Source organism: Streptomyces sp. NPDC058650 (assembly GCF_042717315.1).
In the GTDB taxonomy this organism is placed as follows: Bacteria; Actinomycetota; Actinomycetes; order Streptomycetales; family Streptomycetaceae; genus Streptomyces.
The window spans coordinates 1-204,441 of sequence record NZ_JBHXRL010000014.1; the positions used below are offsets into that span (position 1 = coordinate 1).

201 protein-coding genes, 1 tRNA gene and 1 pseudogene are annotated in these 204,441 nt (G+C 71.3%); 71 read left to right on the forward strand and 132 right to left on the reverse strand.

What is annotated here, in order from left to right:
• The first annotated feature begins 290 nt into the window (after positions 1–290).
• Positions 291–1,211, forward strand: a complete 921-nt coding sequence (locus tag ACFWWU_RS23690) for a peptidoglycan-binding protein (RefSeq protein ID WP_384147823.1) — start codon at positions 291–293, stop codon at positions 1,209–1,211.
• Between the two features lie 124 nt (positions 1,212–1,335).
• On the opposite strand, the gene ACFWWU_RS23695 is transcribed toward ACFWWU_RS23690, so the two are convergent.
• Both ACFWWU_RS23695 and ACFWWU_RS23700 read right to left on the reverse strand, forming a co-directional pair.
• Positions 1,336–2,445: a hypothetical protein gene (locus ACFWWU_RS23695; protein WP_384147824.1), complete on the reverse strand. Its 1,110-nt coding sequence runs from the start codon at positions 2,443–2,445 to the stop codon at positions 1,336–1,338.
• Positions 2,445–3,113 (reverse strand): RNA polymerase sigma factor, encoded by a 669-nt coding sequence (locus ACFWWU_RS23700; RefSeq protein ID WP_384147825.1) that lies wholly within the window; start codon positions 3,111–3,113, stop codon positions 2,445–2,447. Before ACFWWU_RS23700 ends, ACFWWU_RS23695 begins: the two co-directional genes overlap by 1 nt.
• A 406-nt stretch (positions 3,114–3,519) precedes the next feature.
• On the opposite strand from ACFWWU_RS23700, the gene ACFWWU_RS23705 reads away from it, so the two are divergent.
• A complete protein-coding gene (locus ACFWWU_RS23705; protein ID WP_384147826.1) occupies positions 3,520–4,263 on the forward strand; it encodes a Clp protease N-terminal domain-containing protein in 744 nt (247 codons plus the stop codon).
• A 4-nt stretch (positions 4,264–4,267) separates the two neighbouring features.
• On the opposite strand, the gene ACFWWU_RS23710 is transcribed toward ACFWWU_RS23705, so the two are convergent.
• The 4 genes from ACFWWU_RS23710 to ACFWWU_RS23725 form a co-directional block, all read right to left on the reverse strand.
• Positions 4,268–4,828, reverse strand: a complete 561-nt coding sequence (locus ACFWWU_RS23710) for a hypothetical protein (RefSeq protein WP_384147827.1) — start codon at positions 4,826–4,828, stop codon at positions 4,268–4,270.
• A 127-nt stretch (positions 4,829–4,955) separates the two neighbouring features.
• The gene (locus ACFWWU_RS23715; protein ID WP_384147828.1) at positions 4,956–5,378 is read right to left on the reverse strand and encodes a type II toxin-antitoxin system VapC family toxin; all 423 of its coding nucleotides are present in this window, start codon (positions 5,376–5,378) and stop codon (positions 4,956–4,958) included.
• On the reverse strand, positions 5,375–5,602 hold the full coding sequence (locus ACFWWU_RS23720) for an antitoxin (protein WP_384147829.1): 228 nt from the start codon (positions 5,600–5,602) through the stop codon (positions 5,375–5,377). The genes ACFWWU_RS23715 and ACFWWU_RS23720 overlap by 4 nt, the downstream gene beginning before the upstream one ends.
• Positions 5,603–5,647: 45 nt before the next feature.
• Positions 5,648–7,276 (reverse strand): glycoside hydrolase family 20 protein, encoded by a 1,629-nt coding sequence (locus tag ACFWWU_RS23725; RefSeq protein WP_384147830.1) that lies wholly within the window; start codon positions 7,274–7,276, stop codon positions 5,648–5,650.
• A 137-nt stretch (positions 7,277–7,413) separates the two neighbouring features.
• Between ACFWWU_RS23725 and ACFWWU_RS23730 the strand changes: the two genes are divergently transcribed.
• The 6 genes from ACFWWU_RS23730 to ACFWWU_RS23755 all read left to right on the forward strand — a co-directional run bounded on the left by ACFWWU_RS23730 (position 7,414) and on the right by ACFWWU_RS23755 (position 12,277).
• Positions 7,414–8,052: a 2-oxo-4-hydroxy-4-carboxy-5-ureidoimidazoline decarboxylase gene (locus ACFWWU_RS23730; RefSeq protein WP_384147831.1), complete on the forward strand. Its 639-nt coding sequence runs from the start codon at positions 7,414–7,416 to the stop codon at positions 8,050–8,052.
• Between the two features lie 192 nt (positions 8,053–8,244).
• A complete protein-coding gene (gene sdhC, locus ACFWWU_RS23735; RefSeq protein ID WP_015035721.1) occupies positions 8,245–8,625 on the forward strand; it encodes a succinate dehydrogenase, cytochrome b556 subunit in 381 nt (126 codons plus the stop codon).
• Positions 8,626–8,633: 8 nt separating this feature from the next.
• A complete protein-coding gene (locus ACFWWU_RS23740; protein ID WP_384147832.1) occupies positions 8,634–9,113 on the forward strand; it encodes a succinate dehydrogenase hydrophobic membrane anchor subunit in 480 nt (159 codons plus the stop codon).
• Between the two features lie 25 nt (positions 9,114–9,138).
• Positions 9,139–10,893 (forward strand): succinate dehydrogenase flavoprotein subunit, encoded by a 1,755-nt coding sequence (gene sdhA, locus ACFWWU_RS23745; protein WP_384147833.1) that lies wholly within the window; start codon positions 9,139–9,141, stop codon positions 10,891–10,893.
• A complete protein-coding gene (locus ACFWWU_RS23750) occupies positions 10,893–11,651 on the forward strand; it encodes a succinate dehydrogenase iron-sulfur subunit (protein ID WP_384147834.1) in 759 nt (252 codons plus the stop codon). Before sdhA ends, ACFWWU_RS23750 begins: the two co-directional genes overlap by 1 nt.
• A gap of 95 nt (positions 11,652–11,746) precedes the next feature.
• Complete coding sequence (locus ACFWWU_RS23755; RefSeq protein WP_384147835.1) at positions 11,747–12,277, forward strand: hypothetical protein; 531 nt, start codon at positions 11,747–11,749, stop codon at positions 12,275–12,277.
• Between the two features lie 71 nt (positions 12,278–12,348).
• Here ACFWWU_RS23755 and ACFWWU_RS23760 read toward each other — a convergent pair whose 3' ends face one another.
• Positions 12,349–12,900, reverse strand: a complete 552-nt coding sequence (locus ACFWWU_RS23760) for a MarR family winged helix-turn-helix transcriptional regulator (RefSeq protein ID WP_384147836.1) — start codon at positions 12,898–12,900, stop codon at positions 12,349–12,351.
• Positions 12,901–12,987: 87 nt separating this feature from the next.
• On the opposite strand from ACFWWU_RS23760, the gene ACFWWU_RS23765 reads away from it, so the two are divergent.
• Complete coding sequence (locus tag ACFWWU_RS23765; RefSeq protein ID WP_384147837.1) at positions 12,988–14,211, forward strand: MFS transporter; 1,224 nt, start codon at positions 12,988–12,990, stop codon at positions 14,209–14,211.
• 3 nt (positions 14,212–14,214) lie between these two features.
• Here the strand turns inward: ACFWWU_RS23765 and ACFWWU_RS23770 are convergent, their stop codons facing one another.
• A complete protein-coding gene (locus ACFWWU_RS23770) occupies positions 14,215–14,976 on the reverse strand; it encodes an alpha/beta fold hydrolase (RefSeq protein ID WP_384147838.1) in 762 nt (253 codons plus the stop codon).
• Between the two features lie 124 nt (positions 14,977–15,100).
• Here ACFWWU_RS23770 and ACFWWU_RS23775 point away from each other — a divergent pair, with 124 nt between their 5' ends.
• From ACFWWU_RS23775 to ACFWWU_RS23785, 3 genes are all read left to right on the forward strand, one after another.
• Positions 15,101–15,535 carry a hypothetical protein gene (locus ACFWWU_RS23775; protein ID WP_384147839.1) on the forward strand — a complete coding sequence of 145 codons (435 nt, stop codon included), beginning with the start codon at positions 15,101–15,103 and terminating at the stop codon, positions 15,533–15,535.
• A gap of 3 nt (positions 15,536–15,538) precedes the next feature.
• Complete coding sequence (locus ACFWWU_RS23780; protein ID WP_384147840.1) at positions 15,539–15,949, forward strand: thiol-disulfide oxidoreductase DCC family protein; 411 nt, start codon at positions 15,539–15,541, stop codon at positions 15,947–15,949.
• A gap of 142 nt (positions 15,950–16,091) precedes the next feature.
• Entirely contained in the window at positions 16,092–16,787 is a 696-nt protein-coding gene (locus ACFWWU_RS23785) for a TetR family transcriptional regulator (RefSeq protein ID WP_384147974.1), read from the forward strand.
• On the opposite strand, the gene ACFWWU_RS23790 is transcribed toward ACFWWU_RS23785, so the two are convergent.
• From ACFWWU_RS23790 to ACFWWU_RS23800, 3 genes are all read right to left on the reverse strand, one after another.
• Positions 16,784–18,337, reverse strand: coding sequence for an ABC transporter substrate-binding protein (locus ACFWWU_RS23790; RefSeq protein WP_384147841.1), 1,554 nt, complete (start codon positions 18,335–18,337; stop codon positions 16,784–16,786). The two genes, ACFWWU_RS23785 and ACFWWU_RS23790, sit on opposite strands and share 4 nt — an antisense overlap.
• Before the next feature lie 203 nt (positions 18,338–18,540).
• On the reverse strand, positions 18,541–19,908 hold the full coding sequence (locus ACFWWU_RS23795) for a metallophosphoesterase (protein WP_384147842.1): 1,368 nt from the start codon (positions 19,906–19,908) through the stop codon (positions 18,541–18,543).
• 30 nt (positions 19,909–19,938) lie between these two features.
• Positions 19,939–20,193: an SCO4848 family membrane protein gene (locus ACFWWU_RS23800; protein WP_384147843.1), complete on the reverse strand. Its 255-nt coding sequence runs from the start codon at positions 20,191–20,193 to the stop codon at positions 19,939–19,941.
• A gap of 109 nt (positions 20,194–20,302) precedes the next feature.
• Here ACFWWU_RS23800 and ACFWWU_RS23805 point away from each other — a divergent pair, with 109 nt between their 5' ends.
• Positions 20,303–21,640: a D-alanyl-D-alanine carboxypeptidase family protein gene (locus ACFWWU_RS23805; RefSeq protein ID WP_384147844.1), complete on the forward strand. Its 1,338-nt coding sequence runs from the start codon at positions 20,303–20,305 to the stop codon at positions 21,638–21,640.
• Here ACFWWU_RS23805 and ACFWWU_RS23810 read toward each other — a convergent pair.
• Positions 21,558–22,475: a YihY/virulence factor BrkB family protein gene (locus ACFWWU_RS23810; RefSeq protein WP_384147845.1), complete on the reverse strand. Its 918-nt coding sequence runs from the start codon at positions 22,473–22,475 to the stop codon at positions 21,558–21,560. The two genes, ACFWWU_RS23805 and ACFWWU_RS23810, sit on opposite strands and share 83 nt — an antisense overlap.
• Positions 22,476–22,656: 181 nt before the next feature.
• Here ACFWWU_RS23810 and ACFWWU_RS23815 point away from each other — a divergent pair.
• A pseudogene (locus tag ACFWWU_RS23815) lies at positions 22,657–23,411 on the forward strand (SDR family NAD(P)-dependent oxidoreductase).
• Between the two features lie 64 nt (positions 23,412–23,475).
• Here ACFWWU_RS23815 and ACFWWU_RS23820 read toward each other — a convergent pair.
• Positions 23,476–24,072: a 2'-5' RNA ligase family protein gene (locus ACFWWU_RS23820; protein WP_384147846.1), complete on the reverse strand. Its 597-nt coding sequence runs from the start codon at positions 24,070–24,072 to the stop codon at positions 23,476–23,478.
• 116 nt (positions 24,073–24,188) lie between these two features.
• Complete coding sequence (gene trpS / locus ACFWWU_RS23825) at positions 24,189–25,202, reverse strand: tryptophan--tRNA ligase (protein WP_384147847.1); 1,014 nt, start codon at positions 25,200–25,202, stop codon at positions 24,189–24,191.
• A 56-nt stretch (positions 25,203–25,258) separates the two neighbouring features.
• Here trpS and ACFWWU_RS23830 point away from each other — a divergent pair, with 56 nt between their 5' ends.
• From ACFWWU_RS23830 to ACFWWU_RS23845, 4 genes are all read left to right on the forward strand, one after another.
• Positions 25,259–25,858, forward strand: a complete 600-nt coding sequence (locus ACFWWU_RS23830) for an RNA polymerase sigma factor (RefSeq protein WP_384147848.1) — start codon at positions 25,259–25,261, stop codon at positions 25,856–25,858.
• Positions 25,851–26,693, forward strand: a complete 843-nt coding sequence (locus ACFWWU_RS23835; protein WP_384147849.1) for a hypothetical protein — start codon at positions 25,851–25,853, stop codon at positions 26,691–26,693. Before ACFWWU_RS23830 ends, ACFWWU_RS23835 begins: the two co-directional genes overlap by 8 nt.
• A gap of 128 nt (positions 26,694–26,821) precedes the next feature.
• Complete coding sequence (gene rocD / locus ACFWWU_RS23840) at positions 26,822–28,027, forward strand: ornithine--oxo-acid transaminase (RefSeq protein ID WP_384147850.1); 1,206 nt, start codon at positions 26,822–26,824, stop codon at positions 28,025–28,027.
• Positions 28,028–28,129: 102 nt separating this feature from the next.
• Positions 28,130–28,825, forward strand: coding sequence for a polysaccharide deacetylase family protein (locus tag ACFWWU_RS23845; protein ID WP_384147851.1), 696 nt, complete (start codon positions 28,130–28,132; stop codon positions 28,823–28,825).
• Between the two features lie 39 nt (positions 28,826–28,864).
• On the opposite strand, the gene ACFWWU_RS23850 is transcribed toward ACFWWU_RS23845, so the two are convergent.
• Positions 28,865–30,049, reverse strand: coding sequence for a glutathionylspermidine synthase family protein (locus ACFWWU_RS23850; RefSeq protein ID WP_384147852.1), 1,185 nt, complete (start codon positions 30,047–30,049; stop codon positions 28,865–28,867).
• 14 nt (positions 30,050–30,063) lie between these two features.
• Positions 30,064–30,366, reverse strand: a complete 303-nt coding sequence (locus ACFWWU_RS23855; RefSeq protein WP_384147853.1) for a hypothetical protein — start codon at positions 30,364–30,366, stop codon at positions 30,064–30,066.
• 114 nt (positions 30,367–30,480) lie between these two features.
• Here ACFWWU_RS23855 and ACFWWU_RS23860 point away from each other — a divergent pair, with 114 nt between their 5' ends.
• Positions 30,481–31,392, forward strand: coding sequence for a hypothetical protein (locus ACFWWU_RS23860; protein WP_384147854.1), 912 nt, complete (start codon positions 30,481–30,483; stop codon positions 31,390–31,392).
• A gap of 75 nt (positions 31,393–31,467) precedes the next feature.
• Here ACFWWU_RS23860 and ACFWWU_RS23865 read toward each other — a convergent pair whose 3' ends face one another.
• Positions 31,468–32,874 carry a PLP-dependent aminotransferase family protein gene (locus ACFWWU_RS23865; RefSeq protein ID WP_384147855.1) on the reverse strand — a complete coding sequence of 469 codons (1,407 nt, stop codon included), beginning with the start codon at positions 32,872–32,874 and terminating at the stop codon, positions 31,468–31,470.
• 47 nt (positions 32,875–32,921) lie between these two features.
• Here ACFWWU_RS23865 and ACFWWU_RS23870 point away from each other — a divergent pair, with 47 nt between their 5' ends.
• Both ACFWWU_RS23870 and ACFWWU_RS23875 read left to right on the forward strand, forming a co-directional pair.
• The gene (locus ACFWWU_RS23870) at positions 32,922–33,428 is read left to right on the forward strand and encodes a carboxymuconolactone decarboxylase family protein (protein ID WP_384147856.1); all 507 of its coding nucleotides are present in this window, start codon (positions 32,922–32,924) and stop codon (positions 33,426–33,428) included.
• Positions 33,425–34,186, forward strand: coding sequence for an isocitrate lyase/phosphoenolpyruvate mutase family protein (locus ACFWWU_RS23875; protein ID WP_384147857.1), 762 nt, complete (start codon positions 33,425–33,427; stop codon positions 34,184–34,186). The genes ACFWWU_RS23870 and ACFWWU_RS23875 overlap by 4 nt, the downstream gene beginning before the upstream one ends.
• Before the next feature lie 96 nt (positions 34,187–34,282).
• Here ACFWWU_RS23875 and ACFWWU_RS23880 read toward each other — a convergent pair whose 3' ends face one another.
• The 7 genes from ACFWWU_RS23880 to ACFWWU_RS23910 all read right to left on the reverse strand — a co-directional run bounded on the left by ACFWWU_RS23880 (position 34,283) and on the right by ACFWWU_RS23910 (position 41,577).
• A complete protein-coding gene (locus tag ACFWWU_RS23880; RefSeq protein WP_384147858.1) occupies positions 34,283–35,263 on the reverse strand; it encodes a serine/arginine repetitive matrix protein 2 in 981 nt (326 codons plus the stop codon).
• Position 35,264: 1 nt separating this feature from the next.
• Positions 35,265–35,657 carry a hypothetical protein gene (locus ACFWWU_RS23885; RefSeq protein WP_384147859.1) on the reverse strand — a complete coding sequence of 131 codons (393 nt, stop codon included), beginning with the start codon at positions 35,655–35,657 and terminating at the stop codon, positions 35,265–35,267.
• Positions 35,650–37,440, reverse strand: a complete 1,791-nt coding sequence (locus tag ACFWWU_RS23890; protein ID WP_384147860.1) for a hypothetical protein — start codon at positions 37,438–37,440, stop codon at positions 35,650–35,652. The genes ACFWWU_RS23885 and ACFWWU_RS23890 overlap by 8 nt, the downstream gene beginning before the upstream one ends.
• Before the next feature lie 353 nt (positions 37,441–37,793).
• Entirely contained in the window at positions 37,794–38,783 is a 990-nt protein-coding gene (locus tag ACFWWU_RS23895; RefSeq protein WP_384147861.1) for a malate dehydrogenase, read from the reverse strand.
• Between the two features lie 288 nt (positions 38,784–39,071).
• Positions 39,072–40,037, reverse strand: coding sequence for a DUF2690 domain-containing protein (locus ACFWWU_RS23900; protein WP_384147862.1), 966 nt, complete (start codon positions 40,035–40,037; stop codon positions 39,072–39,074).
• Between the two features lie 222 nt (positions 40,038–40,259).
• Positions 40,260–40,715, reverse strand: coding sequence for a DUF3017 domain-containing protein (locus ACFWWU_RS23905; protein ID WP_384147863.1), 456 nt, complete (start codon positions 40,713–40,715; stop codon positions 40,260–40,262).
• Between the two features lies 1 nt (position 40,716).
• Complete coding sequence (locus ACFWWU_RS23910) at positions 40,717–41,577, reverse strand: bifunctional methylenetetrahydrofolate dehydrogenase/methenyltetrahydrofolate cyclohydrolase (RefSeq protein ID WP_384147864.1); 861 nt, start codon at positions 41,575–41,577, stop codon at positions 40,717–40,719.
• Between the two features lie 249 nt (positions 41,578–41,826).
• Between ACFWWU_RS23910 and ACFWWU_RS23915 the strand changes: the two genes are divergently transcribed.
• Positions 41,827–42,555: an RDD family protein gene (locus ACFWWU_RS23915; protein ID WP_384147865.1), complete on the forward strand. Its 729-nt coding sequence runs from the start codon at positions 41,827–41,829 to the stop codon at positions 42,553–42,555.
• A 104-nt stretch (positions 42,556–42,659) separates the two neighbouring features.
• Here the strand turns inward: ACFWWU_RS23915 and ACFWWU_RS23920 are convergent, their stop codons facing one another.
• The 3 genes from ACFWWU_RS23920 to purN all read right to left on the reverse strand — a co-directional run bounded on the left by ACFWWU_RS23920 (position 42,660) and on the right by purN (position 46,580).
• A complete protein-coding gene (locus tag ACFWWU_RS23920) occupies positions 42,660–44,102 on the reverse strand; it encodes a DUF2079 domain-containing protein (RefSeq protein WP_384147866.1) in 1,443 nt (480 codons plus the stop codon).
• Between the two features lie 280 nt (positions 44,103–44,382).
• A complete protein-coding gene (gene purH, locus ACFWWU_RS23925; protein ID WP_384147867.1) occupies positions 44,383–45,969 on the reverse strand; it encodes a bifunctional phosphoribosylaminoimidazolecarboxamide formyltransferase/IMP cyclohydrolase in 1,587 nt (528 codons plus the stop codon).
• Positions 45,966–46,580, reverse strand: coding sequence for a phosphoribosylglycinamide formyltransferase (purN, locus tag ACFWWU_RS23930; RefSeq protein WP_384147868.1), 615 nt, complete (start codon positions 46,578–46,580; stop codon positions 45,966–45,968). Before purN ends, purH begins: the two co-directional genes overlap by 4 nt.
• 314 nt (positions 46,581–46,894) lie before the next feature.
• Between purN and ACFWWU_RS23935 the strand changes: the two genes are divergently transcribed.
• Complete coding sequence (locus ACFWWU_RS23935) at positions 46,895–47,707, forward strand: hypothetical protein (RefSeq protein ID WP_384147869.1); 813 nt, start codon at positions 46,895–46,897, stop codon at positions 47,705–47,707.
• A 7-nt stretch (positions 47,708–47,714) separates the two neighbouring features.
• On the opposite strand, the gene ACFWWU_RS23940 is transcribed toward ACFWWU_RS23935, so the two are convergent.
• Positions 47,715–49,334, reverse strand: a complete 1,620-nt coding sequence (locus ACFWWU_RS23940; protein ID WP_384147870.1) for a DUF6350 family protein — start codon at positions 49,332–49,334, stop codon at positions 47,715–47,717.
• A 119-nt stretch (positions 49,335–49,453) separates the two neighbouring features.
• Between ACFWWU_RS23940 and ACFWWU_RS23945 the strand changes: the two genes are divergently transcribed.
• Complete coding sequence (locus ACFWWU_RS23945) at positions 49,454–50,782, forward strand: sigma factor-like helix-turn-helix DNA-binding protein (protein WP_384147871.1); 1,329 nt, start codon at positions 49,454–49,456, stop codon at positions 50,780–50,782.
• A gap of 107 nt (positions 50,783–50,889) precedes the next feature.
• Here ACFWWU_RS23945 and sucD read toward each other — a convergent pair whose 3' ends face one another.
• The 6 genes from sucD to ACFWWU_RS23975 form a co-directional block, all read right to left on the reverse strand.
• On the reverse strand, positions 50,890–51,774 hold the full coding sequence (sucD, locus tag ACFWWU_RS23950) for a succinate--CoA ligase subunit alpha (RefSeq protein ID WP_384147872.1): 885 nt from the start codon (positions 51,772–51,774) through the stop codon (positions 50,890–50,892).
• 19 nt (positions 51,775–51,793) lie between these two features.
• Positions 51,794–52,972: an ADP-forming succinate--CoA ligase subunit beta gene (gene sucC / locus ACFWWU_RS23955; protein ID WP_187623427.1), complete on the reverse strand. Its 1,179-nt coding sequence runs from the start codon at positions 52,970–52,972 to the stop codon at positions 51,794–51,796.
• A 441-nt stretch (positions 52,973–53,413) separates the two neighbouring features.
• On the reverse strand, positions 53,414–54,595 hold the full coding sequence (locus ACFWWU_RS23960) for a VWA domain-containing protein (protein ID WP_384147873.1): 1,182 nt from the start codon (positions 54,593–54,595) through the stop codon (positions 53,414–53,416).
• The gene (locus tag ACFWWU_RS23965) at positions 54,592–56,961 is read right to left on the reverse strand and encodes a DUF5682 family protein (RefSeq protein ID WP_384147874.1); all 2,370 of its coding nucleotides are present in this window, start codon (positions 56,959–56,961) and stop codon (positions 54,592–54,594) included. Before ACFWWU_RS23965 ends, ACFWWU_RS23960 begins: the two co-directional genes overlap by 4 nt.
• The gene (locus tag ACFWWU_RS23970) at positions 56,958–58,115 is read right to left on the reverse strand and encodes an AAA family ATPase (RefSeq protein ID WP_384147875.1); all 1,158 of its coding nucleotides are present in this window, start codon (positions 58,113–58,115) and stop codon (positions 56,958–56,960) included. Before ACFWWU_RS23970 ends, ACFWWU_RS23965 begins: the two co-directional genes overlap by 4 nt.
• A gap of 114 nt (positions 58,116–58,229) precedes the next feature.
• Positions 58,230–58,643, reverse strand: a complete 414-nt coding sequence (locus tag ACFWWU_RS23975; protein ID WP_384147876.1) for a hypothetical protein — start codon at positions 58,641–58,643, stop codon at positions 58,230–58,232.
• A gap of 128 nt (positions 58,644–58,771) precedes the next feature.
• Here ACFWWU_RS23975 and ACFWWU_RS23980 point away from each other — a divergent pair, with 128 nt between their 5' ends.
• A complete protein-coding gene (locus tag ACFWWU_RS23980; RefSeq protein ID WP_384147877.1) occupies positions 58,772–60,118 on the forward strand; it encodes an SWIM zinc finger family protein in 1,347 nt (448 codons plus the stop codon).
• A 37-nt stretch (positions 60,119–60,155) separates the two neighbouring features.
• Entirely contained in the window at positions 60,156–62,078 is a 1,923-nt protein-coding gene (locus ACFWWU_RS23985; protein WP_384147878.1) for a DUF5691 domain-containing protein, read from the forward strand.
• An 87-nt stretch (positions 62,079–62,165) separates the two neighbouring features.
• Here the strand turns inward: ACFWWU_RS23985 and ACFWWU_RS23990 are convergent, their stop codons facing one another.
• Entirely contained in the window at positions 62,166–62,573 is a 408-nt protein-coding gene (locus ACFWWU_RS23990) for a cobalamin B12-binding domain-containing protein (RefSeq protein ID WP_024758053.1), read from the reverse strand.
• Positions 62,574–62,874: 301 nt separating this feature from the next.
• Between ACFWWU_RS23990 and ACFWWU_RS23995 the strand changes: the two genes are divergently transcribed.
• On the forward strand, positions 62,875–63,702 hold the full coding sequence (locus ACFWWU_RS23995) for an esterase/lipase family protein (RefSeq protein ID WP_384147879.1): 828 nt from the start codon (positions 62,875–62,877) through the stop codon (positions 63,700–63,702).
• 229 nt (positions 63,703–63,931) lie between these two features.
• On the forward strand, positions 63,932–65,500 hold the full coding sequence (locus ACFWWU_RS24000) for a M23 family metallopeptidase (RefSeq protein ID WP_384147880.1): 1,569 nt from the start codon (positions 63,932–63,934) through the stop codon (positions 65,498–65,500).
• Positions 65,501–65,562: 62 nt separating this feature from the next.
• Here ACFWWU_RS24000 and pcrA read toward each other — a convergent pair whose 3' ends face one another.
• Together pcrA and ACFWWU_RS24010 are read right to left on the reverse strand one after the other, a co-directional pair.
• Positions 65,563–68,007, reverse strand: coding sequence for a DNA helicase PcrA (gene pcrA, locus ACFWWU_RS24005; RefSeq protein WP_384147881.1), 2,445 nt, complete (start codon positions 68,005–68,007; stop codon positions 65,563–65,565).
• Between the two features lie 79 nt (positions 68,008–68,086).
• The gene (locus ACFWWU_RS24010; protein WP_384147882.1) at positions 68,087–68,440 is read right to left on the reverse strand and encodes a hypothetical protein; all 354 of its coding nucleotides are present in this window, start codon (positions 68,438–68,440) and stop codon (positions 68,087–68,089) included.
• 345 nt (positions 68,441–68,785) lie between these two features.
• Between ACFWWU_RS24010 and ACFWWU_RS24015 the strand changes: the two genes are divergently transcribed.
• Positions 68,786–69,925, forward strand: a complete 1,140-nt coding sequence (locus ACFWWU_RS24015) for an NlpC/P60 family protein (protein ID WP_384147883.1) — start codon at positions 68,786–68,788, stop codon at positions 69,923–69,925.
• Between the two features lie 58 nt (positions 69,926–69,983).
• Here the strand turns inward: ACFWWU_RS24015 and ACFWWU_RS24020 are convergent, their stop codons facing one another.
• Positions 69,984–70,706 carry a LuxR C-terminal-related transcriptional regulator gene (locus tag ACFWWU_RS24020; protein ID WP_384147884.1) on the reverse strand — a complete coding sequence of 241 codons (723 nt, stop codon included), beginning with the start codon at positions 70,704–70,706 and terminating at the stop codon, positions 69,984–69,986.
• On the reverse strand, positions 70,703–71,968 hold the full coding sequence (locus ACFWWU_RS24025) for a PspC domain-containing protein (RefSeq protein ID WP_384147885.1): 1,266 nt from the start codon (positions 71,966–71,968) through the stop codon (positions 70,703–70,705). The genes ACFWWU_RS24020 and ACFWWU_RS24025 overlap by 4 nt, the downstream gene beginning before the upstream one ends.
• A gap of 156 nt (positions 71,969–72,124) precedes the next feature.
• Between ACFWWU_RS24025 and ACFWWU_RS24030 the strand changes: the two genes are divergently transcribed.
• Positions 72,125–73,465 carry a PspC domain-containing protein gene (locus ACFWWU_RS24030; RefSeq protein WP_384147886.1) on the forward strand — a complete coding sequence of 447 codons (1,341 nt, stop codon included), beginning with the start codon at positions 72,125–72,127 and terminating at the stop codon, positions 73,463–73,465.
• A 156-nt stretch (positions 73,466–73,621) separates the two neighbouring features.
• On the opposite strand, the gene ACFWWU_RS24035 is transcribed toward ACFWWU_RS24030, so the two are convergent.
• From ACFWWU_RS24035 to guaA, 4 genes are all read right to left on the reverse strand, one after another.
• Entirely contained in the window at positions 73,622–74,248 is a 627-nt protein-coding gene (locus ACFWWU_RS24035) for a DoxX family protein (protein ID WP_384147887.1), read from the reverse strand.
• 91 nt (positions 74,249–74,339) lie between these two features.
• Complete coding sequence (locus ACFWWU_RS24040) at positions 74,340–75,572, reverse strand: hypothetical protein (protein ID WP_384147888.1); 1,233 nt, start codon at positions 75,570–75,572, stop codon at positions 74,340–74,342.
• Between the two features lie 197 nt (positions 75,573–75,769).
• A complete protein-coding gene (locus ACFWWU_RS24045; RefSeq protein ID WP_384147889.1) occupies positions 75,770–76,558 on the reverse strand; it encodes a class II aldolase/adducin family protein in 789 nt (262 codons plus the stop codon).
• Between the two features lie 105 nt (positions 76,559–76,663).
• Positions 76,664–78,265, reverse strand: coding sequence for a glutamine-hydrolyzing GMP synthase (gene guaA, locus ACFWWU_RS24050; RefSeq protein WP_384147890.1), 1,602 nt, complete (start codon positions 78,263–78,265; stop codon positions 76,664–76,666).
• A gap of 328 nt (positions 78,266–78,593) precedes the next feature.
• Here guaA and ACFWWU_RS24055 point away from each other — a divergent pair, with 328 nt between their 5' ends.
• On the forward strand, positions 78,594–78,884 hold the full coding sequence (locus ACFWWU_RS24055) for a chorismate mutase (RefSeq protein ID WP_384147891.1): 291 nt from the start codon (positions 78,594–78,596) through the stop codon (positions 78,882–78,884).
• 755 nt (positions 78,885–79,639) lie between these two features.
• Here ACFWWU_RS24055 and ACFWWU_RS24060 read toward each other — a convergent pair.
• From ACFWWU_RS24060 to ACFWWU_RS24085, 6 genes are all read right to left on the reverse strand, one after another.
• Complete coding sequence (locus ACFWWU_RS24060; protein WP_384147892.1) at positions 79,640–81,466, reverse strand: GMC family oxidoreductase N-terminal domain-containing protein; 1,827 nt, start codon at positions 81,464–81,466, stop codon at positions 79,640–79,642.
• A gap of 38 nt (positions 81,467–81,504) precedes the next feature.
• Positions 81,505–83,169, reverse strand: a complete 1,665-nt coding sequence (locus ACFWWU_RS24065) for a succinic semialdehyde dehydrogenase (protein WP_384147893.1) — start codon at positions 83,167–83,169, stop codon at positions 81,505–81,507.
• Positions 83,170–83,337: 168 nt separating this feature from the next.
• Complete coding sequence (locus ACFWWU_RS24070; RefSeq protein WP_384147894.1) at positions 83,338–85,062, reverse strand: protein kinase; 1,725 nt, start codon at positions 85,060–85,062, stop codon at positions 83,338–83,340.
• Positions 85,063–85,233: 171 nt separating this feature from the next.
• The gene (locus ACFWWU_RS24075; protein WP_384147895.1) at positions 85,234–88,359 is read right to left on the reverse strand and encodes a protein kinase; all 3,126 of its coding nucleotides are present in this window, start codon (positions 88,357–88,359) and stop codon (positions 85,234–85,236) included.
• A gap of 148 nt (positions 88,360–88,507) precedes the next feature.
• On the reverse strand, positions 88,508–91,009 hold the full coding sequence (locus ACFWWU_RS24080; protein WP_384147896.1) for a protein kinase: 2,502 nt from the start codon (positions 91,007–91,009) through the stop codon (positions 88,508–88,510).
• A gap of 205 nt (positions 91,010–91,214) precedes the next feature.
• Positions 91,215–92,921 carry a glycerol-3-phosphate dehydrogenase/oxidase gene (locus tag ACFWWU_RS24085; RefSeq protein ID WP_384147897.1) on the reverse strand — a complete coding sequence of 569 codons (1,707 nt, stop codon included), beginning with the start codon at positions 92,919–92,921 and terminating at the stop codon, positions 91,215–91,217.
• Between the two features lie 233 nt (positions 92,922–93,154).
• Here ACFWWU_RS24085 and ACFWWU_RS24090 point away from each other — a divergent pair, with 233 nt between their 5' ends.
• Together ACFWWU_RS24090 and ACFWWU_RS24095 are read left to right on the forward strand one after the other, a co-directional pair.
• The gene (locus tag ACFWWU_RS24090) at positions 93,155–94,396 is read left to right on the forward strand and encodes a nucleotide sugar dehydrogenase (protein WP_384147898.1); all 1,242 of its coding nucleotides are present in this window, start codon (positions 93,155–93,157) and stop codon (positions 94,394–94,396) included.
• A 109-nt stretch (positions 94,397–94,505) separates the two neighbouring features.
• Positions 94,506–95,000 (forward strand): hypothetical protein, encoded by a 495-nt coding sequence (locus ACFWWU_RS24095; protein ID WP_384147899.1) that lies wholly within the window; start codon positions 94,506–94,508, stop codon positions 94,998–95,000.
• 69 nt (positions 95,001–95,069) lie between these two features.
• Here the strand turns inward: ACFWWU_RS24095 and ACFWWU_RS24100 are convergent, their stop codons facing one another.
• The 4 genes from ACFWWU_RS24100 to ACFWWU_RS24115 all read right to left on the reverse strand — a co-directional run bounded on the left by ACFWWU_RS24100 (position 95,070) and on the right by ACFWWU_RS24115 (position 99,451).
• Entirely contained in the window at positions 95,070–96,194 is a 1,125-nt protein-coding gene (locus ACFWWU_RS24100) for a GuaB3 family IMP dehydrogenase-related protein (protein WP_317598487.1), read from the reverse strand.
• 106 nt (positions 96,195–96,300) lie between these two features.
• Positions 96,301–97,803 carry an IMP dehydrogenase gene (gene guaB / locus ACFWWU_RS24105; RefSeq protein ID WP_317598486.1) on the reverse strand — a complete coding sequence of 501 codons (1,503 nt, stop codon included), beginning with the start codon at positions 97,801–97,803 and terminating at the stop codon, positions 96,301–96,303.
• A 190-nt stretch (positions 97,804–97,993) separates the two neighbouring features.
• On the reverse strand, positions 97,994–98,596 hold the full coding sequence (locus ACFWWU_RS24110) for a sigma-70 family RNA polymerase sigma factor (protein WP_056552247.1): 603 nt from the start codon (positions 98,594–98,596) through the stop codon (positions 97,994–97,996).
• A 243-nt stretch (positions 98,597–98,839) separates the two neighbouring features.
• Positions 98,840–99,451 (reverse strand): response regulator transcription factor, encoded by a 612-nt coding sequence (locus tag ACFWWU_RS24115; protein ID WP_003948568.1) that lies wholly within the window; start codon positions 99,449–99,451, stop codon positions 98,840–98,842.
• 433 nt (positions 99,452–99,884) lie between these two features.
• Between ACFWWU_RS24115 and ACFWWU_RS24120 the strand changes: the two genes are divergently transcribed.
• The gene (locus tag ACFWWU_RS24120) at positions 99,885–100,265 is read left to right on the forward strand and encodes a WhiB family transcriptional regulator (protein WP_384147900.1); all 381 of its coding nucleotides are present in this window, start codon (positions 99,885–99,887) and stop codon (positions 100,263–100,265) included.
• A gap of 80 nt (positions 100,266–100,345) precedes the next feature.
• On the opposite strand, the gene ACFWWU_RS24125 is transcribed toward ACFWWU_RS24120, so the two are convergent.
• The gene (locus tag ACFWWU_RS24125; protein ID WP_384147901.1) at positions 100,346–101,239 is read right to left on the reverse strand and encodes a LysR family transcriptional regulator; all 894 of its coding nucleotides are present in this window, start codon (positions 101,237–101,239) and stop codon (positions 100,346–100,348) included.
• 81 nt (positions 101,240–101,320) lie between these two features.
• On the opposite strand from ACFWWU_RS24125, the gene ACFWWU_RS24130 reads away from it, so the two are divergent.
• Together ACFWWU_RS24130 and ACFWWU_RS24135 are read left to right on the forward strand one after the other, a co-directional pair.
• Complete coding sequence (locus ACFWWU_RS24130) at positions 101,321–102,001, forward strand: MOSC domain-containing protein (RefSeq protein WP_384147902.1); 681 nt, start codon at positions 101,321–101,323, stop codon at positions 101,999–102,001.
• A gap of 9 nt (positions 102,002–102,010) precedes the next feature.
• Positions 102,011–102,784 (forward strand): SDR family NAD(P)-dependent oxidoreductase, encoded by a 774-nt coding sequence (locus ACFWWU_RS24135; protein WP_384147903.1) that lies wholly within the window; start codon positions 102,011–102,013, stop codon positions 102,782–102,784.
• Here ACFWWU_RS24135 and ACFWWU_RS24140 read toward each other — a convergent pair.
• Positions 102,777–104,588: a DUF2264 domain-containing protein gene (locus ACFWWU_RS24140; RefSeq protein ID WP_384147904.1), complete on the reverse strand. Its 1,812-nt coding sequence runs from the start codon at positions 104,586–104,588 to the stop codon at positions 102,777–102,779. The two genes, ACFWWU_RS24135 and ACFWWU_RS24140, sit on opposite strands and share 8 nt — an antisense overlap.
• A gap of 277 nt (positions 104,589–104,865) precedes the next feature.
• Here ACFWWU_RS24140 and ACFWWU_RS24145 point away from each other — a divergent pair, with 277 nt between their 5' ends.
• The 5 genes from ACFWWU_RS24145 (at position 104,866) to ACFWWU_RS24165 (ending at position 110,228) form a co-directional block, all read left to right on the forward strand.
• Positions 104,866–105,996: a substrate-binding domain-containing protein gene (locus ACFWWU_RS24145; protein ID WP_384147905.1), complete on the forward strand. Its 1,131-nt coding sequence runs from the start codon at positions 104,866–104,868 to the stop codon at positions 105,994–105,996.
• Between the two features lie 102 nt (positions 105,997–106,098).
• Complete coding sequence (locus ACFWWU_RS24150; RefSeq protein ID WP_384147906.1) at positions 106,099–107,415, forward strand: ABC transporter substrate-binding protein; 1,317 nt, start codon at positions 106,099–106,101, stop codon at positions 107,413–107,415.
• Between the two features lie 4 nt (positions 107,416–107,419).
• On the forward strand, positions 107,420–108,331 hold the full coding sequence (locus tag ACFWWU_RS24155) for a carbohydrate ABC transporter permease (protein WP_384147907.1): 912 nt from the start codon (positions 107,420–107,422) through the stop codon (positions 108,329–108,331).
• Positions 108,328–109,191: a carbohydrate ABC transporter permease gene (locus ACFWWU_RS24160; protein ID WP_384147908.1), complete on the forward strand. Its 864-nt coding sequence runs from the start codon at positions 108,328–108,330 to the stop codon at positions 109,189–109,191. The genes ACFWWU_RS24155 and ACFWWU_RS24160 overlap by 4 nt, the downstream gene beginning before the upstream one ends.
• Positions 109,192–109,208: 17 nt before the next feature.
• On the forward strand, positions 109,209–110,228 hold the full coding sequence (locus ACFWWU_RS24165; RefSeq protein ID WP_384147909.1) for a hydroxyacid dehydrogenase: 1,020 nt from the start codon (positions 109,209–109,211) through the stop codon (positions 110,226–110,228).
• On the opposite strand, the gene ACFWWU_RS24170 is transcribed toward ACFWWU_RS24165, so the two are convergent.
• Positions 110,197–113,676, reverse strand: coding sequence for a hypothetical protein (locus ACFWWU_RS24170; protein ID WP_384147910.1), 3,480 nt, complete (start codon positions 113,674–113,676; stop codon positions 110,197–110,199). The two genes, ACFWWU_RS24165 and ACFWWU_RS24170, sit on opposite strands and share 32 nt — an antisense overlap.
• 46 nt (positions 113,677–113,722) lie before the next feature.
• Here ACFWWU_RS24170 and ACFWWU_RS24175 point away from each other — a divergent pair, with 46 nt between their 5' ends.
• Positions 113,723–114,421, forward strand: a complete 699-nt coding sequence (locus tag ACFWWU_RS24175; RefSeq protein WP_384147911.1) for an ester cyclase — start codon at positions 113,723–113,725, stop codon at positions 114,419–114,421.
• Between the two features lie 101 nt (positions 114,422–114,522).
• On the opposite strand, the gene groL is transcribed toward ACFWWU_RS24175, so the two are convergent.
• From groL to ACFWWU_RS24195, 4 genes are all read right to left on the reverse strand, one after another.
• Positions 114,523–116,145 carry a chaperonin GroEL gene (gene groL / locus ACFWWU_RS24180; protein ID WP_384147912.1) on the reverse strand — a complete coding sequence of 541 codons (1,623 nt, stop codon included), beginning with the start codon at positions 116,143–116,145 and terminating at the stop codon, positions 114,523–114,525.
• A gap of 111 nt (positions 116,146–116,256) precedes the next feature.
• Positions 116,257–116,565, reverse strand: a complete 309-nt coding sequence (groES, locus tag ACFWWU_RS24185) for a co-chaperone GroES (RefSeq protein WP_267045346.1) — start codon at positions 116,563–116,565, stop codon at positions 116,257–116,259.
• 208 nt (positions 116,566–116,773) lie between these two features.
• Positions 116,774–117,019, reverse strand: coding sequence for a hypothetical protein (locus ACFWWU_RS24190; RefSeq protein WP_384147913.1), 246 nt, complete (start codon positions 117,017–117,019; stop codon positions 116,774–116,776).
• Entirely contained in the window at positions 117,016–117,954 is a 939-nt protein-coding gene (locus ACFWWU_RS24195; RefSeq protein ID WP_384147914.1) for a polysaccharide deacetylase family protein, read from the reverse strand. Before ACFWWU_RS24195 ends, ACFWWU_RS24190 begins: the two co-directional genes overlap by 4 nt.
• Before the next feature lie 130 nt (positions 117,955–118,084).
• Here ACFWWU_RS24195 and ACFWWU_RS24200 point away from each other — a divergent pair, with 130 nt between their 5' ends.
• Together ACFWWU_RS24200 and ACFWWU_RS24205 are read left to right on the forward strand one after the other, a co-directional pair.
• The gene (locus ACFWWU_RS24200) at positions 118,085–119,275 is read left to right on the forward strand and encodes a methyltransferase domain-containing protein (protein ID WP_384147915.1); all 1,191 of its coding nucleotides are present in this window, start codon (positions 118,085–118,087) and stop codon (positions 119,273–119,275) included.
• Between the two features lie 20 nt (positions 119,276–119,295).
• Positions 119,296–120,777 (forward strand): hypothetical protein, encoded by a 1,482-nt coding sequence (locus tag ACFWWU_RS24205; RefSeq protein WP_384147916.1) that lies wholly within the window; start codon positions 119,296–119,298, stop codon positions 120,775–120,777.
• Here the strand turns inward: ACFWWU_RS24205 and ACFWWU_RS24210 are convergent.
• From ACFWWU_RS24210 to tsaB, 7 genes are all read right to left on the reverse strand, one after another.
• The gene (locus tag ACFWWU_RS24210) at positions 120,771–122,012 is read right to left on the reverse strand and encodes an RNA polymerase sigma factor (RefSeq protein ID WP_384147917.1); all 1,242 of its coding nucleotides are present in this window, start codon (positions 122,010–122,012) and stop codon (positions 120,771–120,773) included. The two genes, ACFWWU_RS24205 and ACFWWU_RS24210, sit on opposite strands and share 7 nt — an antisense overlap.
• Before the next feature lie 25 nt (positions 122,013–122,037).
• Positions 122,038–122,403: a YciI family protein gene (locus tag ACFWWU_RS24215; RefSeq protein WP_384147918.1), complete on the reverse strand. Its 366-nt coding sequence runs from the start codon at positions 122,401–122,403 to the stop codon at positions 122,038–122,040.
• A gap of 141 nt (positions 122,404–122,544) precedes the next feature.
• The gene (locus tag ACFWWU_RS24220) at positions 122,545–123,393 is read right to left on the reverse strand and encodes a polysaccharide deacetylase family protein (protein ID WP_384147919.1); all 849 of its coding nucleotides are present in this window, start codon (positions 123,391–123,393) and stop codon (positions 122,545–122,547) included.
• A gap of 48 nt (positions 123,394–123,441) precedes the next feature.
• Positions 123,442–123,702, reverse strand: a complete 261-nt coding sequence (locus tag ACFWWU_RS24225; protein WP_384147920.1) for a hypothetical protein — start codon at positions 123,700–123,702, stop codon at positions 123,442–123,444.
• Complete coding sequence (gene tsaD / locus ACFWWU_RS24230) at positions 123,699–124,817, reverse strand: tRNA (adenosine(37)-N6)-threonylcarbamoyltransferase complex transferase subunit TsaD (RefSeq protein WP_384147921.1); 1,119 nt, start codon at positions 124,815–124,817, stop codon at positions 123,699–123,701. Before tsaD ends, ACFWWU_RS24225 begins: the two co-directional genes overlap by 4 nt.
• Positions 124,807–125,277, reverse strand: coding sequence for a ribosomal protein S18-alanine N-acetyltransferase (gene rimI, locus ACFWWU_RS24235; protein ID WP_317602012.1), 471 nt, complete (start codon positions 125,275–125,277; stop codon positions 124,807–124,809). The genes tsaD and rimI overlap by 11 nt, the downstream gene beginning before the upstream one ends.
• Before the next feature lie 23 nt (positions 125,278–125,300).
• Complete coding sequence (gene tsaB, locus ACFWWU_RS24240) at positions 125,301–125,957, reverse strand: tRNA (adenosine(37)-N6)-threonylcarbamoyltransferase complex dimerization subunit type 1 TsaB (protein ID WP_384147922.1); 657 nt, start codon at positions 125,955–125,957, stop codon at positions 125,301–125,303.
• A gap of 147 nt (positions 125,958–126,104) precedes the next feature.
• Between tsaB and ACFWWU_RS24245 the strand changes: the two genes are divergently transcribed.
• A complete protein-coding gene (locus ACFWWU_RS24245; protein ID WP_384147923.1) occupies positions 126,105–126,671 on the forward strand; it encodes a hypothetical protein in 567 nt (188 codons plus the stop codon).
• Between the two features lie 106 nt (positions 126,672–126,777).
• On the opposite strand, the gene ACFWWU_RS24250 is transcribed toward ACFWWU_RS24245, so the two are convergent.
• From ACFWWU_RS24250 to ACFWWU_RS24290, 9 genes are all read right to left on the reverse strand, one after another.
• Positions 126,778–126,951 carry a hypothetical protein gene (locus tag ACFWWU_RS24250; protein WP_384147924.1) on the reverse strand — a complete coding sequence of 58 codons (174 nt, stop codon included), beginning with the start codon at positions 126,949–126,951 and terminating at the stop codon, positions 126,778–126,780.
• Positions 126,952–127,096: 145 nt separating this feature from the next.
• Entirely contained in the window at positions 127,097–127,597 is a 501-nt protein-coding gene (tsaE, locus tag ACFWWU_RS24255; protein WP_317598447.1) for a tRNA (adenosine(37)-N6)-threonylcarbamoyltransferase complex ATPase subunit type 1 TsaE, read from the reverse strand.
• 10 nt (positions 127,598–127,607) lie between these two features.
• Positions 127,608–128,792 carry an alpha/beta fold hydrolase gene (locus tag ACFWWU_RS24260; RefSeq protein WP_384147925.1) on the reverse strand — a complete coding sequence of 395 codons (1,185 nt, stop codon included), beginning with the start codon at positions 128,790–128,792 and terminating at the stop codon, positions 127,608–127,610.
• Positions 128,793–128,801: 9 nt separating this feature from the next.
• The gene (alr, locus tag ACFWWU_RS24265; RefSeq protein ID WP_384147926.1) at positions 128,802–129,950 is read right to left on the reverse strand and encodes an alanine racemase; all 1,149 of its coding nucleotides are present in this window, start codon (positions 129,948–129,950) and stop codon (positions 128,802–128,804) included.
• Positions 129,951–129,970: 20 nt separating this feature from the next.
• Positions 129,971–130,822 (reverse strand): L,D-transpeptidase family protein, encoded by an 852-nt coding sequence (locus ACFWWU_RS24270; RefSeq protein WP_384147975.1) that lies wholly within the window; start codon positions 130,820–130,822, stop codon positions 129,971–129,973.
• A gap of 533 nt (positions 130,823–131,355) precedes the next feature.
• On the reverse strand, positions 131,356–132,843 hold the full coding sequence (locus ACFWWU_RS24275) for an NAD(P)H-hydrate dehydratase (RefSeq protein ID WP_384147927.1): 1,488 nt from the start codon (positions 132,841–132,843) through the stop codon (positions 131,356–131,358).
• Positions 132,844–133,101: 258 nt separating this feature from the next.
• On the reverse strand, positions 133,102–133,470 hold the full coding sequence (locus tag ACFWWU_RS24280; RefSeq protein WP_384147928.1) for a holo-ACP synthase: 369 nt from the start codon (positions 133,468–133,470) through the stop codon (positions 133,102–133,104).
• Positions 133,471–133,477: 7 nt separating this feature from the next.
• The gene (glmS, locus tag ACFWWU_RS24285; protein ID WP_384147929.1) at positions 133,478–135,325 is read right to left on the reverse strand and encodes a glutamine--fructose-6-phosphate transaminase (isomerizing); all 1,848 of its coding nucleotides are present in this window, start codon (positions 135,323–135,325) and stop codon (positions 133,478–133,480) included.
• Between the two features lie 158 nt (positions 135,326–135,483).
• Entirely contained in the window at positions 135,484–136,245 is a 762-nt protein-coding gene (locus ACFWWU_RS24290) for a hypothetical protein (RefSeq protein ID WP_384147930.1), read from the reverse strand.
• 240 nt (positions 136,246–136,485) lie between these two features.
• Between ACFWWU_RS24290 and coaA the strand changes: the two genes are divergently transcribed.
• A complete protein-coding gene (gene coaA, locus ACFWWU_RS24295; protein WP_384147931.1) occupies positions 136,486–137,523 on the forward strand; it encodes a type I pantothenate kinase in 1,038 nt (345 codons plus the stop codon).
• Between the two features lie 34 nt (positions 137,524–137,557).
• Entirely contained in the window at positions 137,558–138,517 is a 960-nt protein-coding gene (locus ACFWWU_RS24300) for a DUF389 domain-containing protein (RefSeq protein WP_384147932.1), read from the forward strand.
• A gap of 103 nt (positions 138,518–138,620) precedes the next feature.
• On the opposite strand, the gene glmM is transcribed toward ACFWWU_RS24300, so the two are convergent.
• The 4 genes from glmM to ACFWWU_RS24320 all read right to left on the reverse strand — a co-directional run bounded on the left by glmM (position 138,621) and on the right by ACFWWU_RS24320 (position 142,971).
• The gene (gene glmM, locus ACFWWU_RS24305) at positions 138,621–139,979 is read right to left on the reverse strand and encodes a phosphoglucosamine mutase (RefSeq protein WP_384147933.1); all 1,359 of its coding nucleotides are present in this window, start codon (positions 139,977–139,979) and stop codon (positions 138,621–138,623) included.
• A gap of 142 nt (positions 139,980–140,121) precedes the next feature.
• The gene (gene rpsI / locus ACFWWU_RS24310) at positions 140,122–140,634 is read right to left on the reverse strand and encodes a 30S ribosomal protein S9 (RefSeq protein ID WP_015035601.1); all 513 of its coding nucleotides are present in this window, start codon (positions 140,632–140,634) and stop codon (positions 140,122–140,124) included.
• Between the two features lie 44 nt (positions 140,635–140,678).
• Positions 140,679–141,122, reverse strand: coding sequence for a 50S ribosomal protein L13 (rplM, locus tag ACFWWU_RS24315; RefSeq protein WP_024755428.1), 444 nt, complete (start codon positions 141,120–141,122; stop codon positions 140,679–140,681).
• Between the two features lie 226 nt (positions 141,123–141,348).
• On the reverse strand, positions 141,349–142,971 hold the full coding sequence (locus tag ACFWWU_RS24320; protein WP_384147934.1) for an ABC-F family ATP-binding cassette domain-containing protein: 1,623 nt from the start codon (positions 142,969–142,971) through the stop codon (positions 141,349–141,351).
• Positions 142,972–143,027: 56 nt separating this feature from the next.
• On the opposite strand from ACFWWU_RS24320, the gene ACFWWU_RS24325 reads away from it, so the two are divergent.
• Positions 143,028–144,023 (forward strand): hypothetical protein, encoded by a 996-nt coding sequence (locus ACFWWU_RS24325; RefSeq protein ID WP_384147935.1) that lies wholly within the window; start codon positions 143,028–143,030, stop codon positions 144,021–144,023.
• Here ACFWWU_RS24325 and truA read toward each other — a convergent pair.
• The 38 genes from truA to ACFWWU_RS24515 form a co-directional block, all read right to left on the reverse strand.
• Positions 143,994–144,851 carry a tRNA pseudouridine(38-40) synthase TruA gene (gene truA, locus ACFWWU_RS24330; protein ID WP_384147936.1) on the reverse strand — a complete coding sequence of 286 codons (858 nt, stop codon included), beginning with the start codon at positions 144,849–144,851 and terminating at the stop codon, positions 143,994–143,996. The two genes, ACFWWU_RS24325 and truA, sit on opposite strands and share 30 nt — an antisense overlap.
• A 92-nt stretch (positions 144,852–144,943) precedes the next feature.
• Positions 144,944–145,411, reverse strand: a complete 468-nt coding sequence (gene rplQ / locus ACFWWU_RS24335; RefSeq protein ID WP_384147937.1) for a 50S ribosomal protein L17 — start codon at positions 145,409–145,411, stop codon at positions 144,944–144,946.
• Between the two features lie 174 nt (positions 145,412–145,585).
• Positions 145,586–146,608: a DNA-directed RNA polymerase subunit alpha gene (locus ACFWWU_RS24340; protein ID WP_003966937.1), complete on the reverse strand. Its 1,023-nt coding sequence runs from the start codon at positions 146,606–146,608 to the stop codon at positions 145,586–145,588.
• A gap of 135 nt (positions 146,609–146,743) precedes the next feature.
• On the reverse strand, positions 146,744–147,148 hold the full coding sequence (gene rpsK / locus ACFWWU_RS24345) for a 30S ribosomal protein S11 (protein WP_006376016.1): 405 nt from the start codon (positions 147,146–147,148) through the stop codon (positions 146,744–146,746).
• Between the two features lie 66 nt (positions 147,149–147,214).
• On the reverse strand, positions 147,215–147,595 hold the full coding sequence (gene rpsM, locus ACFWWU_RS24350; RefSeq protein ID WP_017239590.1) for a 30S ribosomal protein S13: 381 nt from the start codon (positions 147,593–147,595) through the stop codon (positions 147,215–147,217).
• 207 nt (positions 147,596–147,802) lie between these two features.
• The gene (gene rpmJ, locus ACFWWU_RS24355) at positions 147,803–147,916 is read right to left on the reverse strand and encodes a 50S ribosomal protein L36 (RefSeq protein ID WP_003956441.1); all 114 of its coding nucleotides are present in this window, start codon (positions 147,914–147,916) and stop codon (positions 147,803–147,805) included.
• 64 nt (positions 147,917–147,980) lie between these two features.
• Positions 147,981–148,202: a translation initiation factor IF-1 gene (gene infA, locus ACFWWU_RS24360; protein ID WP_003956442.1), complete on the reverse strand. Its 222-nt coding sequence runs from the start codon at positions 148,200–148,202 to the stop codon at positions 147,981–147,983.
• 156 nt (positions 148,203–148,358) lie between these two features.
• Positions 148,359–149,210, reverse strand: a complete 852-nt coding sequence (gene map / locus ACFWWU_RS24365) for a type I methionyl aminopeptidase (RefSeq protein ID WP_384147938.1) — start codon at positions 149,208–149,210, stop codon at positions 148,359–148,361.
• Between the two features lie 95 nt (positions 149,211–149,305).
• On the reverse strand, positions 149,306–149,953 hold the full coding sequence (locus ACFWWU_RS24370; RefSeq protein ID WP_384147939.1) for an adenylate kinase: 648 nt from the start codon (positions 149,951–149,953) through the stop codon (positions 149,306–149,308).
• Positions 149,953–151,272 (reverse strand): preprotein translocase subunit SecY, encoded by a 1,320-nt coding sequence (secY, locus tag ACFWWU_RS24375; RefSeq protein WP_384147940.1) that lies wholly within the window; start codon positions 151,270–151,272, stop codon positions 149,953–149,955. The genes ACFWWU_RS24370 and secY overlap by 1 nt, the downstream gene beginning before the upstream one ends.
• A gap of 213 nt (positions 151,273–151,485) precedes the next feature.
• Positions 151,486–151,941 (reverse strand): 50S ribosomal protein L15, encoded by a 456-nt coding sequence (gene rplO, locus ACFWWU_RS24380; protein WP_024755416.1) that lies wholly within the window; start codon positions 151,939–151,941, stop codon positions 151,486–151,488.
• Position 151,942: 1 nt separating this feature from the next.
• A complete protein-coding gene (gene rpmD / locus ACFWWU_RS24385; RefSeq protein WP_024755415.1) occupies positions 151,943–152,125 on the reverse strand; it encodes a 50S ribosomal protein L30 in 183 nt (60 codons plus the stop codon).
• The gene (gene rpsE, locus ACFWWU_RS24390) at positions 152,125–152,727 is read right to left on the reverse strand and encodes a 30S ribosomal protein S5 (RefSeq protein ID WP_383386696.1); all 603 of its coding nucleotides are present in this window, start codon (positions 152,725–152,727) and stop codon (positions 152,125–152,127) included. Before rpsE ends, rpmD begins: the two co-directional genes overlap by 1 nt.
• A 45-nt stretch (positions 152,728–152,772) precedes the next feature.
• Positions 152,773–153,156, reverse strand: a complete 384-nt coding sequence (gene rplR / locus ACFWWU_RS24395; RefSeq protein WP_056651228.1) for a 50S ribosomal protein L18 — start codon at positions 153,154–153,156, stop codon at positions 152,773–152,775.
• A gap of 3 nt (positions 153,157–153,159) precedes the next feature.
• On the reverse strand, positions 153,160–153,699 hold the full coding sequence (gene rplF, locus ACFWWU_RS24400) for a 50S ribosomal protein L6 (protein ID WP_376412968.1): 540 nt from the start codon (positions 153,697–153,699) through the stop codon (positions 153,160–153,162).
• A gap of 21 nt (positions 153,700–153,720) precedes the next feature.
• Positions 153,721–154,119: a 30S ribosomal protein S8 gene (rpsH, locus tag ACFWWU_RS24405; protein ID WP_015035585.1), complete on the reverse strand. Its 399-nt coding sequence runs from the start codon at positions 154,117–154,119 to the stop codon at positions 153,721–153,723.
• A gap of 208 nt (positions 154,120–154,327) precedes the next feature.
• Positions 154,328–154,513, reverse strand: a complete 186-nt coding sequence (locus ACFWWU_RS24410; protein WP_003948630.1) for a type Z 30S ribosomal protein S14 — start codon at positions 154,511–154,513, stop codon at positions 154,328–154,330.
• A 5-nt stretch (positions 154,514–154,518) separates the two neighbouring features.
• On the reverse strand, positions 154,519–155,076 hold the full coding sequence (rplE, locus tag ACFWWU_RS24415; RefSeq protein ID WP_099054322.1) for a 50S ribosomal protein L5: 558 nt from the start codon (positions 155,074–155,076) through the stop codon (positions 154,519–154,521).
• Positions 155,073–155,384 carry a 50S ribosomal protein L24 gene (gene rplX, locus ACFWWU_RS24420; protein ID WP_015035583.1) on the reverse strand — a complete coding sequence of 104 codons (312 nt, stop codon included), beginning with the start codon at positions 155,382–155,384 and terminating at the stop codon, positions 155,073–155,075. The genes rplE and rplX overlap by 4 nt, the downstream gene beginning before the upstream one ends.
• A gap of 2 nt (positions 155,385–155,386) precedes the next feature.
• Complete coding sequence (gene rplN / locus ACFWWU_RS24425) at positions 155,387–155,755, reverse strand: 50S ribosomal protein L14 (RefSeq protein ID WP_003956455.1); 369 nt, start codon at positions 155,753–155,755, stop codon at positions 155,387–155,389.
• 129 nt (positions 155,756–155,884) lie between these two features.
• Positions 155,885–156,166, reverse strand: a complete 282-nt coding sequence (gene rpsQ, locus ACFWWU_RS24430) for a 30S ribosomal protein S17 (RefSeq protein WP_030318650.1) — start codon at positions 156,164–156,166, stop codon at positions 155,885–155,887.
• Complete coding sequence (gene rpmC / locus ACFWWU_RS24435) at positions 156,166–156,390, reverse strand: 50S ribosomal protein L29 (protein WP_147980754.1); 225 nt, start codon at positions 156,388–156,390, stop codon at positions 156,166–156,168. The genes rpsQ and rpmC overlap by 1 nt, the downstream gene beginning before the upstream one ends.
• On the reverse strand, positions 156,390–156,809 hold the full coding sequence (rplP, locus tag ACFWWU_RS24440; RefSeq protein ID WP_015035580.1) for a 50S ribosomal protein L16: 420 nt from the start codon (positions 156,807–156,809) through the stop codon (positions 156,390–156,392). Before rplP ends, rpmC begins: the two co-directional genes overlap by 1 nt.
• 5 nt (positions 156,810–156,814) lie before the next feature.
• Positions 156,815–157,666: a 30S ribosomal protein S3 gene (rpsC, locus tag ACFWWU_RS24445; protein ID WP_030214015.1), complete on the reverse strand. Its 852-nt coding sequence runs from the start codon at positions 157,664–157,666 to the stop codon at positions 156,815–156,817.
• Positions 157,666–158,013 (reverse strand): 50S ribosomal protein L22, encoded by a 348-nt coding sequence (rplV, locus tag ACFWWU_RS24450; RefSeq protein WP_024755410.1) that lies wholly within the window; start codon positions 158,011–158,013, stop codon positions 157,666–157,668. The genes rpsC and rplV overlap by 1 nt, the downstream gene beginning before the upstream one ends.
• Positions 158,014–158,056: 43 nt before the next feature.
• On the reverse strand, positions 158,057–158,338 hold the full coding sequence (rpsS, locus tag ACFWWU_RS24455) for a 30S ribosomal protein S19 (RefSeq protein ID WP_024755409.1): 282 nt from the start codon (positions 158,336–158,338) through the stop codon (positions 158,057–158,059).
• A 12-nt stretch (positions 158,339–158,350) separates the two neighbouring features.
• Entirely contained in the window at positions 158,351–159,187 is an 837-nt protein-coding gene (gene rplB / locus ACFWWU_RS24460; protein ID WP_189511754.1) for a 50S ribosomal protein L2, read from the reverse strand.
• A 40-nt stretch (positions 159,188–159,227) separates the two neighbouring features.
• Entirely contained in the window at positions 159,228–159,551 is a 324-nt protein-coding gene (rplW, locus tag ACFWWU_RS24465; protein ID WP_024755407.1) for a 50S ribosomal protein L23, read from the reverse strand.
• The gene (rplD, locus tag ACFWWU_RS24470; RefSeq protein WP_384147941.1) at positions 159,551–160,201 is read right to left on the reverse strand and encodes a 50S ribosomal protein L4; all 651 of its coding nucleotides are present in this window, start codon (positions 160,199–160,201) and stop codon (positions 159,551–159,553) included. Before rplD ends, rplW begins: the two co-directional genes overlap by 1 nt.
• Positions 160,202–160,208: 7 nt before the next feature.
• A complete protein-coding gene (gene rplC / locus ACFWWU_RS24475; protein ID WP_024755405.1) occupies positions 160,209–160,853 on the reverse strand; it encodes a 50S ribosomal protein L3 in 645 nt (214 codons plus the stop codon).
• An 11-nt stretch (positions 160,854–160,864) separates the two neighbouring features.
• On the reverse strand, positions 160,865–161,173 hold the full coding sequence (rpsJ, locus tag ACFWWU_RS24480; protein WP_003948644.1) for a 30S ribosomal protein S10: 309 nt from the start codon (positions 161,171–161,173) through the stop codon (positions 160,865–160,867).
• Positions 161,174–161,606: 433 nt separating this feature from the next.
• A complete protein-coding gene (locus ACFWWU_RS24485) occupies positions 161,607–162,845 on the reverse strand; it encodes an RNA polymerase sigma factor (RefSeq protein WP_384147942.1) in 1,239 nt (412 codons plus the stop codon).
• Entirely contained in the window at positions 162,842–163,204 is a 363-nt protein-coding gene (locus ACFWWU_RS24490; protein WP_384147943.1) for a YciI family protein, read from the reverse strand. The genes ACFWWU_RS24485 and ACFWWU_RS24490 overlap by 4 nt, the downstream gene beginning before the upstream one ends.
• Before the next feature lie 208 nt (positions 163,205–163,412).
• Complete coding sequence (tuf, locus tag ACFWWU_RS24495) at positions 163,413–164,606, reverse strand: elongation factor Tu (RefSeq protein ID WP_125744782.1); 1,194 nt, start codon at positions 164,604–164,606, stop codon at positions 163,413–163,415.
• 151 nt (positions 164,607–164,757) lie between these two features.
• Complete coding sequence (fusA, locus tag ACFWWU_RS24500) at positions 164,758–166,887, reverse strand: elongation factor G (protein ID WP_384147944.1); 2,130 nt, start codon at positions 166,885–166,887, stop codon at positions 164,758–164,760.
• A 39-nt stretch (positions 166,888–166,926) separates the two neighbouring features.
• Positions 166,927–167,397 carry a 30S ribosomal protein S7 gene (rpsG, locus tag ACFWWU_RS24505; protein WP_024755400.1) on the reverse strand — a complete coding sequence of 157 codons (471 nt, stop codon included), beginning with the start codon at positions 167,395–167,397 and terminating at the stop codon, positions 166,927–166,929.
• Between the two features lie 2 nt (positions 167,398–167,399).
• Complete coding sequence (gene rpsL / locus ACFWWU_RS24510) at positions 167,400–167,771, reverse strand: 30S ribosomal protein S12 (protein ID WP_003948652.1); 372 nt, start codon at positions 167,769–167,771, stop codon at positions 167,400–167,402.
• A 423-nt stretch (positions 167,772–168,194) separates the two neighbouring features.
• The gene (locus tag ACFWWU_RS24515; protein ID WP_376412949.1) at positions 168,195–168,644 is read right to left on the reverse strand and encodes a helix-turn-helix domain-containing protein; all 450 of its coding nucleotides are present in this window, start codon (positions 168,642–168,644) and stop codon (positions 168,195–168,197) included.
• A gap of 252 nt (positions 168,645–168,896) precedes the next feature.
• Between ACFWWU_RS24515 and ACFWWU_RS24520 the strand changes: the two genes are divergently transcribed.
• The 3 genes from ACFWWU_RS24520 (at position 168,897) to ACFWWU_RS24530 (ending at position 170,189) form a co-directional block, all read left to right on the forward strand.
• Positions 168,897–169,172, forward strand: a complete 276-nt coding sequence (locus ACFWWU_RS24520) for a WhiB family transcriptional regulator (protein WP_329621711.1) — start codon at positions 168,897–168,899, stop codon at positions 169,170–169,172.
• A gap of 88 nt (positions 169,173–169,260) precedes the next feature.
• Complete coding sequence (locus ACFWWU_RS24525) at positions 169,261–169,965, forward strand: hypothetical protein (protein WP_384147976.1); 705 nt, start codon at positions 169,261–169,263, stop codon at positions 169,963–169,965.
• Positions 169,959–170,189, forward strand: coding sequence for a hypothetical protein (locus ACFWWU_RS24530; protein ID WP_384147945.1), 231 nt, complete (start codon positions 169,959–169,961; stop codon positions 170,187–170,189). Before ACFWWU_RS24525 ends, ACFWWU_RS24530 begins: the two co-directional genes overlap by 7 nt.
• A 51-nt stretch (positions 170,190–170,240) precedes the next feature.
• On the opposite strand, the gene ACFWWU_RS24535 is transcribed toward ACFWWU_RS24530, so the two are convergent.
• On the reverse strand, positions 170,241–171,068 hold the full coding sequence (locus ACFWWU_RS24535) for a hypothetical protein (protein ID WP_384147946.1): 828 nt from the start codon (positions 171,066–171,068) through the stop codon (positions 170,241–170,243).
• A gap of 259 nt (positions 171,069–171,327) precedes the next feature.
• On the opposite strand from ACFWWU_RS24535, the gene ACFWWU_RS24540 reads away from it, so the two are divergent.
• From ACFWWU_RS24540 to ACFWWU_RS24550, 3 genes are all read left to right on the forward strand, one after another.
• The gene (locus ACFWWU_RS24540; RefSeq protein ID WP_384147947.1) at positions 171,328–171,738 is read left to right on the forward strand and encodes a hypothetical protein; all 411 of its coding nucleotides are present in this window, start codon (positions 171,328–171,330) and stop codon (positions 171,736–171,738) included.
• A 130-nt stretch (positions 171,739–171,868) separates the two neighbouring features.
• Positions 171,869–172,480: a phage tail protein gene (locus tag ACFWWU_RS24545; RefSeq protein WP_384147948.1), complete on the forward strand. Its 612-nt coding sequence runs from the start codon at positions 171,869–171,871 to the stop codon at positions 172,478–172,480.
• Between the two features lie 90 nt (positions 172,481–172,570).
• Positions 172,571–172,861 carry a hypothetical protein gene (locus ACFWWU_RS24550; RefSeq protein WP_384147949.1) on the forward strand — a complete coding sequence of 97 codons (291 nt, stop codon included), beginning with the start codon at positions 172,571–172,573 and terminating at the stop codon, positions 172,859–172,861.
• Here the strand turns inward: ACFWWU_RS24550 and ACFWWU_RS24555 are convergent.
• A complete protein-coding gene (locus ACFWWU_RS24555) occupies positions 172,822–173,268 on the reverse strand; it encodes a hypothetical protein (RefSeq protein ID WP_384147950.1) in 447 nt (148 codons plus the stop codon). The two genes, ACFWWU_RS24550 and ACFWWU_RS24555, sit on opposite strands and share 40 nt — an antisense overlap.
• Positions 173,269–173,319: 51 nt before the next feature.
• Complete coding sequence (locus ACFWWU_RS24560; protein ID WP_384147951.1) at positions 173,320–174,108, reverse strand: hypothetical protein; 789 nt, start codon at positions 174,106–174,108, stop codon at positions 173,320–173,322.
• Between the two features lie 302 nt (positions 174,109–174,410).
• Between ACFWWU_RS24560 and ACFWWU_RS24565 the strand changes: the two genes are divergently transcribed.
• The 14 genes from ACFWWU_RS24565 (at position 174,411) to ACFWWU_RS24630 (ending at position 187,163) form a co-directional block, all read left to right on the forward strand.
• Entirely contained in the window at positions 174,411–174,623 is a 213-nt protein-coding gene (locus ACFWWU_RS24565) for a hypothetical protein (RefSeq protein WP_384147952.1), read from the forward strand.
• A 94-nt stretch (positions 174,624–174,717) separates the two neighbouring features.
• Positions 174,718–175,830: a hypothetical protein gene (locus tag ACFWWU_RS24570; protein WP_384147953.1), complete on the forward strand. Its 1,113-nt coding sequence runs from the start codon at positions 174,718–174,720 to the stop codon at positions 175,828–175,830.
• A 29-nt stretch (positions 175,831–175,859) separates the two neighbouring features.
• Positions 175,860–177,059: a phage tail protein gene (locus tag ACFWWU_RS24575; RefSeq protein WP_384147954.1), complete on the forward strand. Its 1,200-nt coding sequence runs from the start codon at positions 175,860–175,862 to the stop codon at positions 177,057–177,059.
• Positions 177,056–178,309, forward strand: coding sequence for a tape-measure protein (locus ACFWWU_RS24580; protein WP_384147955.1), 1,254 nt, complete (start codon positions 177,056–177,058; stop codon positions 178,307–178,309). The genes ACFWWU_RS24575 and ACFWWU_RS24580 overlap by 4 nt, the downstream gene beginning before the upstream one ends.
• Before the next feature lie 129 nt (positions 178,310–178,438).
• Positions 178,439–179,362 (forward strand): phage distal tail protein, encoded by a 924-nt coding sequence (locus ACFWWU_RS24585; RefSeq protein WP_384147956.1) that lies wholly within the window; start codon positions 178,439–178,441, stop codon positions 179,360–179,362.
• A 172-nt stretch (positions 179,363–179,534) separates the two neighbouring features.
• Entirely contained in the window at positions 179,535–180,731 is a 1,197-nt protein-coding gene (locus tag ACFWWU_RS24590) for a hypothetical protein (RefSeq protein WP_384147957.1), read from the forward strand.
• Between the two features lie 49 nt (positions 180,732–180,780).
• Positions 180,781–182,076, forward strand: a complete 1,296-nt coding sequence (locus tag ACFWWU_RS24595; RefSeq protein WP_384147958.1) for a hypothetical protein — start codon at positions 180,781–180,783, stop codon at positions 182,074–182,076.
• Between the two features lie 33 nt (positions 182,077–182,109).
• Positions 182,110–183,252 carry a hypothetical protein gene (locus tag ACFWWU_RS24600; RefSeq protein ID WP_384147959.1) on the forward strand — a complete coding sequence of 381 codons (1,143 nt, stop codon included), beginning with the start codon at positions 182,110–182,112 and terminating at the stop codon, positions 183,250–183,252.
• Between the two features lie 12 nt (positions 183,253–183,264).
• The gene (locus ACFWWU_RS24605; RefSeq protein WP_384147960.1) at positions 183,265–184,365 is read left to right on the forward strand and encodes a hypothetical protein; all 1,101 of its coding nucleotides are present in this window, start codon (positions 183,265–183,267) and stop codon (positions 184,363–184,365) included.
• On the forward strand, positions 184,365–185,075 hold the full coding sequence (locus ACFWWU_RS24610; protein ID WP_384147961.1) for a hypothetical protein: 711 nt from the start codon (positions 184,365–184,367) through the stop codon (positions 185,073–185,075). The genes ACFWWU_RS24605 and ACFWWU_RS24610 overlap by 1 nt, the downstream gene beginning before the upstream one ends.
• Before the next feature lie 31 nt (positions 185,076–185,106).
• Complete coding sequence (locus ACFWWU_RS24615; protein ID WP_384147962.1) at positions 185,107–185,670, forward strand: ATP-binding protein; 564 nt, start codon at positions 185,107–185,109, stop codon at positions 185,668–185,670.
• Between the two features lie 71 nt (positions 185,671–185,741).
• The gene (locus ACFWWU_RS24620; RefSeq protein WP_384147963.1) at positions 185,742–186,653 is read left to right on the forward strand and encodes a peptidoglycan-binding protein; all 912 of its coding nucleotides are present in this window, start codon (positions 185,742–185,744) and stop codon (positions 186,651–186,653) included.
• Positions 186,654–186,679: 26 nt separating this feature from the next.
• Positions 186,680–186,913: a hypothetical protein gene (locus tag ACFWWU_RS24625; RefSeq protein WP_384147964.1), complete on the forward strand. Its 234-nt coding sequence runs from the start codon at positions 186,680–186,682 to the stop codon at positions 186,911–186,913.
• A complete protein-coding gene (locus ACFWWU_RS24630; RefSeq protein ID WP_384147965.1) occupies positions 186,900–187,163 on the forward strand; it encodes a hypothetical protein in 264 nt (87 codons plus the stop codon). Before ACFWWU_RS24625 ends, ACFWWU_RS24630 begins: the two co-directional genes overlap by 14 nt.
• A gap of 86 nt (positions 187,164–187,249) precedes the next feature.
• On the opposite strand, the gene ACFWWU_RS24635 is transcribed toward ACFWWU_RS24630, so the two are convergent.
• The 10 genes from ACFWWU_RS24635 to ACFWWU_RS24680 form a co-directional block, all read right to left on the reverse strand.
• Positions 187,250–191,164: a DNA-directed RNA polymerase subunit beta' gene (locus tag ACFWWU_RS24635; protein WP_384147966.1), complete on the reverse strand. Its 3,915-nt coding sequence runs from the start codon at positions 191,162–191,164 to the stop codon at positions 187,250–187,252.
• Between the two features lie 100 nt (positions 191,165–191,264).
• Complete coding sequence (gene rpoB, locus ACFWWU_RS24640; RefSeq protein ID WP_317598343.1) at positions 191,265–194,747, reverse strand: DNA-directed RNA polymerase subunit beta; 3,483 nt, start codon at positions 194,745–194,747, stop codon at positions 191,265–191,267.
• A 549-nt stretch (positions 194,748–195,296) separates the two neighbouring features.
• Positions 195,297–195,677 carry a 50S ribosomal protein L7/L12 gene (gene rplL / locus ACFWWU_RS24645; RefSeq protein WP_384147967.1) on the reverse strand — a complete coding sequence of 127 codons (381 nt, stop codon included), beginning with the start codon at positions 195,675–195,677 and terminating at the stop codon, positions 195,297–195,299.
• Between the two features lie 110 nt (positions 195,678–195,787).
• Positions 195,788–196,318, reverse strand: coding sequence for a 50S ribosomal protein L10 (rplJ, locus tag ACFWWU_RS24650; protein WP_329621733.1), 531 nt, complete (start codon positions 196,316–196,318; stop codon positions 195,788–195,790).
• Between the two features lie 247 nt (positions 196,319–196,565).
• Positions 196,566–197,477 (reverse strand): hypothetical protein, encoded by a 912-nt coding sequence (locus tag ACFWWU_RS24655; RefSeq protein WP_384147968.1) that lies wholly within the window; start codon positions 197,475–197,477, stop codon positions 196,566–196,568.
• A 117-nt stretch (positions 197,478–197,594) separates the two neighbouring features.
• Positions 197,595–198,323 (reverse strand): 50S ribosomal protein L1, encoded by a 729-nt coding sequence (gene rplA, locus ACFWWU_RS24660; RefSeq protein ID WP_384147969.1) that lies wholly within the window; start codon positions 198,321–198,323, stop codon positions 197,595–197,597.
• A 77-nt stretch (positions 198,324–198,400) separates the two neighbouring features.
• On the reverse strand, positions 198,401–198,835 hold the full coding sequence (gene rplK / locus ACFWWU_RS24665; protein ID WP_206959477.1) for a 50S ribosomal protein L11: 435 nt from the start codon (positions 198,833–198,835) through the stop codon (positions 198,401–198,403).
• 158 nt (positions 198,836–198,993) lie between these two features.
• Positions 198,994–199,914 carry a transcription termination/antitermination protein NusG gene (gene nusG, locus ACFWWU_RS24670; protein ID WP_384147970.1) on the reverse strand — a complete coding sequence of 307 codons (921 nt, stop codon included), beginning with the start codon at positions 199,912–199,914 and terminating at the stop codon, positions 198,994–198,996.
• 44 nt (positions 199,915–199,958) lie between these two features.
• The gene (gene secE / locus ACFWWU_RS24675) at positions 199,959–200,246 is read right to left on the reverse strand and encodes a preprotein translocase subunit SecE (protein ID WP_024755368.1); all 288 of its coding nucleotides are present in this window, start codon (positions 200,244–200,246) and stop codon (positions 199,959–199,961) included.
• A 104-nt stretch (positions 200,247–200,350) separates the two neighbouring features.
• Positions 200,351–200,423: transfer RNA gene (locus ACFWWU_RS24680), tRNA-Trp, on the reverse strand.
• A 206-nt stretch (positions 200,424–200,629) separates the two neighbouring features.
• Between ACFWWU_RS24680 and ACFWWU_RS24685 the strand changes: the two genes are divergently transcribed.
• Both ACFWWU_RS24685 and ACFWWU_RS24690 read left to right on the forward strand, forming a co-directional pair.
• A complete protein-coding gene (locus ACFWWU_RS24685) occupies positions 200,630–201,856 on the forward strand; it encodes a pyridoxal phosphate-dependent aminotransferase (RefSeq protein ID WP_329621736.1) in 1,227 nt (408 codons plus the stop codon).
• A gap of 117 nt (positions 201,857–201,973) precedes the next feature.
• Positions 201,974–202,996 carry an adenosine deaminase gene (locus ACFWWU_RS24690; RefSeq protein WP_384147971.1) on the forward strand — a complete coding sequence of 341 codons (1,023 nt, stop codon included), beginning with the start codon at positions 201,974–201,976 and terminating at the stop codon, positions 202,994–202,996.
• A 16-nt stretch (positions 202,997–203,012) separates the two neighbouring features.
• Here ACFWWU_RS24690 and ACFWWU_RS24695 read toward each other — a convergent pair whose 3' ends face one another.
• Entirely contained in the window at positions 203,013–203,603 is a 591-nt protein-coding gene (locus ACFWWU_RS24695) for a TetR/AcrR family transcriptional regulator (RefSeq protein ID WP_384147972.1), read from the reverse strand.
• A gap of 87 nt (positions 203,604–203,690) precedes the next feature.
• On the opposite strand from ACFWWU_RS24695, the gene ACFWWU_RS24700 reads away from it, so the two are divergent.
• Positions 203,691–204,329 (forward strand): NAD(P)-dependent oxidoreductase, encoded by a 639-nt coding sequence (locus tag ACFWWU_RS24700; protein WP_384147973.1) that lies wholly within the window; start codon positions 203,691–203,693, stop codon positions 204,327–204,329.
• The last annotated feature ends 112 nt before the right edge of the window (positions 204,330–204,441 follow it).

Below are 204,441 nucleotides of genomic sequence, written 5' to 3' on the forward strand. Positions count from 1 at the left end.
CCGGCAGGATCCCACCCCTCCAGAGCCCCCGGCCCGTAGACCGGCTCGATCGGCAGCCCCGACTCCGACTCGCGCGCCATGTGTTGTGCCTTCCCGATAGACCTGCTGCTCAGCGGTACCGACCCTCGCGACGGACTGTAGCGGCGGGCGTGCGGCCGGTGGAGGGCAGCACGCTGGGACCTTCCTCACAGCTTGCGCGCGCTCCCTCCCGTTCCTTCGTACACGCGTGCGCAACCGGACGTGCGTAGGAAGCATCCCTACGTACACACGACTCGTCCCGGGGGGCAACGATGAAGCGGACCACGTCCGTCATACGCAGAGCGGTGCTGGCGGCGGCAGCGGTGGCACTGGCCGCCGGCTGTACGGCCCAGGCGGCCGATCCGGCAGGCGGCGGCGCGAGCCCGTCGTCGACGGCGCCGAAGGCGTCGACGTCCGCCGCTCCCAGCGCGACGGCGTCCTCGACGGACGCCCCGACGGCCGCCCCGACCGACGCCCGGACCGTCACGCCCACCGTCACGCCGACCACGGACGACAAGCCTCCGTCCCCCTCCGCCTCGCCCAGCACCGGGGCGCCGACCCCCGAGGCCCTCATGAAGGACGGCGACGAGAGCGAGCAGGTCCGCGAGCTCCAGGCACGGCTCCGGCAGCTCGGCCACTTCGACCGGGCCCCCACCGGCTTCTACGGGACGATGACGGCGGCCTCGGTCACGGCGTTCCAGAAGAAGCAGGGGCTGCCGCGGACGGGCTCGGTCGACGCGACGACCTGGGAGCGGCTGCTCACGGCCAGCCGGAAGCCGACCGCCGACGAACTGAAGCCGTCGACGACGAACAAGCTGGACACCCCCGACGCGCGCTGCATGACCGGCCGGGTGCTGTGCATCAGCAAGGAGAGCCGGACCCTGGCCTGGATGATCGACGGCCGGGTCGTCTCGTCCATGGACGTCCGCTTCGGCTCGGAGAACACCCCGACCCGCGAGGGCACGTTCAGCGTGGGTTGGAAGGCCCGCAAGTGGACGTCGACGATCTACCACACGCCCATGCCGTACGCGATGTTCTTCAGCGGCGGCCAGGCGGTGCACTACTCGGCGGACTTCGCGGCCCGCGGCTACAACGGGGCCTCGCACGGCTGCGTCAACGTCCGGGACCGGGCGAAGCTCTCGGCCGTCTTCGACGAGGTGAAGGTCGGCGACAAGGTCGTCGTCCACTGGTAGTGACGGGGAGAAGAAGGGGCGCGGGTGGGACCGGGGGAACGTGCCCCACCCGCGCCGGGTGCGCGGAGCCGTAGGTACGGGGGGAACCCCGGCTCGTCGCGCGGCCGATGACCAGTCGGCTCACTCAGTACTGCGCCGACGGCCCGGAAAGTGTCACACCTGCTGCGGGAAACGTTCCGCTGAGGCTCTTGTCCGCCTCCTCGGAGCCGCGGTTCCGGCGCTCGGCGCCGTCGTCCGCGCTGCCGTTCGCGCCGTCGTTCGCGCTGTCCTGCTTGCCGTCGCGCTTCCCGTCGGACTTGTCGTCGTCCTTGCTGCCGTCCTTGCTGCCGTCGTCCGCCTTGCCGTCCTCCCGGGGATCGGCGGACGCGCCCGTGCCGCCGGAGCCGAGGATCCGGTCGCAGTACCGGCTGAGGGTCTCGCCGCCGCGCAGGGTCCCCGTCAGCTTCCGGTGGTCGGCGGCGCCGAGCCGGCCGGACCGGTAGTCCCGGCAGGCCTCGATCGCCTTCTCCCGCCCGCTCGCCCCGCCGTTGCCGGTGTCCCCGCCCGGGCGGGACGTCGTCCGGCCGGGTTCCGGGGTGTGCCGGGTGGCCGGCGGCGCGGAGAGCGAAGGGGACGCGGGCGAGGAGGGCGAGCCGGGGGACGTCGAGACCCCTGGCGAGGGCGACGAACCGGGCGAGCGGTCGACGCCGTCCGGCCCCACCGCGGGCGCCTCGGGGTCCTTCCGTACGCCGGGCGAGCCCGTCACGACGGGGTCCGGGCGCTCCACCGCCGTGACGGAGGACGCGGGCTCGGGGGTCATCAGCGGCAGCACGCCCGTACCGGCGGCGACGGCGACGCCGCCGACCGTGACGGCGGCGACCGCGGCGGCCAGCCCGTACCGCACGGAAAGCCCCCAGCGGCGGCGCGCGGCAGCGGTGGCGGGGGCGAGCCGCACATGGCCCAGTTCGGCGCGGTCGGCGGCACGGCCGGTGCCGACCGGGGTCGCGGTCCTGGCGAGGGCGGCGCGTTCGGCCGCGACCCTGCGGAAGGCGGCCAGCGCCGCCGCCTCGCCGGGCAGCTCGGCCTGTCCGGCCTGTCCGGCCTGGGCGATGGACGGCGTACGGGCCGAGTCGAGGGCGTCCGCGAGTCGTCTGGCCTCGGGGTGCGCGGGGTCGTCGAGGGCGTCGACCGGCTCGCCCCGGAGCAGCCGCTCCGCGGCCTCCTGGTCGAGCCACTGGTAGCGCTCGTCGGCCATCACATGTCCTTCTGCGTACGCGGACGTGAATGCGTCACACCGCCGGGGCCCGTGGTACCCGGTCCGCGCCCGCGTTGCGGAGGCACACCGTCCAGCGCGATGAGGTCTGCACCGGCCCCGTCCGCCCCGAGGAGTTCGGCGAGTCTCTTGAGCCCCCGGTGCGCGGCGGTCCGTACGGCGCCGGGGCGTTTCCCCAGGGTGTCGGCGGCGCTCTTGGCGTCCAGGCCGACGACGACGCGCAGGACGACGGCCTCGGCCTGGTCCTGCGGGAGTTGGGCGATCAGGTGCATGGTGCGGCCGGTGGCCAGGGCTTCCAGCGCCTCGTCCGCGGTGTCGGACTCGGCGGGCTTGTCGGTGAGTTCGGTGTCGTCGGCTCCCACGGCGGGCCGTCGGCCGCGCATCCGTATGTGGTCGAGCGCGCGGTTGCGGGCGATCCGGGCCGCCCAGCCGCGGAAGCGGTCCGCGTCTCCGCTGAAGCGGTCGAGGTCGCGGGCGATCTGGAGCCAGGACTCCGAGGCGACGTCCTCGGCGTCGCCCTCGCCGACCAGTGTGCGTATGTAGCCGACCAACCGAGGATGCACGGCGCGATACACAGTACGGAAGGCGTTCTCGTCCCCGTCCTGCGCAGCGAGCACCGCGGCCGTCAGCTCCGCGTCGTCCCCCAGCACTCCCCAAACCCTGTTCGTCGGTCGCGTCGTCGCGTCGTCGCGGCTGGTCACCACCGCCACGCTGCCTCGCGCATCTGCACGCTACGTCGTGCCCCCGCGTCGCGTCCACGCGGTCCGGGGTCTTTGTGCAACTTGCAACCTTCGAGACGGCGGCCGAGCTGCACGTGCGGGTGCACGTGCCGGTGTGACAGAAAACGCATCATCGGCGCTGTATGGAGTACGGAGCCGTGCTGCGGCTCCGTGGATGACGACCGGGGCCTCTCCTGTGGGGGGTGGCGGCCCCGGTCGTCTCCCTTTCCGCCCTCCCCCCGCCGTTCACGTCGCCCGTCCCGGGCTGGGCGCACTGCGCCCTCTTCACTGTCAACCGACAGTTGACACCCCATGAGTGTCAACCTAGGGTTGCCTCATGACGAATCCAGTCGTTCCGAAGGTCCCCGTCCGTCTCGACGAGCTCATCGAAGCGATCAAGAAGGTCCATCCCGACGCCCTGGAGCAGCTCTCCGGCGCGGTCATCGCGGCCGACCACCTCGGCGATGTAGCCGACCACCTCATCGGCCACTTCGTGGACCAGGCCCGGCGCTCCGGCGCCTCCTGGGCCGACATCGGCCGCAGCATGGGCGTCACCCGCCAGGCGGCCCAGAAGCGGTTCGTCCCCAAGGATCCGGACGCGGAGAAGATGGACCCGAACGCGGGGTTCAGCCGCTTCACCCCCCGGGCGCGGAACGTGGTCATGGCCTCCCAGAACGAGGCCACGGCCGCCGGGAACGACGAGATCCTCCCCGCCCACCTCGCGCTCGGCCTGCTCGCCGAGCCCGAGGGGCTCGCGGCGTACTGGATCCTCTCGAAGGGCGTGCCCCTCGACCAGGTCCGCGAGGCCGTCGCGGCGACCCTGCCGCCGGCCGTCGCCGAGGCGCCCGCGCTCGTCCCGTACGACGCGGCGGCGAAGAAGGTCCTGGAGCTGACGTTCCGCGAGGCCCTGCGCCTCGGCCACGACTACGTCGGCACCGAGCACATCCTGCTGGCGCTCCTGGAGCACGAGGACGGTACGGGCGTACTGACCGGCCTCGGCCTCGACAAGGCCACGGCGGAGCGGGAGATCGCCGAGACGATCGCCTCGGCGTCGATCCAGGAGCCGAAGCCGGAGGCCTGAGGTCTCAGGCGGTGCGGGCCCGGCGGGAGACGACCGCGCGGAGCACCCTGCCGCCCTCGACGGAGAGCTCACGGGCCCGGCGCAGTCCGGTCGGGCCGTGGGCGGCCGCTTCGAGGACGGCCTGCTGGCGGCGGAGCTCCCCGGCGAGCAGCGGGCCCGCGCCGTCCGCGTCCCCGGCCCGGCAGCGCTCGACGAGCCCGTCCGGGACGCCGGCGGCGTCGAACCGGCCGTGCAGGGCGAGGGCGGTGGCGGAGCAGGCGCCGGCCCAGGTGCGGAGGGCCTCGACGGTCCACGCGGGCGGGGCGGTCGCCAGCATGGCGCGTACGTCCTCGGCGGCCTCCGTGCGGGCCGTGTCCAACTCGACGAGGGCCTTGGCGGTGGCCTCGCCCCACGCCGCCCCGTCGCCGCGCGCGACGGCCGCCCACACGGGCCGCAGGGCGTCGCCCCCGTCGGCGGCGAGCAGCGGTAGACAGCGGTCGAGGCAGGCGAGACCGGCCGCGGCCAGTCCTCGCTCGTCGGCCCCGTCGATCAGTTCCAGCAGGCTCCGGCCCGTCCCTGACGTCATGGACGCCTCCTCGCCACCCGATGCGGACGCAGTACTTCCCCTACTGCGCCGAGGGGCGGTTTTTCGTCACTGCGCGGCCGGAATCATGCCAGTGCCGCACCGCGCTGCATAGGGCCGGGACAGCGCCCTACGGCGCCCCGTGGGTCTTCTCGTTGAACACCTCGACCGGGCACTTGGCCCGAGTGGCCCGCACACCGCCCTCGATGCGCCCGTCACTCGTCACCAACGGCACGTCGTACCCCTCGGCGAGCGCCACGTACACGGCGTCGTACGCGCTGAGGTTCGCGTACAGCTCGCGCACGCGCGGCAGCAGGAACAGGTGCTCCGACCTGCGCAGCGGCAGTTCCGCGAATGCCGCACAGGCGTCATCCAGCTGCCGGTCGGTCAGCTTGCCGCCACGATGCCTGCCCAGTAGCGCGGACGTCACCTCGACATCCACCAGATACGGGGCGAGTAGCCGCTCCCCCCTCACCCGTTCCCTCAGCGCCGCTCCGACCGGCCCTGCGTCGGCGAGCAGCAGCACGAGCGCGCCCGCGTCCACGACGATCACTCGCGCCGCCCCCGGTCGATCTCGTCAGCCACGTCCTCGGTGGAGAGCCGCGCCGTGGCCTGGTCCTGAATGCGGGCGATCACGCTCTCCAGCGACGGGCTCGCGGCTTCCTGCTCCAGCAGGGCCCTCGCGTACGCCTGAAGGGACTGCCTGTTGCGGGCGGCCCTTATCTTCAGCTCGGTCAGCGCTTCCTCGGACAGGTCTCGCACGTAGAGAGTGGCCATGCGACAACATTAGCCGCATTGCCAGCACTCTGCTAGCAATCCGGCTCAGCGCACCCTCTCCGCCAGCGCCCGGAACTGGTCCCAGGTCATCGTCGGTTTCGTCGGGTCCCAGACCTTCTGGGCCAGGGCCGTCAGCGGCAGGCGGATGCCCTCCGCCACCTGTGCCTGGGTCTGCGCGCCCGAGAGGTCGCACCAGACGGCGAAGCGGGCGCCGAGGATCTGGGGTCCGTACCGGGTCGGGACCGGCGTCGTGCCCCGGAGCACCAGCGGGGTCCACTGCTCGTAGATGCGGCGGCCGGTGGGGTACGTGAACTCGTTCGGCTCGCCGAGGACGTAGTAGAGGTACTCGTCGTTGAGGTTCACGACCTCGCGGCCCTCGGCCAGGTACTCGGTGGGCGGCCGGGCCCCGATCTCCTTGCCGGTCCAGTACTCGACCTCGATGCGCTTGTCGGCGTTGACGACACCGCCCCGGAAGAAACCGTCGTTCCAGGCCTTCGCCACCTTGCCCGTGTCGCGCACCACCGCCGCGCGGTCGTTCAGCCAGCCTTCCGCCAGGTCCTGGACGCGCGCCTGGGGGCCGTACTTCTGGCGGGCCGCCGTGGCCAGCTGCGGATAGGAGGCCTCGGGGGAGCGGACGGTCAGCGCCTGGTACTCGTCGGCTCCGACATGGAACCAGCCGCCGGGGAAGAGGGCGGCGTACTCGCGCAGCAGTTCGTCCACGAGCCGCGCCGAGGCGGGCTTGGAGATGTCGATCGCACCCTGGCGCGGGACCCCCTGGACATTGAGCAATCGCAGGTCGGGGTGGGCGCGCAGGACGGCACCGAGGTGTCCGGGCGAGTCGATCTCGGGCACGACGGTGATGTGCAGGGTCTGCGCGAGGGCGAGGATCCGGCGCACCTCGGCCTTGGTGAGGTGCTGGGCCGAGACGATCTCGGGGTGGGTGTCCGAGGCGATCCGGAAGCCCTGGTCGTCGGAGAAGTGCAGACCGAACTGGTTGAGCTTGAGGTCGGCCATCTCCCGGAGCCGGGCCTCGATCCACTCCGCGGTGAAGAACTTGCGGGCGATGTCGAGGTTCAGTCCGCGCTGGGGCTTCGCGGGGGCGTCGGTGACGGTGCCCTCGGGCATCGCGCCGGTGGCCTTGACCGACTGCTTGAGCGTCCGGGTGCCGTAGAAGACCCCGGCCTCGTCGGGCCCGCTGATCCGCACCCGGCCGTCGCGGACGACGAGGGTGTACGACTCGGCGGCACCCGTCCCGCCCAGGGCCAGCTCCACGTCGCCGGGCCCGGCCGCGACGGCGCCGCGGTACGGGACGCCGAGCTCCCCGGCGAGCAGCTTCCCCTCGTCGGCGAGGCCCGCGCTGTTCGCGCCGAGGACGATCCCGGCCGTGGGCGCGGGCTTCCAGCCGGGGCCGCGGGCGGCCTCGTGGTCGCGGACGGCGGGGATGGTGCGGGGCGCGGTGGAAAGGGGGTACGTCCGGGTCGGCGTCGGGGTCGGCGTCGGGGAGGGCGGCGCGCTGGTGGGCGCGGCGCTCGTGGTCGTACCGCCGGAGGGCGAGGCAGGGGACGGCGCCCCGGACGGAGAGCCGTTCGAACAGGCCACCACGGTGGCCAGTGCCACCGCGGTCGCCATCAGTGCGGGGCCCCGGCGGGGCACCCGTATGGAGTACCGCATCATTCGGAATCCTCCCGTACGGAGGGCCGTCCGGCCAATCGGGGGAACGGAACCGGATCGTCCATCACATGTTCCGAAACTCTCCCTTCCGGGTGAAATTCGCGCATCCGTCGGACACTTCCCTCGTCTCGTCGATAACGTTGAGTCACGCCCACCCCACCCGTCCCGGAGTACCGGAGCCCACGCTGACCAGCGACACCCACGCCCCCTGCCGGAAGCCGGGCTCCACGGACACGCCTGCCATACCCGCCCAGAACAAGGGCCCCGCCACTCCGCCGCCTTCCCACCCCGCGGCTCACGGGCTCACGCGCTTCAACGCCGCCTCGGCCGCCGAGGCCGAGTCCCTGCTCCTCTCCTGCTGCCACAGCCCCCGCTGGGCCGAACGGGTGACCGCGCACCGCCCGTACCCGACGATCGACGCGTTGCTCGCCGCCGCCGACGAGGCCGGCTACGACCTGCCGCGCGCCGATCTCGACGAGGCACTGGCCGCCGAGTCCTCCGCCCCGCCGCACCCCGACGCCCCGCCGGCGGCGCGGACCGCGCTGCGGGCCGCCCACGCCGCGTACGAGAGCAGCTTCGGACACGCGTTCGTGATCAGCCTCGAAGGAGTGCGGCCCGGAGAGCGTCTCGACCAGGTATTGGCAGGCATTCGGTCACGTCTCGGCAACGAACCAGAGGAAGAGCGCGTGATCGCCGCCGACGAACTGAGGCGGCTCGCCCGCGCCCGGCTCGCCTTCCGCTTGTCCGAGGGCCTCACGCTCCGACACTCCGAAGCGTGATTCCGACCGGAACAGGGCGATTTCGGCTTGTGGGATAGCCCGTCCGTGCCTGTTTGATCACACCGGTGGACCCCGCGCGAGCGAACCGACAAGTCGTCGCTACGATGACCGGGGCCGGTGGACCGTACCCGGCCGGGTCAGACCGACAGAGAAGCCGGCCGACCCTGATCCCCGCTCCCGGAGGGTTTTTCCGTGCCGGCTGGAACGCTGTACCGCGGCCGGGAAGGAATGTGGAGCTGGGTGGCTCATCGAGTCACCGGCGTCCTCATCTTCTTCTTCCTGTTCGTACACGTGCTGGACACCGCTCTCGTCCGCGTCTCCCCCGAGGCGTACGACGAGGTCGTCGCGACCTACAAGACGCCGATCGTCGCTCTTCTGGAGTACGGCCTCGTCGCCGCCATCCTCTTCCACGCGCTGAACGGTCTCCGTGTCATCGCCGTGGACTTCTGGTCCAAGGGCCCGCGCTACCAGAAGCAGATGCTCTGGACCGTCGTGGGCATCTGGGTCGTGCTGATGGCGGGCTCGCTGTACCCCGTCCTCGGCCACGCCGCACGTGAACTGTTCGGGAGCTGACGCCAGATATGTCTGCTGACACCACCTCCTCCGCCGCCATCGGCCCCGTCGAGGGCGCCGTGTACGACGTGGACAACCCCGCGCCGTACATCGAGGCCCCGCGCAAGCGCACCGGCAAGACGCCCAAGGCGACCCGCGGCAACTTCGAGATGGCCGCGTGGCTCTTCATGCGCCTCTCGGGCATCGTCCTGGTCGTCCTGGTCCTCGGCCACCTGCTGATCCAGCTCTTCCTCGACGGCGGCGTCTCCAAGATCGGCTTCGCCTTCGTGGCCGGCCGCTGGGCGTCCCCGTTCTGGCAGGTCTGGGACCTGCTGATGCTCTGGCTCGCCATGCTGCACGGCGCCAACGGCCTCCGTACGGTCATCAACGACTACGCGGAGCGGGCCAACACGCGCCTGTGGCTCAAGGGCCTGCTGTACACCGCCACGGTGTTCACCATCCTTCTGGGCACGCTGGTGATCTTCACCTTCGACCCGAACATCCGCTAGGCACGGGGCTGAGGTAATCCACGTCATGAAGATCCACAAGTACGACACCGTCATCGTCGGCGCCGGCGGCGCCGGCATGCGCGCCGCCATCGAGTCGACGAAGCGCAGCCGCACCGCCGTGCTGACGAAGCTCTACCCCACCCGCTCCCACACGGGCGCGGCGCAGGGCGGCATGGCCGCCGCGCTCGCCAACGTGGAGGAGGACAACTGGGAGTGGCACACCTTCGACACGGTCAAGGGCGGTGACTACCTGGTCGACCAGGACGCCGCCGAGATCCTGGCGAAGGAGGCCATCGACGCCGTCCTCGACCTGGAGAAGATGGGCCTGCCGTTCAACCGGACGCCGAACGGCACCATCGACCAGCGCCGCTTCGGCGGCCACTCCCGCAACCACGGCGAGGCCCCGGTCCGCCGGTCCTGCTACGCCGCGGACCGCACCGGCCACATGATCCTCCAGACGCTGTACCAGAACTGCGTCAAGGAGGGCGTGGAGTTCTTCAACGAGTTCTACGTCCTGGACCAGCTGATCACCGAGATCGACGGTGTGAAGCACTCCGCGGGCGTCGTCGCCTACGAGCTGGCCACCGGCGAGATCCACATCTTCCAGGCCAAGGCCGTGATCTACGCGTCCGGCGGCACCGGCAAGTTCTTCAAGGTGACCTCCAACGCCCACACCCTGACCGGTGACGGCCAGGCCGCGTGCTACCGCCGCGGTCTGCCCCTGGAGGACATGGAGTTCTTCCAGTTCCACCCGACGGGCATCTGGCGCATGGGCATCCTGCTGACGGAGGGCGCCCGCGGTGAGGGCGGCATCCTCCGCAACAAGGACGGCGAGCGCTTCATGGAGAAGTACGCGCCGGTCATGAAGGACCTCGCGTCCCGTGACGTCGTCTCCCGCTCCATCTACACGGAGATCCGCGAGGGCCGCGGCTGCGGCCCCGAGGGCGACCACGTCTACCTGGACCTGACGCACCTTCCGCCGGAGCAGCTCGACGCCAAGCTCCCGGACATCACCGAGTTCGCCCGTACGTACCTCGGCATCGAGCCGTACACGGACCCGATCCCGATCCAGCCCACCGCGCACTACGCCATGGGCGGCATCCCGACCAACGTCGAGGGTGAGGTCCTGTCGGACAACACCACGGTCGTCCCGGGTCTGTACGCGGCCGGCGAGGTCGCCTGCGTGTCGGTGCACGGCGCCAACCGCCTCGGCACCAACTCGCTGCTCGACATCAACGTCTTCGGCAAGCGCTCCGGCATCGCCGCGGCCGAGTACTCCGTCAAGCACGACTACGTCGAGCTGCCGGAGAACCCGGAGTCCCTCGTCGTCGCGACGATCGAGAAGCTGCGCAACTCCACGGGTAACGAGCGTGTGGCGGACATCCGCCGCGAGCTCCAGGAGACCATGGACGCCAACGTCATGGTGTTCCGCACCGAGCAGACGATCAAGACGGCCGTCGAGAAGATCGCCGAGCTGCGCGAGCGCTACGAGAACGTGTCCATCCAGGACAAGGGCAAGCGCTTCAACACCGACCTCCTGGAGGCCATCGAGCTGGGCAACCTGCTCGAACTGGCCGAGGTCATGGCCGTCTCGGCCCTGGCGCGCAAGGAGTCCCGCGGCGGTCACTACCGCGAGGACTACCCGAACCGCGACGACGTCAACTTCATGCGCCACACCATGGCGTACCGCGAGGTCGGCGAGGACGGCTCCGAGACCGTCCGTCTCGACTACAAGCCGGTCGTCCAGACCCGCTACCAGCCGATGGAGCGTAAGTACTGATGGCTACCCCCGTACTGGACAAGGTGGAGAAGGACTCCGCGGCCTCCCCGTACATCACGGTCACGATGCGGATCCGCCGCTTCAACCCCGAGATCTCGGACGCCTCGGTCTGGGAAGACTTCCCGATCGAGATCGACCCGAAGGAGCGCGTCCTCGACGCCCTCCACAAGATCAAGTGGGACGTCGACGGCACGCTGACCTTCCGCCGGTCGTGCGCGCACGGCATCTGCGGCTCGGACGCGATGCGGATCAACGGCAAGAACAGGCTCGCCTGCAAGACGCTGATCAAGGACATCAACCCCGAGAAGCCGATCACGGTCGAGGCCATCAAGGGCCTGACGGTGCTGAAGGACCTTGTCGTCGACATGGAGCCCTTCTTCCAGGCGTACCGGGACGTCATGCCGTTCCTGGTCACCAAGGGCAACGAGCCGACGCGCGAGCGTCTGCAGACCGCCGAGGACCGCGAGCGCTTCGACGACACCACCAAGTGCATCCTGTGCGCCGCGTGCACGTCGTCCTGCCCGGTCTTCTGGAACGACGGCCAGTACTTCGGTCCGGCCGCGATCGTCAACGCGCACCGCTTCATCTTCGACTCGCGTGACGAGGCGGGCGAGCAGCGCCTGGAGATCCTGAACGACAAGGACGGCGTGTGGCGTTGCCGCACGACCTTCAACTGCACCGACGCGTGCCCGCGTGGCATCGAGGTCACGAAGGCCATCCAGGAAGTCAAGCGCGCGCTGATCACGCGTCGCTTCTGACGTCTGGTTCGGCTGCAAACGCCCGCTTCTGTACGCTGCGCGTGCAGGAGCGGGCTTTTGCCTTTGCGGAGTTGCGTCGTGGAAAGCGGGGACTGATGAGCGAGCCGAACCCCTACGCGGACGGGGAGTACACGTGGGGGCCTGGCCAGGGGGCCGGGACTCCGGGGTACGGGTACCCGCAGGACGCGACGCCGTGGGCGGGACCGGGGCCGTACCAGGCGCCCGCCTACCAGGCGACGCTGCCGGGCGGCGTGCCCGTGCCGCCGCCGTACCCGACGGGCGGGGCGCCGTCGTTCGCCATCGGGGACATCACTGTGGTCGGTGACCAGATCCTCACCCCGGCCGGCCCCATGCCGCTGAGGGGCGCGGTGTGGAACGTGATGGACCTGTCGCGTAACGAGGAGAAGATCTCGACGGTCGGCATCGTGCTGGCCTGTCTCTTCGTCGCGGCCTGCGGCCTGGGGCTGCTGTTCCTGCTGATCAAGGAGAAGGCGACGACGGGCTTCGTCCAGATCACCGTGAACAGCGGGGGCAGGCACCACTCCACGATGATCCCGGCGATGCACCCCGACACCATCCACTGGGCGATGGCGCAGATCAACTACGCGCGCTCGCTGAGCATCTGATCCGGCCGCAGGGCGGTCGGCCCCCGGGGCGCGGGGCAGTCCCCGTGGCGCGGTCGGTCCCCGGGGCGTGGTCAGTCCCAGTGGCGGACGTGCTCCGCGCTCTCCGCCTCGATCATGATGCGGCGCAGCAGGTCGTTGAGCTGGTTCCGCTCCTCGGCGGAGAGGACGCCGAGGAGGCGGTACTCCTCGTGCCCGAGGACGTCCATGGCGCCGAGCCAGGTCTGACGGCCGGCGTCGGTGAGCTCGACGACGACCCGGCGCCGGTCGGTCGTGGACTGCGTACGGCGGACGAATCCGCGCTTCTCCAGGGCTTCGAGGCGGCCGGAGACGGAGGCGGGGGCGAGGTCGAGGTCCTGGGCCAGCTCGGAGGGGGCGGCGCTGCCGCCGCGGCCCGCGAGCTTGTGGAGGGTGTCGAACTCGTATCGCTCCAGGTCGAAGTCGGCGAGTGACTGCTCCCTGACCCGGCGGAAGTGGACGGAGAGCTTCTTCATCCGGGTGACGGCGCCCTCGACGACGGGGTCGAGGCCGGGCAGGACGGGCTGCCAGCGGGCGACGTGGTCGTCGGTCCAGTCGCGGGGTTCGCCGGGTTCGCCGGGGGCACGCGGTTCCTCGGGGAGCGCCATGCAGTGATCGTACGTCGGCGGACGGATCGCCTCCCGGGGAAAGTATTTCGTTGACGAATTATTCGATACCGAAATACTCTGCGGTCCATGCCCGCCGCTCCCGTGCGCGCCGCCGCGCCCGCCGCCGTCCCCCACCCGCTGCGCACCCGCTCCTTCCGTCTTCTCTTCGCCGGTCGCACCCTCTCCCTTCTGGGGGACGCGGCGATCCCCGCCGCCCTCGCCCTCGCCGTCCTGGAGGCCACCGGATCCACGTCGGCGCTCGCCCTCGTCCTCGGCTGCGCCATGGTCCCCCGGCTGCTCCTGCTGCCCCTGGGCGGCGTCGTCGGCGACCGCTTCGACGCCCGTACGGTCGCCCTCGTCACCGACCTCGTGCGCTGCGCCACACAGCTCCTGGTCGGCCTCCAGCTGCTCGGCGGCGCCCCGAGCCTCGCCGTCCTCGCCGTCGCCGAGGCGCTCGGCGGCGCCGCCGGGGCCTTCGCGATGCCGACCGGCTCACCGCTCGTGAAGGGAACCGTCGCGCCGGAGGCGCTGCACCGCGCCAACGCGGCGATGAGCGTCGCCCGGAGCGCCAGCCGCCTCGGCGGACCGGCGCTCGCGGGCACCCTCGTCCTGACGGTGGGGCCCGGCTGGGCGTTCGTCCTGGACGCGGCCACCTTCGCCGTCAGCGCCCTGCTCCTGACGGCCGTACGGGTGGAAAGGGTGCCCATCCCGCGCCGCTCGCTCCGCGCCGACCTGGCGGAGGGCTGGCAGGAGGTCCGCTCCCGGGACTGGTACTGGACCAGCCTGATCGGCCACAGCGCCTGGAACGGCGCCGCGGCCGTCCTGATGACCCTCGGGCCTGCCGTCGCCGTGCAGCGGCTCGGCGGCGGCACCACCTGGGTCGTCCTGCTCCAGGTCGGCGCCGTCGGCTTCCTCCTCGGGGCACTGCTCGCCGACCGGGCCCGCCCCAAGCGCCCGGTCCTGACGGCGAACCTCGGGCTCGCCACGTACGCCCTGCCGCTGATCCTGCTCGCCGTGGCCGCGCCCGCGCCGCTGACGATCGCGGCCTACGGGCTCGCGCAGGCGGGCCTCGGCTTCCTCTCCCCCGTCTGGGACACCGCCGTCCAGCGCGCGATACCCGACCACGCGCTCGCCCGGGTCACCTCGTACGACTGGCTGCTCTCGCTGGCCGCGATGCCGCTGGGCTACGCCCTGGCCCCGCTCGCCGCCGCCGCCTGGGGGCCGGAGGTGCCGCTGCTCGCCGCCGCGGTGGTGGTGGGCGGCTGCTGCCTCGGCACGGCGCTCGTCCCGGGGGTTCGGCGCTTCCGCTGAGGCTCAGACCCCCGCCAGGAAGGCGGTGAGCAGCCGGGCGGTCTCGTCCGGGCGCTCCAGGGCCGGGAGGTGTCCGGCCCAGTCGAGGTCGAGCCGGCGGGCGGCGGGCAGGAGGCCGGTCAGGTCGTCGGCGACGGCCCGGAAGTCGGGCACGTCGTGGGCGCCGCTGACGACGAGGGCGGGGACCCCGATCCGGGCGAGCTCGTCCCGGGTGACCTCGGGGTCGACCGGGCCGAACTCCTCGGGGGCGGCGAGCTGCACGTCGAAGGCGCGCCGCTGCATCTCCCGTACGAGGGCGCGGGCGGTCTCGTCGGCCTCGGGGCCGAGCCAGGTGTCGACGTTGAGCTCGACGGCGGCGTCGAGGTCGCCGGCTTCCAGGAGCGCGTCCTCGCGGCCGCCCCATGCGCGCAGCTCCTCGCTCGGCTCCATGCAGGGGCTGCCGGAGCCGAGCAGGGCGAGCGCGGTGACGCGGCCGGGGTGACGGGCGGCGAACTCCAGGGCGACGACGCCGCCGAAGGAGGCGCCGACGAGGGCGGCGCGGTCGGCGCCGAGGTGGTCGAGGAGGTCGCGGACGTCCTCCGCGTGGGTGTGCGGGGCATCGACGGGGGTGTCGCCGAAGCCGCGGAGGTCGCAGCGGACGACACGGTGGCCCGCGTCGGCGAGCGCATGGAACTGTCCGTCCCACATCCGGCGGTCGCAGACCCCGGAGTGCAGCAGGACGACGGTCGAGGGGCCTGGGCCGGCCAGGTCATGAGAGAGCGTCACCCGCCGACCCTAGAGGGGGCGAAGCCGGGTGGCCACTGATTTGAACATGCGACTTGAACACGTTCAAGAGGAGGTCTACAGTCATGCCCAACAGCTTTTGAACGCGTTCAAGGGAGGGTGGGGCATGGACCTCACTGTCATCGCGTACGTCGTCTACCTGCTGATCAGCGTGGCGCTGACCGTCTGGGTCGCCCGCACGCTCAGCCGTAACGGAAGGATCTTCCTCGCCGACGTCCTGCACGGGAACGAGAAGCTCGCGGAGGCCGTCAACCACCTCCTCGTGGTCGGCTTCTACCTCGTCAACTTCGGCTTCGTCGCCCTCTACCTGAGCCAGGACGAGGCCGTCCTCGACGCCCGCTCGCTCTTCGAGGCCCTCTCCGTCAAGCTCGGGGTCGTCCTGCTCGTCCTCGGCGTGATGCACCTGGGCAACGTGTACGTACTCAACAAGATCCGCCGCCGGGGCGTGATGGAGCGCGAGCAGGTCCCGCCGGTCGGGCCGCAGGGCTGGACCGCGGGCCCCAAGGGCGGCCCCTGGGCCCCGCCCGCACCGCAGGGCTGAACCGTGCCGACCCCCGTCGGACGCCTGACCGTGCTGTACGACGCCGACTGCCCGCTCTGCGTCCACCTGAGGCACTGGCTGCTGCGCCAGCGGCAGCTCGTGCCGCTGGACCTGGTTCCGGCCGGCTCCCAGGAGGCCCGGCGCCGCTTCCCGGAACTCGACCACTCCGCCACCCTGCGGGAGATCACGGTGGTCGGGGACCGGGGGCAGGTCTACCGGGAGACGAACGCCTGGATCGTCTGTCTCTGGGCGCTCGCCGACCACCGGGCCAAGGCCCACTGGCTGGCCACCCCCGCCGGGCAGCCCTTCGCGCGGGTGACCGTCCTGGCCGCCGCGAAGTGGCGCGAAGCCCTCAAGGGGCCCGCCTGCGAGGCCGAGGACGGGCGCTGCGAGGCACCCGGCCGACCCGACTAGGCTCGGGGCCGTGAAGGACGTGAAGGAAGAGAAGAAGGCCGAAGTCGAAAAGGCCCAGGTCGAAAAGGCCCAGGCCGATAAGGCCGACGTCGAGAAGGCCGACGGCAAGAAGGCCCCGAAGAGCGAGCAGACCCGCACGCTCATCCTCGAAACCGCGCTCCGGCTGTTCAAGGAGCGCGGTTACGACAAGACGACGATGCGGGCCATCGCCCAGGAGGCCGGGGTCTCCGTCGGCAACGCGTACTACTACTTCTCGTCCAAGGAGCACCTCGTCCAGGGCTTCTACGACCGGATCGCCCAGGAGCACCAGGCCGCGGTCGAGTCCATCCTGAACGGCCCCGAGAAGGACCTCACGGCCCGGATCCGGGGCGTCTACCTCGGCTGGCTCGACATCGCCGAGCCGTACCACGAGTTCGCCGCGCAGTTCTTCAAGAACGCCGCCGACCCGGACAGCCCGCTCAGCCCGTTCTCACCGGAGTCGGAGGGCCCGCGCGAGGCGGCGATCGAGGTCCACCGGCGGGTCATCCGCGGCGCTTCGGTGAAGGTCGACCCGGAACTCGCCGAGGCGCTCCCGCAGTTGCTGTGGCTCCAGCAGATGGGACTCGTGCTGTTCTGGGTGTACGACCGCTCGGAGGGCGCCGCGAACAGCCGGCGGCTCGTCGAGCGGCTCGCGCCGGTCACGGCCCGCGCGATCTCCCTCTCCCGGTTCCGGATCCTCCGACCGCTCGTCAAGGAGACGCACGAGCTGCTCTCCGACTTCATGCCGACGGCGGCCGGGATGGCGGCCTCGGGCAAGCCCAAGCGGGCCACCCCGAAGCCGCCGGCCGAGGAGGGCTAGATCCAGTCGAGCTCCCAGAGGCGCCAGATGCCGGTGCCGTCCGTGAGGTACTGGGAGCCGCCCACGGCCTCCGTGGCGAGGACGTAGTCCTTCTTCTGCCACAGCGGGACGAGCGGGACGTCGTCGGCGACCTCGGTCTGGATCGCCCGGAAGTCCCCGGTCGCCCGGGAGCGGTCGCTGAACTGCTGCGTCGAGACGACCAGGGAGTCGATCCGCTTGCTGGAGAAGCCGTTGTGCAGGGTGTTCTCCGTGCCGACGAGGGGCGCGGTGAAGCTGTCGGAGTCGGGGAAGTCGGGCAGCCAGCCGACGGTGTACGCGTCGTAGGTGCCCCGCGCGTACGCCTTCTGGAAGCTCTTCCAGTCGGCCTCGACGACCTTCACCTCGAAGAGGCCGGTCTCCTCCAGCTGCCGCTTGATCTCCGCGGTCTCGGCGGCGTAGGTGGCGTCCGCGCGGAAGCCGAAGGTGAACTTCACCGGCGTCTCCACCCCGGCGTCCTTCAGGAGCTTCTTCGCCTTCTTCGCGCTCGGCGCGGGGTTGGTGTCGTAGAACGCCGTGCTGTGCCCCACGAAGCCCTGCGGGATGAGCGAGTACAGCGGCTCGACGGTGCCCTTGTAGGCGCCGGTGGTGATCTCCGGGCGGTCGATGACTGCGGCGACGGCCTGACGCACGGCCTTGTCCGCCATCGGCGAGCCGGGCCGGACGTTGAAGTTGAGGTTGCGGATCTCCGCGCTCTCGGCCTCGGTGAGCCGGGTCCCGCCCTCGGTCCCCAGGGTCGCGAGGAACTCCGGCGGCAACTGCCGGTGCGTGACGTCGACCTGCTGCGACCTCCACGCGCCGGCGAGGTCCTCGGACTTGCCGAAGTACTTCACGAGAACCTCGCCGCCGGCCTTGGTGATGGCGCCCTTGTACGCGGGGTTGGGCTCCAGGAGCGCGGACTCGCCCGGCTTGTACTCCTTGAGGACGTACGGGCCGGAGCCGTCGACGGCCGACCCGGTGCGCAGCTTGTCGGCCGGGTACTGGTCCTTGTCGACGATCGAGCCGGCGCCCGTGGCCACCTTCAGCGGGAAGGTGGCGTCCCGGCCGCTGAGGTTGAAGGTGACGTTGCGGCCGTCGGCCACGACGTTCTTCAGCGTCGGGAAGAGCGGCTGCGGACCGACGTCCGTCTTGATGCGCAGCATCCGCTCGAAGGAGTACTTGACGTCCTCGGCCGTCACCTTGCGCCCGTTGGCGAAGGAGAGGTCGTCGCGGAGCGTGCACCGGTACGTGGTGAGCTTGGCCCCCACGAACTTGCAGCTCTCGGCGGCGTCCGGCACCGGGGTCGTGAACCCCGGCTTGAACGTCAGCAGCGACTGGAAGACGTTGCTGTACATGGCCCACGAACCGGCGTCATAGGCGCCGGCCGGGTCGAGTGAAGTGACTTCGTCGGTCGTGCCGACGCTGATCGGATCCGACCGGAGGTCGTCGGAGGGCAGGAGTTGCCAGCCCCCGACTCCGGCCGCCACCAGTACTCCACAAGTGATGAGGATCCGCAGACGGACCGTCGACCGCATTGCCGTGCTTCCTTTTTTCGTACCACCCCAGGCACGACGCCCCCCGAAAACGCCGCATTACCGTCAGCCAATCACACGACTTTCACAAGTGGAAGGAAAAACTTTCACACAGCAGGTATATGTCCGGGATATGAGACTTTAAGCCGATGAGCAGCACGTATCACTCCCGGAGCAGGGAGTGACCCCTCTGCTCCGCCGCCCGATTACGCCTGCTTCGAGGCGAGTTCGACGAGGGTGATGTCGGAGGGGGCCCCGACCCGCACCGGGGGTCCCCAGGCGCCCGCGCCCCGCGAGACGTACAGCTGGGTGTCGCCGTACCGTTCGAGCCCCGCAACCGTCGGGTTGGCCAGTTCGGCGAGGTAGTTGCCCGGCCAGAGCTGACCGCCGTGGGTGTGACCGGAGAGCTGGAGGTCCACACCGTGGCGTACGGCGTCGTGGATGACGACCGGCTGGTGGGCGAGGAGCACGGCGGCGCGGGCCCGGTCGCGGTCACCGAGGGCGCGGCCGAAGTCGGGCCCCTGGCCCTCGCTCTCCCCCGCGATGTCGTCGACGCCGGCGAGGTCGAAGCCGGCCGCGATCTCCACGCGCTCGTTGCGCAGCGGGCGCAGGCCGAGCTCGCGTACGTGGTCGACCCAGGCGTCGGCGCCCGAGAAGTACTCGTGGTTGCCCGTCACGAAGAAGGAGCCGTGGCGGGCGCGGAGCCGGGCGAGCGGCTCGGCGGCGGACCCGAGGTTCTCGACGGTGCCGTCGACGAGGTCGCCGACGATCGCGATCAGATCGGGCTGGGTGGAGTTGATCGCGTCCACGATCCGCCGGCTGTGGGCACGGCCCAGGATCGGCCCGAGGTGGATGTCGGACACGACGGCGATCCGGTAGCCGTGCGCGGCGCGCGGCACCTTGGCGAGCGGGACGGTGACGCGCTTGACCCGGGGCCCGCGCAGCACGCCGTACGTGCCGTACCCGACGGTCCCGAGGGCGACGGCCGCGGCGGAACCACCGACGACGCGCGAGACGAAGAGACGCCGGGAGACGTCGGCCGGGGCCTTGGGCGCCGAGGGGGCCGCAGGAGTGTCGGCCGGGGCGTCGGCCGGGGCCGTGGGCGCCTTCACGTCGGAGGCGGACGCGGACGCCGTCTCGGGTACGGACACGGGCGCCGTCTCGGGTACGGACACGGGCTCGGGTACGGGCACGGGCTCGGGAGCCGGAGCAGGCGCGGGCTCGGGAGCCGTCACCGCCGGAGCGGCCGGGGCTACGCGGCGGGCGAGCAGGCGGCGCAGGACGGGCCGCACGGCCTCACCGACGACCAGGGCCAGGGTCACGTACAGCAGCAGGGCGAGCCACAGGAACCCCGGCCAGGCGACGACCTGCTGGAACCAGAAGGGCGCACCGGCGCGCGAGGAGGTCAGCGCCGCGATCGAGAGCAACGGCAGCGCGACGACGGCGACCGTACCGAGCCGGCGCGCCAGGCCCCCCGGCACCGTCACATCACGCACGAGGCGCCGCCACACGTACCAGTGGACCCCGCCGAGCACCGCGAGGACCACGACCAGAACCAACAGAAAGGCGAGCACGCCCCGAACCCCCTCTTTCTCTCTCGCCGACTAGGAGCTGTGACCGGTGTCGCGACGCGCGGCACGCACTCCACGCAACCCGAGCACACCGATCACCGTCCCCAAGACAAAGGACGTGACGGCGAGCAGCAGGTGAACCCAGAAATAGGCCGTCGGGTCGCCCGCGTCGTCGAAGGCGAGGCCGCTCCCGTCGTTCCAGAGGTTCCTGACGAAAGTGACCCAGATGAACCAGCTCCACACCCCGAACGCGAGCAGGAACCAGGAGACGCGACGGCTGAGCTTCATGGCCCCAGTATCACCGTCCGCCTCCCCGGCCCCGCGTCCGGGTGGACGAGCGTGGGCGAACCGCCAGGCGGGGTTCGGATCCCTGTTCCGTACCTGTACGTTCTCGACCGTGTCTGCTTCGAAGAAGACCGCTTGGGCGGTCGCCGCTGCCGTAATCCTGCCGCTCGTCATCGCCGCGCCCGCGGCCCACGCGGACGAGGGGAAGGACGCGAAGGACAAGCAGCCCAAACCGCCCGCCGCCATGTCCGCGGTCGGCGGCGCGCTGCTCGGCAAGCCCGGTACGCAGGTCCAGCTGGGCCCCGGTGCCCCCGTGCTGCCGAAGGACCTGTCCGCCCGGTCCTGGATCGTCGCGGACGCGGAGAACGGCGAGGTCCTCGCCGCGCACAACGCGCACTGGCGGCTCGCCCCGGCGTCCACGCTCAAGATGCTCTTCGCGGACACCGTGCTGCCGAAGCTCGGCAAGACGCAGAACCATCTGGTCACCAACCAGGACCTGGCGGGGCTCGGCTCCGGCTCCAGTCTGGTCGGCATCAAGGAGAAGCAGACCTACAGCGTCCGCGACCTGTGGCTCGGGGTCTTCCTCCGCTCCGGCAACGACGCCGTCCACGTCCTGTCGGTCATGAACGGCGGCATCCCGAAGACCGTGAAGGACATGAACGCCCGCGCGGCCGAGCTCCAGGCGCTCGACACCTACGTGGTCTCCCCGGACGGTTACGACGCCCCGCGCCAGGTCTCGTCCGCGTACGACCTCACGCTCATCGCCCGCAGCGGCATGCAGAACGAGGACTTCCGCGAGTACGCCGCCACTCCCCGCGCCGCCTTCCCCGGCGAGCTGAAGCCGGGCAAGAAGCGCGAGACCTTCGAGATCCAGAACACCAACCGGCTGCTGACCGGTGACTTCGGCGTCGCCCCGTACCAGGGAATCGCGGGGGTGAAGAACGGCAGCACCACGCACGCGGGATCCACCTTCACGGGGGTCGCGGAGCGGGGCGGGAAGGTGCTGCTCGTCACCGTGATGAACCCGTCCTCGAAGGAGCAGCACGCGGTCTACAAGGAGACCGCCCGGCTGCTCGACTGGGGCTTCGCCGCGGCCGGGAAGGTGACCCCGGTGGGCGAGCTGGTGCCGCCCACGTCGGCCCGTACGGGCACGGGGACGGGCACGGGGGCGGATACGGGGACGGGTACGGATACGGGCTCGGGATCGGGTACGGGGAGTTCGGACGGCGGTTCGGCGCCCGCGCCCGGCGAGAACGCTCCGGACACGTCGTCAGCCGCCGCCTCCGAGGAGAAGTCCGGCGGGGTCGGGATCGCGCTGAGCGTGGCGGGCGGGGCGCTCGTCCTGCTCGCCGGCGCCGTCTTCCTCGTCAACCGTCGCTGGCCGCTGTCCGGTTCGGGGTCGCGTCGTCGTCGCTCGCGGGCTCCGCTGGATCCGGACGTGAACCCGTAGCCGTCCAGGCCGCGCAGAACAGCAGCAGTTTCGCGGTGAAGTTGATCCACAGCATCAGGGCGATCGGCGTGCCGAACGCCCCGTACATCGACTTCCCCGCGACCTCCTTCATGTAGCCGCCGAGCAGCAGCTTGAGCAGCTCGAAGCCGACGGCGCCGATGAGCGCCGCGACCACGAGCCGGCGGCGGGGCGGATGGACGCCGGGCAGCAGCGTCAGGACGTAGAGCAGCATCAGGAAGTCGGCGACGACGGCGACGAGGACGGCGGCCGCCTGGAGCAGGTAGCCGCCTGCCCCGTCGCCGGAGATGCCGACCCGGTCGGCGCTCCAGCCGACGGCGGTGGAGCCGAGCCAGGACGCGGCGAGCGAGCAGACCGCGACGCCGCCGAGGCCGAGGAGCACGAGCGCGTCCTTGCCCTTGCGCGCGATCGGGTTGCCCTCGTCGGTGTCGTCGAGGCCCCACACGGCGCGCAGGCACTCCCGCATGGCGCCGATCCAGCTGATGCCGGTGACGAGCAGAAGGGCGCCGGCGATGAGGCCGACGGTGCCGGCGTTGGCGACGAGCCCGTCGATGTCGAGCTGGTCGGAGATGCCGGGTACCTGGTCGGCGACCTTCTCCTCGATCTTGTCGAGCTGTTCCGTGGAGAGGAGCGCGGCGCCGATCGCGGCGGCGACCGTGATCAGGGGGAAGAGGGCGAGGAAGGAGAGGAAGGTGATCGCGGCGGCGAGCCGGGTCCAGTGGACCTCGTCGAGGGTCTCGTACGAGCGCCAGGCGTGGGTCCGCATGAGGCGGGTGGCCACGGGGCCGATGACGGGGAGTTTGGTCAGCCAGTCCATGTCGTACGCGTACCCCTCGATCCGTTGGTCCTACAGATGGCCGGAGTACGAGAATCCCCCGGCAGAGCACGCGGGACGGTGAACGACATCCCGGAGGCAATGGCGGCATAAGCGACAGACACGGCTATACGGTCACCCTGATGGCTGTCGAGACCCACCGCCCTCTGAGGAGTACCCCACCATGAAGGACGCCTTCGGCACCCCGCAGTCCCTGCTCGTCCTCGGCGGCACCTCCACGATCGGGCTCGCCACCGCGCGCCGGATGATCGCCCGCGGCGTCCGCACGGTCTGGCTCGCCGGCCGCCCCTCCCCCGCGCTCACCGCCGCCGCGGACTCGCTCCGCGCGCTCGGCACGGACGTGCGCACCGTCCCCTTCGACGCGCTCGACACCGAGTCGCACGAGGAGCGGCTCGGCAAGATCTTCACGGAGGGGCCCATCGACGTCGTGCTGCTCGCCTTCGGGGTCCTCGGCGACCAGGCGCACGACGAGGCCGACCCCGTCGCCGCCGTGCGCGTCGCGCAGACCAACTACACGGGCGCCGTCTCGGCCGGTCTGGTGTGCGCGGGCGCGCCCAGGCGCAGGGGCACGGCTCGCTGGTGGTGCTCTCCTCGGTGGCGGGCGAGCGGGCCCGGCGCGGTGACTTCCTCTACGGCTCGTCGAAGGCGGGGCTCGACGTGTTCGCGCAGGGCCTCGGGGACGCGCTGTACGGCACGGGCGTGCACGTCATGGTCGTCCGGCCCGGGTCGGTGCGGTCGAGTGCGGCGGCCGGGCGCGCGAGGACGCGGCGCTCGGCGACCCCGGAGGCGGTCGCGACCGCGATCGAGCTGGGGCTGCGGCGCCGCTCGGAGACGGTGTGGGTGCCGGGGACGCTGCGGATGGTGATGGCGGCGGTACGGCACGTGCCGAGGCCGCTGTTCCGCCTCCTGCCCGTGTGAGAACCGGGAGGGCGAAGGCGCAGGGAAGGCGAAGGCGCGCCTGGGAGGGGTCGGCCGGCCGGGCTCAGCCGGCGGGGGTGACCGTCGGCGTGTCGACCGGGCTGCCGCCCTGGCTCGGGACGGCCGAGATCGGCCGGCCGCTGCCGAACTCGTAGTCGTACAGCTTCCGCCACACGCCGTCCGGGCCCTGCTCGTACAGCGCGAACGAGCGGCACGTCCAGGCCGCCTCGTATCCGGCGAGCTCCTCGAACGCCCGGTCCATCCCCTCTTCGGAGATGGCGTGCGCCACGGTGACGTGCGGGTGGTACGGGAACTGGAGCTCGCGCGCGAGCGGTCCCGCCTCGTCCCGGATCTGGTGCTGGAGCCGGTTGCAGAGGGGGACGCCCTCCTTGAGCTTCACGAAGACGACCGGGGACAGCGGACGGAAGGTCCCGGTGCCCTTCAGGCGGACGGGGAACGGCTCGTACTCGGCGGCGACCCCGGCGAGGTGCGCCTCGATCTCCGGGAGCCGCTCCTCCGCGACCTCGGTCGGCGGGACGAGGGTGACGTGCGTGGGGATGCCGTGCGCGGCGGGATCGCCGAAGCCCGCGCGCCGCTCCTGGAGCAGGCTGCCGTAGGGCTCCGGGACCGCGATCGAAACGCCGAGCGTTACGGTCCCCACGTCGTTCTCCTCCGTCGTCCGTCGAGTCGTGTGGCTGTGTCTGTGGCTGTCCCTGTGGTGGTGGTGCAGCCGCCAGTGTGCGTCCTGCACCACCCTCGTGGCCAGGGTCCTAGGACTCAGTGCTTGGCGGGCAGGAAGCCCATCCGGTCGTAGGTCTGCGCCAGCGTCTCGGCGGCGACCGCGCGGGCCTTCTCCGCGCCCTTGGCCAGGACCGAGTCCAGCGTCTCCGGGTCGTCCAGGTATTCCTGGGTGCGGGCCCGGAACGGCGTGACGAAGTCCACCATCACCTCGGCCAGGTCCGTCTTCAGCGCGCCGTACATCTTGCCCTCGTAGCTCTTCTCCAGGTCGGCGACGCTCGTCCCGGAGAGGGTGGACAGGATGGTGAGGAGGTTGGAGACGCCCGCCTTGTTCTCCGGGTCGAAGCGGATCACGGTGTCCGTGTCGGTGACCGCGCTCTTGACCTTCTTCGCGGTGACCTTCGGCTCGTCCAGGAGGTTGATCAGGCCCTTCGGCGTGGACGCCGACTTGCTCATCTTGATCGTCGGGTCCTGGAGGTCGTAGATCTTCCCGGTCTCCTTGACGATGTACGGCTTGGGGACGGTGAAGGTGTCGCCGAAGCGGCCGTTGAAGCGCTCCGCGAGGTCGCGCGTCAGCTCGATGTGCTGGCGCTGGTCCTCGCCGACCGGGACCTCGTTGGCCTGGTAGAGCAGGATGTCCGCGACCTGGAGGATCGGGTACGTGAAGAGGCCGACGGTGGCGCGGTCGGTGCCCTGCTTCGCCGACTTGTCCTTGAACTGCGTCATGCGGGAGGCCTCGCCGAAGCCGGTGAGGCAGTTCATGACCCAGCCGAGCTGCGCGTGCTCGGGGACGTGGCTCTGGACGAACAACGTGCAGCGGTCCGGGTCGAGGCCGGCGGCGAGCAGCTGCGCGGCGGCGAGGCGGGTGTTCGCCCGCAGCTCGGCGGGGTCCTGCGGAACCGTGATGGCGTGCAGGTCGACGACCATGTAGAAGGCGTCGTGGGACTCCTGCAGTGCGACGTACTGGCGGACCGCACCGAGGTAGTTGCCGAGGTGGAACGAGCCCGCCGTGGGCTGGATTCCGGAGAGCGCGCGAGGACGATCAGAGGCCATGCACATCATTCTCTCAGGTGTGGGAACCGATCCCCGACTGCCGGTGTATCAAAGGTGTGAGGACGCGGGAGGGGGGCCTGGTCGACGACGAGGCCGTGGTGATCGCACGGGTGCGCGCCGGAGAGCCGGAGGCGTACGCGGAGCTGGTCCGCGCGCACACGGCGGTGGCGCTGAGGGCGGCCGTGGCGTGCGGCGCGGGGCCGGAGGCCGAGGACGTGGTGCAGCAGGCGTTCTTCAAGGCGTACCGGTCGCTGGGGCGTTTCAGGGAGGGCGCGGCGTTCCGTCCGTGGCTGCTGCGGATCGTCGTCAATGAGACCAGGAACACAGTGCGCTCGGCGGGTCGGCAGCGGGCCGTCGCGGACCGGGAGGCGGACCTGCTCGGTGGCGAGCCGCGGATACCGGAGTCGGCGGACCCGGCGGTCGCCGCGGAGGAGCGGGAGCGGAGCCGGCGGCTCCTCGACGCCCTGGACGGACTCGCCGAGGACCACCGGCAGGTGGTGATCCACCGCTATCTGCTGGAGCTGGACGAGGCGGAGACGGCCGAGGCGCTGGGCTGGCCGAGGGGGACGGTGAAGTCCCGGCTGAGCCGGGCGCTGAAGAAGCTGGGACCGGTGCTGGAGGGACTCGTGCGGGAGGGAGGTGAGGAGCGTGGCTGAGGAGCGGCTGCCGGAGCAGCGGCTTCCGCAGGAGCGGCTGCCGGAGGAGTTGCGGGAGCTGGGGCGGCGGCTTCGGGTGCCCGACGTGGACGGTGAGTCCATGGCGGAGCGGGTGCTCGCGCAGCTCCTCGCCGAGCACGTACCGACGCCCGCGCCGGAGCCTCTGCCGGTGTGGCGCCGGTGGGGGGCATCGGTGCGGAGGTGGGCTCGCGGGCGGTGGCGGGCGCTGGTGGCGGGCCTGACCGGGGTACTGATCGTGCTCGTGCTCACTCCGCCGGTGCGGGCCGCGGTGGCGGACTGGTTCGGCTTCGGCGGTGTCTCCGTGCGGTACTCCGACGATCCCGCCGGGGGCCGTGTCCCGGGCGGTGGCGTGGTGCCGGGGTGTCCGGAGCCGGTGCCCCTGGCGGAGGCCGGGCGTCTGGCGGGCTTCGAGCCGCTGATACCGAAGGCGCTCGGCCCGCCGGACGCGGTCGCGGTGACGGGGTCGGCCGAGCGGGGCCGGGCGGTGATCAGCCTGTGCTGGCGGGACGGGGAGCGGACGGTCCGGCTGGACGAGTTCCCTGCCGGGCTGGACGTCGGCTTCGCCAAGGAGGTCACGACGCGGCCGGAGTGGGTGGACCTGCCGGACGGCGCGCAGGGCTACTGGTTCGCGGCGCCGCATCTGCTGACGGTCCCGATGACGGACGGGACGGGCCGGGTCTGGACCCATGAGGTCCGTATGGCGGGGCCCACGCTCCTCTGGACGCGGAGCGGGGGCGCGCTCACCTTCCGGCTGGAGGGCATACCGGACGCGGAGGAGGCGCGCCGGGCGGCGGAGTCGGTCGGCCGAGGGTGACCCCCCGGCGCGCGCTTCCGGAGCGGTGGGCGCGCCGTCGTCGAGGTTTCCGCTTCCGGCGGGCGAGCGACGATAAGAAGGGGGCCACAACCTCTGAGCTCCCGGGCCGCAGGACGAACGGAGACCCCGTGTCGAGGACGCAAGACGCGATCGCTTCCGCGGAGGCGCACAGCGCTCACAACTACCACCCCCTTCCGGTCGTCGTCGCCTCGGCGGACGGCGCCTGGCTGACCGATGTCGAGGGGCATCGCTATCTCGACATGCTCGCCGGCTACTCGGCGCTCAACTTCGGGCACGGCAACCGACGGCTGATCGATGCCGCGAAGGCGCAGCTGGAGCGGGTGACGCTGACCTCGCGCGCCTTCCACCACGACCGCTTCGCCGAGTTCTGTACGCAGCTCGCGACCTTGTGCGGCAAGGAGGCGGTGCTGCCGATGAACACGGGGGCGGAGGCGGTCGAGACGGCCGTGAAGACCGCCCGGAAGTGGGGGTACGAGGTGAAGGGCGTGCCGGACGGGCACGCGAAGATCGTGGTCGCGGGGAACAACTTCCACGGCCGGACGACGACGATCGTCAGCTTCTCCACGGACCACGAGGCGCGGGACCACTTCGGCCCGTACACGCCGGGGTTCGAGATCGTCCCGTACGGGGACCTGACGGCCCTGGAGGCGGCGGTCACCGAGAACACGGTGGCGGTGCTGCTCGAACCGATCCAGGGCGAGGCGGGGGTGCTGGTGCCGCCGGCCGGTTATCTGCCGGGCGTGCGGGAGCTGACGCGCCGGCGGAACGTGCTGTTCATGGCGGACGAGATCCAGACGGGTCTGGGCCGGACGGGGAAGACGTTCGCGTGCGAGCACGAGGGCGTGGTGCCGGACGTGTACATCCTGGGGAAGGCACTGGGCGGCGGTGTCGTGCCGGTGTCGGCGGTGGTCGCCGACCGGTCGGTGCTGGGGGTGTTCCGGCCGGGCGAGCACGGGTCGACCTTCGGCGGGAATCCGCTGGCCTGCGCGGTGGCGCTGGAGGTGATCGCGATGCTGCGGACGGGCGAGTTCCAGGAGCGGGCGGCGGAGCTGGGCGAGCACCTCCACGCCGAACTGGGGTTGCTCGTGGGCGGCGGGGCGGTCGAGGCGGTGCGCGGGCGCGGCCTCTGGGCGGGGGTGGACATCGCGCCGTCGCACGGCACGGGCCGGGAGATCTCGGAGAAGCTGATGGAGCGGGGGGTCCTGGTGAAGGACACACACGGGTCGACGATCCGGATCGCGCCGCCCCTGGTCATCTCGAAGGAGGATCTGGACTGGGGTCTCGAGCAGTTGAGGGGGGTGCTGTCGGACTGACGGGGTCCGTTTCGGTCGAGGGCGGAGAGGCGTCCGCACCGGTCTCGCGCGGGACAACTCGGGTCATTGACACGACAGTTGGTCTAGGCCAATGATGCCGCCATGCCGAGACTCCGTCTGCGTCACGCCGTGCGTGCCGCGCTCGCCGCCCTCGTCCCTCTCGCGCTCCTCGGCGCGTCCACGGGACCCGCGCACTCCGCCCCCAGGGCGGCCTGGCCCGAGCCCGTCCCGGTGGTCTCGCACGTCGAGACCACCGACCCGGTCGTCTTCATCACCATCGACGACGGCTGGTACCACGACCCCGCGGCGGCGAAGTTGCTGCTCGACCGCCGGGTGCCCGCCTCGCTCTTCCTGCTGCCGGGCGCCTACTCGTACGACTCCGGCTACTTCCACACCCTGCTGAACCAGGGCCGCTCCCGCGTCGAGAACCACACCGTCGACCACCCCGACCTGACCACGCTCGACGCCGCCGGCCAGCGGGCGGAGGTCTGCGGGGCCCGCGACCGGCACCTCGCCCGGTTCGGCGACGGCCCGCGGCTGCTGCGCCCGCCCTACGGCACGTACGACGCGACCACCCGGACCACCGCGCGCGCCTGCGGGGCGAAGGCCGTGGTGACGTGGACGTACGACCTCACCACCTGGGGGCAGTGGACCCCGCCGACGCCGACCCTCAAGGCCGGCGACATCATCCTGCTCCACTTCAACGAGACCCTGGAGCAGGACCTGACGCGGGCCCTGGACCTGGCCGAGGCGGCCGGCCTCAAGCCCGCGCCGCTCAGGGAGTACGTCCCGGAGTGACCGGCTCCCAGGGGTGTCCTGCCGATCAGCAGGACACCCCTAGAGGATCACGTGCGGGAGGAAGCGGGCGTACTCGTCGGTGACGAGGTCCGCCGACTCCCGGATCCCGAGCCCCGCCGCCTCGTTCTCGACGACCCACGCGCCGAGCACCACCTTGTTGCCGTCGAAGTCGGCCAGCGGGGCCAGCTCCTGGTAGCAGCAGGCCTCCCCGTCCCGCACGAAGGGCTCCGTACCGGCCTCGTGCAGGGTGACGCCCGCGCCCTCGCGGCCGAGCAGCGGCTTGGCGACCCACCCCGTGGTCGAGGCGAGCTCGCGCGGACCGTCGAGGTAGGCGGGGAGCAGGTTCGGGTGACCGGGGTTCAGCTCCCACAGGATCGCGAGCAGCGCCTTGTTGGAGAGGAGCATCTTCCAGGCGGGTTCGATCCAGCAGGTGGTGCCGGTCCCGCCGCCGTTGTCGAGGGTGTCCAGGACGTGCTTCCCGAAGCGGTCGGTGGTCAGCCACTCCCAGGGGTAGAGCTTGAAGCAGCTGCGGATGAACCGGAGCCGGTCGTCGACGAAGCGGCGCGAGAGCCGGTCCCAGCCGATCCGCTCGACGGAGAGCGCCTCCGTGTCGAGCCCGGCCTGTTGGGCGGTCTCGCGCAGGTACGCGACCGTCATCAGGTCCTCGCCGAGCTCGTCGCCGTCCGAGTGGACGAAGTGGACGGGGCCCGGCGGCAGCAGGTGCGCCTGGCGCTTCCAGGCGTCGACGAGCCGCTCGTGGAGCGAGTTCCACTGGTCGGCGCCGGGGAACCGCTCCTCCATCCAGAACCACTGCGGGCTGGCGGCCTCCACCAGCGAGGTGGGGGTGTCGGCGTTGTACTCCAGCATCTTGGCCGGGCCCGTACCGTCGTAGCGCAGGTCGAACCGCCCGTAGAGGGAGGGGAGTTCGTCGCGGCGCCGCCAGGCCTCGGCGACCAGGGAGGCGAGCTTCGGGTCGGTGATCCCGAGCTCGGCGAACCGGTCCCGCTCGACGATGTGCGCGGCGGCCGCCAGGCACATCGCGTGCAGCTCCTCGACGACCTCCTCCAGGGCCTCGACCTCGGGCAGCGTGAAGGAGTAGTACGCGCTCTCGTCCCAGTACGGACGCAGCGAGCCGTCCGGGTAGCGGGTCAGGGGGTAGACGACCCCCTGCTCCTCCACGATCGCCTGCCAGCCGGGCCGGGGCTCGATGGTGTGCCGCTTCATGTGCCGGGCCTTCCTCAGCCGCCGCCGGAGCCCGAGCAGCCGAAACCGCCGGTGTCGACGGCCGCCTTGCTGAAGCTGCCGCCGCTCACCTTGCCGCTCCGGACGGAGCCGCCGTAGTAGTACGAGCCCCGGGTCGTGGTGCCGTTGCTGTCGTCGTCGTCATCGCCGCCGCCGCTATCGCACCGGTAGCTGGGCAGCTCCTCCCGGGTCAGCGGGTCCACACACCGCTGGTCCGGCTCGGAGCCGCACGCGGTGATCGTCGCCGCGAGCACACCCATCCCACCGAGCACCACCGTGCTCGACCTCAGCCTCCGCATGTCCGTCGCCTCCCCTTCGCGGTCGCGGTCGTCGTGGCCACGACAGTCGCGACCGCACAGTGTAGGCCGGTGATTTCCGGCCTCAACCTCTAGAGTCGCTTCGTGCTTCTTGGGATGATTTGTGCGCTTGCTTCGGCCTTCTGCTTCGGCGCGGCCTCTGTCCTTCAGGCCATGGCGGCCCGGGCCTCGACGCCGGGGACGGGCGGAGGCGTCGACGTCGCCCTGATGTGGCGGGCGCTGCACCAGTGGCGCTACCTCGCCGGCCTGGGGCTGGACACCCTGGGCTTCGCCCTGCAGGTCGTGGCGCTGCGGACGCTGCCCATCTACGTGGTGGGCGCGGCGCTCGCCGCGAGTCTCGCGGTGACGGCGGTCATCGCCTCCCGGCTGCTGCGGGTGCGGCTGAGCCGGGTGGAGTGGACCGCCGTGGCCGTGGTGTGCCTGGGGCTCGCGATGCTGGCGATCGCCTCGGGGAAGGAGGGGCACCGGGATACCGCGGAGGCACTGCGGTGGGGGCTGCTCGCCGTCTCCTTCGGGGTGCTGCTGCTCGGTGTGGCGGCGGGGCGGCTGCCGGAGAAGCCCCGCGCCCTCGTCCTCGGCCTCGGGGCGGGCTTCGGCTTCGGGGTGGTGGAGGTGGCCGTCCGGCTGATCGACGGCGTCGACTTCGCCGACCCGGTCTGGTACGCGCTGCTCGTCGGCGGCGGGGCGGCGTTCCTGCTGCTCACCTCGGCGCTCCAGCGGGGCTCGGTGACCACGGCGACGGCGGGCGCGGTGCTCGGCGAGACGATCGGGCCCGCGGTGGTCGGCGTGGTCTGGCTCGGGGACCGTACGAGGGAGGGCATGGAGTGGCTCGCGATCCTCGGCTTCGCGGTGGCGGTGGCCGGCTCCCTGACCCTGGCCCGCTTCGGCGAACCGCCGGTGCCGGACGAGCCCGCCGAAGCGAAGACCCCGGAGGCGGAGGCGGATTCGAGCGCCGAGGCGACCCCGGCCCAGGCCCCGGCGCCCGAGCGGGGACACCACACGCCCTGACGGGGCAGGTCGGGGCGGCACGCGATGGGTCGGGGCGGGGCGGGGCGGCACGGGTCGGGGCGGGGCGGGGGTCGTTCAGGGCAGTACCCGGCACAGGGCCTGGAGCGCGCCCTGCCAGCCGCTGTCCGGGGGTGTGGCGTAGCCGACGACCAAGCCGTCCAGGGCCGGCTCCACGCCCGGGCGGCGGAACTGGTTGACCCCCTGCACGGCGAGGCCGTGCCAGGCGGCGGCCCGCAGGACGTCCTGCTCGGTGCCGGGCGGCAGGGCGAGGACCGCGTGGAGGCCGGCCGCGATCCCGCTGACCCGCGTCCGCGGCGAGTGCGCGGCCACCGCCTCCACCAACTGGTCCCGGCGCCGCCGGTAGCGCAGCCGCATGGCCCGTACGTGCCGGTCGTACGCCCCCGAGCCGAGGAACTCGGCGAACGCCAGCTGGTCCGGCGCGCTCGACGCCCAGTCCACGGCCCCCTTCGCGGCGACCACCTCGCCCACCAGCCCCTCCGGCACCACCATCCACGCCAGCCGCAGCCCGGGCGCCAGGGACTTGCTCGCGGTCCCCAGGTAGACGACCCGCTCGGGATCCAGGCCCTGGAGCGCGCCCACCGGCTGCCGGTCGTAGCGGAACTCGCCGTCGTAGTCGTCCTCCAGGACGAAGCCTCCCGAGGCGCGCGCCCAGTCGACGACGGCCGCCCGCCGGTCCGGCGGCAGGGCGCCGCCCAGCGGGAACTGGTGCGCCGCCGTCAGCAGGACGCCCCCGGCGCCCGTCAGCTCCTCGACGCGCGTACCGCGTGCGTCGAAGGGCAGGACCGGGGTCCCGAGTCCGGCCCGGACGAGGAGGTCGGCGTGGACGCCGAGCCCGTACGACTCGACCGCCACGTCCCGCACCCCCCGGCCGCGCAGCACCTCGCCGATCAGCATCAGCCCGTGGACGAACCCCGCGCAGATCACGATCCGTTCGGGCCTGGCGTGCACGCCCCGGGCGCGGGCGAGGTACTCGGCGAGCGCGGTGCGCAGTTCGATCCGGCCGCGCGGGTCGCCGTAGCCGAAGGCCTCGTTCGGGGCGGCGGTCAGCGCCCGCCGGTATGCCTTGAGCCAGTCGGCGCGCGGGAAGGAGGCGAGGTCGGGGGTGCCGGCCTTGAGGTTGTGCGCCGGGACGCCGAGCCGGGGCCGTACCGCCGTCGCGGGCGTGGCGGGGGCAGGGCGCGCGGCCCTGCGGGGCGCGGTCCGGCGGGCGACGCGCGTGCCCGAGCCCTGCCGGGCCGTCAGCCAGCCCTCGGCGACCAGCTCGGCGTAGGCGTCGGCGACGGTGTTGCGGGCCATGCCCAGGTCGGCGGCGAGCGACCGGGAGGACGGCAGCCGTGTGCCCGCCTCCAGGCGCCCGCTGCGGACCGCCTCCCGGAGCGCGTCCATGAGTCCGGCGCGCAGCTGCGGACCGCGCAGTTCCAGATGGAGGTCGGCGCCGAAAGTGGCCCACTCGTTTGCCATGGAAATGGACCATACTCCTGAGCCATCCGGCTCGTACGGTGAGAAGCATGACGACGACGGCAACCACCACGGCAGCAGACAAGAACGCGCACGAGCACCCGCCCCGCCTCGCCCTGGCCGAGCGGGTCCCCGAGTTCTACCGGGCGATGATCCGGCTGGAGACGGCGGCCGCGAAGGACGTCGACCCGACCCTCTACCACCTGATCAAGATCCGCGCCTCGCAGGTCAACCGCTGCGCGTTCTGCATCGACATGCACACCAAGGACGCGCTGGCGGAGGGCGAGACCGTCGAGCGGATCGTGCAGCTCTCCGCCTGGGAGGAGTCCCGGCACTTCTACACCGAGCGGGAGCTCGCGGCCCTCGCCCTGACCGAGGCCGTCACCGTCCTCACCGACGGCTTCGTCCCCGACGAGGTGTACGCGCGGGCCGCCGCGCACTTCGACGAGACCGAGCTCGCCCGGGTCATCGCCGCGATCGTCACGATCAACGCCTGGAACCGCATCGGCGTGACGACCAGGCTGACGCCCGGCCACTACACCCCCCGCAGCTCGTGAGCCGGGGCCCGAAGGCCGACGTCCTGCGCGCCCTGCACCGGGGCCGGGCGGCCGGCGATCCGCTGGTGCTGCCCGGCCCGTGGGACGCCGTGAGCGCCCGCGCCTTCGAGGAGGCCGGTTTCCCCGCGCTCGCGACGCCGAGCGCGGGGATCGCCGCCGCTCTCGGGTACGAGGACGGGGAGACGCCGGCGGCGGAGATGTTCGCCGCCGTGGCGCGGATCGCCCGCGCGGTCTCCGTACCCGTCACCGCCGACGTGGAGGGCGGCTACGGACTGCCGGCGGCCGAACTGGTGGAACGCGTACGGGAGTCCGGCGCGGTCGGGGTGAACCTGGAGGACGGCGACCCGGCCGGCGGGCTCAAGGACCCGGAGGCCCATGCCGCGTGGCTGGCGGAGGTACGGGCGGCCGCGGGCCCCGGGCTCTTCGTCAACGCACGCGTGGACGTGTACATCCGGCGGACGGGCGACGGGACGGCGGTGCGGGACGCCGCGGTGTCCCGTGCCCGGCTCTACGCCGAGGCGGGCGCGGACTGCGTCTACCCGATCGCGGCCCCGCCCGCCGACCTCCCGGCCCTGCGCGCCGCGCTCGGCGACCTCCCCCTCAACGCCCTGTCCGTACCCGGCGGCCTGTCCTTCGCCGAGCTCGGCCTGCTGGGCGCGACCCGCGTCACCTTCGGCGACGGCCTGCTCCTGCGCGCCACGGCCGGCCTCACGGCCCTGGCGGCGAGGCTCCGGAGCGGTGCCGTGCCCTCGCCCTGAGCACGGCACCGTCGGGCTGAGCACGGCACCGTCGGGCCGGGCACGGCACCGTCGGGCCGGGAGCGGCACCGTCGGACGAGCACGGCAGCGTCGCCGTCAGTACGCGCCCGGGCGGAAGAACTCCAGCGCCGCGCGCAGGACCTCGCGCTGCTTCGGCCAGTCGGTCTCCGGGCCCGCGGCGAGGATGGCGTAGTGGTTGCCGTCCGCCGCCGTGAAGGCGCGGTCGACGACCTGGCGGCGGCCGCCCTCGCGGTCGTACGCGTACACCAGCTCGGCGGAGTCGGCCGGGGCGTCCGGTTCGCCGGTGACCCGGTCGAGGCTGATCTCCACGTAGCCCGGTTTGTTGGCCTTGCCGTCGTCGGAGGCACGGCGCAGGGCCTCGTACGGCGTCATGCCTGGCTCGGTGATGACGAGGATCTGGAGGAGGCTCTTCCCGTCCGGCGCGTTGTAGAAGACGCCCTCCTGGCCGGACTCGGAGCGGTTCCAGCCTTCGGGGACGGCGATCGTGAAGCCCTTGAGGTCCTTCTGCACCGTGTAGGTGGGCGGGGGGACGTCGTCGGTGGCAGAGGTGGGGGCGGAGTCGGAGGGCGTGGGCGAGTCCGACGGCGAGTCGGTCTCGTACGGCGTCTCCGTGTCCGTCGGGTAGTCCGACGGCGTCGTCTCCAGCGGGGCCGAGACCGAGGCCGCCGGGCCGCCGGCCCCCGGGGAGTTCCCATCCTCGCCCTTGCCCCAGAGCAGCCACGTGCCCACCGAACCCGCCGCCAGGACGGCGACGGCCACCCCCGCCGCGACCGCGCCGCGCGCACGCGGCCGCCCGCCCGCCGCACCGGCGGCCGGGCCCGGCGCGGTGAGGTACTGCCACTCCCCCGTCTCCGGTACGTACTCCGGGGCGTACGAGGGCGGGGGAGGCGGCGGGGGTACGACGGGACCGGGAACGGGAACGGGAGCCGGACCAGGATCGGGATCGGGATCGGGGCCGACGACGGGACCGGGAGCAGGCGTCGGCGACGGGCCGGGCGCCGGACCGCCCCCGACCGTCTCCCAGCTCTGCGTCTCGTCGTTCCAGCGGGCGCTCATCTCACCCTCCGAGCAGGGCGCCGACGGCCTGCCCGACGGCCACGCCCGAGGCGAGGATCCCGCTCACCGCGCCGGCGTCCACGAGCGCCTGACGCAGCCGGGTCAGGCGGCCCGTACCGGCCTGCCCGGTGCCCTCGATCTCGTCCTCGGCGTCGGAGAGTTCCTCGTCCAGGGCGGCCGTCTGCTCGGAGGCGACGACCCCGCCGAGGTCGGCCCGGAGCCTGCGGATGGCCTGGAGGAGCTCCTCCTGCGCCGGATCGCGGGCCGGCTGCGTTCCGTTCACCGTGCTGGTGACGGTGTTGTTGTCGCCGATGGTGACGTTCCCGCCGGTGTTGGTGACGTGGATGCCGCCGCGGGCCCTGTCGTTGCCGCTGTCGTTGCCGGTGTCAGCCACGGTCGCCTCCGGTCGTCGAGGTGGTGAAGGTCTTGTTGGTGACGTTGTTGTGATTGCCGAGGGTGACGTTGCCCTTGGTGTTCTCGATGAACGTGCCGCCCTCGGCGACGTGGATGATCTTCTGCTCGAACTCGGCGGTCTCGTAACCGGCTTCGCGCAGCGCGACGGTCACACCGTTCGCGACCCGGTCCTGAATGCTCTTCAGGTAGCGGCTGACGTCCATCTCCTGGAAGAGGGAGGCCTGGTCGTCGGAGCCGTGCTCGCGGACCGAGATCCAGGGCCCCTCGGGCAGCGCGTTCGCGTGGCCCGCCGTGAGCAGCCGCCAGCCGTGGCCGAGCGCCCGCCAGAGGGTGACGACGGCCTGCCCGCCGGAGCGCGGGATCCGGCCGAGCGCCCAGACGGCCTTCCCGAAGTGGTGGTTGTGCCGGTAGCGGTGGGCGATCCGGTCGGCGTCCCGGTAGAGCCGCTTCACCGGCCGCAGGACGTGCGGGGCGACCTCCAGCATCAGCATGCCGCCCTGCGTGTGGACGCGGACGAAGACGGTGGCGACGATCTCCTCGCCCCAGCCGCCGACCCGGATCCGGAGGAAGTGGCGGCGGGTCTCGCCGCCCTCCTCGACGGCGCCCGAGCGGTGCAGCTCGAAGCCCTCCGGGGTGTACGGGGCGGCGGTACGGGCCGGCAGTCCGTCGACGGGCAGGAAGACGACCTCGTCGATCTCCAGCTCGCGCAGCCGGTCGCGTACGGCGGCCTGGATCTGCGGCGAACCGTGCGGCGAGGGCACGCGGAGCGCCTCCACGAGCGGGACGACGTGCCGCATGATCGCGCTGTTGTCGAGCGGCTCGGGCGCCTTGCCGTCGAGGTTCTTGCGGGGGCGCAGTTCGATGGAGAGCGACCAGGGCTCGTACGGGGCTCCGGCGCCGCAGAACGGGTCGTCGGAGCCGTACAGGACGAGGCGCGCGTGCTGCTCGACGCGGATCCGGTCGCGCAGGCGGCGGGAGCGGACGCCTTCGGCCTGCTCGGCCGGGTCGGAACGGAGGTCGGGGAAGCGCTCCTTGGAGAGCTCCTGGGTGAGGGCGCGGGCGAACTGGCCGTGCTGGGTCGCCACCGCCCAGGCCACGAGCAGCGGCACGGCGATGGTGATCCACACCTCCAGCGGGCCGATGCCGAACATCCCCTCGGCGGCGAGGCCGAGCGCGAACCCGAGGAACTCGCCCGCTTCGGAGACGTCGCCGAGGAACTCCCAGCCGGCCTCGTCGTCGCCGAAGGCGAGGAAGAGCAGGAGCAGGGCCGACTGGACGAACGTGATCCGGCCGTACCAGCGCAGGACGAAGGCGGGGACGGTGCGGTAGAGGGGCGCGACGGCGGACCGGCCGCGGACCCAGCGGGCGAGGCCGAGCACCAGGAACGGCGCGATCAGGAGCGTGATGAGGCCCTTGGTGAGCGGGAGCGCGATGATCCACAGGGCGAGGATGCCGGCGGCCCAGGCGAGTTCGACGCGGCGGGCGCGCAGCGCGTGCGCGAGGACGCGGCTCGCGTCGAAGCCGAGGGAGGGTGCGGCGAAGCGCTCCTCGTGGACGTACAGCTGGTCGATGACGGTGTCCCGGAAGCCGTCGTCGAGGTAGGTGCCGGCGCAGAGCAGGCGGGTCGACTCGCTCGCGGAGGGTAAGCGGCGCGGATCGACGGCGGGCGGCGTGCCGGGCGGCGTATCCGGCGGCGTGGGTGGCTGACCAGGTGGTTGACCGGGTGGCTGACCAGGCTGCTGGGGTACGAACGATTGCGCCAAGACTCCCCCGGTGCTGCGGAACTGTCCGTATGGGTGGCCCACTTGGGCGGGACCGGTGGGACAGCATAGGGGAGGCGGGGGCTCCGTGTCGGCGCGAAAAGCGGCGCGGAAGACGGCGCGGAAGACGGCGCGGAAGACGGCGCGGAAGACGGCGCGGAAGACGGTGCGGAAGACGGTGCGGAAGACGGTGCGGAAGACGGTGCGAAAAGACCGGCGCGGAAAGACCGGCGCGGAAAAACGGCGCCCCCGGGCCGTACGGTCGGTCGTACGGTCCGGGGGCGCCGGGTATGCGGGGTGCCGTCAGGCGGTCAGGCCTTCGGACGGTTCAGGGCTTCAGGCCCTCGGGTCGCGGCTCAGAGGAGGCCGAGCTCGCGGACCGCGTCGCGCTCCTCCGACAGCTCCTGCACGGAGGCGTCGATGCGGGTGCGGGAGAACTCGTTGATGTCCAGGCCCTGGACGATCTCGTACGTGCCGTCGGTGCAGGTGACGGGGAAGGAGGAGATGAGGCCCTCCGGGACGCCGTACGAACCGTCCGACGGGATGCCCATGGAGGTCCAGTCGCCCGCGGCGGTGCCGTTGACCCACGTGTGGACGTGGTCGATGGCGGCGTTCGCGGCGGAGGCGGCGGAGGACGCGCCACGGGCCTCGATGATCGCGGCGCCGCGCTTGGCGACGGTCGGGATGAAGGTGTCGGCCAGCCACGCCTCGTCGGCGACGACCTCGGCGGCGTTCTTGCCGGCGATCTCCGCGTGGAAGATGTCCGGGTACTGGGTCGCCGAGTGGTTGCCCCAGATGGTGAGGCGCTTGATGTCCTCGACGGAGGCGCCGGTCTTCGCCGCGAGCTGCGAGAGCGCGCGGTTGTGGTCCAGGCGGGTCATCGCGGTGAAGCGCTCGGCCGGCACGTCCGGGGCGGCGGCCTGGGCGATCAGGGCATTGGTGTTGGCCGGGTTGCCGACGACGAGGACCTTGATGTCGTCCGCGGCGTGGTCGTTGATGGCCTTGCCCTGCGGCTTGAAGATGCCGCCGTTGGCGGCGAGCAGGTCACCGCGCTCCATGCCCTTGGTACGCGGGCGGGCGCCGACGAGCAGCGCGACGTTGGCACCCTCGAAGCCCTTGTTCGGGTCGTCGAAGATGTCGATGCCCTTGAGCAGCGGGAACGCGCAGTCGTCGAGCTCCATGGCGGTGCCCTCGGCGGCCTTCACGCCCTGCGGGATCTCGAGGAGGCGCAGCTTGACCGGCACGTCCGCGCCGAGCAGGTGGCCCGAGGCGATGCGGAAGAGCAGCGCGTAGCCGATCTGGCCGGCCGCGCCGGTGACGGTGACATTCACGGGAGTGCGGGTCATGGCGATCTCCGTAAGACAGCTGGCGGTGGGGGTCCCTGCCCCGGGTTCCGGACGTCCCTTCTGATCGACGATCGACGATCGATCAGTGCGATCGATCGGTGTCTCGACGTGAAGAGATTTCCAGCGGTCAGGCTATCGGACCCACGGGCCCCCGGACCCCCACCCCGTTGTGGTCCGGCTCACTGCCACCCGTCCGAGGCCGTGGAGGTCCGTCAGTTCGTGGTGTGGGCCGGGTCGGTTCGCGATGCGGGCCTCGTCCCGTCGGTTCGCGGTGCGGGCCTCGTGCCGTCAGTTCGCGGTGCAGGCCTCGCTCCCGTCCGCGAGCGTGGCGCAGGCCGTCGCGTCCGTACCGGCGGTGACCGCGAGCATCGGGGTGTACGCGTCGGTGTCGGCGCCCGTGCTCACCTCGGCGCGCCGGGTGGCTCCGGCGACCTTCACCGTGACGGTGTCCCCCGGTACGGCTCCGGTGATCCGGGCCCAGGCCGCCGCACAGGTCTCGCTGTGCCGGACCTCGACCTGGGCGGTGCCGACGCGGGTGACGGCGACGGTGGTGGCGAGGGGGCCGCCGCAGCCCATGGCCTCCGGGTCGCGGCCCGTACAGCCGGGACCCGCGCACCGCACCCCGGCGGGGAGGCTGACGCTGGGCGCGGCCGTCGGGGCGGTCGGCGCGGGCGGGGTCGCGGCCCGGTCGTCCGTGCCGTCGTCCGTACCGCCCAGGTCGACGAGGAGGAGGGCGGCGGTGACGACGAGCAGGGCGCCGAGGATCCCGGCGGCGTAGAGGAGGGGCGTCCGGCGGGGACGGGGTCGGGGCGGGGACGGGGAGGCCGATGCGGGGGCGGACGCGGAGGCGGGGGCGGAGGCAGCGGCGGAGGCGGGGGCCTGCCCGAGGTGCCGGATCTGCATGGTCCGGTCGTCGTCGGGGCCGTCGTCAGGGCCGCCTCCGTCACCCGGGTCGCCGACACCGGCGAGGGCGTCGGGGCGGCCGTTCCGCGACCACCCCCGTTCGGCGCGTTCCCATTCCGCCGCGAGGTCGCCGGGATCGGTTCCGGTCACTTCGGCGAGCGCCGCGACGGCGTTCCTGGGGACGGGCCGCAACGCGCCCAGATACGCGTCCCACGTGCTCCGGTCGTGTCCGGTGCGCTCGGCCACGGCGGTGACACCGAGGCCGCTGCGGTCGACCAGCCGACGGAGCCGCTCGGCGAACGCACGGACGTCCGGGTCGAGTTCGTCCGACAGCGCCTTCCAGCCAGGCATGTACGCCCCCCTTGTCCGCGACCTCCCTGCGTTCTCGAAGGATGGCAGCTCCGAGGGCGATCCGCGCCCCGGATGCGCAGGCGAGGTGGCGGAATGGTCACTTCCGTGACACAGCGAGCGGCCGGAACTTGAACCACGTTGGCGCGTACATGACTCTTGATCGCAGCGGCGCCCGCCCTCCCACGGGGGAGAGGGCGGGCGCCGTACGCGGACCTGTCGTCCCTACGTCACGGTGAGATGGAGGACGTCCTCCAAGAACGGGATCCGCAGCCAGGGCCGCGGCTGCACCATGAGCGCGAGCAGCACGATCAGGCCGCCCATCACCCCGTACGTGATCATGTCCGTGAAGCGGGACCGCACGGCCAGCATGCCCACGGACGGCACCACCCGGCGCATCACGGCGCCGACGAGCAGGGCCGCTCCGACGAGCATCGTGCCCACCCGGAAGGCATGCGGGAACGGGTCCGTGCCCACCACGACGAGGCCGATGCCGGCGAGGACGAGCACGGTGAGCAGGGGCCACTGACGCGCGGGCGCCGAGGCGTCGCCGGGCGCCGCACGGCCGCCGCCCTCGGGCCGCGCGGTGTCGGTGGTCAGACCGAACCGGCGCCGCCTGGCCCCCTTGGCGGCCTCGCTCTCGGCGGCACCGCCCCCGGCGGCACCACCCTCGGACGCCATGTCAGAGCGCCGCGGCCGCGCGCTCGGCGGCCTCGACGACGTTCACGAGGAGCTGTGCGCGGGTCATCGGGCCGACGCCGCCCGGGTTCGGGGAGATCCAGCCGGCCACCTCGACGACACCGGGGTCCACGTCGCCGACGATCTTGCCCTCGCCGTTGCGCGAGACGCCGACGTCGAGGACGGCGGCGCCCGGCTTCACGTCCTCCGGCTTGATCAGGTGCGGCACACCGGCCGCCGCCACGATGATGTCCGCGTTGCGCAGGTGCGCCGACAGGTCCCGGGTGCCGGTGTGGCACTGGGTCACGGTCGCGTTCTCGGAGCGGCGGGTGAGGATGAGCGGCATCGGGCGGCCGATGGTGACTCCGCGGCCGACGACCACGACCTCCGCGCCGCTGATCTCCACGCCGTGCGCGCGGAGCAGCGTGATGATGCCGTTCGGCGTGCAGGGCAGCGGGGCGGGCTCGTTGAGCACGAGCCGGCCGAGGTTGGTCGGGTGCAGGCCGTCCGCGTCCTTGGCCGGGTCCATCAGCTCCAGGATGCGGTTCTCGTCGATGCCCTTCGGCAGCGGGAGCTGGACGATGTAACCGGTGCAGGCCGGGTCCTCGTTGAGCTCCCGTACGACCGCCTCGATCTCCTCCTGCGTGGCGGTGGCCGGAAGCTGTCGCTGGATGGAGGCGATGCCGACCTGGGCACAGTCGCGGTGCTTGCCCGCCACGTACTTCTGGCTGGCCGGGTCGTCGCCGACGAGGACGGTGCCCAGGCCAGGCGTGACGCCCTGGTCCTTGAGGGCCGCCACGCGGACGGTCAGTTCGGACTTGATCGCGGCTGCGGTGGCCTTGCCATCGAGAATCTGGGCGCTCATGCGGACATCCTCCCGGATGACCCCCGCCTTGTTCCAATTCACTCCCGCCGGACGGCTCGTCTACGGGGCGACAGATTGCACTTGCACAACTCCGACGCGTATCGACTGGACAAGAACTCGACGTTGCTACGACGATGACCAGCGCAGTACCGCGGAAAGTGCCGGGGGGAAATCCGCTGAGATGTCGTGAAAGTCCTCCGCGCGGCCGCGTCGTCCCCGCACAGAAAATCTTTTCGGAGGAATCCCGCGATGAGCTTCGGCGATCCGAACAACCCCTACGGCCAGCCTCAGGGGCAGCCCCAGGGCCAGCCCCAGCAGCCCGGCTACGGCTACCCGCAGCAGGCCCCGCAGGGCGTGCCGCAGCAGGGGTACGGCTACCCCCAGCAGCAGCCGGGTGCGTACCCGCAGGCGCCGGGCACCATCCAGGCCAACAACGGCTACATCAGCCTGCACGGTCTCGGGACCGTGCAGGTCGGCTCGATGGGTCTGCGGTTCGCCGCGCGCCTGATCGACGCCGTGGCCATCGGCGCCCTCGTCTGGATCCTGTCGTTCATCGGCCTGGCGGGCGTGGTCGGCGCGGCCGAGTCCATCGAGGACTGCACGACCATCGACCCGATGACCCCGGCGTACCAGGACTGCGTGAACGAGCAGGCCGCCGCCGCGGGTGGCATCCTCGCCGCCTTCTTCGGCTTCCTGTTCCTGCTGTTCATCGCCACGATGCTCTACGAGTGGCTGATGATCTCCTTCGTCGGCGCCACCCTCGGCAAGATGGCGGTGGGCCTCCGCGTCGTCAAGGAGGCCACGGGCGGCAAGCCGGGCGTCGGCGGCGGTTTCATCCGCTGGATCATCCCGATGGCCGGCGCGCTCGTCTGCGGTATCGGCCAGCTCCTGGTCTACCTGTCGCCGTTCTTCGACAGCACCGGCAAGACGCAGGGCTGGCACGACCGTGCCGCCGGCACGGTCGTCATCAAGAAGTAAGGCTTGCGGCGGGCTCCCCCGCCGCTCCGAGGGCCGTCCGGCACACCGCCGGGCGGCCCTCGCCCGTTCCCCCGCCCAAGGCGCCCGGAGGGCGAACCCGGGCCTCACGCCCGCTTGAGCACCGCGAATCCGTCCGACCGGTGCGTGATCTCGTACCGCGCCTCCGGATGCAGTTGCGAAGCCAGCTGCGTCGGGTCCGAGATCTGCTGCGACCATCCGCGCAGGTCGAAGGCGAGGTAGTCCGGGGTGGCGCCCTTCGAGGTGCCGACCCAGTAGACCCGGTGGTCCGCCGTGAGGTGGGCGAGGAGCGAGACGTCCGCCTCCACGCTCGCGCCCTCCGGCACCGCGTCCACGGCCGCGCGCGCCTGCTCGGCCCGGGTGTCCGTGCGGTACGTCTCCGACTTCAGCAGCTCCCGCAGCGGCAGGTTCATGGCCAGCACGAGCGCGACCGCCGTCGCGACGGGGACGACGACCTTCCCGTACGCGGCGAGCCAGGCGCGCGGCGAGCTGCGCACGGACCGGGCCGCGTCCACGAGGGCCAGGAAGACCACCGGCATGAGGATGGCGCTGTAGTGCCAGTGCAGGCCCCAGTGGTTGGGGTCCTGGGAGACGAAGCGCCAGCCCAGGGTCGGCAGGACGAGCAGGATCAGCGGGGAACGCAGGGCGAGGAAGCCCGTGACGGCGAGCAGGAAGAACACCATCTCCCAGCGTTCGCCGGAGACGAGGGCGTCACCGACGACCTGCGCGACGGAGGTCTCCGCGCCCTCGCCCGTCTTCTCGATCTTGGACCAGTAGTCGTACTCGCCGACCCGGCTCGCCGCCGGGATCAGGACGAGGACCGTGAGGGCGAAGGCCGCCACGCCGAACCCGGCCAGGGCGGCGCCCAGCCTCTTCTGGCCCTTCAGGAAGAGGACCGCGCCGACCATGAAGACGGTGAGCCCCATGTCCTCCTTGACGAGGACGAGCGGCGCCGACCAGGCGACGGCCGCCGTCCAGCGGCCGAGGAGCAGGGCCCGGCAGGTCAGGGCGAGCATCGGGACGGCGAAGGCGATCTCGTGGAAGTCGGACTTGACGGCCTCCTGGAGACCCCAGGAGAGCCCGTACGCGACGGCGAGTCCGATGCCGGCGGCGCGGCTGCCGAGGACCTGCTGGGTGGTGCGGCCGACGACGACGGCGGAGGCGGCGAAGAGCGCGGCCTGCCCGAGGAGCAGGGCGGCGGGCGAGGGCCAGATCCAGTACAGGGGCGCGAGCAGCGCGGTGACCGGGCTGAAATGGTCGCCGAGTATGTGGAAGCCGGGGCCCTTGATGTCGACGACGGGGGCCCGGAACTCGGCGTACGCCCTGACGGACTGCCCGAAGATCCCGAGGTCCCAGGAGGGGGTGCGGAAGTGCGCGTACTGCACCCAGGAGTAGAGGAAGTACAGGCCGCAGAGGACGACCGCGAGGATCACATAGGGCCTCAGCGGTGCCGGGGAAAGGCCCTCCGACGCGTTCGGTCCGTCGGTGTCCGCGGTATCCGCAGCGGGCCTGTTCAGTACGTCCAACACCACGTCCCCCACAACCGGCAGCCGACAAAAGAGCAACCCATTAGACCAGAGTCCACCCGATCGGCGGATCCGTAAGCGGTCGGTGACGTTCTGCGACTTCAGCTCGGCCTCGACCTACGTCGTCGGGAACCTTGAGGGCGCCGGTCCGGCCGCCGACAGCATCAGCTCGCCCAACCGGGTGCCCGGCCGCGACCACTGACCCGGCTGATCCGCACACCACGCGCGGGCGGCCCGCCGGTACCTGACAGGTACCGGCGGGCCGCCCGTCCGCTCGTGGCCGTCAGTGGAAGAAGTGACGCGTACCGGTGAAGTACATCGTCACGCCCGCCTTCTTCGCGGCCTCGACGACCTGCTCGTCACGGACCGAGCCGCCGGGCTGCACGACCGCCTTCACACCGGCGGCCGTCAGGATCTCCAGGCCGTCGGGGAAGGGGAAGAAGGCGTCCGACGCGGCGTACGCGCCGCGCGCCCGCTCCTCGCCCGCCCGCTCGACGGCCAGCTTCGCGGAGTCGACGCGGTTGACCTGGCCCATGCCGACGCCGACCGAGGCGCCGTCCTTGGAGAGCAGGATCGCGTTGGACTTGACCGCGCGGCAGGCCTTCCAGGCGAAGGAGAGCTCGGCGAGCTCCTCGGCCGACAGGGCCTCGCCGGTCGCCAGGGTCCAGTTCGCCGGGTCGTCGCCGTCGGCCTGGAGGCGGTCGGTGACCTGGAGCAGCGCGCCGCCGTCGATCGGCTTGACCTCGACCGGGTTGGCCGGGGCGCCGTCGGCGCGGAGCACGCGGATGTTCTTCTTCTTGGCCAGGACCTCGACCGCGCCGTCCTCGTAGCCGGGGGCCACGATGACCTCGGTGAAGATCTCGGCGACCTGCTCGGCCAGCGCGACCGACACCGGGCGGTTGACGGCGATGACGCCGCCGAACGCGGACAGCGGGTCGCAGGCGTGCGCCTTGCGGTGGGCCTCGGCGACGTCCGCGCCGATCGCGATGCCGCACGGGTTGGCGTGCTTGATGATCGCGACGCAGGGCTCGGAGTGGTCGTACGCGGCCCGGCGCGCGGCGTCGGTGTCCGTGAAGTTGTTGTACGACATCTCCTTGCCGTGCAGCTGCTCCGCCTCGGCGAGGCCGCCCGTGCCGTCGACGTAGAGCGCGGCGCCCTGGTGCGGGTTCTCGCCGTAGCGCAGCACGTTGGAACGCTCGTACGTGTGGCCCAGGAAGTGGGGGAGGCCGCTGTCGTCTCCGGCGTCGGCCGAGACGTAGCCGCCGTTGGACACGGGGTCGGCGAACCAGGAGGCGACGGCCACGTCGTACGCGGCGGTGTGCTGGAAGGCCCTGGCGGCGAACCGCTTGCGCAGGCCCAGCGAGGTCCCGCCCTCCTTGACCGCCAGGAGGACCGCGTCGTACGCGCCCGGGTCGGTGACGACCAGCACCGACGGGTGGTTCTTGGCGGCGGCGCGGACCATCGACGGGCCGCCGATGTCGATCTGCTCGACGCACTCGTCGGGGGTGGCGCCGGAGGCGACGGTCTCCTTGAAGGGGTACAGGTTCACGACGACCAGGTCGAAGGGCTCGACACCCAGCTCGGCGAGCTGGTTGCGGTGGTCCTCCAGGCGCAGGTCGGCGAGGATGCCGGCGTGCACGCGCGGGTGCAGCGTCTTGACGCGGCCGTCCAGGCACTCGGGGAAGCCGGTCAGCTCCTCGACCTTGGTGACCGGGATGCCGGCGGCGGCGATCTTCGCGGCGGTGGAGCCGGTGGAGACGAGGGCGACACCCGCCTCGTGCAGGCCGCGGGCCAGCTTCTCCAGGCCGGTCTTGTCGTAGACGCTGACGAGTGCGCGGCGGATGGGGCGCGTCGTACCTTCGGCGGTCACGGGATTGTTACCTTTCGTCCCTCAATGCGGTAGCCGTGCCGGGCCAGACGCCCCACGACCTCGACGAGCAGCGAGCGCTCGACTTCCTTGATGCGCTCATGGAGCGCGGTTTCATCGTCCTCGTCCCGGACCTCGACGACGCCCTGGGCGATGATCGGGCCGGTGTCGACGCCGTCGTCGACGAAGTGGACGGTGCACCCGGTGACCTTCGCGCCGTAGGCGAGGGCGTCACGCACCCCGTGGGCACCGGGAAAACTGGGCAGCAGCGCCGGGTGGGTGTTGACGACCCGGCCGCCGAAGCGGGCGAGGAACTCCTTGCCGACGATCTTCATGAACCCGGCCGAGACGACGAGGTCCGGCTCGTGGGCCGCGGTCGCCTCGGTCAGGGCGCGGTCCCACTCCCCGCGGGTCGCGTGGTCCTTGACGCGGCAGACGTAGGTGGGCAGCCCGGCGCGCTCGGCGCGCTCCAGACCGACGATCCCGTCGCGGTCCGCGCCGACGGCGACGATCTCCGCCCCGTACCCGTCGGGGTCGGCGGCGATGGCGTCGAGGAGGGCCTGCAGATTGGTACCGGACCCGGAGACCAGGACGACGAGGCGGGCGGCAGCCACTGGGTCACTCTTTCCGTGGTGTTTGTGCGGTCGTACAAACGAATCGTGTCGCTCGATACGGGGAACCCTACGAATGGCTCGACCGTCAGCAACGATACCGGCACACCGGACGGCCCCCACGGGACGGGGGCGGGGCAGGGCGGTAGCGTCAGGGTCCGACGCCGGACGAGACACCGGCCACGAGGCCGGACGAGACCGGACAGGACGCCGAGCGAGACGCCGGACAAGGCGCCGGACGAGGCACGCAGAAGAGACAGCAGCGGAGACCGCGGGTGCGGCCCCGGTCGCGACGACAGAGGGAAGACGTCCAGCACATGCCGGAGCGCCAGTCCACGAACGACAACAACCCGTTCGCGCCGCCGCCCGAGGGCCGGCCGGATCAGCCGTGGCAGCCCCGGCGACCGGAGGGCTCGGGCGACGACGCGTCCGGTTCCTCGGGGTCGCCGGACGCTCCGGGATCGGAACCGGACGGGCCTGACGGGCCCTCCGGGTCGTCCGACGGGCGCTGGAGCCCGCGCCAGCCGGGCCGTTCGACGGACGGGTTCGGCCGGGGTCCCGACCGACGGGGAGGCCCGGAGGGCGGACCGGGGCAGGGCGGGTCCGGCCGCGACAAGGGGATGCGGTGGGATCCGAAGGACCCGGCGCAGCGGCGGGCGCGCTACGCGATCCTCGCGGGCATGTGGGCCTTCTTCTTCGCCATCTTCGAGATCCCGGAGCTGGCGCTGCTGCTCGGCGCCCTCGGGGTCTACTGGGCCGTCAGCTCCCTGCGGGCGAGGCCGAAGGACGCGGCGGCCGAGGTGTCGCCGACTTCACCGTCGGAGCCGACTGCGCCGTCGGCGCCGACTGAGCCGTCCGAGCCGTCCGGCGCTCGGCCCTCGGACGCGCCCGTCCCCACTCCGGTCTCCGCCCCCGCGGCCGCGCCGGTCCGCTCGATGAAGACGGCCGCGATCAGCGGTCTGGTGGCATCGAGCGTGGCCCTGATGATCGTCGCGGTCGGCTTCACCATGCAGCTCGTCTACCGGGACTTCTACGAGTGCCGTGACGACGCCCTGACCCACGCGGGTGAGCTCGCCTGCAACGACCTCCTGCCGAAGCCGCTGCGCGCGGGCTTCGGAGTGCGGGAGTAGCACCCTCTCAGCCCTTGGGGTCCGGCGGCGGGGAGGACTCCCACGCCGCCGGGAGGTAGTCGTACGGCTCGTACCCCGGGTCGTCGTCCAGGTCGAGTCCCAGGGCCGGGGCCGGGGCGGCGGCCTTCGTCGGAGCGGCCGGGGAGCCGGGATCGGTCCCGGCGGCTTGCGACGCCTGGCCTCCGGGAGTGGCGCTGGGAGTGGCACCGGCTGTGGCACTGGGAGTGGCACCGGTTGTGGCGCCGACCGTGGCACTGGGAGTGGCACTGGCCGTGGCACTGGGATTGGTACCGGCCGTGGGGTCCGGCGCGGCGTCCGGCTGTGTCTCCAGGTCGAAGGGCTCCCCGAATCCCGCCCCCGCGGACGCGGTCGCCTGCGCCGTCGCGGGTGCGGTCGCGGTCGCGGGTGCCGGTACCGGCAGTGGCAGCGGCTTGGGCCGGAGCGCCCGAAGGCCCCAGGCCCGTACGGCCAAGGCCACCGGGACCCCGACGCAGGCGCCCCACAGCACCGTCGCCGCGCCGGCCTGCCACCACACCGGGCCGAAGGCGGACAGCCGCCCGGAGCCGAGGGGGCCGCCCGCGGCCGCCGCGAGGACGGCCACGGCCGCCCCGCACGCCCAGGCCGCCGCCAGCGCCGTCAGGGCCACGTCCCGGGCCGGCCGGCCGCGGACCGTACCGCCCACGCGCCACCCCTGCACCAGGGCCGCGGCCAGCGGGACCGCGGCTGCCGCCCAGTGCTTCCACGTACCGGGCCCCTCGGCGGGCAGCGCGGCCAGGAGCGGGAACGACGGCACGGCCGGGTCGCCGGCGAGACCCAGCGGGGTCGCGAGCACGCCCGTACCGAGGGTGAAGCCGGGACCGAGCCCGTACGCCGCACCCCACACGGCCGCGTTCGGCAGCAGCGCCAGGACGAGGAGCAGGACCGCCGCCCGCCCCGACCACTCCCCCGCGAGCCCCTCGAACGCGGCCTGCGCCTCGCCCGCGTGCCAGGCCAGCGAGACCGCGGCGAGCACCGCGCCGCCGCCGCACAGCGTCACCAGCCCGAGCCCCGCAGCGCGCACCGCGGCCGCCGCCTGCCGCTGTCCGGGCAGCGGGCGGCCGAGCGCCGTCCAGACGCCCGTCCCCGCCGCGCCGAAGACGACGGCGGGCAGCCAGAACCCGGCGCTGATCAGCTCGGCGGGCAGCGGTCCGCTCTCGCTGTAGACCACCGCGACCGCCGCGACCAGCAGGTATCCCCCGGCCACCGCGGCCACGGCGCCGCTCGGAGAAGGGCGCGGCCGGTCGCTGTCGCCGCCCGGGTCGAGGGTGTCGCGGGCGGCCCGGTGGACGAGCCAGACGGGCAGGACGGCGAGGAGCATCGGCACGACGCCGAGGGGCGCGGGCAGCCCGGACAGCGTGTCCGTACGGATCAGGTCCACGCCGTGGGCGAGGAGCCAGAGCCCGGCGGCGACGTGCAGGGCGCCGCCGGGGCCGCTGTCGGCGTGCGGGGAGCTGATCCAGGCCGCGGTCACCAGGACGGCGAGGGCGCCGAGACCGAGCCCGGCGGCGACTCCGCCGCGGACGCAGGCGGTGGCCAGGGCGGCGGAACGGCCGCCCTGGACCAGGGAGTGCTCGGTCGGATGGGTCACGGGGCCATGCTGCCAACGACACGCGCTTAAGCCGCGTAACAGGCAAACCTCCGCTGTGTCGCTCAAGATACGTTTATGTACTTTTCCGCCCATAGCAGCTCTGCGGGAGGTCGACGCCGATGAGCCGGAGCACCACGGATTCCGCATCCTCCGTCACCCTGCCGACACCGAAGGAGCGGCGCAGGTTGCGTGAGGCCCTCGCCCTGAGCGAGGAGCAGGTCGCCGAGGCCATGGGCGTCACGAAGGCCACCGTCAAGGCCTGGGAGACCGGGCGCTCGGCGCCACGGGGCCGCAAGCGCGAGGCGTACGCGAAACTCCTCGGCGCGGCGGAGGTCGCCGAGGCCGCCCGCGCGCCGGAGCGCACCGCGCCGGCGCCCGCACCGCTGTCCGCGCCCACGCCGATGGCCCTGCCCCCCGCCTCGGCCGCCGCCTCCGTCCGCCCCATGGCCGCCGCCAAGCGGGCCGCCAAGCCGCCCAAGGCCCCCTCGCCGGTCCCGGCCATCGGCCCCGGCGCCGCACGCAAGGGCGCCCCGAAGCCGCCGGAACGCCTGAAACGGGCGGAAGCGGAGGCCGCCGTGCAGCCCGTCCCGGAGGCGGCCCCGGAGCCCGCACCCGCACCCGCACCCGCACAGCCTCCCGTCGAGCCGGGGCTCACCCCCGCCGAGGCCTTCGACGCGCTGTACGCGTACGCCGCACCCGGGCTCGTCCACCAGACCTATCTGCTCACGGGCCGCCGCCGGCTCTCCCGCGAGTCCGTCGAGTACGCCTTCCACCACGCCTGGGAGCACTGGCCCGAGGTCGCCGTCGACGCGGACCCGGTGGGCTGGGTGCGGGCGGCGGCGTACGAGTACGCCCTCTCCCCCTGGCACCGGCTGCGGCGCGCCCACAAGCACCCCGACGCCCCGCCGACCGAGGCCGGCCGACGGGCGCTGCTCGCCGCGCTGCTCGAACTGCCGCCGCCGTACCGCCGTACCGTCCTGCTCTACGACGGACTCGGCCTCGACCTGCCCGACACGGCCGCCGAGACGGAGGCGAGCACCCCCGCCGCCGCCAACCGGCTGCTGCACGCCCGTACGGTCATCGGGCAGCGGGTCCCCGAGCTCGCTGAGCCGGAGACCCTGCACCGGCGGCTTCACGAGCTGGTCTCCGAGGCGCCGACGGCGACCCTCCCGGCGGCGCGCGCGGTCCGGACGGGCAGCGAACGGCGGACCCGCAAGTGGACGCGGACGGTGCTCGGGGTGACGGCGGCCCTGATCTGCGTCACGGCCTTCACGGCCGCGACCGCTCCGACGCGCTACCTGCCCGTGGAGGCCCCCGGCGAGACCGTCAACGGGGTGCCGGTGCGCGGCGGCCCGCAGAAGCTCGGTCCCGAGGACGTCGAACTCCGCGACAAGCTCCGCAACGAGCCGAACCCCGGCCCGGAGCGGCTGATCCCGTCGGCGGAGTAGGCGGCACGAAGCAGGCGGTACGTGAGTGGGCCCCGCCCCCGCCCGGTTTCCCGGGAGGGGCGGGGCCCACTCACGTACTGCTACAGCTGTTACTGCTGCGGCTGGTGTCAGCCCGCGAGGATGGCGCGCGCCAGCTTGGCCGTCTCGGTCGGCGTCTTGCCGACCTTGACGCCCGCGGCCTCAAGGGCCTCCTGCTTCGCCTGGGCGGTGCCGGAGGAGCCGGAGACGATGGCGCCGGCGTGGCCCATGGTCTTGCCCTCGGGCGCGGTGAAGCCCGCGACGTAGCCGACGACCGGCTTGGTGACGTTGGCCTTGATGAAGTCGGCCGCACGCTCCTCGGCGTCGCCGCCGATCTCACCGATCATGACGATCAGGTCGGTGTCGGGGTCCGCCTCGAACGCCGCGAGGGCGTCGATGTGCGTGGTGCCGATGACCGGGTCGCCACCGATGCCGACGGCGGACGAGAAGCCGATGTCACGGAGCTCGTACATCATCTGGTACGTCAGCGTGCCGGACTTCGAGACCAGGCCGATGCGGCCCGGCTTCGTGATGTCGCCCGGGATGATGCCGGCGTTGGACTGGCCCGGGGTGATGAGACCGGGGCAGTTCGGGCCGATGATGCGGGTCTTGTTGCCCTTCGACTGCGCGTACGCCCAGAAGGCGGCGGAGTCGTGGACGGCGATGCCCTCGGTGATGACGACGGCCAGCGGGATCTCGGCGTCGATCGCCTCGACCACGGCGGCCTTCGCGAACGCCGGCGGGACGAAGAGGACGGAGACGTTGGCGCCGGTCTCCTTCATCGCCTCGGCGACGGAGCCGAAGACCGGGACCTCGGTGCCGTCGAAGTCGACGGACGTGCCGGCCTTGCGCGGGTTCACGCCACCGACGATGTTGGTGCCGTCACCCAGCATGAGCTTGGTGTGCTTCATGCCCGTGGCACCGGTCATGCCCTGGACGATGACCTTGCTGTCCTTGGTCAGGAAGATAGCCATGGTGTTCTGACCTCGTCCCTTACTTCGCAGCCGCGAGCTCGGCGGCCTTGTCGGCCGCGCCGTCCATGGTGTCCACGCGCTGCACGAGCGGGTGGTTCGCGTCCGACAGGATCTTGCGACCCAGCTCCGCGTTGTTGCCGTCGAGGCGCACGACCAGCGGCTTGGTGACCTCTTCGCCCTTGGAGGCGAGGAGTTCCAGGGCCTGGACGATGCCGTTGGCGACCTCGTCACAGGCGGTGATGCCACCGAAGACGTTGACGAACACGGACTTGACGTCCGGGTCGCCCAGGATGATCTCCAGGCCGTTCGCCATGACCTCGGCGGAGGCGCCGCCACCGATGTCGAGGAAGTTGGCCGGCTTCACGCCGCCGTGGTTCTCACCGGCGTACGCGACGACGTCCAGGGTCGACATGACCAGACCGGCACCGTTACCGATGATGCCGACCTCGCCCTCGAGCTTGACGTAGTTGAGGTTCTTGGCCTTGGCGGCAGCCTCGAGCGGGTTGGCTGCGGCCTTGTCCTCGAGCGCCTCGTGGCCGGGCTGACGGAAGTCGGCGTTCTCGTCGAGAGACACCTTGCCGTCCAGGGCCAGGATGCGGCCGTCCTTGGTCTTCACCAGCGGGTTGACCTCGACGAGGAGCGCGTCCTCGGCGACGAAGGTGTCCCACAGGGTCACCATGGCCTCGGCGACACCCTCGGCCACGTCGGCCGGGAACTTCGCCAGGGCCACGATCTCGCGGGCCTTCTCGATGTTCACGCCTTCGACGGCGTTGACCGGGACCTTCGCGAGGGCCTCGGGGGTCTTCTCCGCGACCTCCTCGATGTCCATGCCGCCCTGCACCGACGCCATGGCGAGGAAGGTGCGGTTGGTGCGGTCGAGGAGGTACGAGACGTAGTACTCCGCCTCGATCTCCGGGGACAGCTCGGCGATCATCACCTTGTGGACCGTGTGGCCCTTGATGTCCATGCCGAGGATGTCGGTCGCACGGGCGACCGCCTCGTCCGGGGTCGCGGCCAGCTTCACGCCGCCGGCCTTGCCGCGGCCACCGACCTTCACCTGCGCCTTGACGACCGACTTGCCGCCAAGACGCTCGGTGGCCTCGCGCGCCGCCTCAGGCGTGTCGATGACTTCACCGGCCAGCACCGGTACACCGTGCTTGGCGAAGAGGTCCCTCGCCTGATACTCGAACAGGTCCACGCGCGTCCGTCCCTTTTCTGATGATCGCGGTTCGTTGTCTGCGTGGGCGTGCCGCGAAGGGCAACGTGACTGCGCTGTCACAAGGGAGGCGTACACGGTGACCGTGGACGCGGCATGTCCGTCTCGCAGGTTATCCCCGAGGGACGTAGGTCCCTAAATCGCAGGTCACAACGGAGCGGTGATACGGGTCACAGAATGTAGGGGGGCCGGGGCGGTCCGTAGGGGTTGCGGAGCGGGGACTCGTGCCCTTCACGGCAGGCGGGGACTGGGCTCCGGGCCCCTCACGCCGCGCCAGGGCGTGAAGTGAGGGGCTCTCGGAGGCTGATGTGATATGGACCTCAGTCACCCCCGGAGCACCCGTGCGAGTGGTCCCGCGGCTGCGGATTCCGCACCTGCCGGACGGGGCGGCGCCCCGTCCGGACGGGGCGGCGGCGCCCCGGCTCAGGCGGTCGGTATCGGCAGCGGGCGCTTCTCCAGCGCGGCGGCCATGATCTCCGGGAACAGGTCGGGGGTGCAGGCGAAGGCCGGGACGCCGAGCGCGGCGAGCGCCGCCGCGTGGTCGCGGTCGTAGGCGGGCGCGCCCTCGTCGGAGAGGGCGAGCAGTGCCACGAACTGGACGCCGGAGGCCTTCATGGCCGCGACCCGCTTCAGCATCTCGTCGCGGATGCCCCCCTCGTACAGGTCGCTGATGAGGACGACCACGGTGTCGGCGGGGCGGCCGATCCCCGCCTGGCAGTGGGCGAGGGCGCGGTTGATGTCGGTACCGCCGCCGAGCCGGGTGCCGAAGAGCACGTCGACCGGGTCGTCGAGCCGGTCGGTCAGGTCGACGACGGCCGTGTCGAAGACGACGAGCCGGGTGGCGATCGACCGCATGGAGGCCAGCACCGCTCCGAAGACCGAGGCGTAGACGACGGAGGCGGCCATCGAGCCGGACTGGTCGATGCAGAGCACGACCTCCTTCCGCACCGCCTGGGACGCGCGCCCGTGGCCGACGAGCCGCTCCGGGACGACGGTGCGGTACTCGGGCAGGTAGTTCTTGAGGTTGGCGCGGATCGTGCGGTCCCAGTCGATGTCCCGGTGCCGGGGGCGGCTGATCCGGGCCGAGCGGTCGAGGGCGCCGGTGAGCGTGGCGCGGGTGCGGGTGGCGAGGCGCTTCTCCAGGTCGTCGACGACCTTCCGCACGACGGCCCGCGCGGTCTCCCTGGTGGTCTCCGGCATGGCCTTGTTCAGGGAGAGCAGGGTGCCGACGAGGTGCACGTCGGCCTCGACGGCCTCCAGCATCTCCGGCTCCAGGAGGAGCGTGGCGAGGCCGAGGCGGTCGATCGCGTCGCGCTGCATCACCTGGACGACGGAGCTGGGGAAGTACGTCCGGATGTCGCCGAGCCAGCGGGCGACGGAGGGCGCGGAGCCGCCGAGCCCGCCCGAGCGGTCCCCGCCCTTGCCGTCGGCCCGGTCCTCGCGGCCGTAGAGCTCGGCGAGCGCGCGGTCCATGGCGGCGTCGGTGCCGGTGAGCGCGCGGCCGGTGCCCTCGGCGGCCCCGCCGCCGAGGACCAGCCGCCAGCGGCGCAGCCGCTCGTCGTCCGCGGTGACGTCGGTGCTGCCGCTCATGGCGTGGCCTGTCATGTCAGGGCCTCCGTACCGAGGATGAGGTGGAGGAGGGGCAGGACGCCGTCCGCCCGTTCCCGGTCGAGGTCGGTGGCGAATCCGGGGACGCCGCCGGGTGTCGCGCGGCCCGGCCCGTCGGCCTGCGGGCCGCGCGCGACGAGCTCGCCGAGGGTGCGGCGGACGCCCGGCTCGTATCCGGAGAAGGTCCGGCGCAGCAGGGGCAGGACGTCGGTGAAGGCCGTCGCCGGTACGGACGTGAGCCAGGTGTCGACGAGGCCGAGCAGCCGCTCGTCGTGGACGAGGAGCAGCCCGCCGCCGGAGGCCCCGCCGGCGAAGCCCTCGATCCAGGCGGCGGCGTCCTGCGGCGGGGCGCCGGGCGAGAGGGCGCGGCTCATGAGCGGCGCGGCCTCGTCCTCGGCGATCCGTCCCTCGTCGAGGAGGAGCCGGGCGGCCCGGCCGCGCAGGATGCCGGGCACGCGGTCGCGTCCGGCGAGCCGGTGCAGGACGCCCGCCCAGCGGTCGGCGGGACGTGCGGCGTCCGGCAGCAGGCCGAGTGCTTGGTGGACCTCGTCGATCCGGTCGCGCATGGCGATGGCCGCGTCGGCGTCGAGTCCGGCGCAGGCGGGCGGCAGGCCGACGCAGATCCGCTCGGCGAGCCCGGCGGCGACCTCGGCGAGGGCGGCCGTGTCGGTGCCGCGGACGTCGCCGTAGCGCAGGGAGCGGGCCAGGGCCGGGAGGGCCTGGGCGAGGTGGGTGACGTCGGTGTCGAGCGCGGCCCGGTCGGCGAGGGCCCGCATCACGACGGGCAGGGCGTCGGCGAGTCCGGCGAGGAGACACTGCTCGGCGAGGACGGTGATGTCGGCGAGGGCGGTCGCGGCCACGGCCCGGGACTCGGCCTTGGCGGTGGCGGCGGCCTCGACGGTGGTGCCCCAGACTCCGGCCTCGGCCACCTGGACGTGCAGCTCGGGCTCCCAGGCCAGCCGCCAGGTCTCCCGGAAGGTGCCGGTGGCGGCCCGTCCGGCGGCCGGGGTGCCCCAGCCGACGCCGAGCAGCCGCAGTCGGTGCAGCAGTCGGCTGCGGGCGCCGTCCGTGTCCTTGCGGAGGTCGAGGTCGAGCTCGCGCTCCTGTGCCTCCGGCTTGAGCCGCAGGGAGCGCTGGAGGCGGCTCAGGTCGCGCTGGAGGGGTACGGCGGGGGCGCCGGCCGGGACCTCGCCGAGGACGTCGCCGACGACGAGGCGGTCGCGGACGAGGTCGAGCGGCACGTCGGAGCCCTCGCACAGGACGGCGCGGACGGCGTCCGTCGTCTCGTCGAGTCCGGGGAACGGGCGGCCTCGCAGGGCGGCGAGGGTCTCGGCGAGACGGACGGCCTCGATGACGTGGGCGGTGGAGACGAGGTGGTCCTCCGCCCTGAGGAGCCCGGCGACCTTGGTCATCCAGCGCTCGACGGGCCGGTCGGGGGCGGTGAAGAGGTGGCCGTACCAGCCGGGTGCCTCGATGCCCGCGCCGTAGCCGGAGCGCCGGGCGAGCCTGCGGTGGGTCCAGGGGACCCAGGTGAGCTCGGTCTTCACCTTGGGCAGGCCCTTGAGGAGGGCGCGGTCGGCGGCGACGGTGGTCTTCCGGGTGAGGGCGGGGACGTGCCAGGCGCCGCAGACGACGGCGACCTCGTCGCCGAACTCCTTGCGGGCGGCGCGCAGCTGGAGCCGCATGTACGCCTCGCGGACCAGGTCGCGGGGGTGGCCGCCGTGTCCGTACGCCTCGCGCAGGACGCCCATGGCCTCGGCGAGGGCCTCGAACGGGGCGGTGGGGTCGTCTTCGCCGCGCAGTTCGACGACGTCCTCCCACCACTGCTCGGCGTCGTCGTGTCCGGCGGTCCTGGCGAGTTCGGCGAGGGGGTCGATGCGGAGCCCGCCGCTGTCGGCCGGTGCGCCGCCGTCGGCCTCCCCGCCGCCGTCGGCCCCTTCTCCGTCGGACCAGGTGGGGTCGGCGGCGGCGAGGGTGTGGGCGGCGGGCAGGTCGACGAACCGGACGGCGGCGCCCCGGTCGAGGGCCCAGCGGATCGCGACCCACTCGGGCGAGAACTCGGCCATCGGCCAGAACGCGGCCCGCCCGGGGTCGTCCACGGCGTGGGCGAGCAGGGCGACGGGGGGCCGCATGGACGCGTCCCCGGCGAGGGCGACGAGGGCATCGGCCTCGGCAGGTCCCTCGACGAGCACGACGGCGGGCTTCTCCGCCTCCAGGGCGGCCCGCACGGCGCGGGCCGAGCCGGGCCCGTGGTGCCGGACCCCGAGCAGCAGCGGCCCGCCGCGCCTCCCGCCGCCCCCGGCCTGGACCCCGTTCCGGCCGGGGACGGGGGCCGGTGCCGGTGCCGTGGTGGCGGGGGTCATGCGCTCACCTCGCGGCAAGCGCGGTAGAAGTCCTTCCAGCCGTCTCTCTCCCTGACCACGGTCTCCAGATACTCCTGCCAGACGACCCGGTCGGCCGCCGGGTCGCGGACGACGGCGCCGAGGATGCCGGCGGCGATGTCCCCGGGGCGCAGGACGCCGTCGCCGAAGTGGGCGGCGAGCGCGAGGCCGCCCGTGACGACGGAGATGGCCTCGGCCGTGGAGAGCGTCCCCGAGGGGGACTTGACCTTCGTCCGCCCGTCGGTGGTGACTCCGTCCCGCAGCTCGCGGAAGACGGTGACGACGCGGCGGATCTCGGCCGCCCCGGTCGGCACGTCCGGCAGTGCGAGGGAGCGTCCGATCTGCTCGACGCGCCGGGCGACGATGTCGACCTCGGCCTCGGGTGTCGCGGGCAGCGGCAGCACGACGGTGTTGAAGCGGCGGCGCAGCGCGCTGGAGAGTTCGTTGACGCCCCGGTCGCGGTCGTTGGCCGTGGCGATGAGGTTGAAGCCGGGGACGGCCTGCACCTCCTCGCCGAGCTCCGGGACCGGGAGGGTCTTCTCGGACAGGATCGTGATGAGGCTGTCCTGCACGTCGGCGGGGATGCGGGTGAGCTCCTCGACGCGGGCGGTCATGCCCCGCGCCATCGCCCGCATCACGGGGCTCGGCACGACTGCGTCGCGGCTGGGGCCGTGGGCGAGGAGCCGCGCGTAGTTCCAGCCGTACCGGACGGCTTCCTCGGGCGTGCCCGCGGTGCCCTGGACGAGGAGTGTGGAGTCACCGCTGACGGCGGCGGCCAGGTGCTCGGAGACCCAGGTCTTCGCGGTGCCGGGCACGCCGAGCAGCAGGAGCGCCCGGTCGGTGGCGAGCGTGGTGACGGCGACCTCGACGATGCGGCGCGGTCCGACGTACTTGGGCGTGATCACCGTCCCGTCGGGGAGCGTGCCGCCGAGGAGATAGGTGGCGACGGCCCAGGGCGAGAGGCGCCAGCGGGCGGGCCGCGGCCGGTCGTCGGCGGCGGCGAGTGCGGTGAGTTCGTCGGCGAAGGCGTGCTCGGCGTGCGGCCTCAGGGCCTCGGTGGTGGCCTCGGGCAGGCCCGGTCCGGTGTCCGTCTCGACACCGGAACCGGGCTGCGCGACAGTTTCGGACACGGTCATGGATCCCCCTCCAGATCGCTCGACCTGTTGTGCGATCCACCGTGCACCATCCCACTGACAATCGGCGGTCACCGCTGGTCAGGGGCCCTTCCGGGAGGGCGGGGTGAGGGAGGGTCAGCCCACGATCGGGGAGACGGCGACACAGCCGCCCGCCATCGCCTGCTCGCCCTTGGCCTCCTTGAGGACCTTGCCCCCGTAGACGACCTTGCAGGTGAGGCTCGCGGGGTCGAGCGAGACCGGCATGACGGCCGGCGGCATGATGCCGTGCAGCTTCACGGTCTTCTTCCACGGCACGGCCGGCTTCTTCTCCGACTCGACCTTCGGCGCCATGGCGCTGCCGTCACCGGCGTGGAACTCGATGGACTCGATGCTCTTGCCGCTGACCTCGTACGTGACCTCGTAGGACTCGGTGACGGACTTGTCGACCTGGTCGGCGGCCTTCTCCGCGACCTCCGAGCAGGCCCCGAGGCCGAGGGCTAGCCCGGCGACGGCGAGGGCCGAGACGGCGGTACGGATGGTGCGCTTCATGAGGGGGTCCCCCTGGACGGGTGGTGCTGGTCTTCGGTCACGCGCAGAGAATCTTAAAGAAAGAGTAAAGTCAAATCCCTTCCCGGAGGCCAGGGGCGTTGTCAGTGGCGGCGTCTACGGTCGATGACATGAATGCCATGGGGGTGCGCTGGACGGCTGATCAGGTGCTGGCACTGGCTCCTGACGACGTCTCACGCACAGCGGGGAGCACGCTGGGCACGGCCGGGTCGTGGTCGGGCACGGGCCGCGGCGAGGGAGCCGTCTGGGGCGTGTGCGGGGGCAGCGGCGGCCGGTCGTACGAGACGGTCGTCGACCTCACGGGCCCCGCGTACGCATGTGGTTGCCCCAGCCGGAAGTTCCCGTGCAAGCACGCGCTGGGACTGCTGCTGCTCCAGGCGTCCGACGGTACGGCGGTGGCGGACGGCGCCCCGCCGGAGTGGGCGGTGCCGTGGCTCGCGAAGCGCCGGGCCGGCGCCGGGAGCTCGGCCCGGCCGGCCGGGACCGGCGCCTCCAAGGCCACGGCGGATCCCGCGGCCGCGCGCCGCAGGGCCGAGCGCAGGGCGGCCCGGATCACCGCGGGCGCGCGGGAGTTGGAGCAGCGGCTCGCCGACCTGATGCGCGGCGGCCTGGCCACGGCCGAGCAGACCGGGTACGGCCTGTGGGAGGAGACCGCGGCCCGCATGGTCGACGCCCAGGCTCCGGGGCTCGCGGGCCGGGTCAGGGAGCTGGGCGCGATACCGGGTTCGGGACCCGGCTGGCCAGTGCGCCTCCTGGAGGAGTGCGCGCTGACCCACCTCCTCGACCGGGCCTGGCTCGCCGCCGACCGGCTGCCCGACGACTTCGCCAGGACCGTGCGGACCCGGGTCGGCCTCACCGCCCCGGCCGACGGCGTCCCGGTGCGCGACCACTGGCTCGTCCTCGCGCAGTACGACACGGCCGACGCCCGGCTGACCACCCGGCGCGTCTGGCTGCACGGCACCACGACCGGACGGACGGCGTTCCTCCTCTCCTTCGGCGCGGCCGGCCGGGCCCCCGGCCTCGCGCTCCCGGTGGGCGCGCTCCTCGACGGCGAGCTGACCCCGCACACGGGCACCGGCCGGCTGCGCGCGGAGCCGGGCGAGCACTTCGTCCCGGTCGACACCCCCGTCTCCCCGCCGCCGGGCGGGCCGGTGGGCGAGGCCCTCGACGCGTACGGGCGCGCGCTGCGCGAGGACCCGTGGCTGGACTCCTGGCCCGTGACACTGCGCCAGGTCGTCCCGGCGCGGGCGGAGTACGGCTGGCAGCTCGCCGACGCGGACGGCCGCGAGGCCCTGCCGCTGACGCCCGCCGCCCAGAACCGGCCAGGACTCTGGCGCCTCGTCGCCCTCTCCGGCGGCGCTCCCGTGACCGTCTTCGGCGAGTGCGGCCACCGGGGATTCACCCCGCTCGCCGCCTGGTCGCCGGAGGCACCGGCCGAGACGGTCCCCCTCGTATGACGGCCCGCCACCTCCCCCGACCGCACGGAGGACTCCGATGAACACGCGCGCGACCACATCCGCCCCGTACGCCGCGGGCCCCGACGGCGCCGGTGACGACAGCGCCCGCGTCTGGGAGGAGCTCGTCACCTCCGCGCTCCTGGGCACGGACCGACGACCGCCCTCGGTCCTCGCGGGGGCAGCGGGCGCGGGTGTGACGGGGCGTGGTGTGACGGGCCCGGGCGTCACGGGCCCCGGCGTCACGGGCCCCGGCGTTACGGAGCCGGGCGCCACGGGCCCGGGCGTCACGGGGCCGGGCGTCACGGGGCCGGGCGTGACGGGCCCGGGCGTGACAGGCCCGGGCGTCACGGGGCCGGGCGGGACAGGCCCGGGCGTCACGGAGCCAGGCGCCACGGGGCCAGGCGCCACGGGGCCAGGTCTGACGGGCCCGGGTCTGGCCGGCGCCGACCTGCCGGGTGCGCTGCTCGACGCCGCCGCGCTGCACACCGTACGGCGCAGGGCGGGGCTGCGCCCCGGGCCCGCCGCGTCACCGCCCGACCCCGCGCCGGAGGACCCGCGCCGGTCGCTGCCCGAGGCTGCCCGGAGACGGCTCGACCAGCTCCTCGCCGGGCGGGCCGCGCCGTCGCCCGCCGCCGGGCGGCGTGGGGCCGCCCCCGACCTCGCCGAACTGCTGCCCCAGTGGCTGGCCCTCGCCAACGAGCGCGGGTACAAGGCCCCGCCCGCCGCTCTGCCCGCCCTTCTCGACGCGGCCAGGGCCCGCACCGACCTGCGGCCCCAGGCCCTCCGGCTCACCGGACCGCGCGGCCTGTGGCTGGCGGGCCTCAATCCCGAGTGGCGGTTCGCGCTGCGGGGTACGGGTGCGGCCGGCCGGCTCCCGTCACCCGAGGACACCGAGGGCGTCAGGGTCCTGTGGGACGAGGGCCTGTTCGCCGAGCGGGTCGCACTGCTCGCCGCCGTACGGACCTGGGAGCCGGCGGCCGGTCTCGCCCTGCTGGCGTCCGCCTGGACCGCCGAGCGGGCGGAGGACCGGCTGATGTTCCTGGACTCGCTGCGTACCGGACTCTCCGACGCGGACGAGGAGTTCCTGGAGGCGGCCCTCGCCGACCGCAGCCGCAACGTCCGCGCCACCGCCGCCGAGCTGCTCTCCGCCCTGCCCGCCTCGGCGTTCGCGGGCCGGATGGCCGGCCGGGCCGCCACCTGCGTCGGCCTCGACCGGACGGCGGAGGTGCCCACGATCTCCGTCGAGGCCCCGCACGAGTGCGACGCGGCGATGCAGCGCGACGGTGTCGTGCCGAACCCGCCGACGGGACGGGGCGAGCGCTCCTGGTGGCTGGGCCAGCTCGTCGAGGCCGCCCCCCTCGCCTGCTGGCCCGTCCGCTTCGGCGGCCGGACCCCGGAGGAGGTCGTGGCGCTGCCGGTCGCCGACGACTGGCAGGGCGAGCTGCACGCCGCCTGGTGCCGGGCGGCCGTACGGCAGCGGGACGCGTCCTGGTCGCGCGCGCTGCTCGGCTCCCCCGCGATCCCGCCCGCGACGGGCCCCGGGACCTCGTCGCTGGCCGAGCGGGCACAGCTCCTGGCGACGCTCCCCGCGGACGAACGGGCGCGCTGGGTCGCCTCCTTCGTCGCCGCCCACGGCCTGTCGGAGGCGTTCCAACTGCTCGGCGTGTGCGCCGTGCCCTGGGCCGAGCCGCTGGGCGCCGCCGTGATCGACGCTCTCGACATCGCCCGGGACGCGGGCAGCTACCCGTGGAGTTTCAGCGGGGTGATGGGCCTCGCGGAACGCTGTCTCGCGCCGGAGGCGGCGCGGCATCTGGACTCCCTGACCGCGCTGCCCGACGAAGAGGAGGAGGACACCGCGCCCGGCGCGGGCGGTTACTGGTCCGAGGCGTTCCAGCGGCTGGTCTCCACGCTCCGGCTTCGCGCGGCGATGCGCGCCGAGCTCACCCCATCCGCTGCCTGAAGAGGCGGCAACCACGGCGAAGGGCCCTCCCCGAAGGGAGGGCCCTGGCAAGCGAGGCACGCGGGAACGTCTGGCCGGTCAGACCGGTCAGGCCGCCACGCGGACGTTCGCGTTCACCCAGTCGACGATGGACGCGGTCGTCGCGCCCGGCGTGAAGATCTCCGCCACGCCCTTCTCCTTCAGCGGTGCGATGTCCGCGTCCGGGATGATGCCGCCGCCGAAGACCTTGATGTCCTCCGCGTCACGGTCCTTCAGGAGCTCCAGGACCTTCACGAAGAGCGTGTTGTGCGCGCCCGAGAGGATGGAGAGACCGATCGCGTCGGCGTCCTCCTGGATCGCGGTGTCGACGATCTGCTCGGGCGTCTGGTGGAGACCGGTGTAAATGACCTCCATACCGGCGTCGCGCAGCGCCCGCGCGATCACCTTGGCCCCGCGATCGTGGCCGTCGAGACCCGGCTTGGCGACCACCACGCGGATCGGACCGGTCACACCCATCACTGCCTCCACATGCGACCCCCGCGCTTGATTGCCGGGGAGGTGAACGAACGTTATCGCCAGCATCCCGCAAGCGGCCGTTTCACGGTGGCGAGCGAGGGGGAAATCACACGTGGGACATGTTCGCTCTGCGCCGTTCCCCGCTTCGGGCCCTCTTCCTGGGCCCACCAGCCGCAAGCGGGGCCCGGTCGCAAGGGAGCCGCGACGAGGTCGCCGTACCTCCGTGCCGCCGTCCGTGCGGCGCGGGGATACGGCGTACCTCCGTATCGTCCGGCCCCGCGTGCCGCTCGGGAGGTCGGCGATGGAGCTCTCCAAGGTCACCGCCCTGATGAAGGCCACCGCCTTGGAGCTCGCGATCCTCACCGGGCATCTCGTCCTCTACCCCTCCGGGATCGTGGCCGAGCGCCTCTCCCCCACCACTCCCACGAGCGATCCCGCCGCTGATCCCGCCACCGATCCGCGCGCGACGATCACCCCGGGCATGCGCCCGGTCGTCCTGCTGCACGGCTTCGTCGACAACCGCTCCGTCTTCGTCCTGCTGCGCCGCGCCCTCACCAGGCATGGCCGTGACTGCGTCGAGTCGCTCAACTACTCGCCGCTCACCTGCGACCTGCGGAGCGCCGCCGAGCTGCTCGGGCGGCGGGTGGAGGAGATCCGCGCCCGCACGGGACACGCCGAGGTCGACATCGTCGGACACAGCCTGGGCGGGCTCATCGCCCGCTATTACGTCCAGTGCCTCGGCGGTGACACCCGGGTACGCACCCTGGTCATGCTCGGCACCCCGCACTCCGGCACCACCGTGGCCCCGCTCGCCGACGCGCATCCACTGGTACGGCAGATGCGCCCCGGTTCGGGGGTCCTGCGGGAGCTGGCCGGCCCGGCGCCCGGTTGCCGTACGCGGTTCGTCAGTTTCTGGAGCGATCTCGACCAGGTGATGGTGCCGGTCGAGACCGCGCGCCTCGACCATCCCGATCTCCTCGTGCACAACGTCCACGTCAGCGGCATCGGCCATCTCGCGCTGCCCGTCCACCCGACGGTGGCCGCCGGGGTGCTCGGCGCCCTGGACGCCGGTGGCCCGGTGGCTCCGGGCGCTCACGAAGGAGAGGCGGGCGCCGCCTCCGTCGCCTGACGTCGCCTCGCCACACCCCGTTCTTCGAACGTTCCTCGAACACAAGGCCAAAGCTCTCTCCCTGAGCTGGCGAAACACGGCCGATTGCCCGTTTCCTGCTGGCCCAAACCCTTCCGAAGATTGTCGGTTGCGCATACCGCCGGGTACAGTCGCGCCACTGCTTTCCCCGGGGCACCCCTCATCGGGCCCGCCCCGGAATGGTCCTGCTGCCGAGGCGAGAGAGACGTTGGTGAACGACCAGCACCCCCACGCCGGGTACGTCGGAAACGACGCCCACACCACAGGCAGTTTCGCCGTCGACCCGCTGTTCGGCGCCTACCCCGCGGGTCAGGCCGACCACAGCGGGCAGTGGGACTTCGGCCAGTACGGGATGACCGGCCAGTACGACACCACAGGTCAGCAGCAGCACGACACCACGGGCCAGTGGGACACCACGGGCCAGTGGCAGGCCGCCGACCAGTACGGCAGCGCCGCCCCGCACACCCCGTACGACACCGCCGGGCAGCAGTACGACACCACCGGCCAGTACGACACCACCGGTCAGTGGGACGCCTCCGCCTGGACCGACGCCCAGCAGACGGGCCAGTACGAGACGGTCCACGCCGGCGCGTACGTCGCGCAGGGGACGTACGGCTACGAGGCCTACGACGCCACCGGCCAGTGGGCGGCCCCCGCCTTCGCGACCGAGACCGGCGCCTACGACGCCACCGCCTGGAACCAGGCGGCCCCCGAGGCCGAGCCGCACGTCCCCCAGCAGTACACCCCGCAGGCGGAACACACCGCCGAGTTCGCGTTCGACCTCGCCCATGAGCCGGAAGCCCAGGCCGAGTACGCCTACGCCGACGACCTCGTGGACGCCGGCGAGGCCACCGCCCACGTCGACACCGGCCACGGCGACACCGTCCACGACGCCGTCCGCGACGCCGCCGAGGACTTCGCCTACGACGAGCCCGTCGCCGAACCCGCCGACGCGCCCGCCGCCGAGCTCCGTACGGAGACCCCACTCGCGGGCCGCCCCGTGCGCCGCGGCTCGGGCAGCAGCCGCGGCCGCCGCCGTACGCCCGCCAAACGGTCCGCCCTGCTGACCGTCGCCGTCCCCTCCGCCTGCGTCATGGGCGTCGCCGGCATCGCCGCCGCCTCCGTCAGCGGGCTCACCAACCCCACCACCGACGGCGGCAAGAAGGACAACACCACCGCCCTCGCCGCGGCCGACCCCGGCTCCGTCAAGCAGGTCGCCGCCAACAGCGCCCTCGACACCCAGCTCGCCGCGCTCAGCGAGGACGCCCGCGACTTCGGCGACCGCGCGAGCCGCACCCAGGAGCGCATCGACCTCAAGGCCCGCCAGGCGGCCGACAAGAAGAAGCGCGAGGAGGAAGCGGCTCGCAAGGAGGCGCTGCGCCCCAAGTACATGCTGCCGGTGGAGCTCCACCGGCTCAGCGCGCGCTTCGGCCAGTCCGGCGTCAACTGGATGTCCGTGCACACCGGCATCGACTTCCCCGTGCAGACCGGCACCCCCGTGATGGCCGCCACGGACGGCACCGTCCGCACCCAGCTGAACAGCGCCTACGGCAATATGGTGATCGTGACCGCCCCCGACGGCACCGAGACCTGGTACTGCCACCTCAGCAGCGCCAAGATCCGGTACGGCCAGGTCAAGGCAGGCGACGTCATCGCGTACTCCGGCGACACCGGCAACTCCACCGGCCCGCACCTCCACTTCGAGGTCCGGCCGGGCGGCGGTTACGCCATCGATCCGCTGGCCTGGCTGCGCAGCCACGGTCTCGACCCGACGAGCTGACCTTCACCCGCTGACGCGAGAGGGCCCCGGCCGAAGCCGGGGCCCTCTCGCGTCCGCACCCGCTACAGCTTCTCGACCGGCGCGTACCGCAGGAGCAGCCGCTTCGGCTTCTCGTCGCCGAAGTCGATCGTCGCCTGGGCGTCCGCGCCGACCCCCGTCACCGCCGTCACCGTGCCCAGACCGAACTGGTCGTGCGTGACGCGGTCGCCGATCTGGAGGGAGATCACCGGCTTCTCGCCGGAGCGCCGGGTGGCGAAGCCCGAGGGGCCGGAGCGCGCGCGGGAGGAGGAGAGCGAGGAGGTGATGCCCGAGATCGGCCCGGCGGGCTTCGCCATCGGACCGGTCCGCTTCCACTCCAGGTACGTGGGCGGGATCTCCTCCAGGAAACGCGAGGCCGGGTTGTACGAGGGCTGGCCCCAGGCGCTGCGCATCGACGAGCGGGTGAGGTAGAGGCGCTCGCGGGCGCGCGTGATGCCGACGTACGCGAGGCGCCGCTCCTCCTCCAGCTCCTTCGCCTGCCCGAGGGCGCGCATGTGCGGGAAGACGCCGTCCTCCATGCCGGTGAGGAACACCACCGGGAACTCGAGGCCCTTGGCGGTGTGCAGCGTCATCAGCGTGATGACGCCCCTGCCCTCCTCATCCTCGTCCGGGATCTGGTCGGAGTCGGCGACGAGGGCGACCTTCTCCAGGAACTCGGCGAGGGTCGCGGGCTCCTCGCCGCGCTCCTGCTCGAACTCGAGGGCGACGGCGGCGAGTTCCTGGAGGTTCTCGACACGGGTCTCGTCCTGCGGGTCGGTCGAGGCCTGGAGCTCGGCCAGGTAGCCCGTGCGCTCCAGGACGGCCTCCAGGACGACGGCGGGGCCGGCGCCCGACTCGACGACGGTGCGCAGCTCGTCCATCAGCGCGTTGAAGCGCTTCACGGCGTTCGCCGAGCGGGCGGCCATGCCGTACGCCTCGTCGACCCGCTTCAGGGCCTGCGGGAAGGTGATCTTCTCCCGCAGGGAGAGGGCGTCGATCATCGCCTCGGCGCGCTCGCCGATGCCCCGCTTGGGCACGTTGAGGATGCGGCGCAGCGGGACGTTGTCCTCGGGGTTGGCGAGGACGCGGAGGTACGCGAGGACGTCCCGGACCTCCTTGCGCTCGTAGAAGCGCACGCCGCCGACGACCTTGTAGGGCAGGCCGACGCGGATGAAGATCTCTTCGAAGACACGGGACTGGGCGTTGGTCCGGTAGAAGACGGCGACGTCGCCCGCCTTGGCCGCGCCGGTGTCCGTGAGCCGGTCGATCTCGTCGGCGACGAACTGCGCCTCGTCGTGCTCGGTGTCGGCGACGTAGCCGGTGATCTGCGCGCCCGCGCCCGCGTTCGTCCACAGGTTCTTGGGGCGGCGGGACTCGTTGCGCTCGATGACCGCGTTCGCCGCGGAGAGGATCGTCTGCGTGGAGCGGTAGTTCTGCTCCAGGAGGATCGTCGTCGCGTCCGGGTAGTCCTCCTCGAACTGGAGGATGTTGCGGATGGTCGCGCCGCGGAAGGCGTAGATCGACTGGTCGGCGTCGCCGACGACGCACAGCTCGGCCGGGCCGAGGTCCTCGTAGCCCGTGCCGACGAGCTCCCGTACGAGGGTGTACTGGGCGTGGTTGGTGTCCTGGTACTCGTCGACGAGGACGTGGCGGAAGCGGCGGCGGTAGTGCTCGGCGACGTCGGGGAACGCCTGGAGCAGATGGACCGTCGTCATGATGATGTCGTCGAAGTCCAGGGCGTTGGCCTCGCGCAGCCGCGCCTGGTACATCCGGTACGCCTCGGCGAGCGTCTTCTCGAAGCCGTCGACCGCCTGGTCGGCGAAGGACTCCTCGTCGATCAGCTCGTTCTTGAGGTTCGAGATCTTGGCGCTGAACGACTTCGGCGGGAACTTCTTCGGGTCGAGGTCCAGGTCGCGGCAGACCAGCGACATCAGCCGCTTGGAGTCGGCGGCGTCGTAGATCGAGAAGGAGGAGGTGAAGCCGAGCCGCTTCGACTCGCGGCGCAGGATGCGCACGCACGCGCTGTGGAAGGTCATGACCCACATGGCGTTGGCGCGCGGGCCGACGAGCTGCTCGACGCGCTCCTTCATCTCGCCGGCGGCCTTGTTGGTGAAGGTGATCGCCAGTATCTGGCCGGGGTGGACGTGCCGCGTGCCCAGGAGGTGGGCGATGCGGTGGGTCAGCACCCGGGTCTTGCCGGAGCCGGCTCCGGCGACGATGAGCAGCGGGGTGTCGTTGTGGACGACGGCGGCGCGCTGCTCTTCGTTCAGCCCGTCCAGGAGCGCCGCGGGGTCCACGACGGGGCGCGCCGCGCCGTCGCGGTAGTACGCGTCCCGCGGCGGGGGCGCGTCGAAGTGCTCCCCGAAGAGGTCGTGCGGGACCTCCTCCGGGGCCGGGGCGCCGTGCTCGTGGTCCTCGGGCGGGGGCGGGGCCTCCGCCGAGGAGTTCTGGAGGCCGGCCAGGAAGCTGTCGTCAAAGAGGCTGCTCATCGCCTCACGAGTCTAGGACGCCCCACCGACATCCGTGTCCGCCTTCGGGACGGCCTTCGTCACGCTCCCGAGAAACGGGTCACACCCAGAGGGTGGCGATGAAGATGTTCGCCGTGGTGAGGGCGCCGACGGCGGCGAAGAGGCCCTTGTCGACCTTCTCCTCGTCGCGCTTGACGTAGACGAGTCCGAGGACGACGACGAGCACGGCCAGCTTGATGCCGATCTTGATGTTGTTCACGGTCTGGTCGTCGGCCTGGTTGAGGCCGACGAGCGCGACGCCCGTGATCAGCATGACCAGCGCACCGTGCAGCATCGCCGGGGTGAAGCGGGCCGTACCGGCGCCCATCGCCTTCATCTGGGTGAGGAATCCGCCCAGGAGGGAGGCGATACCGATGATGTGCAGGGCGACGAAGACATTGATGAGTACGTCCATGGGCGGAGCCTAACCGGGGCCTTAGCACCGCTCTCCGGCCGGGTCCACTGCCTCCGGTGCTTCGGTCGGTCGTCTGCCGCAATGTCTCCCGGCCCGTCACCTCGGACGAAAAAGATCGGTCCATGTCCATCAGCTGACGCCAATAGCGGTCAAGTCACTGCCGGGGCGTGACCCCGAGGTTTAGCGTCCTCCAGCAGGTGGCCGGCTCCCACCACCGCCGGTCGCCCGGCGGCTGCCGGTCATCCCCGCCAGGAAAACCCGGCGGCGGTCCGTCTCCCCTGTGCGGCCCGCCGTCGGCCCGGCGGGCACCGTTCCCCCGCAGGGAAGAGGATGTGACCCGCCCTCGTGGCAGCGCACCGAAAACCCAGGCAGTCCCCGCTCGGTGGTCCGGCGGTCCGCACCGCCGCCACCCTCGCCCTCGCCTCCGCGGCGACCGCGACGCTCTTCGAGGGGTCCGGGCACGCGGACCCCCGGCTCACCACCGCCCAGGTCAAGGCGAAGGTCGACCGGCTCTACCACGAGGCCGAGGTCGCGACGGAGAAGTACAACGGGGCGAAGGAGCGGGCCGACGCGTCCCGCTCGGCGTTCGACCGGCTGCGCGACGAGGCCGCCCGCAGGGCCGAGCGGCTCAACACCGCCCGGGACGGGCTCGGGGCCATGGCCACCGCGCAGTACCGCTCCGGCGGCCTCGACCCGGCCGTGCAGCTCGCCCTCACGTCCGACCCCGACGAGTACCTGGAGCGGGCCGCGCTCGCGGAGAAGGCCGCGGACCGGCAGGCGGCGGCCGTCACCGCCGTGCGGCGCGAGCTCGGCGCGCTCCGGCAGCTGCGCGACGAGTCCGCGGGACGGCTGACCGCGCTGCGCGGGCACGAGGAGGAGCTGCGGCGCCAGAAGGCCGTCGTCCTCGGCAAGCTGGCGGCGGCCCGGACCCTGCTCGCCCGGCTGACCGCGGAGGAGCGCGCCCGGTACGACGCCGCCGTCGCGGCCCGGGACAGCGTCCGCGCCCCGGAGGGCGGCGGCACGAGCGGCGGCACGCGTACGGATGGCGGTACGGCCACGGGCGCCGGAACCGCCTCTGCGGCGACGCGCGCCGATCGCTCCACGGGCGGCGAGCGCGGCCCCGTGACCGCTCCGAACACCCGGGCCGCCGAGGCCGTCTCCTTCGCCCGCGCGCAGCTCGGCAAGCCGTACGTGTGGGGCGCGACGGGTCCGTCCGCGTACGACTGCTCCGGGCTCACCCAGGCGGCCTGGCGCGCGGCCGGCGTCTCCCTGCCGCGCACCACGTACACCCAGATCAACGCCGGACAGCGCGTCTCCCGCTCCCAGCTCGCCCCCGGTGACCTGGTCTTCTTCTACTCGGGGATCAGCCATGTCGGGCTCTACATCGGCGGCGGCCAGATGATCCACGCCCCCCGCCCCGGCGCCCCGGTGCGGGTGGCCCCGATCGACGAGATGCCCTTCGCCGGAGCGACCCGGGTGGGATGACCGGGGTGAGGTGACCCGGGTGAGGTGACCCGGGTGAGGTGACCCGGGTAGGAGTCGCTCAGACCAGGCGGCGGGCGGTGGCCCAGCGGGTCAGCTCGTGGCGGTTGGAGAGCTGGAGCTTCCGCAGCACCGCCGAGACGTGCGACTCGACCGTCTTCACCGAGATGTAGAGCTGCTTGGCGATCTCCTTGTACGCGTAGCCACGGGCGATCAGCCGCAGCACCTCGCGCTCCCGCTGCGTGAGCCGGTCCAGGTCCTCGTCCACGGGCGGCGCGTCCGTCGAGGCGAAGGCGTCGAGGACGAACCCGGCCAGGCGGGGGGAGAACACGGCGTCACCTTCCTGGACACGGAAGATCGAGTCGACCAGGTCGGTACCGGTGATCGTCTTCGTCACGTAGCCGCGGGCACCGCCCCGGATCACCCCGATCACGTCCTCGGCCGCGTCCGAGACGGACAGCGCCAGAAAACGGACCGGATCCTCGGAGGCCACCATCAGGCTCGCGCAGCGGCGCAACACCTCGACGCCGCCACCGCCCGGCAGGTGCACGTCGAGGAGGACCACCTCGGGCCGGGTCGCGGTGATGACCGTGACCGCCTGGTCGACGTCGGCGGCCTCGCCCACCACCTCGACCCCGGTCACCTCGGTCCGGCCGATCTCCGCCTGCACGCCCGTACGGAACATGCGGTGGTCGTCGACGAGCACGACCCGCACCCGGCGTTCCGTACCCGGCGTCGTCGCCCCCGCCTCGGTCCCGGTCGCTGCCCCGGTCTCGTCGCTCATCCGTCCGCCCTCTCCATCTCAAGCTCCACTTCGGTGCCCCCGCCCGGCACGGACCGCAACCGGGCCGAACCGCCGTTGCGCTGCATACGGCCGATGATCGATTCTCGTACGCCCATCCGATCCTCGGGTACCGCGTCCAAGTCGAAGCCCGGACCGCGGTCCCGCACCGAGACGAAGACCATGCGGCCCTCCACCTCGGCGAAAACCTGCACCGCCCCGCCCTCGCCACCGTACTTGGCGGCGTTCACCATCGCCTCGCGCGCGGCCTGCATCTGTGCGGTCAGTTTCTCGTCGAGCGGGCAGTCGCCGACGACGACCACCTCCAACGGGACTCCGTGCTTGTCCTCGACCTCCGCCGCGGCCTTCTTCACCGCCTCCGCGAGGGTCGCGGGCTCCTCCTCGTCCCGGCCGGTGCCCTCGGGCTTGTAGAGCCAGTTCCGCAGCTCCCGCTCCTGTGCGCGGGCCAGCCGACGCACCTCCCCCGCGTCGTCGGCGTTGCGCTGGATCAGCGTGAGGGTGTGGAGCACCGAGTCGTGGACGTGGGCCGCGACCTCGGCGCGTTCCTGCGCGCGGATGCGCATGGTCCGCTCCTCCGTGAGGTCCTGCGACATCCGGACCAGCCAGGGGCCCGCGAGCAGGGCTATCCCGGTGAGAACCGCGACGGCGGCGGTGAAGGCCGTGCCGAGCTGGGCGACCGAGCCGCGGACCACCACGAAGACCGCGAGGCCGGTGCCGACGAGGGCGACGCCGACGAGACCGCGGGCGAGCTGGAGGGTCCGTCTGTGCCGGCCGGCCTCGGTCCAGCTGGCCCGGCGGGCGTTGTCCGCCTGGCGCCAGACGAGGACGACACCGACGCAGATGAGGAGGATGGGCCAGACATACCGTCCGTACTCGTTGTCGATGCTGATGTTCCCGACGAGGATCGCGCCGCCTATCGCGAGCGCGATCAGGGCGAAGACCTGTCCGCGGTCGGGCTTGCGCAGCCGGCGGCGGCCGTCCGGGGTGATCTCGAAGACGGGGCGGGGAGCGGCCCGGCCGCCGACGCCGAGCGGGACGACGATCCAGAAGACCGCGTAGAGCAGGGCTCCGAGCCCGTCGGTGAGGGCGAGCACCGCGAACAGCGCGCGCACCCAGACGACCGGGAGTCCGAGGTGTCCCGCGAGGCCGCGTGCGACACCGCCGAGCCACCGCCCGTCGGCGCTCCGGTAGAGCCTGCGCACGGGTGGTTCGTCGGTCTCGGTGACACGAGCGGCTGCGGACATGCACCGATCGTCACACGTTCGGCCCGCGCCGGACATCAGGGTCGGCCCTGATATCGGCCCTGGTAACGCCTCAGGGGCGACACCCCTCCGAATATCAGGGTCGGGCCAGGGTCGGTCCCGGTGCCGCTCCGGTTCACGGGCCGTCACCATGGACGCATGACGAGTTCGAAGCCTTCGACCCACGAGGCCCCGCCGCCGGCGGAGGCCGACGCGTCCCCGCCTCTGCAGCGCTCGCGGAGCGGCAAGCTCGTGGGCGGAGTCTGCGCCGGCCTCGGCCGGCACTTCGACCTCGACCCGGTGATCTTCCGGATCACGGTCGGTGTGCTGTCCGTGACCGGCGGGGTCGGCCTGATCTTCTACGGCTTCGCGTGGCTGCTCGTTCCGCTCGCGGGCGAGGAGGAGAACGAGGGACGCAGGCTGCTGACCGGCCGGGTCACCGGCGCCGCCCTGTCGGCCATATTCATGGCGCTGATCGGCTGCGGGGTCTTCCTGTCGATGCTGCGCAGCGGGTCGATGCTGGGCTTCACGATGCTGCTGTCGCTCGCGGTGTGCGGCGCGGCGGTCTGGTCGCGGCGTCGGGCGGTCGCCGGCGAGGCGGAGAGCCGGATCGAGACGGCGGCCGCCCAGATGGTCGCCGAGGCGCCTCCCGAGACCAAGGCCCCGCCCCGCGTCGAGTACCAGTCCTGGTGGAAGGGCCCGATCGTCAAGGACGGATCGACGGGCAGGGTGGCGCTCGGCTACCTCTGGGGGCCGCACGGCATCGTCGACGAGGACGGCAAGGTCGACGGCGAGGTGCCGAGGCCCGGAAGCCAGTGGGGACCGGATCCCTCCCGCGCCGGCCGGCCGGCTCCCTCCATCCGGCGGAGCCCGCTCTCCATCGCCGGTCTCGTCCAGCTGCTCGCGATGCTCGCGGCCGGCCTCGGCACCGCCCTCACCTGGGAGTCCGAGCCGGTGGGCAGGAGCCTGGCGACGGGTCTCGTGGCCGCCCTCGCGGTGCTCGGCCTGGGCCTCGTCGTCAGCAGCTTCCTCGGCCGCACCGGCTTCGGGACGGTCTTCCTCACCATCCTCACGGCCTGTCTGCTCGCCGGGGCGGTCGCCCTGCCCGACCGGATCACCACGGACTGGGTCCGCGAGACGTGGAAGCCGGCCTCCGTGGCCGCGGTGCAGCCCCACTACGAGCTGGGCACCGGTGCGGGCCTGCTCGACCTGTCGGCGCTGCCGGTCCCCGCGGGCACGACCGTCGCCACCCGGGCCGAGGTGGGCGCCGGACAGCTCAAGGTCGTCGTCCCGAAGGACGTGGTCGTGAAGCTCCACGCCGAGGTGGGGCTCGGCGATCTACAGCTCCCCGGACAGCCCGCGGAGGACATCGACATCGCCCCGGACCAGGTCGAGACCCGCACGATCGCCCCGCCGGCCGGGACCGCCCCGGCAGGCACGCTGGACCTCTCGCTCGAGGTCGGCATCGGACAGGTGGAGGTCACCCGTGCTGCTTCATGAGTTCCGCCCCGGCCGGCTGCTCGTCGGCCTCACCGCACTCGCCCTGGCCGCCGTGTACGCGGGCGACCTCACCGGAGCCTGGACGACCCCGTGGTACGCGGTGATCCCGGTGCTCTGCGGCGGCCTGGGCACGGCCGCCTTGGTGACCTGGGTCGCCTATCGAATACGGCGCCGTCGATCCGCGAGGAACCTGTCCGCCGACAGCTCGGAGGCCCCGGCCAGCAGCAGCGGAAGCCAGGCCATCAGATAGGCGAGGTCGTTGCCGAGGTAGTACGGGCTCACCTGCCAGCTCACGGTCAGCCAGAGACTCAGCGAGATCAGCGCGCCGCCGAGCGCCGCCACGCGGGCGTAGAGACCGAGCAGCGTCCCGATCCCGACGGACAGCTCTCCGAAGGCGATGGCGTACCCGAAGCCGGCGGGGTTCTTGAGGGCGAGATCGACGAGGCCGGGGATCGCCGAGCTGTCCCGCACGGCGCGCATCGTCTCGCCGATGGAGCCGCTGCCCTCGGCGGCGAAGAAGGCGGAGTCGGTGAGCTTGTCGAGCGCGGCGTAGACGAACGTGATCCCGAGGAAGAGCCGCAGCGGAAGGAGGGCGTAGCGGGAGGCGACGGCCTTCCATCGGGCGAAGGTGACCTGCCACCGGGCGAAGGTGGCCTGCCACCGGGCGAGGGCGGCCTCCCACCGGGCGCGGCCGGTTCCGCCCGGGCCGCCGGGAGCGCCCGGACCGCCGGTCCCGCCCGGGTCGCCCGTCGTGTCGTTCGTCCGGTCCGCTCGTCCCGTCATCGTCGGTCACCTCTCCACGCCCCGTACGACTGTTCGCGGAACGATTCTCCTCGGACCTGCGACCGAGGGATGCGTGGACAGGGCCGGACGCTCAGTCGGCGACGTCGATCGTGACCCGATTGGTCTCGACGCCCGCCGCCGTCACGACCGAGACCTCCACCCGGCCCGGCTCCACGTCCGCCGGGAGGGGGACGGTGAGGGTCGCGTCCGTCGGGTTGGCGAAGCCGCCCGGGATCGGGACCAGGGGGACGTGGGCGTGGACGGCGCCGATGCGCACGACCAGCCGGGTCAGCGGGTCGGGGGCGGCGGCGCCCGGCGGGACGAAGCCACAGCCGCGGATCTCGATGTCGTCGCCCGTACGGATCGGGGCGTCGAGGTCGCCCGCCTCCCGGGAGCGGACGACGGAGTGGATCGTGGGGCGGACGCCCTCGGTGCACTTCGTGGCGAGGTGCCAGGCCGCCGAGACGGCGAGGAGCAGCACGAGCGACCAGGGGACCTCGGGGAGCCGGCCGGGGTCGCGGGCGAGGCCGACGGCCGTCAGGGCCAGGACGGCGCAGGAGACGAGGAGGTACTGGACGTCGGCGAGGCCAGCCCGGCCGCTGTCGTCGCAGAGCAGGTCGGCGGCGCGCGGACGGTCGGCGCGGACCTTCTGGAGGCGGCCGGCCGCGATCCGGACGGAGACGACGAGGCGGGCGGTGACGGTGACCGTCGACACGAGGGCGAAGACGGTGAGCAGGCCGGCGCCCCGGGACAGGCCGAAGGCGGCCGGGCCCGGCCGGAGGAAGGCCAGGAAGAGGAGCGTGAAGCCGAGGAGGAGGAGCCAGGCGGCGGCGACGGCCCGGGTGGTGGAGAGCCGGTTGTCCTCGCCGATCAGCGGGGCGAGGAGTCCGCCGCGTGTCCGGTGGGTGTGGGCGGCGGCGCTGAGCAGGACGGCGAAGACGAGGGCGGTGCACAGGCCGGCCGTGCGGGCACCGGTCCAGCCGTCGCCGATCGCGGTGAGGGCCTGGCCGAGCAGCAGGGCGAGGACGGCGCCCCAGACGGCGCCGATGCCCCCGCTGCGTACGCGGTCGAGCCAGGCCGCCCCGGCCTCGCGGCCGCGCACGGCCACGGCGCGGGCGGACTGGGCCAGTTCGTCGGAGACCCACTGGCGGGCGGCGACCGGCGAGTGGGCGACGGCCGCGGGGACGCCGTGGCCGGCGGCCAGCTCGTCCCGCCGGGCGAGGAAGGCGGCGACGGCGCGCCGGTGGCCGGCCTTCCCGCAGTGGGCGCAGCCGGCGCAGGCCGTCGCGTGTTCGCCGTACTGTCTCGCCTCTTGAACCGCCACGGTGCTCACTTCCCGAGCTCACTTCACGACCCGTTCCGTTGCGTCCCGGTGCGCTCCGATGCGTTCCGAACGGTCAACCAGCCGTTGATTCCACGGAATTGTGTCGTACCGGCGGCTCCCGGAGGTGCCGTGTGCGCCCCGCCGGAGAGTGATTGCCGCGCCATCTCATTGACGTACAGAAGGGTGAAGCGATGGTGTTACGACAGGAGTTCGGGCTCCGCTCGGCTGATCCTGCGCCAGAGCGGCTGGTAGTTGATCCAGCCGACGAGGTCGCTGCCCAGCTGTTCGCGGGTGGCGACGGCGTCCCGGTGGTCGATCGGCACCGGCTTCCCGGCCGCCCGCGCGGCCAGTTGGACCTGGGCGCAGCGTTCCATGGAGATGAACCACCAGGCCGCCGCGTCGACGGAGGTGCCGACGGTGAGCAGCCCGTGGTTGCGCAGCACGATCGCCTTGAACGAGCCGAGGGCGAGGGCGATCCGGTGGCCTTCCTCGGCGTCGACGGTGACGCCGGTGTACGCGTCGTAGAGGGCGTGGTCCTGGTAGAAGGCGCACGCCTCCTGGGTGAGCGGGTCGAGGAGTTCACCGAGCGCGGCGAGCGCCCGCCCGTGGAGGGAGTGGGTGTGGGCGACGGCGACGACGTCGGGCCGGGACCGGTGGACCTGGGCGTGGACGGTGAAGGCCGCCTGGTTCACGTGCCGGCCGCCGCGGACGACCTGCCCGTCGCCGTTGACGAGGACGAGGTCGCTCGCGGAGAGGTCCTCGAAGGGCGCCCCGAAGGGGTTCACCCAGTAGCAGTCGGGGAACTCCGGGTCGCGGGCGCTGATGTGGCCCGAGACGCCCTCCTCGTATCCGAGCCGCCCGAAGAGCCGGAGCGCACCCGCGAGCCGTTGTCTGCGGTGGGTGCGTTCCTCCTCGGCCGTCGCGTGGACGGGCGGCAGGGCGAAGTGGAGCCGGTCGACGGGGACGGGGTCGGGTATCACGCTCATGCGCCGGAAGGTAACGCCCGGCCGGGCAACTCACCAGAGCCCGGACACGACGAAGCCGCCGCCCCGGTTGCCCGGGACGGCGGCCTCACACACCTGCGGGAGGGACTACTCCCACTCGATGGTGCCCGGGGGCTTGCTCGTGACGTCGAGGACGACGCGGTTCACGTCGGCGACCTCGTTCGTGATGCGGGTCGAGATCTTGGCGAGCACCTCGTAGGGCAGGCGCGACCAGTCGGCCGTCATCGCGTCCTCGGAGGAGACGGGGCGCAGCACGATCGGGTGACCGTAGGTGCGGCCGTCGCCCTGGACGCCCACGGAGCGGACGTCGGCGAGCAGGACGACCGGGCACTGCCAGATCTCGCGGTCGAGGCCGGCCGCGGTGAGCTCCTCGCGGGCGATGGCGTCGGCCTCGCGCAGCAGATCCAGGCGCTCCTTGGTGACCTCGCCGACGATGCGGATGCCGAGGCCGGGGCCGGGGAAGGGCTGGCGCTGGACGATCTCCTCGGGCAGGCCGAGCTCCTGGCCGACCATGCGGACCTCGTCCTTGAAGAGCTGGCGCAGCGGCTCGACGAGCTCGAACTCCAGGTCCTCGGGGAGGCCGCCCACGTTGTGGTGGGACTTGATGTTGGCCGTGCCGGTGCCGCCGCCGGACTCGACGATGTCCGGGTAGAGCGTGCCCTGGACGAGGAACGCGACGTCCTCGCCGGTGCCCGCCGACTCGGCGACGATCTCGGCCTGCGCCTGCTCGAAGACGCGGATGAACTCACGGCCGATGATCTTGCGCTTGGTCTCGGGGTCGGAGACGCCGGCGAGGGCGGCGAGGAAGCGCTCCTGCGCGTCGACGACCTTGAGGTTGACGCCGGTGGAGGCGACGAAGTCCTTCTCGACCTGCTCGGTCTCGCCCTTGCGCATGAGGCCGTGGTCGACGTACACGCAGGTGAGCTGCGAGCCGATGGCCTTCTGCACGAGCGCGGCGGCCACGGCGGAGTCGACGCCGCCGGAGAGGCCGCAGACGGCGCGCTTGTTGCCGACCTGGGCGCGGATCGCCGCGACCTGCTCCTCGATCACGTTGCCCGTGGTCCAGCTGGGCTCGATGCCGGCGCCGCGGTAGAGGAAGTGCTCCAGGATCTGCTGGCCGTGCGTGGAGTGCAGCACCTCGGGGTGGTACTGGACGCCGTACAGCTTCTTCTCGTCGTTCTCGAAGGCGGCGACCGGCACGACGTCCGTGGACGCGGTGACGGAGAAGCCCTCGGGGGCGGCGGAGCAGGCGTCGCCGTGCGACATCCACACGGACTGCTCGACCGGGGTGCCCTCGAAGAGGGTCGAGCCGGCCTTGGAGACGTGCAGCTCGGTACGGCCGTACTCGCGGGCGCCGGTGTTGTCGACGGTGCCACCGAGGGTCGTCGCCATCAGCTGGAAGCCGTAGCACATACCGAAGACGGGGACGCCCGCCTCGAAGATCGCGCGGTCGAGGCGGGGGGCCCCTTCCGCGTACACGGAGGACGGGCCGCCGGAGAGGATGATCGCCTTCGGGTTCTTGGCCAGCATCTCGGCCACCGGCATGGTGGACGGGACGATCTCGCTGTAGACCCGGGCCTCACGGACGCGGCGGGCAATGAGCTGGGCGTACTGGGCGCCGAAGTCGACAACGAGGACTACGTCCGGGTTGGAGACGTCGGGCGCGGCAGCGGGGGTCGCTGATGACACTACGGCGGCCTTCCGGCGGTAGGTGGGGTCCCCCGAAGGGGGGTGCTATTTGTCGATTCTACCGGCGCGCCGGTCGCACTTTTCGTCTCACCATCCGAACCCGGGTTGGCCCGGCGTCCGCGGCGGGGTCCATACTGTCGCCATGCGCAAGCTCCCGACCTTCGTCTTTACCTATGGCACCGGCCCGTCCGGCTGCCATGGTCGTGCTGCTTGAGCAACTGACAAGCGACTTCCCAGGCGCCCCGGGCCGACAAGGCCCGGGGCGTTCTGTCGTTTCCGGGCCGTGTCGCCCCGGGGTTCCGCACCCCGACACCCCGAGGAGCCCCACATGACCGCGATGACCCAGACCGAGAAGACCGGCGCCCGCACCGACGAGGCGGCGACGCTGATCGGTGACGCCCGCGACCGCGTCGACTCCCTGGACGACCGGATCATCGGTCTCATCCAGGAACGCATGGCCGTCTCGGCCGTCATCCAGGAGGCGCGGATCTCGTCCGGCGGCCGCCGGGTGAACCTGGCCCGCGAGATGGAGGTCCTCGGTCACTACCGTGACGCGCTGGGCAAGCCCGGCACGGCCCTCGCGATGACCATGCTGGAGCTGTGCCGGGGCCGCATCTGAGCGAGGGCCGCATGCGGGCTAGGGCCCGGATCTGAGCGAGGGCCCGCATGTGGGCGAGGGCCCGCATGTGGGCGAGGGCCCGCATGTGGGCGAGGGCCCGCATGTGGGCGAGGGCCCGCATGTGGGCGAGGGCCCGGATCTGAGTTCGGGGCCGCTCTCACCCGTACGGCGCGTGACCGGCCGCGACCCGGCTTCGTTGGTCCGGGTGTCCGTGCCAGCCAGGGGCGGGCCCGTAAGAATCCACGCGTGGCTTCGCTGGGGCGTGTGGCGTACCTCCGGTACGCCGTGGGACCTCGCACCAGCGCGTGTGGCCGGGCAGCAGGGGACAGCAGCCCGGTCACCCATAAAGGGCGGTCGGCCCCGGGGACGCCCGGGGCCGACCGCAACCGGCTCAGAACGAAACCCCGAACCCCGTCCCCTCCCGTCCCCCTCCTCCGTTTCTCCCGCTCGGCGCAACCCCCCGGTGCCGACGCCAAGGGCCCCGTACCGCGACCGGAATCGCGGCACGGGGCCCTTCCTGTGCGCCTCCTCGTGCGCCTCCTCGTGCGCCGCCCCGTGCGCCGCCCCGTGCGCCGCCCCGTGCGCCTCCTCGCGCGCCCGCACCCCGAACCTCCGACGTGACGCGCGTCACACGAAGATCCTGTGCAACCGCTACAACCAATCCCGTCGGTCGCGGGTCATCTATGCAGCATCACCAAAAGCAGGAAAGGCGCTGCACTCGGAGGGGGGTGCAGCGCCTTTTCTCATGCCTGGCTCTACGGTTCCTTCTTCGGCGGGACCGCCGGGATGCCCAGGAACGGCAGCCGCAGGGCGCCGAAGGCGTCGGCCGGGACCGCCGGGGACTTCGGCTCGACCGCCGCCAGCCGTACGTACGCCTCGCCCTGCCGCGGCCGCGGGTCCTCCTCGCCCTTGTTCGGCCAGAACGACATCGCCCGCTCCGCCTGCGCCGTGATCGTCAGGGACGGGTTGACGCCGAGGTTGGCGGAGACGGCCGCCCCGTCGACGACGGAGATCCCGGGGTGGCCGAAGAGCCGGTGGTACGGGTCGATGACGCCGGACCCGGCGTCGGCGCCGATCGGGCAGCCCCCCAGGAAGTGGGCGGTGAGCGGGGTGCCCATCAGCTCGCCGACGTTGGAGCCGGGGAAGCCGTTGATCTCCTCGGCGAGGAGGGTGGCGGCCCGGGTCGCCTCCTCGATCTGGACCGGATTCGGCGCCCCGTGCCCCTGGCGGGCCGTGAGGAGGCCCTTCCCGAGGCCGCCGGGCTTGCGGTAGGTCGTGAGGGAGTTGTCGAGGGACTGCATGACCAGACCGATGATGGTCCGCTCCGACCAGCGCCAGTTCGAGAGCGAGCGGGCGGCGAGCGTCGGGTGCCTGAGCAGGTTGAGGAACCAGTTGCGCACCCGGTGGGCGCCGTAGGGCACCTGGAGGACGGTGAGGCCGCCCATGGAGTTGGAGCCCTTGCCGTACCGGACCGGCTCGATGTGGGTGTTCGCGTCGGGGTGGATCGAGGAGGTGATGGCGACGCCCCGGGTGAAGTCGGCCTTCTCCTTGCCGTGCCTCTTGCGGTAGCGCCGGTCGGTGGTCTGCGCGCCGACCAGGCCCTCGGAGTTGGTACGGGTGAGCTCGCCGAGCCGGTGCGAGATCCGGGGCAGCAGCCCGCCGTCCTTCATCCGGTGCAGCAGGGTCTGCGTGCCGTACGTGCCGGCCGCGATCACCACCCGGCGGGCGCGGAAGGTCCGGCCCTTCCCCTTCTTCCGGTTGTCGGTGGGGAGGGTCCGCACGGCGTACCCGCCCCGTGAGTCCTCGGTGACGGTGACGACCGTGGTCATGGGGTGGACGGTGGCGCCCGCCTTCTCGGCGAGGTGCAGGTAGTTCTCGTTGAGGGTGTTCTTGGCGCCGTGGCGGCAGCCCGTCATGCACTCGCCGCACTCGGTGCAGGCACGCCGGGCCGGGCCGGCGCCGCCGAAGTACGGGTCGGCGACCTCCGCACCCGGCTTCGCCTTCGCCGTACCGTCGGAATCGTCACCGTCTCCGAAGAAGACGCCGACCGGCGCCATGTGGAAGGTGTCGCCGATGCCCATCGCCTGCGCGGCCGCCTTGAGGTGCACGTCCGAGGGGGTCGTCGTCGGGTTGAGCCGGACGCCGAGCATCCGCTGCGCCTGGTCGTAGTACGGCCGCAGCTCGTCCTGCCAGTCGGTGATGTCCTTCCACTGCGGGTCGTCGAAGAACGGCTTGGGCGGTACGTAGAGGGTGTTGGCGTAGTTGAGGGAGCCGCCGCCCACGCCGGCGCCCGCCAGCACCATCACGTTGCCCAGCAGGTGGATGCGCTGGATGCCGTAGAGCCCGAGGGCCGGGGCCCACAGGAAGTTCTTCACGTCCCAGGAGTTCTTCGGCAGGGTCGCGCGGGTGAAGCGGCGCCCGGCCTCCAGGACGCCGACCCGGTAGCCCTTCTCGGTGAGCCGGAGGGCGGTGACCGAACCGCCGAAGCCGGAGCCGACGACCAGGACGTCGTAGTCGTACGCGTCGTCGTACCCGTCGCCCTCTGCCTGATCCGGATTTTGGGTAGGGGGTACCGCGGTCATGGCTCTCCTCGTACGAAAAGGTGTGAAAGGAAAGGGCGTCAGCGCAGGCGCAGGGCCTTCATCGCCTTCAGGGACAGGCTCATCACCGCGGCGTACTTCTCGTCGTCCATGCCGAAGGAGGGCGCGAGCGGCATCAGCCGCTGCTGGGCGACGGTCTGGGCCTCGGTGTACTTGAGGATGCCCTCCGAGCCGTGGCGGCGGCCGAGACCGGAGTCCTTCATGCCGCCCATCGGGGACTGCACGCTGCCGTAGGCCGGCGCGTACCCCTCGTTGATGTTGACGGTGCCGGTGCGCAGCCGGGCCGCGACGGCGTGGCCGCGGCGCGAGTCCTTGGTCCACACGGAGGAGTTGAGGCCGTACGGCGTGCCGTTGGCGAGCTCGATGACCTCGTCCTCGTCCGTGAAGCGGTAGATCGAGACGACCGGGCCGAAGGTCTCCTCGGAGCAGACGGCCATCGGGGCCTCGACGCCGTCGAGGATGGTCGGCTCGTAGAAGAGAGGGCCGATGTCGGGGCGGGCGACGCCGCCCGCGACGAGCTTCGCGCCCTTGGCGACGGCCTCGTCCACGTGCTTCGTGACCATCTCCAGCTGCCGGTCGCCGACGAGGGAGCCCATGTCCGCCCCGTACGCGAGGGAGCCGCCGAGCCGCATGGCCTTGGTGCGGGCGGCGAAGCGGTCGAGGAAGGCGTCGGCGATCGACTCGTGCACGTACAGCCGCTCGATGGAGATGCAGAGCTGCCCGGCGGAGGAGAAGCAGGCGCGGACGGCTCCGGCGGCGGCCTTCTCGATGTCGGCGTCCTTCAGGACGAGCATCGCGTTCTTGCCGCCGAGTTCGAGGGAGACGCCGACGAGCCGGGCCGCGGCGCCCTGGGCGACCTCGCGGCCGGTGCGGGTGGAGCCGGTGAACGAGACGTAGTCGGCGTGCTTGACGACCTCGGGGCCGACGACCGGGCCCTCGCCCAGGACGACCTGGAAGACCTCGGCGGGCAGTCCGGCCTCGACGAGCAGGTCACGGGCCCACAGCGCGGTGAGCGCCGTCTCGGTGTCGGGCTTCATGACGACCGCGTTGCCCGAGACGAAGGCGGGGAGCGCGTCGCCGACGGAGAGCTCCAGCGGGTAGTTCCAGGGCGCGATCTGGCCGACGACCCCGCGCGGCTGGCGCAGCTCGGTGACCTTGGTGAGGGTCGGGACGACGCCGGTGTGGCGCTTGGCGCGCAGGTAGGAGGCGGCCTTGCGGCCGTAGTGGCGGGCGGCGACCGACACCGCCTGGACCTCCTCGTGGGCGTGCAGGCGCGCCTTGCCCGTCTCCAGCTGGATGAGGTCGAGGACCTCGGCCTGCCGCTGGAGGACGAGGTCGTGGAAGCGGAGGAGGACGGCGGCGCGGACCTTGACCGGGGTGGCGGCCCAGGCCGGCTGGGCGGCGCGGGCGCGCGCGAAGGCCTCGGCGACGTCCTCGGGGGTGGACTCGGGCAGCTCCGCCAGCTTCTCCCCGGTGAAGGGGGTGTGGTTGGCGGTCCGGCCCGAGCCGACGACGCCACGGGTGAGCCGGGCGACCACCTCGGGCGTCACGACGTCGGCGGCGGTCCGCGCGCCGGCGGGCGCGGGCGCGACCGGGTTGGTCGCGCCGGCGGGCGCGGCCGCTCCGCCCTTCGCGGCGGGGGCGTCGGGAACCGAGGGGGCTGCGGGGGCCTGCGAGTCCGTCATGAGGGCGAGCGTAGGCGGCGATCCGCCCTTTGGGTACCCGTCGGTAACGCGTTTTCACCGGGTACACACATCGCGCCAGCGATCACTGGCACATAAGCCCTGATCAGGGGCTTACGGCTGGCGGAGGCCGGGGTGAGGAGATTTTTCCGGCCCTGTTCGGCGTCCCGTTCAGTCGCCCGGCGGCCGCCAGTGCTGGAGCATGATGTCGAACTGCTCGCGGGTGGTCTCCCAGCTCGACTGCGGCGAGGACATGTACAGGGCGTACTCCGTGCCGTCGTCCTCGTAGTACATGAGGTCGATCGCGTGCCGCGGCCCGGGGAAGTCCTTCTTCTCGGTCCAGGTGAACTCCCACTGGCAGGACCGGACCTGGTCGCGGTAGGTGACCTGGCCGAGCTTGACCCGGGTGTAGTCCATCCGCTTCTGCAGGACGCGCTCCAGGTCGAGGGCGTGCATGTACGGGTTCTCGAAGTCGGGGCTGCGGTCGATGCTGATCCGGATCCGGTGCTTGCCGTTGTCCGGGGTGTAGTCGATCTGGTCGCCCTCCTTCTGCCGCTTCCAGCCGTCCGGTACGAGCAGGCTGAAGCCCGCCGGGTCGTGGACGCGGTGCCAGCCGGCCGGAATGCCGTTCCCGGCGCCCTGGGTGGCGGTGGAGGGGCCGGTGACCGTGGTCCGTCCGCCGTTCCCGAGTCCGTCCCGGTCGCCGCCCGCGTAGTTCATGGCGGCGAAGACGGCGCCGCCCGCGACGAGACCGGCAAGCAGGGCCGCGAGGGCGACGGTGCGCCAGCGGCCTCGGCCCGAGGACACGGGGGCGGGGGTGAAGGCGGAAGGCACCAGGGTGGGGGGTGACTGCGACCCCTGGGACGACTGCGGCGCCTGGGGCTCGTCGGCCGGGTGGGGCCACTGCGCCGTGGACGTCCGCGGGGCACCGGACGGACGCGCCGCGGCGTCCGTGCCCGCCGCGCTCCCGGCGGCCGTCGAGTCCGCGTCCGTCACGCCCGAGGTCACGTCGTCCCTCGCCACGCGCTGGGTCGGCACGTACGCCTGCGCCGTCTGCGGCGTCCGTCCCTCCATCGCGTCGAGCAGCATCCGCTCGGCCTCGTCCGCACGCGGCCGGTGCTCCGGCTCCTTGCGCAGCAGCGCCACGATGACCGGCGCGAGCGGCCCGGCCTTCTCCGGGTACCTCGGCTCCTCGGTCACCACGGCCTGCATCGTGCTGATCGGCGAGGTCCGGCGGAACGGCGAGGTCCCCTCCACCGCCGTGTACAGCGTGGCCCCGAGGGACCAGAGGTCGGAGGCAGGACCGGGGTCACCGCCCCGTACCCGCTCGGGCGCCAGATAGTCGATGGAGCCGACGATCTCCCCGGTCCGGGTGATCGTCGAGTCCCCCTCGATCGCCGCGATGCCGAAGTCGGTGATCAGCACGCGCCCGTCCCGCGCCAGCAGGACGTTGCCGGGCTTGACGTCCCGGTGCAGCACCCCGGCCGCGTGCGCGGCCCGCAGCGCGCCGAGGACGTGCAGCCCGACCCTGGCCGCCTCGCGGGGCTCGATCGCGCCCGTCTCCTTGGTGGCGTCGGCGAGCGAGGGCCCGTCGACGTACTGCATCACGATCCACGGACGGCTGTCGTGCTCCAGGACGTCGTGGACGGTGACCACACCCGGGTGGGTGATCCGCGCGGCGGCCCGCGCTTCCTTCTGGGTCCGCGCGTGCAGCACGAGCCGGTCGGCCTCCGCCACGAACCTGCCCGCTGTCAGCTCCTTCACCGCGACCACGCGGTGCAGCACCTCGTCGTGCGCGCGCCAGACCTTGCCCATGCCGCCGCGACCGATGCACTCGCCGAGCCGGTAGCGACCCGCGAGCAACAACCCCGCCCCTGTGCTCTGAGAATGTTCCACTTGCCCCCGCCCGTTCCTTCGGATGCCAGGTTACGGAGGGGGGCGGGGGCTGCGGAACCTCGGGGCTGTCATAGGAACAGCACTGTGACCGGGGGACGGTGACGATCCGGCGGTCGGCCCGGCGGGACTGACCGGTGGACACCCGGCCGGCGGCCCGGCGTCGTCGCCGGCTCAGCGTCCCGGGCGGAACGCCTTCGTGGCCTCGTCGTAGATCTCGGTGACCTTGTCACTCTCGCTTTTCGGGCCGATGACCACCACGACGTAGTACCGGCCGCCGTCGATGAGGGCGAGGTTCCGTACGGAGACCTGGCGCCCGGTGCTGTCCAGCCACCAGTAACTGCCCGTGGCCGTCGCCGTCGTGCCGATGTCGACCCGGCGGGACGAATCCGTACCCGACCAACTGGACACGCGCAACGGCTCCAGCTCGCGCTCCTTGTTGTTCTGGTACTCCAAGGGGTCGGATCCGTGGTCCGCGACCATGTCCCTGCCCGGGACGACGATCATCGTGAAGTCGCCCCCCGTGTAGCGCACTTGCCCGGCGTCGTTGATCGGGCTGCGCCGCCAGGCGCTCGGGACCCCGATCCGGAAGCCCTCCGGGTCCTGGCGCAGGGCGTACCCGGCGGCGAGGGCGGGCGCCGACGGATCGGCCGCGGGCGGGGTCGTGGACGGCTTGGAGGACGGCTTGGCAGACGGCTTGGCGGGCGGCTTCGAGGAAGGATCGGCCGACGGGTCGCCGGTGGGTGCGGTGCCGGGCGCGGTGGTACGCGGCGACCCGCCGGCCGTCGGAGCGCCCGCGCCGGGCTCCTCCCCCTCGCCCGGCAGGAAGAGCACGGCGTACGCCACGGCCCCGCCGAGCAGGAGCAGGACGAGGAGCAGCAGCGTACGGCCGAGGGAACGCGGCGAGCCCTCGCCCCGGGAGGGGCTCCGGGGCGTACGAGGAGCCCGTGGCGCACGGGGCGCGCGCTGCGGGATCTCCTCCTGGAACTCCACCCCCGCGTCGGCGTATCCGCCCTGGTGGACGCGCTCGGGCGCGGCCTCGTGCAGGGCCTCGGCGCGCCGCTCGGGGCGGGGGTCCTTGCCCCGCTTGTGACGGTGGCGGCCCGCGCCCGCTCCCGCTCCCTTGCGGCGCCGGCGCACCAGCTCGCCGCGGCGGCGCACGATGGGCAGCCGGGTCTCGTCGAAGGACGGCAGCGGTACGGCTCCGAGGCCGGCCTCGGGCTCCGGTGCGGACCGCACGAGCGAGCGCAGCCAGCCGCGCAGCTCCTCGAAGTCGGGGCGCTCGGTGGGGTCCTGGCGCAGCAGGGACTCCACGACCGGGCGCAGCGGCCCGCACTCCTCGGCGAAGGCGGGCGGCTCGGCGCAGACCAGCTGGACGAGTTCGGCGGCGCTGTCCTCCGGGTAGGGGGCGTGGCCCTGGACGGCCCGGTAGAGGAGCGCGCCGAGCGCCCACAGGTCGGTGGCGGGTCCGATGGGCGGGGCGAGGCGCCAGTTCTCGTGGACGGGGCCGGCCTGCTCGGGCGCCCAGCGCTCGGTGACCGCGCCGACGACGGCGATCCGGGTCTGGCGGGCCCGCTCGGCGTCGAGGCGCGTGGTGGGGCCGCGGTGGGCCTGGGCCGGTACGGCGACGTGGCCCCCGGTCCCCGCCGGTCCGGCGGGGACCGGGAGGCGGGCGGGGTCGGGGGTCGCGGCGGTGTACCCGGCGGGCAGCGCCGGGCGGCCCGAGCCGGGCAGTACGGGGCCGCGGCCGGGGCCCGAGCCGCCGGCGGGGATCGGTCCGGAGCCGTCGCGCGCGGCGTGCGGGCCGTCGCTCCAGTTGCCGGCGAGGTGGACGCGCGGCGGGGGGCCGGCCTGCGGGCCACCGTACGCCGTGCCGCCGCCCTCGTCCTCGTCGTCGTCCTCGTCGTCGTCCTCGTCGTCGTCCGCCGCCTGCGACCACCACTGCGGCTCGGGCGCGCCGGACGCGGGCACCGGGGCAGGTGGCGGTGGGGGCGCGGGGGCCGGGACCGGTGGTGTGGGCCGCTCCCCCGGCGCGGGGCGCTGGCCGGGGAGCGCCCCCGCCTCGCCGAGCCGCGCCGCGGCACGCGCGCCCGCGCGGTACGCGGCGATGGCTCCGGCCCGTGCGGCCCGCACGTCGGCGGTGAGCGGCGGGGCGATGGCCGGGGGCTCCGCCCCGGTCCGGGTCTCGGGCGCGGACCTCGCCCCCGCGCCGTACGGGTCGGTCCCGTAGGACCCGCGACCGTACGCATCGGCACCGGTCTCGCCGGCTCCACCGGGGTCGGCCGCGCCGCCACGGCCCTCGGCACCGTCCCGGCCGGGCCGGTACTGATCCGGCCCGTCCGGGTCAGGGCCATACGCGTCGGCGCCGTACCCGTAGGCGGCCTCGCCGAGAAGCTCCTCGTCCGAGTCCGTCCCGTACGAGACCTCCTCGAACTCCTCGGCCTCCTCGAACTGCTCGGTCTCCTCCGACTCCTCCTCATACGCTTCGGTCTCGGACTCGGTCTCGGCGTCGATCTCCTCGTAGACCTCGGCCTCGTACAGGTCGGAGCTGTACACCTCGGCGAACTCGGGCTCGGGCGCGAGCGGGAAGTCGGGCTCGAACTCCCGGGACGCGAACCCGGACCCCGTCCCGGCCGCCGTCCCGGCGCCGAACCTCGCCCCGAACTCCCCCTCCTCGTCCCCCGCCTCCGGCACGGGCGAGTAACCGCACAAGGCCTCTTCCGCGGCGCCCACGGCGAGGCCCGTGAGGACCACCCGCCCGTCGTCGCAGATGAGCACGGTCCGGGCGGTGATGTTCCGGTGGACCCAGCCGTGGGCGTGGAGCGCGCGCAGGGCGGTGAGGACGTCGGCGCCGATCTCGGCCGCCCGGTACGGGTTCAGGGGCTGCTCGGCGAGGAGCGCGGCCAGCGGCCTGGCCGCCACGACCTCGCTCACTATCCACAGCGAACCGGCCTCCGCGAAGACGTCGAAGACCTGGTCGAGGAGCGGATGGTCGGGAATCTGCGCGGCGGCCTGGGCCGCCTCGATCGCCCGGCGCACGACGGGCTCGGCCGGCCGGCGCGTGGCCCGCCCGGCGCTCCCGTAGGACTGCGCGGAACCGCCCGCGCCGTCGAGCACCTCGGCGTCCACGAACTCCGGCAGGGGCACCTGGCGGACCAGGACCTCCTGCCCGCTGTACGTGTCGAAGGCGCGCGTCTCGGCGAAGTCGTACGCGTCCGGGCCCGGGCCCGCCTCCGCGCCGGTCGGCGGCAGCGGCAGGCGGTAGCGGTCCGCCAGCACCCTTCCCGCGTAGTCGTCCACGACGCCTCCCCACGCGCGCACGCTGTCCCCCGTGGACCCGCGGATCCGTCGGATCACGCGAGTCCGTCAATTCCGGTCCGGCACCGTGCAGTTAGCGGCAATTGTCGGCTGCGTACGGTCCACGAACTCTCACGATACGTGGCACCGGTCAGTCCTTGGGGCTGAACGTGGCGAACGCCGTCTCCCGCAGCGTCCGGCACTCCGCGCCGTCCCACTCGTCCGCCTTGCAGGTGATCATGATGGAGTAGCCGTGCTTGTCGTCCACCTTGAAGCCGCGGTTGAGCACGCGGACGGTCATGCCCTTCTGCGTGCGCGTGAACTCCCAGTCGGCGACGGTCGGGTAGCCCTTGTAGGAGACCTGCTTGATGCCGATGTGCTCGTAGTCCTGGCTGGTGACGGCCACGCCGGCCTTGGCCAGCTCCCAGGCGCTCTGCGCGTTGTCCTTCGGGCTGTCGTTGAAGTCGACCTGGACGCGCGGGAAACCGCCGCTCTGGCTGAATATCACGCCGAGGTCGTATCCCGGTATCGAGCGCGGCTTGAAGGTGCCGGGCAGCGCCATGGAGAAGTGGAGCCGCTCGTTGGTGACGAGGGCGTACCCGGCGGGCAGCTGCGCACCGGTGCCGCCGCTGGGCTTGCCGGACGGCTTGGTGCCGCCCTGCCCGGTCGTCGTCCCGGTCGTCGTCCCGACCGTCGTCCCGGCGGTCGTTCCGGTGGTCGTCCCCGTCGCGCCCGTGTCGCCCGTCGATCCGTTGGAGCCGGTGCCCCCGGGCTGCGCGCCGCCCTGCTGGCCGGGGCCGCCGGGCGTCTGCCCCTTGCCGCCGGAGCCTTCGGAGCCGCCGGACCCGTCGGCGCCGCCGGATGCGCCGGCCGAGGCCGTCGTGCCGCCGGTCCCCTGGCCCTGCTTGTCCTTGTCGTCGCCTCCGGTGAGGGAGACCGTCAGGATCGTGCCGAGCAGCGCGAGGACGGCGACCGCGGCGATGATCACCAGCGTGCGGCGCGGCACGACGTCGGTCAGCGGCGCACGGGCCGGAGCCTGCCTGCCGCCACCCTGCAACGGCCCGGCCACCTTCGGCCTCGGCGGCTTCGGCGGCTTGGACTTCGCCTTCGGCTCGGCCTTCGCGGAGGCCGCCGCGTTGCGCACGGACTTCAGCGCGCCCCGCACCCGGTCGGCGGCGACGGCAGCGTCGGGCGTCCTGTCCCGGTGGGCGGCCGGATCCGCCGGAGCCCGGTCGGGGCGCGGCGGAAGCAGAAGGGCCCGGGTGACCTCGGGAGAGACCTCCGGCGCCGCGACGGGCGCGTCGAGCACGGCCCGCAGCAGGACCCGCGCACGGGCGTCGTCGAGGCGCTGGGCCGGGTCCTTGGCGAGCAGGCCGTAGATGACCTGCTCCAGCTCGGGTCCCGCGTTCTTCGGCGGGTCGACCGGCTCGGTCATCACCGCCGTGAGGGTGGCGATGGCGGAGCCCTTGTCGTAGGGCGGGCTGCCCTCGACCGCCGCGTACAGGAGGCCGCCCAGCGACCACAGGTCGGCGGCCGGTCCGGGCTTGTGGCCGCGGGCGCGCTCCGGCGAGATGTAGGAGGGGGCGCCGACGAGCATGCCGGTGGAGGTGATCGAGGGGTCGCCCTCGACCTGGGCGATGCCGAAGTCGGTGAGGACGACCCGGCCGTCCTCGGCGATCAGCACGTTCGACGGCTTCACGTCACGGTGGAGGATGCCCTCGCGGTGCGCGGAGCGCAGGACGTCGAGGATGGCGAGGCCGACCTCGGCGGCTCGGCGGGGCGTGAGCACGCCGTCCTCGCGCACGGCCTCGGCGAGGGACTTGCCCTCGATGAGCTCCATGACGATCCACGGACGGTCGTCCTCGTCGACGACGTCGTACACGGTCACGGCGCCGTTGTTACGGATCCGGGCGATGGCCTTGGCCTCGCGCAGGGTCCGGGTGATGAGGCGTCGCTTCTCGTCGTCGTCGATGCTGGTGGGGAAGCGGAGCTCCTTGACGGCGACGGTGCGGCCCAGGGTCTCGTCGACCGCGCGCCACACGGTGCCCATGCCGCCGCGTCCGAGGACCACGCCGAGCCGGTAGCGGCCGGCGAGCAGCCTGCCCTCCGTCACGGGGTCCTTGCGCAGCCGGTCGCCGCCGAAGCCGCCGGAACCACTGCCGGCGGCCGAACGGCCGGAACCGCTCCGCGGCTCGGCGCGGCCGGTCTCGCCGTCGCCGTCCCCGGCGCCGAAGCCGGCCCTGCCGGTCGACGGCTCGGTGCCCCGCAGCCGGCCCGTCACGCCGGAGGGCTCGTCGGACACCGCGTCACCCTTCGGGTCGACAGCGCCCGCGGCGCCGCCCGAACCCTCGGCTCCCGCAGCGCCGTCGGAGCGCTCCACGTCGCCCGCACCGTCCGCACGCTCCGCGCCGGCCGCGGCCTCCGTATCGGCCGCGCCCTCCACGGCATCCGCGTCCTCCACGTCATCCGCGGTGTCCGCGGTGTCCGCGTCCTCCACGGCACCCGTGACCTGCGCGTCCTTCGTGTTCCGCGGGTCCCGCTCCGCCGCGCGCGCGGCCGGAACCGCCCCTCGGTCGCCGTCGGCCGCGCCCCCCGCGGCGGCGTCCCGCCGGGGGTCCCTCGCCGTGTCCCGCGACTGCTCCGCCTCCGACATGCGTCCCCTCTGCGATCCCTGATCTTCGCCGCGTCTGCCGCTTCCCGCGTGATGCGGTAACCCGCCCTGGAAGAGAGGCCATTGTCCCTCACCTCGGGACGGGTGCCGCCCCCGGGTCCGTACTCCGGGATGACGACGCCCGTCGGCACCCCCCAGGTTCCCACCGCATTCCGGACGACACGGACGTCCTGCCGGGAACGCGCCGTCAGATCGGCACGATGTCCGGTGCCCCGAGCCGTGCGGCGTCGGCCGTCAGGTCGTCCGGCTGCCGCTGCGACTCGCGCTCGGCCTCGACCCGCTTCTCGTAGTGCTCGACCTCCTTGTCGATCTGGTGGACGTCCCAGCCCAGGACGGGCGCCATCAGCTCCGCGCACTCGCGCGCGCTGCGCGTGCCCCGGTCGAAGGTCTCGATGGAGATCCTGGTCCGCCGGGTGAGGACGTCGTCGAGGTGGCGCGCGCCCTCGTGCGAGGCGGCGTAGACGATCTCGGCGCGCAGGTAGTCGTCGGCCGCCGCGAGCGGTTCCCCGAGCCCGGGATCCTCGGCGATCAGGTCGAGGATCTGCTCCGTCAGGGAGCCGTACCGGTTGAGGAGATGCTCGACCCGGACGACGTGCAGCCCGGTCCTGGCCGCCGTCCTGGCCCGCGCGTTCCACAGGGCCCGGTAGCCCTCGGCGCCGAGGAGCGGGATGTCCTCGGTGACGCAGGCGGCCACCCGCTGGTCGAGGCCGTGGACCGCCGCGTCGACGGCGTCCTTGGCCATGACGCGGTACGTCGTGTACTTGCCGCCGGCCACCACGACCAGGCCGGGGACCGGGTGGGCGACGGTGTGCTCGCGCGAGAGCTTGCTCGTGGCGTCCGACTCGCCCGCGAGCAGCGGCCGCAGGCCGGCGTAGACGCCCTGGACGTCGTCCCGGGTGAGCGGGGTCGCGAGCACGGTGTTCACATGCTCCAGGAGATAGTCGATGTCGGCGCTGGACGCGGCCGGGTGGGCCTTGTCGAGGTCCCAGTCGGTGTCGGTGGTGCCGACGATCCAGTGCCGGCCCCAGGGGATCACGAAGAGCACGGACTTCTCGGTGCGCAGGATGAGTCCGGTGGTCGAGTGGATGCGGTCCTTGGGCACGACCAGATGGATGCCCTTCGAGGCGCGGACGTGGAACTGGCCGCGCTCGGCGATGAGGGCCTGGGTGTCGTCCGTCCACACCCCGGTGGCGTTGACGATCTGCTTGGCCCGGATCTCGTACGAGCCGCCCGACTCGACGTCCTGCACGCGCGCGCCGACGACCCGCTCGCCCTCGCGCAGGAAGCCGACGACGCGGGCCCGGCTGGCGGCCATGGCGCCGTACGCGGCGGCCGTGCGCACGAGAGTGGTGACGAAGCGGGCGTCGTCCATCTGGGCGTCGTAGTACTGGAGGGCGCCGACGAGGGCGTCCCTCTTGAGGCAGGGCGCGACCCGCAGCGCGTTCCGCCGGGAGAGGTGGCGGTGCGCGGGCAGGCCGCGGCCGTGGCCGGAGGAGAGGGACATCGCGTCGTACAGCGCGACGCCCGAGCCCGCGTAGAACCGCTCCCAGCCCTTGTGCTGGAGCGGATAGAGGAAGGGGACGGGCTTCACCAGATGGGGGGCGAGCCGCTCCAGGAGCAGTCCGCGCTCCTTGAGCGCCTCCCGCACCAGCGCGAAGTCCAGCATCTCCAGGTAGCGCAGGCCGCCGTGGATGAGCTTGCTGGACCTGCTCGACGTGCCGGAGGCCCAGTCACGGGCCTCGACGATGCCGGTGGAGAGTCCTCTCGTGACGGCGTCGAGGGCGGTGCCCGCGCCGACCACTCCGGCGCCGACGACCAGCACGTCCAGCTCTCGCTCTGCCATGGCCCTGAGCGCCTCGGTGCGCTCGGCCGGTCCCAGTGTCGCTGTCCTCATGGTTGCCGCCTCCCGTCGTCCCCGAGCCGTCCCGGTTCCGATTCTGGCCCGCTCCGGCGACTTCAGCCACCGCCTCGCCGCCACCCTGTGGATAACACTCGGCGACCTGCGGCCTCACAATGCCGCATATCGGTCATATTTACGCCTAGTCTGACATTGCGTTCACCCCGTTCTGTCCACCGGGGTTGCGCCTCGCGTCCCCTCCGGCTACTGGGAAGGACGGCCCACCCCCCATGCCCGCTGATCTCGCCGTCATCGGCCTCGGCCACCACGGACTCCCCCTCGCCCAGGCCGCCACCGCCGCAGGCATCGACACCGTCGGCTACGACACCGACCCCCGCCCCGTCGCCGAACTCGCCGCCGGCCGGTCCCCGGTCGACGGCTCGCTCACCGCACCGGAGATCCGCCGGATGCTCGCGGGCGGCTTCCGGCCCACCACGAACACCGCCGAACTCGGCCGCGTCCGCACCGCCGTCCTCTGCGCACCGACCCCCCTCGGCCCCGACCGCACCCTCGACCTCACCGCCGTCACCGACGCGGCCCGCGCCCTCGCCGCCCGGCTGCGCCCCCACACCACCGTCCTCCTGGAGTCCCCCGTCCCGCCGGGCACCACCGAGGGCCCCCTCCGCGAGATCCTCGAAGCGGGCTCGGGGCTCCGCGCCGGCCGCGACTTCCACCTCGCCTACTCCCCCGGCCGTCTCGACCCCGGCAACCGCACCCACGGCTACGCCGGCACCCCCAAGGTCATCGGCGGCCTCACCCCGGCCTGTACGGAGTCCGCCGCCGCCTTCTACGGCCGGCTCACCGACAAGGTGGTACGCGCGCGTGGCCCGCGCGAAGCCGAGACGGTCAAGCTCCTGGAGACCAACTTCCGGCACGTCAACATCGCCCTCGTCAACGAGATGGCGGTCCTCTGCCACGAACTCGGCGTCGACCTCTGGGACGTCATCCGCTGCGCCGAGACCAAGCCCTTCGGTTTCCAGGCCTTCCGCCCGGGCCCCGGTGTCGGCGGGCACGGCGTCTCCGTCGACACCATCGGGGCCCACCGCCCGCTCCGCCTCGTCGAGCTCGCCGGCCAGGTCAACGAACGCATGCCCCAGTACGTCGTCCAGCGCGCCGCCACCCTCCTCAACGAGCACGGCAAGTCGGCCCGCGGAGCCCGGGTCCTGCTGCTCGGGATCACGTACAAGCCCGACCTCCCGGACCGTCAGGGCTCCCCCGCCGACGAGATCGCCCGCCGCCTCATGGACCTGGGCGCGGCCGTCAGCTACCACGACCCCCACGTCCCCGACTGGCGCGTCCGCGAACTCCCCGTCCCCCGCGCGGACTCCCTCTACGAGGCCGCCGCCCACGCGGATCTGACGGTGCTGCTCCAGCACCACCGCACCTACGACCTCCAGGGCCTCTCGGTGAAGGCCCAGCTCCTCCTCGACACCCGCGGCGCCACCCCGGGCGGCGCGGCCCACCGCCTCTGACCCGCGGCAGTGGACGCGTAACCCCTGTGGTGCCGTCACAGGGAGCTGCTAATCTCCGGGACCTCCTGTTCGCACATCCGTGCGCCACCGTCCCTGGGGGATCCGCAGCATGAGCCAGCCCGTTCCGCCGCCGCCCGGCAACCCGTTCGCCAACGGCCCCGCGCCCGAGCCGTACCCGATGGCACCGCCGCCCGCCCCCGTCCGCGACAACGTGGGACTCGGCCTGGTGGCCGCCCTGGTCGCGGGGCTCGTCGCCGGCGGCGTGTACGGAGCCGTCATGGGCGGCATCGAGCGGGAGATCGGCTGGGCCGCCATCGGTGTCGGCTTCCTCGTCGGTCTCGCCGCCGGCAAGGTCGGCGGCCGCAACCCCGTCCTGCCGGTCGCCGCCGCGGTGCTGTCCCTCGGCGCCGTCTACCTCGGCCAGCTCGTGGGCATCGCGGTCCTGGTCGGCAAGCAGCTGAACGTCTCCGCCACGGACGTGTTCCTGGAGGAGTTCGGGCTGCTGACGGAGGCCTGGAGCGAGGGCAAGGACGCCATGACGTTCCTCTTCATCGCCCTCGCCGCCTTCGCCGCGTTCTCGGCGGCCAAGAAGGCCGCCCGGTAACCGGCGGAACAGAACGCGAGGGGCCCCGCACCACCCGGTGCGGGGCCCCTCGTCACGTACAGGACGGCGTCAGCGCTTGTGCTGCGCGTCCGCGACGGTGACCTCGACGCGCTGGAACTCCTTGAGCTCCGTGTAGCCCGTCGTCGCCATCGCCCGGCGCAGGGCACCGAAGAAGTTCATCGAACCGTCCGGGATGTGCGAAGGACCCGCGAGGATCTCCTCGGTGGTGCCCACGATGCCCAGGTCGACCAGCTTGCCGCGCGGCACGTCCTCGTGGACGGCCTCCATGCCCCAGTGGTGGCCCTTGCCGGGCGCGTCCGTGGCGCGGGCCAGCGGGGAGCCGATCATGACGGAGTCGGCGCCACAGGCGATCGCCTTCGGCAGGTCGCCCGACCAGCCGACACCGCCGTCGGCGATGACGTGCACGTACCGGCCGCCGGACTCGTCCATGTAGTCGCGGCGGGCCGCGGCCACGTCGGCGACCGCGGTCGCCATCGGGACCTGGATGCCCAGCACGTTGCGCGTGGTGTGCGCCGCGCCGCCGCCGAAGCCGACGAGGACACCCGCCGCGCCCGTGCGCATCAGGTGCAGGGCCGCGGTGTACGTGGCGCAGCCGCCGACGATGACCGGGACGTCCAGCTCGTAGATGAACTGCTTCAGGTTCAGCGGCTCGGACGCGCCCGAGACGTGCTCGGCGGAGACCGTCGTGCCGCGGATGACGAAGATGTCCACGCCGGCGTCGACGACGGCCTTGGAGAACTGCGCGGTGCGCTGCGGGGAGAGCGCGGCGGCGGTGACGACACCGGAGTCGCGCACCTCCTTGATGCGCTGCCCGATCAGCTCCTCCTTGATGGGGGCGGAGTAGATCTCCTGCAGACGGCGGGTCGCGGTCGCCTCGTCCAGCTCGGCGATCTCGTCGAGCAGCGGCTGCGGGTCCTCGTACCGGGTCCAGAGCCCTTCGAGGTTGAGGACGCCGAGGCCGCCCAGCTCGCCGATGCGGATGGCGGTCTGCGGCGACACGACCGAGTCCATGGGAGCGGCCAGGAACGGCAGCTCGAAGCGGTAGGCGTCGATCTGCCAGGCGATCGAGACCTCCTTCGGGTCCCGGGTGCGCCGGCTCGGGACGACGGCGATGTCGTCGAACGCGTACGCCCTGCGGCCGCGCTTGCCGCGCCCGATCTCGATCTCAGTCACGATGTGTGGCCTTTCCCTCTACGTCTGCGCCTACCAGTATCCCCGACACAAGCGTGGGGGGCGGCTCCGGCCACATGCCGGAACCGCCCCCACGCGTCGCGCTGTGTTACTTCCTGCTGTAGTTCGGCGCCTCGACCGTCATCTGGATGTCGTGCGGGTGGCTCTCCTTGAGGCCCGCGGACGTGATCCGGACGAAGCGGCCCTTGGTCTCCATCTCCTCGATGGTGGCCGCGCCCACATAGCCCATGGTCTGGCGGAGACCGCCGACGAGCTGGTGCAGGACGTTGGCCAGGGGGCCGCGGTAGGGCACCTGGCCCTCGATGCCCTCGGGCACGAGCTTGTCGTCCGAGGCCACCTCGGCCTGGAAGTAGCGGTCCTTCGAGTACGACCGGCCCTGGCCGCGGGACTGCATCGCGCCGAGCGAGCCCATGCCGCGGTACGACTTGAACTGCTTGCCGTTGATGAACTGCAGCTCGCCCGGGGACTCCTCGCACCCGGCGAGCAGGCTGCCCAGCATGACCGTGTCGGCGCCGGCGGCGAGCGCCTTGCCGATGTCGCCGGAGTACTGCAGACCGCCGTCGCCGATGACCGGGACACCGGCCGCGCGGGCGGCGAGCGCCGCCTCGTAGATGGCGGTGACCTGCGGGACGCCGATGCCGGCGACCACGCGGGTGGTGCAGATGGAGCCGGGGCCCACGCCGACCTTGACGCCGTCGACACCGGCGTCGATCAGGGCCTGCGCGCCGTCACGCGTCGCGACGTTGCCGCCGATGACGTCGACGCCGACGCTGGACTTGATCTTCGCCATCCAGTTCAGGGCGTTGCTGTTGTGTCCGTGGGACGTGTCGACGATCAGGAAGTCGACGCCCGCCGCGGCCAGGCCCTGCGCGCGCTCCAGCGCCTCGGGGCTGGCGCCGACGGCCGCGCCGACGAGCAGCCGGCCCTCGGCGTCCTTGGCCGCGTACGGGTACTTCTCGGCCTTGACGAAGTCCTTGACCGTGATGAGGCCCTTGAGGATGCCGGAGTCGTCGACGAGCGGCAGCTTCTCGATCTTGTGGCGGCGCAGCAGCTCCATGGCGTCCACGCCGGAGATGCCGACCTTGCCCGTGACCAGCGGCATCGGGGTCATGACCTCGCGCACCTGGCGGCTGCGGTCCGACTCGAAGGCCATGTCGCGGTTGGTGACGATGCCGAGCAGCTTGCCCGCCGGGTCGGTCACCGGGACGCCGCTGATGCGGAACTTGGCGCACAGCGCGTCGGCCTCGGCCAGCGTCGCGTCCGGGTGCACGGTGATCGGGTCGCTCACCATGCCGGACTCGGAGCGCTTCACGAGGTCGACCTGGTTGACCTGGTCCTCGATCGACAGGTTGCGGTGCAGGACGCCCACGCCACCCTGCCGCGCCATGGCGATGGCCATGCGGGACTCGGTGACCTTGTCCATCGCCGCCGACAGCAGCGGGATGTTCACGCGGACGTTGCGGGAGATCCGGGACGAGGTGTCGACCGCGTTCGGGAGGACCTCGGACGCGCCCGGCAGCAGCAGCACGTCGTCGTAGGTCAGCCCGAGTGTCGCGAATTTCTCGGGCACTCCGTCGACGTTTGCAGTCATGACACCTTCCCCAAATGGCCTTGATCGGTGCGGATGTCCATGCTAACGGGCCGAAGCCGTGTCTCATTCCACGACCAAGATCAGCCGCAAGCTTTGGACGTTCGTACGTGTACGAACGGGCCGATAGGCCCCGGCAACACTTACTGCCCGGCGCAACCGCCGCTGCCCGGCGTACGGCTACGGGTGACAGCTACTGCTCGGCCAGCGCGCGGAGCCTGCTGAGCGCGCGGTGCTGCGCGACCCGGACGGCCCCCGGGGACATGCCGAGCATCTGCCCGGTCTCCTCGGCGGTCAGCCCGACGGCGACCCGCAGCACGAGCAGCTCGCGCTGGTTCTCCGGAAGGTTGGCGAGGAGCTTCTTGGCCCACTCGGCGTCGTCGCTGAGCAGCGCGCGCTCCTCGGGACCGAGGGAGTCGTCGGGCCGCTCCGGCATCTCGTCGGAGGGCACGGCCGTGGACCCCGGGTGCCGCATGGCGGCCCGCTGGAGGTCGGCGACCTTGTGTCCGGCGATGGCGAAGACGAAGGCCTCGAAGGGCCTGCCCGTGTCCTTGTAGCGCGGCAGGGCCATGAGGACGGCGACGCAGACCTCCTGGGCCAGGTCCTCCACGAAGTGGCGGGCGTCCCCCGGCAGCCGGTTCAGGCGGGTGCGGCAGTACCGCAGGGCGAGCGGGTGCACACGCGCCAGAAGGTCGTGTGTGGCCTGCGCGTCGCCTTCGACCGCGCGGCGTACGAGCGCGCCGATCTCCCCCTGCCCGGCAGGCATGGGGGAACCCACGGTCTCGTCGTCGCGCATCGCTCCATGGTGCCCCGACGCCTCTGCGTTCGCGGCACCGCGTCCGTAGTTGTGCACCGAAGCGTTATGAGCAGGTGCGCCGGAACTCATCTCCCGCGCCCTCCCCTCCCGCTCGACCGACTCGTCCCCGAGGAACTCCACATCTCAAGGATGCGTCATTCCGCGGGGAAGTGACACAAGCCCACCCCGTCCACCCCACGACGGACGCGGATGCGGACGGGGAGATGGCCGGTGACCTGCGACTCAGCGCACCAGGCCCCAGCGGAAACCCAGGGCGACGGCGTGCGCCCGGTCCGAGGCGCCCAGCTTCTTGAAGAGACGCCGGGCGTGCGTCTTGACGGTGTCCTCGGAGAGGAAGAGCTCGCGCCCGATCTCCGCGTTGGACCGGCCGTGGCTCATGCCCTCGAGGACCTGGATCTCGCGCGCGGTGAGCGTGGGCGCGGCGCCCATCTCGGCCGAACGGAGCCGGCGCGGGGCGAGTCGCCAGGTCGGGTCGGCGAGCGCCTGGGTGACGGTGGCCCGCAGTTCGGCGCGCGAGGCGTCCTTGTGCAGATAGCCACGGGCACCCGCGGCGACCGCGAGGGCGACGCCGTCGAGGTCCTCGGCGACCGTGAGCATGATGATGCGGGCGCCGGGATCCGCGGAGAGCAGCCGGCGGACGGTCTCCACGCCACCCAGACCGGGCATGCGTACGTCCATCAGAATGAGGTCCGAGCGATCCGCGCCCCAGCGGCGGAGGACTTCCTCGCCGTTGGCCGCGGTGGTCACGCGCTCGACGCCGGGCACGGTCGCGACCGCGCGGCGAAGCGCCTCTCGGGCAAGCGGGGAGTCATCGCAGACGAGGACGGATGTCATGACTGACCTCCGTGGCTCTCGCAGCTGTTGCGCGTCACCTTGAGCCTCCAGGGCTGGTACGTATCGTCACCTGTGCGATTGACGCTCTCGGACACCTGCCCGATCGCTTGTTCCTTCAACCGCCTCCGCACTCTCAACGACGGTCACTCGAAAGAGTTACGGGCCGGGCGACAGCCATCGGCACTCTACGTGAGGATCCGTAAGCGGAGGAGAGCGACGCGGCCCTTCCGTCCCCCATCGAAAGCTATGCCCCATTTAGCGGGTTTTCTTCCCTTTTCGCAGTGTCTGTGGCTAGATTCGCAATGAGTCATATTTACATCTACTTCGACAGTAGTTGTACTACCCCGACTCGTCGGGGCCCGAGGAGCCCCGGCCGATCAGCCATCCACCCGCCCACCTATCCGTTCGACACGGTTTCAAGGGGACTAGCGCAATGGCAGATTTCTCCCGCCTTCCCGGACCCAACGCCGATCTGTGGGACTGGCAACTCCTCGCGGCCTGCCGCGGGGTGGACAGCTCCCTGTTCTTCCACCCCGAGGGAGAGCGCGGCGCGGCACGGAGTGCGCGCGAGAACTCGGCGAAAGAGGTCTGCATGCGGTGCCCGGTACGCGCGGAGTGCGCGGCACACGCACTCGCCGTGCGGGAGCCCTACGGCGTCTGGGGCGGCCTCACCGAGGACGAACGCGAAGAGCTCATGGGACGCGCCCGGAACCGCCTCATCACGGCGGCCCCGACGGCCACACCTGTCACCACCGTGACATCCATGACGGCATCGGCGGCGGCTGCGGGCCGCCCGATCGTGGAGCGCATGTGAAGGAACGTTTCCTCAGTACGAGTCGAGCCTGAGCCGATGACACCCGAGCGAGCCGCGCCCACGCGCGCGTTGCGCAGTGCCTACGCGCGCGTGGCGGCGCGGGTCAGCTCGGCGAGCGTGGCCGCGACGGCCGGGACCTGAGCCAGGTCCGGCAGGGTCAGGGCCACGATCTCCCGCTCCACGGCGGGCTCCACGGTCACGGTCCGCGCCCCCTTGGGCCGTACGGACTCGATGGCGAGCTCGGGCAGGACGGCGACGCCCAGACCCGCGCCGACCAGGCCCACCACGGCCGGGTAGTCGTCGGTGGCGAAGTCGATGCGCGGGGTGAAGCCCGCCTCCTCGCAGACGTCCACGAGCTGCCGGCGGCAGCGCGGGCAGCCCGCGATCCAGGACTCGTCCGCGAGCTCCGCGATGCCGACCGACCCGGCCTCGGCGAGCCGGTGCCCCTCGGGCACCAGGCCCACGAGCCGGTCCGCGAGCAGCGGGCGGACGACGAGGTCGTCCCACTCGGCCTGCCCCACCCCGTACCGGAAGGCGAGGGCCACGTCGCAGTCGCCCTCCCGGAGCATCTCGATCGAGCGCGGCGGTTCCGCCTCGACGAGGGAGACCCGGGTGCCGGGGTGCGCGGCGCGCAGGGCGGCGAGCGCGGTGGGGACGAGGGTGGAGCTGCCGCTGGGGAAGGAGACCAGGCGGACGCGGCCGGCCCGGAGCCCGGCGATGGCGGCGACCTCCTCCTCGGCGGCCGTGAGCCCCGCGAGGATGCCGGAGGCGTGCCGGACCAGGACCTCGCCGGCCTGGGTGAGGCGCATCTCGCGGCCCGTACGGATCAGCAGCGGGGTGCCGGCGGAGGCTTCGAGCGCCTTCATCTGCTGGCTGACGGCGGGCTGGGTGCAGCCGAGTTCGCGCGCGGCGGCCGAGAAGGAGCCGGTGGCGGCGACGGCGCGCAGGACGCGGAGATGGCGTGCCTCGATCATGCGTCCAAGCATAAGCGAATCTTGGGCGAAGCGGCGAATTCATAGACGATCCTTTGAGGGATGCCCCCGTAAAGTTCCCGCATGAGCTTGTTGAGCGTGAACACGGGCCGGGCCAGGGCGGCGGACTACACGGAGTCCCCGTCGGGGATGACGGGCATCGACAAGCGCCCCGTCGACGGGCCCGTACGGATCGAGGCCCCCGGGGCACCCGGTGTCGGCGGGAGCGGCGTCGCCGGGGACGCGGTCTGCGACCTGCGGTTCCACGGGGGCGACGACCGGGCCGCGTACGCCTTCGCCCGCGAGGACCTGGACCTGTGGGAGCGGGAGCTCGGCCGCGAGCTGGCCAACGGCTCCTTCGGCGAGAACCTCACCACCCGCGGCCTCGACGTGAACGGGGCACTGATCGGGGAGCGGTGGCGGATCGGCGAGGACGTCGTCCTCGAAGTGACCGGCGGCCGCATCCCGTGCCGGACCTTCGCGGGCTTCGTGGAGGAGAAGGGCTGGGTCAAGCGGTTCACTCGGTCGGCGGCCGGACCCGGCGCGCTGCTGCGGGTGATCGTGCCGGGCGAGGTGCGGGCGGGCGACCCGATCACGGTCGCGCACCGGCCGGACCACGACGTCACCGTCGCGCTCCTGCACCGCGCGGCGACCGCCGAACGGACGCTGCTGCCCGGCACCTTGGCGGCCGCGGAATGGATGGAGTCGGGGCTGCTCGCGCTCGCGCGTCAGTACGCGGAGAAGTACGGCCGGGCGGGGCACTAACGTGCCGGTATGACGACTGCACTGATTACGGGAGCCACCGCGGGCATCGGGGCCGCCTTCGCACGCAGGCTGGCGGCGGACGGTCACGACGTCGTGCTGGTGGCCCGGGACGTGAAGCGGCTCCGGGAGCAGGCCACCGAACTGCACGACCGGCACGGCATCGAGGCCGAGGTCCTCTCGGCGGACCTGGCCGAGGAGAAGGGCATCGCCGCCGTCGAGGCCCGGCTCTCGGACCCGAAGCAGCCGGTCGACATGCTCGTGAACAACGCCGGCTTCGGCAACAAGGGCCGCTTCCTGGAAGTGTCCATGGCCGACGAGTTGAAGATGCTCACCGTGCACTGCGAGGCGGTGCTGCGGCTGACCTCGGCCGCCGCCGCCTCGATGAAGGAGCGCGGCCGCGGCTCGGTGGTGAACGTCGCCTCTGTGGCGGCCTTCGTGCCCCGCGGGACGTACGGGGCGTCGAAGGCCTGGGTCGTGCAGTTCACCCAGGGCGCGGCGCGGGACCTCGCGGGCAGCGGCGTCCGGCTGATGGCGCTCTGCCCCGGCTTCGTCAGGACCGAGTTCCACGAGCGGGCCGGGATGGGGACGGACAACATCCCGGGCTGGATGTGGCTCGACGCGGACAAGCTGGTGACGGCGGCGCTCGGGGACCTGGAGCGGGGGAAGACGCTGTCGATCCCCGACCCCCGCTACAAGGCCCTGATGGGTGCGGTGAAGCTGGCGCCGCGCGGGCTGCTCGGCGGGGTCTCCTCCAGGGCGGGCCGCAAGTACGGCCCTAAGTGACCCTGAGGTCCAGTCGAGTGGTGGCGCCGTTCTGCCAGGTCACGTGGAGGGTGTGGCCGGTGACCTGGACGTGCGCGAGGCCGGCTACGGGTGCCGGGTCCGGTTCGGCGGTGAGCGAGGCGAGGGCGACGAAGAGAGCGGCCGGGCCGGTCGTCGTGCCGTGGAGGGCGAGGGTGCGGGTCCCGGGGCCCTGAAGGGTTTCCCCGGTGGGGAGTTCGGCGGCCGGGATGTCGTACGGGTAGCCGTGGACCGGGTGGAGCTCGGCGCGCGGCCCGCCGGGGGTGGTGGCCCAGCCCGTCTGCCGTACGGGAGTCCCCTCCGGGGCGCCGAGCACGAGGTGCGCGCGGACCTCGGCGCGGCCGTGGGCGAGGGTCGCGGAGAGGACCCGGACGCCGGGCAGCGGATGGTGGACGGAGGCGGCCCAGTCGGGGCCGGTTCCGGCCGGGGCGGCGGGGCCGCGGGTGGTGGCCACGCCGTCTTCCGTCAGCAGGGCGAAGTGGTTGTCCGCCGGGACCGGCCCGGTGCTGGGGCCGGTGCGGGTGGAGTAGCCGTGCCGGGCGTAGCCCGGGTCGTCCTCGCCGGCTTCGGCACTGTGGACGTGGTTGCTGCCGTGGTTGTGGAGGCGTACGAGCCCGTCGGCTGCGGTCGTCTGGACGAGCAGCCCGGCAGGGGTGAAGGGGCGGACGGTGTCGGCCCGTTCGGCGGGCAGGGCTTCCTCGGGGTCGGTCCAGGCGGGGTGGTCGGCGGGCAGGAGGAGGCCGAGGAATCCCTTGGAGGCCCAGTAGGGGGAGCCGGGCCCGGAGTACTCCTGGACGAGGGGCGGGTACGGGCCGTGCCAGCCGAGGGTGAGCAGCCCGCGCTCGTCGGTGGCGCCGCGGTCGAGGAAGTACCGCAGGGAGCCGGAGGCGAGGCGGCGGGTCGCGCCGGGGGTGAGCGGGGTGTGCCCGGTGAGGGCGCCGAGCCAGGGCGCGGCGGCCGCGGCGAAGCGGTAGATCAGGGAGCGCCCGTACGGGACGGGGGCACCGTTCGCGTCGAAGAGGTGGACGTGGTCGTCGAGGTGGCGGCGCAGACGGGGGCCGTACCGGTCGAGGAGGGCCCGGTCGCCGACGAGGTGGGCGTGGAGGACCGGGTAGAAGTGCAGGGCCCAGCCGTTGTAGTGGTCGAAGGCGCGGTTGTCGCCGTCGCTGTACCAGCCGTCGCCGAGGTACCAGTCCTCGACGCGGGCGAGGGAACGGTCGATGGTGGCGGCGGCCCGGCCGGTCTCGGCGCCGGCGTCCTGGAGGAAGCCGGCGACGGTGAGGCCGAAGAGCCACCAGTTGTTGTCGACGGGGGACGGGCCGAGGGCGGGGCGGAGCCAGTCGACGACGCGGTGGCGGGTGCGGTCGTCGAGGCGGTCCCAGAGCCAGGGGCGGGTGAGGCGGAGGCCGAGGGCGACCGAGGCGGATTCGACGATCGCCTGGCGGGTGTCGGCCATCAGGGGCCAGGAGTCGGGGTCGCCGGTGCCGGGTCGCGCCGTCCCGGCGGCGAGTCCGTCGGCGTACCGGTCGAGGTGGCCGTGGGGGTCCTCCCCCTGCGCGCCCGCGACGCGGAGGGCCGCCAGGAGGGAGGTGCGGGCCCAGCCCTCCAGGCCGTCGGAGCGGGCGCCGGACCAGCTGGGGCGGGGGCCGGGGAGGCCGACGAGGCCGCCGCGGGGAGAGGCGTACGGGCGTACGGCGAGGAGGAGCCGGTCGGCCGTGTCCTCCCAGTGGGCACGGGTCCAGCCGGTGTACGGGCTGAGCTCACGGTTCTCGGGCGGCGTGGGCATGATGCTCCCTGAGGGCTCCCTGGGTGACGTCTGCGTCGCCCGGAATCCTGAACAGGCTTCGATCGAACGTCAAGGGAATCAGAGCGAATGATCGAAACTCCCATCGTTCGATCATTCGTGGACTAGAGTCGAAAACCTGATCCAGGGACCGATCCAGGGACCGATCCAGGGACCTGATCCCGGGACTCGATCCAGGGGCGCGATCCAGGACCTGATGCAGGACCTGATCCAGAGACCTGGCCCAGGGACCACCACCACCGCGAGGGGGAACCGCACCGTGCGCGAGAGTGCCGCCGAACGACACGACCGACTGCTGGCCCTGGTCCGCGAGCGCGGCACCGCCCGGGTCGCCGAACTGGCCGAGCGGCTCGGGGTCTCCCCCGTCACCGCCCGCCGGGACGTCGAGGCGCTGGCCGGGCAGGGCCTGCTCGACCGGGTGCACGGCCAGGTGTCGTGGCCCCGGGGGCAGGGCGACCCGGGCGCGGGACGGCCCGGCGAGGGCCTGGTCCTCGGCCTGCTCGCCCCCTCCGCCACGTACTACTTCGCCGAGGTCATCCGGGGTGCGCACGAGGCGGCGGCGCGCGCCGGCGCCCGGCTGGTGCTGCGCGTGTCGGACTACCGGCCGGAGGAGGACCGCGCCCGCACGGAGGGCCTGCTCGCGGCCGGCGCCGAGGGCGTCCTCGTCGCCCCCGGCTGGCGCGGCCCCGAGGACCGGCTCGCCTACGGGGACTGGCTGGCCGAACTCCCCGTACCGGCCGTGCTCCTGGAGCGCAGGGCGGAGCCCGGCAGCCCGCTCGACGGCCTGGACCGGGTCGTCTCCGACCACGGCCACGGCGTCCTCCTCGCCCTGCGCCACCTGCTCGGACTCGGCCACTCGACGCCACTCCTCGTGGCCCGCGGGGACTCCCCGACCGCGCTCGCGGTGCGCGCCGGATACGCCGAGGCACTGGGGACGCTCGGCCTGAAGGAGCCCCGGCCGGTCATCGAGTCCGTACCGGCCGAGGCGGACCCGGAGGGCTTCGAGCGGGCCGTGCGGGCGCTGTACGAGGCGGTCCGCTCGGGCCTGGCGGGCGCGGCGCTCGTCCACAACGACGTCGACGCGATCGAGATCGTGCAGCGCCTGGCCGAGCTGGGCGTACGAGTGCCGCAGGACCTGGCCCTGATCGCGTACGACGACGAGGTCGCGGCCCTCGCCGACACCCCGCTGACGGCGGTCGCCCCGCCCAAGCGGCAGGTGGGGCGGTACGCCGCCGAGCTGCTCGTGGAGCGGCTCACCGAGAGTGCCGCGGGGTCCGGCGAGGAGGCGGCGCGGCGGCATCTGAGCCTGTTGCCGCGGCTGCGGGTGCGGGACTCGTGCGGGGCGGGTCCGGGCAACTCCGCGCCGGGGCACTCCGCACGATCGATCTGATCTTTTTTCGATCAATCAATCTTTCGCTCTTGACTTCGGTCATGAACGGTCACAGGATCACGGCCACAACCTCCCAGCCGCCCCGCCTTCAGGAGCCGTGCCGTGACCCGTACTTGGAGCAGAACGTCCCGTGTCATAGCCGGCACCGCCACCGCCCTGGCCGTCCTCACGGCCTGCGGCGGCGGCGGTGACGACACCACATCCGCTGACGGCAAGCCCGTGACCCTCACCTTCTGGGGCTGGGCCAAGGGCTCGAAGGACGTCGTGGACGCCTTCAACGCCTCCCACACCGACATCCAGGTCACGTTCGAGGAGATCCCCTCCGGCACCGCCGGCGGCTACGCCAAGATCTCCAACGCCGTGAAGGCGGGCAACGCCCCCGACCTCGTCTCCATCGAGTACTCCTCGCTCCCGGAGTTCGTGAGCTCCGGCGCGCTCCAGGACATCGGCGGCGAGTTCACCGAGGCCGACCGCGCGAAGCTCCTCCCGCAGACCGTCGAACTCACCACCCTCGGCGGCAAGTCCTGGGCCGTCCCCTTCGACGCCGCCCCGCAGGCCTTCTTCTACCGCAAGGACCTGTTCGCGAAGTACAAGGTCCAGGCCCCCACCACCTGGGACGAGTTCAGGAAGGCCGCCGAGCAGGTCAAGAAGGCCGACGCCAAGGCCCGGATCGCCACGTTCTTCCCCGACGACCCGACCACCTTCGAGGCGATGGCCTGGCAGGCCGGCGCCCAGTGGTTCAAGGCGGAGAACGACACCTGGAAGATCGACACCACCGACCCGGCCACCACCAAGGTCGCCGCCTACTGGCAGGGCCTCCTGGACGCCGGCCTCGTCCACAAGAACGCCTCGTTCAGCCCGGAGTGGACCGGCTCCCTCAAGAACGGCACCACCATCGGCTACCTCGGCGCCTCCTGGGGCGCCGGCGTCCTCAAGGGCACCCTGCCCGAGCAGAACGGCAAGTGGGCCGTGGCACCCATGCCCAGCTGGGACGGCAAGCCCGCCAGCGGCATGCTCGGCGGGACGTCGTTCGCCGTGACCAAGGACAGCAAGCAGAAGGCGGCGGCCGTCGCCTTCGCCGAGTGGATGTCCACCACCGAGGCCGGGGTGAAGGCCCGTATCGCCTCCGGCACCTCCTCCGCCTTCCCCGCCGCCACGGCCCTGCGCCCGGTCGCCAAGAAGGCCTTCGACGCGAGCTACTACGGCGGCCAGGACATCTACGCCCTCTTCGAGGCCTCCGGCGCCTCCATCAACCCGAACTGGGCCTGGGGCCCGACCACCGGCACCACCAACACCACGATCAAGGACCACTTCGGCAAGATCACCCAGGGCGGCCCGACCGTCGCGGAGGCCGTCAAGGCCGGGCACGACGCCACCGTCGCCGAACTCTCCAAGCGCGGCCTGAAGGTCGAGGGCTGACCGCGTGAAGGCCCGTACCCGCGCCGCCGCGATCCTGCTGACCCCGTTCTTCCTGCTGTTCACCGCGGTGATGGTGGTGCCGATCGGCTACGCGGTCTGGCTCAGCCTCTTCACCGAACAGCAGTCCGGACTGGGCTTCGGCGGCGCCGAGACCGTCTTCGCCGGCCTCGACAACTACACGGCGGCGCTGGGTGACCGGGCCTTCCGCGAGGGCTTCGGCGTCCTGCTCGGCTACTGCCTGCTCTACATCCCGCTGCTGCTCGTCGGAGCCCTCGGCCTCGCCCTGCTCCTCGACTCGACACTCGCCCGCGCCCGCCGCTTCTTCCAGCTCGCGCTCTTCCTGCCGCACGCCGTCCCCGGCATCATCGCCGCCCTGATCTGGGTCTACCTCTACACGCCCCAGCTCAGCCCGGTCGTGAAGGCGATGGAGGCCGGCGGGATCGGTTTCGACTTCTTCTCCCCCGACGGCGCGCTGCCCTCCGTCGTCAACATCGCCCTGTGGGAGTGGCTCGGCTACAACATGGTCATCTTCTACGCGGCCCTCCAGGCCATCGACCGCTCCGTCCTCGAAGCGGCCACCGTCGACGGGGCGGGCGCCTGGCGCATCGCCTTCTCGATCAAGGTGCCGCTGGTCAAGGCCTCGCTCGCGATGGTCGGCCTCTTCACGATCATCGGCTCCCTCCAGCTCTTCACCGAGCCGCTGATCCTCAACAAGGGCACCGGATCCGCCGTCACCTCCACCTGGACGCCGAACATGTACGCCTACACCGCGGCCTTCGACCGCAACGACTACGGGCTCGCGGCGGCCGCCTCGGTCCTCCTGGCCCTGACGGCCGCGCTGCTCTCCTTCGCGGTGACGCGCCTGACGGGCCGCCGGAAAGCCGGTACCGCGCGGAAGGCGAGGGCGGCGGCATGAGCAACCCCGACAAGCCCCGCACCGGCACCGTCTGGCTCTCCAAGGCCGCCGTCAACGGCGCGCTCGTCCTCGCCGTCGTCTACATGCTCTTCCCCCTCGTGTGGCTGCTGACCGCCGCCACCAAGGACGCCGGAGGCCTCCTCGCCGGAGACGCCTTCTCCTTCGAGGGCTTCGACCTCGGCGGCAACCTCTCCCGGCTCGCCGAGTACAACGACGGCATCTACTTCCACTGGTACCTGAACAGCCTCCTCTACGCGGGCTTCGGCGCCCTGGCCTGCTCGCTCGTCAGCGTCGCCGCCGGATACGCCTTCCACGTCTACGACTTCCGGGCCAAGGAGAAGCTCTTCGGCGTCGTGCTCCTGGGCGTACTCGTCCCCACCACCGCGCTCGCCCTGCCGATGTACCTCCTCGCCAGCGAGGTCGGCATCGTCAACACCTACTGGGCCGTCCTGATCCCCGTCCTCGTCAACCCCTTCGGCGTCTACCTCTCCCGGGTCTTCTGCGCGGGCTACATCCCCGACGAGGCCCTGGAGGCGGCCCGTATCGACGGGGCCGGCGAACTGCGCGTCTTCTGGTCCATCGGTCTGCGCATGGTCATGCCCGGCTTCGTGACCGTCTTCCTCTTCCAGTTCACCGCCATCTGGAACAACTTCTTCCTCCCGCTGGTGATGCTCTCGGACCAGAAGCTCTACCCCCTGAGCCTCGGCCTGTACGCGTGGAACAGCAACGCCCACGCGGAACCCGACTTCTACCCCCTCGTCGTCACCGGATCCCTGCTCGCCGTCGTCCCCCTCGTCGTCGCCTTCGTCTCCCTCCAGCGCCACTGGAAGGCGGGTCTGACCGCCGGCAGCGTCAAGTGAGGAGCACACGTCCCACGATGCACCCCGCCACTGACAACCGCCCCGCCCTCCTCCTCGCGATGGGCCCGGACACCGCGGAACGCCTGCTCACCGACGCCCACCGGCAGCGCCTCGCGGCACTCACCCGAACCGACCCGCACCTCGTCGCCCACGACCTGACCGCTCCGGACGCGCGGACCGCCGCCGCCCTCGCCGAGGCCGAACTCCTCCTCACCGGCTGGGGCGCCACCCCCCTCACCGCCGGGATCCTCGACCGCGCCCCCCGCCTCCGGGCCGTCGTCCACGCCGCCGGCTCCGTCAAACACCACATCACCGACGCCTGCTGGGACCGCGGCCTCCGCGTCACCACGGCCGCCGCCGCCAACGCGCTGCCCGTCGCCGAGTACACGCTCGCCGCGATCCTCTTCGCCGGGAAGCAGGTCCTGCGCTCCGCCCAGCGCTACGCCGAACTCCGCACCGACCACGCCTGGCTGACCGAATCCGCCGCCTGGGGAAACCACCGCCGCACGATCGGCATCGTCGGCGCCTCCCGGATCGGCCGCCGGGTCATCGAGCTCCTCCGCCCCTTCGACTTCGAGATCCTCCTGTACGACCCGTACGTGACGACCCCGCCGCCCGGCGTGGAGCTGACCGGCCTCGACGACCTGTGCGCCCGCAGCACGGTCGTCTCGGTCCACGCGCCCCAACTCCCCGCCACGTACCGCATGATCGGCCCCGCCCAGCTCGCCGCGATGCCCGACGGCGGCACCCTGATCAACACGGCCCGCGGCTCCCTGATCGACGAGACGGCCCTCCTCCCCCACCTCCTCTCGGGCCGCCTCCACGCGACCCTCGACGTGACGGACCCGGAACTCCCGCCCCCGGACTCCCCGCTCTACACCCTCCCGAACGTCCTGCTCACCCCCCACGTGGCGGGCTCCCTCGGCAACGAACTCCACCGCATGGCGGACCAGGCGCTGGAGGAGGTGGCGCGCTACGGGAGGGGCGAGCCGTTCGCGGAGGAGGTCAGTGCGTCAGACCTCCAGCGCTCGGCGTAGGCGGTCGGCCTCGTCGAGGACGAGCGGAATCGCCTCGGACGCCACGGCGAGCACGGCCGGCAGTACGTCCCGCCACTCCCCGAGCCGCAGTGCGAGAACGGCCCAGCGGCGGGCCAGGGCGGGATCGGGTTCGGCGCGGGCGAGGAGCGCGTAGCCGTCGCCGCAAGGCGGGCCGAGGTGGTGCAGCCCGTCGAGGAGGGCGGCGGCATGGCCGTACTGGGCGGCTCGCAAGAGCTCGGTGACCAGCTTGACGGGCGACCACCGCCGGAGCGTGGGCTGCGGCTCCCGCAGGAGGCCGACCGCCTCGTCGTAGGAGCCGATGACGACCAGCATGAGAGCCGAGCCCCTCTGCCACTCGATCCGCGCCGAAACGTCGGCGCTGAAGGGGGGGCGCGAGGTCCGGTTCCAGGGCGAACTCGGCCCGCAGGACGTCCAACACCTTGGGCGCGTCGGGCTCCTTCTCACGGGCGACGGCCAGGAAACGCTCGGCGTCCTCGCGACGCCCCTGCCGCACGCAGGCCATCGCCATCCGCGCGGACACCTCCGCCACGTGGGCCGGCTCGGAGAGGCGCGACGCCAGCTCCCGCGCCCGCTCCCAGGCGCCTGCGTCCGCCATGGCCACGGCCGCCTCCTTGACGAGGCTCGGCAGCGCGTCCGGGTGCTCGACCAGCCGCTGGGCACGATCCCACTCCCCCGCGGTCGTGTACGCGGCGACGAGCAAGGGGAACAGCACCCGCTGCTGGTACACCCGCGTCGCCCCGGCGAACGTCTCCGCCCACTCCGGCCGCCCCGCCGCGAGCGCCGCGAAGGCGGCGCTGTCCGGTTCCAGGCCCGGCTCGACCTCCACGGCCCGCAGCAGACGCACCGCGTCGTCGCACCGCCCTGCCTCCCCCAGCGCCCGGGCGAACGCCACCAGCTCCCCGACGAGGGTCTCGCGCGCCGGCACACGGACCCTCGCCTGCTCGACCGCGAGCATGCCCCGGGCCTCCGCGGCGTGGCCCGCGCCGTACAGCACCTCCGCGAACACGGCGAGAGCCTCCGTGTTCTCCCCGATCCCCCTGACCACCGCACGGGCCCGGTCCACCGCGCCCTCCCCGACCAGTCGGCGCAGGAAGGCGTCGAGGACCTGGAGGCCTTCGGCGCGCTCTCCGGTCCATCCCGACCGCCGGTCGGGCGTCTCGGCGAGCCTTCCGCACAGCGAGGCCACGGCGTCCAGGTCTCCGCGCGCCAGCAGGGCCGAGGCGATGGCCGGCCAGGGGTCGTCCGCGAACCGGGGCCCGTCCGTGACCGGGGCCATGTCCATCGCCCGCTCGACGTCACCGGCCCGGGCGAGCTCACGGGCGGCAAGTCCGCACACAAGATCCTTGGTGTGGCCTTCCTTGTCCCCGACGAGCTCCAGGGCCTCCTCCCACCGGCCGTTCCCCGCCAGTGCGGGGGCGAGCGCACGGACTCCGTCACCGGCGCCGGCCACGCGCGCCGCTTCGACCTGCCCGGCGGCGACCAGCGCGTCGAGCAGCTCCCAACGGAACTTGACGGCCCCGTTGCTCCCCATGCTCATCCGGTCCAGTGCCGCCCCGCACTGCGCGCCCAGCGCGTCGTCCCCGTAGCCGGCCTCGCTCAGGGCGACCGACACCCGGAGCAGCACCACCGCCCGTACGGCCAGCTCCTTCTCCGGTGCCCACGCCTCCCGTATCGCCTCGTCGACGCGGCCGGCCCGGACCAGGGCCTCGACGATGCGGGTCCGCACGACGATCCGGCCGTCCGGAAAGGGCTCCTCCCGCCCCAGAGCGACGGCCCGTTCGTACCGGCCCGCCGCGAGCAGGGCGTCCACCAGCGCCCTGCGCGCGCGGACGCCGTCGTACGTGGTGATCGTCCTCAGCCGCTGTTCCGCCCTCTCGTACGCGCCGAGCCGGACGAGCACCAGGATGACGGCCGCCGCCGCCGGGTCGCGGGTATCGCCGGTCGGAAGGCCCTCCCCCAGCCGCTCCGCCTCGTCGGCGAGCGCCTCGGCCCTCTGCCGCTCCCCCACGTCCAGCAGCTTCCACGCCACCGCACAGAGGCCCTCGACGGCGCGGACTCCCGCCATGCTCCGGGCAAGCGCCACCGCACGGTCCGGCTGTCCGACGGCGACCCAACCCGCCGGCAGCGGGAGCGGCACGTTTCCGCTGTCCCGCAGCAGCAGTGCCCGGCCCAGCGCCAGCCGCAACGCCGCCGCCACCGAGCCCTCACGGTCCGCCCCGCCCAGGACCGCGTCCTCCGCCGCCCCGATCTCCGCCAGCGCCGCCGCGTCACCCCCCGTCACGGCCAGCAGCCGCTCGTGGCGCCGCCCGTCCCCCGCGCACGCCACCAGCCGCTCCACATCCCCCGCCGCCCGCAGCATCGGCACGTAACCGTGCAGCAGATGGTCCGGGGTCCCGTCCGGCCAGCCGCGCTCCCGCCAGCGGTCCGCCCATGCGTGCAGTACCGCCCGCCACCGGTCGAGCTCCCGCTCCCCGAGCATCTCCCGGGCCCTCGCGGCGAGTTCCTCGTGTGCGAGCAGGTACGCCCCGCCTCGTACCGCGAACGTCCGCCCCGGCCCCGTACGCAGGACGTCCTTGACCCGGTACGGGACCGCGCCGGTCAGTTCCGCGAGGTCGTCCGCCGTCAGGCCGCCGCCTGCGGCGGTCAGCAGGCCCAGGAGCTCGTACGGCAGACCGCCCGCCTCCAGGAGTCGTTTCAGCTCGCGTTCCGCCTCCGCCCGGATCGCGCGGGCCTTCGGGGAGGGGGCGAGGATCCGTACGGCCGCCGGGTCCCGGAGCGGGTGGTCCTCGGGGACGTCGACCGGGAGCGGCGGGTTGAGGCGGCCGGAGACGATGACGGGCAGGTCGTACGGGAGCAGGGCCGCGATCGAGTGGGCGTCGGGGCCCGTGGTGACGCCCCGGTCCTCGTCCAGGCCGTCGACGAGGAGGACCAGCCGTTCGCCGCGCGCGGCGCAGGACTCGGCGGCCGAGGCGTACAGCCGGAGGAGGTGAGCCTCCCTGGTCGCCGCCGTCAGGAGCGCCGGGAGGCCCTCGCCGACCAGTTCCGCGAGCTGTTCCAGGACGACGTCCACGTACGCGGCGACGTCGTTCTGGGCACCGAGGCGGGCAGTGATGAAGAAGGGGACGATCCGCACCCCTGGTGGTGGGTCGAGCGCGAACCAGGAGAGCAGCGCGGTCTTGCCGGCCCAGGCCTCCGCGCGCCACCAGGCGTACGCGGGGCCGGAGTCGGCCAGGCAGAAGGCCGCGAGCTCCGCCAGCTCGGCTTCGCGGTCGACGAGTTCCGCGGGGGCGATCCGGCGGACCTGTTCCCGGTACGCGGAACGGACCGCCACCGGTTCCGGTGACCCGATCCGGTTGCCGTCGCCGATCACCACGATGCCCGAACCGTTGTCGACCGTGACCGGCCGCTCTCCCCCTGCCCGCTCCATGCGTCCAACCTAGACTGGAAGGGTCCTACCGGGGTCGGGAGGCGCCATGACCTTCGTACAGATAATCGACTGCAAGACGAGTCGGGTGGACGACCTGAACCGGCTCATGGACCAGTGGGTCGAACAGACCGAAGGCAAACGGACCGCGACCCACAGCATGGTCGGCAAGGACCGTTCGGACGCCTCCCACATCGTGGAGATCGTCGAGTTCCCCTCCTACGACGTGGCCATGCGCAACTCGCAGCTCCCCGAGACCGACCGGATCTTCCGCGAGATGGTCGCGCTCTGTGACGAGATGCCGACCTTCACCGACCTGGACGTGGTCCGGGACGAGGCGCTGTACAAGACCAACGCCCGGCACCTCATGGAGATGATGGCGCGGGAGCAGGAGCTCGCGCTGCTCGACGAGGTGCTGGCCGAGGGGTACCACGACCACGATCCGACCAACGAGCAGGACGTCATCGGCATGGACGCCGTCCGGCGCGAGGTGGAGATGTGGCGGCGCGGCTTCGACTTCGCCTTCACCGTCGACGACCAGATCGCCGAGGGCGACCGGGTCTGCACCCGCTGGACGTGGAAGGGCAGCCACACCGGGGACTTCATGGGGCTCCAGCCGACCGGCATGGACGTGACCATGACCGGCACGGTCATCCACCGGTTCCGGGACGACGGGAAGATCGTCGAGGGGTGGTGGCAGTACGACCTGCTCGGGCTCATGGGGCAGCTCGGCGCGGTGGAGGGATAGACGCGGGACGGAAAGCACGAGGCCCGGTGCCCCCGCGACGGGGGCACCGGGCCTCGGTGATCAGTGAGGCGCAGGGCCTCGGTGATCAGTTACGACACGCGTCAGTGGGAGTGGCCGTGGCCGTGGCCCGCGTCGGCCGGCTCCTCTTCCTTCTTCTCCACCACGAGGGTCTCGGTGGTGAGGAGGAGGGAGGCGATCGAGGCGGCGTTCTCCAGGGCGGAGCGCGTCACCTTCACCGGGTCGATGACGCCGGCCTTGACCAGGTCGCCGTACTCGCCGGTCGCGGCGTTGAAGCCCTGGCCCTTGTCGAGCTCCGCCACCTTCGAGGTGATGACGTAGCCCTCGAGGCCGGCGTTCTCGGCGATCCAGCGCAGCGGCTCGACGGCGGCGCGGCGGACGACCGCGACACCCGTGGCCTCGTCGCCGGTCTTGTCGAGGTTGCCCTCGAGGACCTTGACGGCGTGGACCAGAGCGGAGCCACCACCGGAGACGATGCCCTCCTCGACCGCGGCGCGGGTCGCGGAGATGGCGTCCTCCAGACGGTGCTTCTTCTCCTTCAGCTCCACCTCGGTGGCGGCGCCGACCTTGATCACGCACACGCCGCCGGCCAGCTTCGCGAGGCGCTCCTGGAGCTTCTCGCGGTCCCAGTCGGAGTCCGTGGACTCGATCTCGGCCTTGATCTGGTTGACGCGACCGGCGATGTCATCGGCGTTGCCGCCACCGTCGACGATGGTGGTGGCGTCCTTGGCGATGGTCACGCGGCGGGCGGTGCCGAGCACGTCCAGGCCGGCCTGGTCGAGCTTGAGGCCGACCTCCTCGGCGATGACGGTCGCACCGGTGAGGGTGGCCATGTCGCCGAGCATCGCCTTGCGGCGGTCGCCGAAGCCGGGGGCCTTGACGGCCACGGCGTTGAAGGTGCCACGGATCTTGTTCACGACCAGGGTCGACAGGGCCTCGCCCTCGACGTCCTCGGCGATGATCAGGAGCGGCTTGCTGGCGCCGGCCTGGATGACCTTCTCGAGGATCGGCAGCAGGTCCTGGATCGAGGAGATCTTGCCCTGGTTGATCAGGATGTACGGGTCGTCGAGGACGGCCTCCATACGCTCCTGGTCGGTCACCATGTACGGGGACAGGTAGCCCTTGTCGAAGGCCATGCCCTCGGTGAACTCGAGCTCCAGGCCGAAGGTGTTGGACTCCTCGACGGTGATGACACCGTCCTTGCCGACCTTGTCCATCGCCTCGGCGATGAGCTCGCCGACCTGCTGGTCCTGCGCGGAGAGCGCGGCGACGGCGGCGATGTCGGACTTGTCCTCGATCGGGCGCGCGGTGGCGAGGAGCTCCTCGGAGACGGCCTTGACGGCGGCGTCGATGCCCTTCTTCAGGGCGGCCGGGGAGGCGCCGGCGGCGACGTTGCGCAGACCCTCGCGGACCAGGGCCTGGGCGAGCACGGTGGCGGTGGTGGTGCCGTCACCCGCGATGTCGTTGGTCTTGGTCGCCACCTCCTTCACCAGCTGGGCGCCGAGGTTCTCGAACGGGTCGTCGATCTCGACCTCGCGGGCGATCGTGACACCGTCGTTGGTGATGGTGGGGGCGCCGAACTTCTTGTCGATGACGACATTGCGGCCCTTGGGGCCGATCGTCACCTTCACCGTGTCGGCAAGCTTGTTGACGCCGCGCTCAAGGGCGCGACGGGCGTCCTCGTCGAACTTCAGGATCTTCGCCATGGGAGCGGTTCAGCCCTCTCGGAATCGTATGGAAACGAACTGCGCCCCCGGACGCCCTGTGCGGGGTCAAGGGGCGCAGCTCAAAGCATCTACTTCGGATACTTCGGTGAATTACTTCTCGATGATCGCGAGCACGTCGCGAGCCGAGAGGACGAGGAACTCCTCGCCGTTGTACTTCACCTCGGTGCCGCCGTACTTGCTGTAGAGCACGATGTCGCCGACCTGAACGTCGAGCGGAAGACGCTCGCCGTTCTCGAAGCGGCCCGGGCCCACGGCGAGGACAGCACCCTCCTGGGGCTTCTCCTTCGCGGTGTCCGGGATGACCAGGCCAGAGGCGGTGGTCTGCTCGGCGTCGAGCGGCTGGACCACAATGCGGTCCTCGAGCGGCTTGATGGCAACCTTGGAGCTGGTGGTCGTCACGATCCGACCTCCCCCTTCGGAGATTACGGGGTCAACTGTCTGAGGTGGCGACCAGGTGGATCCGTCGTCGCGGGTGCCGGACCTGCCTGTCGCTGTGTTGGCACTCTCCAGTGGGGAGTGCCAGAGCTGAGACTATGACCGCGATTAGCACTCGGTCAAGCGGAGTGCCAATTCCAGGCCGTAGCGCGTCGTTCCGGTCGGGTCCTGATCAGTCGGCGCGGGCGCCGATCCGGGCCGTCCCTTCCGCCACGGTCGTCGCGTCCGGCGTGGCCATCCGCTCCGCCGCCTTCCGCCCCAGCCGCTCGATCGGGTCGACCGACGAGGCGCAGCCGGAGAGGGCGAGCAGCGTGCCGGCCAGCACCGCGCCGGCGACCGCCGCACGGAGCCGTCTCGCACGGAGCCCGCTCGTACGCGGCCCTCCCGTACGGAGCCCTCCCGTACGGAGCCCGCTCACACGTAGTCCTCGAGCTTCGCGACCGCGTACCCCTTGGCCGTGATCACGTTCATCACCCGCCGGATCATGTCGGGCATCGTGCCCTTCCAGTCGCCCTTGCCCCGGAAGTGGGTGAGCACGATGTCGCCGGGGTGCAGGTCCCGGTCCCACTCGCGCCACTCCATGTGGTCCGGGAACGCCTCGGACGCCCACAGCGGGACCGCCTTGATCCCGCAGGACTTCGCGGCGCGCAGCGTGTCCTCGTTGTAGTTGCCGTACGGCGGGCGGAAGAGCGGGGGCCGCTTGCCGAATCGTTTCTCGATGACGTCCTGCATCCCGCAGATCTCGCGCTTCTGCTGCTTGTACGAGAGCCCTGGCAGGTAGCGGTGGTTGAGCGTGTGGTTGTGCAGGGAGACCCCGGACTCCTGCGACTTCTGCATTCTCGCGAAGTACCCGTAGTCGTCCTTGACGACGTAGTCGCTGAGGAAGGCGCTGTAGGGGATCCGGAGGTCCTTCATCATCCGCAGCAGCGCGGGGTCCTTCTCCGCGCCGTCGTCGATCGTCAGGAAGACGACCTTCTGCTTGGTCGGCACGGTCGTGAAGACGGGCGGCAGCCCCTCGCCGTCCGTCTCGAAGCCCTTGCGGGTGGTGATCGTCGGTTTGACCTTCGGTGGGGCGGGCGCGTCGAGCGGGGGCCGGGCGAGGCCCCACTTCTTGGCGGCGAGCGCGCGGGCGGCCTTCTGCTTGCGGACCTTCTCGACGTACGCGCTGAGCGCGCCGGCCGAGCCCGGGGCCTGCGCCTGGCCCTGCTGCCCGGGAGCGGGGGCCGGGGCGGACGCGCGGCGCTCCGGTGCGGCGGGGCCGGCGGCGGAGCAGGCCGTGGCGACGGAGGCGAGGGCTGCGACGACGAGAGCGGCCCCGAGGGTCCGCCGGACAGGGTGCGCGCTGATCACCATGAATTCTTCCTCTTGTCGTACAAGCGGTATGGCGCCGCATCCTGTCAGTGCGCACGCCCCCACCCGACCACGACACCGCCGTACGGCACCCACCGTCCCCCGGCCGGCCCACAGCGCCGCAGGGCCCACAATGGGACGGGTGACCGACCTCGCCCACTTCACCGCCCTGCTCACCCCCGAGGGGCAGGCACTGCTCGCCGCCCTGCGCGACTACGACCCCGCCCAGGAGCTGGCGGTCGTCTCCCGGCTGCGCCGCGACCACCCCGCCGAGCTCGTCACGTCGGCGGTCGGCCAGGCCCGGCTGCGCCAGCGCGCGGTGGCCAAGTTCGGCCCCGAGGACGCGTACCGGATGTACTTCACGCCCAACGGCGTCGAGCAGTCCACCCGCGCCTCGGTCGGCACGTACCGGGCGGCCCGGCTCAAGGCGCTCGGCGTCGGCAGCGTCGCGGACCTCTGCTCCGGGATCGGCGGCGACGCGATCGCCCTCGCCCGCGCCGGGATCTCCGTCCTCGCCGTCGACCGTGACCCGCTCACCGCCGAGGTGGCCCGCGCCAACGCCGAGGCCCTCGGCCTCGCCGGGCTCGTCGAGGTCCGCGAGGCCGACGTGACGGAGATCGACACGAGCCCGTACGACGCGGTCTTCGTCGACCCGGCGCGGCGCGGCGGCCGGGGCAGGATCTTCGACCCCGAGGCGTACTCCCCGCCGCTCTCCTGGGCCGTCGAAGCGGCCCGCAAGGCCCCGCACGCCGCCCTGAAGGTGGCCCCCGGCATTCCGCACGAGGCCGTCCCGGAAGAGGCCGAGGCCGAGTGGATCTCGGACGGCGGGGACGTGAAGGAGGCCGTGCTCTGGTTCGGTACGGAGCCGGGCGCCCGCCGCGCCACGCTGCTGCCCTCGGGCGCCGGGATCGTCGGCCGGGGACTGCCCGACCCGGCGGTCCGGCCGGTCGGCCGCTACCTCTACGAGCCGGACGGCGCCGTCATCCGCGCGCACCTGGTCGCCGAGGTCGCGCAGGACGTGTCGGGCGGCCTGATCGACGAGACGATCGCCTACGTCACGGCGGACGAGCTCGTCCCCACCCCGTACGCCGCCGCCTACGAGATCACCGACGAACTCCCCTTCAACCTCAAGAAGTTGAAGGCACTGCTCCGGGAGCGCGAGGTCGGCACCCTGACCGTGAAGAAGCGCGGTTCGGCGGTCGAACCCGAGGAGATCCGGCGGAAGGTGAAGCCGAAGGGCCCCAACTCCGCGACGGTGCTGCTCACTCGGGTCGCGGGAGCCCCGACGATGCTGATCGGCCGCCCGGCGGGCGGAGGCCGGTGACCAAGGCGCCACGGAGCACCGTGCCTGAGCCGACGTCACCGCCGAGCTTCACCTTCCACGACGAGCCCTTCCCCGAGGTGCGCGGACACGCCTCCCAGGTGATCGTCAGCGCCGACGAGCAGTGGATCGCGGTCAATTCGGTGTGGAGCGGCCTGAGCCGCGTGGCCGTCCATCGCGCCGCCGACCTCTCCTGCGCGCACCTCCTGACGTTCACGATGGACGCCGAGTCGATCGCGTTCCACCCCACGCTCCCGCTCCTCGCCATCGGCCTCGACAACTACGACGCGTACCTCCGCGAGGGCGGCCTCACCCTCTTCGAACCCGCCACCGGCCACCGCGTCGACTTCGCCGACCCCGCCTGGGGCATCGAGCCGATCCGCTGGCTGGACGCCCGCACGCTCGAACTCACCTTCTTCGCCTGGGAACCGGACGGCGCGCAGCTCCAGTCCCGCGCCACCGTCGCCCGCGACGACTGGCTCGGCCTCGCCCCCGACGCCCTCGACCTGCGCACCCTCCCCCGGACACCGCTCCCCCCGGACACCGAGGTGGGGTACCTCGACACGGAACCCACCCGGCCGCTGCTCCAGGCGCTCGCCGAGCGCGCGGGGCGGAGCTACGACGGCCTCGGCGGGGTCCGGGCCGTGGCCGGACTGAGCGACGGCCGGGTGCTCGCGACCCGCGGCCACGCCGTCGTGGAGTGCTGGTCCCCCGACGGCTCGCTGCTGTGGAGCGTTCCCGCGCCGTCGGGGATCGGCGGCAGCCGGATCGAGGTCGCCGCCGACGAGCGGACCGCACGCGTCGCGGTCTCCGGCCCCGACTCCCGCACCCGGACCGACTTCCCGCTCGTCGACCTCTCCGACGGCACGGTCCTCGACCGCCCCTCGGTGCCCTTCTCGGCTGCCCTGTCGGCCCGTACGGACGGGGTGTGGGCGATCCGGGACACGTACGACCGCGGCTCCGAGGCCGAACCCGCCGCCGCGCCCGACACCCGGGTCTTCGCGGCCGACGGCACCCCGCTCGGCACGGTCCACGAGCCCGACCGGTACGACCTCGTCCCGATCCACGTCCGCCGCTGCCCCGAGCTGCTGTACGGCCGCCGGCGCCGGGACGTGATCGCGCTCGACCCCCGCTCCGCCGCCGAGACGACGCTCTTCTCGCTGGACGCCTTCCGGGTCGACCATCCGCTCGGCCGGGCGGTGTACGTCTCCGACTCCGCCGGCCCCGCGCTCCTGCACGGGCGGACGGAGCTGGTCCGCCGGACCTTCCCGGCCGGGGACGTCACCTGGACCACACCCCTGGACTCCGAGGTCGTCGACCTCGACGCGCACGAGGGCGTCCTGCACGCCCTGTGCTCCGACGGCACGCTGCTCTCGGTCGACACCGCCGACGGCACCGTCCTCGACCGCCGCCCCCTGCCCCCGTACGGGCCGCTCTCGGTGCACGCGGCCCCCGACGGCACGGTCCTCGTCGGCACGTCGGCGGGCCAGATCCTGCGTTACTGAGCGCTGATCGACTGTGCGCGCCCGAGGAGCAGTTCCCGCTCGCGCGCGTTCCGGGTGAGCGAGGCCGCCCGCTCGAACTCCGCCCGGGCCTCGGCCGCCCGCCCCAGCCGGGCCAGCAGGTCGCCGCGCACGCTCGGCAGCAGGTGGTAGCCCGCCAGGGCGGTCCCCCCGGCCAGGGCGTCGACGAGCGCGAGACCCGCCTCCGGACCCTCCGCCATCGAGACGGCGACCGCGCGGTTCAGCTCGACCACCGGGGAGGGCGCGACGGCCGCGAGCCGGCCGTACAGGGCGGCGATGGTCCGCCAGTCCGTCTCCTCGTACGAGGCGGCGCGCGCGTGGCAGGCGGCGATCGCGGCCTGGAGGGCGTACGGCCCGTAGGAGCGCCCGTCCCCGGCCCGCTCCAGGGCGGCGAACCCCCGCCGGACGAGCAGCCGGTTCCAGCGGCTCCTGTTCTGGTCGGCGAGGAGGACCGGCTGCCCGTCGCGACCGGTACGGGCCGCCGTCCGGGAGGCCTGGAGCTCGAGGAGGGCGGCGAGCCCGTGCACTTCGCCCTCCCCGGGCATGAGCGCGGCGAGGCCGCGGGCCAGCCGCAGCGCGTCCTCGCACAGGCCGGGCCGCAGCAGGTCGTCGCCGGCGGTCGCCGCGTACCCCTCGTTGAAGATCAGGTAGACGACCTCCAGGACGGAGCCGAGCCGGGCGACCCTCTCCTCCCCGTACGGCACCTCGAACTCCACGCCCGCCTTCGCGAGCGTCCGCTTGGCGCGGGTGACCCGGGCCGCGACCGTCGCCTCCGGTACGAGGAAGGCGCGGGCGATCTCGTCCGTACGGAGCCCGCCGAGGAGCCGCAGGGTCAGCGCCGCGCGGCCGTCGGCCGAGAGCACCGGGTGGCAGGTGGTGAAGACGAGCCGGAGCACGTCGTCGTCGATGTCGCCCGGGCCGGACGGCTCGGGGTCGTACGACTCCGCCGTGAGCGTCCGGCCCACCTCGGCGAGCTTCCGGGCGTACGTCTCGCGGCGGCGCACGAGGTCGACGGCGCGGTGCTTCGCGGCGGTCGTCAGCCAGGCTCCCGGGCGCTCCGGGACGCCTGACCGCGGCCACTGCTCCAGGGCGGAGACGAACGCGTCCTGGGCGATCTCCTCGGCGATGCCGACGTCCCGGACGATCCGCGCCACGGTGGCGATGATCCGCGCCGACTCCATCCGGCAGACCGTCTCCAGGGTGCTCTCCACCGTCATGGTCCACATGACAGCACACCCATGGTCAGCCTTCCGGCATCTCCTCGACCTCGCGGACCTCCAGTCCGACCTTCCAGTTCGGCGGGTGGACGGCGAGGAAGCGCTTCCCCCACTCGACGGCCTCGGCCATGTCCTTGCACTGGAGCATCGCGTAGCCGCCGACGACCTCCTTGGTCTCGGTGAACGGTCCGTCGGTGAACGACAGCTTCCCGTCCGACCAGGTGATGCGGGTGGCCTCGGCGGTCGGCTTGAGCCCGGCCGTGTCCACCATGGCGCCGGCCTTGGTGATCTCCTCGAAGAGCGCGCCCATCCGCTCGTCGAAGCCGGGGTCGGCACTCTCCATGTCGATGGTGTTCTCCTCGATGCGGACGAGGGACAGGAAGCGGGGCATGACGACTCCTCGGTGGTGCGGTGGCGGGGCCGTTCCCCGCCTTCCACACATACGTCGAACGGGTCGGACCCGCATCGACACCGCGCCCGGGAATCTTCCGGACCGGCCTTGGGGTGTCCTGCCGATCCGGCCGGACACCCCCTAGACGTAGTCCTCCAGGCGGGCCACGGTGAAGCCCTGCTCCTGGATGCGGCGCAGCATCGTGGCCGTCATCTCGGTCATCGTCCGTCCCTTGAGCTCGGACGGGCCGCGGAAGTGGGCCAGGATGATGTCGCCGGGGTGCAGCTTCCTGTCCCCGCGCTGGTACTGCATGTTCTTGATCTGCATGGACTCGCGCCACAGCACGATCGCGTCCACCCCGCAGGTCCCGGCGGCGGCGCGGGTGTCCTCGTTCCAGTTGCCGTACGGCGGGCGGAACAGCCTCGGTGTCGTGCCGTACTCCTTCGCCAGCTTCGCCTGCTGGCCGCAGATCTCCCGGCGCTGGGCGTCCCGGGAGAGGGTGCGGAGGTTCGGGTGCGTGAGGGTGTGGTTGGCGACGCCGTGGCCCTGGGCGACGAGCGGGGCGAAGTAGCCGTAGTCGCCGCGGATCGCGGAGTCGGTGAGGAACATCGTCACCGGGGCCTTGAGGTCCTTCATCATCCGGACGAACTCGCGGTCCTTCTCGGCCCCGTCGTCGATCGTGATGAAGACGATCTTCTCGGTGGTGGGGATCTCGCTGATGACGGGGACGGGGCCGCCGGGCTTCCGGACGACCGGCTTGACCGCAGGCGGGGCGGGCGGGGCCGCGAAGGGCTTGAGGCCCCACGTGCGGTACGCCGCGGCTGCCGATCCGGCGGCTCCGGCGGCCTTGTCCTCGTCGGCCGGGGGCGCCGAGGGGGCGCTCTCGGACACGACGGGGGCGGGGGCCGCGGCCGGGCCCTCCGCCGTGCAACCGGTCACCAGCAGCGCGACGGCGGTCAGCGCCGCCCAGACCACGATCTTCTTGTCCACGCCCTGTGGGATGCGCGAGCGGCCCGCGGGGTTGCGCGCCGGGCGGGATCAGTCGGGAGAAACCGCTTCGAAGCGCCAGCGGTGGACCGGACGGGTGATGAGCTCCGCCTCCGGCTCGGGCAGCTCGGGCAGTTCGGCGTCGAAGGCCTCCGCCTCCCACCACGTGAGGACCAGGACCCGGTCCTGCGGGGCGCGGAAGATCTCCCGGCGCAGCGGCTCGTGCGCCAGGACCTGGGCCCTGGCCCACTCCAGGAGCTCGCGGCCGCGGCCCTGGGCGGCCCGCGCCTCCCACATGAGCGTGAGCCTCACGAGTACAGGTTCTCCTTGCTGATCTCGTGCACGTGGTCGTGATCGTGGTCGTGGGAGTGGCCGTGAGACGAACCGGGCACGTGGGGATCGGTCACCGGCAGGGACGAGTCGGCCGACAGCTCCAGGTCCGAGGCCGGCCGGTTGCGGGCGACCATCTCGGAGCCGAGCGCGGCGACCATCGCGCCGTTGTCCGTGCACAGCCCCGGGCGCGGTACGCGCAGCCGGATGCCGGCCCGCTCGCAGCGCTCCTGGGCGAGCGCCCGCAGCCGCGAGTTGGCGGCGACGCCGCCGCCGATCATCAGGTGGTCGACGCCCTCGTCCTTGCAGGCCCGGACGGCCTTGCGGGTGAGCACGTCCACGACCGCCTCCTGGAAGGACGCGGCCACGTCCCGGACGGGCACGTCCTCGCCGGCCGCCCGCTTCGCCTCGATCCAGCGGGCCACGGCGGTCTTGAGGCCGGAGAAGGAGAAGTCGTACGCGGGGTCCCGGGAGCCGCTCAGTCCGCGCGGGAAGGCGATCGCCTTCGGGTCGCCCTCCCTCGCGAGCCGGTCGATGACCGGTCCGCCGGGGAAGCCGAGGTCGAGGACCCGGGCGATCTTGTCGAAGGCCTCGCCGGCCGCGTCGTCGATGGTCGCGCCCAGGGGGCGCACGTCGGAGGTGATGTCGGCGGAGAGCAGCAGCGAGGAGTGGCCGCCGGAGACCAGCAGGGCCATCGTCGGCTCGGGCAGCTTGCCGTGCTCCAGCTGGTCGACGCAGATGTGCGAGGCGAGGTGGTTGACGCCGTACAGCGGCTTGCCGAGGGCGTACGCGTACGCCTTGGCGGCCGAGACGCCGACGAGCAGCGCGCCCGCGAGGCCGGGCCCGGCCGTGACGGCGATGCCGTCGAGGTCCTTCGCGGAGATCCCGGCCGTCTTCAGGGCGCGCTCGATCGTCGGGACCATCGCCTCCAGGTGGGCGCGGGAGGCGATCTCGGGCACGACGCCGCCGAAGCGGGCGTGGGTGTCGACGCTGGAGGCCACGGCGTCGGCGAGGAGGGTGGTGCCGTGGACGATGCCGACACCGGTCTCGTCGCAGGAGGTCTCGATGCCGAGTACGAGGGGTTCGTCAGCAGCCATCAGAATCAGTCTCAGTTCCTTGAACGGTCAGTCGCATCACGAGCGCGTCCACGTTTCCGGGCTGGTAGTAGCCGCGCCGGAAACCGATGGGCTCGAAGCCGAAGCGCTCGTACAGCTTCTGGGCCCGGGTGTTGTCCACGCGCACTTCGAGGAGGACCTCGTCGCACTCGAAGGCGGTGGCGTGGTGGAGCAGATCGGTGAGGAGCCGGGCGCCGAGACCCGTACCCCACTGGTCGCGGGCGACGGCGATCGTCTGGACGTCGCCGAGTCCGCCGGCCGCGGCGAGCCCCGCGTACCCGACGAGCCGCCCCGCCGGGTCCTCCGCGACGAGGTAGCGGCGGGTGGCACGCGGCCCGCGCGCGTGCGCGAGCTCCGACCAGAACATCCCCGCCGACCAGGCGTCCTCGGGGAACAGCTCGTCCTCGAGGGCCAGCACCGGGGCGATGTCCCACCAGCGCATCTCGCGCAGTTCCACGCCGCCGGTCACGTGGGCGTGACCACCTTGTAGTTCTTCGGCACCTGCGCGTCGGGGCGGCGCAGGTACAGGGGCAGCGGGTCCAGGAAGCCCTCGCCGCCGGCCGCCAGCTTCTCCGCGGCGAGCGCGGCGAGCGCGGCCGCCGACTGGTGCTCGGGGTCGCGGGCGTCGGGGAAGGCCTCGGGGTAGAGACGGGCGCCCGCGCCGACGACGGGCAGGCCCGCGAGGCGTTCGGCGATCTCGGCGGGCCGGTCGACGGCCGCGTCGGTCACGCGGGTGCGGGAGTCCTCGTACCGCGCCCAGTAGACCTCCTTGCGGCGCGCGTCCGTCGCGACGGCGAAGGGCTCGTCGATCCCGGAGGCGTACGCGAGGCCGTCGAGGGTGCACAGGCCGTGCACCGGGACGCCGAGCGCGGAGGAGAAGGCGGCGGCCGTGACGAGACCGACGCGCAGGCCGGTGTACGGCCCGGGGCCGACGCCGACGACGACGCCGGTGACCGCGTCGAGCGCGAGGCCGGCCTCCTTGAGGACCCGGTCGACGGCGGGCAGCAGCAGCTCCCCGTGGCGGCGGGCGTCGACCTGGCTCGACGAGGCGACGACGGCCTCGCCGTCGTGCAGGGCGACGGTGACGGCGGGGGTGGCGGTATCCATGGCGAGCAACAGCACGCGAACAGCCTACGGCTCCCGGGACGGGCGGCGCCCCGGCGAGGCACCCGGGCCACCCCCGGGCCGCCCCCGGGCACGGCGCCCGACCACCGGGGGCACCGGCTGCTACCGTCACCCTTCGATACGTTCGTACGAGAGGTGGGCACGGTGGCAAGGAGCAGCTCGGGATTCGTGGCCGGGCTCACCGCGGCGGCCGTCGTCGCGGTCGGCGTCCTCGCGTACCAGGCCTCGGCGAGCGCCCCCACCGATCTGTCGGTGAAGCCGAAGACGCCGGGCACGACCGCCCCCTCCGTCTCGCCGAGCGGCGGCCCGAAGCAGCCGGCGAAGAACCCGCTGACGGTCCCCGCGGGCTCCGGTACCGGTGAGCGGGTCGTGTACGCGCTCGCCGACCGCCGGGTGTGGCTGGTGAACGGCAAGGGCAAGGCCACCCGGACGTTCACGGTGATGCCGAGCACGGTGGACCCGCTGCCGGGCGCCTACACGGTGACCTCGCGCTCGGGCTCGGTGCGCGGCTCGGACGGGGTGCAGATCGAGCACGTGGTGCGGTTCGCGACGGCCCAGGACGTGGCGATCGGCTTCAGCGCGGCGGTGGACGGCTCGACGCCGAAGCCGGACCCGTCGAAGAAGACCGGCGGCATCCGGATGAAGCGGGCGGACGGGGACGCGCTGTGGACGTTCGCGTCGATCGGCGCGAAGGTCGTCGTCGTCGCCTGAGCCCGACGCTCGAAAAATCTCCGGCGCCCGAAAGCTTCGGCGCCCGAAAAACGCTCCGCCGCCCGAAAGCTTCGGCGCTCGGAAAGCTCCGCCGCCCGAAAAGCCCCTAGGCGGCTTCGTCCCGCCGTACGACGTCCTGGTCCCCGCCCTCGGCCTGCTCGGGCCCGGGGCGGCGCGGCGGCGTGGACAGGGCGCGCGCAGCGGCACAGGACGCCAGCAGCTCACCCATCGGGACGTAATCCCGGCCGTGTCCCGCTTCCGCGCGCTGTGGCGTGGCCATGCATGCCTCCCGTAGGTTAGGTACACCTAACCAGCTCGTGCATCCATGTCACCACGGCACGTACGGCCCACGCAATATCTTCCCGACACGTTGTCGGAAACTCCTACGATCAGACGTACGCCACGGCGCCCCGGAAGGCCCGCCGTCAGCCGAGATCGAGGTCCTCGTCGGCCCAGCGCGAGCCGATCCCGCGCAGCACGACCGTGCGCCGGTCGTCGTCGGTGTCGCCGGTCAGCCGGTGGATGAGGACGTGCAGCCGGTCGTCGGTCAACTCCTCGACCTTGCCGTCACCCCACTCCACGACCACCACGGACTCGGGCAGCGAGACGTCCAGGTCGAGGTCCTCCATCTCGTCGAGGCCGCCGCCGAGGCGGTACGCGTCGACGTGCACCAGGGCCGGGCCGCCGACCAGGGACGGATGGACGCGGGCGATGACGAACGTCGGGGACGTGACCGCGCCCCGCACGCCGAGGCCCTCGCCGAGGCCGCGGGTCAGGGTGGTCTTCCCGGCGCCGAGCTCGCCGGTGAGCATGACGAGGTCGCCGGGCCGGAGGAGTTTCGCGAGCCGGCGGCCGAGGTCCCCCATCTGCTCGGGGGAGTCGATGGCGAGGGTGGCGCCGGAGACGGGCGGGTGTGCTGCTTCCATACCGGCCAACCTAACTCTTGCCGGCGTCCGTCCTCACCGGCACCGGCCCCGGGACGGCACCGGTCCGCACGAGCAGGTCGGCCAGGCGGTCGGTGACGGCCTCGGGGTGCTCCAGCATCACCAGATGACCCGCGTCGGGAACGATGACCAGCTCCGCGTCGGGCAGCAGATCGGCGATGGCCTCGGTGTGCGAGCTGGGGGTGACGAGGTCGTTGTCCCCGGCGAGCGCGAGCACCGGCAGCTCCAGCTCCGCGAAGGCGGTGAGGGCTGCGGCCTTGTCGTGCTCGGCGAAGGCCGGGTAGAACTCCGCGACGACGTCGATCGGGGTCGACTCGATCATCCGCTCCGCGAAGCGGGCGACCGCCGGGTCCACGTCCTTCGACGCGAACGAGTACTTCTTGATCAGCCCGGCGAACAGGTCCGCCGTCGCCCGGCGCCCGCGCTCGACCAGCTCCGCCTGGGAGCCGAGCGCCCGCAGCACCCCGGGCAGGACCCGTCGGACGGCGTTGACGCCGGCGAGCGGCAGCCCGTACGTCACCTCGCCCAGCTTCCCGGCCGAGGTGCCGACGAAGGCGACCCCGAGGACCCGCTCGCGCACGAACTCCGGGTACTGCTCGGCGAGCGCCATCACCGTCATGCCGCCCATCGAGTGCCCGACCAGGACGAGCGGGCCCTCGGGCGCGGCGACGTCGAGGACGGCCTTGAGGTCGCGGCCCAGCTGCTCGATGGTGACGGGCACCCCGTCGGGGCCGGACTGTGCGACGCCGTGGCCGGAGCGGCCGTGGCTGCGCTGGTCCCAGTGGACGGTGCGGACGAGACCGCGGAGCGCGGCCCGCTGGAAGTGCCAGGAGTCCTGGTTGAGGCAGTAGCCGTGACTGAAGACGACGGTGACGGGGGCGGGTTCCTTGCGCCCGAAGAGCCGCCGGCGACGACCGCCGGACGTGTCGGCCTCGGCCTCCCCCACCTCGTCGACCTCGTAGTAGAGGACGGTCGAGTCGTCGGCGAGCGCACGGCCGGAGGTGCCGCGGAGACTGCCGTACGGGCCGGTGGCGTCCAGGGCGAGCCGGGCCTTCTGGCGTACGGAGCGGCCGACCGTGAGCCGCTCGACGGCGACTCCGGCGGCGGCGCCCGCCGCGAGGACCCCTATCGCGGCCCCGGCGAACCCGGCCCGCCGCCAACTCCTCGGCTCGCCCACGAAGAACCCCTATCCGTCCAGGTAGACGCGCGGGACGCGCGCGCCGATCCGGGTGACGATCTCGTACGCGATGGTGTCGGCGGCCACCGCCCAGTCCTCGGCGGTCGGCTCGCCCCGGTCGCCGGGGCCGAAGAGCACGGCCTCGGTGCCCGGCTCGGGGGTGTCCCCGCCCAGGTCGACGACGAACTGGTCCATGGCGACGCGCCCGGCGACGGTACGGACCGTGTCGCCGACGAGGACGGGCCCGCGGCCCGAGGCGTGCCGGGGGACACCGTCGGCGTACCCGATCGGGACGAGACCGAGGGTGGTCTCGTCACCGGTGACGTAGTGGTGCCCGTAACTCACCCCGTGCCCGGCGGGCACGTGCTTGACGAGCGCGACACTCGCCTTGAGCGACATGACGGGCCGGAGCCCCAGCTCGGCGGAGGTGCCGAGCTCGGGGCTGGGCGAGACGCCGTAGAGGGCGATGCCGGGCCGGACCAGGTCGAAGTGGGCCTCGGGCAGGGTGAGGGTGGCCGGCGAGTTCGCGATGTGCCGGACCTCGGGCTCGACGCCCGCCTCCTCCGCGTGGGCGAGCATCGAACGGAACACGTCGAGCTGAGCGGCGATGGAGGGGTGGTGGGGCTCGTCGGCGCAGGCGAGGTGCGACCAGAGCCCGGTGACCTTGACGAGCCCTTCGGCCTCGGCCTTCAGCGCTGCACCGACCAGCTCGGGCCAGTCGGCGGGCTGGCAGCCGTTGCGCCCGAGCCCGGTATCGGCCTTGAGCTGCACACGAGCGAGCTTCCCGGTCGCCTTCGCGGCCTCGACGACCTCCTCCAGAGCCCACATCCCGCTCACGGACATGTCGAGACCGGCCTCGATGCCCTGGTCCCAGGGGTCGCCGGGGGTCCAGAGCCAGCACATGACGGGAACGTCGGTGATCCCGGCGGCGCGCAGGGCGAGCGCCTCGTGCGGGGTGGCCGTTCCGAGCCAGTCCGCGCCCGCTTCGAGGGCGGCGCGGGCACAGCGCACGGCGCCGTGTCCGTACGCGTCGGCCTTGACCACGGCCATGATCCGGACGTGGGGGGCGACGCGGGCGCGCAGCGTGCGGACGTTCGCACGCAGCGCGCCGAGGTCGATCTCGGCGCGGGCTCTGCGGGGCGGAGGTGTCTCAGTCATCGCGCCCAGTCTCTCAGGTGTCAGCCACCGGGCCGCTTCCCCCAGATGTAGACCCGGTCACCCTTGCGCAGGACGTCCCAGAGTTTCCCGGCGTTGCCGTAGCTGAGATTGACGCAGCCCCGGCTGCCGGTGGGCGTGGCGATCTGCCCGTAGACGGCGTGGAAGGCCTGGCCGCCGCTGAAGAACTGGGAGTAGGGCATGGGGGTGTCGTAGATGGACGACCAGTGGTCCTTGTGCCGCCAGTAGACGGTGTGCCACCCGGTGCGTGTCGCATACCCGACGCGCCCGCTCCGCACGTTCACCACCTCGAAGGTCACCTTCTTGTCCTTCCGCACCCACATGAGCTGCCGGTCCAGATCGACGCAGGCCACGGCGTACTTCTTGACGGGGCAGCGCCGCCCCGGGTCGAGGTTCTTCCGCGCGGCGAGCAACTCGGCCCGGGCCCAGGTGACGGGCCCGGCGTACCCGTTGGCGGGCTTGATCTTCTCCTTCACCTGAAAGGCCTTGATGGCCCTGCAGTCGGCGGCCGACTGCTTCCCGTCGACCCGCAGCTTCAGCAGCCGCTCGACCTGCCGCTGATAGGTCCCGGTGCTGGCGGTACAGGCGGCCCCGACGGCACTCCGCGGCAGATACTCGACCAACTCGTCCACGTCCCCCTCCGGCGCGGGCACGGGAACGTCCCCCTGCGACGGCAGAGGAGGCAGCACCTGATCGGGAGTGTCCATCGGATACTCGGCCCGCCCACCCCCGACGACCCCGGGCACGAGCGGCTCGACGGCGCCGGGGGCGGGCGGGGGCGCCTCGGCGTCGGGGGCGTCGGGCGCGGGCGAGACGGCGCCGGGCGCGGGGGAATCGACGGCGGACGCGGGCACGGGGGAATCGGGCGAGGGCGCGGGCGAGGGGAAATCGACGGCGGGCGCGACGGGCTCCGGCTCGGGCGTATCGGCGAGGGCCGCCGTCGGCCCGAAGGCGAGGACGGTGGCGAGGGCGAACAACAGCGGCGCGGTACGGCTTCTCCAACTGATCACCCCACCCACCCAATCCCCGCCCCGCGCTCCCAGCGCGCCGGATCCCACGGCCGGGGCAACGGGTTCGCCCGAGTGGCCGCCGCCGGAGCAGAAGCCGCCCACCGGGTCGGCGTGCCGCGCAGCGGGCGCGCCGGCCCGGGACCACAACCCCACACACCACGCCACGAAGCAGGCACCCCAGCCCGCAACCACAACCCCACACACCGCGCCACGAAGCAGCCGCCCCAGCCCGGGACCACAGCCCCCCGCACCGCGCCGCGCAGCGGGCGCGCCCTCAGCGGGGGTCCGGGGGCGCAGCCCCCGGGAAACAACTACCCCACCCCCAACCAGCCCCCGGCAGGGTTTCGGGAAGGGGCGGGGTGGGGGAAAGAACGCCCCTACGACACCGGCGCCGCCACCACGTCCCGCCAAGCCCCCCGCAGGGACTCCGCCACCTCCCCCGCCGTCACCGGCCCCGCACCACCACCTCCCGGAGCCCGACCACCCCCCGCTCCCCCCGAGGCCCGCCGCGCCGCCAACCCGTGCAGGTACGCCGCTGCCGACGCCGCCTCCACCGCCGGCAGCCCCGCTGCCAGCAGCGACCCCGCGAGCCCCGACAGGACGTCCCCGCTCCCGGCCGTCGCCAGCCACGGCGTCCCCGTCGGGTTCACCCGTACGGGCTCACCCCCCGGCCCGCACACCAGCGTCGTCGACCCCTTGAGCAGCACCGTCGCCCCGAACCGCTCCGCCAGCTCCCGTACCGCCGCGAGCCGTCCCGCCTCGACCTTCTCCCGGGCGACGCCCAGCAGCGCCGCCGCCTCCCCCGCGTGCGGGGTGAGCAGGGTCGGTGCGGGGCGACGGGCGCGTACCGCCGCCGGGTCAAGGCCCCGCAGGCCGTCGGCGTCGACGAGGACCGGCACGTCGGAGGCGAGGACCTCGGCGACCGCGACGACGGGCCCGGGCCCCTCGCCGAGCCCGGGCCCGACGACCCAGGCCTGCACCCGCCCGGCCTTCTCCGGCCGCCCGGAGTGCACCAGCGTCTCCGGGTGCCGCGCGAGCACCGCGTCCCCCGCGGCCCCGACGTACCGCACGGCCCCCGCCCCGCCGCGCAGCGCCCCCGCCACCGCGAGGACCGCCGCGCCCGGGTAGCGGGCGGAGCCGGCGACGACGCCGAGGACCCCGCGCCGGTACTTGTCGCTCTCGGCGCCCGGCACGGGCAGCAGCCGTGCGACGTCCCCGTGCTGGAGGGCCTCCATCTCCGGCACCCCGGGGAGGTGGGGGCCGAGCCCGATGTCGACGATCCGCAGCGCCCCGGCGTACTCCCGCGCCGGGTCGACGAGCAGCCCGGGCTTGTACGTCCCGAAGGTCACCGTCACGTCGGCCCGCAGCGCCTCCCCCGTCACCTCGCCCGTGTCGGCGTCGACGCCGCTCGGCAGGTCGACGGCGACGACGACCGCGTCGGAGCCGCGCGCGGCGCGGGCGACGGGGACGGCGTCGGGCCGGAGCCCGCCCTGCCCCCCGATGCCGGTGATGCCGTCGAGGACGAGGTCGGCGACGGCGAGCGCCTCGAAGGGGTCGTCGGCGATCCGCCCGCCCGCCGCCCGGAGCGCCGCGAGCCCGCCCTCGTGGGCGCGCTCCCCGAGCAGTACGGCCGTGACGCCGGCGCCCCGCCGGGCGAGCCGGGCGCCGGCGTACAGGGCGTCGCCGCCGTTGTCGCCGCTGCCGACGAGCAGCACGACCCTCGCCCCGTACACCCGGGGCAGCAACCCGGCGCAGGCGGCGGCGAGTCCGGCGGCGGCCCGCTGCATCAGGGCGCCTTCCGGGAGGCGGGCCTTGAGTGCGGCCTCGGCGGCCCGGACGGTCTCCACGCGGTGAGCGGTACGCATGCCCAGCAGTCTGCCGCAGTCCGCTCCCCCTCGCCCGGAGCGCCCAGGCGCCTCATCGCCCAAGCACCCGTCCGAAAGCGAGGGTTGACGCCCCTTCAGCGCTCAACTTAGGCTTGCCTTACCTAACACGGCACGACACCACCCCCTGGACGCGCGCGGCACACGCAACCTGACGCCGGCCCTGGCAGTCGCGCGCCACACGGCCCGGGGCCCGACCGTGGAAACGGCCGGGCCCCGGGCTCGTACATCCCGAAAGCGTCACGCCTCGGCGATCACCACCGCCGAGGCCACCCCCGCGTCGTGGCTCAGCGAGACGTGCCAGTGCTTCACGCCCAGCTCCGCCGCCCGCGCCGCCACCGTCCCGCGCACCCGCAGCCGCGGCTGCCCGGTGCCCTCGACGTACACCTCGGCGTCCGTCCAGTGCAGCCCGCCCGGCGCGCCGAGCGCCTTCGCCAGCGCCTCCTTCGCGGCGAACCGCACCGCGAGCGAGGCCACCCCGCGCCGTTCGCCGCTGGGGAGCAGCAGCTCCCGCTCGACGAAGAGGCGCTGGAGCAGCCCCGGTGTGCGCTCGATCGACGCGGCGAAGCGGTCGATCTCCGCCACGTCGATCCCCACCCCAATGATCATTTCCCACTCACTCCACGGTCACCGACTTGGCCAGGTTGCGCGGCTGGTCGACCTCGTTGCCCCGCGCGGTGGCGAGCTCGCAGGCGAAGACCTGGAGCGGCACCGTGGAGACCAGCGGCTGGAGCAGCGTAGGCGTCGCGGGGATCCGGATGAGGTGGTCGGCGTACGGGACGACCTCCTCGTCGCCCTCCTCGGCGATCACGATGGTCCGCGCACCGCGGGCCCGGATCTCCTGGATGTTGGAGACGATCTTGTCGTGGAGGACGGAGCGGCCCTTGGGCGAGGGCACCACGACGACGACCGGCAGGTCCTCCTCGATGAGCGCGATCGGCCCGTGCTTGAGCTCTCCGGCGGCGAAGCCCTCGGCGTGCATGTACGCGAGCTCCTTGAGCTTCAGCGCGCCCTCCAGGGCCACCGGGTAGCCGACGTGTCGCCCGAGGAAGAGGACGGTGTTCTTGTGGGCCAGGGACCTGGCGAGAGCCCGTACCGGCTCCATGGTCTCGAGCACCCGCTCGACCTCGTCGCCGATCCGCGCGAGCTCACGCACCACGGCGCGGATCTCGTCGCCCCACTTGGTACCGCGCACCTGACCGAGATACAGCGCCAGCAGATAGCAGGCGACGAGCTGCGTCAGGAACGCCTTCGTCGAGGCGACGGCGACCTCGGGCCCGGCGTGGGTGTAGAGGACGGCGTCCGATTCCCTGGGGATCGTCGACCCGTTCGTATTGCAGACGGCGAGCACCTTCGCGCCCTGCTCGCGGGCGTGCCGGAGCGCCATCAGGGTGTCCATGGTCTCGCCGGACTGCGAGATCGCGATGACCAGGGTCTTCTGTCCGAGGATCGGATCCCGGTAGCGGAACTCGCTGGCGAGCTCGACCTCGCAGGGGATGCGGGTCCAGTGTTCGATGGCGTACTTGGCGATGAGGCCGGCGTGGAAGGCGGTGCCGCAGGCGATGATGACGACCTTGTCGGCCTCGCGGAGCACGGCGTCGGGGATGCGTACCTCGTCGAGGGTGAGCCGGCCGGCCCCGTCGATCCGCCCGAGGAGGGTGTCGGCGACGGCCTTGGGCTGCTCGGCGATCTCCTTGAGCATGAAGTAGTCGTAGCCGCCCTTCTCGGCGGCGGAGGCGTCCCAGTCGACGTGGTAGGCGCGTACGTCGGCGGGCGCCCCGTCGAAGTCGGTGACGGTGACGCCGTCCCGGGTGAGCTCGACGACCTGGTCCTGGCCGAGTTCGATCGCCGAGCGGGTGTGGGCGATGAAGGCGGACACGTCGGAGGCGAGGAAGTTCTCGCCCTCGCCGACGCCGACGACGAGCGGCGAGTTCCGGCGGGCGCCGACGACCACGTCGGGCTGGTCGGCGTGGACGGCGACCAGGGTGAAGGCCCCGTCGAGCCGGCGGCAGACGAGCCGCATGGCCTCCGCCAGGTCGACGGCGGAGGAGAACTCCTCGGCGAGGAGGTGGGCGACGACCTCGGTGTCGGTCTCGGACGCCAGGTCGTGGCCGCGCTCGGCGAGCTCGGCTCGCAGGGCGGCGAAGTTCTCGATGATGCCGTTGTGGACGACGGCGACGCGCCCGGCGTTGTCCAGGTGCGGGTGCGCGTTGACGTCGGTCGGCCCGCCGTGGGTGGCCCACCGGGTGTGCCCGATGCCCACGGAGCCGCCGGCCAGCGGCCGGTCCTTGAGCTCCTTCTCCAGGTTGACGAGCTTGCCCGCCTTCTTGGCCGCGGCGAGTCCCCCGTCGGAGAGCACCGCGACACCGGCCGAGTCGTAGCCCCGGTATTCGAGCCGCTTCAGGCCGGCGACCACCACGTCAAGAGCCGACTGCCCGCCAGCGTATCCCACGATTCCGCACATGTCGGAAGCCTAGGGCGGAAGGGGCCTGGAAAGCAGGACTCGGCCGGGTGCGGCGGCTGCGCGTCGACAGCCGCCGCACCAGGGCCTGCGCGTCGACCGCCGCCGCACCCGGGCCTGCGCGTCGGCGGCCGCCGCACCAGGCCCCCCCCGGGGTGACGTCAGCCGAGCTTGGCGGCCTGCGCGTCGATGATGGCCTTCGGCAGGGCCTTGGCCGTGCCGCCGAAGCTGAGCGTGGAGAACGAGGCCAGGGTGTTGCCCTGGCGGAAGGCGACCAGCTTGGTGACCCAGGGCTTGCCGTCCACGTCGGTGGTGACCGTCCAGGCGAGCGACTCCTCCCCCGCGGTCAGCGTCTCCGGCGCGAGCTTGGAGATCTTCGTCCGCTCGCCGCCGCCGATCAGCGTGAAGCCGCCCGCGCACTCCGTACCGGCCGTCTTCAGCGAGGCGAAGGCCTCCTGGGCGCCCTGCCCGTCGTACGAGCCGAGGGCCACGCCCGTCACCGGTGCCGCGAGCGCGCCCAGGGCGTCCTCCGGCGAGGCCGACGCCCCTTCGGTCTTCGGCACCTCGATGGCCTTGCGCTGCGCGGACGCCGCCGGCTTCCCGGTGGCGATGTACGACATGGCGTGGGCGAGCGGCGTACAGGACGGCTTGTCGGCGGAGACCGCGGAGGCCAGGGCGATCTCCCCGGCCTTGGCCTTCTGCACCTGGTGGCCCGGCAGGTCGGCCTGCTCGACGATGAGCTTCTCCAGCTCGGCGGCGGACAGCGCCTTGGCGGGTGCGCCGCTCGTGGCGGAGGCGGAGGCACTGGGAGCAGCCTCCTTGCCGCTGCCCTTGCCCTGGTCGCCGCTCTTCTCCCCGCCACCGCAGGCGGTGACGAGCAGCGCGAGGGAGACGGCGGTGGCGGCGACGGCGGCACTTCTCATGGACGTACGCATCGGTGGTGACCCTCTGCTTCTCTTCGTGGTCTCTTCGTGGTCTCTTCGCGCCGCCCGGCGACGGCTCCCCCCCGCGTGAGATCCCAAGGACACAAGGACACGAGGACACGAGGACACGCGGACACGCGGCATGAGCATGATCGCCCTGGGGTCATGGCCGGACAAAGGCTTTTGTCGCGTGACCGACCCCACGGCCCACGGACGCCGCCGACCCACGACAATGGCGGGGTGATCACTTCGCCGCCACGAAGCGCCAACGGAGAAGGTCCCCGCGATGGCGCAGGGACCGGCAGCCCCCGGAACGGCACCGGCCACCGCCGCCCGTCCGAGACGACCCCGTACGTCGACCTCACCCGAGCCGAGTGGAGCGACCTCCGAGACAAGACCCCCCTCCCCCTCAGCGCCGACGAGGTCGAGCGGCTCCGCGGCCTCGGGGACGTCATCGACCTCGACGAGGTCCGCGACGTCTACCTGCCGCTCTCCCGGCTGCTCAACCTCTACGTGCAGGCCACCAGCGGCCTCCGCGGCGCCCTCAACACCTTCCTCGGCGAGAGCGCGGAGCAGCGCGGCACGCCGTTCGTCATAGGGGTCGCCGGTTCGGTCGCCGTCGGCAAGTCGACGGTCTCCCGGCTCCTCCAGGCCCTCCTGGCCCGCTGGCCGGAGCACCCGCGCGTGGAGCTGGTGACCACGGACGCCTTCCTCTACCCGATGGAGGAGCTGAAGGCGCGCGGTCTCATGGCCCGCAAGGGCTTCCCCGAGTCGTACGACCGCCGGGCGCTCACCCGGTTCGTCGCGGACATCAAGGCGGGCAAGGAGGAGGTCACGGCCCCGGTCTACTCGCACCTGATCTACGACCGCGTGCCCGGCGAGCGGCTCGTCGTCCGCCGCCCCGACATCCTCATCGTGGAGGGGCTGAACGTCCTCCAGCCGGCCCTGCCCGGCCAGGACGGCCGCACCCGCGTCGGTCTCGCCGACTACTTCGACTTCTCGGTGTACGTGGACGCGCGGCCGGAGGACATCGAGCGCTGGTACCTCAACCGCTTCCGCAAGCTGCGCGACACCGCGTTCCAGAACCCCTCCTCGTACTTCCAGCGGTACACGCAGGTCTCCGAGGAGGAGGCCCTCGAGTACGCCCGCACGATGTGGCGGACCATCAACAAGGTCAACCTCCTGGAGAACGTGGCTCCGACGCGCGGCCGGGCGACCCTCGTCGTCCGCAAGGGGCCCGACCACAAGGTGCAGCGGCTGAGCCTCCGCAAGCTCTGATCCCCGCAAGCTCCGATCTCCGTAAGCTCTCCCCATGCTGCACCTCCGGATGATCGTTCCGCCCGGCCGTACCCCGGCCGCCGTCAAACTGATCGCGTCGACGGTCGGCACCACGCACCTGGTGGTGCTGCCGGGCGCGGCCCGTGACCCGGCCGGCGACGTGGTCATGTGCGACGTGGCCCGCGAGGCCGGTGACGAACTCATCGGCGGGCTGCGGGAGCTGAGGATCGACCAGGACGGCTCGATCGCCGTCGACAACATCGACCTCTCCCTCTCCAAGCGTGCCGACGACGCCGAGGAGGAGGCCCCGGGCGAGCCCGCGGACGCGGTGATCTGGGAGCAGCTGACGGGCGCGACGCACGAGGAGTCGACGCTCTCGATCACGTACAGCGCGTTCATGATCCTGGCGACGATGATCGCGGCCTGCGGTGTCGTCCTCGACAACGCGATCCTGATCGTGGGCGCGATGGCGGTCGGCCCGGAGTTCGGCCCGCTCGCCGGAGTCTGTACGGCGGTGGTGCGGCGCGCCCCGAAGCTGGCGGCGCGCTCGCTGATCGCCCTGCTCGTGGGCTTCGCGGCGGCGATCGTGGCCACGACGGTCTTCAGCCTGGGGATGGACGCACTGGGTCTGTTCAGCAGGGAGCAGCTGGACGCGGATCGCCCCAACACCAAGTTCATCTGGCAGCCGGACCCGTTCTCCTTCGTCGTGGCGCTGCTCGCGGGCGTGGCCGGCACGCTCTCGCTCACGTCCTCCAAGTCGGGTGCCCTGGTGGGCGTGGCGATCTCGGTGACGACGGTCCCGGCGGGCGCGAACGCGGCGGTGGCGCTCAGCTACGGCGAGATCGGCCAGATGTGGGGCTCGGTCGAGCAGCTGCTGCTCAACCTCCTCGGCATCATGCTGGCCGGAGTGCTGACCCTGTACGGGCAGAAGCTGCTGTGGCACACCCAGCGCGGCCGCTGGCGGCGTGGGGCACAAGCGCCCCCGAAGCCCTGAGAGACCGGGAAGACCAGGAAGACCGAGAAGACCGAGAAGGGCCCTGACCGCTCCCTCACGGGTGCGGCAGGGCCCTCTCCTGCATGACGGTGCTTCAGAAAGGTTAGCCGAGCGCGGACTTCACGACGTCCGCCAGACGCTGCGCGACCGCGCGGGCCTGCTCGATGTCGGCGGCCTCGACCATGACGCGGACGAGCGGCTCGGTGCCGGACGGGCGCAGCAGGACCCGGCCGGTGGCGCCGAGCTCCGTCTCGGCGGCGGTGACCGCGGCGGCGAGGTCGCCGGAGGTCTTCACGCGGGACCTGTCGACGTCCGGGACGTTGATGAGGATCTGCGGCAGACGCTCCATCACGCCGACGAGCTCCGCGAGGGACTTGCCGGTGGCGGCGATCCGGGCGGCGAGCATCAGGCCGGTCAGGGTGCCGTCGCCGGTGGTGGCGTGGTCGAGCACGATGACGTGCCCGGACTGCTCGCCGCCGAGCGCGTAGCCGTGCTCCTTCATGGACTCCAGGACGTAGCGGTCGCCGACCGCGGTCTGGACGAGGTTCAGGCCCTCGCGCTCCATGGCGAGCTTGAAGCCCAGGTTGGACATGACGGTCGCGACGACGGTGTCGCCGCGCAGCGTGCCGGCCTCGCGCATGGCGAGGGCGAGCACGGCGAGGATCTGGTCGCCGTCGACCTCGTTGCCCGCGGCGTCCACGGCGAGGCAGCGGTCGGCGTCGCCGTCGTGCGCGATGCCGAGGTCGGCGCCGTGCTCGACGACGGCGGCGCGGAGGAGCCCCAGGTGCGTGGAGCCGCAGCCGTCGTTGATGTTGAGGCCGTCCGGCTCGGCGCCGATGGTGACGACCTGGGCGCCGGCCCGGGTGAAGGCCTCGGGCGAGACGTGGGAGGCGGCGCCGTGGGCCTCGTCGAGGACGACCTTGAGACCGTCGAGACGGTTGGGGAGGACCGCGAGGAGGTGGGAGACGTACGTCTCGAAGCCCTCGTCGTAGTCGCGGACCCGGCCGACGCCGGCACCGGTCGGGCGCGCCCAGGGAGCGCCGGTGCGGTGCTCCTCGTACACGGACTCGATGCGGTCCTCGAGGTCGTCGGCGAGCTTGTGGCCGCCGCGGGCGAAGAACTTGATGCCGTTGTCGGGCATCGCGTTGTGGCTGGCGGAGAGCATCACGCCGAGGTCGGCGCCGAGGACACCGGTGAGGTGGGCCACGGCGGGGGTGGGGAGGACGCCGACGCGCAGCACGTCGACACCGGCGCTGGCGAGACCCGCCACGACGGCCGCTTCCAGGAACTCTCCCGACGCACGCGGGTCCCGTCCGACCACGGCGGTCGGCCGATGGCCTTCGAAGGTGCCCGCTTCGGCCAGCACGTGCGCCGCCGCGACCGAGAGACCGAGCGCAAGCTCCGCCGTCAGGTCCGCATTGGCGACACCGCGAACGCCGTCCGTGCCGAAGAGTCGTCCCACAGCTGTCCTCCGAGAAAATACGTGCCCAAGCCGATGAAAGATGAAGGTGAAGGTAAAGGTGGAAAAGGTTATGAAAAAACGTACGCCCCGACGGCACGGGCAGTGCCGCCGGGGCGTACGAAAACAGTCCGAGCAGGCGTGATTAACGCTTGCTGTACTGCGGGGCCTTACGGGCCTTCTTGAGACCGGCCTTCTTGCGCTCGACCGCACGGTCGTCGCGGGAGAGGAAGCCGGCCTTCTTCAGCGCCGGGCGGTTGTTCTCGACGTCCGCCTCGTTCAGCGCACGGGCCACACCGAGGCGCAGGGCGCCGGCCTGGCCGGAGACACCGCCACCCGCGATGCGGGCGATGACGTCGTAGCGGTTGTCGAGCTCGAGCACCTTGAAGGGCTCGTTGACTTCCTGCTGGTGCACCTTGTTGGGGAAGTAGTCCTCAAGGGTGCGACCGTTGATCTTCCACTTGCCGGTGCCCGGAACGATCCGGACGCGGGCGATGGCGTTCTTGCGACGGCCCAGGCCGGCGGCCGGCTGCGGGTCGCCGAAGCGGGACGCGAGCGACTCGGAGGTGTACTCACCCTCGACGAGCTCGGTCTCAGTGGTGTACTCCTCAACGCCCTCGAACTCGTCGACGGGGGTCTCGGGGGTGGTCTCGGCCACGATTCTCCTCAGATTTCTTTCGTTCTTAGGGGGTGTGGCCGGAACTACTGCGCGACCTGGGTGATCTCGAACGCAACCGGCTGCTGCGCAGCGTGCGGGTGGTTCGGACCCGCGTAGACCTTCAGCTTCGAGAGCATCTGACGGCCCAGGGTGTTCTTGGGGATCATGCCCTTGATGGCCTTCTCGACGGCCTTCTCGGGGTTCTTCTCCAGCAGCTCGTCGTAACGGACGGAGCGGAGACCACCCGGGAAGCCGGAGTGGCGGTAGGCCAGCTTCTGGGTCTTCTTGTTGCCGGACAGGTGGACCTTGTCAGCGTTGATGATGATGACGAAGTCGCCCATGTCCATGTGGGGGGCGTAGACGGGCTTGTGCTTGCCTCGGAGGAGGTTCGCAGCCGTGGTCGCCAGACGGCCCAGGACGATGTCCTGCGCGTCGATGATGTGCCACTGGCGAGTGACATCGCCGGGCTTGGGGCTGTACGTACGCACTTCGTAGCCTTCGCTTCTTCAGTGGATGGAGTCCAGACACACCTGAAGCGATCATGCAGCTGGGGCTTGCACTGCCGGGACCATGCCCGTATGCGAGCCACTGGTAACTGCTCCAGGGAACCTGCGTAACGGCCCTTCGCGTGAGAACGACGAAGCCAATACGCATAACAAACCGCAACAGTACCCGCGCCACCCCCGAAGGGTCAAAACGCCGCGAGACCCCAGGTCAGCGCGCCCGCTCGACCCGCCGCTCGTCCCACACCGGCTCGGTCGTCTCGCGCACCACGCCGTCGGAGCCGAACACCAGGAACCGGTCGAAGCTCTTCGCGAACCACCGGTCGTGCGTGACCGCCATCACGGTCCCGTCGTACGACTCCAGGCCGTCCTGGAGCGCCTCGGCCGACTCCAGGTCCAGGTTGTCCGTCGGCTCGTCGAGGAGCAGCGCCGTCGTCCCCGCCAGCTCCAGGAGCAGGATCTGGAACCGGGCCTGCTGCCCTCCGGAGAGCTTGTCGAAGGGCTGGTCGCCCTGGCGCTCCAGCTCGTACCGCCGCAGCATCGACATCGCCGCGCCCCGGTCCTTGGCGTGCTCGGTCCACAGGATGTCGACGAGCGGCCGCCCGGTCAGCTCCGGGTGCGCGTGGGTCTGCGCGAAGTGCCCGGGCACGACCCGCGCGCCCAGCTTCCAGTCGCCCGTGTGGGCGACCGTCTGGTCCCCCGCGAGCAGCCGCAGGAAGTGCGACTTCCCGGAGCCGTTCGACCCGAGGACCGCGACCCGCTCCCCGTAGAAGATCTCCAGCGAGAACGGCTTCATGAGACCGGTCAGCTCGAGGTTCTCGACGGTCACGGCCCGCACGCCGGTCCGGCCGCCGCGCAGCCGCATCCGGATGTCCTGCTCGCGCGGCGGCTCCGGAGGCGGCCCCGCCTCCTCGAACTTCCGCAGCCGCGTCTGCGCCGCCGCGTACCGCGAGGCCATGTCGTGGCTGACCGACGCCGCCTGCCGCAGGTTGAGCACGAGCTTCTTCAGCTGGGCGTGCTTCTCGTCCCAGCGCCGCTTCAGCTCCTCGAAGCGGGCGAACCGCTCGCGCCGGGCCTCGTGGAAGGTGTCGAAGCCACCGCCGTGCACCCACACGTCCGAGCCGGCCGGACCGGGCTCGACCGCGACGATCTTCTGGGCGCCCCGGGAGAGCAGCTCCCGGTCGTGGGAGATGAAGAGCACGGTCTTACGGGTCTCCCGCAGCCGCTCCTCCAGCCACCGCTTGCCGGGCACGTCGAGGTAGTTGTCCGGCTCGTCCAGGAGCAGCACCTCGTCGGGGCCGCGCAGCAGGTACTCCAGGACCAGCCGCTTCTGCTCACCGCCGGAGAGCGTCCGCACCTCCCGGAACTGCGCCTTCTCGTACGGGACGCCGAGCGCCGCCATGGTGCACATGTCCCAGAGGGTCTCCGCCTCGTACCCCTGCACCTCGGCCCAGTCGCTGAGGGCCTGCGCGTACGACATCTGCGCGGCCTCGTCGTCGACCGTCATGATCAGGTGCTCGGCCGCGTCGACCGCCTTCGCGGCCTCCCGGATCCGCGGCTGCGCCACCGAGACCAGCAGGTCGCGGACGGTGGACGCGTCCCGTACGGAGCCGACGAACTGAGGCATGACGCCCAGGCCGCCGCTGACGGTGACCGAGCCGCCGTGCGGCTGGAGCTCCCCGGAGATCAGCCGGAGCAGTGTGGTCTTGCCGGCGCCGTTGGCCCCGACGAGGGCGACGACCGCGCCCTCCCCGACCCGGAAGGAGGCGTCCCCGAGCAGGACCCGCCCGTCGGGAAGGTAGTACTCAAGATGTGCGGCCTCGACATGTCCCATGGGGTGCATTGTCGCCGCACGCGTCCCCTTCGCCCAACCGGTTTAGGATGCGCGGCATGAGCTTTGGGGGACCGCAGTGGCCACAGGAGCCGCAGCAGCAGGGGCAGGGACAGCAGGGCCACGGACAGCAGCCGGGGTACGGGCAGCAGCCGGAGTACGGGCAGCAGCCCGGCTACGGCGGGCAGCAGCCGTACGGCGGGCAGCAGGGCCAGGGACAGCAGCAGCCGAACCCCTTCCCGGGGGCGCAGGGCGGCGGGCCCACCCCTGACTGGGGCGCCCTCGCCGACGCCTCGGCCAGCCGCAACCGCCGCAAGCGCTGGGTGCTGATCGGCGGCGGAGCGGTGGCGACCCTCGCCGTGGGCGCGATCGTCGCCACCGCCGTCGTGTCCACGAACAAGACGAACGACGAGTCGAAGAACGGCGGGATCCCCACCACCTCGGCCTCCCCCACCGGCTCCCCCACGCCCGAGCCGACGTTCTCCTCGGTGGCGCCGCCGCCCCCGCCGAACCCGAAGGACTACATCTCGGACCCGAAGAAGGACAAGGCCCCGCTCACCGTGGACGGCCTCTTCCCGGGCAAGAAGATGACGATGAACGGCCGCCCGTACAAGAAGGGCGCCACCTCCGCCACGACGAACTGCGCGTCCGTCACCCAGGGCGGCCTCGGCACGGTCCTCAAGAAGAACGGCTGCCAGAAGGTCCTGCGCGCCACCTACGTGAAGGACGGCGTGGCGATCACCGTCGGCGTGGCCGTCTTCCCCTCCGAGGCGGCGGCCCTCAAGGCGAAGGCCCAGGCCAGCGGCGGCATCGCGCCGCTCGCGGGCGCCGGCGTGAAGGAGTTCTGCCGCGCCACGGTCTGCCTGCGCCGCTCGAACTCGGCCGGCCGCTACGCCTACTTCACGCAGGCGGGCTTCGCCAACGGCAAGAAGGTCACCAAGGCCGACAAGCCGGTCTTCCAGGCCAGCGACGACCTCGGCACCTTCGTCTTCAACCAGATCTACGCCCGCGGCCGGGCGCAGGCCTCAGCAGCAGCCAACGCTCCCGGGGAGTGACCGCTTGTTGCGCGCCTCCTTGCTGCGGGCGGCGAGCAGCGCGTCCTCCGGGTAGCCGACCTCTTCGAGGGTGAGGCCGTGCGGCCGTACGACGTGGACGGCCGAGTCCCGCACGCCGGCGGCGAGCACCTTCCCGGGCCAGTCGACCGGCCGGTGCCCGTCGCCGACGAAGAGCATGGCGCCGACGAGCGAGCGGACCATGTTGTGGCAGAAGGCGTCCGCCTTCACGGTCGCTTCGAGGATGCCGTCGGGCCGCCGCTCCCACCTCAGCACCTGAAGGGTCCGGATGGTCGTGGCCCCTTCGCGCTTCTTGCAGTACGCGGCGAAGTCGTGCTCGCCGACGAGCGCGGTCGCGGCCTCGTTCATGGCGTCCATGTCGAGGGCCCAGTCGTGCCACAGGACGTGCCCGCGCCGGAGCGGGTCGACGCCCCCGGGGTTGTCGGTGACGCGGTAGGCGTAGCGGCGCCAGATCGCCGAGAAACGGGCGTTGAAGCCGGCGGGGGCCTCTTCGACCTTCCACACCCGTACGTCATGGGAGAGCCGCCCCGCGAGCCGCCTGAGCAGCTTGTCCCGGTGCTCCTCCCACAGCTCGACGGGCAGGTCGACGTGGGCGACCTGGCCGCGCGCGTGGACCCCGGAGTCGGTCCGGCCGGCGACGGTCAGCTCGTACGTCTCCGTGGAGCGCGTCACGGTCCGCAGCGCGGCCTCGATCTCGCCCTGCACGGTGCGCCGCCCCTGGGGCTGCTTGGCCCAGCCGGAGAACTCCTTGCCGTCGTACGAAAGGTCAAGGCGTACCCGTACGAACCCGTCCTGCACGTCATCGCTCACGCGGAACAATCCTCTCGAACCATCAAACACACGGGAACGGGCCCGCACCCCCAGGGGGTACGGGCCCGCACACGAGAAACTCGTCGAAACGCTTACGCGTCCTTCGACTCCTCGGCCGGAGCCTCAACGGCGGCCTCGTCGGCCTCCTTGACGGCGCGCACGGTGGCGGCCTCGGCCTCGGCGACGGTCGCCTTCTTGGCGATCTCGCCCTCGACCAGCTCGATCACGGCCATCGGGGCGTTGTCGCCACGACGGTTGCCGATCTTGGTGATACGGGTGTAACCACCCGGACGCTCCGAGTAACGCGGGGCGATCTCGGTGAAGAGGGTGTGGACGATGCCCTTGTCGGTGATCGTCTGCAGCACCAGGCGACGGTTGTGGATGTCGCCCTTCTTCGCCTTGGAGATCAGGCGCTCGGCGACGGGGCGCAGGCGACGGGCCTTGGCCTCGGTCGTCGTGATGCGGCCGTGCTCGAAGAGGGACTTCGCCAGGTTGGCGAGCAGCAGACGCTCGTGAGCGGCGCTGCCACCGAGACGTGCACCCTTGGCGGGACGCGGCATGGTGTTTCTCCTTGGTGTCTGCCCCGGCCGTATCAGGTACCGGGGTCAGTATCCGAGCGGGCGGTCACCCGTCGGAGATCCAGGCCCCCGAAGGGGCCTGGAAGGGGGCGCGAGGAACTGCGCGATCAAGCACAGCGCTCCCGCGCCCAGGTACGGACCGTGAGGCCCGAGTTCTTAGTACTGCTCGGTCTCGACGAAACCGGCGTCCGCGTCGTCATCGGCGCCGAAGGCGTCGGCGGCGGCGGTCGGGTCGAATCCGGGCGGCGAGTCCTTCAGCGCGAGGCCCATACCGGCCAGCTTCGCCTTGACCTCGTCGATCGACTTCGCACCGAAGTTGCGGATGTCGAGCAGGTCCGCCTCGGAACGCGCCACGAGCTCACCCACGGAGTGGATGCCCTCGCGCTTGAGGCAGTTGTACGAACGAACGGTGAGCTCGAGCTCCTCGATCGGCAGCGCCAGATCAGCGGCGAGCGCGGCGTCGGTCGGGGACGGGCCCATGTCGATGCCCTCGGCGTCGATGTTGAGCTCGCGCGCCAGACCGAACAGCTCGACCAGGGTCTTGCCGGCGGACGCCATGGCGTCACGCGGGCGCATGGCCTGCTTGGTCTCGACGTCGACGATCAGCTTGTCGAAGTCGGTGCGCTGCTCGACACGGGTCGCCTCGACCTTGTACGTGACCTTGAGCACCGGCGAGTAGATGGAGTCGACCGGAATACGGCCGATCTCCTGGCCCACCTGCTTGTTCTGGACGGCGGAGACGTAGCCGCGACCGCGCTCGACGGTCAGCTCCATCTCCAGCTTGCCCTTGCCGTTGAGCGTGGCGAGGACGAGGTCGGGGTTGTGCACCTCGACACCGGCCGGCGGCGCGATGTCGGCGGCGGTGACCAGACCCGGGCCCTGCTTGCGCAGGTACATCACGACCGGCTCGTCGTGCTCCGAGGAGACGACCAGCTGCTTGATGTTCAGGATGAGGTCGGTGACGTCCTCCTTGACGCCCGGCACGGTGGTGAACTCGTGCAGGACACCGTCGATGCGGATGCTGGTGACAGCGGCACCCGGGATCGAGGAGAGGAGGGTACGGCGGAGGGAGTTGCCGAGGGTGTAGCCGAAGCCCGGCTCCAGCGGCTCGATCACGAACCGGGAGCGGAACTCGTCGACGACCTCTTCGGTCAGCGACGGACGCTGAGCGATCAGCATGTCTCTATGTCCTTCTGTCGTGGACGCCCACTATTTGACGCCCGACGGGGATGTAGCACCTACAAGGGTACGGGCGGCACGGCCCGAAGAGCCGTACCGCCCGAAGTCCTGGTCAAGCAGCCGTGCGTCGGAAAATCAGACGCGGCGGCGCTTGGGGGGACGGCAGCCGTTGTGCGGCGTGGGGGTGACGTCCTGGATCGAACCGACCTCGAGGCCCGTGGCCTGGAGGGAGCGGATCGCGGTCTCGCGGCCGGAGCCCGGACCCTTGACGAAGACGTCGACCTTGCGCATGCCGTGCTCCTGCGCGCGGCGAGCGGCCGACTCGGCGGCCATCTGCGCGGCGAACGGGGTCGACTTGCGCGAGCCCTTGAAGCCGACGTGGCCGGCGGAGGCCCAGGAGATCACGTTGCCCGCGGGGTCCGTGATCGAGACGATCGTGTTGTTGAACGTGCTCTTGATGTGCGCGTGGCCGTGAGCGACGTTCTTCTTTTCCTTGCGGCGCACCTTCTTGGCAGCGCCCTGACGACCCTTGGGGGGCATCTATTACTCCTACGGGAGGTGGTCGGTCCTACAGCGAAGACCGCTTGGTCAAGCGTCCGCTGAGGACTACTTCTTGCCCGGCTTCTTCTTGCCGGCGATGGCGCGACGCGGGCCCTTGCGGGTACGAGCGTTCGTGCTGGTGCGCTGACCGCGAACGGGCAGGCCACGACGGTGGCGCAGACCCTGGTAGCAGCCGATCTCGACCTTGCGGCGGATGTCGGCGGCGATCTCGCGGCGGAGGTCACCCTCGGTCTGGAGGTTGGCGTCCACGTACTCACGGATCTTGACGAGGTCTTCCTCGGCAAGGTCGCGGACACGGGTGGACGGGTTCACGCCGGTCGAGGCGAGAATCTCCTCGGACCGGGTGCGCCCGATGCCGAAGACGTAGGTGAGTGCGACCACCACACGCTTTTCGCGCGGGATGTCAACACCGGAAACGCGTGCCATTCAATGGCTCCTGTGTTCTCGGGGGTCTGCTGCAGAACCGCTCCCGACCGCCGACCCTCCGAATGATTCGGAGAGTGGTACGTCCGGGTCCCCGGCCCCCGCCGGAGGTGCCGTCAACCGTGGAACACGGCCCGACGGGCTCTGCGTATGTACGTACTGCTTATGCGTCGCGCGAAGAACTGCGAAATGCAGGTCGGTCGGCGTGCGTCAGCCCTGGCGCTGCTTGTGGCGCAGGTTGTCGCAGATGACCATGACCCGACCGTGACGGCGGATCACCTTGCACTTGTCGCAGATCTTCTTGACGCTCGGCTTGACCTTCATGGGATGTGAGGTTCTCCGGGTCAGTGCCAACCACCCGCGCCGCAAGGCGGGGTGCGGGCAAGATCTACTTGTACCGGTAGACGATCCGGCCACGCGTCAGGTCGTACGGAGAGAGCTCCACGACGACCCGGTCGTCCGGAAGGATTCGGATGTAGTGCATCCGCATCTTGCCGGAGATGTGCGCGAGGACCTTGTGACCGTTCTGGAGTTCCACCTTGAACATGGCGTTCGGGAGGGACTCGATCACGGTGCCCTCGATTTCGATGGCACCTTGCTTCTTGGCCACGCTTCGCCTTTCGAATCGGCTACCTTGATCGACTCTCGCCGCCGCATGCGGACACACGGGTACACGAGAGCCGACGCATCAGTCTACGTCAGGCCCCTGGAAAAGACGAATCCGGGAGTTTGCCCACGGTAGAAGATCATTACTCGCTCGAACCGACTACGCCAGCGGGTCCGGCGCCGCCGTCACACCCAGCTCCGCCAGCTTCGCCTTGCCTCCGTCGACCGCCGTGAGGACCAGCGGGCCCTCCTCGGTGAGGGCGATCGAGTGCTCCCAGTGGGAGGACCAGGTGCCGTCGGTCGTGACGACCGTCCAGTCGTCCTTGAGGACCTCGGTGTGCGGGGTGCCCAGGGAGACCATCGGCTCGATCGCCAGGCAGAGGCCGGGGACCAGCTTCGGGCCCTTGCCGCGCTTGCGGGAGACGTAGTTCAGCAGGTGCGGGTCCATGTGCATCTCGGTGCCGATGCCGTGGCCGCCGTAGTCCTCGACGATCCCGTACTTCCCGAGGCTGTGCTCGCCGACCGACGGACGGGGCTGCCGCTTGATGTACGTCTCGATGGCCTTCGAGATGTCGACGAGCCGGTTACCGAGCTTCATCGCCGCGATGCCCGCCCACATCGACTCCTCCGTCACCCGGGAGAGCTCCACGAGCTCGGGCGCGTGCCCGGTGCCCACGAACGCCGTGTAGGCCGCGTCACCGTGCCAGCCGTCCACGATCGCGCCCGCGTCGATGGAGATGATGTCGCCGTCCTTCAGGACGGTCTTCTCGTCGGGGATGCCGTGGACGACGACCTCGTTCACCGAGGTGCAGATCGTCGCGGGGAAGCCGCCGTACCCGAGGAAGTTCGACTTCGCCCCGTGGTCGGCGATGACCTTCCGCGAGACCTCGTCCAGATCCCGCGTCGTGGCGCCCGGCACGGCCGCTTCACGGGTCGCCGCGTGAATGGCGGCGACGACCAGCCCCGCCTCGCGCATCTTCGCGATCTGCTCGGGGGTCTTGATCTGCACCATCGTCGCGGGGCCTTTCTTGCGTGTACACGGGACAGAACAACGATACGGCCGCGGCGCCCTTCCCGGGCACCGCGGCCGTATCGAACGAACCGGTGTTACTTCTTCAGCGCGGCCATGGCCTTCGCCGTGACCTCGTCCACCTTGCCGAGCGCGGAGATCGTCACGACCAGGTTCTGCGCCCGGTAGTAGTCGATGATCGGCTCGGTCTGCGTGTGGTAGACCTCCAGGCGCTTGCGGACGGTCTCCTCGGAGTCGTCCGGGCGCTGGTACAGCTCGCCACCGCAGACGTCGCAGACGCCCTCGGTCTTCGGCATGTTGTACATCACGTGGAAGACGTGTGCACTGTCGTTGCGGCAGGTGCGGCGACCCGCGATCCGCTTCACGACCTCGTCCTCGGGGACCTCCAGGTCCAGGACCGCGTCCAGCTGCATGTCCTCGGCCTTCAGGACCACGTCCAGGGCCTCGGCCTGCGCCACGTTCCGGGGGAACCCGTCCAGCAGGAAGCCGTGGGCGGCGTCCGCCTGCTCCATGCGGTCCTTGGCCATCCCGATGGTCACCTCGTCGGGTACCAGGTCGCCGGCGTCCATGAACGCCTTCGCCTTGAGACCCAGCTCCGTGCCCTTGGAGATGTTGGCGCGGAACAGGTCACCCGTGGAGATGTGCGGGATGTCCAGGTTCTTGGCAAGGAACGCGGCCTGCGTACCCTTGCCGGCACCGGGCGGTCCGACGAGGACGATTCGCATCAGCGGAGGAACCCTTCGTAATTGCGCTGCTGGAGCTGGCTCTCGATCTGCTTCACGGTCTCCAGCCCCACACCCACGATGATGAGGATGCTCGTCCCACCGAAGGGGAAGTTGGCATTGGCGCCACCGAAGCCTGCCAACGCCATCGTCGGCACAAGAGCGATCAGACCCAAGTACAGCGAGCCCGGCCAAGTGATCCGGTTGAGCACGTAGCTCAGATACTCAGCAGTAGGTCGACCAGCCCGGATACCCGGGATGAAGCCACCATACTTCTTCATGTTGTCGGCGACTTCCTCGGGGTTGAACGAGATCGCCACGTAGAAGAAGGCGAAGAACACGATCAGGAGGAAGTACGTGGCGATGTAGTAGGGGTGGTCACCCTTGACGAAGTGGGCTTCGATCCAGGTCTTCCACCCCGCGGTGGAGTTCGAGAACTGCGCGATCAAGGCCGGGATGTAGAGCAGCGACGACGCGAAGATGACAGGAATCACACCTGCCTGGTTCACCTTCAGCGGGATGTACGTGGACGTACCGCCGTAGGAGCGCCGGCCGATCATGCGCTTCGCGTACTGCACGGGGATCCGCCGCTGGGCCTGCTCGACGAAGACCACGAGGGCCACCATCACGAAGCCGATGAGGATGACGGTGCCGAACTCGATCCAGCCCTTGGCGAGCTTGCCGCTCTCCTTGATGGCCCACAGGGCGCCCGGGAAGCCGGCGGCGATCGAGATGAACATCAGGATCGACATGCCGTTGCCGATGCCACGGTCGGTGATGACCTCACCGAGCCACATGACGACGGCGGTGCCCGCGGTCATCGTGAGGACCATCGTGGCGATCGTGAAGATCGACTGGTCGGGCACGACCTGGTCGGCGACGGCACAGCCACTGAAGAGCGCGCCGCTCTTGGCGGTGGCCACGAGGCCGGTGCCCTGAAGGATGGCGAGGGCGATCGTCAGGTACCGGGTGTACTGGGTGATCTTGGCGGTACCGGACTGTCCCTCCTTCTTGAGGGCCTCCAGGCGCGGGATCACGACGGTCAGCAGCTGCAGGATGATGCTCGCCGTGATGTACGGCATGATGCCGAGCGCGAAGATGGTGATCTGCAGCAGCGCCCCGCCACTGAACATGTTGACCAGGCCGAACAGGCTGTTGTTGCCCTCGCTGGCCTGCTTGACACACTGCTGGACGGCCTCGTAGCTGACGCCGGGGACCGGGATGTGGGCCCCGAGGCGGTACAGCACGATGATGCCGAGCGTGAAGAGCAGCTTCTTGCGCAGGTCGGGCGTCTTGAACGCCCGGGCGAACGCGGTGAGCACGGTGCCTCCTGCGACCCCCGCGCTATGCGTCAAGGGTGACGGTCTTGAGGTTCGACGATTAGGTATCGGTCATCAATCCCGTGCGGGCATACCGCACGGAGCCTAGACAGTGCACGCCACCTTACCGGCGACCATGCCCCCCTAGGAACGACCAATCGGGGATGCCCCTTTTGGGAGGCATCCCCGATCGGATGTTCAAGCCATCGAGTCGTCTTAGACGAGCTCGGTGACGGTGCCACCAGCGGCGGCGATCTTCTCCTTGGCGGAGCCGGAGACGGCGTCAACCGAAACCTGCAGCGCCACGGTGATCTCGCCGGTGCCGAGCACCTTGACGAGGCTGTTCTTGCGAACCGCGCCCTTGGCGACCAGGTCGGCCACCGTGACCTCTCCACCCTCGGGGTAGAGAGCGCCGAGCTTGTCCAGGTTCACGACCTGGAACTCGGTGCGGAACGGGTTCTTGAAGCCCTTGAGCTTCGGCAGACGCATGTGGAGGGGCATCTGCCCACCCTCGAAGCGCTGCGGAACCTGGTAACGGGCCTTCGTACCCTTGGTACCACGACCGGCCGTCTTACCCTTGGACGCCTCACCACGACCGACACGGGTCTTCGCGGTCTTGGCACCGGGGGCGGGACGGAGGTTGTGGGCCTTCAGCGGGCTGTTCTCCGCCATGTTATTCAACCTCCTCGACCGTCACGAGGTGGCGGACGGTGTGCACCATGCCGCGGAACTCGGGACGATCCTCCTTGACAACCACGTCGTTGACCTTCTTGAGGCCAAGCGAGCGCAGGGTGTCGCGGTGGTTCTGCTTGCTGCCGATGTACGACTTCGTCTGCGTGACCTTGAGGCGAGCCATTACGCACCCGCCCCGGCACGTGCACGGAGCAGAGCCGCGGGAGCGACGTCCTCGAGGGGCAGACCACGGCGAGCCGCGATCTCCTCGGGACGCTGCAGGCCCTTCAGGGCCTCCACGGTCGCGTGCACGATGTTGATCGCGTTCGACGAGCCGAGCGACTTCGACAGGATGTCGTGAACGCCGGCGCACTCGAGCACGGCACGCACCGGGCCACCGGCGATAACGCCGGTACCGGGGGAAGCCGGCTTGAGCAGGACGACGCCCGCGGCCTTCTCGCCCGTGATCGGGTGCGGGATGGTGCCCTGGATGCGGGGAACCTTGAAGAAGTTCTTCTTGGCTTCCTCGACACCCTTGGCGATGGCCGCGGGAACTTCCTTGGCCTTGCCGTAACCGACACCTACAGTGCCGTCACCGTCGCCCACCACGACCAGCGCGGTGAAGCTGAAGCGGCGACCACCCTTGACAACCTTGGCGACGCGGTTGATCGCGACAACGCGCTCAACGTACGCGGTCTTCTCGGCGGCAGGGCCACCGTCGCGGCCCTTCCGGTCCCGCCGCTCGCCGCCACCGGCACCGCTACCGCGGCGCTGGGGTCCAGCCATTGGATTACCTCTCTCTGTTACGTCCGTTAGTCCCGGAACCGGGGCTTAGAACTTCAGCCCGGCTTCGCGGGCGGCGTCAGCCAGAGCGGCAATGCGCCCGGCGTACCTGTTGCCACCACGGTCGAACACGACTGCCTCGACACCGGCGGCCTTGGCGCGCTCGGCGACCAGGGAACCGACCTGCTTGGCCTGCGCGGACTTGTCACCCTCGCCGCCACGGATCGACGCGTCCAGGGTCGACGCAGACGCAAGGGTGTGACCCTTGAGGTCGTCGATGACCTGAGCGGTGATACCGCGGTTGGAACGCGTCACGACGAGGCGCGGACGCTCCGCCGTACCCGACACGTTCTTGCGGATGCGGATGTGGCGGCGCTTCTTGGCGGCGCCCTTGTAGGCGTCGCCCTTGGCGATCTTCACACCGTATGCCATGGCTTACTTACCAGCCTTTCCGACCTTGCGGCGGATGACCTCACCCGCATACTTCACGCCCTTGGCCTTGTAAGGGTCAGGCTTGCGAAGCTTGCGGATGTTGGCGGCGACTTCGCCGACCTTCTGCTTGTCGATGCCCTCGACCGAGAACTTGGTCGGCGACTCGACCTTGAACGAGATGCCCTCGGGCGCCTCGATCAGGATCGGGTGGCTGTAGCCGAGCTGGAACTCCAGGTTGGAGCCCTTCGCGGCCACGCGGTAACCGACGCCGCTGATCTCGAGCGCCTTCACGTAACCCTGGGTCACACCGGTGATCATGTTGGCCACCAGCGTGCGGGACAGGCCGTGCAGGGCCTTGTTCTGACGCTCGTCGTTCGGACGGTTGACGTTGAGCACGCCATCCTCGCCCTTAACGATCTCGATCGGAGCGGCGACGGTGTGGCTCAGGGTGCCCTTGGAACCCTTCACCGTGACCGTGCGGCCATCGATGGTGACGTCCACGCCGGCGGGAACCTGGATAGGCAGCTTGCCAATACGCGACATGAGCTTTCCTTCCTTTCCCGACTACCAGACGTAGGCGAGGACTTCCCCACCTACGCCCTTCTTGCCTGCCTGCTGGCCGGTCAGGAGGCCGTGGGACGTGGAGATGATCGCCACGCCCAGGCCGCCGAGAACCTTCGGCAGGTTGGTGGACTTCGCGTAAACCCGGAGACCGGGCTTCGAGATCCGCTTGATGCCCGCAATGGAGCGCTCACGGTTCGGACCGAACTTGAGCTCGAGGACGAGGTTCTTGCCGACCTCGGCGTCCTCGACCTTCCAGCCCGTGATGAAGCCCTCCTGCTGGAGGATTTCCGCGATGTGAGACTTGATCTTGCTGTGCGGCATCGTCACTGAGTCGTGGTATGCCGAGTTCGCGTTACGCAGACGAGTCAGCATGTCCGCGATCGGATCAGTCATGGTCATGAATTGGCCTTCGGCCTCTCTCGCCGGGGTTTCCTGTATGCGCCATCCCTCTCCCCACACAGGGGCGGGACGGGTGCGGCGCGGGGACCTACGGCGTAGTAAGTCGTACGGGCGGCGGACGCCCAACCCTCCTAGCCTAAGCCATGGAAGGATGGGCGGCCGCCAACCCAGTGCTTACCGAGAGACTCCGGTCATCCCAATTAAGGGATTACCAGGAGCTCTTGGTCACGCCCGGCAGCTCGCCACGGTGAGCCATCTCACGAAGGCACACGCGGCACAGGCCGAACTTGCGGTACACGGAGTGGGGACGACCACAACGCTGGCAGCGCGTGTAGCCACGCACGCCGAACTTGGGCTTGCGGGCAGCCTTCGCGATGAGAGCCTTCTTCGCCATCTCGCTTACGCCTCCTTGAAGGGGAAGCCGAGGTGACGGAGAAGGGCGCGGCCCTCAGCGTCGTTGGTCGCCGTGGTCACCACGGTGATGTCCATACCCCGGACACGGTCGATCTTGTCCTGGTCGATCTCGTGGAACATGACCTGCTCCGTGAGACCGAAGGTGTAGTTGCCACGCCCGTCGAACTGCTTGGGGGACAGACCACGGAAGTCGCGGATGCGCGGAAGCGCGAGCGACAGGGTGCGGTCCAGGAACTCCCACATGCGGTCGCCACGGAGGGTGACGTGCGCACCGATCGGCTGGCCCTCACGCAGCTTGAACTGCGCGATGGACTTGCGAGCCTTGGTCACGGCCGGCTTCTGACCGGTGATCGTGGTCAGGTCACGGATCGCACCGTCGATCAGCTTGGAGTCACGGGCGGCGTCGCCGACACCCATGTTCACCACGATCTTCACGAGGCCGGGAACCTGCATGACGTTCTCGTACGAGAACTCCTCACGCAGCTTGCCCGCGATCTCCTCGCGGTACTTCGTCTTGAGACGCGGAGTGGTGGTAGCCATCAGATGTCCTCACCCGTCCGCTTGGCAACGCGGATCTTGTTGCCCTCGTCGTCGAAGCGGTAACCGACACGCGTGACGACCTTCTTGCCGTCCTTCTCCACGACGAGCTGAACGTTGCTCACGTGGACAGGGGCCTCGGTCGTGACGATGCCACCGGCCTGCGACGGGCCGGCCTTGGTGTGCTTCTTGACCCGGTTGACACCCTCGACGAGGACGCGGTTCTCGCGGGGGAAGGCCGTGATGACCTTGCCCTGCTTGCCCTTGTCCTTACCGGTGATGACCTGGACCAGGTCGCCCTTCTTGATCTTCATGCTTACAGCACCTCCGGCGCGAGCGAGATGATCTTCATGAACTTCTTCTCGCGCAGCTCACGGCCGACCGGGCCGAAGATACGGGTGCCACGAGGGTCGCCGTCGTTCTTGAGAATGACAGCGGCGTTCTCGTCGAAGCGGATGTACGAGCCGTCCTGGCGGCGGCGCTCCTTGACGGTGCGAACGATGACCGCCTTGACGACGTCACCCTTCTTCACGTTGCCACCGGGGATCGCGTCCTTGACGGTGGCGACGATGACGTCACCGATGCCCGCGTAGCGGCGACCCGAGCCACCGAGAACACGGATGCAAAGGATCTCCTTGGCACCAGTGTTGTCGGCGACACGCAGTCGCGACTCCTGCTGGATCACGTCTATCTCCTGATTGTCTGCCGGTTCCCGGCCGGGGCTCCAGAAGAAGCCCCGGCCGAGCCTGGCGGAACGAACTTGAAGGGTTACCCCTTCAAGCTGTGGTTATTGGATTTCGCTTGCGCGAAATGCCTACTTGGCCTTCTCGAGGATCTCGATGACGCGCCAGTGCTTCGTCGACGACAGCTTCCGGGTCTCCATCAGGAGGACGCGGTCACCGATGCCGGCAGCGTTCTGCTCGTCGTGAGCCTTGAGCTTGTTCGTACGGCGAATGACCTTGCCGTACAGCGCGTGCTTGACGCGGTCCTCGACAGCGACGACGACGGTCTTGTCCATCTTGTCGCTGACGACCAGGCCCTCGCGGACCTTGCGAGCGTTGCGCTCGGTCTTCTCAGTCACGTTGCTCTCGCTCATCAGGCGTTCTCCACCGTCTCGATGCCCAGCTCGCGCTCACGCATCAGGGTGTAGATCCGGGCGATGTCCTTACGGACGGACTTGAGCCGGCCGTGGTTCTCGAGCTGACCCGTCGCCGCCTGGAAGCGGAGGTTGAACAGCTCTTCCTTGGCTTCGCGGAGCTTGTTGAGAAGCTCCTCGTTGCCCAGCTCGCGCAGCTCGGACGCCTTGGTACCGGCGGTCATCACAGCTCACCTGCTTCGCGCTTAACGATCTTGCACTTCATCGGCAGCTTGTGGGCCGCACGGGTCAGGGCCTCGCGCGCGATCTTCTCGTTCGGGTAGGACAGCTCGAACATCACCCGACCGGGCTTGACGTTCGCGATCCACCACTCCGGCGAACCCTTACCGGAACCCATGCGGGTCTCGGCAGGCTTCTTGGTCAGCGGGCGGTCCGGGTAGATGTTGATCCAGACCTTGCCGCCACGCTTGATGTGGCGGGTCATCGCGATACGAGCAGCCTCGATCTGGCGGTTCGTCACGTACGCCGGCGTGAGGGCCTGAATGCCGTACTCGCCGAACGCAACCTGCGTACCACCCTTGCTCATACCCGAGCGCTTGGGGTGGTGCTGCTTGCGGTGCTTGACCCTACGGGGGATCAGCATGTCGGTCAGGCCTCCGTTCCGGTGCTCTCAGCCGGAGCGGCAGCGGCGGCGGGAGCGTCGGCCTTGGGGGCCTCGGCAGCCGGCGCGGACTGCTGCTGCGGCTTGCGGCCTCGGCCGCCACGCTCGCCACCGCGGCCACCACGGCCGGCGGGACGGTCGCCAGCGCCACCCGCACCACGGGCCGGGCGGTTACCCGCACGGGCCGCAGCGTTCTCGGCGCGGACCTCGGCGATGTTCTTGACGTCGCCCTTGTAGATCCAGACCTTCACGCCAATGCGACCGAAGGTCGTCTTGGCCTCGAAGAAGCCGTAGTCCACGTTCGCGCGGAGCGTGTGCAGCGGCACACGACCCTCGCGGTAGAACTCCGAGCGGGACATCTCGGCGCCGCCGAGGCGACCGCCGCACTGGATCTTGATGCCCTTGGCGCCGGCCTTCATCGTGCCCTGCATGCTCTTACGCATGGCGCGACGGAAGGAGACGCGGGAGGAGAGCTGCTCGGCAACGGCCTGAGCAACCAGCTGAGCGTCCATCTCGGGGTTCTTGACCTCGAGGATGTTCAGCTGGACCTGCTTGCCCGTGAGCTTCTCGAGGTCACCGCGGATGCGGTCGGCCTCGGCGCCACGGCGGCCGATGACGATGCCCGGACGCGCGGTGTGGATGTCCACCCGCACGCGGTCACGGGTGCGCTCGATCTCAACCTTCGAGATGCCGGCGCGCTCCATGCCGGACGTCATCATCCGACGGATGGCGACGTCTTCCTTGACGTAGTCCTTGTACAGCTTGTCGGCGTACCAACGGGACTTGAAGTCCGTGGTGATGCCGAGCCGGAACCCATGCGGGTTAACCTTCTGGCCCATTACCGGGTTCCTTCCTTGCTGCTGACGACCACGGTGATGTGGCTGGTCCGCTTACGGATCCGGAATGCACGGCCCTGAGCACGCGGACGGAACCGCTTCAGGGTCGGGCCCTCATCGACGTACGCCTCGCTGATGACCAGCGAAGAGGCGTCAGTGTGGTCGTAGTTGTGTGCAGCGTTGGCAATGGCGCTGTCCAGCACCTTGCCAACCGGCACGCTCGCGGCCTGCGGGGCGAAACGCAGGACCGCCTGAGCCTCCGTGGCGTCCATGCCACGGATAAGGTCCACCACTCGGCGGGCCTTCATGGGCGTGACGCGGATGTACCGCGCCTGGGCCCTGGCTTCCATGGTTGTCCTTCCAGTGTCTGTCATGGTCGATTCCACCCCGCTACTAGCGGCGCTTCGACTTCCGGTCGTCCTTCACGTGACCCCGGAAGGTGCGCGTCGGCGAGAACTCGCCGAGCTTGTGGCCGACCATCGACTCGGTGACAAACACCGGAATGTGGGTCTTGCCGTTGTGCACCGCGATCGTGTGGCCGAGCATGGCCGGGATGATCATCGAGCGACGGGACCAGGTCTTGATGACGTTCTTGGTACCGGCTTCGTTCTGTACGTCCACCTTCTTTACGAGGTGTCCGTCGACGAAGGGTCCCTTCTTGAGACTGCGCGGCATCTAAACCCGCTCCTAGCGCTTCTTGTTCGTCTTGCGGCGGCGGACGATGTACTTGCTCGAAGCCTTCTTCGGCGAGCGAGTACGACCCTCCTTCTGACCCCACGGGGAGACCGGGTGGCGACCACCGGAGGTCTTACCCTCACCACCACCGTGCGGGTGGTCCACCGGGTTCATCGCCACACCGCGAACGGTCGGGCGAACGCCCAGCCAGCGCTTACGGCCGGCCTTGCCCCAGTTGATGTTCGACTGCTCGGCGTTGCCGACCTCGCCGATGGTGGCGCGGCAGCGGGCGTCGACGAGACGGATCTCACCGGACGGCATACGAAGGTGGGCCATCGTGCCCTCCTTCGCCAGCAGCTGCACGGAGGCACCAGCGGAGCGCGCGAACTTGGCGCCGCCACCGGGACGGAGCTCGATCGCGTGGATCGTGGTACCGACCGGGATGTTGCGGAGGGCCAGGTTGTTGCCGGGCTTGATGTCCGCGCCGGGGCCGTTCTCGACCCGGTCACCCTGCGTCAGGTTCTTCGGGGCGATGATGTAGCGCTTCTCGCCGTCCGCGTAGTGGAGCAGCGCGATGCGCGCGGTGCGGTTGGGGTCGTACTCGATGTGAGCGACCTTCGCCGGCACGCCGTCCTTGTCGTGACGACGGAAGTCGATCACCCGGTAGGCGCGCTTGTGGCCGCCACCCTGGTGTCGAACCGTGATCCGACCGGTGTTGTTACGGCCGCCCTTGCTGTGCAGGGGGCGGACCAGCGACTTCTCCGGCGTGGACCGCGTGATCTCGACGAAGTCGGCTACGGAGGAGCCACGACGGCCCGGCGTAGTCGGCTTGTACTTGCGGATTCCCATTTCTCAGTCCTCGTCCGATTCCGGACGATCCAGACCGCCCTTAGGCGGTCGGACCGCCGAAGATGTCGATACGGTTACCCTCGGCAAGGGTCACGATGGCGCGCTTGGTGTCCTTGCGCTTACCGAAACCGGCCTTGGTGCGCTTGCGCTTGCCCTGGCGGTTGATCGTGTTGACCCCGGTGACCTTGACCGAGAAGACCGCCTCGACGGCCTGCTTGATCTGGGTCTTGTTGGAGCCAGGCGCGACGATGAACGTGTACTTGTTCTCGTCCAGCAGGGCGTAGCTCTTCTCCGAGACAACCGGCTTGACGAGAATGTCGCGCGGGTCCGAGAAGGTCTTGCTGGTGACGACGGCCTCAGTCATCAGGCGTCGCTCCCTTCGGTCTCGTCGGTCTGGGGGCCAGACACGAAGGACTCGAGGGCGGCCTGAGTGAAGACCACGTCGTCGGAGACGATCACGTCGTACGTGTTGAGCTGGCCCGGCTCCAGGATGTGCACCTGGGGCAGGTTACGAGCGGACAGCCACGCAGCCTCGTCCGAGCGCTCGACGACCAGGAGCAGGTTCTTGCGCTCCGAGATCTTGCCGAACAGCGTCTTGGCGGCCTTGGTGGAGATGTCACCCTCGACCACGCCGGTGACGACGTGGATGCGGGAGTGGTTCGCCCGGTCCGAGAGGGCACCGCGGAGGGCGGCGACCTTCATCTTCTTCGGGGTCCGCTGGGAGTAGTCACGCGGCTGCGGGCCGTGGACGACGCCACCACCGGCGAACTGCGGGGCGCGGGTCGAACCCTGACGGGCGCGGCCGGTGCCCTTCTGGCGGTAAGGCTTCCGGCCACCGCCGCGGACTTCGCCACGGGTCTTGGTCTTGTGCGTGCCCTGACGGGCCGCGGCCAGCTGCGCGACGACGACCTGGTGGATCAGCGGAACGCTGACCTTGGCGCCGAAGATCTCCGCGGGGAGCTCGACGGTCCCGGTCTTGTCGCCTGCCGGCGAAAGGATGTCAATGGTGCTCATCGGTTCCTCAAACCCCCTTGGCCGCGGTGCGGACCAGGACGAGGCCACCGTTAGGGCCGGGGACGGCGCCCTTGATGAGCAGCAGACCCTTCTCGGCGTCAACGGCGTGGACGGTCAGGTTCTGGGTGGTCACACGCTCGTTACCCATGCGACCGGCCATCTTCATGCCCTTGAAGACACGACCCGGAGTGGCACAGCCACCGATGGAGCCGGGCTTGCGGTGCACGCGGTGGGCACCGTGAGACGCCTTGCCACCACGGAAGTTGTGGCGCTTCATGACACCGGCGAAGCCCTTGCCCTTGCTCTTGCCGGTGACGTCGACCTTCACGCCGGCCTCGAAGAGCTCAGCGGTGATCTCCTGGCCGAGCGTGTACTCGGAGGCGTCAGCGGTACGGAGCTCCACCAGGTGGCGGCGCGGGGTGACGTCAGCCTTGGCGAAGTGACCCTTGAGGGGCTTGTTCACCTTGCGAGGGTCGATCTCGCCGAAGGCGATCTGGACCGACTCGTAGCCGTCGACGTCGTTCGTACGGACCTGGGTCACGACATTGGGGCCGGCCTTGACGACGGTGACCGGGACAACCCGGTTGTTCTCGTCCCAGACCTGCGTCATGCCGAGCTTCTCGCCCAGGATGCCCTTGATGTTCTTAGCCATCTCGCGCGCCCTCAGAGCTTGATCTCGATGTCAACGCCCGCCGGGAGGTCGAGACGCATGAGCGAGTCAACCGTCTTCGGCGTGGGGTCGAGGATGTCGATGAGGCGCTTGTGCGTGCGCATCTCGAAGTGCTCGCGCGAGTCCTTGTACTTGTGCGGCGACTTGATGACGCAGTACACGTTCTTCTCAGTGGGCAGCGGCACCGGGCCCGCGACCGACGCACCAGTGCGCGTCACCGTCTCGACGATCTTCTTCGCCGAGGAATCGATGACCTCGTGGTCGTAGGCCTTGAGCCGGATGCGGATCTTCTGTCCCGCCATGGCTACTAGTAGTCCTGTCTCTCGTAACGCTCTGGACTCGGGGGTTCTCTTGACTCTGTCTCCGACCCACGCGGTCGGGCGTGTCGCACTCCCTCTACGCAGAAATCCCGAAGGATTTCCCAACCAAGGGGGTGCGGTCCCAGAACCGCAGGCCGGGGGCAGAACACCACCCGAGTGCCTGGCCTGCACCCCGCTGACGCTTCCCGGAAGATTCCCGTACGTCCGCTCCTGAAAAGGAGCGACGAGTACTGTGGGACTCGCTTCCGGTCCTCCCGACGGGAGGCGCGCAGCATCGGCACTCAACCGAGCAACCCCGACAGTCTGCCATACGGGACCTTCCGGCCGCCAATCGGGGGCGAAGACTGTACCCCACGTCACGTACGGGCAAGCGTCGGGGCGCACGCGCCGTCCCGGACGCCCCTCCCGCTCCCCCTCATCCCAACCGGCGTGCCCGTTCCGTCAGATGGCGGCGCTCGGGAGCACTCGTCGCGTGCCGGGCCGCCTCGCGGTAGGCGGCCGCCGCGTTCTCCCCGTCGCCGAGGAGTTCGAGGAGGTGCGCTCGCGTGGCGAGGAGCCGGTGGTGGTGGGCGAGGCGTTTGTCCTCCGCCAGGCCGGCGAGGAGCTCCAGGCCCGCTTCCGGGCCGTGGACCATCGCGACCGCGACCACGCGGTTCAGCGTGATCACCGGGTTCTCCCCGGTCCTCTCCAGAAGCTCGTACAGGGCGAGGATCTGCGGCCAGTCGGTGGCCTCGGCGGACTCCGCCTCGTCGTGTACGGCCGCGATCGCCGCCTGGAGCTGGTGCGGGCCGACCTGCCCCTTCGCCAGCGTGCGGCTGATCAGCCCGACGCCCTCCTCGATCAGCCGGCCGTCCCAGCGGCCCCTGTCCTGCTCGGCGAGCGGCACCAGCTCGCCGTGCGGGCCGGTGCGGGCCGGGCGGCGGGCGTCGGTGAGGAGCATGAGCGCGAGCAGGCCCGCCGTCTCGGTGTCCTCGGGGACGAGCCGGTGCAGGAGCCGGGTGAGTCGGATCGCCTCCGTGGAGAGTCCGGGCGCGGTGAGGTCGTCGCCGCCGCTGGCCGTGTAGCCCTCGTTGAAGATCAGGTAGAGGACGTGCCGCACCTCGGTGAGCCGGGCCGCCCGGTTCTCCCCCTCGGGCTGGGCGAGCCCGCCTCCGGCCGCCTTGATCGTCTGCTTGGCCCGGGTGATGCGCTGCGCCATGGTCGTCTCGGGGACGAGGAAGGCCGCGGCGATCTGCGCGGTGGTGAGGCCGCCGACGGCCCGCAGGGTGAGCGCGATGCGGCTCGCGGGGGTGAGGTCGGGGTGGCTGCAGAGGAAGAGCAGGGCCAGGGAGTCGTCCTCGCCACCCGTGGGGGCGTCCGCCGCCCGGGCGATGAGCTCGGAGTCCGGGGTGGCGAGCGAGAGGGCGTCCTCGCGGCGCCGGCGCGCGGCCTCGTTGCGGACCAGGTCGATGTACTTGCGCTGGGCGACGGTGAGCAGCCAGCCGCGCGCGTTGTCGGGGATCCCGTCCTCGGGCCACTGCCGCGTGGCGGCGATGAGCGCCTCCTGGACGGCGTCCTCGGCGAGGTCGAAGTCGCCGTACCGCCGGACGAGCGCGCCGAGGACCCGCGGCGCGTACGTGCGCAGCAGATCCTCGATCTCGTGGTTCCCGGTCACACGTCCGCCGCGGACTCGTGGAGGATCGGCCAGAGCTCGACGGGGTCGACGTCCGCGAAGGGCATGTCCGCGGCGATCTGCTGGGCGCGCTCCGGGCTGTCGCAGTCGAGCAGGTAGAAGCTGGCCAGGTACTCCTTGGTCTCCAGGTACGGGCCGTCGGTGACCACGGGGGCGCCGCCCTCGCGGCGGACGAGCAGGGCGGCGGCCGCGTCGGCGAGTCCGTACGCGCCGATCAGCTCGCCGCTCTCCCGGTACTTCCGGTTGAAGGCCTCCTGCTTGGCGATCGCCTCGGGCCAGGCGTCGGCCGGGAAGGACTCCCACTTGGCCTGGCTGCCGTAGATCATCGCGACGTACTTCATCTCGGGTGTCCTCCCCGTCCCACGCGCCCCTGTGGCGCGTTGTCACCCATGGGTCGAAGCCGCCCGCGCGGCCACGACATCGGACGACAGTATTTCTCGCACCCTCTCAAAGATCTTTTTCGCCGGTGCCGGGAACGCGAGAAGGCCCCGCACCTTTCGGTGCGGGGCCTTCTCTTGGAGCTCGTGGAGCTACCGGGTCAGATCAAGATCAGGCAGTGATCTTGACGACCTGGCCGGCGCCGACGGTCCGGCCACCCTCACGGATGGCGAACTTGAGGCCCTCCTCCATGGCGATGGGCTGGATCAGCTCAACGCTCATGGCGGTGTTGTCGCCCGGCATGACCATCTCGGTGCCCTCGGGGAGGGTCACGACGCCGGTCACGTCCGTGGTACGGAAGTAGAACTGCGGGCGGTAGTTGTTGAAGAACGGGGTGTGACGGCCACCCTCGTCCTTCGACAGGATGTAGGCCTGGGCCTCGAAGTTCGTGTGCGGCGTGACCGAACCCGGCTTGATGATGACCTGGCCGCGCTCGACATCCTCGCGCTTGATGCCACGGAGGAGCAGACCGACGTTCTCACCGGCCTGGCCCTCGTCGAGCAGCTTGCGGAACATCTCGATACCGGTGACCGTGGTGGTGGTCTTCTCGGTCTTGATACCGATGATGTCAACGGTCTCGTTGACCTTGAGCACGCCACGCTCGATACGACCGGTGACGACGGTGCCACGACCGGTGATCGTGAAGACGTCCTCGATCGGCATGAGGAACGGCTTGTCGACCTCGCGCTCGGGCTGCGGGATCGACTCGTCGACGGCCTTCATGAGACCGAGGAGAGCCTCGCCCCACTCCTTGTCGCCCTCGAGCGCCTTGAGCGCCGAGACACGGACGACCGGAAGGTCGTCGCCCGGGAAGTCGTACTCGGAGAGGAGCTCACGCACCTCGAGCTCGACGAGCTCCAGGATCTCCTCGTCGTCGACCATGTCGGCCTTGTTCAGGGCGACGACGATGTACGGAACGCCGACCTGGCGGGCCAGGAGCACGTGCTCCTTGGTCTGCGGCATCGGGCCGTCGGTGGCCGCGACCACGAGGATGGCGCCGTCCATCTGCGCCGCACCCGTGATCATGTTCTTGATGTAGTCCGCGTGACCGGGGCAGTCAACGTGGGCGTAGTGACGCGACTCGGTCTGGTACTCGACGTGCGCGATCGAGATGGTGATACCGCGCTGGCGCTCCTCGGGAGCCTTGTCGATCTGGTCGAAGGCCGAGGCCTCGTTCAGGTCCGGGTACGCGTCGTGCAGCACCTTGGTAATGGCGGCCGTGAGGGTCGTCTTACCGTGGTCAATGTGACCGATGGTGCCGATGTTGACGTGCGGCTTAGTCCGCTCGAACTTTGCCTTCGCCACTGAATCCTCCTGCGGAGTGGTTCTGTACGCCTTGCTTCATCGGCGCCAGGTGATCTTTGCTGGGATGCCATCCACCGGGGCCCGATTCCTCGGGTTTCGGGGGTCGAGCCCCGGCGACTGGTGTCAAGCCTAAAGCGTGAGCTCGGAAGAGTTACTCGCCCTTGGCCTTCGCGATGATCTCCTCGGCGACGTTCCGCGGAACCTCGGCGTAGGAGTCGAACTGCATCGAGTAGCTTGCGCGACCCGAGGTCTTGCTGCGGAGGTCTCCGACGTAGCCGAACATCTCCGAGAGGGGCACGAGGCCCTTCACGACGCGAGCGCCGCTGCGCTCCTCCATGGCCTGAATCTGACCACGGCGGGAGTTGATGTCGCCGATGACCTCACCCATGTAGTCCTCGGGCGTGGTGACCTCGACGGACATCATGGGCTCGAGGATGACCGGCGAAGCCTTCCGCGCGGCCTCCTTGAAGGCCTGCGAACCGGCGATCTTGAACGCGAGCTCGGAGGAGTCGACCTCGTGGTAGCCACCGTCGAGAAGGATGACGCGGACGCCAGTCATCTCGTAGCCGGCCAGGATGCCGAACTGCATGGCCTCCTGCGCACCCGCGTCGACCGAAGGGATGTACTCCTTCGGGATGCGGCCACCGGTGACCTTGTTCACGAACTCGTACGTGGCGTCGCCGTCCGTGATCGGCTCGATCGCGATCTGCACCTTGGCGAACTGACCGGTACCACCGGTCTGCTTCTTGTGGGTGTAGTCCACGCGCTCGACGACCTTGCGGATCGTCTCGCGGTACGCGACCTGCGGCTTGCCGACGTTCGCCTCGACCTTGAACTCGCGACGCATACGGTCGACGAGGATGTCGAGGTGGAGCTCGCCCATACCACCGATGATGGTCTGGCCGGTCTCCTCGTCCGAGTGCACCTGGAAGGAGGGGTCCTCCTCCGCGAGACGCTGGATGGCAACACCCAGCTTCTCCTGGTCACCCTTGGACTTGGGCTCGATCGCGACCTGAATGACCGGCGCCGGGAAGTCCATGGACTCCAGGATGACCGGGTTCTTGTCGTCGCACAGCGTCTCACCGGTGGTGGTCTGCTTCAGGCCCATGACGGCGACGATGTCGCCGGCGCCCACCGAGTCGATCTCCTCACGCTTGTTCGCGTGCATGCGGTAGATCTTGCCGATGCGCTCCTTCTTGCCCTTGACGGAGTTCAGCACCGCGGTGCCGGCCTCCAGGCGACCGGAGTAGATCCGGACGAAGGTGAGCTTGCCGAGGTGCGGGTCGCTCGCGATCTTGAACGCGAGGGCCGACAGCGGCTCGTCGTCGGACGGCTTGCGCTTGACGACCAGCTCCGCGTCCTTGACGTCGTGGCCCTCGATGGCCTCGACGTCCAGGGGGGAGGGAAGGTAGCGCACGACCGCGTCGAGCAGGGGCTGGACGCCCTTGTTCTTGAACGCGGTGCCACAGAAGACGGGGGTGACCGTCTTCTCGCCGCCACCCTTGCCGGAGGCAATGGTGATGCGACGGACGGCGGCGTAGAGCTGCTCCTCGGTGGGCTCGACGCCCTCGAGGAAGAGCTCCATGAGCTCCTCGTCGTTCTCGGAGACGGCCTCGATCAGCTTGCCGCGGTACTCGTCGGCGAGCTCGGTGAGGTTCTCCGGGATGTCGACGACGTCGTACATCTCGCCCTTGGACGCGTCCGCGGACCAGACCAGGGCCTTCATGCGGACGAGGTCCACAACACCCTGGAAGTCCATCTCGGCGCCGATGGGCAGCTGCATGACGATCGGGACCGCGCCAAGGCGGTTCACGATCATGTCGACGCAGCGCAGGAAGTCGGCGCCCGTACGGTCGAGCTTGTTGACGAAGCAGATACGCGGGACGCCGTAGCGGTCCGCCTGTCGCCAAACGGTCTCGGACTGGGGCTCGACGCCGGCCACACCGTCGAACACGGTGACAGCACCGTCGAGCACGCGCAGCGAACGCTCCACCTCGACGGTGAAGTCGACGTGACCCGGCGTGTCGATGATGTTGATCGTGTGATCGACATTCTCGAGCGGCCAGTGGCAGGTCGTCGCGGCGGACGTGATCGTGATGCCGCGCTCCTGCTCCTGCTCCATCCAGTCCATCGTGGCAGCGCCGTCGTGGACTTCACCGATCTTGTAAGAAACGCCGGTGTAGAACAGGATCCGCTCGGTGGTGGTCGTCTTGCCCGCGTCGATGTGCGCCATGATGCCGATGTTGCGCACCTTGGCAAGGTCAAGCGAAGTGGTAGCCATATCGGCTCAGTCTTCTCTCGGTCTCGATGTGGGTTGCGACTACCAGCGGTAGTGCGCGAAGGCCTTGTTGGACTCGGCCATCTTGTGCGTGTCCTCGCGCTTCTTGACAGCAGCGCCGAGGCCGTTGGAGGCGTCGAGCAGCTCGTTCAGAAGGCGCTCGGTCATGGTCTTCTCGCGACGGGCGCGGGAGTAACCGACGAGCCAGCGGAGGGCCAGCGTGGACGCGCGGCCCGGCTTGACCTCGATCGGCACCTGGTAGGTGGCGCCACCGACACGGCGGGACTTGACCTCGAGGGACGGCTTGACGTTCTCAAGCGCGCGCTTCAGCGTGATGACCGGGTCCTGGCCGGTCTTCTCGCGAAGACCCTCCATGGCGCCGTACACGATGCGCTCGGCGGTGGAACGCTTGCCGTCAAGCAGGATCTTGTTGATCAGCGAGGTGACAAGAGGAGAGCTGTAGACCGGGTCGATGATGACCGGGCGCTTCGGGGCGGGGCCCTTACGAGGCATTCTTACTTCTCCTTCTTGGCGCCGTAGCGGCTGCGAGCCTGCTTACGGTTCTTGACGCCCTGCGTGTCGAGGGAACCGCGGATGATCTTGTAACGAACACCCGGCAGGTCCTTCACACGGCCACCACGCACGAGCACGATGGAGTGCTCCTGCAGGTTGTGACCCTCACCCGGGATGTAGGCCGTGACCTCGATGCCCGAGGTCAGACGCACACGCGCGACCTTACGGAGGGCCGAGTTCGGCTTCTTCGGGGTGGTCGTGAACACGCGCGTGCAGACGCCACGACGCTGAGGGGAACCCTCGAGTGCGGGCGTCTTGTTCTTCTCGACCTTGTCCTGCCGGCCCTTACGGACCAGCTGCTGGATCGTAGGCACTACTTCTCCGGTTTCTGTGTGCCGTCGGTGAAACTAACCTGAAACACTCGCCGACCCACGCGGTCGGGTGTGTCGAATTCGCGGACCTCCGCCGAAGGCGGAAAAGGCGCGGATCACGGTGGCCGTTTCGCGGACTCGCCGTGCGGCGGAAGACACGCACGGGAGCCCAGGCACACCCCAGGCACAAGGCTTGAGCGTACCTATCGCACGGACTCCGGTCAAAACAAATGCCCACGCGCACGAAGCTGCGGGTGTGGCGGGGCGGGGCGCGGCGCGGTGGATCACCCCGGGTTCACCCCAGGGATCACCCTGGGGGCACCCCATGGATCACCGCGGGAGCCGCCCGGAGAGGCGCGGCGGAACGGTCGGCGGAGGTCGGCCGGTCGCGGCGGGCCCGACCCGGACCCGCCGCGCCGGTGGCGGTCAGTCGCGGGCGGTGCGCCGCGCCTCGACGGCGGCGGCGTCGTCCAGACCCTCCTCGTCGGGCTCCAGGAACTGGTTCACGACCTTGACGAAGACGCCCAGGCGCTCGTCGGGCACGCCGAGCCAGCGGGCGAAGTCCTCCATGGTCGGCTGCCAGTCGTTGGGCGGCAGCAGGTCCGCCGCGAGCGGCAGCTCCTCGGGGGTGACCCGGCCGGACCGGATCAGCATGTCCCGCACGGAGACCCCGAGGAGCGGGGCGATCCGGCGCATCGTCTCCAGGTCGGGCATGCTCTGCCGCTGGAGCAGGCGCGTCACGGCGGCGCGGTGCACCCCGGCCTCGTCCGCGATCCGGGACTTCCCTCCGCCGCGGGGACTGTCGATGTCGTACCCGCGTGCTCTCATCAGGCCTTCGACCCAGCCCGCGAATTCGTCGAGCCCTTGACTGGTCATGTGTACCGCTCCCTTGCTCCCCACCCTCCGGATCCCACACTTTAGCGTGCTTGCGCGCACAGAATTACGTGCTTTCGGGCACGCAATCGTGTCGAATCGATGAAGACCCGGTCAGGACGTCACCACAAGGTTGTTGCGCGCTCGCACGCAACGTGTAAGGCTGCTCACCGCCGCACTCGCCGGCCCCCTGAGCCCCAGAAGCCCCACCGGCCCCATGGACGCCCCGGTGGCCCCGGACCGTGGAGAACCCTCTTGTTCCCGACCGACCCATCCCCCTGGCAGGCCTCCGCCGCGTGCGCCGGCCTCTCCCCGTCCGTCGTCTTCGCCCGCCGGCCCAAGGACGCGGCCCCGGCGCTGCGCGCCTGCGCCGACTGCCCCGTCCGCCGTGAGTGCGAGGCGGCCGTGGCCCCGGCCGAGAGCTACTTCGACGGCGTCTGCGCGGGCCGTCTGTGGCGCAACGGCCGCCCGGCGGACGCCCAGCGCGTCGCGAAGGCGGTCGCGATGGCGGGGAGCCGCCGCCGTGGCTGACCTCACCGACGTCACCGAGCACGCCGAGCACGCCGAGCACACCGCCCGTACCGACCGCACGGACCACACGGACCGCACCGTCGAGCTCGTGCTGCGGGACATCACCCTCTGGACCGCCTCCCTCGTACGGCAGTTCCCCGAGCTCTCCGAAGAACTGGCCCCCGGCCGCCGCTCCCCCGCCGGGACCGCCCCCACCGCCCCGCACCCCGGTCGCGACGAGCTGATCCGCGAGGAGCGGCGCGAGGCGCTGCTCCTCGAACAGCGGCACGGCCTCTCCGTCCCCGGTCACGGCGCCGCCCCGATCCGGCTCCACATCTCCGACGCCATCCGTGACATCACCGACGGCGTGGTGGAGCTGGAGGACGCGGTCTGTGCCCGGCTCGCCCTGCCGCGGCCGCGCCGGGCCGGGGTGATCGAGCGGCTACGGCGGATCGTCGGGCTGCTCGACGCCGTCGCCGCCCATCCGGTCCTCGCCCGGCACGTCCGGGACGAGATCCGGCGGATGGCCCGCCGCTGCGCGCGGACGCTGGGCGACGCGGAGACGATCGTCCGGGTCTCGGGGCGCTGCCCGTGGTGCGACTCGGTGTCACTGCGGGCGTTCCCGGACCGGCGGGCGGTGCTGTGCGTGAACCCGGCGTGCGTGTGCACGGACGAGGCGTGCGGCTGCCAGGACGACCCCGCGTACCGGCACCTGTGGCCGGAGAGCGGGTGGGCGGAACTGACGGAGGCCGCGGGGACCCGTACCGAGGAGATCGAAGCGGCGATGGACGACACGAAGGAGACCTCATGCTGAGCTCGCCCGCGATGCGGGCGCTGCCCGCGCTTCCCGCCCTGCCCGCGCTGATCCCCGGGCCGCTCGCCGCCGAGGAGGCCGGGGTCGCCCCCGCGACGATCCGCAAGTGGGTCCAGCTGGGACACCTGCGGGCCGCGGGCAAGGCGGGCCGCGCCCAGCTCTTCCGCCTGGAGGACGTCTTCGCGGCGGAACGGCTGGCCCGTCGCCGTACCCGTACCGCCTGACCGCTCGTCACCGAAGCGCCCCGATTCCGGATCCGGAGTCGGGGCGCTTCGTCATGCCGTCAGGAAGCCGCGCAGGGAGCCGACCAACGTCTCGGCGAAGCGCTCGCGGACCGGCTCGGGGACGCGGTCGAGGGAGAGGTACGGATTGAGGTCCTCCAGCTCGACGAGGAGCAGCCCGCCCTCCGGGGTACGGCAGGCGTCGACGCGCTGGATGCCGTGGTCGAGGGTGTTCCAGTCGACGAAACGGCGGGCGAAGGCGAGGTCCTCGGCGGTCGGTTCGTACGGCTCCAGGACCCAGCGGCGCTCGGGGTCGGGGGCGTACAGGGCGTATTGGAAGAGGTCGTCGACGAAGTAGAAGGAGACCTCGTACCGGAAGGGGATGCGCGGCTGGACGAGGAGCTCGCCGTACGGGAGGGCGGCGAGCTCCTCGTACGCCACGAAGCGCAGGCCTATGGAGTCGGCGCCGGCCTTGGGCTTGACCGCGTACTCGGCGGCGTCGGGCAGCCGGTGGAGGTCCTCGGGGCGGTCGGCGGTGGGGATGACGGGGTACCCGGCGGCGGTGAGGTCGAGCAGGTACTGCTTGCCTGCCATGTCGCCGCGCCCGTGGAGGGGGTTGTAGACGCGGGTACCGAGGGCCAGGGCCCGCTCGCGGAAGGCCTCGTACTCCTTCTGATACGCGAGGACCGGGCCGCTGTTGCGGACGACGACGGCGTCGAAGCCCGCCATGAGGGCGGCGGCGTCGAGCGGGTGGCAGAGGGCGAGGTCGAAGTCGGCGCGCAGCCGGGCGGTGAGGTGGATGTCCTCGTCGCCGTAGCGCCGCCCGTTGGCCGGGTAGGCCAGGTCGGTCACGTAGAGCAGGCGGGGGCGGTCGGCGGTCACGGGCGGCTCCCTCGGTTCGGTGGCGGCCAACCTATCGAGCGGGTCGTCTTCGGACTCCGGGAGATCCCCTCTCCGTTCTAGTTGCGTGCGCGCACGATCGCTGTCACAGTTGGTGCAGCGGCGGAGCTGCGCCCGCAGGACGGGACGCGGCTCCGCCGTCCGCCGTCCGGGCGCGCTGCCGCGCCCCGCCCCCTCCCGCCGGAGCGCCCCGGACGGCACCCCGTCCCGCCATCCCTCCCCTCTCCCGAGGAGAACCGTCATGACCACTCCCCCGAGTGCTTTCCCGGACGTCGAGAAGCTGGTCGTCGACGTCCTCAAGGCCGACCCCGCCCTGGCCGGCGCGACCATCGCGGTCAACGCGCCGGCCGGCTTCGACGGCACCCAGAGCGCCGTCCTGGTGAACCGCCGCGGCGGCGCCTGGATCGGCGACCAGCACGTCGACATGCCGCTGATCGAGTTCGAGGTGTACGGGCCGAGCAAGACCGCCGCCCACGTCCTCGCCAACGCGGCCCGGCGGTGCCTGCTCGCCACCATCGGCAAGCAGCTCGGCGCCAACAACGTCGTCCACGACGTGGAGGAGCAGGACGGGCCGCGCTGGCTGCCCGACTACCTCTACCGGGGCGCCAACCGCTACCTCTGCGTGATCCGCCTCTCCCTGAGCGTCTTCTGAGCCGTTCCGGCTCCCTGACGGACGCTCACCCCACAGACCAGGCCTCGCCGTCCGGCGGGGCCTTTGCCGTACCCGGACCGGATGTCCGGGGGCGGTCGTCACCCCTCTCAACCCAAGGAGAAACACCACCATGGCTGGAAACAACTCTGCCGAGATCCGCGTCGCAGGTACCGGCAAGCTCTACGTGGCCGACGCCGGCACCGCCGCCCCGGCCGCCTTCGGCACCGACACCGGCGCCGACTGGACCGGTGCGGGCTGGAAGGACCTCGGTTTCACCACCGGCGACGGCGTCACCTTCTCCAAGAAGGACAAGCTGGAGGCCATCGACTCGTGGCAGTCGGTCTCCCCGGTGCACTACATCTACTCGGCCCGTGACCTCTCGCTGAAGTTCTCGATGCTCCAGTTCAACGAGCTGACGCTGCCCTTCTTCATGGGCGGTGGCGAGGTCAAGGCCGAGCCGGCCGCGGCCACGGACACCTACAAGTACGAGATCGCCGAGCGTCCGTTCTCCGACGTGCGCGCCCTCGGCCTGGAGTTCACCGACGTCAAGGCCGGTGGCACCACCGCGGTCACGTACCGCTTCATCATCTCGCGCGGCCAGGTCACCGCGTCCGACGACATCAAGCTGGCCCGCAAGGCCGCGTCCCAGCTGGGTGTGACCTTCACGGCCATGTCGCAGGGCGACGGCAAGCCGCTGGCGACCTTCCTCATGAAGGACACCCAGTACGGCACGGCGGTCTGATCCCCTTCCCCACCCGGGGCGGGACGGAGAGCTCCGTCCCGCCCCGCCCCCTCTCCTCTTCACTCACTCGAACAAGGAGTACGCATCACCATGGCCCGTTTCGACGTCAACGCCGCTCGCGCCCAGCGACAGGAGGCCCACGGCCGCGCCTGGTCCTTCGAGCTGGACGGCGAGAGCTACACCCTTCCCACCGAGCTCAGCCGCGCCACCGCCAAGGGGCTGCGGAAGCTCGACGACAACGACGTGGACGGCCTGCTCGCACTCCTGATGGGTGAGGAGCAGTTCAACCGCTTCGAACAGCACGACATCACCATGCAGGACATCGCCGCCATCTTGGAGGCCTACGGCAAGGAGACCGGGCTCGGCCTGGGGGAAGACTGAGCCTCGTCGAGTTCGTCGAAGAACACGCCGAGGCCCTTGAAGCGGACTTCCTCCGCTACTACGCCACCGATCTGCTCGACTGGCACCGCGGCGAGCTCTCCAGCCGCCGGGTCCTGGCGCTGATCAAGCACCTGCCGCGGGAGAGCGCCGTCCAGCGCGAGCTCCACGGCGAGGCCGCCGAGTGGTCGATCACCGACCATCTGCTGGCGGCCGCGGTCGACCATCTCGCCGTCGCCAACTGGATGTTCGCCTGCGTCAACACGGGCGAGGACGGCGATCCGCCCGAGGCGCCCAAGCCCGTCCCCCGTCCGGGAAGCACGGACGAGGACGGGGACGAGGGCGCGGAGGGCGAGGACCAGGACGGGCGGAACACGCCCGCCGGGGAGGACGAAGGAACGTCTCCCCACGCCCTCGCCCGGTTTTTCGGGTGATCCCGCGGCCCCCGGAGCCCCCTCCCGTCAGGGAGTGGGCTCCGGGGGCGCTTCCTGTGCTCGCTCGGCGGCCATGTCCTCGGCCAGGGCCCTGGCCCGGTCGGACAGCCGGCGCCCCTTGCTCGCGCGCGCGTCCGGTACGGCGGGTTCGGCCTCCGGCCCGGTTTCCTGGCCGGGTTCCGGGTCGCGGCGGTCGGCGGACGAGACGGGCTGGACCGGCACCCCGGCGAGCGGCGGGACGATCGGACGCCCGCCCTTGCCGCGGACGACCTTCCGTACCGGCTGGGCGTTCCGGCGGGTACGGCTCTCCTGGGCGGTCAGCAGGACCTCGGGTTCCGTGTCCCGGTCGGGCCCTGTCCGGTGCTCCGGTTCGGGCTCGGGGCGCTGGTCGAACAGCTCGCGCTCCTTGCGGACCCGCGCCTCGGCCTCGACGACGGCCGCGGGGGGTTCGAGGAGCCGGGCGAAGGGCAGCGCGATGACCCGGGCGCCCTCCTGGCCGACGTCCGTACGGCGCTGGGGGCGGCGGATTCCACGCGCGTCACCCTGGCCCTGCGCGTAGGCGTCGGCGACGCGCTTCTCGTACTCCCTGCGGATACGGGGAAGTTCGTCCGACACCGCCTCGGCCCAGCCGGCGGTGAACGCGGCGGTCTCCCGGCGGTCGATCTCGGCCCGCGGGATCACGACGAGTTCGTCGGGCGCGTACCCGGCGAGGTGGACGAGCTCCGAAAGGTAGGCGAACAGGTGGGGCAGATCGGGATGGGCGTCGAGCCAGTCGACTACCCGCTCCCCCCGGTTGGCGCCCGGCTCCGTTTCCATGCGTCAGTACTGCCTTCCGCCCCCTGGGGTCCCCGCGCGCCCCTCGCGCCCCTCGCGCCCCGAAGTGGTCGGCCCCAGGAATGCATCCTCCAGGTTACCCGGTCGAACGCATGAACCGATCAAGGGCCAACCCGTACGGGGAGCGCTGGAGGAGACACGCCGTCAGCAGTTTCCCACTCGACAAACCTCGAACAGATGTTCCACACTCTGTTCGCACAGAAGTTCGAATACGTGGTGCCCCCGCTCCTCACTCCGCGGCGCCGCCACATACGCACGGGCAAGCAACCGGAAGGCAGGCGTCCATGACCCAGCAGGCCGAGGCATCGCGACCGCAGATCCCTCTCCAGGACCGCCTCCGCCAGCTCCTCGACGGACCCGTCGCCCTCGACAAGAGAGCGTTGCTCGGCACGCTGTACGCCGAGGTCTCCCGCTACGAGACGCAGGCGTACGCGGCGGGCTGGAACGACGCCCTCGCGACGGTACGCCGCGGACCCCGCCGGGACGGGGACGCCTAGCCGCCGCCCGCTGCCCCTCCACGAACAAGCCCCTGCCGGCACCGGCGGGGGCTTTTCGGCGCTTGGCCTTCACGGGCCGGAAGCGGAGTAACTCATGGCAGAAGTAACGAACGCCGAACTCCAGCAACAGATCAACAACCTGCACCAGCGCCTGATCAGCGGCGAAGTCCCCATCAAGGTGACATACGCCAAGGACCCCATGGACCAGCGGAAGGAGGTGAAGGACCCCGACGGGACGAAGAAGGAGAAGGAGGAGACGTTCTCGATCTCCGAGTTCAAGGCCGCCCTCATCAAGGAACAGCCGAGGGTGGTCACCGACAACATGCTGCCGTTCGACTTCGTCAAGCGGTTCGCCGACATGTTCGAAGAGCTCCAGAAGGAGCCGTGGACGGAGTACTTCGAGGCCATGGGCCTGGACGGCTTCGCCGCCGCGTTCGAGAAGAACCAGGAGAAGAACGAGGACTGGAAGAGCTGGCTCTTCTCGGCCTTCACGGGCCTGTTCATCCCCCTGGTCGGCGCCATGATCGCCCTGATGTTCCTGACCAACTTCAAGATCATTCAGCGGCTTGCCCAGAAGGCGATCTTCAACGGGCTGTTCCGCTGGATCCCGTCCTTCCGAGACAAGATCTTCGCGATGGACGCCGACAACAGGGCCCCCAAGTTCCAGCGCACCGAGGATGTCAAGAAGCGCGAGCAACAGGCCGGCGGCGGCTTGGCCTCCCTCCCGGAGACCGCGAACTTCGACGGCCTGCGGCGGCAGCTCGAAGGGCTGATCCCGCAACTGGAGAAGTTCAACGCACACGCCCCCGCGTTCAACAGGGAGTTCCGCAAGCTGCCCAGCGAGGGCAAGGCCACCAAGGCGGGGAATGGCGTCAAGGCGGTCGCCGACGCCATCACCGGGGTGAACCACGAATCGATGCCCCTGATCGCCACCGGCATGGGCAAGATCAGCGACGCCGTGAAGACCTCGGATCCCAAGAAGACCACCGCGTTCGCCAATGCCATCGGCAAGCTCAAGACCTCCATGCAGGGCCTTGACGTGGACAAGGTCCCCAAGATGGCGACCTTCCAGAGCGCGGCCAACGCGGCCAGGGACCTCGCCCAGCACACCGGAACCCTCTCCGGGCGGATGAACGCGTTCGCGGCAGCTGTCCGTGAGCTCAACGGCGAGATGGGCGGCGGCGGCGCCGCCCCGTCCACGCCCTGATCCCACGTCACCCCGAAAGGAGGTAACCCATGTCTCTCATCAAAAACCTCAAGAACGCGTCCACGTCCCTCGGCAGCTTCAAGACCCAGGCATCCGGCGCCGCCACTTCCGTCAAGAAGGTCGGCGACTCCGGCAAGTCGGCGTCGGGGCAGCTCAAGACCCTCCGTACCAACGCCCAGGGCTCCGGCGGTGAGCTGAAGAAGCTCAAGACCGCCTCGGACCAGGCCGAGCGCGCCATGAAGAAGGCCGGCGACACCGCGCAGTCGGCCGGCGGCAAGCTCGGCAAGTACGAGTCGGGCGCCGGCAAGGCCGCCAAGGGCCAGGACAAGCTCAACAAGTCCATGAAGGGCAACATCCTCGCCCGGCTCCTCGAACTCTTCATGCCGCTCATCGAGAAGATCGTCGAGATGGCGATGCGCTCGAAGACGATGCAGACGGTCATGAAGAAGGCGTTCGACGCCATCAAGACCGTCATCAGCGCCGTCATGAAGGCCATCGGGCCGATCATGAAGAAGGCCGGCGACCTGATCAAGACGGTCTGGAACGGCATCAAGAGCGCCATCTCCACCGTCGTCAAGGCCGTCGCGACGGTCATCAAGACCTACGTGAACATCTGGAAGTCCGTCATCACCACGGTGATGAACGCGATCAAGAGCGTCATCAGCGGGGTCTGGAAGGGCATCAAGGCCGTCATCACGCCGGTCGTCGACTGGATCAAGACCGCGATCCCGAAGGCGTTCAGCGCCGTCAAGGAGAAGATGTCGGCCATCTGGAACGGCCTCAAGGACATCGCGTCCCGGGCGTTCGACGGCATCAAGAGCGGTGTGAAGGGCCCGATCAATTCCGTCATCGGCCTGATCAATTCGATGATCGGCAGCCTCAACCGCGTCAAGGTCAGCGTCCCCGGCTGGGTCCCGGTCGTCGGCGGCAAGACCTTCGGCGTCAACCTGCCGACCATCCCCATGCTCGCCACCGGTGGTGTCGTCATGCCCCGCCACGGCGGTGTCCCGGCGATCCTCGCCGAGGCCGGCGAGGCCGAGGCCGTCCTCCCGCTCTCCAAGCTGGACCGACTGCTCGCCCTCACCGCCCAGCGCGCCCGCACGGCCGCCGGCTCCCAGCTCGGCCGGGAGGGCGCCGGACTGCACATCGAGCACTACCACGCCGCCCGCAACAACGACCCCCAGTCCACGGCGGATGCCCTGATGTACCTGGCGAAGGCACGCGGATGAGTGCCGTCGCAGCCATGCCGAACTTCCGCGGGGTCGCCGCACCGATGGGCAACCTGCGGCGGGGGATCGACGGGGCGGGCGGCTCACTGAGACAGCTCAGGCAGGGCGTTCGACATGCGGCCAGGGGCGCCGGCGACCTCAACACCGCGGTCCGCAACGCCGGAACCACCCTGCGGAACCTCGGCCGCGACGCCTCCGGCGCCGCCACCGCCATGACCAAGATCCGCCGCTCCACCGCGCCCGCCGGCGTCAAGCGGTTCGGCACCGCCGCCGGCAAGGCCCGGACCGCCGCCGCCAAGATCGGCACCGGTGTCGGCGCCATCCTCGCCCTCCTGATCCCGATGCTCCCCGTCACCGACGTCATCACCAAACTGATGGGCACCTTCGGCACCGTCATGACCGTCGCCTCGGTCGCCATGACCGCCATCAACGTCGCCATGCGGGCCAACCCGCTCGGCTTCGTCGTCGGCATCATCGTGCCCATCGCGGCGGCCATCATCGAGTTCGCGCTGAACTCCGAGACCGGCCAGCAGATCATGCAGCAGGTCTTCGAGCGCGCCCTCGCGGTCATCGAGGAGATCTGGGCGTTCCTCGCCCCGTTCGTGGAGATGATCGGGACGGCGGTCGGGACCTACTTCGAGGGGTACCTGGCCGTGATCACCGGAGTGATCACGGGCATCGGCGTCGTCATCGGCGGGGTGTCGCAGCTCGGCTCCGCCGTCTCCTCGGCGTGGAACGCGCTGCGCGGGATCGCCTCGGGCGCGATGGACGGCATCAAGAACGCCGTACGGCCGGTGGTCTCCTGGATCACCGACTCCGTCCCCGGCTTCTTCCGGACCGCGAAGGACGCGGTCTCCGGGGCCCTGCGCGGGATCGGCGACCTGATCAAGGGTGCCCTGAGCAGCGTGATCGGGGTCGTCAAGGGACCGATCAACGGCCTGATCGCCTTCGTCAACTGGATCATCGACGGTCTCAACAAGCTCAGCTTCGAGATCCCCCTCACCGGCAAGAAGTTCGGCGTCGACCTCGACAAGATCCCGATGCTCGCCGACGGCGGCATCGTCTTCCCCGGCGGCGACGCGGACGAGTACCGCATCGACTCGCTCTCCCAGCTGGAGAACCGCCGCGTCCCGGCCCTCGCCGAGCCGCCCCGGCGGCCGCACCGCATCCGGGAGTTCCACGAGGCGCCGGGCGCCGGGCCCCGGTCGGCCGCCGAGGACCTGCTCTTCCTCGCGACCGCCCGCGGCTGATCGGCCGCCCGCGCCGACGACCGTCCGCCGCCGACGCCGCCGACGACCCTCCGCGGCCGCCGCCGCCGAACGACCGTCCGCCGCCGACCACCCCGCCGACCTCCCATCAGAAGTGAGGTGACGGCCCCCATGGCCGAGACCACCACCGCATACGCCGGAAACACCTACACCGCCGACCTCGCGCCCGGCTCACTGATCACCCAGGACGGGCAGATCCAGTGGGCCGGGCTTCTCATCGGGCCCGGCACGCCGTTCAACATCGACAAGTCCGGTCTGTCGGGCTGGGAAGACCTGCCCGAGTACGACTCCTCCGACGCCGACCGGCCGACCTCCCACGGCGCCTGGCCGGGCTCCCGGTTCGCCAAGCCGCGCAAGGTCGGCGGCACGATCGTGCTGATTCCCGAGTACAACCACGCCGCCGAGGCCATCCGCGCACTGCGCCAGGCACTCGCCCTCCTCGACGAGGAGCGCTGGCTCACCGTCCGGCTGCACGGCGAGCTGCTCGCCGTGCGCGCCCGGATCGCCCAGCGCGTCGTCCCCGCCGACCAGGGCTTCGCCACCCAGGGCAGCTCGCGCATGTCCGTCCAGTGGCTGGCGTCCGACCCGCGCCGGTACGGCATCACCGAGCAGATGGTCAGCACGACGGCCCCGCAGCCCGAGCGAGGTCTCGTATGGCCGCTCACCTGGCCGCTCGCCTGGGGCGAGGCGAAGAGCACCGGTGACGCCGTCGCCGAGAACACCGGCTCCGCCGCCTGCCATCCGGTGATCGTCTTCCGCGGCCCGTGCTCCGTCCCCACCGTCACGGAGCGGACCACGCGCCGCCGGCTGCGGTACGCGATCGACCTGGCCGCCGGCGACGAACTCGTCGTCGACACCGGCGCGGGCACGGTCATGCTCAACAACTCCGCGTCGCGCCGGCACACCGCGATGGCCGACTCCAACCCGGAGGAGCTGTTCGCGCTCGAACCGGGCCGCACCGAACTGTCCTTCCGGCCCGACTCGGCCACGCCGGACGCCACGATGACGGTCCGCTGGCGCAGCGCCGAATGGTGACCCGCCGCCTCTGATCCCGGCCCCTGACGCCCGGCCTCTGACAACCGGCCCCTGACGTCCGGCCCCTGACCCCCGGCGCCTGCCCCTCCCCTGGCCTGCGCCCGCCGCGCCGCACGTCCCCGATCGCCACACCCCTGATCCCGCCACCCCGACCGTCACGGAGAGGTGACCCATGACCGTACGCGCCGCTTGGCTCCAGACCACCGGCCAGACCCGCGAGGACACCCGGCTCGCCCTCGCCGCCCTGCTCACCCCCAGTGGCCAGAGCGCCGAAGAGACCCCGCTGCGCTCGCGGCCGGGCATCGTGCCGGGTGGTTTCGTCCTCACCGGCAGCTCGCCCATGCAGTGCACCATCGGCACCGGACGGGCGATCGTCCAGGGCAAGGACACCGCCCAGGGCGCCTACCCCGTCGCCGTCACCTCCCCGGAGCTCCTCACCATCGCCGACGGCGACCCGATGTACGACCGGATCGACCTGATCGAACTGGCCGTCGTCGACGACGCCTACGACCGCACCGGTGCCACGGAGGCGGTGGTACGCCTGGTCAAGGGCGCCCCCGCCGCCTCCCCCACCGTGCCGGCGAGCGGACCGGGCAGCACGATCCCGCTCTACACGGTCCTCGTTCCGAAGGGCATCTCCGCCGGCGCCGGCGGCATCCAGTGGACCACCTCGGCGGTCACCACCATGCACTGGCCGGTCGTGGCCCTCGGCGGCATCCTGCCCACCAGCGGCTTCAAGGGCGCGTACGTCGGCCAGTACCGCGACGCCGCGGGGCTCCTCCAGCGCTGGGACGGGACGACCTGGGTCTCGTACCCCAAGCCCATCGGCGGCATCGCCCCCAGCACCACGACCACCGGCGGCTACACCGGCCAGTACCGGGACAACGGCGGCGGACTGCAGCGCTGGAGCGGTTCCTCCTGGCAGTACGTCGAAGGCGCCTCGACCGTGCTGTTCAGCGCCACGCAGTGGCTGACCGCCCAGGCGCAGAGCATCGCCCCCAACACCTGGACCGTGCTCAGCCTGCCCACCGTCGAGATCGACGACGCCGCCGCCTGGACCACGAACACCACCTACGTCGTGCCGCGCACCGGCTGGTGGCGGGTCTCCGCACACGCCACCTGGGCCAATGAATCCCAGACCGGCATGCGCGGCGCCCGCGTCATGGTCGCCGGCGCCGGACAGTCCCGGCTGACCTGGCTCACCCCCGCCGGCAACGGCGCCATATCCGTGGGCGGCAGCGGCCTGATCAGGATCGTCGCCGGCGAGACCCTCCAGCTCGCCGGCTTCCACAGTCACACCGCGGCGATCAAGACCCTCGGCGGCTCGGGCTACGCCTGCAACCTCTCCGCCGAATGGATCAAGTCCTGATACCCCCGACCGCCGAACCGTCCCTCGACTCCTCGAACGGAGAATCCCCATGAACCTGCGCAGCAGCTGGGTCGCCGAGACCGGCCAGACCCGTGAGGACACCCGCCTCACCCAGACCGGCGTGACGACGCTGACCAACCCCGTCCAGGTCCGATCCGGCGTCCTGCCGGGCTCGTACACCGGCGAGCACCGGCTGTCCGGCTTCTGGACGTTCGGCGCCTCCGCCATGACGGCGACGGTCTCCGAGGGCCGTGCCGTGATCCAGGGCGAGATCTCCCAGGGCGTCTACCCGGTGACCATGCCGAGCTCCGCGGACGTCACCTTCGATCCGGGCGACGCCCAGTACGGCCGCATCGACCTGATCGTCCTCCGGATCTACGACAACCTCTACGACTCCTCGAACCGCAACGAGGCGAAGGTCGAGATCATCAAGGGCGTCCCGGCCCAGTCCCCGCAGGCTCCGGCCGTCCCGCCGCGCAGCCTCGCGCTGTACCGGGTGACCGTCCCGGCCACCGTCAGCGCGGGCAACGGCGGCATCCCGTGGGCCACCGCCCTCCAGGACCTGCGCACCCCGGTCGTCGCCCTCGGCGGCATCCTCCCCGTCGAGGGCCCGGTCTTCCCGGGCGCCTACCCGGGCCAGTACCAGGACTCCGGCGGCGCCCTCCAGCGCTGGGACGGCAGCGCCTGGGTGCCGTACCCGTCCGCGCTCGGCGGCATCGCCCCGGCCGGCACCGTCACCACCGCCAGTTACGCGGGCCAGTACCGGGACGCCGGCGGCACCCTCCAGCGCTGGAACGGGAACGCCTGGGTGCCGATCGGTGGCATCGCCCCGGCCGGCACCGTCACCACCGGCAGCTACCCGGGCCAGTACCGGGACACCACGGGCGGCCAGCTCCAGCGCTGGAACGGCACGGCGTGGGGGCCCGCGGTGCCCGGGCCGTACTTCGTCGACAACAGCGACTACGGCGACACCACGTCGCTCACATGGACCTCGACACTCGCGGGACGCGCCACGAACCCGCTCACGCTCAACTTCGTCGCCCCGCCGTCGAGGTCCGTCGTGGTCAGCTTCGGCGCCCGCATGAAGTCGCACAGTGCCGACCACTACGCGTTCATGGCTCTCAAGCTCACCCAGGGAGCGACGGTCGTGGGCGACCTGGACGACGAGTACGCGACGGTCGCCGCCAGCCCGCACCTGATCTCGGTGGCCACCACGCGCCGGCTGTCGAACCTGACCGCGGGCGCGACGTACTCCCTCACGGCCTTCTTCAAGATGGTCACCAACTCCACGGCGCTCAAGGGTGGTTACGACAACACGTTCATCAAGGTCGACCCGCTTCCGTAACCGCCGCCCGCCACGACCTCTCCGGGAGAACCCATGACCTTGCACACCGGTTGGCTCGCCCCCACAGGACAGACCCGCCAGGGCACCCGCCACACCGCCGTCGGTGCCACCACCCCGGCCACTCCGCTCACCGCCCGCTCCGGCGTCCTGCCCGGCACCAACGACGGCAAGTACCGCGTCGGTGGTCTGTGGATGAGCGGCAGCGGCCCGATGACCGCCACCGTCTACGCGGGCCGGGCCGTCGTCCAGGGACCGGCTGTCCAGGGCGCCTACCCCGTCACGCTCGACCAGGACACCTCCGTCACCTTCGCCGACGGCGACCCGCTGAACGACCGCATCGACCTCGTCGTCCTCCGCGTGTACGACGACCAGTGGGACGGCTCGCGGCGGAGCGAGGCCGCCATCGAGATCGTCAAGGGCACCCCGTCGGCCGTCCCCGCGGTCCCGGCGGCGCCCCCGGTCTCCCTCCCCCTGTTCGGCGTCAAGGTGGTGGCCGGCACCTCCGCCGGCACCAACGGCATCCTCTGGTCGGGGACCGGCATCGTCACCGACCTGCGCGTCACGACGGCGGGCGTCGGCGGCATCCTGCCCGTCTACAACAACGCGGCCGTGCCCGGCGCCTACCCGGGCCAGTACCAGGACAACGACAACGCGCACTTCCTCCAGCGCTGGGACGGCACCGGCTGGGTCGCGTACCCCAGGGAGATCGGCGGCATCGCCGCCAACGGCACACTCCCCACGGGAAGTTACGTGGGGCAGTTCCGCGAGGCGAACGGTGTGCTCCAGCGCTGGAACGGCACCACCTGGGCGAACTACCACCCGCCGTACGACCACGAGACCATCACCACCGGCGCCGTCGCGCAGACCGGCTGGAACCTGTCCTCGTTCTGGGGCCGCCGCACCCGTGACGGCGTCGTCACCGTGCGCATCAACCTCACCCGCAGCGGCCCGGAAATCACCGCCAGCGCCAGCGGCGGCATCAGCGACTACCCCCTCGTCACCCTGCCGGCGGGCTGGGGCCCGGGCGCGACGTTCGAGGCCGTGGCCACCAACGTCGTGGGTTCCGGCACCGCCACCATCTATGGCTACTCGCCGGTCACTCTGCGCGACTGGAGCGCCAACGGCTCCATCTACACCGGCGGGGTCCTGTACGTCTCCGCCACCTACGTCCAGTAAGGGAGGAACACGATGGCACTCGACACCCCCTACCGGGCGATCTTCTGTGACCTGCTGACCGACCAGACCATCGACATCCTGCCCCTGCGGGACGTCCAGTTCGACGACTACATCGGCAAGGCCGGCTCCCTCTCCGGCACCATCCCCATCCCCGACCGGGCGATCGCCGCGCGCGTCCACCAGGTCCAGGAGGGCCGCACCGCGGTCTACCTGGAGCGCGGCGGCGACCTGTGGTGGGGCGGCATCATCTGGACCAGCACCCTGCAGAGCAGCGAGCGCGGGGTGCTGACGCTGTCCATCCAGGCCGCGACCTTCGACTCGTACGCCGCGCGCCGCCGCATCCGCACGAAGATCGACGTCACGACGCCCACCGACCAGCTGGAGATCGCCCGGAGGCTCTGGGAGGAACTCCAGAAGGCCAACGGCGGCACCATCCGCGTCGAGTACGGGGAGGAGGTCTCCCCGACCAAGCGGACCGCGAGCTGGCGCAAGGGCGACGAGACCCTCTACTCGGAGGCGCTCGAACAGCTCGCCTCCCTCGACGAAGGCTTCGAGCACCAGATCATGGTCTACCGGGACCCGGTCGACGGGCGGCGGGTCCGGCAGCTCCGGCTCGGCGCCCCCAAGATCCGTACCGGCGCCACCGACCTGGTCTTCGACCGGCCCGGCACGATCCTGTCGTACTCCTTCCCGCGCGACGCGACCCGCGGCGGCACCACCGCCCTGGCGCGCGGCGCGTCGATCAACAGCAACGCCGCCGCCGAGTCCCGGCCGCTGTTCTCGGGAGAGAAGGAATCCGCCCTGATCAAGGGCGGCTGGCCCCGGATAGACCTGTCGTCGGACCACAACGAGATCACCTCCCAGGCCACCCTGGAGAAGATGGCCGACGCCGAACTCGCCTCGGCGGCCGGCGCCGTCGTGATCCCCGAGATCACCATCCGCCTCGGCGGGGTCGTGCCACCGGCGCTGCTCGGCCGCTCCGCCCGGATCCGGATCACCGACGAGTGGCACACCCCCGGCCTCGACGCCCGCTACCGGATCATCGGCGTCAAGGTCAGGCCGCCGGAGCGCGGCCGCCCCGACACCGCCGAGCTCTACCTTGAGGAGGCCTGATGCCCCAGCTGCCCGAGGACATCATCGACCGGCTCACCCAGATGGAGCGCCGGATCCAGGCGCTGTCCACCGCGGTCAACACGCGGCCCGCCATGAACGAGGTCAGCGAGGGCGCGTTCAACGTCAAGCTGCCGAACGGCACCTCCGTGCTCCAGGTCGGCAAGTGGGACGAGGACCCGGAGAAGAGCGAGTACGGGGTGGCGGTACGCCGCCAGACCGGCGAGCTGGCCATCGCGCTCTACAACGGCAGCGGCAGCGACACCACCCGCCAGGTGCTGCGGCTGTACGACTCGTACGGCCACGAGGTCTTCTCCGACGACATCGTCAAGGGCGGCCTCGCCCGGCCCTGGCTCGCGATGCTGCCGCCGCAGGACCTCGCCTCCGCGAACTGGCCGGCGACGAGTTCCCTGAACAACTGGGCGACCATCGCCCGCTCCTACAACCCGGTCTGGCAGCCGCGGATGCGCCTGCTGATGGAGACCCGTGCCAGCGCGGGCGCGGCCGGCGAGGTGAAGGTGATCATCGACGGCGCCACCCAGTTCGGCGGGATCGTCGCCGCGGGCAGCCAGTTCGACGTCACCGACGCCATCGTCAGCGACATCACGACGCGCTTCGGCACCACCGCCAAGATCGAGATCCAGGCCCGCGTCACCAGTGCCTCCGGCACCGTCTACGCCAAGCCGGTGCTGATGTACGGCACCCAGAGCTGAGCCGTCCCGCCCCCATGGAGAGGAACCCCGCATGATCATCGACCCGGCACAGCCCTGGGGCGTGGCCATCGACTACGCCGGCCGCGCCACCGTCACCGACGGCGGCCACACCGTCGACGTCCGCATCCACGACACCACGATGGGCGGCCCGCTGGAGGTGGATCCGATGACCGGCGAGTACCCGCAGGTCTACGTGACCGCCCAGCTCGGCGAGGCCGGCGCGGCCGGCTCCGCGCTGCGCGGCAGCGGCCTCGTCATCCTCAACGCGCAGGGCGGCCTGCCGGTCGCCCCGAACCAGGAGGCCGTACGCGACGCCGTCGCCGCCGCACTCGCCGACTTCGAGACGCGCCGGACGGCCTACGCCGCGCTCTGCGCCACCTGGGCACCGCCGGCCCCGGACCCGGACCCGACGCCCACCCCGGACCCGGAGCCGACCCCGACACCGACGCCGGAGCCGACCCCGACACCGACGCCGGAGCCGACCCCGACACCGGAGCCGATCCCGGAGCAGCCGCCCACCGAGCCCTCCAAGGAGCCGGTCCCGGACCCCGCGCCCGAGTCCGCCAAGGGCCCGGAGCCCACCCCGGCCGCGTAGCCGCCGCCCCCGCCCCACCCGTACGTACGCCCGCCCGAGCGCGGGCCTTCTTCATGTCCGGAGGACACCAGATGGCCACTCCCCTCTCCGCGGACCGGCTCCTCGCCGCACTCCGCGCCGAAGGCGTCACCGTCGTCGAACACCCCGGCTGGCGCACCCACAACCGCAATCACACCGGTGCCTGGGGCCCCGTCACCGGCGTGATGATCCACCACACCGTCTCCACCGGCACCGCCTCCTCCGTCGAGCTCTGCTTCAACGGCTACGAGGGCCTGCCCGGCCCGCTCTGCCACGGCGTCATCGCCAAGGACGGCACCGTCCACCTCGTCGCCAACGGCCGCGCCAACCACGCCGGCGGCGGCGACCCGTCCGTCCTCCAGGCCGTGATCAGCGAGACGTACGGGGACCGGCCCCCGGCCCCCCGCGCCCACCAGGGCACCCCGAACGCCGTCGACGGGAACTCCCGCTTCTACGGCTTCGAGTGCGTCAACCTCGGCAACGGCACCGACCCCTGGCCCGCCGCCCAGCTCGACGCGATCGAGCGGGTCTCCGCCGCCCTGTGCCGGGCCCACGACTGGGGCGCCAGGTCCGTCATCGGCCACCTGGAGTGGTCCGACTGGAAGAGCGACCCCAAGGGCTTCGGCATGCCGACGATGCGCGACCGCGTCCAGGCCCGCCTCAACAAGGCCCCCGCCAAGAACACCCCCACCTCCGGCAAGCCCGCCCCGCCCCGCCTCCAGCCCTTCCCGGGCACCTCGTTCTTCCGCAAGGAGACGAGCTCGCCGATCATCACCGCGATGGGCCGCCGCCTCGTCGCGGAGGGCTGTTCCGCGTACGGCGTCGGCCCCGGCCCCCGCTGGAGCGAGGCCGACCGCCGCAGCTACGCCAAGTGGCAGCACAAGCTCGGCTTCCGCGGCTCCGACGCAGACGGCGTCCCCGGCGCCGCCTCCTGGAACGCGCTGAAGGTCCCGTACACGAAGTAGCCCCGTACCGGAGAGGAGAACCCCCGATGTCCGATGCCGCCAAGCGCACGGCCCGCACCGTCCTCCAGTCCGCCGTCGGCATCGCCGTCGTGCTCCCCGCGATCGTCGACGCGTCCGGCGTCCCCGCGACCCTCCCCTGGGTCGCCGGGGCGCTGGCCGTCGCCGGCGGACTGGCCCGGGTGATGGCCCTCGACGCGGTGCAGACCCTGCTGCCGTCCTGGCTGCGCAGCTCCCCAGGAGGTGCCGATGACCGAGTCTGATCCGAACGACCCCGTCGCCGTCGCCCTCGAACTGGAACGCCTCCGCGGCACCCTGGAGGCCGGTTTCGCCCGCGTCGACGGCTCGCTCGCGCTGCTCGTCCAGCGCAGCGACCAGACCGACAGACAGCTGGCCGACCACGAGGCCCGACTCGACGCCCTGGAGCGCGCCCGCTGGCCGCTGGCCAGCATCGCCGCGCTCACCGCGAGCGCCGGCGTGCTCGTCGCGGTCTGGGAACTGGCCGCCAGGTGACGAAGCCCCGCCGACCCCTCTTGTGAAACGAATGCCGAAGGGCGGCCACCCCGCAATCGGGGTGACCGCCCTTCGGTTCGCACTACTTACTGGTTGTACGGACCGTAGTCGTAGTCCTCCAGCGGAACGGCCTGGCCGGAGCCCGAGCCGAACGGCGAGTAGTCGATGTCGTCGTAGCCGACGGCCGAGTACATCGCGGCCTTGGCCTCTTCGGTCGGCTCCACCCGGATGTTGCGGTAGCGGGCGAGGCCCGTACCGGCCGGGATGAGCTTACCGATGATGACGTTCTCCTTGAGGCCGACCAGGGAGTCCGACTTGGCGTTGATCGCCGCGTCGGTCAGAACCCGGGTGGTCTCCTGGAAGGACGCCGCCGACAGCCACGACTCGGTGGCGAGCGAGGCCTTGGTGATACCCATCAGCTGCGGACGGCCGGAGGCGGGGTGACCGCCCTCGGTGACCACACGACGGTTCTCGGTCTCGAACTTCGAGCGCTCGACGAGCTCGCCCGGCAGCAGCTCCGCGTCGCCGGACTCGATGATCGTCACGCGGCGCAGCATCTGCCGGATGATGATCTCGATGTGCTTGTCGTGGATCGACACGCCCTGCGAGTTGTAGACCTTCTGGACCTCGGCGACCAGGTGGACCTGGACCGCACGCTGACCGAGGATGCGCAGCACGTCGTGCGGGTTGGTCGCACCCACGGTGAGCTTCTGGCCCACCTCGACGTGGTCGCCCTCGCCCACGAGCAGACGGGCACGCTTCGAGATCGGGAACGCCGTCTCGTCGGTGCCGTCGTCCGGGGTGACGACGATCTTCTTGGTCTTCTCGGTCTCCTCGATACGGATGCGGCCGGCCGCCTCCGAGATCGGGGCGACACCCTTGGGCTGACGAGCCTCGAAGAGCTCGACGACACGGGGCAGACCCTGGGTGATGTCGTCACCGGCCACACCACCGGTGTGGAAGGTACGCATCGTCAGCTGGGTACCGGGCTCACCGATGGACTGGGCGGCGATGATGCCGACCGCCTCACCGATGTCGACCAGCTTGCCGGTGGCGAGCGAACGGCCGTAGCAGAACGCACACGTACCGACGGCGGACTCACAGGTCAGGACCGAACGGGTCTTGACCTCCTCCACGCCCGCGTTGACGAGGGCGTCGATGAGCACGTCACCCAGGTCGACGTTGGCCGGCGCGATGACCTTGCCGTCGACGACGACGTCCTCGGCGAGCATCCGCGCGTACACGGAGGTCTCGACGTCGTCCGTCTTCCGCAGGACACCGGTCTCGTCCTTGGCCGCGATCCGCAGCTTCAGACCGCGCTCGGTGCCACAGTCCTCCTCGCGGATGATGACGTCCTGCGAGACGTCCACCAGACGACGGGTCAGGTAACCCGAGTCGGCGGTACGCAGGGCGGTGTCGGCGAGACCCTTACGGGCACCGTGCGTCGAGATGAAGTACTCGAGGACGGTGAGGCCCTCACGGAACGACGCCTTGATGGGACGCGGGATCGTCTCGTTCTTGGCGTTCGACACCAGACCACGCATACCGGCGATCTGACGCATCTGCATCATGTTTCCTCGGGCACCCGAGTCAACCATCATGAAGATGGGGTTCGTCTTGGGGAAGTTCGCGTTCATCGCCTCGGCAACCTCGTTGGTCGCCTTGGTCCAGATCGCGATGAGCTCCTGCGTGCGCTCTTCCTTGGTGATCAGGCCGCGCTCGTACTGCTTCTGGACCTTCTCGTCCTGCGCCTCGTAGCCCTTGACGATCTCCTTCTTCGCCTCGGGAACGACGACGTCGGAGATGGCCACGGTGACACCGGAACGGGTCGCCCAGTAGAAGCCCGCCGCCTTCAGGTTGTCGAGCGTCGCCGCCACGATGACCTTGGGGTAGCGCTCGGCGAGGTCGTTGACGATCTCGGAGAGCTGCTTCTTGCCGACGGAGTAGTCGACGAACGGGTAGTCCTCGGGCAGCAGCTCGTTGAAGAGCGCGCGACCCAGGGTCGTCCGCAGACGGAACGAGTCACCCTGCTGCCACTCACCGGCGGCGATGCTGTCCTCACCGTCCGCCGTGACCGGGGGAACCCAGCCGCGGGGAGCGACGGTGCCGACGGGGAAGCGGATGTCGATCTCGGACTGCAGCGCCAGCTCGCCGGCGTCGAACGCCATGATCGCCTCGGCCGTGGAGCCGAACGCGCGGCCCTCGCCCTTGGTGTCACGGAGCTCACCGTCGGTGGTCAGGAAGAACAGACCGAGGACCATGTCCTGGGTCGGCATCGTGACCGGACGGCCGTCGGCCGGCTTCAGGATGTTGTTCGAGGACAGCATCAGGATGCGGGCCTCGGCCTGCGCCTCCGCGGAGAGCGGCAGGTGCACGGCCATCTGGTCACCGTCGAAGTCCGCGTTGAACGCGGTGCAGACGAGCGGGTGGATCTGGATGGCCTTGCCCTCGACCAGCTGGGGCTCGAAGGCCTGGATGCCGAGGCGGTGCAGCGTGGGCGCACGGTTCAGCAGAACCGGGTGCTCGGCGATGACCTCTTCGAGGACGTCGTACACGACCGTGCGGCCGCGCTCGACCATCCGCTTGGCGCTCTTGATGTTCTGCGCGTGGTTCAGGTCCACCAGGCGCTTCATCACGAACGGCTTGAAGAGCTCCAGCGCCATGGCCTTCGGCAGACCGCACTGGTGCAGCTTCAGCTGCGGACCGACGACGATGACGGAACGCGCGGAGTAGTCCACACGCTTGCCGAGCAGGTTCTGACGGAAACGACCCTGCTTGCCCTTCAGCATGTCGCTGAGGGACTTCAGGGGACGGTTACCGGGACCGGTCACCGGACGACCACGACGACCGTTGTCGAAGAGGGCGTCCACGGCCTCCTGAAGCATGCGCTTCTCGTTGTTCACGATGATCTCGGGCGCGCCGAGGTCAAGGAGTCGCTTCAGACGGTTGTTGCGGTTGATCACACGGCGGTACAGGTCGTTCAGGTCGGAGGTCGCGAAGCGGCCACCGTCCAGCTGCACCATCGGACGCAGGTCCGGCGGGATCACCGGCACGCAGTCGAGAACCATGCCCTTGGGGCTGTTCGCGGTCTGCAGGAACGCGGAGACGACCTTGAGGCGCTTGAGCGCACGGGTCTTCTTCTGGCCCTTGCCGGTACGGATGATCTCGCGGAGGCGCTCGGCCTCCTCCTCGAGGTCGAACGACTCGAGGCGCTTCTGCAGCGCCGCGGCACCCATCGAACCGTCGAAGTACGTGCCGAAGCGGTCACGCAGCTCGCGGTAGAGGAGCTCGTCGCCCTCCAGGTCCTGGACCTTGAGGTTCTTGAAGCGCGACCAGACCTCGTCCAGACGGTCGATCTCGCGCTGCGCACGGTCGCGCAGCTGCTTCATCTCGCGCTCGGCACCCTCGCGCACCTTGCGGCGCACGTCGGCCTTCGCACCCTCGGCCTCAAGCTCGGCGAGGTCGTTCTCGAGCTTCTTGGCGCGGGCCTCCAGGTCGGAGTCGCGACGGTTCTCGATCTGCTGACGCTCGACGGAGACGTGCGCCTCAAGGGAGGGCAGGTCACGCGTACGACGCTCGTCGTCGACGAACGTGATCATGTACGCCGCGAAGTAGATGACCTTCTCGAGGTCCTTCGGGGCGAGGTCGAGCAGGTATCCGAGGCGCGACGGGACGCCCTTGAAGTACCAGATGTGGGTGACGGGAGCGGCGAGCTCGATGTGGCCCATCCGCTCACGACGCACCTTGGCGCGGGTGACCTCGACGCCACACCGCTCACAGATGATGCCCTTGAAGCGGACACGCTTGTACTTGCCGCAGTAGCACTCCCAGTCCCGGGTCGGACCGAAGATCTTCTCGCAGAAGAGTCCGTCCTTCTCGGGCTTGAGCGTGCGGTAGTTGATGGTCTCCGGCTTCTTGACCTCGCCGTGGCTCCACTGACGGATGTCGTCAGCGGTAGCCAGACCGATCCGGAGCTCGTCGAAGAAGTTGACGTCGAGCACTATGCGTCAATCCCTCTCAGGGTTGTAAGTCTTGGGGTCTGGAACGGGGGTCCTGGGGCCGGCCGGGGGTTCATCGCTGAACCCCCGGTCCGGACTCCCGTCAGACCTCTTCGACGCTGCTCGGCTCGCGCCGGGACAGGTCGATACCGAGCTCCTCCGCTGCGCGGAAGACGTCCTCGTCGGTGTCGCGCATCTCGATGGACATGCCGTCCGAAGAGAGCACCTCCACGTTGAGGCACAGGGACTGCATCTCCTTGATGAGCACCTTGAAGGACTCGGGGATGCCGGGCTCAGGGATGTTCTCGCCCTTGACGATGGCCTCGTAGACCTTCACGCGGCCGGTCACGTCGTCGGACTTGATCGTCAGCAGCTCCTGGAGGGCGTACGCGGCGCCATAAGCCTCCAGCGCCCACACCTCCATCTCACCGAAGCGCTGGCCACCGAACTGGGCCTTACCACCCAGCGGCTGCTGGGTGATCATCGAGTAGGGACCGGTCGACCGAGCGTGCAGCTTGTCGTCGACCAGGTGGTGGAGCTTGAGGATGTACATGTACCCGATGGAGATCGGGTCCGGGAACGGCTCGCCGGAGCGGCCGTCGAACAGCCTCGCCTTACCGGTCGGCTGCACCATGCGCTCGCCGTCGCGGTTCGGGATGGTGTGGTTCAGCAGACCCGCGAGCTCGTCCTCACGCGCACCGTCGAACACCGGGGTGGCGACGTTGGTGCCCGGGGCGACCTGGTCGGCGCCGATCGCCTGGAGGCGCTGCGCCCAGTCGTCCGCGAGCCCGGAGACGTCCCAGCCGCGGCTGGCGAGCCAGCCGAGGTGGATCTCCAGGACCTGTCCCGGGTTCATTCGGGACGGGACACCCAGCGGGTTGAGGATGATGTCGACCGGCGTGCCGTCCTCGAGGAAGGGCATGTCCTCGATCGGAAGGATCTTGGAGATGACACCCTTGTTGCCGTGACGGCCGGCGAGCTTGTCACCATCGGTGATCTTGCGCTTCTGGGCGACGTAGACGCGGACCAGCTGGTTCACGCCCGGGGGAAGCTCGTCGCCCTCCTCGCGGTCGAAGACGCGGACGCCGATGATCTTGCCGATCTCGCCGTGCGGCACCTTCAGCGAGGTGTCACGGACCTCACGGGCCTTCTCACCGAAGATCGCGCGGAGCAGACGCTCCTCCGGGGTCAGCTCGGTCTCGCCCTTGGGCGTGACCTTGCCGACGAGGATGTCGCCGGCGACGACCTCGGCACCGATACGGATGATGCCGCGCTCGTCGAGGTCGGCGAGGACCTCCTCGGAGACGTTCGGGATGTCCCGGGTGATCTCCTCCGGGCCGAGCTTGGTGTCACGGGCGTCGACCTCGTGCTCCTCGATGTGGATCGAGGAGAGGACGTCGTCCTGCACGAGGCGCTGCGACAGGATGATCGCGTCCTCGTAGTTGTGACCCTCCCACGGCATGAACGCCACGAGCAGGTTCTTGCCGAGCGCCATCTCGCCGTCTTCGGTGGCGGGACCGTCGGCGAGGACCTGGCCCTCGATGACGCGGTCGCCCTCGTCCACGACGACCTTCTGGTTCACAGAGGTGCCCTGGTTGGAGCGGGAGAACTTGTGCAGGCGGTACGTGATGTACGTGCCGTCGTCGTTGGCGACCGTGACGTAGTCGGCCGACAGCTCCTGGACGACACCGTCCTTCTCGGCCTTGAGCACGTCACCGGCGTCGGTGGCACAGCGGTACTCCATGCCGGTGCCGACGAGCGGGGCCTCGCTCTTGATGAGCGGGACGGCCTGACGCATCATGTTCGCGCCCATGAGGGCACGGTTGGCGTCGTCGTGCTCGAGGAACGGGATCATGGCGGTCGCGACCGACACCATCTGGCGCGGCGAGACGTCCATGTAGTCCACCTCGGACGGCAGGACGTAGTCGACCTCGCCGCCACGCTTACGCACCAGGACGCGGTTCTCGGTGAGCCGCATGTCGTCGTTGAGCGCGGCGTTGGCCTGCGCGATGACGAAGCGGTCCTCCTCGTCGGCGGTGACGTAGTCGACCTCGTCGGTGACCTGGCCGTCGACGACCTTGCGGTACGGCGTCTCGATGAAGCCGAACGCGTTGACGCGGCCGTACGAGGCGAGCGAACCGATCAGACCGATGTTCGGGCCTTCGGGGGTCTCGATCGGGCACATGCGTCCGTAGTGGGACGGGTGCACGTCTCGGACCTCGAAGCCGGCCCGCTCACGGGACAGACCACCAGGGCCCAGCGCCGAGAGACGACGCTTGTGCGTCAGACCCGACAGCGGGTTGTTCTGGTCCATGAACTGGGACAGCTGGCTGGTGCCGAAGAACTCCTTGATGGAGGCGACGACCGGCCGGATGTTGATCAGGGTCTGCGGCGTGATCGCCTCGACGTCCTGGGTGGTCATGCGCTCACGCACGACGCGCTCCATACGAGCCAGACCCGTACGGACCTGGTTCTGGATGAGCTCGCCGACGTTACGCAGACGACGGTTGCCGAAGTGGTCGATGTCGTCGGTCTCGACGACGATCTCGTTGCCGTTCTCGCCGATCGTCTCGGTCTCGCCCGCGTGGAGCTTGACCAGGTACTTGATCGTGGCGATGACGTCGTCGGTGGTGAGCACGCCGGCGTCCAGCGGCTCGTCGGCGCCGAGCTTCTTGTTCACCTTGTAGCGGCCGACCTTCGCGAGGTCGTAGCGCTTCGGGTTGAAGTAGAGGTTCTCGAGCAGCGTCTGAGCGGCCTCACGGGTCGGCGGCTCACCCGGACGCAGCTTGCGGTAGATGTCGAGCAGCGCGTCGTCCTGGCCCTGGGTGTGGTCCTTCTCCAGGGTGGCGCGCATGGACTCGTACTCGCCGAACTCCTGCAGGATCTGCTCGGTGGTCCAGCCGAGAGCCTTCAGCAGTACGGTGACCGACTGCTTGCGCTTGCGGTCGATGCGGACACCGACCAGGTCGCGCTTGTCGATCTCCATCTCCAGCCAGGCACCCCGGGACGGGATGATCTTGGCGGAGAAGATGTCCTTGTCGGACGTCTTGTCGATCGAGGAGTCGAAGTAGACACCCGGCGATCGGACCAGCTGCGACACCACGACACGCTCGGTGCCGTTGATGACGAAGGTGCCCTTGTTGGTCATGAGCGGGAAGTCGCCCATGAAGACCGTCTGGGACTTGATCTCGCCGGTCTCGTTGTTGGTGAACTCGGCGGTGACGAAGAGCGGGGCACCGTACGTGAAGTCACGGTCCTTGCACTCGTCGATCGAGTTCTTCGGCGGCTCGAAACGGTGGTCGCGGAAGGTCAGCGACATCGACCCGGAGAAGTCCTCGATCGGCGAGATCTCCTCGAAGATCTCTTCCAGGCCGGACTTCGTGGGGACGTCCTGTCCCGACTCAAGGGCAGCCTCGACGCGAGCCTTCCAGGCGGCGTTACCGAGCAGCCAGTCAAAACTCTCGGTCTGCAGCGCGAGGAGGTTCGGAACCTCGAGGGGCTCCTTGATCTTTGCAAAGGAGATGCGCAGCGGGGCGGTGCTTGCGCCGTTGTTCGTATTGGTCGAGGCGTTGCGCGAGGCGGCCAAGAGGGGGTCCTTCCGAGGGCTCGGACTCACTACGCGCGTACCGGTCCCCAGCAATGCTTTGCGGCAGACTTTTCCTGACATGACCAAAAGGCCAGTTCAGACGGGGTCGGTCCACGAAGCGGATGCGAAGGTATGCCCCTGGTGACGGGCAGGGGGCAGCTAACAGGCAGCGCAAAGGGTCAGTGTAGCCACTTGGCTCACTGATGTCCAGGGCGAATAATTCGCGACCCTCGTTGCTCTCAACTCCGCGGTACCTCGCGCCGTGTGGCGCACCTCGATACTGCCCGTTCAGTCGTCGATCCATGCCTCGGATACGGATCGTTGTGACGACGCGTCCTGAGAATTGCGCGCTGCGTGCGGTTCGTCAAGGCCCCCCGGTCTGCGGGGCGCACGGCGAAGATCACCATACTCCGCCTCCGGCGGCCTCAGGGGCCCCCGCCACGCCCTTCCCGGGGAACGCCGAAAGGCGACCACCCACAAGGGTGATCGCCTTTCGGTGCTCCCGCGTTACACGGGGGCAGGAGTCAGCTACAGCGACTCGAAACGGTCTTACTTGACCGTGACGGAGGCGCCGGCGGCCTTGAGGGACTCGGCGGCCTTCTCGGCAACGTCCTTCGCGACCTTCTCGAGGACGGCCTTCGGGGTGCCGTCGACGAGGTCCTTGGCCTCCTTGAGGCCCAGGGAGGTGAGCTCGCGCACGACCTTGATGACCTGGATCTTCTTGTCGCCGGCGCCCTCGAGGACGACGTCGAACTCGTCCTGCTCGGCCTCGGCCTCGGCGGCAACCGGGGCGCCCGGGCCGGCAACGGCGACGGCCGCGGCGGCGGTGACGTCGAACTTGTCCTCGAACGCCTTAACGAACTCGGAGAGCTCGATGAGGGTCATCTCCTCGAACTGGGCGAGGAGGTCGTCCTGAGAGAGCTTCGCCATGATGGGCGATCCTTCCACTAATTCGGCAGGTGCCGGATGTATGTAGAGGCGGGCGTAACGGCCCGCTGAGACCCGCGCGCTAGGCGGCGCGGATCAATGCGCGAGCCGAATTACTCGGCACCGCCCTGCTCGGCGAGCTTGACGCGAAGCGCCTCCGCGGTGCGGACGAACTTCGACGGCAGCGCCTGGAAGAGCGAGGCAGCCTGAGACTGCTTGCCCTTGAACGCGCCGGCCAGCTTGCTGAGCAGAACCTCGCGGGACTCGAGGTCCGCAAGCTTCTTGATCTCATCGGCGGTCAGCGCCTTACCGTCAAGGACACCGCCCTTGATGATGAGATTCGGGTTCTCCTTGGCGAAGTCACGAAGACCCTTCGCCGACTCCACCGGGTCACCGGTGATGAAGGCGGCGCCCGTCGGACCGGTGAACTGGTCGTCGAGCGAAGTGATCCCGGCCTCGTTGGCCGCAATCTTGGTCAGCGTGTTCTTCACCACGGCGTACTGGGCGTTCTCACCGAGCGAACGACGCAGCGTCTTGAGCTGCGCAACGGTGAGACCCCGGTACTCGGTCAGCACGACGGCGTTCGAGCTCTGGAACTTGTCCTTGAGCTCGGCTACCGCGGCAGCCTTGTCGGGCCTTGCCATGAGCGTCGGCCTCCTTCCGGGTGATGGGACCGCGCGGAAGGGGCTGAACAAAACAAAACGCCCCGGCGCAGGCGCCGGGGCTTGGCTCGACCGCATCACGAAGATCCGGGAACTCATCCACAGTCACCTGCGCGGGTCGTTCGCATCTCAGCGAATCCTTCGGCCACCGCACCCTGGTGGGAGCAGCGACGACCAGCGGTCTTTGGCTTCTGTGGAAGCGTACGTGACGGGGTGCGGTTCGGGCAAATCAGCCCTGGCCGAGGCCCTCGCCGAGCTCCTTGAGCATCTTGAACAGGTCCACGGTGTCCTTGGCCGGCGGCGCCTGGACGGTGGCCTGGGTGCCGTAGTCGCTGTAGTCGGCCCGCATCTTCATCGCGCCCTCGGCCATGGTCATGCCGACGTCCATGCGCGCCGGGAAGCCCGCGTCGTTGACCCAGACCTCGGTGTCGTACCCCTTCATGCCCATCTTCTTCACGTTGGCGATGAGGGTGTCGTGGTCCTCCTTGGAGAGGAGCTTCGACGACTCGTTGGCGGCGAGCATCTGCTCGACGGTGAGCGTGCCCTTGTAGTGCTGGGTCTCCATGCCGTTGATCTTCTCGGCCCCGACGTGCTTCAGGTTCGGGGAGTCGAGGAGCAGCGCGAGCTGCTGGGACGGGTCCTGGTTCATGCTCTCCAGGCCACCGGTCATCTGCTTCTGGAGCGCCTTGTCGCCGGCGGCGTCCGCGGCCGCCTTCATGTCCAGCTTCATCCAGCGCTTGCCGTCCATCTCGGCGGCCTGCTTCGCGCCCATGTCCAGGTACATGACGTTGTCGACCATGAGCATGCGGACCTGGTCGGGGGCGGCGGGGTCGCCCGCGGTGAGCATGGAGCCCTTCACGGTGATGTCCATGACCGCGGGGTCCCAGCCCTGGACGCCGGTCATCTCGGCGGTGCCCGAGTCCGCGCCGACGCCGGTCATGCTCATCGTCATCTTGACCTTGGCGGCCTTGGCGGCCGACGTCTTCTCGTACGCGGCCTGGATGACCTTCGTGACGTCCCCGCGGTTCTGCACCTCGGCGCCCGCCTTGGCGTCCCCGCCGTCCTGACAACCCGCGACACCCACCACGACGGCCGTGGCCGTCAGGGCGACGCCCGCGCGCTTCCATGCGGACATGTTCATGAGCGTTCCCCACCCCTTGTTAAGCCTTTACGGTTCCTTGAACCGTAACAAAGAACAGGCCCTCGCCTCTCCGGGGAGAGGCGAGGGCCTGTCGACCACTCAGTGAACCGGTGAGGTTCAGACCGCGGCCGGGTCCTCCTCGACGAGGAGGTTACGGGTGCGGTTGGAGTCCAGCGGGATGCCGGGGCCCATCGTCGTCGCCAGGGTCGCCTTCTTGATGTAGCGGCCCTTGGCGGCGGACGGCTTCAGACGAAGGATCTCGTCCAGGGCCGCGGCGTAGTTCTCGACCAGCTTCGTCTCGTCGAAGGAGACCTTGCCGATGATGAAGTGCAGGTTCGAGTGCTTGTCGACGCGGAACTCGATCTTGCCGCCCTTGATCTCGTTGACAGCCTTCGCCACGTCGGGGGTGACGGTGCCGACCTTGGGGTTCGGCATGAGACCACGCGGGCCGAGGACGCGGCCGAGGCGGCCGACCTTGCCCATGAGGTCCGGGGTGGCCACAACGGCGTCGAACTCGTTCAGGCGGTTGCCCTTGGAGATCTCGTCGATGAGCTCGTCGGAGCCGACGATGTCGGCGCCGGCGGCAATCGCGGCCTCGGCACGGTCACCGGTCGCGAAGACCAGGACCCGGGCGGTCTTGCCGGTGCCGTGCGGGAGGTTCACGGTGCCGCGGACCATCTGGTCGGCCTTGCGCGGGTCGACGCCCAGGCGGAAGGCGACCTCGACGGTGCCGTCGAACTTGGTGGCGGCGGTGTCCTTGGCGAGACGGACGGCCTCGAGGGGGGCGTAGTTACGCTCCCGGTCGATCTTGGCGTCCGCGCTGCGGAGAGCCTTGCTGCGCTTCACTTCTGCTCCTGTTGGTTCAGGTATGGAGTCGTGGTGCGGGCCGCGCAGGCCCTACCACTAGGTCACGAGGGGGGTGATCAGCCCTCGACCGTGATGCCCATCGAACGGGCGGTGCCGGCGATGATCTTCGACGCGGCGTCCAGGTCGTTGGCGTTCAGGTCGGGCAGCTTGACCGTGGCGATGTCGCGGACCTGAGCGGCCGTGAGCTTCGCGACCTTGGTCTTGTGCGGCTCGCCGGAGCCCTTGTCCACACCAGCGGCCTTGAGGATCAGCTTCGCGGCCGGCGGAGTCTTGGTGATGAAGGTGAAGCTGCGGTCGTCGTAGACCGTGATCTCCACCGGCACGACCATGCCACGCTGCGACTCGGTCGCGGCGTTGTAGGCCTTGCAGAACTCCATGATGTTGACGCCGTGCTGACCGAGCGCGGGGCCGACCGGCGGGGCCGGGTTCGCCGCACCGGCGTTGATCTGGAGCTTGATAAGCCCCGTGACCTTCTTCTTCTTGGGAGGCATTGCTCTCTCCGGGTCCTAGTGAGAGTGTTCAGCCCGCCTTCCGGTCATCCGGATGCAGGCATACCGCACAACGATAACGGGTATCGAAGCGCGGCTAAAAACCGAGCAGGTCAGAGCGGCTGTGAGAGCCACTCTGACCTGGTCGGAAGACGGTGAGATCAGTTCTTCTGGATCTGGTCGAAGCTCAGCTCGACCGGGGTCTCGCGACCGAAGATCTCGACGAGGCCCTTGACCTTCTTCGAGTCCGGGTTGATCTCGTTGATCGTGGCCTGGAGGGTCGCGAAGGGACCGTCCGTGACCGTGACCGAGTCGCCGACCTCGAAGTCCAGAACCTGGACCTCCAGCTTGCGGGCGGGAGCGGGCTTGCCCTCGGCCTCGGCGGCCTCGCGGGCGGCCTTCTCCTCGGCCTCCGGGGCGAGCATCTTGACGATCTCGTCCAGGGTCAGCGGGTACGGGTCGTAGGCGTTGCCCACGAAGCCGGTGACGCCGGGGGTGTTGCGGACGACGCCCCAGGACTCGTTCGTCAGGTCCATGCGGACGAGAACGTAGCCGGGAAGCTTGTTCTGCTTGACGTTCTTCCGCTCGCCGCCCTTGATCTGGACGATCTCTTCCTCGGGGACCTCGGCCTGGTAGATGAAGTCCTCGACGTTGAGCGAGACGGCACGCTGCTCGAGGTTGGCCTTCACGCGCTTCTCGTAGCCGGCGTAGGTGTGGATGACGTACCACTCGCCGGGAAGGGTGCGGAGCTCCTCGCGAAGCGCGGCGACCGGGTCGACCGGGGCGGCCGGCTCGGCCTCCTCCTCGGTCTCGTCCTCGGCGTCCTCGGCCTCGACGGACTCCTCGACGTCGGAGTCCTCGTCGTCGGACTCCTCGACGTCGTCGGACTCCTCGACGGAGTCCTCGGTCTCGTCGGCTTCCGCCTCGTCCTCGTCCTCGACGTGGACAGCGGCTTCCTCGGCGGCCTCGCCAGCAGCGTCGTCAGCAGCGTCGGCCTGGTCCTCGTCGGCGGCCTCGACGATGTCCAGCTCGTCCTCGACGGACTCGGACTCGACGGCGTCGTTCAGGTTCGCGTCAGACACGGTGGCTGCTTCTTCCTGCGATACAGATGGGGTGGAACAAAAAGTCAGCCGAAGACGTACTTGACTGCTTCCTGGAAGCCATAGTCAATCACGGTGACAAGGCCGATCATGATGACGACGAAGATAATCACCACAGTGGTGTACGACGTCAGCTGGCTACGAGTGGGCCAGACGACCTTGCGGAGCTCCGCCACGATCTGGCGGTAGAAGAGCGCGAGACGGCCCAGGGGGCCCTTCTTGCCGCGCTTGCCGCCCTTGCGGGCCTTCTTCTTGGACTCAGAGGCCTCGTCGTCGGCATCAGGCATGTCGATGGAGCCTACGGCGTCCGTCACGATCTCTCACCTGATTCCGGGTCGGCCGTGCCGCGCCCGGGATGGAGCCGCACGGCGGTGCAATGAAGTACGTACATGCGCACAACACCTGGCGGTGTGTGTAGCAGGGCCGGAGGGACTTGAACCCCCAACCGCCGGTTTTGGAGACCGGTGCTCTACCAATTGAGCTACGACCCTTTGTTGGTGTCCCTCAACCTACCGCATCGTGAGATGTGGTCGGTGCGGGCCAACGAGCAGTGAGCATACGTGGTGATGGGGGTCCGCGTCGAACAGAAACCACGCCGACCTGCCCTCGGACGGGCGTACGACCGGGAATGACCATTCCTGTCCGGTCCGTGAAACCTGTGTGCCGGGCCCTGACGAGGTCTGGGACGATGGGCCGTATGAGCGCTGCTACCCCTCCCACCGAGCGTCGGGTCTCCGCCCGCATCGGTGCGATCTCCGAGTCCGCCACCCTCGCCGTCGACGCCAAGGCCAAGGCCCTCAAGGCCGCCGGACGCCCGGTGATCGGCTTCGGCGCCGGTGAGCCCGACTTCCCGACCCCCGACTACATCGTCGAGGCGGCCGTCGAGGCTTGCAGGAACCCGAAGTTCCACCGCTACACGCCGGCCGGCGGTCTGCCCGAGCTGAAGGCCGCGATCGCCGCCAAGACGCTGCGCGACTCGGGTTACGAGGTCGACGCCTCCCAGGTCCTCGTGACCAACGGCGGCAAGCAGGCGATCTACGAGGCCTTCGCCGCGATCCTCGACCCGGGCGACGAGGTCATCGTCCCGGCGCCGTACTGGACGACGTACCCCGAGTCGATCCGTCTCGCGGGCGGCGTCCCGGTGGAGGTCGTCGCCGACGAGACCACCGGCTACCGGGTCTCCGTGGAGCAGCTGGAGGCCGCGCGCACGGAGAAGACCAAGGTCGTCCTCTTCGTCTCGCCGTCCAACCCGACCGGCGCCGTGTACCCCGAGGCCGACGCCGAGGCGATCGGCCGCTGGGCCGTCGAGCACGGCCTGTGGGTCCTGACCGACGAGATCTACGAGCACCTGGTCTACGGCGACGCGAAGTTCACCTCGCTGCCGGCGATCGTGCCCGAGCTGCGCGACAAGTGCATCGTGGTCAACGGTGTCGCGAAGACGTACGCGATGACCGGCTGGCGCGTCGGGTGGATCGTGGGCCCGAAGGACGTCGTGAAGGCCGCGACGAACCTCCAGTCGCACGCCACGTCCAACGTGAGCAACGTCGCGCAGATCGCCGCCCTCGCCGCCGTCTCGGGCAACCTGGACGCGGTCGCGGAGATGCGCACCGCCTTCGACCGCCGCCGCCAGACCATCGTGCGGATGCTGAACGAGATCGAGGGCGTGTACTGCCCGACGCCGGAGGGCGCGTTCTACGCGTACCCCTCGGTGAAGGGGCTGCTCGGCAAGGAGATCCGCGGCAAGCGCCCCGAGACCTCCGTCGAGCTCGCCGCCCTGATCCTCGACGAGGCCGAGGTCGCGGTCGTCCCCGGCGAGGCCTTCGGCACGCCGGGCTACCTGCGCCTGTCCTACGCGCTCGGTGACGAGGACCTGGTCGAGGGCGTGTCCCGGATCCAGAAGCTGCTCGCCGAGGCGACTGCCTGATCGCGTGACCTGATGGGCCCCCGCTCTTCGGAGCGGGGGCCCGTTTTTGCGTTCTAGCAAGGTCCCGATCGGGGAAACGGGGTGCCTTCGTCCATTCGGGTGCGGCAGTATCAGTCGATGGAGCACGTTTCACGCGACATCACCTTGCTGCCCAAGGCCCATCTGCACCTGCACTTCACCGGTTCGATGCGGCCCACGACGCTCATCGAGCTGGCCGACAAGTACGGCGTCCATCTTCCCGAGGCGCTCAGCAGCGGGACGCCCCCGAAACTACGGGCGACCGACGAGCGCGGCTGGTTCCGCTTCCAGCGCCTGTACGACATCGCGCGCTCCTGCCTGCGCGAGCCCGAGGACATCCGGCGGCTGGTCCGCGAGGCCGCCGAGGAGGACGTCAGGGACGGCTCCGGGTGGCTGGAGATCCAGGTCGACCCCACCTCGTACGCCCCGCTGCTCGGCGGGCTCATCGCGGCCATGGAGATCATCCTGGACGCGGTCGACGCGGCCGCCCGGGAGACCGGGCTCGGGATGCGCGTGCTCGTCGCCGCGAACCGGATGAAGCATCCCCTGGAGGCGCGGACGCTCGCCCGGCTCGCGGTGCGGTACGCGGACCGGGGCGTGGTCGGCTTCGGGCTCTCCAACGACGAGCGGCGGGGCCTGGCGCGCGACTTCGACCGGGCGTTCTCGATCGCCCGCGACGGCGGTCTGCTCGCGGCCCCGCACGGCGGGGAGCTGACGGGCCCCGCCTCCGTACGGGACTGCCTGGACGATCTGCGGGCCTCGCGCGTCGGCCACGGGGTGCGGGCGGCGGAGGACCCCCGGCTGCTGCGGAAGCTCGCGGAGCGCGGGGTGACCTGCGAGGTCTGCCCCGCGTCGAACGTGGCACTCGGGGTGTACGAGCGGCACGAGGACGTACCGCTGCGGACGCTCTTCGAGGCGGGTGTGCCGATGGCGCTGGGCGCCGACGACCCGCTGCTCTTCGGGTCCCGGCTCGCGGCGCAGTACGAGATCGCCCGCCGGTACCACGGCTTCACGGACGCGGAGCTGGCGGAGCTGGCCCGTCAGTCGGTGCGGGGCTCGGCGGCCCCGGAGGGCGTCAGGGCGAAGCTGCTGGCGGGGATCGACGACTGGATCGCCGGCTGAACCGTGGACCGACCCTCTAGCCGATCCCGCGCATCAGCGTGCGCGCGATCGAGCGGGCGAAGTCGTCGAGCGGCCCGGGGCCGTCCTCGGTCATCTCGTACGCGAAGGCCCGCTGGACGCAGGCGCCGAGGAGGAGCGCGGCCGCCGCCCGCGGGTCGGCGTCGGCCCCGACGCGGCCGAGGCGCTGCTCGGTGCGGAGGTAGGCGGTGAGCCCTTCGACGGGCTTGTGCGGGCCGGCGCCGAGGCGGCGCATGCCCTCCTCGTGGCGGGCCTTGAGCTGCGGCTCGGCGTAGAGCGAGGCGGCCATCGGAAAGCTCTCCTCGTAGAAGAGGGCGGCCTGCCGGGCGATCTCGGTGAGGTTCTCCTCGACGGTGCGGCTGCCGGGGTCGGCGGCGAGGGCGGCGAGCAGCCCGCCGAGCCGGGGCAGCCGTTCGTCGAGGACGGTCAGGAAGAGCTCTTCCTTGCTCGCGAAGTACTTGTAGAGCGCCGCCTCCGAGCAGCCTGCCGCCTTGGCGATCTCCTTGGTCGTGGTGCGGGCGAGCCCCGCCGTCCGCATGAGGTCGCGCGCGGCGTCGACGATCCGTACGCGGGTCGGCCTCTGTTCCATGCATCCTCCAGCCACGCTTGACGCGTGAGTGAGTATCCACCCACCCTGGGGGTGAGTGAACACTTACCCACCCCGGGAGGGTGCGACATGAAGCTCACTGTCTTCGGCGCGACCGGCGGCATCGGCCGGGAGATCGTCCGCCAGGCACTGGCCTCGGGCCACGAGGTGACGGCGGTGGTGCGGGACCCGGCGCGGCTGGCGGTGACCGGGGAGCGGCTCGTGGTCCACCGGGCCGACCTCGCCGCCCCGGAGACGCTGCGCGCGGCCGTCACCGGCCGGGACGCCGTGCTGTCGGGCCTCGGCGCCCGCGGTCGCGCTGACGCGGCCACGGGCGTGGCGGCCCGGCTGACGCGCTCGGTGCTCACGGCGATGGAGGCGGAGCGGGTCCGGCGGCTCCTGGTGGTCAGCGCGGCGCCGGTGGGCCCCGCCGCGGCGGGCGACGGGGTGCTCGACAAGGCGGTCCTCGCGGTGATCAGCAGCGTCCTGAAGGACGTCTACGCCGATCTGCGGGTGATGGAGTCCGCGCTGGCGGCGAGCGGCACGGACTGGACCTCGGTCCGCCCGCCGAAGCTGACCGACAAGCCGCTCACCGGCCGGTACCGCACGGTCGTCGGCGGCAATCCGCCCCGGGGCCGCACGCTGGCCCGCGCGGACGTGGCCCACGCGATGCTGGCGATGATCGACGCCCCGGCGACGGTCAAGCAGGGCGTGGGCGTCGCCTACTAGGGTCTGTCGTTTGGATCAGGCCGGATCAGGGAGCGGCGTCTGGTGGCGTGCATCGCAAGGCGGAGGAGGGAGTCGACGCGGTGGGGGTACCTCCCGTGCCCGAAGGGCTACG

What these genes read in the sequence shown, in the direction of transcription:
- ACFWWU_RS23690 (WP_384147823.1), top strand. Translation starts at nt 291, where the DNA reads ATGAAGCGGACCACGTCCGTCATACGCAGAGCGGTGCTGGCGGCGGCA.
- ACFWWU_RS23695 (WP_384147824.1), bottom strand. Translation starts at nt 2,445, where the DNA reads ATGGCCGACGAGCGCTACCAGTGGCTCGACCAGGAGGCCGCGGAGCGG.
- ACFWWU_RS23705 (WP_384147826.1), top strand. Translation starts at nt 3,520, where the DNA reads ATGACGAATCCAGTCGTTCCGAAGGTCCCCGTCCGTCTCGACGAGCTC.
- ACFWWU_RS23710 (WP_384147827.1), bottom strand. Translation starts at nt 4,828, where the DNA reads ATGACGTCAGGGACGGGCCGGAGCCTGCTGGAACTGATCGACGGGGCC.
- ACFWWU_RS23720 (WP_384147829.1), bottom strand. Translation starts at nt 5,602, where the DNA reads ATGGCCACTCTCTACGTGCGAGACCTGTCCGAGGAAGCGCTGACCGAG.
- ACFWWU_RS23725 (WP_384147830.1), bottom strand. Translation starts at nt 7,276, where the DNA reads ATGATGCGGTACTCCATACGGGTGCCCCGCCGGGGCCCCGCACTGATG.
- ACFWWU_RS23740 (WP_384147832.1), top strand. Translation starts at nt 8,634, where the DNA reads ATGTCTGCTGACACCACCTCCTCCGCCGCCATCGGCCCCGTCGAGGGC.
- sdhA (WP_384147833.1), top strand. Translation starts at nt 9,139, where the DNA reads ATGAAGATCCACAAGTACGACACCGTCATCGTCGGCGCCGGCGGCGCC.
- ACFWWU_RS23750 (WP_384147834.1), top strand. Translation starts at nt 10,893, where the DNA reads ATGGCTACCCCCGTACTGGACAAGGTGGAGAAGGACTCCGCGGCCTCC.
- ACFWWU_RS23755 (WP_384147835.1), top strand. Translation starts at nt 11,747, where the DNA reads ATGAGCGAGCCGAACCCCTACGCGGACGGGGAGTACACGTGGGGGCCT.
- ACFWWU_RS23760 (WP_384147836.1), bottom strand. Translation starts at nt 12,900, where the DNA reads ATGGCGCTCCCCGAGGAACCGCGTGCCCCCGGCGAACCCGGCGAACCC.
- ACFWWU_RS23765 (WP_384147837.1), top strand. Translation starts at nt 12,988, where the DNA reads ATGCCCGCCGCTCCCGTGCGCGCCGCCGCGCCCGCCGCCGTCCCCCAC.
- ACFWWU_RS23775 (WP_384147839.1), top strand. Translation starts at nt 15,101, where the DNA reads ATGGACCTCACTGTCATCGCGTACGTCGTCTACCTGCTGATCAGCGTG.
- ACFWWU_RS23790 (WP_384147841.1), bottom strand. Translation starts at nt 18,337, where the DNA reads ATGCGGTCGACGGTCCGTCTGCGGATCCTCATCACTTGTGGAGTACTG.
- ACFWWU_RS23800 (WP_384147843.1), bottom strand. Translation starts at nt 20,193, where the DNA reads ATGAAGCTCAGCCGTCGCGTCTCCTGGTTCCTGCTCGCGTTCGGGGTG.
- ACFWWU_RS23810 (WP_384147845.1), bottom strand. Translation starts at nt 22,475, where the DNA reads ATGGACTGGCTGACCAAACTCCCCGTCATCGGCCCCGTGGCCACCCGC.
- trpS (WP_384147847.1), bottom strand. Translation starts at nt 25,202, where the DNA reads ATGGCCTCTGATCGTCCTCGCGCGCTCTCCGGAATCCAGCCCACGGCG.
- ACFWWU_RS23845 (WP_384147851.1), top strand. Translation starts at nt 28,130, where the DNA reads ATGCCGAGACTCCGTCTGCGTCACGCCGTGCGTGCCGCGCTCGCCGCC.
- ACFWWU_RS23850 (WP_384147852.1), bottom strand. Translation starts at nt 30,049, where the DNA reads ATGAAGCGGCACACCATCGAGCCCCGGCCCGGCTGGCAGGCGATCGTG.
- ACFWWU_RS23855 (WP_384147853.1), bottom strand. Translation starts at nt 30,366, where the DNA reads ATGCGGAGGCTGAGGTCGAGCACGGTGGTGCTCGGTGGGATGGGTGTG.
- ACFWWU_RS23860 (WP_384147854.1), top strand. Translation starts at nt 30,481, where the DNA reads ATGATTTGTGCGCTTGCTTCGGCCTTCTGCTTCGGCGCGGCCTCTGTC.
- ACFWWU_RS23865 (WP_384147855.1), bottom strand. Translation starts at nt 32,874, where the DNA reads ATGGCAAACGAGTGGGCCACTTTCGGCGCCGACCTCCATCTGGAACTG.
- ACFWWU_RS23870 (WP_384147856.1), top strand. Translation starts at nt 32,922, where the DNA reads ATGACGACGACGGCAACCACCACGGCAGCAGACAAGAACGCGCACGAG.
- ACFWWU_RS23880 (WP_384147858.1), bottom strand. Translation starts at nt 35,263, where the DNA reads ATGAGCGCCCGCTGGAACGACGAGACGCAGAGCTGGGAGACGGTCGGG.
- ACFWWU_RS23895 (WP_384147861.1), bottom strand. Translation starts at nt 38,783, where the DNA reads ATGACCCGCACTCCCGTGAATGTCACCGTCACCGGCGCGGCCGGCCAG.
- ACFWWU_RS23900 (WP_384147862.1), bottom strand. Translation starts at nt 40,037, where the DNA reads ATGCCTGGCTGGAAGGCGCTGTCGGACGAACTCGACCCGGACGTCCGT.
- ACFWWU_RS23905 (WP_384147863.1), bottom strand. Translation starts at nt 40,715, where the DNA reads ATGGCGTCCGAGGGTGGTGCCGCCGGGGGCGGTGCCGCCGAGAGCGAG.
- ACFWWU_RS23910 (WP_384147864.1), bottom strand. Translation starts at nt 41,577, where the DNA reads ATGAGCGCCCAGATTCTCGATGGCAAGGCCACCGCAGCCGCGATCAAG.
- ACFWWU_RS23915 (WP_384147865.1), top strand. Translation starts at nt 41,827, where the DNA reads ATGAGCTTCGGCGATCCGAACAACCCCTACGGCCAGCCTCAGGGGCAG.
- ACFWWU_RS23935 (WP_384147869.1), top strand. Translation starts at nt 46,895, where the DNA reads ATGCCGGAGCGCCAGTCCACGAACGACAACAACCCGTTCGCGCCGCCG.
- ACFWWU_RS23945 (WP_384147871.1), top strand. Translation starts at nt 49,454, where the DNA reads ATGAGCCGGAGCACCACGGATTCCGCATCCTCCGTCACCCTGCCGACA.
- sucD (WP_384147872.1), bottom strand. Translation starts at nt 51,774, where the DNA reads ATGGCTATCTTCCTGACCAAGGACAGCAAGGTCATCGTCCAGGGCATG.
- ACFWWU_RS23960 (WP_384147873.1), bottom strand. Translation starts at nt 54,595, where the DNA reads ATGACAGGCCACGCCATGAGCGGCAGCACCGACGTCACCGCGGACGAC.
- ACFWWU_RS23965 (WP_384147874.1), bottom strand. Translation starts at nt 56,961, where the DNA reads ATGACCCCCGCCACCACGGCACCGGCACCGGCCCCCGTCCCCGGCCGG.
- ACFWWU_RS23970 (WP_384147875.1), bottom strand. Translation starts at nt 58,115, where the DNA reads ATGACCGTGTCCGAAACTGTCGCGCAGCCCGGTTCCGGTGTCGAGACG.
- ACFWWU_RS23975 (WP_384147876.1), bottom strand. Translation starts at nt 58,643, where the DNA reads ATGAAGCGCACCATCCGTACCGCCGTCTCGGCCCTCGCCGTCGCCGGG.
- ACFWWU_RS23980 (WP_384147877.1), top strand. Translation starts at nt 58,772, where the DNA reads ATGAATGCCATGGGGGTGCGCTGGACGGCTGATCAGGTGCTGGCACTG.
- ACFWWU_RS23985 (WP_384147878.1), top strand. Translation starts at nt 60,156, where the DNA reads ATGAACACGCGCGCGACCACATCCGCCCCGTACGCCGCGGGCCCCGAC.
- ACFWWU_RS23990 (WP_024758053.1), bottom strand. Translation starts at nt 62,573, where the DNA reads ATGGGTGTGACCGGTCCGATCCGCGTGGTGGTCGCCAAGCCGGGTCTC.
- ACFWWU_RS23995 (WP_384147879.1), top strand. Translation starts at nt 62,875, where the DNA reads ATGGAGCTCTCCAAGGTCACCGCCCTGATGAAGGCCACCGCCTTGGAG.
- pcrA (WP_384147881.1), bottom strand. Translation starts at nt 68,007, where the DNA reads ATGAGCAGCCTCTTTGACGACAGCTTCCTGGCCGGCCTCCAGAACTCC.
- ACFWWU_RS24010 (WP_384147882.1), bottom strand. Translation starts at nt 68,440, where the DNA reads ATGGACGTACTCATCAATGTCTTCGTCGCCCTGCACATCATCGGTATC.
- ACFWWU_RS24020 (WP_384147884.1), bottom strand. Translation starts at nt 70,706, where the DNA reads ATGAGCGACGAGACCGGGGCAGCGACCGGGACCGAGGCGGGGGCGACG.
- ACFWWU_RS24025 (WP_384147885.1), bottom strand. Translation starts at nt 71,968, where the DNA reads ATGTCCGCAGCCGCTCGTGTCACCGAGACCGACGAACCACCCGTGCGC.
- ACFWWU_RS24030 (WP_384147886.1), top strand. Translation starts at nt 72,125, where the DNA reads ATGACGAGTTCGAAGCCTTCGACCCACGAGGCCCCGCCGCCGGCGGAG.
- ACFWWU_RS24035 (WP_384147887.1), bottom strand. Translation starts at nt 74,248, where the DNA reads ATGACGGGACGAGCGGACCGGACGAACGACACGACGGGCGACCCGGGC.
- ACFWWU_RS24045 (WP_384147889.1), bottom strand. Translation starts at nt 76,558, where the DNA reads ATGAGCGTGATACCCGACCCCGTCCCCGTCGACCGGCTCCACTTCGCC.
- ACFWWU_RS24055 (WP_384147891.1), top strand. Translation starts at nt 78,594, where the DNA reads ATGACCGCGATGACCCAGACCGAGAAGACCGGCGCCCGCACCGACGAG.
- ACFWWU_RS24060 (WP_384147892.1), bottom strand. Translation starts at nt 81,466, where the DNA reads ATGACCGCGGTACCCCCTACCCAAAATCCGGATCAGGCAGAGGGCGAC.
- ACFWWU_RS24065 (WP_384147893.1), bottom strand. Translation starts at nt 83,169, where the DNA reads ATGACGGACTCGCAGGCCCCCGCAGCCCCCTCGGTTCCCGACGCCCCC.
- ACFWWU_RS24080 (WP_384147896.1), bottom strand. Translation starts at nt 91,009, where the DNA reads ATGTCGGAGGCGGAGCAGTCGCGGGACACGGCGAGGGACCCCCGGCGG.
- ACFWWU_RS24085 (WP_384147897.1), bottom strand. Translation starts at nt 92,921, where the DNA reads ATGAGGACAGCGACACTGGGACCGGCCGAGCGCACCGAGGCGCTCAGG.
- ACFWWU_RS24090 (WP_384147898.1), top strand. Translation starts at nt 93,155, where the DNA reads ATGCCCGCTGATCTCGCCGTCATCGGCCTCGGCCACCACGGACTCCCC.
- ACFWWU_RS24095 (WP_384147899.1), top strand. Translation starts at nt 94,506, where the DNA reads ATGAGCCAGCCCGTTCCGCCGCCGCCCGGCAACCCGTTCGCCAACGGC.
- guaB (WP_317598486.1), bottom strand. Translation starts at nt 97,803, where the DNA reads ATGACTGCAAACGTCGACGGAGTGCCCGAGAAATTCGCGACACTCGGG.
- ACFWWU_RS24110 (WP_056552247.1), bottom strand. Translation starts at nt 98,596, where the DNA reads ATGCGCGACGACGAGACCGTGGGTTCCCCCATGCCTGCCGGGCAGGGG.
- ACFWWU_RS24115 (WP_003948568.1), bottom strand. Translation starts at nt 99,451, where the DNA reads ATGACATCCGTCCTCGTCTGCGATGACTCCCCGCTTGCCCGAGAGGCG.
- ACFWWU_RS24120 (WP_384147900.1), top strand. Translation starts at nt 99,885, where the DNA reads ATGGCAGATTTCTCCCGCCTTCCCGGACCCAACGCCGATCTGTGGGAC.
- ACFWWU_RS24125 (WP_384147901.1), bottom strand. Translation starts at nt 101,239, where the DNA reads ATGATCGAGGCACGCCATCTCCGCGTCCTGCGCGCCGTCGCCGCCACC.
- ACFWWU_RS24130 (WP_384147902.1), top strand. Translation starts at nt 101,321, where the DNA reads ATGAGCTTGTTGAGCGTGAACACGGGCCGGGCCAGGGCGGCGGACTAC.
- ACFWWU_RS24135 (WP_384147903.1), top strand. Translation starts at nt 102,011, where the DNA reads ATGACGACTGCACTGATTACGGGAGCCACCGCGGGCATCGGGGCCGCC.
- ACFWWU_RS24140 (WP_384147904.1), bottom strand. Translation starts at nt 104,588, where the DNA reads ATGCCCACGCCGCCCGAGAACCGTGAGCTCAGCCCGTACACCGGCTGG.
- ACFWWU_RS24160 (WP_384147908.1), top strand. Translation starts at nt 108,328, where the DNA reads ATGAGCAACCCCGACAAGCCCCGCACCGGCACCGTCTGGCTCTCCAAG.
- ACFWWU_RS24165 (WP_384147909.1), top strand. Translation starts at nt 109,209, where the DNA reads ATGCACCCCGCCACTGACAACCGCCCCGCCCTCCTCCTCGCGATGGGC.
- ACFWWU_RS24170 (WP_384147910.1), bottom strand. Translation starts at nt 113,676, where the DNA reads ATGGAGCGGGCAGGGGGAGAGCGGCCGGTCACGGTCGACAACGGTTCG.
- ACFWWU_RS24175 (WP_384147911.1), top strand. Translation starts at nt 113,723, where the DNA reads ATGACCTTCGTACAGATAATCGACTGCAAGACGAGTCGGGTGGACGAC.
- groL (WP_384147912.1), bottom strand. Translation starts at nt 116,145, where the DNA reads ATGGCGAAGATCCTGAAGTTCGACGAGGACGCCCGTCGCGCCCTTGAG.
- ACFWWU_RS24195 (WP_384147914.1), bottom strand. Translation starts at nt 117,954, where the DNA reads ATGGTGATCAGCGCGCACCCTGTCCGGCGGACCCTCGGGGCCGCTCTC.
- ACFWWU_RS24200 (WP_384147915.1), top strand. Translation starts at nt 118,085, where the DNA reads ATGGGACGGGTGACCGACCTCGCCCACTTCACCGCCCTGCTCACCCCC.
- ACFWWU_RS24210 (WP_384147917.1), bottom strand. Translation starts at nt 122,012, where the DNA reads ATGACGGTGGAGAGCACCCTGGAGACGGTCTGCCGGATGGAGTCGGCG.
- ACFWWU_RS24215 (WP_384147918.1), bottom strand. Translation starts at nt 122,403, where the DNA reads ATGCCCCGCTTCCTGTCCCTCGTCCGCATCGAGGAGAACACCATCGAC.
- tsaD (WP_384147921.1), bottom strand. Translation starts at nt 124,817, where the DNA reads ATGGCTGCTGACGAACCCCTCGTACTCGGCATCGAGACCTCCTGCGAC.
- rimI (WP_317602012.1), bottom strand. Translation starts at nt 125,277, where the DNA reads ATGCGCTGGTGGGACATCGCCCCGGTGCTGGCCCTCGAGGACGAGCTG.
- ACFWWU_RS24250 (WP_384147924.1), bottom strand. Translation starts at nt 126,951, where the DNA reads ATGGCCACGCCACAGCGCGCGGAAGCGGGACACGGCCGGGATTACGTC.
- tsaE (WP_317598447.1), bottom strand. Translation starts at nt 127,597, where the DNA reads ATGGAAGCAGCACACCCGCCCGTCTCCGGCGCCACCCTCGCCATCGAC.
- alr (WP_384147926.1), bottom strand. Translation starts at nt 129,950, where the DNA reads ATGACTGAGACACCTCCGCCCCGCAGAGCCCGCGCCGAGATCGACCTC.
- ACFWWU_RS24275 (WP_384147927.1), bottom strand. Translation starts at nt 132,843, where the DNA reads ATGCGTACCGCTCACCGCGTGGAGACCGTCCGGGCCGCCGAGGCCGCA.
- ACFWWU_RS24280 (WP_384147928.1), bottom strand. Translation starts at nt 133,470, where the DNA reads ATGATCATTGGGGTGGGGATCGACGTGGCGGAGATCGACCGCTTCGCC.
- glmS (WP_384147929.1), bottom strand. Translation starts at nt 135,325, where the DNA reads ATGTGCGGAATCGTGGGATACGCTGGCGGGCAGTCGGCTCTTGACGTG.
- ACFWWU_RS24290 (WP_384147930.1), bottom strand. Translation starts at nt 136,245, where the DNA reads ATGAGAAGTGCCGCCGTCGCCGCCACCGCCGTCTCCCTCGCGCTGCTC.
- ACFWWU_RS24300 (WP_384147932.1), top strand. Translation starts at nt 137,558, where the DNA reads ATGCTGCACCTCCGGATGATCGTTCCGCCCGGCCGTACCCCGGCCGCC.
- ACFWWU_RS24320 (WP_384147934.1), bottom strand. Translation starts at nt 142,971, where the DNA reads ATGGGACATGTCGAGGCCGCACATCTTGAGTACTACCTTCCCGACGGG.
- ACFWWU_RS24325 (WP_384147935.1), top strand. Translation starts at nt 143,028, where the DNA reads ATGAGCTTTGGGGGACCGCAGTGGCCACAGGAGCCGCAGCAGCAGGGG.
- rplQ (WP_384147937.1), bottom strand. Translation starts at nt 145,411, where the DNA reads ATGCCGCGTCCCGCCAAGGGTGCACGTCTCGGTGGCAGCGCCGCTCAC.
- ACFWWU_RS24340 (WP_003966937.1), bottom strand. Translation starts at nt 146,608, where the DNA reads ATGCTGATCGCTCAGCGTCCGTCGCTGACCGAAGAGGTCGTCGACGAG.
- rpsK (WP_006376016.1), bottom strand. Translation starts at nt 147,148, where the DNA reads ATGCCCCCCAAGGGTCGTCAGGGCGCTGCCAAGAAGGTGCGCCGCAAG.
- rpsM (WP_017239590.1), bottom strand. Translation starts at nt 147,595, where the DNA reads ATGGCACGCGTTTCCGGTGTTGACATCCCGCGCGAAAAGCGTGTGGTG.
- rpmJ (WP_003956441.1), bottom strand. Translation starts at nt 147,916, where the DNA reads ATGAAGGTCAAGCCGAGCGTCAAGAAGATCTGCGACAAGTGCAAGGTG.
- map (WP_384147938.1), bottom strand. Translation starts at nt 149,210, where the DNA reads ATGGTGCAGATCAAGACCCCCGAGCAGATCGCGAAGATGCGCGAGGCG.
- ACFWWU_RS24370 (WP_384147939.1), bottom strand. Translation starts at nt 149,953, where the DNA reads ATGCGAATCGTCCTCGTCGGACCGCCCGGTGCCGGCAAGGGTACGCAG.
- rplO (WP_024755416.1), bottom strand. Translation starts at nt 151,941, where the DNA reads ATGGCGGAGAACAGCCCGCTGAAGGCCCACAACCTCCGTCCCGCCCCC.
- rpmD (WP_024755415.1), bottom strand. Translation starts at nt 152,125, where the DNA reads ATGGCTCGCCTCAAGGTCACGCAGACGAAGTCGTACATCGGCAGCAAG.
- rpsE (WP_383386696.1), bottom strand. Translation starts at nt 152,727, where the DNA reads ATGGCTGGACCCCAGCGCCGCGGTAGCGGTGCCGGTGGCGGCGAGCGG.
- rplR (WP_056651228.1), bottom strand. Translation starts at nt 153,156, where the DNA reads ATGGCATACGGTGTGAAGATCGCCAAGGGCGACGCCTACAAGGGCGCC.
- rplF (WP_376412968.1), bottom strand. Translation starts at nt 153,699, where the DNA reads ATGTCGCGTATTGGCAAGCTGCCTATCCAGGTTCCCGCCGGCGTGGAC.
- rpsH (WP_015035585.1), bottom strand. Translation starts at nt 154,119, where the DNA reads ATGACCATGACTGATCCGATCGCGGACATGCTGACTCGTCTGCGTAAC.
- ACFWWU_RS24410 (WP_003948630.1), bottom strand. Translation starts at nt 154,513, where the DNA reads ATGGCGAAGAAGGCTCTCATCGCGAAGGCTGCCCGCAAGCCCAAGTTC.
- rplX (WP_015035583.1), bottom strand. Translation starts at nt 155,384, where the DNA reads ATGAAGATCAAGAAGGGCGACCTGGTCCAGGTCATCACCGGTAAGGAC.
- rpsQ (WP_030318650.1), bottom strand. Translation starts at nt 156,166, where the DNA reads ATGAGCGAGAGCAACGTGACTGAGAAGACCGAGCGCAACGCTCGCAAG.
- rpmC (WP_147980754.1), bottom strand. Translation starts at nt 156,390, where the DNA reads ATGACCGCCGGTACCAAGGCGTCCGAGCTGCGCGAGCTGGGCAACGAG.
- rplP (WP_015035580.1), bottom strand. Translation starts at nt 156,809, where the DNA reads ATGCTGATCCCCCGTAGGGTCAAGCACCGCAAGCAGCACCACCCCAAG.
- rpsC (WP_030214015.1), bottom strand. Translation starts at nt 157,666, where the DNA reads ATGGGCCAGAAGGTTAACCCGCATGGGTTCCGGCTCGGCATCACCACG.
- rplV (WP_024755410.1), bottom strand. Translation starts at nt 158,013, where the DNA reads ATGGAAGCCAGGGCCCAGGCGCGGTACATCCGCGTCACGCCCATGAAG.
- rpsS (WP_024755409.1), bottom strand. Translation starts at nt 158,338, where the DNA reads ATGCCGCGCAGTCTCAAGAAGGGACCCTTCGTCGACGGACACCTCGTA.
- rplB (WP_189511754.1), bottom strand. Translation starts at nt 159,187, where the DNA reads ATGGGAATCCGCAAGTACAAGCCGACTACGCCGGGCCGTCGTGGCTCC.
- rplW (WP_024755407.1), bottom strand. Translation starts at nt 159,551, where the DNA reads ATGACTGAGGCCGTCGTCACCAGCAAGACCTTCTCGGACCCGCGCGAC.
- rplD (WP_384147941.1), bottom strand. Translation starts at nt 160,201, where the DNA reads ATGAGCACCATTGACATCCTTTCGCCGGCAGGCGACAAGACCGGGACC.
- rplC (WP_024755405.1), bottom strand. Translation starts at nt 160,853, where the DNA reads ATGGCTAAGAACATCAAGGGCATCCTGGGCGAGAAGCTCGGCATGACG.
- rpsJ (WP_003948644.1), bottom strand. Translation starts at nt 161,173, where the DNA reads ATGGCGGGACAGAAGATCCGCATCCGGCTCAAGGCCTACGACCACGAG.
- ACFWWU_RS24490 (WP_384147943.1), bottom strand. Translation starts at nt 163,204, where the DNA reads ATGAAGTACGTCGCGATGATCTACGGCAGCCAGGCCAAGTGGGAGTCC.
- fusA (WP_384147944.1), bottom strand. Translation starts at nt 166,887, where the DNA reads ATGGCTACCACTTCGCTTGACCTTGCCAAGGTGCGCAACATCGGCATC.
- rpsG (WP_024755400.1), bottom strand. Translation starts at nt 167,397, where the DNA reads ATGCCTCGTAAGGGCCCCGCCCCGAAGCGCCCGGTCATCATCGACCCG.
- ACFWWU_RS24515 (WP_376412949.1), bottom strand. Translation starts at nt 168,644, where the DNA reads ATGACCAGTCAAGGGCTCGACGAATTCGCGGGCTGGGTCGAAGGCCTG.
- ACFWWU_RS24530 (WP_384147945.1), top strand. Translation starts at nt 169,959, where the DNA reads ATGCTGAGCTCGCCCGCGATGCGGGCGCTGCCCGCGCTTCCCGCCCTG.
- ACFWWU_RS24540 (WP_384147947.1), top strand. Translation starts at nt 171,328, where the DNA reads ATGACCACTCCCCCGAGTGCTTTCCCGGACGTCGAGAAGCTGGTCGTC.
- ACFWWU_RS24545 (WP_384147948.1), top strand. Translation starts at nt 171,869, where the DNA reads ATGGCTGGAAACAACTCTGCCGAGATCCGCGTCGCAGGTACCGGCAAG.
- ACFWWU_RS24550 (WP_384147949.1), top strand. Translation starts at nt 172,571, where the DNA reads ATGGCCCGTTTCGACGTCAACGCCGCTCGCGCCCAGCGACAGGAGGCC.
- ACFWWU_RS24560 (WP_384147951.1), bottom strand. Translation starts at nt 174,108, where the DNA reads ATGGAAACGGAGCCGGGCGCCAACCGGGGGGAGCGGGTAGTCGACTGG.
- ACFWWU_RS24565 (WP_384147952.1), top strand. Translation starts at nt 174,411, where the DNA reads ATGACCCAGCAGGCCGAGGCATCGCGACCGCAGATCCCTCTCCAGGAC.
- ACFWWU_RS24570 (WP_384147953.1), top strand. Translation starts at nt 174,718, where the DNA reads ATGGCAGAAGTAACGAACGCCGAACTCCAGCAACAGATCAACAACCTG.
- ACFWWU_RS24575 (WP_384147954.1), top strand. Translation starts at nt 175,860, where the DNA reads ATGTCTCTCATCAAAAACCTCAAGAACGCGTCCACGTCCCTCGGCAGC.
- ACFWWU_RS24580 (WP_384147955.1), top strand. Translation starts at nt 177,056, where the DNA reads ATGAGTGCCGTCGCAGCCATGCCGAACTTCCGCGGGGTCGCCGCACCG.
- ACFWWU_RS24585 (WP_384147956.1), top strand. Translation starts at nt 178,439, where the DNA reads ATGGCCGAGACCACCACCGCATACGCCGGAAACACCTACACCGCCGAC.
- ACFWWU_RS24590 (WP_384147957.1), top strand. Translation starts at nt 179,535, where the DNA reads ATGACCGTACGCGCCGCTTGGCTCCAGACCACCGGCCAGACCCGCGAG.
- ACFWWU_RS24595 (WP_384147958.1), top strand. Translation starts at nt 180,781, where the DNA reads ATGAACCTGCGCAGCAGCTGGGTCGCCGAGACCGGCCAGACCCGTGAG.
- ACFWWU_RS24600 (WP_384147959.1), top strand. Translation starts at nt 182,110, where the DNA reads ATGACCTTGCACACCGGTTGGCTCGCCCCCACAGGACAGACCCGCCAG.
- ACFWWU_RS24605 (WP_384147960.1), top strand. Translation starts at nt 183,265, where the DNA reads ATGGCACTCGACACCCCCTACCGGGCGATCTTCTGTGACCTGCTGACC.
- ACFWWU_RS24610 (WP_384147961.1), top strand. Translation starts at nt 184,365, where the DNA reads ATGCCCCAGCTGCCCGAGGACATCATCGACCGGCTCACCCAGATGGAG.
- ACFWWU_RS24615 (WP_384147962.1), top strand. Translation starts at nt 185,107, where the DNA reads ATGATCATCGACCCGGCACAGCCCTGGGGCGTGGCCATCGACTACGCC.
- ACFWWU_RS24620 (WP_384147963.1), top strand. Translation starts at nt 185,742, where the DNA reads ATGGCCACTCCCCTCTCCGCGGACCGGCTCCTCGCCGCACTCCGCGCC.
- ACFWWU_RS24625 (WP_384147964.1), top strand. Translation starts at nt 186,680, where the DNA reads ATGTCCGATGCCGCCAAGCGCACGGCCCGCACCGTCCTCCAGTCCGCC.
- ACFWWU_RS24630 (WP_384147965.1), top strand. Translation starts at nt 186,900, where the DNA reads ATGACCGAGTCTGATCCGAACGACCCCGTCGCCGTCGCCCTCGAACTG.
- rplL (WP_384147967.1), bottom strand. Translation starts at nt 195,677, where the DNA reads ATGGCGAAGCTCTCTCAGGACGACCTCCTCGCCCAGTTCGAGGAGATG.
- rplJ (WP_329621733.1), bottom strand. Translation starts at nt 196,318, where the DNA reads ATGGCAAGGCCCGACAAGGCTGCCGCGGTAGCCGAGCTCAAGGACAAG.
- ACFWWU_RS24655 (WP_384147968.1), bottom strand. Translation starts at nt 197,477, where the DNA reads ATGAACATGTCCGCATGGAAGCGCGCGGGCGTCGCCCTGACGGCCACG.
- rplK (WP_206959477.1), bottom strand. Translation starts at nt 198,835, where the DNA reads ATGCCTCCCAAGAAGAAGAAGGTCACGGGGCTTATCAAGCTCCAGATC.
- ACFWWU_RS24685 (WP_329621736.1), top strand. Translation starts at nt 200,630, where the DNA reads ATGAGCGCTGCTACCCCTCCCACCGAGCGTCGGGTCTCCGCCCGCATC.
- ACFWWU_RS24690 (WP_384147971.1), top strand. Translation starts at nt 201,974, where the DNA reads ATGGAGCACGTTTCACGCGACATCACCTTGCTGCCCAAGGCCCATCTG.
- ACFWWU_RS24695 (WP_384147972.1), bottom strand. Translation starts at nt 203,603, where the DNA reads ATGGAACAGAGGCCGACCCGCGTACGGATCGTCGACGCCGCGCGCGAC.
- ACFWWU_RS24700 (WP_384147973.1), top strand. Translation starts at nt 203,691, where the DNA reads ATGAAGCTCACTGTCTTCGGCGCGACCGGCGGCATCGGCCGGGAGATC.